Here is a 227721-nt window from a genome sequence, read left to right as displayed (position 1 = left end):
CTCCTCGCCCGACCACCCGGCGGCGCTGGCCACCCTGGACGTGGACGCCCTGCTGGCCCACGGCCCGCTGCCCGCCGGTACCGTCCCGATGCCGCTGCCGCTCCAACTCGCGCCGCTGGGCTCCGGGTTGCCCGGGCCCTGGCGGGACACCGTGCTGCCCTGGCAGCCCGGCGGGGTGCGCACCGTACGGACCCCGCCCGCCGGTTGGCGGCTGGACGGCAGCACCCCGCCCGGGGACGGCGGCCGCTGGTTCCCCGCACAGAGCCTCGAACTGGCGGGCCCGGCAGGCCCGTTGGAGGCCGTGGTGTACGGCGGGGACGCCTGGCTGAGCAGCCCGCACCTGGTGCTGGCGCTGCACGGCGGCCCGGCGGACGCCTGGCGGCTGGAGTTCGACCCGGCGCTGCAGCGGATGGCCGCCGAGGGCCTGGCCGTGGTCGCCCCCAACCAGCGCGGCTCGACGGGCTACGGGGTGCCGCACGCGATGGCCATCCGGGGCGCCTGGGGCGGGCCCGACCTCGACGACGTGCTGTACCTGCTGGACGGCATCGCGGGCCAGCGCGCGGCGCTCGGCCTGGAGCCGCCCGCACTGTTCGGGGTCAGCTACGGCGCGTTCCTGGCACTGCTGGCGGCCGCGCACGCGCCGGCCGGGCAGGTCGCCCGCTGCGCCGTCGTCGCACCGTTCCTGTCCGGCGCCCGCCTGCTGGCCGAAGCGGCGCCCCCCGTACGGGCGTTGACCACCCGGCTGGGCGCCGGCGAGCCGATCACCGACGCCCGCGGACCGCGCGACGTCCTGCAGCTGGCGCACCGGCTGACCGCGCCGCTGCTGATGGTGCACGGCAACCGGGACGAGGTCGTTCCGGTGAGCCAATCCCGCTCCCTGCGGCACGAGTTGCTGCGGATCGGGCGGGTCGAGGGCGCCGACTTCCGGTACGTCGAGGCGGCCGGCTCCGGGCACGAGGTGCTCGCCGAGGAGGGCGGCGCCGTGCTGCACGAACTGCTGGCCGCCTTCCTGCGGACCGGCCGGCCGGGCTGAGCCCGCCCGCACCCCAGACTCCCGGGCCCGTCGAGGCCCGGGCACACCCCCGGCGCGGTGGATGGAGGCCGCCCGGGGGGCAACACCCGATGCCCGCACGCAGATCGCTGCGGGCGGCACCTTCAAGGGGAGGAAACACTCATGGAGAACATGGTGGACTTCGAGACCGACCTCGCGGCGCTGCAGAACCTGCCGGAGACCGAGTCCGTCGAGCTGACCGGCCACGGCAACGGCTGCCAGTACACCTGTCTCATCCTGACCTGCCTGCTCTTCACCGTCAGCTGAGCCACCGGCTCGGCCGACCGCTGATCGGGCGGTAGCCACCGGGTGCCGTCCCTGCCTGTCCGGACAGGCGGGGGCGGCACCCGTCTTCCCTCCTTTTTCTCCGACTCTTCGACGGGAGCCCGCCGTTGCCCTGCCGCCCCACCGGCTGGACCCTCGCGCTCGGCATCGCCCTGCCGGTCGAGGCCGCCACCGCCCTCGCGCTGCCCGCCGTGCTCGCCGGGGCCGTCGACGCCGCCCTCAGCCGGCGGTCCGGGCCCGGCGCGCTCCTGCTGCTCGCCCTCCTCCTGGGCGCGGCGGCCGCCGCCCATGCCACCGCCGCCGCGGCCGGACCGGCCTGCTCCGCCGAGGCCACCGCCGCCCTGCGCGGACGCCTCGTCCGCCATCTGCTCGCTCTGGGGCCCGGCGGCCGGCTGCGCGGCGGACCCCTCCCGGCGACCTCGCCGCCCGGCTGCTGGGCTCGGCCGGCGACGCGGGCGGGCGGCTGCCCGCCGTCCTGGGCGCCGCCACCGCGCTGCTCACCTCGGTCGGCGCGATCGTCGGGCTCGGGGTGCTCTCGCCGTGGCTGGCGCTCGCCTTCTTCGCGGGCGTGGTGCCCGGTGTGGTGCTGATCCGGCTCTTCCTGCGGCAGGCCGGGCCGGTGTTCGCCTGCTACCAGGAGGTCCAGGCCGCACTCGCCGCCCGGCTGAGCGGCGCCCTCACCGGGCTGCGCAGCATCCACGCGGCGGATGCCGAACAGCGCGAGGCTGCAAGGGTGTTGGCGCCGCTGCCGGAGCTCTCGGCGGCCGGCCGCGCGCTCTGGGCGGCGCAGCGGCGCACCGCCTGGCAGGCGACCCTGCTGATCGCCCTGGTCGAGGTGGCGGTGCTCACCACCGCCGGCTTCCTGCTCGCGGGCGGCGCCCTCGCCCCCGGCGCGCTCGCGGCGGCGGCCGGCTGGGCGGCGCTGGGCGCGGGGCTGTTCGAGCAGCTCGAGGCGCTGGTCGGGGTGGCGCACGCGCGGACCGGGCAGGCCCGGGTGGACGAGCTGCTGGCGCTGGCGCCGGCGCCCTGCGGTACGCAGGCGCTGCCGGGGGCCGGCAGTGGGGAGGTCGAGCTGCGCGGCGTGGTGGTGCGCGACGGCGACCGGGTACTGCTCGGCCCGCTCGACCTCACCGTCCCCGGCGGCCGGACGCTCGCCCTGGTCGGGCGGTCCGGCTCCGGCAAGTCGCTGTTGGCCGCGCTGCCCGGGCGGCTGCGCGACGCCGACGAAGGGACCGTGCTGATCGACGGCGTCCCGGTGGGCGTGCTGGCGCCGTCCGAGCTGCGGCAGGCGGTCGGCTACGCCTTCGCCCGGCCCGAGCTGGTCGGCCGTACCGTCCGCGACGCCCTGGCGGGCGCGGGACCGGCCGAGGCGGCGGCCGCCCGCACCGACGGGCTGCTGCGCCGGCTGCCGCACGGCTGGGACACCCCGCTCGACGAACTCCGCCTCTCCGGCGGCGAGTTGCAGCGCCTCGGGCTCGCCCGGCTGCTGGCGCGGCGCACCCGGGTGGTCGTCCTGGACGACGCCACCTCGGGCCTGGACCTGGCCACCGAGTACCAGGTCAGCCAGGCCCTCGACCAGGCCACCCACGGCCGTACCCGCCTGGTGGTCGCCCACCGCGCCGCCGTCGCCGCGCGCGCCGACCTGGTCGCCTGGCTCGACGCCGGCCGGCTGCGTGCCCTGGCCCCGCATGCCGTGCTCCTCGCCGATCCCGACTACCGCGCCACCCTCGCGGACAGCGCCCTCCAGGCGGCGGCCCGCTGACGGCCCGCTGACAGACGGCCGACGGCCCGCACGGGAAGTCGGCCGGGCCGACTTCCTGCGCAGACTCCCGCGCCCGCCCCTCACAGAAAGCCCGCGGATCCGACCTCCCATGCACCCCACACCGCCCCTGCGCACCGACCACCCCGCCCGATCACTCCGCGCGGGACGTCGACCGGGCCGACGTCCCGCGCTCGGCTCCGCGCTCGGCTCCGCGCCCGGATGGCAGCTGCTGCAGCGACAGTTGACGGCCACCCGGGGCCCGCTGCTGCGGCTGCTCGCCTGGTCCGGGGTGGAGGCGCTGCCGCCGCTGGTGTCCGGGCTGTTCGTCTCGGCCGCCGTCGACCAGGGCTTCCTCCTCGGCCGACCCGGCGTCGGGGTGGCCTGGCTGGGCGGGTTCGGCGCGGCCATGACCGTCCGGGCGTACGCGACGCGCGCCGGGTTCCCGCACCTCGCCGGGGTGGTGGAGCCGCTGCGGGACGCCCTGGTCGAACGGGTGGTCCGCAGTGCGCTGCACCGCCCGTCGGCGGATCCGGCCGAGCTCGCCCGCCTCACCGAACAGGTCGAAGCCGTACGGCAGTTGACCGCGACGCTGCTGCGCACCCTGCGTGGGGTCGGGGTCACCCTGGTCGCCGCCCTGATCGGCCTGACGCTGCTCGCACCCGCCGTCCTGCCCCTGGTGCTGCTGCCGCTGTCGGCCGCCGGGCTGCTCTTCGCCCGGCTGCTGCGCCCGCTGGTGGCGCGGCGGCGGGCCGTCGTCCTGGCCGAGGAACGGCTCGCCGCCGAGGCCGGCCGGGCGCTGCACGGGCTGCGCGACGTCCAGGCCACCGGCACCGGGGACGAGGTGGCCCGGGCGCTGACCGCGGCTGCCCGGGAGAGCGCCGCCGCCTCCCGGGCACTCGGCCGGGCCTCCGCCCTGCGGGCCCTCGTCGTCGCCGTCGGCGGACGGCTGCCCGTGCTGGCCGTCCTCGCGGCGGCACCGTGGCTGCTCGCCCGGCACGCCCTGACCCCGGGCGAACTGCTCGGCGTCGCCACCTACCTCGTCCAACAACTCGACCCGGCCGTCCGGACCCTGGCCGGCACGGTCGGCGGCTGGCTGCTCGACCTCGCCGTCGTCCTCGACCGCCTGGCCACCACCACGGCCGCTCCCGCCGTCCTGGTTCCGGCCCGCGCCGGCAGCTCGGCCCCACCCGGGGACACGGCGGCCGAGGTGCGGCTGACGGGCGTCCGGTTCGGGCACGGCGGCGGGGCCGTACCCGTCCTGGCGGGCCTCGACGCGAGCCTCCGGCCCGGCGAGCACGTGGCGGTGGTGGGCCCGAGCGGGGCGGGGAAGTCGACGCTCGCCGCACTGCTGGCCGGGGTGCTGGAGCCGACGGCGGGGCGGGTGACGGTCGGCGGGGTACGGCCGGAGCCGGCCCGGCTGGTGGCGCTGGTGCCGCAGGAGGCGTACGTGTTCCCTGGCTCGGTACGGGACAACCTGCTCTGGCTCGCCCCGGACACCGACGACGCCCGGCTCGCCGCGGCGGTGGCGCTGCTGGGCGCGGAGGAGTTGGTGGCGCGGTTGGGCGGGCCGACCGCCGTCCTGGCGGCGGCCCTGGGCGATTCGGGTGAACTCTCGGCAGGTGAGCGCCAGTTGCTGGCGCTGGTACGGACGTACCTGTCCCCCGCCCCGGTCGTCGTGCTGGACGAGGCGACCTGCCACCTGGACCCGGCCGCCGAGGAGCGGGTCGAGCGGGCCTTCGCCGCCCGGCCGGGGACGCTGGTGGTCGTGGCACACCGCATCAGTTCCGCGCTGCGGGCGGACCGGGTGCTGCTGCTGGACGGCGGGCACGGGCTGCTGGCCCGGCACGGCGATCTGCAGGTGCTGTCCCCGCTCTACCGCGAGCTGGTCGGCCACTGGCTCGGTTCCGCGCCCCGGACCGGCGCCGGGCTCGCGTCGTGATCTCGATAGGATCTCGTCCGCCGCGGCCGTTATGGTGGCCGGGGCACGGGCCGCGATCACCGGCCAGGCCCGAAGACGGACCCTCGAAGCGCGTACCGAGCGCTCGATCGGGGACCCGGCCGTGTGCCTCCGGCGCCGGGCGGGCGCCGATGACCAGCACCCTCCGCACGGAAGACGATTTCTCATGTCCGACACCCTCACCGACATCACCGGACCCGCGGTCAACGGGACCGACGCCGACGAGAAGACGGCCGATGACAGCGCGCACGGCCGTCACCGCGGCCGGTCCGCCGCCGACGACAGCTCGAAGTCCGACGCGCACGGCCGCCACCGCGCGGCCGGGTCGCAGGGCTGACCCGCACCCGCGAACCCCCGGCACGCGAGGCCACCCGCGGCTCGCGACCGGCAGCAGCAGCACGCAGAGGGCCCGCCGAGGGGAGCAGCGCTCCCCGGCGGGCCCTCGCTCGTCGGCGCATTCGTCGGCGCATTCGTCGGCGCATTCGTCGGCGCACTCGTCAGCACACTCGGCAGCACACTCGACGGCGCATCAGGAGCAACCCGAGAGCCCTCGGCCCGCCGTCAGTCCATCGTCACCACGGTCCGCAGCGCCTCGCCGCTGCGCATCTGCGCGATCGCCTCGTTGACGTCCGCCAGCCCCACCCGGTGGGTGACCATGCCGTCGAGGTCGATCCGCCCGGCCCGCCAGAGGTCCACCACCAGGGCAATGGTGCGCCCCACCGTCGCCCCGCCGTAGAGCGAGGGCAGCAGGCGCTTCTCGTTGAAGAACAGCTCGCCCATGGTGAACTGCGCGAGGTCGTCCTGGGCGCCCGCGCCGATGACGACCACCGCGCCGCCGCGCCGGGCCGCATCGTAGCCGGCCCGGACGGTGGCCGCGCGGCCGACCGCCTCGAAGACGTAGTCGAAGCCGCCGCCGGGCACCTTCTTGGCGACGGCCTTCAGCTCCTCGGGGGCGATGGCCTCGGTGGCGCCGAAGGTGAGGGCGCGCTCGCGGCGCGAGGCGACCGGGTCGACGACGGTGATCCGGCCGGCGCCGCAGACCCGGGCGCCCTGGACGGTGGCCACGCCGACGCCGCCCGCGCCGATCACCGCGACGGAGGCCCCCGGCTCGACCCTGGCGGTGTTCACCGCGGCGCCCACCCCGGTGGTCACCCCGCAGCCGATCAGCGCGGCGGCCTCGTACGGCAGGTCGGCGGGCACCTTGATGACGGCGTCGGCGGAGACCACGACCTCCTCGGCGAAGGCGCCGGTGCCGTAGAAGCCGGAGGCGGTCAGACCGCCCTCCTCGATCCGGAAGCCCGGGGCACCGAGCCGGCGCAGGCTGGCGATGCACAGGTGCCCGCGGTCCCGCCGGCAGTGGTCGCAGAGGCCGCACGGGGCCATCCAGCAGAGCACCACGCGGTCGCCGACGGCGAGGCCGGTCACGTCCTCGCCGACCTCCAGCACGTCCCCGGCGCCCTCGTGCCCGGGCACGAACGGCGCCGGCTGCGGGAGGACGCCGCTCATCGCGGAGAGGTCGGAGTGGCACAGGCTGGCGGCCCGCATCCGGACCCGGACGGTGCCCTTCCCGAAGCCGACCGCGGTCACGTCCTCCCGGACGTCGAGGGTGTCCTGTCCGGTCTTGTGCAGGACGGCTGCGCGCATCTGGCTGCTCCCTGGGTGCATCGGGTGACGCGGTGGATGGATCCTCGGACGGCCGATTCTGGCATTCCCGGCACGGCCGGAGTAGAACGCGTTCCACAAGAACCGCGCGGCAGAACTGTGGACATTCCCCGGGCCCCGACCGGGCGGTCCCCGCCGATGCCCCCGCCGCTACCGTCGAGTAGGGTCCGAGCCACGTCCGTCCACGTCCCACCCCGAGGAGCACCGCATGTCCGACCTGCTGCAGAGCGCCCACCCGGCGCCCGAGGTGCTGGCGGCGTTCGAGGCGGCCACCGGGTTCATGCCGGTGGACGAGGGGCTGGCGCTGTACGCGGCGGCGGTCGCGGCGGCCCGCGACACCGGCCTGCCGGTGCTGGAGATCGGCACCTACTGCGGCCGCTCGGCGATCCTGCTGGCCGCGGCGGCCCGGGAGGCCGGCACGGTCGCGCTGACCGTGGACCACCACCGCGGCTCGGAGGAGCAGCAGCCCGGCTGGGAGTACCACGACCCGACCCTGGTCGACCCGGAGGTCGGCCTGATGGACACCCTGCCGCGCTTCCGCCGCGCGCTGCACGCCGCCGGGCTGGAGGAGCACGTGGTGGCGCTGGTCGGCCGCTCGCCGCGGATCGCCGCGCTGTGGGGGCGCCCGCTGGGGCTGGTGTTCATCGACGGCGGGCACACCGACGAGCACGCGACCGGCGACTACGAGGGCTGGGTCCCGCACCTGGCGCCGGAGGGCCTGCTGGTGGTGCACGACGTCTTCCCGGACCCGGCGGACGGCGGCCAGGCCCCGTACCGGGTGTACCTGCGGGCGCTGGCCGAGGGCTTCGAGGAGGTCTCGGTGACCGGCTCGCTGCGCGTCCTGCGCCGCCCCGCCCGCTGACACCCGGCGTCCGGACCTGACCTCGGACGAATCCGCCGAGCCACCCCACGGGCCCCGCACCGATGTCCCGACGTCGTGCCAGGGCGGGGGGTCGAACGGTACGGTGGCCGCGCAGCACCAGGCAGAGCATCGGCGGACGGTGGGGGCCAGCAGCGACATGACCGACCAGCAGAACACCGCTCCGGCGGTCTGGGATCCCACGGCGCGCGGCGGCGCCGGCGGCTGGGTGCGCGGCCCGCAGCACCCGGCCGGCGCCGGTCCCGCCCCGGAGGCGGCCGCGGCGCCGCAGCCACCCGTCACCCCGCAGGCCCCCGCCGATCCCCGCCCCGGCCCGGTCGCCCCGCCGCCCGGGCCCGGCGCCGTCGGCGACCAGGGCCCGCCGCTGGGCGCCCGCCCGTACCTGGCCACCGCGCCCGGCTACGACCCGCCGACCGCCCCGTTCCCCCGCGCCGCCGCCCCGCAGCCCCCGACCGGCCCTCCCGCGGCCTCGCCGTTCCCCGCCCACGCGACCGCGCAGCAGGCCCCCTCGTACCAACCCGCCCAGCCCCCGGCCCCCCGTACCGAGCCCCGGAGCAGCAGGACCACGGCTACCCCCTCCAGCCCCCCGCCGCCCCGCCGCAGCCCCCGTACGGCGCCCAGCCCGGCTACCCGACCGGCTACCCCGCCGACTACCCGTCCGCCTACCAGGACGACGAGGACGACGACCGCCCGGCCAACCGCCGGACGCCGCTGCTGATCGGCTTCGCCCTGCTGCTGGTGCTGGCGATCGGCGGCGGCCTGCTGTTCGCCGCCCGGGGCGACGGCGACAAGGGCGCCCAGGCCGCACCCGCCCCCACGACCGCGCCCGCCACCGGCGCCGGCAATCCGCCGCCCGCCACTGCCCCCACCGGTACGGACGCCGCCTCGGGTGCCCCGGCCTCGCCCACCGCGGCGCCGTCCCCGACCGCGACCGGCGCCGGGCCCAACGCGCAGGCCCAGGCGCAGGCGCTGGACGGCCTGCTCAGCGAGGGCGAGAGCGCCAAGGCCCCGATCGGCAACGCCGTCGCGAAGGTGAGCAGCTGCCCGTCGAAGGCGGACATCGAGGGCGCGGCGCAGGTGTTCGACAGCGGTGCCACCCAGCGGGCCGCACTGCTGACCAAGCTCGCCAAGCTGAGCGTGACGGACGTGCCGGGCGGCACGGACGCGGTGAACTCGCTGAAGTCGGCCTGGCAGTTGTCCGCCGACATCGACAAGGCGTACGCGAGCTGGGCGCGCGCCGTCGCCGCCCAGGGCTGCTCCGGCAAGGCCCCGACCACCCAGGACAAGAAGCACGCGGACGAGCTCAACCCGCAGGCCACGCAGGCGAAGACGGACTTCATGACCAAGTGGAACCCGATCGCGAACAGCTACGGCCTGACCCCGCGGACCCAGGACAGGATCTGACCAGCCCGTGACCGGAACCACCTCCCGACCGCCCCGCCGCTCCGCCCTGCTGCGCGTCACCACGGTGGTGGCCGCGGTCGTTCCGCTCTGCACGGCGGGCTGGCTCGGCTGGCGGGCCCTCGACGACTCCGGCCCGGCGGGCGCCACGGCCGCCACGGCCTCCGCCACCGCCACCGCCCCGGCGGGCACCGCCGACCCGGCCGCGACGCCGCTCACCCCGCCCGTCGCCCCGCCGCCCACTGGCGGCACCCCGACCGCCGACGCCCCGACCGCCACCCCCGCCCCGGCCGACCCGACCACCGCTTCCGGCCCCACCACCGCCCCCGCGGCCACCGGCCTCGCCGGCCGTACCGTCGTCCTCGACCCCGGCCACAACCCCGGCAACGTCGCACACCCCGCCGAGATCAACCGTCAGGTGGACATCGGCAACGCCCGCAAGGAGTGCGACACCACGGGGACGGAGACCAACGCCGGCTACACCGAGGCCGAGTTCACCCTGGACGTCTCCCGCCGGGCCCGCGCCATCCTGGCCGCCCGGGGCGCCCACGTGGTGCTGGTGCAGGACGGCGACCGCCCCTGGGGTCCGTGCATCGACGAACGCGCCAAGGCCGGCGCCGACGCGCACGCCGACGTCGCGGTCTCGGTGCACGGTGACGGCGGCCCGGGCAGCGGCAGCGGGTTCCACGTGATCATGCCCGCCAAGGTGGTGGCCGGGAAGGCGGACAACTCCGCGATCGTCGAACCCTCGCACCGGCTCGGCCTGCTGCTGCGCGACCACTTCCACACCGTGACCGGCGAGCCGTACGCGGACTACATCGCGAACCAGGGCCTGGACACCCGCTCCGACCTGGGCGGCCTCAACCTCTCCGGCGTCCCCAAGGTGTTCATCGAGTGCGGTAACATGCGCAACTCGACGGACGCGAAGCGGATGACGGACCCTCAGTGGCGCCAGCTGGCGGCCCAGGGGATCGCCGACGCGCTGACCGCGTTCCTGACGACCCAATAGAAGATCTCGGGGACCCAGTACGGAAGTTGGGCCGCACGACCCGGCGGAGGGCACTACGCCCGGCCCGCGTGGTTTGCAACGACTTCGCCCCGTTCCCGGTCCCGCCGTGCGCCGGCAGGACGGTTGGCCCTAGGCTTCTGGTCCGTTCGGGAGTTTCGGCCGGTCAGCCCGACCGCACGAACCACCGTCCACGACACGTCAACGAGGGGAACGTTAGTGAATCTGCGCGCTCTCACCAGGGGAGACGCCGCCGTCGCAGGCGCGGCCGTCCTGCTCTTCATCGCCTCCTTCCTGCCCTACTGGACCGTGAGCTGTGCCGGTAGGTACTGCGGGCCCGACGCCTCGCAGAACGCGTGGAGCACCCAGCTGTTCCCCATCCTGCCCTCGATCTACCTGCTGGGCATCGCTGCCGCGGTGCTGATCCTGGTGCAGCGCTTCCAGGGCCAGGCCGCGACCAACCGCCAGGTGCTCGGCCTGCGGCTGGACCAGTGGGGCATCGCCTTCGCGGTCGCCGCGCTGTGGACCTCGATCTGGGCGCTGGGCGGCGGCTACGACGGCGCCGGCATCAGCCACGGCTTCGGCGCCTGGCTCGGCCTGATCTCGCTGATCGTGCTCGCCGGTGCGGCCGCGGCCGGCCCGCTGGTGCCCGCGCTGAAGGCGCCGCTGGTCTCCGACCGCCCGGCCGTCCCGTACCAGGGCGGCTACCCGGGCGCCGGCCAGCCGGGCGCCCCCGGTCAGCCCGGCCAGTACGGCTACCCGGCCCAGGGTCACGACCCGGCGTTCGGCGCCCAGGGCGGCTACGGCTACCCGGCCGCCGGCCAGCCGCAGCCCGGTCAGCCGGCCCAGGCCGGTCAGCCGCAGGACGCCGGTGTCCCGGCCCCGCAGCCGGCCGCCCCGGTCGCACAGCAGCCCGCCCCGGCGGCGGACTTCCAGCCGTTCTGGTTCGCCGTCCCGGCCCCGCGCCAGCTGGCCCCGAAGGACAACCCGGCCGGCGCCCCGATCGGCGAGGTCGTGCCCGGCACCTGGTACCTGGCCGTCGAGCAGCGCGGCACCGCGCTGGTCGCGCAGCTGCCGGACGGCACCCAGGGCGTGCTGGCCGACACCCAGGGCATCCAGCGCGGCTGACGCACCGCAGGCAGGATGAAGGGGCGGGACCGGATTCTCTCCGGTCCCGCCCCTTCGCCGTGGGTTCCGCTTCGCCGCACGTGCCGGCTCGCCGTACCCGCGACCGCTGTCAGCAGCAGTCCTGGACCACCAGTCCGACCGGCAGCTGCTCCCCGCCGAAGACCGCGACCGTCGCCGGATCCCCGCCGAGCGCGGCCACGGCGAGCAGCAGCGCCCCGGCCGTCCAGGTGGTGCGCTCCTCCGGCCAGATCGCGTCGTCCTCGAAGACGTACCCGGTCCAGTACGAGCCGTCCTCGTGCCGCAGGTGCTTCTGGATCCAGCGCAGGATGTCCACCGCGCGGTCGGACTGGCCGATCGCCCAGAGCGCCAGGGCCAGTTCGGCGCTCTCGCCGCCGGTCACCCACGGGCGGTCGCTGACGCAGCGCACGCCGAGGCCGGGGACGACGAAGCGCTCCCAGTCCCGCTCGATCCGGGCCAGCGCCGCGTCGCCGCGCAGGCCGGTGCCGAGCACCGGGTAGTACCAGTCCATCGAGTAGCGGTCCTTGTCCAGGAACCGCTCCGGGTGGTGGGCGACGGCGTGCCCCAGCCGGCCGGCCGCGAGCTCCCAGTCGGGCTGCGGCTCCTCCAGGTAGTCGGCGATGGCCAGGCCGCAGCGCAGTGCGTGCAGGATGCTGGACGAGCCGGTGAGCAGCGCCTCCTCGGTGGCGGTGCCGTCCTCGTCGACCCGCCAGGCGATCGGACCGCCGGGCAGCCGCAGGGCGGTGATGAAGTCCAGGGCGCGCCGGACGACCGGCCAGATCCACTCCAGGAAGGCGTCGTCACCGGTGCTGAGGTGGTGGTGCCAGACACCGACCGCCACGTAGGCGCAGAAGTTGCTCTCCTTGGCCCGGTCGGTGACCACGCCGTCGGTGTACGCGGCGTACCAGGAGCCGTCCGGGTTCTGGTGGGCGGCGAGCCAGCGGTAGGCGGCCTCGGCGGCGGCGTGCTCGCCGGCCGTGTCGAGGGCCATCGCGGCCTCGGTGTGGTCCCACGGGTCCAGGTGGTGGCCGGCGAACCAGGGTATGGCGCCGTCGGGGCGCTGCTCGGCGAGGATGCTGCGCACGGTGTCGGCGGCCTGCTCGGCGTCGAGCACCCCGTCGAGCAGCAGCACCTCGGGGACGGCGGCGGTCATGCGCCCGCCCGCCGCGGCTTGGAGGCGTAGGCGACGAAGCTCTTGCCGATGACCGGGTTGAGCGCCTTCTCGGCGGCCTTGGTGAGGGTGCTGATCACCGGGGTGCCGACGATGTCCCAGACCAGCAGCTGGTGGTAGGCCTTGACCGGCAGCGCCTTGTCGTTGTTCACGCCGACCGCGCACTTGATCCACCAGTACGGCGAGTGGAGCGCGTGCGCGTGGTGGGTGCCGTACGGCTCCAGGCCGGCGTCCTTGAGCTTGCCGAGCAGTTCGTCGCCCCGGTAGATGCGGATGTGGCCGCCCTCGACCTCGTGGTACTCGTCGGACAGCGCCCAGCAGATCTTCTCCGGGAGCCAGCGCGGCACGGTGACGGCGAGCAGGCCGCCCGGCTTGAGGACGCGGAACATCTCGTTGAGCACGCCCTTGTCGTCGGGGATGTGCTCCATCACCTCGGAGATGATGATCTTGTCGAAGTACTCGTCCTCGAACGGCAGCGCCAGCGCGTTGCCCTCCATCGCGACCGCCGACGCGCCCTCGGGGGCCTCACCGGCCTGCTCCATCGCCGCGAACCACTTCGTGACCTCGGCGATCTCCTCGGCGTTCTGGTCGAGGGCGATCACATTGGCGCCGCGGCGGTAGCACTCGAACGCGTGCCGGCCCCCGCCGCAGCCCAGGTCGAGCACCCGGTCGCCAGGGGCGAGCGGGAACCGCGAGAAATCGACGGTCAGCACTGCAGGACTCCCATTCCTATTGCTACCAAGCGTTCTTGACGCTTCGTCACGCATCGTCGGCCTGTGCGCGCCGCCTCGGGCGGCGAATCCGCACCGACCGACCCGGGCCGCACCGGCCCACCCGGGGCCGGGCCCCGGTTCAGGCCACGTACCGCCAGCCGGGCCCCGAGCGGGCCCGGGCGCCGACGCCGGTGGCGATCGCCGCACGGTACGCCTCGGCGGTCAGCTCGGCGGCCCGCTCCCAGGTGAACCGGGCCAGCACCCGCTCCCGGCCGGCCGCGCCCAGCTCGGCGCGCAGCTGCGGGTCGTCCAGCAGCCGGCCGAGCGCGGCGGCCAGCATGTCCGCCTCCCCCGGCGGCACGGCCAGACAGGTCTCCCCGTCCGGCCCGGCCACCTCGGGGATCGCCCCGCCGGTGGTGGCGACCAGCGGGGTGCCGGTGGCCATCGCCTCGGCGGCGGGCAGCGAGAAGCCCTCGTACAGCGACGGGACGCAGGCCACCTCGGCCGAGCGGTAGAGGTCGACCAGCTCCCGGTCGGTCAGACCGCTGCGGAACTCGATGTGCTCCGCCAGCCCGAAGCGGCGCACCGCCTCGGCCACCGGCCCGTCCTCCTTCTGCGGCTTGCCGACCACCACCAGGTGGGCGTCCCGCTCGGTGCGGACCTTGGCGAGCGCCTCCACCAGGAAGACCAGGCCCTTCAGCGGGACGTCCGCGCTGGAGGTGGTGACGATCCGGCCGGGCACCCGGGCGATCTCCTCGGAGGGCGACCAGAGCCGGGTGTCGGCGCCGATCGGCACCACCGAGATCGCGCCGGGCGCCGCCCCCAGGTGCTCGGCGATCTCGCGCTGCGAGGTGCCGGAGACGGTGATCACGTGGTCCAGCCGCGCGGCGACCCGCCGCTGCATCCGGGTGAAGGCGTACCAGCGGCGCAGCGAGAGCCGCTTGAGCCGGGTGCCGGCGGCGTCCAGCTCCAGCTGCCGGTCCACGGTGATCGGGTGGTGGATCGTGGTGACCAGCGGGAATCCGTGCCGGGCCAGGCCCAGCAGGCCGTAGCCGAGGGTCTGGTTGTCGTGCACGACGTCGTAGCGGCCCTTGTGCGCGGCCAGGTACTGCCGGGCGCGCAGCGAGAAGGTCAGCGGCTCGGGGAAGCCACCGGTGCGCATGGTGGCGAACTCCAGCACGTCCACCGGGCCGCGGAACTCGCTGCGGGCGGGGGTGCGGAACGGGTCGTCGGCGCGGTAGAGGTCCAGGCTGGGCAGCTCGACCAGGCGCACCGAGCCGGGTCCTTCGACCTCGTCCAGCACCGGGAAGGGCTGCGCGCCGATCACGTCCACGTGGTGGCCGAGCCTGGCCAGTTCGCGGGAGAGGTGCCGTACGTAGACGCCCTGACCACCGCAGAAGGGGTCCCCCCGGTACGACAGCAGGGCAATCCGCAGCGGCTGCGCGGTCATCCTGGGCCCTCTTCTCTAGCTGCGATCTTCACTGCCGGTCGGTGCTGCCGGTCGCTAAAGTAGATCAGGTTTCAGTGGCCCTGGAACACGCCGTCGACCACGTGAACAATGAGAGACCTCGAAGATACCGGCCCGTAGCTTTACCTCGGCTGCCAGGGTTGGTGATTCCCGCCACGCCCGACCGGCCGACCGGTCCTGTCCGTTGCCTGCACCGATCCCACCGACCCTGCCGATCTCGTGGAGCACGCCGCCACTCTCGCCCGCCCGGGAGCACCCTTGCCGTCGACGACCGAACCCCTCACCCCGAGCCCCGTCCTGCCCCGGGCCGCCGAGCTGCCGCTGACCGCGCGCCAGGCCGAACGCCGGCGGCGGATCCTGCGGGCGGCCACCGCGCTGGCCTCGCGGGGCGGGTACGAGGCGGTGCAGATGCGGGAGGTCGCGGAGAGCGCGCAGGTCGCGCTCGGCACGCTCTACCGGTACTTCCCGTCCAAGGTGCACCTGCTCGTCGCGGTGATGCTGGAACAGCTGCAGGGCCTGCACGAGCACATCCGGCGGCACCCGCCGACCGACGCGGAGCCCGCGCTGCGGGTCGCCGACACCCTCACCCGGGCGTTCCACGGGCTGCAGCGCGAGCCGTTGCTGGCCGAGGCGATGGTCCGGGCGCTGTCCTTCGCGGACCGCTCGGTCGGGGCCGAGGTGGACGAGGTCAGCGCCGCCACCGGGCAGCTCATCCTGGACGCGATCGGCCAGTCCGGCCCGCCCAGCGAGAGCCAGCGCGCGGCGGTGCGGGTCATCGAGCACACCTGGCACTCGGCGCTCGTCGCCTGGCTCTCCGGACGCGCCTCGATCGCCGAGGTCCGGGCCGACCTGCACACCGCGGCCCGGCTGCTCACCCTGCCCTGACCGGGCCGACGCCCGGACCCTGACCGGACCGCTGACTGGAACCTGTTCCTGCCCGCGCGAGCGGACCGGGCCGCCCCGGCGGCTAGAGTCGACGGGCGGCCGGCCCGGTCCGCTCGCCCGGCACCGTCGAGGACCACGGAACGGCCCCGCCCGGGCCTCCTCCGCTCACCGAAAGGCACACCCGCACCATGCTGACCGCCGCCCGCCTGGGCGCCGCCGCCCTGTCCGCCGCGCTGCTCACCGGCATCGCCGCCGGACCGGCCCTCGCCGACGTGTCCCCGCCCGCCGTCCCGGACGGCCTGTACGGCAAGAGCGACCCGACGTACGACGGCGTGTGGCGCCAGGCCCTGACCCTCACCGCGCTCACCGCCGCCAAGGTCACCCCCGCCGACTCGGCGGTCGGCTGGCTCACCGGCCAGCAGTGCGAGGACGGCGGCTGGCCCTCCTACCGCGCGGCCGGCGCCGGCTGCGATCCCAAGTCCGAGGACAGCAACGCCACCGCCGTCGCCGTCCAGGCCCTGATCGCCCTCGGCGGGCACCAGCCGGCCGTCGACAAGGGCGTCTCCTGGCTCAAGGCCAACCAGAACGCCGACGGCAGCTGGGCCTACAACCCGGGCAACCCGGGCGACGCCAACTCCACCGGCCTCGCCGTCAGCGCCCTGTTCGCCGCCCGGACCGACCCGGCGAGCGTCGCCAAGGCCGGCAGCGGCGGCGCCGCCGGGAAGAACGCCTTCGACGGCCTCGCCCGCTTCCAGCTCGGCTGCGCCGCCCCCGCCGACCAGCGCGGCGCCTTCGCCTACCAGCCGGACGCCGCCACCGGCGCCCTCGCCCCCAACACCCTGGCCAGCGCCCAGGCCGCGCTCGCCGCGGCCGGCGGCCACCTGCCGGTCGCCGGCTCGGTGCGCGCCGACACCGAGCCCAAGCCGCTCGCCTGCGCCGACGGCTCCGCGCCCGCCACCGTCCCGCACGCCGAGGCCGGTGAGGCCGTCGGCGCCTACCTGAGCGCCCAGCTCACCGGCGGCGGCGACCACCTCACCCTCATCACCCCGGGCGCCGCCCCCAGCCCCGACTACACCGCCACCGCCTGGGCCGCCCTCGCCCTCAGCCAGAGCGGCCACCACGACCAGGCCGCCGGCGCCGTCGACTGGCTGGACCAGCAGGAAGCCGCCTGGACCAAGGACGGCAGCGACGCCGGCGCCACCGCCACCCTGCTCCTGGTCTCCGAGGCCGCCCACCGCGACACCGCCGAACTCACCGGCAAGCTCACCGCGCTCGGCCCCACCCCCAAGGCCACCACCACCTCGGACCACGCCACCCCGGCGAAGAAGAAGACCGACAGCATCAGCCAGTACTGGCTCATCGGCGTCGGCCTCCTCATCGGCATCGGCGGCGGCCTGCTCCTCAGCCTCCAGCGCAAGCGCAACCCGAAGCTCTGATGCGCCCGCACGCCGCCCGCACCTCAGGGGCCTCTCTCGCCGCGCTGCTCGCCACCCTGCTCGGCGCCCTGCTGGTCCTCGCCGCGGCCGCCTCGCCCGCGGAGGCCGCCGGGTACCGGTACTGGTCGTTCTGGCGCGGCGCGGACGGCGGCGGCTGGGCGTACCAGCAGCAGGGGCCCGCGGTCGCGGTGCCGCAGGACGGGGCCGTGGACGGCTGGCGGTTCGCGGTGAGCCCGGACGGCGGGCAGGACGCCGCGAAGCCGCGCACGGCCGGGAGCTTCGCGGACATCTGCGCGGGGACGCCCGCGCAGGAGGGGCAGAAGCGGGTGGCCGTGGTGCTGGACTTCGGCACCGCCGGGGACACGGGGGTTTCCTCCTCCGCCGAGGTCCCCGAGCCGCGGACCGCGTGCGCCGCCGTCACGCCCCGCGCCACCTCGGCCGAGGTGCTGGCCGCCGTCGCCCCGCCGCTGCGGTACGACACCAACGGCCTGCTCTGCGCCATCGCCGGGTACCCGAAGGCGGGCTGCGCCGACCAGGTCGGCGCGGCGGGCGCCGCCCGGCCGGACGCCCCGAAGGCCGGGAGCGGCGGCCCGGACATCGGCCCGATCGCCGGGGGCGCGCTGGTCGCCGTCCTCGCCGGGGGCGCCGTCTGGCAGGCGCGCCGCCGCCGTCACCCCTGACCCCGCCCGACTGAACCCCCTCCAGGAAAGACCCCGTGAGCAGCACCCCCCGCAGCACCCGACCACCCACCGGTCCCCGCCAACTGCACCCCGGGGCCTGGTGGTTGTGGGCGCTCGGGCTGGGCGCGGCGGCGACCCGCACCACCAACCCGGCGGTCCTGCTGCTGCTCGCCGCCGTCGCCGGATACGTGGTCGCAGCCCGGCGCGGCGACGCGCCCTGGTCCCGGTCGTACGGGGCGTTCCTGCGGCTGGGGCTGCTGGTGCTCGGCATCCGGCTGGTGTTCGCCGTCTTCCTCGGCTCGCCGATCCCCGGCACCCACGTGCTGTTCACGCTGCCCGAACTGCCGCTGCCCACCTGGGCGCAGGGCGTGCGGCTCGGCGGCCGGGTCACCGCCGAGGGCCTGCTCGCGGCGCTGTACGACGGGCTGCGGCTGGCGACCCTGCTGGTCTGCGTCGGCGCCGCCAACTCCCTGGCCAGTCCGGCCCGGCTGCTGCGCACCCTGCCCGGGGCGCTCTACGAGGCGGGCGTGGCGGTGGTGGTGGCGATGACCTTCGCGCCGAACCTGGTCGCCGACGTCCGCCGGCTGCGCGCCGCGCGGCGCCTGCGCGGCCGTACGGACCGGGGCGTCGCCGCCGTGCTGAGCGTCGGACTGCCGGTGCTGGAGGGCGCGTTGGAGCGCTCGGTCGCACTGGCCGCGGCGATGGACACCCGCGGCTTCGGCCGTACCGCCGACGTCCCGCGCCGGCTCGCCCGGGCGACGGCCGCGCTCACCCTGGCCGGGCTACTCGGGGTCTGCCTGGCCGCGTACGGACTGCTCACCGCGGGCGGCACCGGCTGGGCGCTGCCCGTCCTGCTGCTCGGCCTGGCCGCGGCCTCCGCCGGGCTGTTGCTCGGCAGCCGACGATCCGTCAGATCGCGCTACCGTCCCGACCCTTGGGTGCTTCCGGAGTGGCTGACCGCCGGGTCCGGGGCCGTGGTGGCCGCCCTCACCACCTACCTGGCTGCGCAGGACCCGGCCGCCTTCGCCCCCACCGTCGTCCCGCCGACCGTCCCCGCGCTGCCGCTGGCCGCCGTGCTGACCGTACTGCTCGGCCTGGTACCGGCGTTCGCCGCCCCGACCCCGCCCCGGAGGGCATCGTGATCACCTTCGAGCAGGTCTCCGTCCGGTACGAGGGCACCGCCGCACCCGCCCTGAGCGGGGTCGACCTCACCGTCCCCGAGGGTGAACTCTGCCTGCTGGTGGGCCCGTCGGGCTCCGGCAAGTCCACCCTGCTGGGGACGGTCAGCGGCCTGGTGCCGCACTTCACCGGCGGGGTGCTGCACGGCCGGGTCACCGTCGGCGGCCGGGACACCCGCGAGCACCGGCCGCGCGAACTCGCCGACCTGGTCGGCACCGTGGGGCAGGACCCGCTCGCGCACTTCGTCACCGACACGGTGGAGGACGAACTCGCCTACGGCATGGAGTCGTTGGGCCTGCCCGGCGACGTCATGCGCCGCCGGGTCGAGGAGACCCTGGACCTGCTCGGCCTCGCCGACCTGCGCGACCGCGCGCTGGGCTCGCTCTCCGGCGGGCAGCAACAGCGCGTCGCGATCGGCTCGGTGCTCACCGTGCACCCGCGCGTCCTGGTCCTGGACGAGCCGACCTCGGCCCTCGACCCGGGTGCGGCCGAGGAGGTGCTGGCCGTCCTCCAGCGGCTGGTGCACGACCTCGGCACCACCGTACTGATGGCCGAGCACCGGCTGGAGCGGGTCGTCCAGTACGCCGACCAGGTGCTGCTGCTGACCCCGGGCGCACCCCCGGTCCTCGGCGAGCCGGCCGAGGTGATGGCGCACTCCCCGGTGCACCCGCCCGTCGTCGGCCTCGGCCGGCTCGCGGGCTGGCGGCCGCTGCCGCTGTCGGTGCGCGACGCACGCCGCAAGGCGGCGCCGCTGCGCTCCGACCTGGACGGGCGCACGCCCGCCGCCGTACCCCCGCGACGGGGGGAACCCGTCACCGTCACCGACCGCCTCGCCGTCCGCCGCGGCCCCGTCCAGGCCCTGCGCGGAGTCGACCTCGCCCTCCACACCGGCGAGATCACCGCCCTGATGGGCCGCAACGGCGCGGGCAAGTCCACCCTGCTGGGCAGCCTGGTCGGCCTGCACGCCCCCGTCTCCGGCACCGTCCGGGTCGGCGGCCGCGCCCCGCACCGCACCCGCCCCGCCGAGCTGATCCGCCAGGTCGGCCTCGTCCCGCAGGACCCGCGCGACCTGCTGTACGGCGAATCGGTCGCCGCCGAGTGCGCGGCGGCGGACACCGACGCGGGCGCCGCCGCCGGCACCTGCCGCGCCCTGGTCGAACGCCTGCTGCCCGGCATCGCCGACACCGCCCACCCGCGCGACCTCTCCGAAGGCCAGCGCCTCACCCTCGCCCTCGCCGTCGTGCTCACCGCCCGGCCCCCGCTGCTGCTCCTGGACGAGCCGACCCGCGGCCTGGACTACGCCGCCAAGGCCCGGCTGGTGGAGGTCCTGCGCGGCCTCGCCGCCGAGGGGCACTCCGTCCTGCTGGCCACGCACGACGTCGAGCTGGCCGCCGAACTCGCCCACCGCACGGTGATCCTGGCCGAGGGCGAGATCGTCGCGGACGGGCCGACCGCCGAGGTCGTGGTCTCCTCCCCCGCCTTCGCCCCGCAGGTCGCCAAGGTCCTGGCGCCGGGGCCGTGGCTCACCGTGGGGCAGGTCGCGGAGGCGCTGGGCGCGGAGGTGCCGGGCGCGGAGGTGCCGGGCGCGGAGGCGCTGGGGTCGGAGGCGCTGGGCGCATGAGCCACCCGGTCCCGCTCGGCCGCCGCTCCGCCGCGGCCCTGGCCCTCGTCTCGCTCGTCGGCGTCGCCGCCTTCGGCTGGCCGCTGCTCGCCTCCACCGGGTCGGCGCTGGTCGGCCACTCCACGGACGCGCCCTGGCTGTTCGCCCTGCTGCTGCCGCTGCTGCTCGCCGTCGTCATCGCGCAGATCTCCGAAGGACGGGAGGCGGGCGGCGGCGCGCCGGGGCTCGACGCCAAGTCCGTCGCGCTGCTGGGCGTCCTGGCCGCGGCCGGTGCCGCCCTGCGCCCGCTGGGCGCCGGGACGGCCGGCCTGGAGCCGATGTTCTTCCTCATGGTCCTGTCCGGCCGCGTCCTCGGCCCCGGATTCGGCTTCGTCCTGGGCTCGTTGTCGATGTTCGCCTCGGCCCTGCTCACCGGCGGCGTCGGGCCGTGGCTGCCGTTCCAGATGCTCGCGATGGGCTGGGTCTGCCTCGGCGCGGGCCTGCTGCCGGGCTCCGCCACCCTGCGCGGCCGCCGCGAACTGCTGCTGCTGGCGGGGTACGGCGCCGTCTCGGCCGTGCTGTACGGGACGATCATGAACCTGCAGGGCTGGCCGTACATCGGCGGCCTGGCCGGCTCCGTCTCCTTCGTCCCTGGCGACCCGGTGGGCGCCAACCTGGTCCGCTTCGCCGCCTACTGCCTGACCACATCCCTGGGCTGGGACCTCCCCCGGGCCGCCCTCACCGTCGTGCTCTGCCTCACCCTCGGCACCCCCGTCCTGCGCGCCCTGCGCCGCGCCACCCGCCGCGCCGCCTTCCACTCCCCGGTGACCTTCCGCCCACCGGAGGGCTGAACCGCCACGCCTCCGGTTCGTCCTGCACCGGTTCGTCCCACACCGATTCGTCCAACACCGTTGCGCCGTACGCCGTTGCGCGCCCTGCTCGTCCGCCGGTCCTCCGCCCAGCGGTGTAGGACCGGCTGCGCCCCTGGCCCGATCCCTGACCGACCGACAGCGGCCTACCTTGATCCACATGGAGATTCCCGAGCACTACCGGCACACCGTCATCCCGCACATCATGGTCGACGGCGCCGCCGAGGCCATCGCCTTCTACACCACCGCCTTCGGCGCGACCGAGCACATGCGGCTCGCGGGCGAGGACGGGCGGATCATGCACGCCGAGATCAAGGTCCACGGCGCCACCCTGATGCTCGGTGACGCCGACGCGCCCTTCGCACCGCCCGGCACCGGCGGCCCGTCCGTCGCCCTGCACGTGTACGTCCCGGACGTGGACGGGCTGACGGACCGGGCCGCGGCCGCGGGCGCCGAACTGCTCTCGGCCCCGGCGGACATGTTCTACGGCGCCCGGCAGTCGATGCTGCGCGACCCGTTCGGGCACGTGTGGATCTTCCTCACGCCGCTCACCTGACCCGGTTCACGCCCCCGCTCCCCGACCCTCGCGCCGTTCGGAATGTCCGCACCCCAGTACGACCGCGCGCACGCCCCCGTACGCTGTCCCGCAGCACCGGGAGCCAGGGCGTTCGGGGGAACCAGTGGAACTACGTCAGTTGCGCGTCTTCGAGGCCGTCGTCGCCCACCGCTCCGTCACCGCCGCGGCGGCGGCACTCGGGCTCGCCCCGTCCTCCGTCACCGAGCAGATCCGCACCCTCGAACACGGCCTCGGCACCGAACTCTTCGACCGGGCCCCGCGCGGCCTCGCCCTCACCCCGGCCGGCGAACGGCTGCGGCCGTGGTCCCGGCGGCTGCTCGACCAGGCCGAACAGGCCCGGCGCGAGGTCGTCGCCGCCCGCGCCCAGCTGCGCCTGGGCGCCCTGGACACCATCGCCGCCACCCACCTGCCCACCGTCCTGGCCCGCCTCGCCGAACGGCGGCCCGACCTGGAGATATCCCTGCACACCGGCACCACCCGGGACGGCCTGCTCGACGGCGTCGCCGCCGGGGCTCTGGAGGCGGCACTCATCCTCGACGCCGCCGGCCCGCTCGGCGGGCTCGGCTTCTCCCTGCCACCCGCCCCGCTCGACCACCTCGACCTGCAGGACGTCCCGCTCGCCCTGGTCGCCGCCCCCACCCACCCGCTCGCCCGCGCCACCACCCTCACCCCCGAGGACCTCACCGGCCAGCGCCTCCTGGTGAACACCCCCGCCTGCTCCTTCCACCTCGCCGGCGAACGCCTCCTCGGCCACCACCTCGCCCGCGTCCCCACCGGCGGCATCCCCGTCACCCGCGCCTGCGCCGAACAGGGCCTCGGCCTCGCCCTCCTTCCCGACGCCGCCGTCCACGACCGACTCACCACCGGCACCCTCGTCCGCCTCCCCCTCACACCCCCGCCCCCACCCCTCCACCTCCGCCTCGTCTGGCGCGCCGACCGCACCCCCACCCCCGCCCTCCACCAGGCCCTCCACGCCGCCACCCCCTGACCGCGCTGCGCCCGCCTGCTCGTCCGCGAGCGTCGAGAAGAGGTCGACCAGCTCGTGCTGCGGCACCCGTCCCCACGTCGCCGGTGCACGGGCCGCCATCATCGCCCAGGGCCCGAGGAGCCGGCAGCCGGAACCCGACACCCCGTCGGCGAAGGAGCCCGGTGTGGCACCGGTCGACGCCTACGCAACGCCGGCCGCGGCAGAGCACGGTGTGGCCTGGCGCGAGCGGGTCAGCGCCCGCGTCCCCAGCCCGACGAGCGGGAGGCACCTCGCCTGTCCGAGGCCGCCGTCCTGCTGGCCATCCACCGCGTCACCTACGACCGACCTTCAGCCTCCCCCTGATCCTCGAAGAGATCCGGATCGGCGCTGACACCACCGGCCTGACTTTCGGCATCGACGTCACCAAGCCCAAGCGCGCCGCTGGACAGCCGAAGGCAGCCCGCCAGCTGTCCATATGATCTGAGTATCTTGACGGATACGTAGCGTGCGGGACTCAGTTAACGTTCCGCGGAACACAGATACGCGTATCGAACGCCTGGGTGGGGGGAGAAGACAGTGGGTGACAACGCCACCGGCAAGGTCGCTATACAACCAACCGATCTGCGGGCCTCCGCAGGTATCGCCAAGAGTCTGGGTGAGGAGCTTGGCCCTCCCGTTCAGAACGCGGTGAACACCAGCGAGACCGTCTCCGGCCAGCTCGCCGGCTGGTCGATCGCCGGCGGGCTCAGCCAGTTGGGCACCGGCTGGTCCAAGCCGCTCGGCGACCTGCGTCAGCGCCTCGCGGACACCGCGGCCAACCTGAACGCCAACGCCACGGCCCATGAGCACAAGGACCGCGCGATCGCCGGTGCGTGGGCCGTCGCACCGCAGGGGGGCAAGTGAGCCTCTACGAACTCCTGGTGAAGTTCGACCCGCACGGACTTCATGACGCGGCGAAGGCCTGGACGGCCCTGGGTCACACGGCGGAAAGCATCGGCCAGCGGCATCGTAGCCAGGTCAACGGACCGCTGGCCGGCAACTGGGAGGGGGACGATGCGAAGGCTGCGCTCTCGTACATGGCGAAGACGGAGCAGCAGCTGAACATCGTCAAGATGGAGGCGGACACTGCGGCCCTGGTGCTCAACACCGTCGCCGACCGGATCTACCAGGCGCAGACCAACCTCACCAATGCCGTGAAGCGCTCGGTGGATGCCGGCCTGAATGTGTCTGCCGACGGTGTCGTCAGCATCCCGCCCGTAGGCAAGGGAGAGGCCAACGACCCGGATGCGATAAAGGCTCGCCAGCAACTCGCCTCGGAGATGCAGGGTTTCCAGAGCCGGATCGACACCGCGCTGAAGGAGGCCCAGACGGCGAGCGATCAGGGCAACAAGGCCTTGGGCCAGCTCAGTTCGAATGCTCTCGACCCGACCAAGGTGAACGGCGCACTCACCGGGGCGAAGAACGCGGCCGCCGCGGCGATGCAGGACCTGGGCCTGGTCGACCCGTACATCCCGGACGGCAAGGACCCGGAGAAGTCCGCCGCGTGGTGGAAGGGCCTCACCCCGGAGCAACAGGAGGCCTACCTGGCCCTGCACCCCGATCAGATCGGCAAGCTCGACGGCCTTCCCACGACCGTGCGCGACGAGGCCAACCGCCTCGTGCTCGACGAGAAGCTGGACGCCTACCGAAGCGGGAAGCCCGGCGACTTCGGCATCGACGAGGACGAGTACAAGTCGCGGATCAACGCCTTGGAGGAGATCAAGAGGAAGCTGACGGCTTCCGACGGAAACCCCGAGAAGCACCAGATGTTCCTGCTCGGCATCGACCCCGAGGCGCACAACGGCCGGGCCATCGTCTCGACGGGCAACCCCGACAAGGCGCAGCACACGGCGGTCTTCGTACCGGGCACCGGGACCGTGTTCGCCGGGGTACCGGGGCAGATGGACCACATCCGCCGCCTCCAGAAGGCGGCCGAGGACAAAGCCGGCGACGAGAATGTCGCCGTCGTCTCGTGGCTTGGCTACGAGACACCCAACTGGCTGGACGGCTCCGTGGCCCAGTCCGACCGCGGGGACGCCGGGGCACCGCTGCTGCGCAACTTCACCAAGGGCCTGCGGGTGGCCGAGGGCGACAACGGCGTCTGCTCACACCTGACCCTGATGGGGCACAGCTACGGCAGCTACGTCGTCGGGGTGGCCGCACGCGACGCCGGCGGGGCGAATGCCAACGACATCCTCGCGCTCGGCAGCCCCGGCATGGGGGTGGAAGGCGCGTGGCAGCTCAACGTCGACCCGAAGCACGTCTGGGTCGGCACGGCCAAGGACGACTTCATCCAGACCTTCACCGGCACCGTTCTCGGCGATGGCCCCCAGTACAGGGACTTCGACGCCCAGCGCATCCAGATCGACACCAGCGGACACGGCGGCTACTGGGACTTCGGCCCTGGAGGCGCAAGTGAAAGCCTCCAAAATCAGGGGCGGATCATCGCCGGCCGCCCGCCGACGCTCGCCCCCCGCTACCCGCGCTGACCCTGTCACCAGTCCACCGAACAGTCGATCCGCACCATCCTCAGGAGCGTCATGACCGCGACCCCTACCCGGCTTTCCAGGCGCCTTGCCTGCACTGCGCTCCTGGTCGCGATGCTCGGCGCGTGCTCATCCACTCCGACCGACAGGAATGACACACCACCCGTGAAGTCCAAGGCTGACGCCCAGACCTGGGCGCAACAGATAACCGAGCACATGGCCCGGACCGCCGGGATCGAGATCGATCCCACGACCGTCGACGCACTCTTCACTCCGTGTACTGGCAGGAACGGGGAAACCGCGACTGATGACCGGTACATCCTGATGTACAGCGTGAAGAGTTCGGTGCCGCGCGCCCAGCATCCGGAAGCGGTCAGAAAGGTCCGAGACATGTTGGTGGGCGAGGGCCTGACGGTGGAGGGCTATCGCGAGTTCGTGGACGGCAAGCCCGATGCGCTCGTCGACGCCGTCCACCCCAACAGCCGGTACACCGCCACGGCGGAGACCTCGGGCAGCGGAGATCGCATGTACCTCGGCATCATCACTCCCTGCCTGTTGCCCCCGCCCGCGTCGGTCTCGCCGACGAGCACGTCATAGCCACCGAAAGGGACAGCCCCCGCGTCCGGGCAGGGCGTGGGGGCTGTCGCAACTCTCCTTCACTTACTCAAGCGGCGGCGCATCCGCGCCGCCGGGCGGCCCCACCCGCCCCCGGCCGGGCATGCGGCCTTGCGGCCGTTCCGGGCCGGGCGCCTGGGCCGCCCGCCGAGGCACACCCCTCACAACGGGCCCTCTCCTGACGTCAGGGGAGGGCCCGAAGCACGAGAAGAAGCAACAGCGAGGCAATCTAGGCGTTCTTGGGGCCGGCCGACTGGACGACCTCGAAGGACCAGAGGGTGGAGCCGGAGGCAGCCGGGCGCTTGGGCGCCTCGCCGTCGCCGCCGTTCTGGTGGGCCGACTTCATCGGGCCCTCCATCCAGGCCTTGAAGTCCTCCTCGCTGCGCCAACGGGTGTAGACCAGGTACTGGTCGGTGCCCTCGACCGGGCGGAGGAGTTCGAACCACTCGAAGCCGTCCGAGTTCTCCACCGCGCCGGCGCGGGAGGCGAAGCGCTGCTCCAGCACCTCGCGCTGCTCGGCCGGGACCGTCAGTACGTTGATCTTGACGACGGACATGCCGCTCCTTGTCGATTTCGCCGGGGTCCGCGTGCGGGCCGTCGGCTCGGTCATTGTCAGCAGTGTCCTACACCTCACGCCGGCGGGTTCAGCCGATCCACGGCGGGAGGAGGCGCTGGGCGTCGCGGGGGGCGAGGGTGCAGGCGTCCTCGGGGGTGCGGGCGTCGGGGTTGTAGGCGTGGGAGGGGGAGGTGGAGGCGACGACGGCGGTGAAGCCTTCGGTGGTGGCGATGCGTCGGGCGGCGTCGGCGGGGAGGACGAGGGTGTCGCCGGCGGAGAGGGTGAGGGTCTCGCCGGCGAGGGCGACGGTGGCGGAGCCGGTGAGGAGGGTCCAGATCTGTTCGGCGTCCATGGCGTGCAGCGGCCCCTGGGCGTGCGGCCGCATCTCGACCTGCCACATCGCCAGGGTGGTGGTGCCCTGGGTGGGCGAGCCGAGGGTGGTCATGACGGCGTTCGGGGTCTCGGTGCGGCGGGCTTCGGATCGGTGGATCACGGGCATGGCGAAGGAACCCCCTAAGATGGACAATGAAGTTGTCTATATGGTCAATGAGGTTGTCTATCGTGTCAAGCGAATCCACCGAACCCGCCCCGCCGGGCTTCGAGCTGCCGCTGCGCCTGCTGCTCGCCTTCCGGACGATCATCGACGAACTGCACGAGCGCATCGCCCGCGAAGGCCACCCCGACCTGCGCCCGATGCACGGCTTCGTCTTCCAGGCGATCGGGCCGCAGGGCACCACCGCCGTCGAACTCGGCCGCCGACTCGGCGTCTCCAAGCAGGCGGCCGGCAAAACCGTCGAGAGCCTGGAGCAGCTCGGCTACGTCGAGCGCGGCAGCGACCCGGCCGACGCGCGCCGCAAGGTGGTCCGGCTCACCGACCGGGGCGTGGACTGCCTGGTCCGCTCGGCGCGGATCTTCGACGAGCTGCGCGCCGAGTGGTCGGCGGCCCTCGGCGAGGAGCAGCTGCGTCAGGTGGAGGACGGGCTGCGCCGGCTCGCCCCCGGCGACCCGTTCCGCCTCGACACGCCCCGCTGGTTCGGCACGCCCTGAGGCCCGGGAGCGCGCAACTGCCGTGGCAGCGTCAGGACTCGGGGAGGCCTCGGACCGCGAGGTTCTGGTTCTTGTACGCCGGGACGCCGGTGATCTCGGCGCCGAACCAGTCCGGCGGGGTGAAGGCCTCCGCCGCCTCCTCCGAGCCGAACTCGACCTCGGCGGTGAGCAGTCCGGCCAACTCGCCCCGGTAAACGTCGACATCGACGGTGACGCCGGCCGACTCGACGGTGTACCGGTCCTTGACCAGCCGGGCGCCGGCCGTGGCCGGCCAGAGCTCGTCGAACTCCCGCTCCCCGAGCTCGCGTTCCACCTCGACGCGGACGGGTGCGGCTCCCGCCGTGGCGCGTTTGACGCCGAGGACGCAGCTGTCGCCGATCCGCCGCAGCCGCACCTCCGTCCCGTCGTCCTTGATCGCTATGTAGCCCTGCTCGATCCGTCGCCGCACCGCCGTCTCCGGCGGCGTGAAGGCGGTCAGCAGGAACTTGCGCTCGATTTCGAGTGGCATGCCGCACCTTTCCTTCCCGAGCTGCCCAGCGACCTGGTGATATCGCGACGATACGCCGATGCGCCTCACTGATACGCCACTTGGGGACGGTCAGAACGACCGCCCCTCGCTCCGGTACGGCGGCTCCGGTCCGACCGGGTCGGGCCGGTCCCTCCGGTCGGCGCACAGGGTGGAGCTGAGCCTGGTGAGCAGTTCGGCGAGATCGGCGTACTGCTTCTCGTCCCAGTCGCCCAGCAGGTCGGCGAGTTGGGTGCGCCGGGCGGCAACCAGCCGGAGCGCCGCCTCCTCCCCCGGTTCGGTGAGCCGCAGCGGCAGCCCGCCGGTGCGCGCGGCCAGTCCCCGGCTCTCCACCTCCCGGACGGCTTGCTCGATGACGGCGATCGGGACGATCCGTCGCTCGGCCAGCTCCGCCGGCTCGACCGAGCCGTGCTGGTGCATCTGCAGCAGCAGCCAGCTGGAGGCGGGCAGCAGGTCGAGGCCGGCGGTGGCGGTGATCCGCCGGAAGAGGTCGCGCCGGGCATCGCGGGTGCTCAGCACCGAGAGTGCGCGGGCGATCTCGTCCAGGGAGCTGCGCTCGACCGGGTTGAGTCCGATGGACTCGCTCAGGTCCGGCGCGGTCACGGTGGAGCGCAGTTTCTGCTCGCGCAGGAAGAGCGACAGGATGAAGGCGACCACGGCGACGGGCACCGCGTAGAGGAAGACGCGGGTGATCGACTCGGCGTAGGCGTGGTAGACGCCGGCCTGGACGGCGGCCGGCAGCCGGGAGATGACCCGCGGGTCGGAGGTGATGGCGTCGGGCTGGAACCCGGGCGGCAGCGGCACCCCCGCCAGGGCGTCGGCGAGCCGGTCCCGCAGCCCGCTCGCGAAGATCGTCCCGAAGATGGAGACGCCGAAGGCGGCCCCGATGGAGCGGAAGAAGGTGGCACCCGCGGTGGCCACGCCGAGGTCCTGGTAACCGACCGAGTTCTGCACGATCAGCACCAGCACCTGCATCACCAGGCCCAGCCCGAGGCCGAAGACCAGGAAGTAGCAGCTCGTCTCGGCGGTGCTGCTGTGCTCGTCCAGCCGGGACAGCAGCAGCAGTCCGACGGTCGTCACCGCCGTCCCGGCGATCGGGAAGACGCGGTAGTGGCCGGTGCGGGCGACGATCTGGCCGGAGCCGATCGAGGTGAGCAGCATGCCGAGCACCATCGGCAGCATGTGGATGCCGGACATGGTCGGCGAGACCTGCATGACCACCTGGAGGAAGGTCGGCAGGTAGGTGAGTGCGCCGAACATCGCGAAGCCGATCACGAAGGAGATCACCGCGACCAGGCTGAAGGTCCGTGAGCGGAACAGGCGCAGCGGCAGAACGGGCTCCGCGGCGGTGCGTTCGACCAGGACGAAGGCGAGCAGCAGCACCAGCCCGAGCACGCCGAGGCCGACGATCTGCCAGGAGCTCCAGGCCCAGGTGGTGCCGCCGAGCGAGGTCATCAGCACCAGGCAGGTGGCGACCGCGGCGATCAGGGCGGTGCCGAGGTAGTCGATCCGGTGCTCGCGCCGCACCTCCGTCCCGTGCAGCACTGCCGCGATCACCAGCAGGGCGACGACGCCGACCGGCAGGTTGACGTAGAAGACCCAGCGCCAGCTGAGGTGGTCGACGAACAGCCCGCCGAGCAGCGGCCCGAGCACGCTGGTGACGCCGAACACCGCGCCGAACAGGCCCTGGTAGCGGCCGCGGTCCCGGGGCGGGACGAGGTCGCCGACGATCGCCTGGGAGAGCACCATCAGCCCGCCGCCGCCCAGGCCCTGCAGTGCCCGGAAGGCGATCAACTCGCCCATGTTCTGGGCGATTCCGCACAGCACCGAGCCGATCAGGAAGATCACGATGGCGGCCTGGAAGAACCGCTTCCGGCCGTACATGTCGCCGAGCTTGCCCCAGAGCGGCGTCGCGGCCGTGGAGGCCAGCAGGTAGGCGGTGACCACCCAGGAGAGGTGGTCGAGGCCGCCGAGGTCGCTGACGATGGTGGGCAGCGCGGTGGAGACGATGGTCTGGTCGAGGGCCGCGAGCAGCATCGCCAGCAGCAGGGCGCCGATCGGCACCCACAGGTCGGGGACGGCTGCGGCCGGCGGACCGGGCTCGCCCGCCGGGCTCCGGTCGGACGCGGCGAGCGGATCCGTCATGGCGTCTCCAGAGGATCTCGGGGGCAAGGGGCGGGTCCGGAGGGTCGCGGGCCCCCGGGCTGGCGGGTCCGGGCGGATGATCACTCCCAGCTCACCATGCTGGCAGATTCGCCCCGATTTGTTCCGCCTGATTGAGCCGAACGTAGCCGAACGTCAGCGGCTGCGTCAGAGGCGACGTCAGCAGCAGCGCCAGAGGCAACGTCAGCAGCGGGGACGTCCGGGGCCTGCGGACCGTTCTCGGAGGGGCCAACCGGCATCAACCGCCACAACACCCCCGCCCGGGACCGGACGCCCCTGTCCCCCCTCCGGGCCGTCCTGCATAATCAGGCGCGATCGTGCGGCCCGGGCCCCGCCCCGAAGCGCGGGCGACCCCGCAAGACCGCCGCAGGATCACCCGCAAGACCGCCCGCGAGACCGACGCGAAATCGAGGAGGACCGGCCGATGCCGGACCAGCACTGCCCGACGTGCGGCACCGCACGCTCAACCGGGTGCGGCTGCGTCCCGGATCCGAGCCTCATCGAGACCGCCGTCCTCCCCCATGCCGAGGGCCCGCCGCTGGTCCGCCCGTACGTCCCGCAGACCGCCGACCAGGTGGCCGAGGAGCTGCCGGCGGACGGCCCGGTCGTGGACCCGTTCGCGACCACGGTGCTGCCCCCGGTCGCCCCGGGGCAGCCGGGCGCGCCCGCCGGGCCGGTCACCCCTCCGCTGGGGCCGGACGCGGACGCGTACGCGACCACCGTGCTGCCGCCCGTCCCGACGGGGCGCGCCCCGCTGGGGCCGGACGCCGACGCCTACGCCACCACCGTGCTGCCGCCGGTGCCGCCCACCGGGCACGGGCACGAGGGAGGGCACGGGCAAGGGGAACGGCAGGACGACGAGCTCGGTTTCTTCCCCTTCGCCAACGCCCCGGCCGCTCCCGGCTTCGGACCCGGGCTCGACGCCGGAGTCGAACCGGAGGCCGGCGGCCGGGCCGCGCGCCGGGCCGCCGAGCAGGCCGCGAGGAACCCGCTCGCCCAGCGCAAGGGCCTGCTCGCGGGGGTGGGCGCCGCGCTGGTGGCGCTCACCATCGGCGTCGCGTACGCGGTGACGCCCTCCGCCGGGCCGGACGCCAAGCAGGCGCTGCCGCTGCCGACCACCACCCTGGCGCCCGCGCCGGTGGATCCGACCGTGGCGCCCGCCGTGACCACGGCGGCCCCGACCTCCGAGGCACCGAGCCCGACCGCGACGCCCACCCGCAAGCCGACACCGACGAAGACGGCCACGCCGACGCCGACCCCCACCGCGACGCCGACGCCCACCCCGGTCCAGACGCCGACGCCGACCCCCACCCCGACCCCGACGCCCACCCCGACGCCGACGACCACCGCCCGCGTGCTGCAGCTCGGGATGAACGGTCCGGACGTCAAGGACCTGCAGCAGCGCCTGTACGTCGCCGAGTGCGGATTCGTCGACAAGTCGATCGTCACCGGCACCTTCGACTACTGGACCCGGTCGGTGCTCAGCAGCTACCAGAAGGAGAACCGGATCAAGGGCGAGGACGGCGTCTACGGCCCCAAAACCCAGGCCGTCCTCGCCGCCGACCCGGGCTGCTGACCGGCCCCGGACCGGGATCCCGGCCACCCGCACCCCCGGACCCGCTGACGGGCGGCGCCCCGCCCGTCAGCCGGTGATCGCCCCGAAGATGCTGACGCCCGCCAGCACCACCATGATCGCCGCCGCCACCCGGATGATCAGCTTCATCGGCACGTACTTGAGCAGCTTCTGGCCGCCCACGATGGCCACCCCGCCGACCGCGCAGAGCGCCAGCCAGGAGCCGATGCCGACGGCCAGCGGATCGGCGTACTTGGCGGCCAGGTTGGCGGTCATGATCTGGGTCAGGTCGCCGAACTCGGCGATCGCGACGACCACGAAGCTGGCCCCGGCCACCTTCCAGAAGCTGTTCGAGGACGGCTCCTTGGCGGCGTGCTCGTCCTCGTCCCCGCCGCCGTGGAACAGCAGCATCGCGGCGCCGGCCAGGAAGAGCAGGCCGGTGACGCCCTCCACCCAGCGGTGCGGGAGCAGCGAGAGCAGGTGCCCGGCGACCAGTGCGATGCCCACCTGGAGGGCGAAGGCGGCGGCGATGCCCGCGAAGACGTAGCTCGCCCGGTACTTGGTGCCCAGCACCAGACTGGCCAGCGCGGTCTTGTCCGGCAGTTCGGCCAGGAAGATGATGCCGAAGGTCAACGCGGCGACGGTCAAACTCATCAGAAGGGTTCCTCGGTCGGGCTGCCCGGCCTCCGCAGCTCCGTCAGGGGACGCTTCGGCCCGACAGCACTGGTCATGGTCACAGCACTGCGGCCGAAGGTCTCGCCGGCAACGCTCTTCGAGCGGTGCCCCGGGCGCCGGGCCCCTGGGGGCCAGTATGTCGACGGTCCGGTGGAGGGCTACTCCCCTTCAACGCCCCCAAGGGTACCCGACCCCGCCGACTGCCCCGGAGCCCACAGCCCTCGACCGAAGCCCCGGAGCCCGCAGCCCTCAGCCCTCGCCCACCGCCACCGCCGTCACCCGGCCCCGGCCGACCAGTTCCAGCACCACCACGATCGCCACCGATTCCACCGCCAGCAACCCGACCAGCACGAACAGCTGCACCGCCCCCGCCTGGACGGGCGAGGCCCCGCCGAGCAGCATCCCGACGAAGGCCCCGGGCAGGGTGACCAGGCCGACCGTCCGGGTCTGGTCCAGCGCCGGGACCAGCGAGGTCGCCGCGGCCGTACGGCAGATCTCCAGCCGCGCCTCGCGCTCCTCGAAGCCGAGCGCCAGCGCCGCCTCCACCTCGCCGCGCCGCTGCCGCAGCTCGTCCAGGGCGCGCCGGCCGGCCAGCGAGGTCGCGGTGAGCGCGCCGCCGATCAGGATGCCCGCGACCGGGATGACGGACAGCCCCTTCGGCGGCAGCAGTCCGACGCCCAGCAGCAGGGCCAGCACCGGCAGCACCCCGGCGCCGATCGGGGCGGCCGCCCAGACCCAGCCGGGCCCGGGGGTCATCCGCCGCCCGGCTGTGCGCACCGCGACGACGAACATCACCAGCACGAACAGCGCCGACCACCAGAGCGAGCCGACCACCCAGGTGATCACCGCGGCGACCCCGGCCAGCTGCACCACGGCCCGCAGCCCGGCCCGCAGCACCGCGTGCCCGTGGCCGAGCAGGCCCCGCCCGGCGACGGCGACGGCGGCCACCAGCAGGACGGCGGTGACCACCCCGAGCACCGGGGTGACCGGCAGCAGCTGACCGCCGGAGGCCGCCAGGGCGGGCCCTGGCGCCATCAGATCCAGCTGGTGAACCACATCCGGTCCTGCCAGGACGACATCGGGATCACCTCCGCCGTGTACAGCGGATAGAAGAAGGCGAAGCACCCGACGATCGCCAGCACGACGGCCCCGGCCCCGATCGCGCCGATCCGGCGGCGCCGGGGGCTGCAGCCGGGCGGGCCGACCATCGCGCCCAGCATCTGGGCGACGGCCAGGCACAGGAACGGCACCAGCACGACCATGTAGAAGGAGAAGATCGTCCGTTCCTGGTAGCGGAACCAGGGCAGGTAGATCCCGGCCACCGCGCAGAGCACCGCACCGGAGCGCCAGTCCCGCCGGAAGAACCAGCGCCACAGCAGGTAGGCCAGCGCGAAGCAGGCCGCCCACCACAGGAACGGGGTGCCCAGGCCGAGGATCTGCGCCGAGCAGCCGCCGGAGGAGGTGCAGCCGCGCGCCCCCTCGGGGACCTGCTCCCAGTACATGGAGACCGGGCGGCCGTCGACCAGCCAGGCGAAGGGGTTGGACTGGTAGGTGTGCGGGGTGCTCAGGCCGGTGTTGAAGTCGTACATCTGCGAGTGGTAGTGCCACAGGCTGCGCAGCGCCGCGGGCACCCAGCTCATCGACACCTGCGGCAGCGGGATGCCGAGGAAGCTGTCCGGGGAGAGCCCGGCGCGGCCGTCGGCCCAGTGCCGGTCGTACCCGCCGTCACCGACCCCGCCGCTGGCCAGCCAGCCTCCCCAGGCGCCGACGTACACCACCAGGGCGGAGCCGGCCATCGCGAAGAAGGCGGGGACGGCGTCCCGGCGCAGCATGGAGCGCCAGGGGTGGCGGGCGCCGGCCGCGCGGCGGCCGGACTGGTCCCACAGGACGGTGAGGACGCCGAAGGCGGCGAGGATCGGCGCGCCGTTCCACTTGACCGCGCAGGCGGCGCCGAGGAACACCCCGGCGGCGATCCGCCAGGGGCGCGCGCCGAGCCGTACGCGGTCGCCGTCCATCGCCTGCGCCAGCCGGGCGCGGGCGTGGTCGCGGTCGATCAGCAGGCTGCCGAAGGCGGCGAGCACGAAGAACATCTGGATGCCGTCGAGCAGGCCGATCCGGCTCATCACCAGCTGCAGGCCGTCCACCGACATCAGCAGCGCGGCGGTGCAGCCGACCAGCGTGGAGCCGAAGAGGCGGCGGCCGATCCGGGCCAGCATCAGCACGGTGACGGTGCCGAGCAGGGCGGTCATGAACCGCCAGCCGAAGGGATGCAGGCCGAACAGCTGCTCGCCGATCGCCATCACCCATTTGCCGAGTGGCGGGTGGGCGATGAACTCGGGGGCGGAGCCGAGCGGGATAGCCTGCGGGACGGCCAGGATGTCGGCGTTGGCGTGGTCGGGCCAGGAGCCCTCGTAGCCCTGCTGCAGCAGCGACCAGGCGTCCTTGGGGTAGTACGTCTCGTCGAAGACGAAGGCGTTGGGGTAGCCGAGGTGCCAGAACCGCAGCAGGCCGGCGAAGAGCGCGACGCCGATCGGCCCGAGCCAGCCGGAGCGGTCGGCCGCCCAGCGGACCAGGCCGCCGCGGGGGGCCGGTGCGGGGGCGGCGGGGGTCGGGGCCGCCGGGGGGTGCGTGAGCGCCGCTTGCGTCATAGCCTGCCGAATCGCCTGTCTGCTCGCTGCCCGGGCCGGCCGGTGCGGCCGGATCCGGGCGGTCAACAGCCACTGACACTATGTGGCGGTGCTCGCGAAGCCAAGCGCGACGGGCGCCGACCAGGTGACCTGGTCGGCGCCCGTTCCGAACGCTCGTACGCGCGCTTCGGCTGTGTGCCCTTCGGCTGCCCTCCGCCGCGGGGCGGTCTGCTACGCGGCGGTCTGCAGCTCGCGGACCGGGACGGCGTGGACCACGGCCGGTGCGGCGTTGTCCTGCTCCGGCGTGAGGTGCCGGCGCAGCCGCAGCGCCAGGGTGACGACCAGCAGCGTGGAGCCGGCCATCGCCGCCAGGTAGAGCGGCCAGGTGCCGGAGCCGACCAGCAGCACGCCGACGGCCGGGCCGACCGCGATCGCGATCTGCTTCACCAGGGCGTACCCGGCGTTGTAGGTGCCGAGCAGCCGGGCCGGGGCGAGGTCGGCCACCATCGGGCCCATGGTGGGGGCGAGCAGCGACTCGCCGACGCCGAACAGGGCGTAGATCGAGACGATGGCGACCGTGGCGGCCATGGTCTCGGTCCGGATCAGGCCGGCCAGCAGGGCCATCGCCCAGGCGCCGAGCCAGACCAGGCCGGCCGCGGCCATCGCGGTGGTGCGGCGGCGGCGCGCGGTGATCCGCACCATGAACATCTGCAGGACCACGATGGTGAGCGCGTTGGCGCCGATCGCGAAGCCCAGGGTGGAGGGGGCGGTGCCGACGGTGTCGGTGGCGAAGGCCGCGACGCCGGACTCGAACTGGCCGTAGCAGGTGAAGAAGATCAGCCCGGCGAGCAGGCAGAGCCGCAGCATCGCCTTGTCGGCGACCAGCGCGCGCAGGCCGGTCGGGCCGTCGCTCCTGCCGTGGACGGCGGTCAGCACGACCTTGGGCATCCGGGCGGTGCCGGTGACCAGGGCCAGGCCGAGGAAGGTCGCCGCCTCGATGGTGAACAGCCTGGTCAGGCTGGCCGGGTCGGAGACGTCCACGATCTGCCCGCCGACCAGCGCACCGATGCCCATGCCCAGGTTGACCAGGGTGAACTGCAGCGCGAAGGCGTGCGAGCGGGTCGCCGCCGTGGAGCAGCGGACGATCATCGTGGCGAGCGCCGGCTGGCAGGTGGTGACACCCGCACCGAACAGGAAGGAGGAGACCAGCAGGGCCGGGGTGCCGGTGGCGTGACCGAAGGCGAACGCGCCGGTGGCGGCGAGCGCCGCGCCGGCCAGCAGCACCGGGCGGGGGCCGTACCTGTCGATGCCGCGCCCGGTGAACGGGAGGACGGCGAGGGCCGCCAGCGCGAAGACGGTGAAGACCATCCCGGCCGCCAGCGAACCCAGCCCGCGCACCTGGTCCACGTACACGAACATGTACGGCATCGTGAACCCGCTGCCGAACGCGCTGAGCGCGTTGCCGATCTGGACGCGGCGCAGCGGGCCGCCCGCCCCGCGTCGCTGCTGCCTCTGCTGCTTCACCGTGCCGGTCACCGTGCACATCCCTTCCTGGTTTCGACTGGACAGTCTTGAGCCTCACACTCTTGAGACCCACACTCTTAAGTCCAGAAGATTTCAGAGCTAAAGTTTGACGAGATAAAGTCTTAGCACCGGAAGAGTGCGGAGTCAAAGGCTTAAGGCGTGCACCCTCGTGCGACACTGGTCCGCATGACTACGGACAAGCCCGTGCCGGCCACCCCCCTGGAGTTCGGCATCGCCGAGCAGGTGGCCCTCTACCAGCGGGAATTCCCCACCGTGGACCCCCAGGTGGAGACCATCGTGCAGACCCTCAACCGGGTCTCCCGACGGATGGGCGTGGCGTACGACCGGCAGCTGACTGTGCTCGGAATCACCTCCGCCGAGTGGGAGGTGCTCAAGGCCCTGGTGGTCGCCGGCAGCCCCTACCGGCTGGGGCCGGGCGAGCTGGCCAAGCGGCTCGGGCTCACCCCGGCGGCGATGACGCACCGGATCGACCGGATGGTGGCCGACGGCCTGGTCACCCGGGATCGGGACGAGTCCAACCGGGTGCGGGTGATCATCGAGCTGACCGAGACCGGCCGCGACAAGTGGCTCGAATCGATGCGGATGGCGGCCGTCTTCGAGGAGGGGCTGCTCCAGGACATCACCGGCGAGGAGCGCACCGCACTCTCCGGCCTGCTGGCCCGGATGCTGCGCCGGATCGAGGAGAGCCGCCCCGACACCCCCGCACGCACCACCGACCTGGGCTAGCGGCGCGGGGCTTTCGAGGCCTCGGAGCCGCGGGGCCTCGGAGCCTCGGGGCCCTCGGGCCGAACAGGCCCGGAAAACGGTCGAGTCCGGCCCGCCGGGGGACTCCCCCCGGCGGGCCGGACTCATGACATCAGGTGGTGCAAGGGGCCGTCGGGCCTCCGGTGCTGCGGGGTGTCAGCAGGGCCCGTTGTCGGCCCAGACGCCCCACTGGCCGCTCAGGGTCGGGTCCTCGCCCTTGGTCCACCACTTGTTGGTGTAGTAGTGGCCCTTCCAGGAGACCTTGGTGCCGCCGGCCGCGTAGGTGGTGTTCGGGTCCCAGCTCGGGGCGGCCGAGCAGGTGGCCGGCGTGGTCGGGGTGCCGGTCGGGGTGCCCGTGGGGGTTCCGGTCGGGGTGCCCGTCGGCGTACCGGTGGGGGTGCCGGTCGGGGTCTGGGTCGGGGTCGGCGTGCCGGTGGGCGGGGCCGGGCAGCCGGCGGCGGAGCCGTTGGTGGCGGTCACCATCGTGTCGAACAGGGCGGTCCTGGTCCCCAGGTCGTACAGCGAGAAGGCGAACGACCCGCCGAGGCCGTTGCAGTGCGCGTAGTCGAGCTTGGCCTGGATCGACTTGGCGTCCTCACCGCTCCAGAAGGTGTTGCCGTCGTAGAAGTAGGTGGCCTTGGCGGCGTCGTCCCAGAAGGTCTTGGACGGGTTGTCGACGAAGCCCGCGAGCTCCTTGTACATCTGGATGCCGGGGACGTTGCCGGACATCGCCGCGCCGGCCGCCGGGCTGGCGGCTGGCTGGAACAGGCCGTGCTGGCCGTTGTCCTTCACGCCGGTCCAGCCGCGGTAGTAGAACGGCACACCCATGTTGATCTTGTTGGCGGGGAAGCCGCCGGGGATGCCGTACTGCGCGTCGCCGACCGTCCACGCCTTGACGGCGTTGTCGATCGAGTACTTGCCGTTGCCCGGCTTGGCCGGGGTCGACGGGTCGTTCGGGCCGGAGTAGAGCGGGGCCTGGTGGTTGGTCGGGCCCTGCGCGTCCCAGCCGCCGTGCATGTCGTAGGTCATGACGTCGAGGAAGGTCAGGTACTGACCGATCTTGTCGGTCTCGACGTTCATGATCTTGTCCTGGCCGGCGCCGACCGCCGCCGACAGGGCGTAGGTCTTGTTGTCGGCCTTGCCCTGCGCGTCCAGCTGGGTGCGGAACTCCTTCAGCAGGGCCGTGAAGTTCTGCTTGTCGGCCGGGCTGGAGAGGTTGCCGGTGTGGCCACCGCCGCCCGGGTACTCCCAGTCGATGTCGATGCCGTCGAAGACGCCCGCCCCCGAGCCCGGGCCGCCGAAGCCGGCGTCGGACGGGAGGTTGCCCTTGATGAACATGTCGAGGCAGGACGAGACCAGGTGCTTGCGCGAGGCGTCCGTGGCGGCCGCCGCCGAGAAGTACTTGGAGTAGGTCCAACCACCCAGCGAGAGCAGGACCTTGAGGTTCGGGTTCTTCGCCTTCAGCTTCTTCAGCTGGTTGAAGTTGCCCGCGATCGGCTGGTTCCAGACGTCGCCGACGCCGTCGACCGAGATGTCCGCGCCGAAGCTCTTCTGGTAGTCGGCGAACGCGTCGCCCGCTCCGTCGCCGGCGTTGGGGTTGTTGTCGTTGGTGTCGGCGGCCTTGGTGGCCTCGAAGCAGCCGAGGTCGGTCGGGTGGATGTTGGCGAAGTCGTAGATCAGGTAGTCCAGCTTCCCGGCCACGCCGGTGTCCTGGATCGTCTTGGGGTAGTACGCGTTCGCGTAGACCGACCACTGGTCGAAGTAGGCGACCTTGATGCCGCCGCTGGTCGCGGGCGCGCCGGTGCTGTTGGTGGTCGCGGCGTTGGCCGCGGCGCCGCCGGACAGCGCGAGGCCCGCGCCGAGCAGCAGGGAGGCGGTGGTGCCGGCCGCGATGGCGGCCAGGCTCTTGGGGCGGCGTCGACAGCCGCCCTGCGGAGCCGGCGTCCCGGCCCTTTCAATGCGTGAGCGCAGCATGGGTGCATGACTCCTGGTTGTGGGGGATTCCGGTCGGCCCGCGGGGTGTGCGTCCGGGGTGGGGCCGGACGACCGGGACATGACAGGAAAGGGTGGGGAATCGAGCGGGATCAGGCCATGACGGACACCGGGATGTGCCGAACCGGCGCCCGCGGCACGAGGCCGTTGACGCCGGTTCAGGGGCTCCCTGCACCTGGGCAATAAAAATGGACTAGACCAACTCGCCCGTCAAGGGGTCCCGTTGGGCCTTGAGTCCCGCTTAAGGTTCGACCCCGCTCGACGCCCCCGCTCGACGCCCCGCTCGACGCCCGCGCCAAGGCGCCCGCCGAGCTGCGCCCCGGCTCCCCGGTGGCTGCGCCTCAGTAGCGGATGGCGTTGGCGACCTCGGCCTTGACCGTGCCGGAGAGTTCCCGGTTGCTCCGCGCGGTGGCCTGGGCGCTCTGCCCGGCGGCCACGTCCTGGACGGTCACCGCGGTCGCGTCGAGCACCTTGCCCGACTCGTCGGTGAAGTTCAGCTGGATCACGTACCGGTACGACTGCTGGCCGTGGTTGGTGACGGTCAACTGCACCAGCGCCTTGCCGTCCACGCCGGTGGTCACCGGCCCGGCGGTGACGTCGGCCTTCGCGTCCAGCCCACCCTTGATCCCGGCCACGGCCGAGGAGGCCGCCGACACCGCCGCCGAGGCCTGCGCCTCCACCGAGGCGATCGCCGAGGACGCCCCGCCGGCCACCGAGGCCAGCGCGGAGGCGGCCGAGGCGGCGGCGCTCGCGCCCTTCGCCGCCGCGGACGCCGCCTCGGAGGCCACACTGCTCGCACTCTTGCCCGAGGAACAGCCCGCCAGCACCGCCGCACCGAGCACCGCACCGGCCACCGATGCGACCAACACCCGTGCTACAGGCTGCCGTTGACCGCGCAGCGGCGGCGCGCCCAGGTCCTGCGCGGTGACTCTCGACGGGGTCCGGGGGGTGGCCCGGGTGAGCGGCTGGCGGTCCATGCGATCCCTCGTTCACGGTCGGCGTTTCCGGTCGGCGCCGGGCTGCCCGGCACGCCTCCCGCCCACCCTCCGCGGGCCCGGGGGCGGCCGCCAGCAGGGCTGCTGCCTCCGGGTGAGCGGGCCCCTCGGTGCTGCGCTCAGGACAGCCCCGAGCCCTCCTGCTCGTCCGCCTCCACGGCGGCCCGCTCCTCGCGCAGCCGCACCAGGTGCCGGCGCCGCGCCACCACGCCGTACGCCGCCGCCGCGCTCCCCACGAAGGACAGCAGGCCGACCCACGACCGGTCGAAGACATGGCCGGTCAGGTGGTCCAGCGAGTACCGCCCGGGCCCGGCCAGGCCGATCGCCAGCCCGGCCGCGCCGAGGAAGGCCGGGTACTCGTAGCCGCCGGACATCGCGAAGAAGCCGGCCGGGGCGTGCACCGCCACCGCGCCCGCCATCGTCCCGGCCACCACCGCCCCGGCCGCGGGCGTGGCCAGCCCGGCCACCAGCAGCGCGCCGCCGCCCGCCTCGCCGACACCGGCTGCGATCGCGCTCTGCCGGGCCGGGTGGAAGCCCATGTGGTCCATCGCCTGGGTGGTGGCATCCAGGCCGCCGCCCCCGAACCAGCCGAACAGCTTCTGGGTGCCGTGCGCGATCAGCACCCCGCCGACCGCGCTGCGCAGGGCCAACAGGCCCAGGTCCTTACGGTTCAGGCACATGTCGCATCCTCGTTTCCGCGGCGGAGTGGTCGCTGCCCGGTGGCAGTCCTGTCTCCATGGCACCCGAGGGCGCGCACCCGTTCGAGCCGGAGCCCGCCATCCGGGCGAATCCGCAGACAGCCGGGAATGCCCCGCCGAACGGGGTCCACGGGCGCGCCGGGGAGATCCACGCCACGCCCGGCCGCGGGGCGTGGCGGCCCGGCCGCCACCGGCGCCGCGGTCATGCTTGGCCCATGTTCGTCTTCAACCTGAGCAGCGCGTTCATCACCTTCTTCGCCGTGGTCGGCCCGCCGAAGACGCTGCTGGCCTTCGCCCGGCTGGCCCCCACCCGCAGCACCCGGGAGCTGCGGCGGCTGGCGGCGTGGAGCACGGCCATCTCGGCGGTGATCGGCCTGGTGCTCGGCTTCTCGGCGGACGAGGTCAGCACGCTCTTCCACATCAGCGACCAGTCGCTGCAGCTCGCGGGCGGGCTGATCTTCTTCGTGTACGCGGTCGCGCTGGTCTTCGGCGTGCACCTCGGCGGCGCGGACGAGGACGACGAGCACCTGCCGAACCCGTTGGTCGACGGCATCCGCGAGCTGCTGCTGCCGTACATCGCCAGCCCGCTCGCGGTGAGCGCCGTCCTGGTCGCCTCGCTCCTGCGGGACGACTGGGCCTGGAAGGCCACCGTCGCCGGGGCGTACGTCTCCGTGACGGTGATCAACTACTTCTGCGTGGCCCTGCTCGCGCCGATCATGCAGCGCACCCACCGCACCTCGCTGGAGGTGCTGTCCCGGCTGCTCGGGCTGCTGCTGGCGGCGGTCGGCGTGGAGCTGGTCCTGGCCGGCCTGGCCGGGCTCGGGGTGCACCTGCCCGCGGCGCACTGACCCGCCCGAAGCGCCCGGCCCGCCCGACCCACCTGGCCCGCCGACCCACCGGTACGTCAGGCGGCGGCCAGCTCGGCCAGCACCGCGCCGATCCGCTCGCGCACCAGCGGGTCGGCGACCAGCCCGTCCGGGCCGACCGCCCCGCGCTCCAGCGGGATCCGCACGCAGGCCGCGTCCACCACCGCCGCGCCGGTGTAGCCGAGGACGGTGCGCAGGGTCGCCTCGGCGCCGCCGCCGCGGCCCGGCCCGGCGGCGTTGATCCAGGCGGTGGGCTTGTCCGAGATCTCGACCCCGCCGACCGTCCAGTCCAGCAGGTTCTTGAACGAGCCAGGCAGCGTTCCGGCGTACTCGGGGGTGCAGACCAGCAGCGCGTCGGCCGCCTCGATCGCGGCCCGCAGGGCGACCACCGGCTCCGGCAGCGGGTCGGTGTCGTGGTCGGGGTTGAAGTGCGGCAGCCCGGCCAGCCCGGTGTAGTACGTGGTCCGCAGGCCCGGGGTGGCGGCGGCCACGACGGCCGCGGTGCGCAGCACCGTCTCGTTGGCGGAGCCGGCCCGCAGGCTCCCCGGCAGCAGCAGGATGTGGCACTCGTTCGACATGCCGAGGAACCTACTCCTTGACGTCAACGTCAAGGCCAACATCAAGGCCGACGTCAGGACCACCGGCCGCCACCGCCACCACCCAAACCCGCGGGTCAGCGCGGCGCGAGCGGCCGCCACGGCACCGGGCTGGAGAGGATCATCGAGCTGGCCGGCTGGCCGTAGCCGCCGAGCCGGTCGCACAGCGCCTCGAACTCGGCCATCGTCGCCACCGCGACCAGCAGCACGCAGCAGGCGCCGCCGGTGACCCGGTGCAGCTGGAGCACCTCCGGCCAGGTCGCCACCTCCGGATCGCGCAGTACGCAGCGCGGGCCGTAGCACTGGATCTGCACCAGCGCGGTGATCGGCAGCCCGGACCGGGTGGGGTCCACGTGGGCGTGGTAGCCGCTGATCACGCCCTCGGCCTCCAGCCGGCGGACCCGTTCGGCCACCGCGGGTGCGGACAGGCTCACCCGGCGGGAGAGTTCGTTGTACGAGAGCCGGGCGTCGGCCTGCAGCTCGGCCAGCAGGCGGCGGTCGACGGCGTCCATGGCGACTCCCCGGGTGGTCGGGATCAAGGGTTTTCCATTCGTAAAGCGAATCGGCCGAACGCCTCGCGAACGACAGCTCCACGGGCGGTTGCGGTGCCCGTCGACCATTCAAGCGGGGGGCTCCACCGCCGCACAATGGGCACCCCGGTGGAATCAGGCAGTCCGTCTGGTTCACCGGAGCGGGCGACGGGGCCCGGACGGATCAGGAGGCATCGGGATGGGGCACGACACGGTGGAGACACCCAACCTGTCGTTCGGTCGGGATGGGGTGCCGGGTCGGAGCACTCCGTACGCCCAGTACGTGCGCCTGGAGGAGCTGCACGACCTGCAGCACCCGCGCAGCAAGGAGCCCGCCGAGCTGTCGTTCATCATCACCACCCAGGTGATGGAACTGCTCTTCGACCTGCTACGGCACGAGTGGACGCTCGCCCGGCAGGCGCTGCGCGAGGACGACCTGCCCGCCGCCCTGGCCGCGCTGCGCCGGGGCACCCACGCCCAGGACGTCCTGGTCGACTCCTGGGACCTGCTGGCCACCATGACGCCGCAGGAGTTCAACTCCTTCCGCGCGCTGTTCGGCGAGGCCTCCGGCTTCCAGTCCGCGGCCTTCCTGCACCTGGAGTTCGTGCTCGGCAACAAGAACGCCGCGCTGCTGGGGATGTACGAGGGGATGCCGCGGACGCGCGAGGAGCTGGTCGACGCGCTGCGCTCCCCCGGCCTCTACGACGAGGTGCTGGCACTGCTGGCGCGGCGCGGCCTGGGCCCGCTCCCGGAACCGTCGGAGCAGCGCTACCGCCCGTCCGAGGAGGTTGCGGCGGCGTGGCGGCGGGTGTACACCGAGCCGGAGTTCGCCGCGCTGCAGCCGCTCGGCGAGGCCCTGCTGGACGTCGCCGAGCGGGTCACCCGCTGGCGCCAGCGGCACCTGTCCGCGGTCAAGCGGACCATGGGCGGCAAGCCCGGCTCGGGCGGCTCCAGCGGGCTGACCTGGCTGCGCAAGTCGGCCGAGCAGGACGTCTTCCCGGAGCTGTGGACGATCCGGGACGAGCTGTGAACGAGGGGAACGACGTGGCGGGCGCGGGAACGGACGCGGGAACGGACGAAGGGACGGTCACGGGGATGAGCGCAGGAACGGGCGCACGGATGGGCGCGACCACGCGCGAGGAGTGCGCGGCGCTGGACGCCGTCGATCCGCTGGCGGCGTTCCGCAAGGAGTTCGCCCTGCCGGACGGGGTGATCTACCTGGACGGCAACTCGCTGGGCGCGCTGCCGGTGCGCACGCCCGAGCGGGTGCGCCAGGTGGTCGAGGAGGAGTGGGGCCGGGAGCTGATCCGCAGCTGGAACGACGCCGGCTGGTTCGAGCAGCCCTACCGGCTGGGACGGCGGATCGCGCCGCTGATCGGGGCCGATCCGGCGGAGGTGGTCGTCTGCGACACCACCTCGGTGAACCTGTTCAAGGTGCTGTCGGCCGCGCTGCGGCTGCGCCCGGGCCGGCGCACGCTGCTCGGCGACGCCGAGGCCTTCCCGACCGACCTGTACATCGCCGAGGGCGTGGCCGGTCTGGTCGAGGGGGCGCGCAGCGTGCTGGTCCGGCCGGAGGAGCTGGACCGGCACCTGGACGGGGACGTCGCCGCGGTCGTCCTCTCGCACGTGGACTACCGCACCGGAGAGCTGCTGGACATGCCCGGGATCACCGCCCGGGTGCAGGCCGCGGGCGCGCTGATGATCTGGGACGTGTGCCACGCGGTGGGCGCGCTGCCGGTCGAACTCGGCGCCTCGAACGCGGACTTCGCGATCGGCTGCACCTACAAGTACCTCAACGGCGGCCCCGGTTCGCCGGCCTTCCTGTACGTCGCCGAGCGGCACCTGGCGGCCGGTCCGCTGCAGCCGCTGAGCGGCTGGTTCGGCCACGCCCGCCCGTTCGCCTTCGAGCCCGGGTACGACCCGAAGCCGGGCATCGGCCGCTTCCTGACCAGCTCGCCCTCACTGCTCGGCCAGGCGGCCCTCGACACCTCGCTGGACCTCTGGGAGCGGGTCGACCTCGCGGCGGTGCGGGCGAAGAGCCTGGCGCTGACCGATCTGTTCATCGCGCTGACCGAGGGCCTGGACGGCATCGAGGTGGTGACCCCGCGCGAGCACGCCCGACGCGGCAGCCAGGTCGCGCTGCGGCACACCGACGGCTACCCGGTGGTCCAGGCGCTGATCGAGCGCGGGGTGATCGGGGACTTCCGCGCGCCGGACCTGATGCGCTTCGGCTTCACGCCGCTCTACCTCTCCTACACCGAGGTCTGGGATGCCGCCCGGCAGCTGGCCGAGGTGCTGGAGAGCGGCGAGTGGCGGGCGGAACGCTTCTCCCGCCGGGGCGCGGTGACGTAGCGCACCCTACGTGACCGAGCTCATGGTCGAGTGAACGTTCGACCGCCATCACGCCGGGGAATCCCCCCACTCGACCGGCACTTGACTGCCAGTCAGACCAAGGGGAGGTTGCGCGTGAACATCGAACTCGGTCCGCTCAAGCCCGATCCCTCCATCCTGACCCTCGGCCTGGCCCAGCTCTTCCTGATGATGTGGGCCCTCGGCAGCGGCCTGCTCCCGCGCATCGAGCGGGTGCGGGCCGCACGGTGGGACGCGACCGAAGGCCGTACCGAACGCGCGGAGGCGGTCCGCGCCGAGGCCGAGGTCGTCCGGGACGCCGCACTGCGGGAGATCGGCGCGGCCCGGCACAAAGCGGCCCGGATCCGCGAGGAGTACGCCCAGCGGGGCGCGGCGGCGATCGCGGCGGCCCGCTCGGACGGCCTGCACGCCCGGGAAGCCCTGCTCGCCACCAGCCACGCGCGGATCGCCGCCGACCGCGCCGCAGCCGCCGACCGGCTCCGGCAGGACGTCGGCGAGCTGGCCGTCGCCCTGGCCGGCCGGGTGGTCGGCGAACCGGTGGACACCGTCGCCGCCCACCGCCGCACGGTGGACCGCTACCTCTCGGAGAACCGGCCTTCCTAGGCCTGGCCCCAGGACGTGCCCAGGCCGCCCGGTCGGGTCGACGCGGGCGGCCTGGGTCGTGGGTCAGCCGTGGCGGCCGCGGCGGCGGGCGGCCATCGCGGCCAGGCCACCGAGACCGAGCAGGCCGACGCCTGCCAGGCCGAAGACCACCGGGGCGTTGCCCGCACCCGTGGAGGGCAACTCACCGCTGCCACCCGGGTGGTGGCTGGCGGAGTTGTGCCCGGTCGGGTGCTCCGTCGGGTGGTGGCTGGTCGGATCCGCACTCGACGTCGACGGCTTCGGGCTGTGGCCGGTGCGGGTCGGGCTCGGCGAGGTCGGCGACGGCGACGTAGGGCTCGGAGACGTCGGCGACGGAGAGGTGGGGCTGGGCTTCGTCGGGCTCGGAGACGTCGGCGACGGCGAAGTCGGGGACGGAGACGTCGGGGAGGGAGAGGTGGGGCTGGGCGACGTCGGACTCGGCGACGTCGGACTCGGCGACGTCGGCGAGGGCGAGGAGGACGTCGGCGACGGACTCGGCGTCACCGTGCACTCCGGCAGGTCCCCGTCGAACGGGTAGCTGTGGATCTCGTAGCCGCCCGTCCCGGTGTGGATCAGATTGCCCGCCAGGTACACCCGCCCGTTCATGCCCGCTTGGGCGATGGTCGTGGTCCCGCCCGGGTTGCCGGCCAGGACCGAGCCCTGGAACTGCGCGCTGCCGAGGATCTGGGCCGAAGTCGCGGTCGGGAAGTTGTACATCAGCTTCGACCGCATGGCGGTGGTCTGGTCCCCGGCCAGACCGGTGCCCGTGTAGGTGTTGATGATCGGACTGTCACCGAGCATGTTCACCACGACGGTGGCGCCGGCCGGGATGTTGTTGAAGACCAGGCCGATCTGCCCGCCGGTGGGCGAAGTGAGGTTCCCGGTGACGTTGAAGACCTGCTTCATGCTGGTCCCGTCTCCGGTGAAGGTGGCCTGGCTGGAGGAGATGTCGACCGTTCCGGTCGCGGCGGCCCGCCCGACGCAGTCGGAGACCTCCTCGATCTGGGTCAGCACCGTCTGGTACGGCGCGGCCGCGTTCGGGTCCTGGATCGACTGGCCGGTGGGGTCGATGTTGACGGTGCCGGTGACGCTGCCCGCGTGGCGCAGGTTGCCGAAGGCCGGGCCGTGGGAGTCGCTGCCGCCGATCAGGATCCGGTTGCCGGTCTTGACGTCGACGCTGCCGCCGGTGGTCACGAAGTCGCTGCCGTTGGGCGGCACGACGCGGGAGCCGACACCGACGACGCCCATGTTGTAGACCCCGCCGCCGTTCTTGTCGACGGTCAGGTTCCCCAGCGTGACGATCTTTCCCTCGGCCTCGGCGGCGCGGCCGTTCACGGTGTAGTCGCCGCCGGTGAAGACGTTGATGGTGGAGTCCCGGCCGGTGAAGTCACCGTTGTTCGGCGGCGGCCAGGTGGCGGGGCAGTCGGGTCCGGTGCAGGCGCCCAACGGCGGCGCCAGCGGGGCGGCCGAGCCGACCGTCAGCACGGCGGCCAGCGGCAGCGCGGCGACGGCGGTCGCCACCGCGGCCCGGACGGCCCGGCGGCCGTGGGTGGCAGGTGTCCTCACGGCGGTCGTTCTGTGACCCGGCGAACCGGTTGCCTGACCCATCGACAATTCCTCCGCGCATGGAAAAGGGCAGGGCCGGACGGCCTGCCATGTTCTGTGATATTTGCTGACCATCCCACAGATCCAGGACATCCAACCTCGAATCGGACGATTCACTCCCTCCAGGACCTCGAATCCGATCCGGAGTTCCCACGAACGGCCACCCACGGTCCCCGGCGCGCTCCCCTGCCGGTCCCCACCGGTCCGGCCCCCGAGGGCACGGGGCTGGGGGCCGGCGGGATCGGGCTAGGTTGGAGGTATGACCACCGAGGCCCTGGACCGGAACGCGCCGCTCGTCGCCGTGGCGTCCGCCGACGCCGTACTACGGCACCCCGAGGCGGGCGAACACCTGCTGACCGCACTCGAACAGGAGCGCGCGGCACGCTTCCGGCACGAGTCCGGGCGGACCGACTTCACCGCCGGGCACCTGCTGGTCCGGCTCTGCGCCGCCCGACTGCTCGGCATCCCGGCCGAAGGCCTGGTGCTCGCCCAGCAGTGCCCGGACTGCGGGCTGGCCGACCACGGCAAGCCGTACCTGCCGGACCACCCGGGGGTGCACGTGAGCCTGTCGCACACCCGGGGCGTGGTCGCGGCGGGCGCCGGCTACCGGCCGATCGGCGTGGACGTCGAGCTCTCCGCCCGGGGCGGCTCGCTGGGCGCGGTCGCCCGCCGGGTGCTCGCCCCGGCCGAGCTGGCCGCGGTCGAGGCCGACCCGGAGCCGGACCGGGCGTTCCTGCGGCAGTGGGTGCGCAAGGAGTCGCTGATCAAGATCGGCCGGGCCACCCTGGACACCCTCGGCCGGATCGACCTCTCCGCCCTGCTGCTGACCGTCCCGCCCGGGCCCCCGCTGCGCAGCCGGTACGAGGACCTGCACCTGGTCGACTGGACCGACCCGGAGCACGGCGCCGCCGTCGCGGCCGTCAGCACCGCCCCGCCGCGGATCGTGGAGCTCTCGCCACCGGCCACGGGCTGACCCCTCGCCACCGGCCGCGGGCTGGCCCCGCGCGACCCTGGCACGGCCCGGGGCCTGCACCGGACCCGCACGCCGGGCCTGTGGATAAACGGTGTTACGGTGCCTGGTCGTGGGCCCGCCGACCGCGCTCGCCCACCGATCCCAACGCCACCGGACCAAAGGGTGCCCCGCCATGGCCAAGTTCCTGCTGAGCCTGCACGTCCTCGTGTCGGTCCTGTTCATAGGCCCGGTCGCGGTGGCCGTCAGCATGTTCCCGCGCCGGGCGAAGGCCGCGCTGGCCGGCGGGGCGGACCAGGCCTCCGACGCGGGCGTGCTGCGCGTTCTGCACCGGATCACCCAGGTCTACGCGCTGCTGGGAGTCGCCGTGCCGGTGCTGGGCATCGGCCTGGCCCAGGTCATGGACGTGATCGGCCAGTCCTGGCTGATCGTCTCGATGGTGCTGACCGCGATCGCCGCGCTCGCGCTGCTGCTCTTCGTCCTGCCCGGCCAGCAGGCCGCCGTGGACGCGCTCGACCTCGACCCGGCGGACGAGCGGCGCACCAAGGCCGTGGGCGGTCTGCGCCTGCTGCCGATGACGGCCGGGGTGTTCAACCTGCTGTGGGCCGTGGTCGTGGTGCTCATGGTCGTCCGACCGGGTTCCAGCACCGGCGTCTGAGGTCCGGCACCCGCGTCCGGTCCGAGCAGGGGGTGCCCCCTCCCGCCGAGCGAGCTCGTTCGAGTACCGTCCCGGTCCATGACGATCATGGCGGGCATGGGCGGCCCGACGGGAACCGGCGTCGGACCACTGCTGCGCGGCTGGCGGGAACGACGACAGCTCAGCCAACTCCAACTGGCCCTGCGGGCGGACTCCTCGGCCCGCCACCTCAGCTTCGTGGAGAACGGCCGCGCCCGCCCGAGCCGGGAGCTGGTGCTGCGGCTGGCCGAACAGCTGGACGTCCCGGTGCGCGAGCGCAACGCCCTGCTGCTCGCCGCCGGCTACGCCCCGCACTACCCCGAGACCCCGCTCGACGCCCCCTCGATGGACGCGCTGCGCGGCGGCATGGAGCGGCTGCTGGCCGCCCACGACCCGTACCCGACGGTCGTCGTCGACCGGAGCTTCCGCGTCCTGGCGGCCAACCGTTCGCTCGGGCTGCTCCTGGACGGCGTCGCCCCGCACCTGCTGCAGCCGCCGCTCAACGCGATCCGGGTCACCCTCCACCCGGACGGGCTGGCGCCGCGCATCGTCAACCTGCGGGAGTGGCGGCGGCACCTGCTGGAACGGATGGAGCAGAAGCTGGAGCTGGTCCGCTCCGAGCCGCTGCGGCGGCTGTACGAGGAGGTCCGCGACTACCCCGAGCCGTCCGACGGCCCTGCGGACTGCCCCGCGGACGGTTCTGCCGGGGGCCCGGGTGCGGAGGGCTTCCCGTTCGCGTTGCCGCTGCGGATCCGCCACGAGGGGCGGATCCTCTCCTTCCTCTCCACCATCGCGACCTTCAACACGCCGCTGGACGTGACCGTCTCCGAGCTGGCCATGGAGACCTTCCTCCCGGCCGACGCGGAGACGGTGCGCTTCCTGCAGTCCGCGGTGGAGCAGTGAGCTGCAGGACGGCGAACAGGGCCACCGCCGCGGCCCGCAGCAGGATCCAGACGTACCCGGCGGTCAGGGTGTTCGCGTGGGCGGACATGGCGGATCGCCTCCTGCTCGGGGGTGGGATCCCGGGCCGTGGCGGCCGCCCGGCCGCCCCGGGCGCCTCCACCCTGCCCGGCCGGACGGTGGGCGTCGATCACCCCGCAGGTGAGGGCCGGTCACCGCTCACGGCTTCCGGGGCGGCTGCCGGAGCAGGACGCCGGACCGTTTCACCGCGCGGGCGGTGATCGTGGTCTCGGCGCGGGCGGCCCCGAGCGGGCCCAGGGTGTCGGTGAGGAAGCGGTACAGCTCGTCGTGGTCCGTGCAGAAGAGGGTGGCCAGCAGGTTGGTCGGGCCGCTGGTGGCGAACACGCCGTGCACCTGGGGGTGGCGGGCCAGCGCCGTGCCGACCTCGGCGAGCCGGCCGGGCGGCACGTCCAGCCAGAGGTTGGCGTCCACGGCCATGCCGAGCAGCCGGGGGTCGACGGTGGCATGGGTGCGCAGCAGCCCGAGCCCGTCCAGCCGGTGCAGCCGGCGGCGCACGGTCGACTCGGGCGCGCCGACGGCCGCGGCCAGGACGGCGTGGGACTGCCGGGCGTCCTCGCCCAACCGGCCCAGCAGCGCGCGGTCGAGGGCGTCCAGCGGCGGGGGCGTGGCGGGGCGCGGGACGGCGGGCCGGGCGAGCGCGGCGGCCTCCTCCTCGGTCAGGTGGCCTGCCTGCCACTGCCCGGCGTCGGCGAAGGCGTGCAGCACGGCGTGGGTGATGGTCTCGGTGACGGCGCTCGTCGCGGGCAGCTGCCCGTACAGCAGCCGGTCGCGGGAGCCGGCGTCGGTCAGCATCACGGCGCCGACCTCGTGGCCGCCGAGCATCACGTCGACGAAGGGGATGTCGGGGCGGTCGGCCAGCGCCTGCGCGACGACGTCGACCCGGCCGCTCAGCACCCGGACCCGCAGCAGCAGCGCACCGACCGCGGCGTCCTCCACGTCGGGCATCCGCACCACCCGCAGCACGCCGGCCTGCCGCATCCGGGCCAGTCGGCGGGTGACGGTGCGGGCCGAGACGCCCAGCACCTCGGCGATCCGGCCGGGCTCGGCCCGTCCGTCCACCTGCAGGGCGCAGACCAGGCGGCGGTCGAGGGCGTCCAGCACATTGTCCGGATCGGTCGTGGTGAGGTCCATGGTGTCCGATCTCCGTCGTTCTCGACCACTTGAGCGTCCTGTTCGGCAGCCCTGACGCTACACCTTGTCCTGCGGGGCCGGAGCGGCCCGGCCGGGAGCGAGGAGGGGTCACCATGCCGATCGAGTCGTACGAGACGAACGAGCTGTGGACGCTGGCGGAGGGTGTGGAGGCCGCGGTGCGCGCGGTCGGCGCGGAGCTGGCGGCACGTCGGTCCACCGAGCCCACCACGGCGCGGACCCTCGCGGAGGCGGGGGCGCGCTTCGCGGAGCTGGACGGCCCGGCCGCCGCCGGCCTGCGGGAGCGGCTGACGGCGCTGCGCCCGCAGGCCGGCTGGGTGCCGGAGGAACTCGACGGTTCGATGCCCGCCGAGGGCGAGTGGTGGCTGTGCGACGCGACCGACGGCGCGGTGCAGTACCTGCTCGGCCAGCCGCACTGGGCGGTCACCGCCACGCTGGTGCGGGACGGCGCGGCGGTGCTGGCCGTGGTGCACGCCCCGGAGCTGGACGGCGGGCGCACCTACCGGGCCGTGCTGGGCGGCGGCGCCGACCTGGACGGGCTGGCCATCGCGCCGCTGGAGCGCGAACTGGCGATCACCGTCGCCACCACCAGCCAGCCGCCCGCGGTGGCCGCGGACCCGGTGGCGCTGCGCCGAGCGGGCGAGTCGCTGTCCGCGATGGCGGGCGCAGTCCTGGCGGTGCGCAACCTCGGCCCGACGGCGCTCCAGGTCGCGCAGGTCGGCTCCGGGCACCTGGCGCTGTTCTGGCAGTACGGCCTGGACGCAGGCAACCTGCTGCCCGGCGCGCTGATCGCGAGCGAGGCGGGCGCGGCGGTGACGGACGCCGCCGGGTCGGCCTGGACGGCCGGCTCCGACAGCTTCCTCGTCGCCGCGCCCGGACTGCACGCGGACGCGCTGGGGGTCCTTCGGGCGGTGCGCTGATCAGCCCGCTCCGTCGAGCCCGATGGACGGGTCGAACCCGAAGGACGGGTCGAGCCCGAACAGCGCGGCGCCGTTGTCGTGGCAGACCGCCCGCAGCCACTCCTCCCCCAGCCCCAACCCGGCCAGCGCCTCCAGCTGGTGGAGGTAGCGGTACGGGATGTTCGGGAAGTCGGTGCCGAGCAGGACGCGGTCCTGCAAGCCGCGCAGTCGCGGCAGTTCCCCGCGCGGGAACGGGTCCTCGGCCTCGACGAAGTCGGTGAACGCCATGGTGGTGTCCAGCCGGACGGACGGGTGGCGCTCGGCCAGGTCGAGGAAGTCGCGGTACTCGGACATGCCGAGGTGGGCGACCACCAGGACCAGCCCCGGGTGCCGGGCCAGCACCTCGCCGATCGGGCCGGGACCGGTGAACTTGCCCGCCACCGGCCCGGATCCGCAGTGGCTGACCACCGGGGTGCCGGTCTCGGCAAGCAGCCCCCAGACCTCGTCCAGGTGCGGGTCCGTCGGGTCGTAGCCGCCGACCTGCAGGTGCGCCTTGAACACCCGGGCGCCGTCCTCGATTGCCCGGGCGACGTATCCGGCTGCCCCGGGCTCGGGGAAGAAGGTCGCGGTGTGCAGGCAGTCCGGGGTGCGGGCGGCGAAGTCGACGGCCCAGGCGTTCAGCCAGGCGGCCATGCCCGGCTTGTGCGGGTAGAGCATGGCCGTGAACGCCCGGACGCCGAACTCCCGCAGCCGCCGCACCCGTTCGGCCTCGGCCTCGCGGTAGGTGATCGGCCAGGGCCGGTCGATCAGCGGGCCGGCCGCGTCGAAGTACGCCCAGACCTTGTCGAGGACGTTCTTCGGCATGAAGTGGGTGTGCACGTCGACCAGTCCGGGCAGGCCCAGGGCCTGCCAGAACGCTCGGACCTCCCGGACTTCCCGGGCCTCGCGGGCTTCGCGGACCTCGCGGGCTTCCCGGGTCTCCCCGACCTCGCTCACGCCGGCACCGGCCGGGCCCGGTCGATGATCGCCCCGGTGTCGACCCCGGCCGGCAGGGTGCCGAAGGCCGCGCCGTGGTCGCCGCCCAGCCGGCTCGCGCAGAACGCGTCCGCCACCGCCGGGCTGCCGTACCGGACCAGCAGCGAACCCTGGAAGGCCAGCGCCATCGACTCGACCAACCGACGGGTGCGGAACTCCAGGTCGGTCGGGTCGGTGAGGTCCTTGCGCAGCGCGGCGACCGCCGCGTCCAGCCGGCGGTCCGCGCCCGCGGCGGCGTCGAGTTCGCCGAGGAAGGCCTCGACGCTCTCCGGGCTCCTGGCCATGGCGCGCAGCGCGTCCAGGGCGGCGACGTTGCCGGAACCCTCCCAGATCGACACCAGCGGGGCCTCCCGGTAGAGCCGGGGCATCCCGGACTCCTCCACGTAGCCGTTGCCGCCCAGGCACTCCAGCGCCTCGGCGGAGTGTGCCGGACCGCGCTTGCACACCCAGTACTTGGCCACCGCCAGGCCCAGCCGCCGGACCAGCGCCTCGGTCCGGTCCCCGGCCAGGGCGAGGTCGGTGGAGTGGGCGAGCCGCATCGCGACGACGGTGGCCGCCTCGGACTCCACCACCAGGTCGGCGAGCACGTTGCGCATCAGCGGCTGGTCGACCAGCGCCTTGCCGAACGCCCGCCGGTGCAGGGCGTGGTGGACGGCCCGGGTGGCGCCGTAGCGCATGCCGGAGGCGGCGCCGGTGGTGCAGTCCAGCCGGGTCATGTTGACCATCTCGATGATGGTCGGCACCCCGCGGCCCTCCTCGCCGACCAGCCAACCGACCGCGCCGTCGTACTCCAGCTCGGCGGAGGCGTTGGACTTGTTGCCGAGCTTGTCCTTGAGCCGCATCAGCTGCAGGCGGTTGCGGCTGCCGTCCGGGAGGATCCGCGGCAGCACGAAGCAGCTGAGGCCGCCCGGGGCCTGGGCGAGCGTCAGGAACAGGTCGGACATCGGCGCCGAGGTGAACCACTTGTGGCCGGTGATCCGGTAGGTGCCGTCCGGCTGCGGGACCGCGGTGGTGGTGTTGGTGCGGACGTCCGAGCCGCCCTGCTTCTCGGTCATCGACATGCCGGCGATCAGCCCGCGCTTGGTGCGCGGCTCGCGCAGCCCGTAGTCGTACTCGCGCGCGGCCAGCAGCGGCTCCAACTCCGCGGCCAGCGCCGGGTTCGCGCGCAGCGCCGGGACGGCGGCGTAGGTCATCGAGATCGGGCAGGTGTGGCCGGCCTCGACCTGGCCCCAGACGAAGAACTTGGCGGCGCGGGCGGAGTGGGCGCCGGGCCGTTCGTCGCGCCAGGGTGCGGCGTGCAGGCCGTAGGAGACGGCGGTGCGCATCAGTTCGTGCCAGGCGGGGTGGAACTCGACCTCGTCGACGCGGTGGCCGAAGCGGTCGTGGGTGCGCAGCACGGGCGGGTTCTCGTTGGCCAGCCGGCCCCACTCGGCGGCCTGCTCGGAGCCGGCCAGCCGGCCCAGCTCGCGCAGCTCCGGCTCGGCCCAACCGGCGCCGGCCCGGTCCAGGGCGGCCAGCAAGGTGGGGTCGGCGGCGGTGTCGTGTCCGTACGGCAGTGGCACCTGGTTGGTGACCTCATGCGTCGCTGTCATCGCGTCCTCCCAGGGCACGCAGGGTGAAGGAGACCAGGGCGGGGACCACCGTGGTGTTGTCGCTGTGCAGGGTGTCGCTGTGGCTGGCGTCAGCGCCGCTGTGCCGGTCGCTGCTCTGCCGGTCGCTGCTGAGCTGGTCGCTGCTCTGCCGGTCGCCGCTGTGCTGGTCGCCGCTCTGCCGGGGGGCCGTGGCGAGCGGGCCGGCCAGGGCCTCGCCGACCGCGCCGACCAGCGCCGCAGCGGTCAACACCGGGTCCTGCTCCGGCAGTTCGCCGCCGGCCACGGCGGCGGCGATCTCGGCGGCTATCACGTCCCGGAACGCCCGCCGGAACACCAGGCGTTCGCCGTCCACCACCGCGTCGGCCGGCTCGACCAGCAGCGCGTACGCCAGCCGGCGTGCGCGCAGGGCGCGGGTGGCGAAGGTCTCGACCACGGCGGCGATCCGCTGCTGCGGGGTGTCCCGCTGGGCGAGGGCCGCGTTCACCGCGTCGATCTCGCGGGTGACCACTCGGCGGAACAACTGCACCGACAGCTCGGCCTTGTTGGCGAAGTGCTGGTAGAGGCTGCCGGTGGCGATCCCGGCGCGGTCCGCCACGGCCGCCATCGTGCAGCCCCCGTAACCGCGTTCGGCGAGCAGCAGGACGGCCGACTGCAGTACCGCCTCGCGCTGGGCATCCAGGCGGGCTTGTACGGCGGGCGTGCGTCGGTAGGCCATGGAAGCATTGAAGCACCGATTCAGCGCTTCGGGGAGGGGGCGGTCGCCCGTGGTCCGCGGTCGGGGGTGGACGCACGGAGGCCGCCCCGGGCAGCGGGGCGGCCTCCTGTCTGCGTGGCCCTGGTCGGCTCAGGTGCTACAGCGGGCGGCGCTCCTGCTCCAGCCGCTGGCCCTCGACGTCCAGCGGACCGAAGTCCGGGATCAGCTGCGGCGACTTGGCGAGCGAGCGGGCCTTGTCCTGGTCGCCCAGACCGGCCCACTCCAGCACCTTGGCGGTGGCCTCCGCGGCCTGCGCGGCCTGCAGCTTGCCGATGTTGGAGCCGTGGTTGCCGCCGGGCACGGTGTAGACGTAGCTGTCCTCACTACCCCGGCCGAGGCGGAACGGCTTGGCGCCCCACGGGTCGTTGCCGCCGTAGACGTAGATGATCCGCTCGCCCTCGCGCTTCACCCAGCGGTCGACGTCGGTCATCGCGTACGGGTTGAAGGCGGTCGGGATCTCCTTCGGCACGTAACTGCGGGCCGAGTAGAGCTCCTTGTAGTCGTAGTGCAGCAGGTCCTTCAGGTACGAGACGTCGAAGAACGGCGCACCCAGCTCGGTGGCGGCCTGGTAGTAGTACGCGGTGTACTTCGCCAGCGACTGGTCGCTGTTGCCGGTGATGCCCGACTGGGCGTCGAACCAGGCGTACAGCTCGTCGTCGGTCGCGGTGGCGGCCACCGGGACCTTTGCGCAGTCCGCCTCCAGGCTGTACTGCCAGAACGCCCAGACGACGTCCAGCACTCCGGCCTCGTACGCGCGGTCCGGGGTGCCGAGGGTGCCGAAGGTCGAGCCGGCCGCCTTGTTGTCGGCGACGTAGCGGGCCTCCAGGCGGTCACGGCGCACCAGCAGCTCGCGCTGGGCGGCGTTCAGCCGGCTCCGGCACTCGGGGGTGCCGACGGTGCTGAAGAACTGGGTGTAGGCCGCGTAGTCGTTGACGTCGGTGTTGTTCGGCGCGACGTAGGCGATCGTGCCGGCCACGTCGTCCGGGTAGAAGCGGCGGTAGTAGGTGGAGGACATGCCGCCCTTGCTGGCGCCGGTGGACAGCCACTCCTGGTCGTAGATCCGCTTGAGCGCGGTCACCAGCCGGTGCGAGTCGGCGGCGCCCTGCCGGATGCCGGCCTTGGACCAGTCCGCCGGCTCGGGGCGGGACGGGGTGAAGTAGCGGTACTCGATGGAGACCTGGTTGCCGTCCACGAGCCGGGTCGGCTCGGTGCGGGACGGGTTGGTGCCCAGCGTGTAGCCGTTGGTGTAGAAGACCGTCGGGCGGTCGTAGCCGCGGTGCAGCACGCTGAAGCGCTGCTGGAAGGTGCCCAGCCAGGGGCGGAAGTGGTCGATCGGCTGGGTGTAGGTGGCGATGAAGTAGCGGTGACCGGTGGTGGTCGGCTTCTCCTCGGTGATGGTGACCCCGGGGATCGCCGCCAGGCGGTCCTTGATGTCGGCGTTCGGGTCGTCGGCGGGGCTCCGGCCGTGGGCGGATCCGGCCCCCCGGGCGCCCTGGGCGTCGGCGGCCAGCGCCGGGGACGCCAGGCCGCCGAACGCGAGCAGCGGTATCAGCAGGGCGGAAACCAGCAGCCTTCTCACGGTGGTGGTCATCAACTCTCCATCTGGTCAACGGACATGCATGCCGCCTGTCAGGACGACTCTGCGGTGCCAACGGTGCGACGGCCGCCCGGGGGACGGCCGAATGGGCCACCCGCCGTCGGCGGATGGCCCATCGGGGCGGAAGTGCTGGTCACATGGGGGTTCTTCGTGCGGGTTCCTCGTGCGGGTTCCTCGTGCGGGTTCCTCATGGGGGTTTCCCCGTGAGGGTTCCCGTGCGGACCCGCCCTAGGGGCGGGGCAGGGTGCAGCCGGGGAGGGTGAGGTCGAAGCGATTGCCGGCGGCGAAACAGGCCGGGATCCCGTAGGTCTCCTGGGCGTAGCCGATGCCCTGGCGCACCGTCACGACGCCGTTCTGGTCCACCTCGCAGGGGTTGTCCAGGGTGCAGCGCTCGCCGCTCTCGTTGATCGTGTTGTTGACGGCGACCACCTGGCCGGAGGAGGCGTCGACCACCGGGGAGCCGGAGGTCCCGCCGATCACGTCACAGCCCGAGGTGTAGCGGACCGAGTCCTTGAAGGTCCAGTCGGCCTCTTTCAGCCGGTAGGCGAAGCCGTCGACCGAGCAGGAGTAGATCTTCTTCCAATAGCCGGAGACGACCTTGATCGAGGTGCCCTGGACGGGGTGACCGGCGGCGACGGTCAGCGGCGCGATCCCGTACCGCGACTGGATCGAGGAGTAGCTGGTGTTCAGCTGGTAGATCGACACGTCGGTGTCGGTCATCGCACCGTAGACCACCTTGGTCGCGCGCAGGGTGGCGAGCCGGCCACCGGTGGCGCTGAGCAGGGTGAAGGTCCGGCTGGAGGCCTGATTGAGGACCACCTCGCCGGGGCCGGGCATGCCGGACTCCAGGCAGTGGCCGTTGGAGAGCACGAGCGCCGGGTCGCTCGCGGCCGAGCCGGGCATCCGCACCAGCGAGCCGGAGCAGTTGCTGAGCGCGACCGTCCCGGCGAAGTTGACGGTGGCCGTGGGAGCCGCCTGGACCGGGGAGGCGCCGACGAGGGCGGTGGCACCGGCGACCAGGACGGTGGCGAGCGTGCCTATGAGCGGCTTCTTCATGAGAGACCTCTCGGTGTGGGGGTCCACCAAAGCTGTCGCGGACATGACCCACTGTCAAGAGTCAAAGCGAGACCAAGAAACCATCCCGACGGCAATGGCCGATTACCGGACCGGTTGCCGGGCCGCTTGCCGCCCGGGCGGGGCCGGGGCACCCGGCCGCCGCCCAGGACCGCCCACCGCGGCCCTCGCCGCCCCGCTCCCCGGTCGGTCAGCGCCCCTGCCAGTGGCGCCGCCCCAGGCTGATCAGGCGCAGCTGGAAGCGGGCGGTGTCGGCGATCCCGCGCGCCCGGGCCGGGTCGGCCTCCTGCGCCTCCAGGAAGGCGGAGGCCGTCGACACCATGTGATCCACGTACAGCTCCGCGAGCATCCGCAGGTCCCGCTCGCTCCACCCCTCCGACACCGGCTGCAGCGCCAGCGCGGCCCCCACTTCGGCGGCGAAGCGGCCGAGTTCGGCATCGATCGCCTCACGCACCTGCCGGACCCCGCCGTGCCGCTCCCGCGACAGGAACCGTACGTGCGGGCGGTGTTCGCGGACGTGCCGTTCGATCACGTCCACCGCGCGGTCGATCACCTCCTCGGCGCCGCCGGCCTCGGCGAGCACCGAGCGGATCATGACGTGCAGGCTGGCCAGCGACTCCTCGACCAGCGCGACGCCGAGGGCGGCGAGGTCCGGGAAGTGCCGATAGAAGGCAGCCGGGGAGAGCCCGGCCTCCCGGGTGACCTCGCGGACGCCCAGGCTGGCCAGGTTCTGATCGGCCAGCAGGTGCAACCCCGCGTCCAGCAAGGCCCGCCGACTCTGTTGCTTCTGGGCCTGTCTGGCCCCCACGGTGTGACTCACGCCATTCAGTAAACATTCGTTTGCCGAACTTGGCCAGCCGGGCGTACAGTGGGACCGAAGTCGGTGAACACTTGTCAACCGAAACCGGCTCAGCCTCCCCCTGCCAGCCCCTGCCCCGCAGCCACTGCCCCCCAGCCGCCACCTCAGCCTCAGCCGAAGGAGTCAGCCGTGATCCTCCTCTCCGCCCTGATCGCCATGGGCGTCCTGATCGGCACCGCCGCCCACACGTCCCTCCCGGTCTTCCTCACCGCCTCCGCCGCCATCACCGCCTGGCTGCTCGCGTTCGGCGCCCGCGAGGGCATCTCCCGCCTGCGCCACCGCTGACCCGGACGCTGCGCCGACCCGGACGCTGCGCCGACCCAAACGCTCCCCGGACCACACCCGCGTCCACTCCACGACACGAGAGGACCCGCACCGCCATGAGCACCGTCACCGCCCGCCAGAACACCACCCGCCAGAACACCACCCTTCAGACCCCCGCCCGACAGGCCCCCGACCGCCGGAGCGCCACCGAAGCGGACGGCCTGGCCATCGCCTCCTTCCTCCTCGGCCTCCCGGGCCTGCTGCTCTTCAACATCGTCCTGGGCCCGATCGCCATCACCCTGGCCACCCTGGCCCTGGTCCGCGGCACCAACCGCCGCGGCCGCGCCGTCCTCGGCCTGGTGCTCGGCGTCGCCTCGCTGGCGCTCCTCGCCGTCACCACCGCCACCTCCCACGGCGTGCTGATGGACTTCGGCTCCTGAGCCAGCCTCAACTCCCTTCCTGCCCGTCGAACAACTGATCCCGTCAACCCGCCCCGCTCCCCCGGCCTGCCACGTAGGGTGGGCCCCATCGGCCGGACGACCTCAGGGGGCAGGAGTGGCCACGGAGAACCGCAGCGACGCACAGCCGGCACGGCCCGCCCCGACGGGCGGCCGACTGCTCGCGGTGAGCGACCTGCACATCTCCTACCAGGAGAACCGCGACCTGGTGGAGAAGCTGCAGCCCAGCCACCCCGACGACTGGCTGCTCGTCGCCGGTGACGTCGCCGAACTCACCACCAGCATCGAGTGGGCCCTCGGCTCACTCGCCGAACGCTTCGCCCGCGTGGTCTGGGTGCCCGGCAACCACGAGCTGTGGACCCACCCGCAGGACCCGGTCCAGCTGCGCGGGGTGGCCCGCTACGAGCACCTGGTCGAGCTCTGTCGCGGCCTCGGCGTGCTGACCCCCGAGGACCCGTACCCGATCTGGGAGGGCGCGGACGGACCGGTCCGCATCGCCCCGCTCTTCCTCCTGTACGACTACTCCTTCCGTGCGCCGGGCACGACCACCAAGGAGGAGTCCCTGGAGGCCGCCTACGAGAGCGGCATCGTCTGCGCGGACGAGCGGATGCTCCACCCGGACCCGTTCCCGGACCGCGACTCCTGGTGCCGCGAGCGCGTCCGGCTGACCGAGGAGCGGCTGGCGGCCTGCGACCCGGACGTCCCGCTCGTCCTGGTCAACCACTACCCGCTGGTCCGCAACCCCACCGAGGTCCTCTGGTACCCGGAGTTCGCCCAGTGGTGCGGCACCGAGCTGACCGCCGACTGGCACCGCCGCTTCAACACCGCGGCGATGATCTACGGCCACCTCCACATCCCGCGCAGGACCACCTACGACGGTGTCCCCTTCGAGGAGGTCTCGCTGGGCTACCCGCGCGAGTGGCGCAAGCGTGGCCTGCCGGACCCGCTGCTGCGCGAGGTGTTCCCGCAGGCCACGGAGTGACCCTCCGGATCGCGTCAGTCACCTGCCACCGCCGCCTCCTCGGGCGTCGTCACGGGATGGTTCGCTGAGCACGGCCCGCCTGGCCCGGTACTCCTCGGCGTCGATGTCGCCCTCGGCGTAGCGGCGCCCGAGGACGGCCAGCGGGTGCTCGGCGGCCGCGCCGGCTCCGTACCCGAAGCCGCAGCCGCGCCGCCGCCAGACCGTCCGCCGCAGCGCCAGGATCACCAGGAAGACCACGGTGATCCAGATCAGGGGGACCAGCAGGATCCAGGGGCCGGGCCCGTGCCAATCGGCCAGCTGCGTGTACATGGTGGTTCAACTCCTCGGTGGTGGGCCTCCAGGACCTCGGGCGGTTCCCGAGATGTCCAGAGCGTCCCTCACCGGAGTCTCATCACGCGTCCTACCAGCAGCGGCAGTTGGGATACTCCCCGGAGAGTACGGACGCCCCGCGACACGCCGGGACGGGAGTACCCGGGCAGAACCGGGACGTCCCCGGGCAGAGGGCCAAGAGCCCCGGGCACGACCGGCTCAGCCCAGCCGGCCCGTCCACAGCAGGCTCAGCCCAGCCACCCCGGCCGCACCAGCCCCGACTCGTAGGCCAGCACCACCAGCTGCGCCCGGTCCCGCGCGCCGACCTTCACCATCGCCCGGCTGACGTGCGTCTTCGCCGTCAGCGGGCTGACCACCAGCCGCCGGGCGATCTCCTCGTTGGACAGCCCCATCCCGACCAGCGCCAGCACCTCGCGCTCCCGTTCGGTCAGCATCGAGACGTCCGGGAGCCGCCCCTCCGGCGCCGCCTCGGGCGCCTTCGAGCGGGCCGCGAACTCGCCGATCAGCCGCCTGGTCACCCCCGGCGAGAGCAGCGCGTCCCCCGCCACCGCGACCCGGATCGCCCGCAGCAGGTCGGCCGGTTCGGTGTCCTTGACCAGGAATCCCGCCGCCCCCGAGCGCAGCGCCTCGAAGACGTACTCGTCCAGCTCGAAGGTGGTCAGCACGACCACCCGTACGGAGGACAGCGCCGGATCCTCGGCGATCCTCCTGGTCGCCTCCAGGCCGTCCATCCGCGGCATCCGGATGTCCATCAGCACCACGTCCGGCACCAGCTCGCGGGCCAGCTGCAGCGCCGCCTCCCCGTCGTCCGCCTCGCCGACCACCGTGAGGTCGTCCTGGAGGTCCAGCAGGGCCCGGAAGCCTGCCCGGACCAGCAGTTGGTCATCCGCCAGAAGTACCCGAATCACTCACTCTCCGCCTTCGGTGTCGGCAGCTCCGCCCGGACCCGGAAGCCGCCGCCGGGCAGCGGCCCCGCCGTGATGGTGCCACCGAACGCGGCCGCGCGTTCGCGCATCCCGACCAGCCCGCTGCCCGACCCGCCGGCGTCGCCGAGCACGGCCGGCCCCGGGTCCTCGACCCGGACGACCAGCACGGCCGGGTCCGTCCAGTCCAGCACCACGACCGCCTGCCGGGCCGCCGAGTGCCGCACCACGTTGGTCAGCGCCTCCTGGACGATCCGGAAGGCGGTGAGGTCGACGGTGGCGGACAGCGGGCGCCGATCGCCGCGCTCGTGCACCTCGGCCTCCAGGCCCACCCGGTCGGCCTGCTCGGTGAGTTCGTCCAGCCGGTCCAGCCCCGGGGCCGGCCCGCGCGGTGCCGCCCCGGGCCCGCGCAGCGTCGCGAGCACCTGGCGGACCTCGCCGAGCGCCTCCTTGCTGGTCGATTTGATGGTGACCAGCGCGGTGCGGGCCTCCGCCGGCCGCCGGTCGAGCAGGGCGAGCGCGACCCCCGCCTGAATGTTGATCAGCGACAGGCTGTGCGCCAGGATGTCGTGCAACTCCCGGGCCATCTTGAGCCGTTCCTCGTTGGCCCGGCGCTCCTCCAGCTGCTGCCGGTAGGCCCGGTGGGCGGCGATCCGCTCCCGCCGGAACCGCACCAGCTCGGCCCCCGCGACCACCAGCAACAGCCAGGCCAGCAACCCGAGTTCCGGCAGCCAGGGGGAGCCGGACGGCGGGCGGGCGCGCTGCCAGTCCGCGGGCAGCACGAAGGTGGCCAGCACGTGCACCAGGTAGACCCCGGCCAGCCCCGCCCAGGCGGCCCGGCGGTGCCCGGCGCCGATCGCGGCGCAGCAGGCGATCAGCCAGCTCACGAAGGCCGGCCCGTACGGGTAGCCGGCGGCCAGGTACCCGGCGGTGACCAGCGAGGTGCCGGCCACCACCGCGACCGGCCGGCGGCGGCGCAGCACCAGCAGGGCCGGCCCGAGCAACAGCAGGAGGTAGCCGAAGGCGTCCAGCGGGGCCCGGCCGTGCTGGTTGTGCGCGGCGAAGGTCGACCCGACCACCTGCACCATCGCGACCGCCACCGCCTGCCCCACCGCGACCGCCACCGGCTGCCCCAGCGGCCGGCCCGCCCCGGGCACCCGCGCCCGCGGCGGGCGCCCCGGCTCGGGCGCCCCCTCCGCGGACGGCCCCGACGGGGAGGGGCCCGACGCGGACGGCCCCTCCCGGAACGGCTCCGGCGGCTGCGAGGTGGGCGGCATCATGCCCACAAGCTAGACCCGCGCCCCGTCCTCACGCGTCCTCCACCAGTGGCGTTCGGGCGTACTCCCCCGGGAGTACGCCCGCCCCCGACCCCGACCCCGACCCCGACCCCGACCCCGCCCCCGATCCCGCCCCCGCCGCAGTCAGCTCTCCCCGCCCTTCGCCGCCCCCGCCTCCGCCTTCTCCTCCGCCTCCTCGAAGGCCGCCGACGCCTCCGGCCGCGTCAGCCTCACCACCAGCTCGCCGCCGCTCACGTCCGCGACCAGCGTGTCCCCCTCCCGCACGGAGCCGTCCAGCAGCAGGTTGGAGATCCGGTTGTCCAGCTCCGACTGGATCGTCCGGCGCAGCGGCCTGGCCCCGAACTCCGGCTGGTAGCCGCGGTTGACCAGGAACTCCTTGGCCGCCTCGGTGACGTCCAGCCGGACGCCCTGGGCCCGCAGCCGCCGGCGGCTGCGGTCCAGCAGCAGGTCCACCACCGACACCAGGTCCTTCCGGGTGAGCGCGTGGAAGACGATCACCTCGTCGATCCGGTTGAGGAACTCCGGCCGGAACTGCTGCCGCAGGTCGCGCATCAGGTCGTCGCGGATCTCGTCCACGTTCCCGGAGTGGTCGAGGATCCGCTGCGAGCCGAGGTTGCTGGTCATGATCACCACGGTGTTGCGGAAGTCGACCGTACGTCCCTGGGAGTCGGTCAGCCGCCCGTCGTCCAGCACCTGGAGCAGCAGGTTGAAGACGTCCGGGTGCGCCTTCTCCACCTCGTCGAAGAGCAGCACGCTGTACGGCTTGCGGCGCACCGCCTCGGTCAGCTGCCCCGCCTCGTCGTAGCCGACGTACCCGGGCGGGGAACCGACCAGCCGGGAGACGGTGTGCTTCTCCTGGAACTCGCTCATGTCGAAGCGGATCATCCGGTCCGGGTCGCCGAACAGCAGCGCCGCCAGCGCCTTCGCCAGCTCGGTCTTGCCGACGCCGGTCGGCCCGAGGAAGAGGAAGGAGCCGGTCGGCCGCTCCGGGTCGCCCATCCCGGCCCGGCCGCGGCGCACCGCCTGGGCGACAGCGGTGACCGCCTCCTCCTGGCCGATCACCTTCTCGTGCAGGTGCTCCTCCAGCTTGAGCAGCCGCTCCTTCTCGGTCGCGTTCAGCTCCGCGACCGGGATGCCGGTCCGGGAGGACAGCACCTGCGCGATGTCCTCGGCCGTCACGTCGACGACTTCCTCGCGGGACTCGGCGATCGCCGCCAGCTCGTCCTCGGTCCGGCGCAGCTCGGTCTTCAGGTTGGCGGCCCGGACGAATTCCTCGTCCGTGACGGCCTCCTCCAGCTCCCGCTTCAGCTTGGTGATCCGGTCCTGCACCCCGGTCGACTCGGTGGACCCGCTCAGGCTGCGCAGCCGCACCCGCGCACCGGCCTGGTCCAGCAGGTCGATCGCCTTGTCGGGCAGGAAGCGGTCGCTGACGTACCGGTCGGAGAGCCGCGCCGCCGCGTCCAGGGCCTCGTCGGTGAACCGCACCTGGTGGTGCGCCTCGTACGCGTCGCGCAGCCCCTGCAGGATCTCGATGGTCTCCTCGACGCTCGGCTCGGGCACCAGCACCGGCTGGAAGCGGCGCTCCAGCGCGGCGTCCTTCTCCACGTGCTTGCGGTACTCGTCCAGCGTCGTCGCGCCGACCACGCTCAACTCGCCGCGCGCGAGCGCCGGTTTGAGGATGTTGCCGGCGTCCATCGAGCCCTCGCCGCCACCGCCCGCGCCGACCACGGTGTGCAGCTCGTCCAGGAACAGGATCACGCTCTTCTCGGCCGCCGTGACCTCGTCGATCACGTTCTTCAGCCGCTCCTCGAACTCGCCCCGGTACTTGGAGCCGGCCACCAGCGCGGTCAGGTCGAGGGCGACCACCCGCTTGTCCCTGAGGCTCTGCGGCACGTCCCCGGAGACGATCCGCTGGGCCAGGCCCTCCACGATCGCGGTCTTGCCGACGCCCGGCTCACCGATCAGCACCGGATTGTTCTTGGTCCGCCGGGAGAGGATCTCCACGGTCTGCTCGATCTCCTCGGCCCGCCCGACCACCGGGTCCAGCCGGCCGGCGCGCGCCTCCTCGGTCAGGTCGCGCCCGTACTCGTCCAGCGTCGGCGTCTCGCTCGGGTGCGCCCCCGCGCTGCTGCGTTCACCGCCGGTGCCGCGCCCCTCCAGCACCGACTTCAACGATTCCTGCGAGGGCGCCGCGTTGCGCAGCGCCGTACCCGCGCCCGAACGCTCCTGGTCCAGCAGGGCGCCCAGGATGTGCTCCGGCCCGATGTACGAGGCGCCGGCCTCCTGCGAGCGGGCGTGCGCGGCGAGCAGCGCGCGCTTGGCGGAGGGGGTGAGCGCCGGCCGTCCGTCGACGGCGTCCGGGGTGCCGGACGGCAGGGCGTGCTCCAGGTCGCCGGACAGCCGGTCCGGATCGATGCCCGCCCGCTCCAGCATTCGGCGCGAGGGCTCCACCCGGGTGGCCGCCCAGGCCAGGTGCGCGGTGTCCAGGTCGCTGGAGCCGTCCTCCGCCGCGCGCTGCGCGGCCAGCGCGAGCAGTTCCTGCGAGGACTCGCTGAGCAGCCGCCCGATCGGTACCCGCTGCACGGCGGGCGGGGAGGCCAGCGGGCTCATCCCGAAGAACCGACTGAGCAGGTCGGAGAACGGATCGTTCGAGCCGAACGGGGGCATGGTCACGGCGATTCACCTCTCCCAAGCGATTTGCAGCCACACAAACACAGGCCGCGCACCCCCGCCTGTCGAGCGGGGCGGCGCCGTCCCGGAGCGCACGCCCCTGCTCCGTCACCCCGTGAAGCGGTCCAGCAGCACACCACCGCTGTACGTCACCGCCATCGCCAGCAGCCCGCCCGCCACGTTGCGCCCCACCGCCCGGGCCGGTCCCGCCCCGCCCGTCCGGGCGCTCGCCCAGCCCGACAGGGTGAGCGCGGCCACCACCGCCACCACCGTCACCGCCAGCCGCCACGACTCCGGCGGCAGCAACACCGCCAGCAGCGGCACCAGCGCGCCCAGCGTGAACGCGGCCGCACTGGCCAGCGCCGCCTCCCACGGGTTGGTCAACGCCTCCGGGTCGATGCCGAGTTCGGTCTGCGCGTGCGCCGCGAGCGCGTCCCGCTCGGTCAACGCCACCGCCACGTCCCGGGCCAACTCCTCCGCCAGCCCACTCCCCCGGTAGTAGTCGGTCAACTCGTCCAGCTCCCCCTCCGGGTCCTCCGCCAGCTCCCGCCGCTCCTTCGCCAACGCGGCCCGCTCGGTGTCCCGTTGGGTACTCACCGACACGTACTCCCCGGCCGCCATCGACATCGCCCCCGCCAACAGCCCGGCCACCCCCGCCGCCAGCAGCGCCGACCGCGACCCGGTCGCCCCCGCCACCCCGGTCACGATCCCGGCCGTCGACACCACCCCGTCATTCGCCCCCAGCACCGCCGCCCGCAGCCAGTTCAGCCGCGACGACAACGCCGCCCGCGACCCCCCGACCTCCTCCACCATCCGCCACCGCGCTCTCAGCGACCCGACCACGCCCCCGATCCTCACCCGCCCCGCCCGGCCCCGCCACCGACAACGACCGAGGGCCGGTCCAGGAGGTGTGAACCTCCCGGACCGGCCCTCGAAATGGTGGGCGCGGACGGTTTCGAACCGCCGACATCTGCTTTGTAAGCTCGTTCGATCATTCGAACGGGCTCAGCGAAGCCACACGCGCCTCCCGCTGGCCGGGCGCAGGCGGCCTCCGCTGCCGCCCCAAGTCCGTCAGTGTTGCCGTCAGGATCTGCCGTCAGCGGCCTCCAGAAGAGACCAGGACTGCGGCCAGACATCCGACCGGCCGCGCCGCCGGATCACCACGAGGGCGGACGACCGCGGATCGCCGCAGACCGAGACCAGAAGTGAGACCGCCGCGTCTACAGGAAGGTCGCGACGGCGCTCGTAACCGTCGCCATAGCGCTGACCGCCTCCCAGAAGATCGCGCTCTTCCAGAAGGATTGGTCTGCAGTCCCATCGGCACCGGCATCCCTAGCAGTCGGGCCAGGCTGACAGCGCGGACCTTCACCGGAGTACGACCAGGTGATCTGGGCGTTCCCCGAGATGGAAACGTTGATCGCGGGTTCGCCGTTTCGCGCACCCGGGTTACGGTTGATGCTCAAGTAGGTCTCCTTCTAGATGGGGATTGCTTGCGGCTGAGGCAGTACTTGCTTGCCGGCGTTGTCCGCCTCGGCCGGTGGAGCTGTGGGGTGCGGCATTGCCGCACCCCACAGCCGCTAGAGGCCCTTGACTGCGTCTACTGGATGGCCCGTCCACGGTGGGCATAGGGAGCCACCAAGGTGTAGCGGTTGCAGTGGGTATAGCCCCTCGGGCTGGCTGGTGCTGACTTGAACGTTTTTCTGACCTCGACAAGGCCCTTGTCGACCAGCTCTTTGAAACCGCGCTCGGCGGTGTCCGCCGACCACCCGTACCACTCGGGCGTTCGCTCGGAAGGCAACTCGAAGCCTGGTCGTTCACAGCTGAGGACAAGGAGCATGGCAAGGGCTGGCAGGCCCAAGTCGTCGATTACTCGCTCGTCCCACAGCTCACGCGGAATCCTCAGGTATGGGTCCCGGTTTTCCTTCCCTGGCCTGGTGTACGCACCACCCTTCCCGTCCTCGCGAAGCAAGGTGACCCTGATGTCATGAGTCCCTAGCAGTCGCGTACAGGTGATCAACCTGCGCTGGTGCAGCCGGCCGAAGATCTTGGTGACCGCGGCCCGGGCACTGGCTGGCTCCGCAGTCTCAGTCGCACCGATCGCGCGGGCCCACACGGAGCTGTTGAGCGTGGTACTCCAGTTGTCCAGGTCCGAGCTTGTGATCGCGATGATGAACAGGTATGCCCTCAGTCCACGGACGTCCCTACCCCGAACGAACTGGGCAAGCACGCTGTGGCGGCTCTCGCTACGTGGCGGGAGCTGCACAAAGTCGCGGCGCACAGGAACATGGAGCCGCCGTTGAGCTTTGCGATTCAAGAGGAATCTCTGGGTTTCGGCAGCGTCAGCAGCGACCTCTGCCGCGGTGAGTCCCTCCCAAGATGGTTGCTCGTTCACGCGCCCCACCATGGCACCGCCGGCTCGCAGAGAACAAGCGCTGACACCACGGGAGTTGGTCGCCACAGCGGGTTCTTTGTGAATGCCCTGTAGATAGCTGAGCTGGTAGTTCCCATGAGATCTCATGGAGATCTCCGGAGGAGGAGAGAGCAGGCCAGACCAAGATCAGCGGCCTATGCTGGGCCTCCCGGCGAACCTAGACGAACGGCCCAGCAGCCACGCCTCACCATCCTGCCGATGGATCAAGAGGGACCGATAAGGTCCTCACCATGCGCCGGCTCGTTCTGATTGACCTTGACGACACCCTGATCAGCCGACACGGCGCTATGACCGCATGGGTGGCCCGCTTCAGCGCAGATCGGCAGCTCACGCCCGAGGCAGCACAGTTTGTTGAGAACGTCCTAAGAGATCGAGCGCAGCCAGAAACATTCGATGTGGTTCGCGATCACCTACGCCTGCCAGAGTCGTCCGCGGAACTCTGGAGTGCCTACGTTGCTGGCATTGCGGCGCGGGTAGCTTGCGCCGCCGGGACACTGTCTCGGCTGGATCTCTTGCGGGCCGCAGGGTGGTCCGTGGGAGTGCTGACCAACGGGGCATCGGACATCCAGCGAGCCAAGTTGTCGGCCGCAAAGATCCTCGATCACGTGGATGCGGTGTGTATCTCCGAGGAGACCAGGGCCCGCAAGCCGGATCCTGAGGCCTTCCGGACGGCTGCTGCCCGGTGCGGCTTCATGCTTCCGGCTGACGCTTGGATGGTCGGAGACAACCCGGAGACGGATATCGCTGGGGCTAGCGCCGCCGGCCTGCGAACGGTCTGGGTTTCAGCTGGCGGCACCTGGGCCACACCTGGACTCGCCCCTGATCACATCTCACCCACCGTCGTGGAAGCGTTGGACTTCCTGCTTGGACGACCGGAGAGCACGCGATGACCATCAAGCCGATCGTCGGCATCCTCCACCCCGGAAGCATGGGTGCGGCGGTCGCAGCTTGCGCCCGCCCGAACGCGGCGCGGGTTCTCTGGTGCCCGGCCGGCAGGAGTGTGGCCACCGTAGCCCGGGCTGAGCAGGCCGGGCTGGAGCCGGTTGACAACCTGGACACCCTGGTGAAGCAGGCGCACGTCATCCTCAGCCTCTGCCCTCCGGCGGCCGCCGAGCAACTGGCCCACACCGTCGCCGAGCGCAGGTACGCCGGTATCTACGTGGAGGCCAACGCCATCAACCCGGAGCGGATGACTCGCATCGCCGAGGTGCTGAGCAGGTCCGCGCGTGCCGTGGTCGACGGAGCGGTAATCGGCTCGCCGCCGATCAACGGGAAAAAGACTCAGATGTACCTTTCCGGTTCGTTCGACGCCATCCCGCTGGTGGAAGGGCTGTTCGCTGGCAGCGCGGTGGCAACTCCCGTGCTGGGAGAAGAGGTCGGTCGGGCATCGGCTCTGAAGCTGGCGTACAGCTCGTATCAGAAGGCATCTCGGGTGCTTGCAGCGGTTGCCTTCGGCGCGGCGCGTGCGCACGGTGTGGACGATGCCCTGCTCGACGTCGCTGGCAAGCGGCAGGGAAGCTACCTGGTAGAGACTGGGTACATCGCCAAGACCGCTGCCCGGGCATGGCGTTGGGGTCCCGAGATGGACGAGGCCGCCGACATGCTGTCAGCAGTCGGGTTGCCCGACGAGATGCTGCGGGCCGTGTCGCAGACCCTCGCTCGGTGGCAGGACAGCAAAGACCTCGCCGAGCTGACGCCCGACGAGGCCCTTGACCGTCTGTCCCGGCCGCAGTGAGCGCAGGCCGCTACCGGCTTCCGCCGGCACGGTCGCGCGACAAGAGGTCGTTGATCAGCCGCGCTGCCTCGGCCGGTCCGACGGCACCCGTGTCCACCGTGAGGTCCCATGCCTGCCCTGGGTGCGCGTCGACATCGACCTGCGTGGCGTCCCATGCGGACAGCCGATCCGCGGTGTCGGCATCGCCACGTCCGGCTGACCGGGACGCCGTCGCTTCACGCGAGCACCAGAGCAACACGACGGCCCAGTCGGCCGGGTAGCCCTTGATGAGCGCGTTGATGCCCTCGACCTGGCCCAGGTGGACAACCGGGATGCCCGTCATGAACGCCTCGTCCATCCCCGGACGGTCGATCACATACGTGTTGCCGTACCGGCGGTTCAGGTAGATGACATCGCCCGCGGCCTCCAGCTCGGCCAGTTGCTCAGCAGTGCCCATCCTGTAGCCAGCGGACTTCCCGGAGCCGACCTTGAGTCGGGAGAAGAGCCGGTAGTCCGGGCTGATGTCCCGGAGGGCTCGGGTGACGGTGTCCTTCCCGGCAGCCGGCGGGCCGTACAGGATAAAACCGTGCGACGTCACAGCCCACCTCCGCTCAGCACGTCACGGGCCTGATCGGCAGCGGCGATCGCCGCACCAAGGCGGTTGTCCACCACGAAGTGCGGGCCTTGAGGCCGGAGCTTGAGGTCAATTGTCGCCAGGTACTCCTCCCACGACTCCATCTTCCAGATGTCCCGGGCCGCGCCTCGGAACTCGATGTACTCCCTCATCGAGTCGGGGTCACACTCGACCCAGAGAGCGGCCACGGTGGCTCGCTTCGCCTTGCAGCGGTTGTAGAAGCGCTGCATCCAGTCGGCCTGTGAGAACTCCGCCAGGAATGGCGCGTCGAGGATCACGGACGTGCCACAGTCGACGTTGTCCCACGCGGCCTCCATGAGGCAGCGGTATTCGAGCGGCCGAACCTTCTCGCGGTAGAGCTCAGAACTTCGGTCGTTCACCTTTCCGCCGAGCGCCATCAAAAGCTGATCGACCAGCGGGCGCGTCAAGGAATCCTTGTCCAGCACTGGCCACCCAGTAAGACGGCCGATGAATTTGGCGAACTCACTTTTCCCAGAACCGGCATATCCGCCGACAAGGAGAACCATCGGGCCTGAATTCTCGCCGCCATTCCGACGCTTCCACTCGTTGATGACTCGACTGCGAAACGCGTCGACATCGACGTTGTCCGCGCCCTCGTGGATGCTGCCTAGAGCCTCGCGGATCGCCTGGTCCAGGTTGGGGACAGTTTCTGCTGCTGGACGCTGGTTGGGCACCGTGGTGACCTCTCCGGGGAGCGGTCGGCGAAAGCCCAGTTCCGCCTCGTTCATGCGATAGAGAAGGCAGTAAGCCCGGCGGTAGTCGGGGCGCGGGAACGAGGAACCCGCCTCATGCGCCCAGACCGTCTGAAAGTTGGCGGCAAGGTTGAACTTGTGCCGATCGCCGATTTCCCGCAGCTTCTCGCCGACTTCCTCAAGGGTCAGGTCGTGGGATTCCCTGACCTGCTTGAGAATTGCCGGATTCCATCCTGGGCGTTGCCGAGCCATATTCCCCTCCTAGGAAACTGCTCGTGCCGCGAGTGTAGCGGCTCGTTGAGTCACCCGAAAATCGCGATAGAAGTCGTGATAGTAGTCGTGTAAGGATCTGCTACCGAATACCGGTAAGGCTCCGTGATACAGATGCCGCTCCGATGGGTGTGAACTGATTCCTGTCCAGCCCAGGAGGCATCAGTGAAGCGTCACCCGCCCCGATATGCAGCCAGGGGACCGCAGCACAGCCGCGATCCCCTGATCCCCCCATCCGCCCGTCACCGGGCCTCTAGTTCCGCGACCCGGGCTTGCAGGTCGCGAAGTTCTCCGCGAACCTCCGCAAGCTCGCGCCGGAGCTGTCCGGCCTCGCTGCCGGCAACGGCAGCAGCCTTCGACTCCGCACCCTCGGTCAGGAAGGCTGCCTTGCCCTGGTGGCTCACGACGAGCCCGGTCTCCCGCAGGTGGCCGACGGCGGCACGCGCAACGGTTGGGCTCACGTCGTAGGAGGCCTGCAGCTTCGCCAGTGACGGGATCTTTCCGTCGGCGGCGAACTCGCCCTTCGCGATCCGTGCGCAAAGGTCATCGGCCACCTGCCGGTAGGCGGACTTCTCGCCGGTCCACTCGACCATCACCACTCCACATCCCTCTGCGTCTCTGCCTCATAGTGCCGCACCCTTCGGCCGGAACCAATGCTTCCGCATGTCGCCCGGCTGATGGACTTGCCAACTCTGCTTCTCTGCCTCACAGTGTTCTGTGTGGCAGAGAGAGCAAAGCTCACTCAGGCCTAGCTATTCCTGCACGTCAAACGGCCGTTACGGGACCGGGAACCGTCGCGCACTCACTGTCGCGACAGGCCCGGTGTCTGCGGAACCAGGGCTCTGTCCACACAGAGCACAGTCCCTTGAGAACTCAACAGTGTGCTGATCAAAAACGAGTGACTTTGGTCCCCGATCCGTGCCGCCCGTGGCGGGTCGGGGGTCATGGCTGCTCGTGATGTGACGAGTGGCTGGGCCCGAATGAGTCGGGCCGCCGCGCTCCCGGCCAAGGAACGCGCGGCGGCCCTCGGGCTCACTCACCCAACTACCAAGAGGTGAACCCGTGAAGTCGATTGTTGCAGGCCAACGGGCCGTTTCGGCCCTGGAGTACACGGAGCTGGCGCTCGGCATCGACAACGACCCGTTCGGGTCGCTGTTCGGTGGCGTGGCCGGCGAGAGCGTGGCCCAGTACGCCGCTCGTACCGACGTGGCCCGTGAGGTGCTGGCGGAGCTGTGGGAGTCGGACCCGGAGTCGGCGGAGGTCGCGGCCGAGCTGCTGCGGACCGCCCCCGTCCCGCTGCACCGCCCGCGCCCCGCCGGCCGCCGCAGCCACTCGGGGGTGGCGGCGTGACCGCCGAGGCGCGCGCGGAGGTCGAGCGGGCCGCCGCCGCTTCGGAAGCGGCCCGGATCGCCGCTGCGGCTGCTGCCGAGGCCGCACGCGCCGCACGCGAAACCGCACAGCCCCTCATCGCCGCCGGAGCGCCGGGAGGCACCCTGTGAGCCGCGCCGGGAAGTGGTGGCTGGTGGCGGGCCTGCTGGCCGTGGCCGCCATGGCGTTCCGAGTCTCGTGGAACGCGCTGCGAGACGTGGCGTCGGCGATCGGGGCCGACTCGACCGCCGCCACGGTCTACCCGCTCGTGGTCGACGGGCTGATGGCGCTGGCACTGGTCGTCGCACTGGCGCTGACCGACGCAGACCGCAAGTTCGCGCTGCGGGTCCTGGCCGGGTACACCGCCGCGTCGCTGGTGCTCAACTACGTGCACGGCCTGGTACCGACTCTGCACGGCGGCGGCCGGACCCGACTGGCCGAGTGGGCGCCCGCGCACTGGGCCCTGGTCCTGCTCGCGTCGTCGCTGCCGGTCGGCTCGATCTACTTCGGGTCGGACCTGGTGGCCAAGGTGCTGCACGCCCGACCCAAGGCCGATAAAACAGACCAAACCATGACGAATCAGTCGGGGTCTGACCAGGGCGAACCCGAGACGGACGAACCGGACTGGCCGCTGTACCAGTCGGCCGACCAGGCTCCCGTCCCGGCCCCGACCGCCCCGGCGGCCGAACCGACTGAGGACCCGACCGACAAGGCGCCCACGGTGCCGGTTCGGAGGCCGACCGCCGCGGCGGCGGCCCGGCCGCGTCGGACGACCGGCACTGTCCCGAAGTCGGCCCGGACCACCCGACCCAAGCGCACGGACGCCGAACTGCTCGACGAGGCCCGGTCGGCCACGGCCGACTGGCCGGACGCCGAGCTGACCGCCGACCGCATCCGCACCACGGTCCGCACCTCCGCCGAGCGCGCCCGCATCCTGCGCGACACCCTCACCGCCGAACGCGCTGCACAGGCCGCCGCCGAGGCGGAGCGGCCGGCGCTGCATGCCGTGCCCGACCCCGCCCCGGACGCCTACGACGGTTCGGCGGGCGAGACCACCGAGACCACCGACTCTCCTGAGGAGAAGGCGTCGTGACCACCCTCGACAGCACGACCACCAGCGGCGAGCAGATCGGCGCCGCCGGCGCGCTGGTGGCCATCCTCACCGCCCACGCCGACCTGCCCGCACCGCGGTTCGATCTGCGAGAGACCCACGTGCCCGACTCCGGCACGACGTGGGGCCTGCGGGCCACCCTCCACGACGACCTCAACGGGTTCGAGCAGTGGCGCGCCGCCCTCGACCTGGACCCCGCCGCCGTCGAGCTCAAGCACAACGACGGCAGCGTCCTGGCCTGGCTCATCGTCACCGGCACCGTGTTCGGCGCCCCGGTCGAGCTGGTCGGCTTCTACAACCTGCCCGAACCCGCCACCGCCTGGGCGTGACGTGGCCCGGCCCCGGTTCTGGGATCCGGAGGGCCGCCGGTCCGGGGGTATCCCCACCTACCCGTGGAAGATGGCCCCGGACGGCCTGCTCACCCGCCGACAGCTCCGCGCCCACGGCCTGCGCCCCAACGGACAGGACGTCGCCGCACAGCTCATGTGGCGCTCCCGCCGCTCGAAGTTGGGCGTGCGGGTCGCCTACCTCTACCGCCCCGACCTCGCCGCGCCCGTGCGCCCCCTGACCGAGGGCAGGCGCCGGGCCCTGGCCGCCGCGAACACCGCCCGTCGCACCTGTCCGCAGTGCGGGCGGGACGCCGGCTACGTCCTGCCCGCGCACTTGGGTGTCTGTCTGCCCTGCGCCGACGGCGTGCCCCTCGCGGCCTGAACCCCCGGCTTAGCCACCACCCTGTCCACTCCCACACGGAGGTACCTGGCATGCACATGCCCACCGTGGCAGCGGTACCCGCCGCCGATCTGCCGGCTGGAACGACGGCCCTGTTCCTGACCCTCGGATCCGCCTTGGTCGCGCTCTACACGGCCGGACCGGACTCCGGCGACTGGTGCCGGTGGCGGTGCCTGGGCTGCGGGGCCCGCTCCTGGCACGCCGAAATGCGCTCCATGGCGCGCGAGGACGCCAACGACCACGCCGCTACCTGCCGCTCCATCCCCTGGCCCCGGCCCGAACAGGCCTGACCACACCCCGGGGCGGCCGTGCTTGCTTGCCGGCGCGTCCGGCCGCCCCGGGATCCCTTTCCGCACCACAGCAGCAGTGAGGAAGGAAGCCCAGTGAACCACCACAGCCCCGGCGCCGGTGACGACGCCGAGAACGAGCTGTTCGCCCGCCTCGCGGCGGAGATGGCCGAGGACGGCGTGGTCGACCTCGCCAAGGCCCGCGCCGAACGCCGCCCCACCGCCACCGCTGTGGACGACGACAGCGACGGCGACGACGAGCCGTCCGTCTACGTCGACCAGCCCGCCCCCGTGCCGCTGCCGGTGCCGGAGGGCGCCCGCCGCCCGATCCTGCCGGCGTGGCTGCTGTCCAAGGCCGAACTGAAGACCCAACTCGCCTACACGGCCGGGCAGATGGGCCACACGGTCGCCTATCACGCGATCCGCACCCCGCTCTACGCAGGCCGCCTCGCGATGCGGGCCCCGCGTGGCGCGGCCCGAACGATGACGTTCCTGGGCCGGTGGGCCTCCGACGCCGAGGGCCAGCCGCTGCGGGCGGCGGCCGCGCGGCGTGAAGACGCGGAGCTGTACCTCAAGCTCACCCGCCAGCGCGACAACCGGGTGCGTCTGCGCTCGCTGATCTCGCTGCTGGGTTCGGTGTTCGGTCTCGCGGCGGTGGTGGTGTTGTGGGTGCTGACCAGCACCGATACCCTGCTCGCCCTCGCCTCCGCTGTCGTGCTGGCGCTGGGGGTGGCGGGGGCGCCGGCGGACGAGCCGCTGATCACCCGCGCGGTCGTGAAGGCGAAGGCGCCCAAGCTCACCTCGGACATGGTGGTGCGGGCGTTGGAGTCGCTGGGCATCGGCGGGATCACCTCCGCCAAGTCCAAGGGCTCCGGCATCACGTTCCCGGCGCCGATCATGCGCGACGGGCCGGGGTGGCGGGCAGAGGTCGAGCTCCCGCACGGCGTCGAGGTGGCGGACGTGATGGCCCGCCGGGGTCAGCTCGCCTCGGGGCTTCGCCGCCCGCTGGGCACCGTGTGGCCGGAGCAGGCACCCGGCGAGCACCCGGGCCGCATGGTGCTGTGGGTCGGGGACCAGGACATGGCCAAGGCCAAGCAGCCCGCCTGGCCGCTCGCGAGCAAGGGCACGGTGGACCTGTTCGACCCGGTCCCCTTCGCCACCGACCAGCGCGGCAACTGGGTCAACGTCACCCTGATGTTCGTCTCCGGCGTGATCGGCGCTGTCCCGCGCATGGGCAAGACCTTCCTGCTCAGGTTGTTGCTGCTGATCGCCGCCCTCGACCCGCGCGCGGAGCTGCACACCTACGACCTGAAGGGCACCGGCGACCTCGACCCGGTCGGCGAGAAGGTCAGTTACCGTCACCGGGCCGGGGACGACGAAGAGGACATCGAGTACGCCCTGGCCGACCTGCGAGAGCTACGCGAGGAGATGCGCCGGCGCACCAAGGTGATCCGCAACCTGCCCCGGGACGTGTGCCCGGAGTCGAAGGTCACCACCAAGCTCGCCGACAACAGGTCCCTGCGGCTGCACCCGATCGTCCTGGCCGCCGACGAGTGCCAGGTGTGGTTCGAGCACCCCAAGTACGGGCCGGAGATCGAGGAGATCTGCACCGACGTCAACAAGCGCGGCCCGGCGGTCGGCATCCTCTCCCTGCTGGCCACCCAGCGCCCCGACGCCAAGTCCCTGCCCACCGGCATCAGCTCCAACGCCGTCCTCAGGTTGTGCCTGAAGGTCATGGGGCAGCTGGAGAACGACATGGTGCTCGGCACCTCCGCCTACAAGCGCGGGATCCGGGCCACGACGTTCACCCGCGCGGACCGGGGCATCGCCTACTACATCGGCGGTGAGGGCGCCGACGCGCAGATCATCCGCTCCGTGTTCGTGGACGCCCCCGCCGCCGAGGCCATCGCCCAGCGCGGACGCGAGGCCCGCGAGCAGGCCGGTCTGCTGAGGGGCCACGCCGCCGGCCACGCCGACGCCGCTCCCGCGTCGGCGCCGGCCTACGACCTGCTCGCCGACATCCTCGCCGTCATGGGCCCCGACGAGCCCAAGCTCTGGTCGGAGACGATCGCCACCCGCCTCGCCGAGCTCCGCCCCGACGCCTACGGGCCGTGGGCAGCGCTGGAGGGCCGGGCGAAGGCCGACCAGATCGCCACCGCGCTTCGCCCCTACGGGATCACCACCGGCCAGGTCTGGGGCACCACCGACGCCGGCAAGGGCGCCAACCGGCGCGGCGTCGAACGCGACCACATCACCCGGGCCGTCACCGAGCGCGACAAGAAGCGCGACGCCGGATAGCCCCCGGGCAGCCCCGAAACGGTCGCTAGGTCTAGCAAGCACCCTCGCTAGACCTAGCGACCCCGCTAGCGACCAAAACATGCCCTGATCAGGGACCTAGCGCCTAGCGAACCGTCCGCTAGAGCCCCGGAAACCGCCCTGGAGGCCCCCATGACCCCCCTGATACTCGCCGCGCTCGCCGCCGCCGCACTGGCCGCGCTCTGTTACGCAGCGTTGTGCGCCGCGAGCCCGTTCGGTGACTGCCGCAAGTGCGGCGGACTCGGCTTCCAGCTCGCCCACGACCGGCGCGGCAACCCCAAGCGCGGCAAGCACTGCCGCCGCTGCCGGGGCGTCGGCAAGCGCATCCGCGTCGGACGCCACCTCTACAACGTCGCCCGTCGCACCTGGCGCGCCGGCACCAACTAGCCCCTGCAGACCACCCGCCCACCGCTCAGCCCGGGAGAACCCGCATGAACGTGACCCTCTCCGTCGCCGCCGTCACCGGCCTGATCACCATCACCCTCGTGTGGACCAAGCGCGTCGGTGCCGGCACCGCCCTCATCATCTGGCTGTCCGGCCTCACCGCCGCCTCCACCGGCCTCGCCGGACCCGTCAACAACCTCCTCGCCGCCGTCGTCTCCGCCATCGGCAACCACTGACCGGCGCCCCCGATGACCACCCCCGCCACGATCCGGCCTCTCGCCGCCGTCCACCTGCGCGAAGCCCTCACCGCCGCCGCCAACCACGAACCGGCCGCCGCCCTCGCCGCCCTCATGCACATCGACCCCCAGTCCTGGACCGCCATCGAGCAGCGCGCCCACCTGCTCGGCACCGACCTGCTCGACCTCCTCGCCCACGCCGCCCGCACCGGAGGAACCACGTGAGCACCACCACCGACGCCATCACTGCCGCCGTCCTCATCGGCCCCGGCGCCCTGCTCGGCGCCGCCGCCCTCATCACCCAGCGCGGCGCCAAGGCCGACTCCGCCGCCGTGCTGCAGGTCCTCGCCGAGTCCGCCGCCGAACGCGCCGCCCGCACGGCCGAGACCGACATGGCCCCGCCGGACGGCGGCGAGGGCGCCCCGGCCCCGGTCGCCGAAACCCCGGCCCGCCTCGCCACCGTTCTTGCGTTCCCCGAGGGGCGGGTTCGGCGTGCGGCCTGACCACCAGCAGTACCGGCCCTCGTGGCGGGGCGTGGACCTGTTCGCCGGTGTCGGCGGCCTCGACCTGCCCGCCCGCGCGCTCGGGGTCCACGTCACCGGGATCGAGTGGAGCCCGGACGCGTGCGCCACCCGCCGCGCCGCCGGACTGACCACGATCGAGGGAGACGTTCGCCGTTACGGCCCCGACGACTTCCCCGACGCGAACATGCTGCTCGGCGGGCCGCCCTGCCAGCCCTTCAGCGCGGCGGGCACCGGCGCCGGACGCCGGGCGCTGGCCGACATCGTCGCACTCGCCCACCGGCTGTCCGAGCGGCAGACGGTCGCCCGCCACGGCCACAACGGCGTGGACGACCTCATTCGCCTCGTCCTGGAACCGCTGCGGTGGGTGTTGGACGCGTCGGACGCTGGGCGGCCGTTCGAGGCGATCGTGCTGGAGCAGGTCCCGGCCGTCCTGCCCGTCTGGAACACCTACGCCGCGATCCTGCGCGCCGAGGGATACAGCGCGGTCGCCGGGGTCGTGCGGGCCGAGCAGTACGGCGTCCCGCAGACCCGCAAACGCGCCGTCCTCATCGCCCGCCACACCGGCACCGCCGCCCTGCCCACCCCCACCCACCGGCCGTACGCCAAGGGCGTCCCCCGCACTGCAGGCGACCCTGGACTGCTGCCCTGGGCGGCGATGGGTGATGTCCTGCCCGAGCGCGGCCCGTTCACCGTCGTCTCCAACTACGGCACCGGCGGCGACCCCAAAGCCCGAGGACGCCGCACCAACAGCGAACCGTCCGCCACCGTCACCGGCAAGGTCAGCCGCGTCCGCGTGCTCGCCGACGACGGCACCGAATCCCGCTTCACCTGGTCCGAAGCCGGCCGCTTGCAGTCCTTCCCCGCCGACCACCCGTGGACCGGCCGCGACATCGGCCAACAGATCGGCAACGCCGTCCCGCCCCGCCTCGCCCACCACCTCATCACCGCCGCCCTCGACGGCTCCTGACGAAAGGCCGTGCCCGTGTACGACTACGACTTGGACGGCCACGGCCACGACGAGTACGACCCCGAGGACGCCGAGGACTGGCAGCCGGGCGAGTGCGACTGCTGCACCGGCGGCGAGCCCATCGAAACCCCGCTCGGGTTCCTGTACTGCGCCTGCCGGATCGGCCAGGGAGCCGCGCCCGAGAACTGCGCCTGCGGCCCCGACGAGGGCTGACTCACACCCACCAATCCCGGGGCGGCCGATGGCCTGCAAGCAAACCGGCCGCCCCAGGTCCCTGACCGGCACCACCGAATCAGGAGACACCAGCATGGACCCCAACCGCCTCGCCCCGCAGCACCTTCACGCCATCGCCGCCGCCGCGCTCCCCCTGGCCGCATGGGGCGCGCACGCCACCGTCATGCGCCGCCGCCTCGACCGCGCCCGCCGCGACCCGCTCACTGGCCTGCTCACCCGCGACGGCTTCACCCGCGAGGCCGAGCGCTTGATCCGCCACCAGGACGCGGCCGTGCTCTTCATCGACCTCGACCACTTCAAGCAGGCCAACGACACCCACGGCCACGCCGCCGGCGACGCCATCCTCAAGGACACCGCCGCCCACCTCACCCACTGCACCGGCGGCTACGGCCACGTGGCCCGCTTCGGCGGCGACGAGTTCGCCATCATCCGCCCCCTCCCGCGCAACAGGGCCGACGGCAAGCTCTACATCCTCAACGCCTACCTCAACGAGCCCGTCGCCTACGCGGGCCTGTCCCTGCCCCGCAGCGCCTCCATCGGCATGGCCCTCGTCGCCGACCTGCCCGACCGCAGCCTCGAAACCGCCCTCGCCGCCGCCGACACGGCGATGTACCAGGCCAAGCGCGCCGGTGGCGGATGGCAGCAGTACACCCCCGGCACCGACCTGGCCACCGCAGATCGCCGTTGGCGCCGCACCCGCACCGCCGCCTGACAGCAGGGGCAAACGCCTTGCCCGGAGCGGCCGGCACTCCCGGCAAGGACACGTCCGACCGCTCCGGTCCCCTGCTCGAACCGAGAAGAGGAGACCACCCAGCATGACCCAACTGACCAGGGTTCGGGGAGAGCACCTTCCCGCCGCGCTCTCCTTGGCGGCCGACGGCGTGCCCGTGCTGCCGTTGCGGGCCGGGAAGGTGCCGTTCGGCAACTGCTGCGACTGCGTCGACAACGCGTGCGGCGGCCGGCCGAACATGAAGCACCCCGGGCCGTGCCACTGCCCGAAGCCGTGCCATGGCTGGGCCGCCGCCACCACCGACCCCGACGTCATCAACTCGCCCGAGTGGGCGCGGGCGTGGCGGCAGGCGGCGGCGGTGGCCTACCACCCCGGCGGCGCCGGCCTGACCGTCGTGGACCTGGACAACGCGGACGCCATCGCGTGGGCGCGCGCCATCCTGCCCGCCACCCGGACCGTCGCCACCACCAGGGGTGAGCACTGGCTCTACCAGGGCACCATGGCCTCCGCCAACGCGGTGCGGCCCGGCGCCGACATCAAGTCGTCCATGGCCTACGCCCGGTGGCTCGGCCCCGGCACCGGCACGATCACCGCCCTGCCGGACGTCGTCCGCGCCCTGGTGGTGAAGGCGCCCACCCCGGTCCGGCCAGCGGCCGTCACGATGCCCGCCCCGGCCAGGGGCGGGAGGTGCCCCCACCGCACCCCGGCGTACCTGGCCCGTGGCATCGCCATGGCCGAGCAGCGCATCACGGAGGCGTCCAGTGCGGTGCATGCCACCGTGTTCACGACGTTCCTCGCGGTGCTCTCGACTCACGGTCGGTGCGGCTGTCTGACCGAGGCGCACACCGCGCGGCTGTTCGCCGCCGCGCAGGCCAAGGGCGAATCGCCCCGGCACTGCGCCGACGCGTGGGCCAACGCCCTGACCCGGCTGGGGATGTAGCCGTGGCCGAGGACGAGAAGGACCCAGCCCGCGAGGTCATCGCCCAGTACGCCCTGGCGCACTTCCGGTACTTCCGCACCGCCGACGGCGCCGTGTACTCGCAGCGCATCGGCCACCCGGTGGCCCGGCCGATGCGCTCCCAGGGCACGACCGGCAGCCACCGCCAGGAACTCATCGTCGGCCTCTACCGGGACGGGGTCGGCGTCTTCAACGGAACCGCCATCAAGGAGGCATTGGACTTGATCGAAGCGCTCGCCATGTCCGAGGACGTGCAGCCCGTCCACATCCGCGTCGCCCCCGGGTTCGACGGCGCGACCTGGCTCGACCTGGGGCGCGCCGACGGGAAGTCCGTGCGCATCCACCCCACCGGCTGGGACATCCTGACCCCCGATCCGCGTGAGGTCTGTTGGCGCCGCACCCAGCTCACCGGGGAGCTCCCGCTCCCGGCCAAGGACACCGACGGCAAGGGCATCGACCTCCTGCTGAGGCTGACGAACTTCGCCACCGCCCAGACCGAGTGCCTGGCTCTCGCCTGGCTGGTCGGCTGCCTCTCGCCGGGCGTGCCCGTGCCCGCCCCGTTCCTCACCGGCCCGCAGGGCGCCGGCAAGTCCACCGGCGGCCGGATGCTCGTGCGGATCATCGAGGGCATGAGCGGGGACCTGCGCCGGGCCCCGAAGGACGAGGAGAACCTGATCGCGGCGGTCGCGGCCGGATGGGTCACCGCCCTGGACAACCTGAGCCACATGACCCCGGACCTGTCCGACGCCATGTGCTGCATCGTCACCGGAGCCGAGTCCGTCAAGCGCGCCCTGTTCACCGACGGGGACGTGCACCGCGCCAGCTACCGCCGCCCCCTGCTCCTGACCGGCATCGACGTGGGCGTCATCCGGCCCGACCTCGCCGAACGCCTCCTGCCCCTGCGACTGGAGCGCCCCCGCGTCCGCCGCACCGAGGCGGAACTGTGGGCCGAGTACGCCGAGGTCCTGCCCGTCGTCCTCGGATCCCTGCTCGACCTCACGGTCAAGGTCCGCGCGGCCGAAGCGGAGACCCCGACCGACCTGCGCATGGCCGACTTCGCCCACCTGTGCGCGCAGCTCGACGCGGCGACCCACCTCGGGGCGTTGGCCGCCTACCGGGCCAGCCTGGACGACCTGAACGACGACGTCATCGAGGGCGACCTGCTCGCGCAGACCGTCCTCAAGCACGCCGAGACCATCGAACCCGGCGGCGCGCAGCGCATGACCTCCACCGAGTGGCTGAGCCACCTCAGCCGTCTCTACAGCGGCGACGACCTGCGCTCCCTGCCCAAGGGCTGGCCGACCACAGGCAAGGTCCTCTCCGACCGCCTCAAGCGCCTTCAGCCGACGCTTGCGGCCCGGGGCGTCCTCATCGACACGGGCCGCACCTTCGAGGGCCGCTACCTCGAAATGGCCTGCCCGGCCGTCCCGCCCTCGCACGAACAGCCCCGGCTGATCTGACCCGCACCGCCAGACAAGCAAGAAGAGCACCGGCGCCCCGGGTGCTCCTCTTGCTGTTCGGCGAAGCCGCCAAAGGTCGCGCCGCGAAGCGGCTCCTTCTTCACGCTCTGAGGCGCATCGCACCACAAGCAAACAGCCCCTCTTTTGTCCTAAGAGGGAAGACGCTGCGTCATGTACGTCATGCGGGACGGAAAACGGCCCCTGGCCTGCGCCGACACCCATGACGCAGACGGCGGACGCTGCGTCATCCTGCGTCATCTGCGTCATGCCATGACGCAGCCCATGACGCATCCGTGACGCAGCCCTCGAACACTGCGTCATGCGAAGCCCCAGGTCAGAGGCTCGCATGACGCTGATGACGCAATGACGCAGAAATCCCCACCTAGGACAAACGCGCGCCGCGACAAGCCCCACCACCGCCCAGGGAGCACGCATGGCCACCGCCATCCCCGAAGCCCTGACCGTGCCCGAGGTCATGGCCGCACTCCGGATGAGCCGCAGCAAGGTCTACGACCTCATCCGCGCCAAGACGCTCATCAGCTTCACCGAGGGCCGCTGCCGACGGATCGCCGTCGACAGCCTCGCCGACTACATCCGCACCAAGACCGAGGAGAGCCGTTCCTGATGGCCCGAAAGAACCCGAACGGCGCCGGCAGCATCTGGCAGCGCAAGGACGGCCGGTACGAGGGGCGCGTGTACGTGCCGCAGCCGGACGGCACCCGCAAGCGCAAGACCGTCTACGGCGACACCTGGGAGGAGTGCGACGCCAAGCGCCAGGACTTGGTGAAGCGCGCCCGGGATGGTGTGCCCACCCCGACCCGCTCGCAGAAGCTCTCCGAGTGGCTCCCCTACTGGCTGGAGGAGTTCATCCGGCCGCAGCGCAAGAAGACGACGTACGCCAAGTACGAGACGCACGTCAGGCGCTACTTGATCCCGAACATCGGGACCAAGCGCCTGGAGTCGCTGAGCGTCCCCGACGTGCGCCGCCTCGTCAACACCGTGGCGCGGCAGGCATCCGCCGCCACGGCCAAGGAGTCGCACCGCGTGCTCCGTACGGCCCTCACGGCTGCGTGCCGCGAGGAACTGATCAGCCGGAACGTGGCCACCCTGGTCCCGGCCCCGCGTGTGGAGGTGCGCGAGATGAAGACGTGGACGCTGGACGAGACGATCACCTTCCTGGAGGCGGCCCGCCCGGACCCGCTGTACACCGCGTTCGTGCTGGCCATCACGCTGGGCCTGCGGCGCGGCGAGATCTTGGGCCTACGCTGGAGCGACATCGACCTGGACGGACGCAAGCTCACCGTTCGGACCCAGCTCCAGCGCGTGCAGAAGGAGCTGTACGCCGACAGCACGAAGAACCGTCGGACGCGGGCGATTCCGCTGCCGGCGATGTGCATCGCTCCGCTGCGGTGGCGACGGTTCCAGCAGACGAAGCAGCGGGAGGAGGCTGGCCGGGACTGGGAGGACACCGGGTACGTGTTCACCACGCGGACTGGTCGGCCGATCGAGCCCCGGAACCTCAGTCGGTCCTTCGAGCGGATCGGTGCTGATGCCGGTCTGCCGCGCATCCGCCTCCACGACACGCGGCACGGCTGCGCGACCATCCTGTTCGCCGCCGGCGTCGCCCCGCGGGTGGTGATGGAGATCCTCGGCCACAGCCAGATCGCCGTGACCATGAACGTCTACACGCACGTCTCGGAGGAGACCCGGCGCGAAGCCCTCGGGCACATGGACCGCCTCCTCAAGAGGCGCCGGAAGACCGACTGACACCAGCAGTTGCCGTCAATCAGTGCAGTCAAAAGGCCCGCAGCGTGATCGCTGCGGGCCTTTTGTGCTGGTGGGCGCGGACGGTTTCGAACCGCCGACATCTGCTTTGTAAGAGCAGCGCTCTACCGCTGAGCTACGCGCCCCCGGCCGTGGCCTGGCGGGCACACGACGAGTGCCTAGGGTACCTGGTCCCGGAGGGTGGTGCGGGCCGGGCGGGCGGAAGGGGGTGGGGAGGGGGTGACGGGCGGGTGGGGTGATCGGGGAGAATGGGGCCGGATCAGCGGGTCGGAGCAGGGAGCGCGCAGTGACGGTGGCCGGCGGGAGCGGGCGGGGGCGGCGTCGGGCGGGGAGTGCGCTGGCGGACGCCCTGGTGTTGCCGGTGGTGCTGGCGGGTGCGCTGGGGGCGGTCGGGCTGGCGTCGGCCGGGACGGGCGGCTGGTGGGGCCGGCGCGGGGGCGGCGAGGGCGTACGGGCGGGGGCCAGGGAGGCCCGGGCCGCGGCGCAGGAGGCGTTCTACGAGCTGGAGGAGACGCAGCGCGAGGTGCAGCTCGCGGTGGAGACCGTCCGCGCGGCCGAGGACGGGCCGACGGCGCAGCGCGCGCTGGCCGATCTTGCGGCCATCTCCGGCCGGGTCGAGCAGGTCACGGTGAACTACCTGGGCGCGCTCGACGCCCACAACCTGGACAGCGAGGCCCTGGATTCCGGCGCGGCCGCACAGGCCCGGCGCCAACTGGAGGACGTGAAGGGCCAGCTCGGCTCGGCCAAGGCGGAGCTGAACGACTTCCTGCGCCGCCTGCAGCCGACCCTCGAACACGCCGAGCAGCAGCTGATGCGGGTCACCCCGGCGGTCGAGCAGGCCAAGCGCGCGCTGCTCGCGGCCTCCAACGCGCTGGACGAGGCGCGCGGCGCCGGCCTGCGGGCGGACGACCTGGCGGCCCGGCTGGCCGAGTTGGCACCGGAGCTGGGCCGGCTGAACGAGGGCCCGGCCCGGCACGGGGTGGCGGGCACCCTGCAGCGCGCGGAGGACGTGAAGCGGCGGGCCGAGGCGGTCGCCGCCGACGCCGGGCAGCTGCCGGAGCGGGCGCGGGAGATCGACCGGCGGGTGGCGAGCCTGCGGACCCGGATCCAGGCCCTGGAGACCAAGGCCGCGACGGTCGACCCCGCCCTGAGCGAGCTGCGCCGCCGGTTCAGCACCGCCTGCTGGCAGGACCTGCAGCGGGTGCCGGACCAGGTCGCGGAGAGCGGGCGCGCCGCCAAGCGCAAGCTCGCCGAGGCCGCCCGCGCCCGGGACGAGCAGCGTTGGGCGGACGCCACCGCCGCGATCGGTACGGTCCGCGCGCTGCTGGAGACCGCGGACGGCTCCGTGGTCGCGGTGAACGACCGGCTGCGGCAGCTGAACGAGGTGCAGCACGATCCCAACCGGGAGATCGAGCGCGCCCGCTTCGCCATCCGGGACGCGCAGCGGCTGGCGATGGCCGGGCGCAACGCCCCGGACCCGCGGCACGCCGCCCCGCTGGACGAGGCGGTGGCCCGGCTGGACCGCGCGGTGGCCACCCTGGAGGCGGCCGGCCGGCACCCCGACTACTGGCACTTCCTCACCGAACTGGCGGCGGTGCGGGACACGGCGGCGCAGGTGATCGGGCTGATCCGCGGCGACCTGGGACACCGGTAGGACGGGTGGTACCGGCGGTACGGCCGGCGACGGTCTCCTCTGGAGCGGACGGCCGTCTCCTCGGTACCCTGCCGTCATGCCACGCTACGACTTCCGCTGCCGCTCCTGCGGCGCCACCTTCGAGCTCCGCCGCCCGATGGCGCAGGCCGGCGACCCCGCCGTCTGCCCGCAGGGCCACGAGGACACCGTGAAGCTGCTGTCCACCGTCGCCGTCACCGGCGCGGCCGGCGCCCAGCAGGCCCCGGCCGGCGGTGGCGGGGGCGGCTGCTGCGGCGGCGGGTGCTGCGGCTGACCCCCGCCTGACAGGCCGCCGGTCAGCCACAGGTCAACAGACCAACGGATCGACGGATCGACGGATCGACGGATCAGCCGACCGGCACCGCCGTCGCGCCGGCCAGGAAGCGCCGGACGATCTCCTCCCCCGCCGTCACCCCCACCTCCGCGAGGGCGGTGACGCCGGGGGCGGTCCAACCGCTGTCGGCGAGTTCGCCGTGCCCCGGCCGCCAGGCCGCGTCGGCCGCGAGCAGCAGGTCCGCGTCGAGCAGCGAGTCCCCGGCGGCGAGCACGGTGGTCGCCCCGGCCCGCCGTACGACCTCGGTGAGTGCGGCGCTCTTGGTGAGCGGCGCCGGGACGGCGTACACCTTGCGGCCCTGCAGCGAGACCGCCCAGCCGCGCTCCGCGCACCAGCCGGTCAGCTCCTCCAGCCAGCCGGCCGGCAGCTCGGCGCGCTCGACCACCAGGTAGGCGAACAGCTCGTCGGCGACGCGCCGCTTGTGCGTCCACTGCGGGTCGGCGCAGAGCGCGAGCCGCCGGACGACCTCCTCCAGCGGGGCCGAGCCGTCGGCGATCCGCGCGGTGATCTCGGCCCGCCAGTCCCGGTCCGGCACGCCGTCCACCAGCAGCTGCCCGCCGTTGGCGCAGATCGCGTACGCGGGAACCCAACCCGCCGTCGGACCGGGCAACTTGACCCGGTGGTACTGCTCCGGCGTGCGGGTGGTGGCGGGGACGAAGCAGGCCTGCCGGGAGAGGTCGGCGAGCAGTCCGGCGGCCCGTTCGGTCATGTAGGACAGCGGCCGCCCCTGGTACACCTCGACGCAGAGCAGCCGCGGCGCGAGCCGGTCGGGGACGTCCAGGGCGAGGGCCCGGTCGGAGTAGATCAGCGTCCGGTCGAGGTCGCTCGCCACCAGAACACCCATCAGGAATCCCTCCCCGTCACCGAACCCTCAGCCGAACCCGAAGCCGCACCCTCAGCCGCACCCGAGCCCGAAGCCGCACCCGCACCCGCACCCGCACCCGCACCCGCACCCGCACCCGCACCCGACAGCGAACCCGCCGCCACCGACCGCCCGTCGCCCCCGGTCGCCCCGCGGCTGTAGCGCGGGTGGATCAGGCCCACGCAGGTGTACGGCAGACCGTCCACCTCCTCGACCTCGACGCCGCGCTGGGCGGCGAGCAGCCGGACGTGGTGCAGGTCCGCGCCGGCGCCACGGCGGGCGAGGATCCGCCAGGGGACGCGGCGCAGCAGCACCCGGGTGGTCTCGCCGACGCCGGGCTTGACGAGGTTGACGTTGTCGATGCCGTACTCGGCGCTGATCCGTTCGACGGCGGCCCAGCCGGCCCAGTCGGGCGTCCGGTCCGGGTCGGCGGAGAGCCGGTCGGCGCCCTCGACCGCCGCGGCGCGCACCTCCGCGAAGCAGGCGGCCACCGCGTCCAGGAAGGCCGCCGAGACGTCGCTCCCGGCCAGTTCGGCGTAGTGCTTGGCGCCGTGGAACTCGTCCGGCCCGATCAGCCCGGCCCGCAGTACGGTGCGCGAAACCAGGCCGGACACCGTGGAGTTGAGGCAGGCGGACGGGATCAGGAAGTCGTCCCGGGTGCCGTAGGTACGCACGCAGCGGCCGGGGTCGGCGAGCACCGCGAGGTCCGGGTCGAAGCCGGTGCCGGCGAGGGCGTCGGCGAGTTCGCGGGTGATCGCGCCCTTTCCGGTCCAGCCGTCCACGAACACCACGTCCTGCGCACGGTGCTGGGCGGCCAGGTAGCGCAGCGCGACCGGGTCGATGCCGCGGCCGCGCACGATCGAGACCGCGTAGTGCGGCACGGAGAGGCCGTGGGCGAAGGCCAGCCAGCGGCGGATCAGGATGCCGACGGGCGTGCCGGCCCGGGCCAGCGAGGCGAGCACCAGGCCGGGGCCGCGCTCGCGCAGCAGTGTCTCGGCGACGGTGCCGACGGCGAGCGCGATCCGGCGGGCGGAGCCGCGCAGCGCCTGGTGGAACAGCTCCTGGTACTCGGGGCTGGGCTGGTACTCGACCGGCAGCGACTCGGCGTAGTGCGCGCCGCCGTTCTGGACGGCCTCCTCGCGTTCCTCGGTGGGCGCTTCGAGCGCGACGCCGGAGAGGTCCTTGAGCAGCCAGGCCACCTCCTCGGCCCGGTACGAGGAGAACCCCGGCCCGTACAACGGCGCAGGCAGCCCAGGCGCGGGCGGCCCGGGCACCGACGCGAACGGACCCGGCACCGCCCCGGGCACCGACGCGAACGGACCCGGCACCGCCCCGGGCACCGGCACCGCCCCGGGCACCGACGGAGGCGCCGGCACCGGCCGGTGCGAGGGCAGCACCGCCAGCACCACCCGGTCGGTGACCTGCCGCAGTTGCCCGAGCAGTGCCCGCTCGCCCCGGTGCAGCGCGGGGGTGTCGGCGACGTCGTCCACCACCAGCACGACGGCGTCGAAGCGCCGCGCCGGGTCGCTGCCGGGGGCGACGTTGTACGCGTAGCGCTCGCGCGGGGCGTCGTCCTGCGGGTCGTCGTGGGCGGGGAAGGCGAGCCGGGTGCGGATGGCGTAGCCGGGGTCGTCCACCGCCAGGACGGGCGAGCGGGTGGTGGTGGAGTAGCGGACGCGGTCGCCGCCGAGGTGCTCGTCGAGGGCCGCGGCCAGGCGCAGCGGCGCGTACATCAGCTCCTCGAAGCCGAGGACGAGCACCCGCCGGGCCGCCGCTGGCAGGGCTTCGGCGAGCTGCCCGGCCAGCCGGGGCAGGGCGGCGTCGAGCCGGGTGCGGTCGTGGGCGGTGAAGCCGTGCCGGCCGCCGTCCGGGAGCCCGGCGGGCCAGTCCAGCCCGACCCGGACCAGCGGCGCGGGGTCGGCCGAGCCGCGGCCGGCGGCCGCCGTGGGGGCGTCGGCCGCTGCCGTCCGGGCGATCAGCCGCCCGGCCCGCTCGATGATGTCCTCGGGCAGCTCGACCCCGCCGCTGGCGGTGGCCACCAGGTCGAGCCGGACGCCGAGTTCGGCGGCGGCGTCGGCGAGCCGGTTCCGGTCGTCCGCGGAGCGCAGGTCGACCAGGGCGACCACGACGTAGTGGTCCCGCGGGTGCCGGGCGTGCAGTTCACGGATGGTGTTGAGCACCGTCGTCCCGGTCGAGAACTCGTCGTCGACGAGCACCAGCGGCCCGTCCCCGGCGAGGAGTTCGGGGTCGGCGGGGAGCAGCAGGTGGGAGGTGGCGTGCGAGTGCTCCTCCTCGAAGCCGCCGAGCGGGGTCATCCCGGGGACGGGTCGGCGGGTGGAGTGCAGGTAGGGGGCGTCGAGGGCGTCGGCGACGCTGTGGCCGAGGCCGGTGGCGGTCTCCGCGTAGCCGAGCACGACGGTCCGCGCAGCGGCCTGCTCGCCGAGCAGTTCGCGGACCGTACGGCCGAGTTCGAGTCCGGCGCCGTGGACCACCGAGGGCCGCTGCGGCACGTGCTTGCCGAGCACGGTGGAGACCAGCAGGTGGGCGCGCTTGCCGTTCTCCCGGAGGGCGAGGCCGACGAGTTCGGTGAGGCGGTCGGATCCGGTGAGCACGATCCCGGCCCGGTCGGCGACCCAACGGCCGGTCCACGTCTGCGGTGTTGCTGTCACTGCTGGTCCTGCCTTCGGTGGTGCGATGGCCTTCGGCGGTACGGCGGCCTTCGGTGGTGCGATGGCCTTCGGTGGTGCGTTGGTGCGTTCGTCATGTCCGTCTCACGAGATCAGCCGCACAGGCAGGCCGACAGCAGCTCCGCGAAGCTCACGTCCTCCCGGGCGACGCCGAAGACCTGCGCCCGCAGCAGTATCCGTTCCGCCCAGGCCCGGTGCGGCCGGGCCTCGTTCATCTTGTTGGTGTACGCCGAGCGCAGTACTCCGCCGCCGTCCTGCTCCTGCCGGAGGATGTCGCGGGCGTCGCAGTACTCCTCGTGCGTGACCACGGAAAGGGCGTGCACCGCGGGCACGTGGCTGGGGTGGATGCAGGTCTTGCCGAGCAGGCCGTTGGCCCGGTCGAGTTCGACCTCCCGGATCAGCCCGTCCAGGTCGTGCTCGATGATCCGCCGGCGGACCTCCTCGCCGGAGGTGCGGGTCGTCCCGGGGGCGGTGAACGAGCCCTCGGTGAACGGGGTGCGGCGCAGCTGCGGCTTGAACATCCGCTCCTGCACCGGGAAGTACTCCCAGACCGGCCCGGTGACGGTGTACCCGGTGCCGTCGGCCCGGCCGAGCACGTTCACCACGTCCCCGATCACCCCGGCGACCAGCGCGACGTCGTACGCGGTGAGGTCGGGCGAGCGCCGGAGTCCGTACGCGGAGCAGAGGTCGGTGACGCCGAGCCGGACGGCCAGCACCCGTTCCCGGTGTTCGGCGAGCAGGTCGGCGATGGCGAAGAGCCGGTCGCGCCGGGTCTCCAGGTGGGCGAGTTCGGGTGACTCCAGGACGGGCATGGCGAACAGCCGCCGCCCGGTCGCGGCCTCGGCTGCGGCGAGCGCGGCCAGGTACCCGCCACCGTTCTCCGGGGTGAACTTGGGCAGCACGAACCCGCTGAGCAGTTCGACGGCCGGACCGAGCCGCTCGGCCAGGTCGGGGATCTGAGCGGCAGCTCGGACTCTGATGAAGAGCAGTGGGTGACTCTGTGTGCAGTCGGTGAAATCCTTGACCAGGTCGTTCAGCTGCTCGACCAGGTTGCGCTCCCCGGCGTCGACCTCGTGGTCGGCGATCGCGTCCTCCAGGCAGAGCACCATCGACACCACGCCCCGAGCAGCCTGTTTGCGGATGTCGGCGGCCAGCGCGGGCCTGGTGGCGGGACTGTAGAGGGTGCCGCCGAGCGCGGTGGCGAGCACCTCGGGCTCGCTCTGCGCGGTGAACGCACGCGGCTGCTCCAGGAAGAGCCGGCCGCGTACGTCCTCGGCGAGGTGGCCGAAATGGCGCATGGTGCTCTCCTCCAGGAAGTGGGCCGGCCCCCGGCCCGTTGCCGGCGACGACACCCTGGTCAACCGGCCGACCGGGCTCCATGGTTCCCCGGACCGCCAGCGGCGGATCCGTCCCTCCGCCGAACCCCGGGGCCTCTCGACCGCCCATCGTAAGGACGGGATCAAGCCGTTCCCGGTTCCCCGGCACTGAACTCCCGGAACATCCCGGTCCACTTGGACGATCATGGACTCGGGGGCGACAAACCCCGAAAAGCGCAAGTCTTGGCAAAGTCCGACCCGGCGCGGGCCGCTCCGGTCACGTTGTCCGAAGGGGTGGCGAACAGGCAGGATGGTCGGCTATGACGCACGTGATGGCCAAGGGCGCCAACATCGCACTGCCGGCGGCGGCGGTCCGCGCCGTGCTGCGCTGGAGCGCCGCGCCCGGTGCGCCGGACGTGGACGCGTCCGCGCTGCTGCTCGGCGCCAACGGCAAGGTCCGTTCGGACGCCGACTTCGTCTTCTACAACCAACCCCGCCACCCCTCCGGGCTGGTCCGCCACCTGCCCAAGCAGCAGGCCTCCGGCGGCGCCGAGATCATCGACACCGTCGAGGTCGAGCTGGGCAAGCTGCCCGCCGAGGTGGACCGCGTGGTGCTGGCCGGCTCCTCCGAGGGCGGGTCCTTCCGCACGGTGCCGGGCCTGCGGCTGCTGCTGTTCGACGCCGCGGCCGGTGAATCCGCGCCCGCACTCGCCGAGTTCGCGATCAGCGACGCCGAGAACGTCACCGCCATGGTCGCGGGCGAGCTGTACCGCCGGGCCGGGTCCTGGAAGTTCCGGGCGGTCGGCCAGGGCTACACCTCCGGGTTGATCGGCCTGGCCACCGACTTCGGCATCACCGTCGACGACGCGGCCGAGGGCACCGACGCGGCCCAGGCCCAGTCTCGGGGACAGGCCCAGGGACAGGCCCAGACCCCGGCGCCCGCCTCCAGCGCCGCCCCCACCGGTGCGGTCGACCCGCGCAGCACCCCGATGCCGGCCCCTCGCCCGACCACCCCCGAGCCCGGCACCTTCACCCTGGCCCCGGCCGTCCCGCAACCCCAGGCCCCGGCCGCCCCCGCCCCGGTCGCCGCCACCACGGGCGCGCCGACGGGCGCCCCGAGCAACGCCGCACCGGCCGCCCCGGCGACACCCCCGCCGCCCACCGCGCCCCCGACCGTCCCCCCGGCCCCGCCCACCCCGCCGCCGGGCCACCAGCCGGCGCACCAGCCCGGCCACCCGCCGGGCACCGGCTACGGCTACCCCCAGCAGCCCGGCACGGGGTACGGCTACCCGCAGCAGCAGCCCGGGACCGGTTACGGCTACCCGCAGCCCACCCAGCCGTATCCACAGCAGCAACCCGGCACCGGCTACGGCTACCCCCAGCCGAACCACGCCGTCCCGGCGCAGCCGCACCCGGGCGGCTACGGCTACCCGCAGCCCGGCACCGGCCAGCAGCCGCCCGTCCCGCCGCAGCCGCCGACGGCCCAGCCCCCGGCGCCGCCCACCGGCGAGCAGTTCGCCCTGCCCCCGCAGGGCCCCCAGTTCCAGCCCCGCTGACCCGGCCCCAACAAGGACGGCTCCGCCCGAAGCGGCTCCACCGTAAACGGCCCCACCGAAACGTCTCCACCCGAAACGGCCCCGGCCGGCCCCGCCGCCCGGGGCCGGCCACTCGCTGCCCCGCCCGGCTACCCCTTGTACCCCCGCTGCCACTGCATCCCGAACCCGTACAGCCGGTCGATGTCCGACTGGAACCCGTTGACGTACCGCACCTCGCGCCGCACCGTCAGCTGGTTGTCCCCCGCGTTCTCGATCAGCACCACCGCGCAGGAGCGCGCCGCCCGGGCCCGTTCCTCCAGCTTGATCTCGATCCGCGGCCCGGTCTGCGGCACGATCGTCACCACCGCCTGCGACTGCTCGAAGGCCGGCGTGCCGTCGTAGATGTAGACGAAGATCAGCAGCCGCTTGAACTTGTCCTTCTTCTCCAGGTTGACGTACATGGTCTCGCCCGAGGGCGCCCCGTACTGGTCGTCGCCGCTGAGCTTGACGTACGGCGGGTTCTGGAGGTCGCCGAACAGGCCGCCGAGCGGCTGCACGACGCCGGTGGAGCCGTCGGAGAGCTCGTACATGCAGGCCAGGTCGAGGTCGACGTTCAGCGGTTCGCTGTTCTGCGCCGAGTCCGGCTCCCGTGGGCTGAGGATCCGCGGGCTGAAGAACCGCTTGACCGTATCGCGGGTGCTCGGCCGGGAGGCGCCCGGGCGCATCGACCAGTGCAGGTTGACGTAGAGGTAGCCGGTGGTGGCGGCCGCCCCGGTGATCGCGTGCTGCGGGGCCGACTTGGTGAGTATGACCTTGTGCTGACCGCCCGGGTTGTCGAAGGTGTAGCTCCTCTCCCCGCGCAGGTACTCCCAGATCGAGACCATCCCGTCCTCTCCCCTCCCCCTGCTCCCGCCAGGCGATCTGACGGCCCGCCGACCAATGATCGGGCATCCGCCCGGCCGCCGGATACCCCGTCCTGCCCCTCCTCTACCCCGCCCGGCCGCCCGCCGGTCATCCGCGCCACGAATCAGCAGCGAGCCGACAGCGAACCAGCGCCGAACCGTCAGCGAACCACCGGCGACCGACGAACAACCGCCGGGCGACCGACGACCGACCGGCGACCGACCGCCGACCGACCGGCGAGTCGATTGGCGGGAGCAAGCCGACCTCCCGTAACATGCCGCCCCTTCGGACGCGATATCGTCTAGCCGCACAGGTGTCCCGTCCGCCCCCGCCCGGGCGCGGCAGGCACGTCGTGCGGCGACGAACGAACCGTCAGGCGGAGCCCGTACGGCGGGACCTGATCGCCTGTGTCGCACTGTGAACCTGTCCCCTGCGGAAACCCGAGGCCCGACCCGCAATGAACCTGACCTCCATACAGCTGGTCTGGACCGTCGTCGGCGGCGCAGCCCTGCTGTTCGTTGCCGTCCTGATGGCGACGCTGCGATTCAAGAGCTCGAAGAAGGTGGAGTCCGGCGACTCCTGGGAGCGCAGCGAGGAGCGCCGCCGCCGCAAGGAGATGATCTACGGCATCTCCTCGTACACGCTGCTGTTCTGCTGCGCCGGTGTCGCCGCCGCGCTGTCCTTCCACGGCCTGGTCGGCTTCGGCAAGGAGAACCTGGGCCTGTCCGGCGGCTGGGAGTACCTCGTCCCGTTCGGTCTGGACGGCGCCGCGATGTTCTGCTCGGTGCTCGCCGTGCGCGAGGCCAGCCACGGTGACGCGGCGCTCGGCTCGCGCCTGCTGGTCTGGGTGTTCGCGGTCGCCTCGGCCTGGTTCAACTGGGTGCACGCCCCGCGCGGCGTCTCGCACGACGGCGCCCCGCAGTTCTTCTCCGGCATGTCGATCTCGGCGGCGATCCTGTTCGACCGCGCGCTGAAGCAGACCCGCAAGGCCGCGCTGCGCGAGCAGGGCCTGGTGCCGCGCCCGCTGCCGCAGATCCGCATCGTCCGCTGGCTGCGCGCCCCGCGCGAGACCTACGCGGCCTGGTCGCTGATGCTGCTGGAGAACGTCCGCAGTCTGGACGAGGCGGTCGAGGAGGTGCGCGAGGAGCGCCAGGCGAAGCTGGACGCCAAGGCCCGCGCCCGTACGGCCGACCGCCGCGAGCGTGCCGAGCTGAAGGCCATCTCCCGCCAGGGCGGCGGCATGCTGTCCCGGGGCCGCGGCGGCCGCCAGGTGCCCGCCCTCACGGCTGCCGGAGACGGCCCGAGCGCTACGGAGCCTGCTCTAGCCGCGGGGTCCGACGCCTCCCCCTCGACCCCCTCGCTGGAGCCCGCCGCCCTGGATGCCGGCCGCCGCCCCCGCGCCGCCGTCTCCCCCTCCTACTCCTCCTCGCTCTCCGGCTCCGGCTCCGGCTCTTCCTACTCCTCCTCCCTCTCCGGCTCGTCGCACCGCAGCTCGACCGTCGACCTGACGGCCGACGACGACACCCTGTCGATGCCGAAGCTGGACTCGCTGGAGCGCAAGCTGCGCGCGATCGAGCAGCAGCTCGGCTGACCGAGGCGCCCAGCACCGCACCACCACGCCACCGCACCACCACTGCACCACCGCCCGAACCACGAAACGGCCGCCCCCGGGAAACCCCGGAGGCGGCCGTTTCACGTGCCCGAGAGCCGGGCTGTGCCCAGCCGGCTACTTGCCGCTGCTCACCAACTCCGCCTGCTCCTCCGCGCCCTCGCGCCGGTTGCGCAGGATCGACGAGCCGAGCGCCAGCCCGATGAAGGCGACGCCGATCAGCCCGGTGACGATCTCCGGGATGTGGTACTCGATCCCGACCAGCAGGATCACCGCCAGCGCACCGATCGCGTAGTGTGCGCCGTGCTCCAGGTAGACGTAGTCGTCCAGGGTGCCCTTGCGGACCAGGAAGACGGTCAGCGAGCGGATGTACATGGCGCCGATGCCGAGGCCCAGGGTGATCTGGAAGATATCGCTGGAGATGGCGAACGCGCCGACCACGCCGTCGAAGGAGAACGACGCGTCCAGGACCTCCAGGTAGAGGAACAGGAAGAACGCGGCCTTGCCGGCGACCTGGACGACCGACTTGCCGGACTTCTCCGCCTCCTCCTCGCGCTCGGCCTCCTCCTCCAGGCCCGACTCGAAGATCGAGGAGAGGCCGCTGACGGCGAGGTAGGTGATCAGGCCGAGGACACCGGCGAGCAGAACGGTTTCGGCGTGCTCGGCGGCGAAGAAGTGGGAGGCCAGCACCAGCGCGACCAGGGCCACGACGGTGGACAGAGCGTCCAGCTTGCCGACCTTCTCCAGCGGGCGTTCCAGCCAGCCCAGCCAGTTGTGCTCCTTCTCCTCGAACACGAAGTCCAGGAAGATCATGAGCAGGAAGATGCCGCCGAAGGCCGCGATGGCCGGGTTGGCCGCCTCCAGGTACTGGCCGTAGGTGAGGCCGTTGTGGGTCTTGTCGGTGTGCAGGGCGAGGTCGATGACCGTCGCCGGGCTGAGCTTCGCGGTGAGGCCGACGACCAGCAGCGGGAAGACCAGGCGCATGCCGAAGACGGCGATGAGCACGCCGACGGTCAGGAAGATCTTCTGCCAGTACGGGTTCATCCGCTTCAACACCGTGGCGTTGACCACCGCGTTGTCGAACGACAGGGAGATCTCCAGGATGGAGAGGATCAGCACGATGCCGAAGCCTTGGGCTCCCCAGAGCAGTCCGGCCGCGGCCAGTCCGATGGCTGTGATCGCGAACGACCAGCCGAATGTGCGGAGGAACACGGGAGTTGGCTACCTTTCGGGTTCAGGCCGTGCCGGGGGAGGCCTCGTCCCCGAGACGCCCCTGACCGGGCCCGGCCCGGTCAGGTCACCCCCGCACTGCCCTCTGTTCTCATGATCGGGTCGGGTGCGATTGGTCCGATGGTCCGATTTCCGCCCTTACTGTACGTTCACGCCGAAGTCGAGCGCGATGCCGCGCAGGCCGGAGGCGTACCCCTGGCCCACCGCACGGAACTTCCACTCGCCCGCGTAGCGGTACAGCTCGCCGAAGATCATCGCGGTCTCGCCGGACGCGTCCTCGGACAGGTCGTAACGGGCGATCTCCTGGCCGTCGACCGAGTTGACGACCCGGATGTAGGCGTTGCGCACCTGCCCGAAGTTCTGCAGCCGCGCCTCGGCCTCGTAGATCGAGACCGCGAAGACCACCTTGTCGGCCTGCACCGGGACGAGGTCCAGGTTGACCAGGACGACCTCGTCGTCACCCGTGTCGTCGCCGCCGGTGAGGTTGTCGCCCTGGTGCTCCACCGAACCCTCGGGGCTCTTGAGGTTGTTGTAGAAGACGAAGTACTCGTCGCCGAGCACTCGCCCGCCACCGCAGAGCAGGGCGCTCGCGTCGAGGTCGAACGGGGCGCCCGTGGTCGAACGGGCGGACCAGCCGAGACCGATCTGGACCTGCGTCAGGTTCGGCGCGGCCTTGGTGAGCGAGACGTTGCCGCCCTTGGCGAGCGTGACCACCATGACGTTCTTCCTCCCTTGCTTCTCCCGGGGCGCCTTACAGGTTTAGTCCCCCGCGACCCCGGCCGGCCCGTTCTGGCCGGCTGAACTTCCTGAACTCACATCCTCGCAGCGCGGCGGAACGGCGCGGCAGCGGGTCGGACGAAACCGGGGCGGCCCCGGACCGTGGAGGTCCGGGGCCGCCCCGGGAGGACGGCGCGAAGCCCGCGCCACCGAGTGCCGACGAGCGCCGCAGGACGCCGGCGAGAGCCGACGACGGCTCAGACGTTGACGCCGAAGTCCTGCGCGATGCCGCGCAGTCCGGAGGCGTAGCCCTGGCCGATGGCGCGGAACTTCCACTCGACGCCGTTGCGGTACAGCTCGCCGAAGACCATCGCGGTCTCGGTGGAGGCGTCCTCGGAGAGGTCGTAGCGGGCCAGCTCGGTGTTGTCCGCCTGGTTCACCACGCGGATGAACGCGTTGCGCACCTGGCCGAAGTTCTGGCCGCGGTTCTCGGCGTCGTAGATCGACACCGGGAAGACGATCTTCTCCACGTCGACCGGGACGCCCGCCAGGTTGACCTTGATCGCCTCGTCGTCGCCCTCGCCCTCACCGGTGCGGTTGTCGCCGGTGTGCTCGACGGAGCCGTCCGGGCTCTTCAGGTTGTTGAAGAACACGAAGTTGCCGTCCGAGGCGACCTTGCCCTGGGCGTTGCAGAGCAGTGCGCTGGCGTCCAGGTCGAAGTCGGTCCCGGTGGTGGTCCGGACGTCCCAGCCCAGGCCGACGACCACGGCCGTGAGCCCAGGGGCCTCCTTGGTGAGCGAGACGTTGCCGCCCTTGCTGAGGCTGACTCCCACGTGTCCTCCAAGAATCGGGAGGCACGTCCTTGGTGGTGCCCCCGGTGGTGCGGGTTCGGGGGCCGGGAGCGCACCGGCTCCCGCACCCCACCCTGCCAACGGCCCGAGCGTAGTACGCGGTTCCCGTCCGCAGCGCGGTTGCCGCCGGACACGGCCGTCGGGCACCCGGCCGGCCGGGTGCCGGGCCCACACCAGGCCCACACCAGGCCCACGCCGGGCGCCTACCGGACCCCGCCGGGCCCACCCCGCCGCGCGCCGATCCCGCGCCGGTCGCCCGCCGTGGGGCTCAGAGCCCGGCGAGGACCTTCAGGTACTCCTGCTCGTCCCGGGCGTCCGGGAGGCCGTTGACGACGCTCCAGCGCACCGTGCCGGCCTTGTCGATCACGAAGGTGCCGCGCAGCGGGCAGCCCCGCTCCTCGTCGAGGACGCCGTACGCGCGGGTGACCTCACCGTGCGGCCAGAAGTCGGCCAGCAGCGGGAACTCCAGGCCCTCCCGGTCGGCGAGGACGCGCTGGGAGAACTGCGAGTCGCAGGAGAGGCCGAGCACCTGGACGTCGTCGTTCTGCAGCCCCGCCAGCTCGCGCTGGATCGTGCCCAGCTCGCCGGTGCAGACGCCGGTGAAGGCGAAGGGGTAGAAGACCAGCACCACGTTCTTCGAACCCCGGAAATCGGCGAGCCGGACCGTCTCCCCGTGCTGGTTGCCGAGGGCGAAGTCCGGGGCCTGGGTGCCGACCTCGATGGCCATGAACGGGACCTTTCTGACACGGCGGCGCCGCGCGGCGGACGCGGCCAGGCCAACATCCTGCCATTCGTCGAGGCCCGTTCCGCCGAACGGATGAGGCGGGCGGGTCCGGCGCCCGCCGCGTTTCGCCCTGGGCGAACGCGCGAACGCCAAGAACACGCGAACGCCAAAGCGCGCGAACGCAAAACGCGCGAGCGCAAAAACGCGAACGCGAAGACCTCGAAAGACGCCCGCACCGCAAAAGCGCCGGGCCCCGCCGGAGGACGACTCCGACGGGGCCCGGCGTGCGGCTCGGTAACCCGCTCAGCGCTGCTTGGGCTGCTTGGCCGTGGACTTGGTCGCCAGGCGGGTGGCCGCCCAGTCCTTGGCGATCGCGATCGAGCTGGTCTGCGACAGACCGGCGGTGCGAGCCGCGTCCGCGATCTCGGAGGCCTCGATGTGGCCGGCCCGACCGGTCTTGGGCGTCAGCAGCCAGATCAGACCGCCCTCGGCCAGGTATTCCAGGGCGTCGACGAGGGAGTCCGTGAGGTCCCCGTCCTCGTCGCGCTGCCACAGCAGGACGGCGTCCGCGACGTCGTCGTAGTCCTCGTCGACGAGCTCCGTCCCGGTGATCTCCTCGATGCCCTCACGGAGATCCTGGTCAGTGTCTTCGTCGTACCCCAGCTCCTGGATGATCTGGCCCTCTTCGAAGCCGAGACGGGTCGCCGGGTTGGACTTGTCCGCGGGGTCCGCGGTCGCGCTCACGGGAATAACCTCCAGTATTCGGCTCGGCATCCATGCCGAGGCTGTGGCCGTAGTCCACACGGGCGCGGCGGTTCGCGCAAGTACCCGACCCCCGATCCCCTCCAAAGGTTGACGTGCCACACCGGGACACGCCGCTCGACGTGTCAGGAATCACACCGATTTGCCCTTCTCTGCATGGGACAAGGATGCTTCGGGTGGTCCCGGCCCACAGGCCGTACGCGTGCCCGAGATGCGAACGGCATTCGGGTCCGCGCGTGCGCGGGCGTAGAGTCTCCTGTTGGCCCTCACCCCGGCCGCCCGCCATCGGGCGGACGGGACACCAGGTCGGACCACCTCTTTTCGTAACACCCGGGGGTGCGCGGAACGGGCGATGACGCCCGCGCCGCACGCCGCCAGACCGGACCGCCCACCAGGCGGAACGGTTACCGATCGGTAGAGATGACGGATCTCCGAGCGCGGTAGCACGATGGAGGCGGCGCGACACACCTCAGTTTCGACCGACAGTGAAGGAACAGCGTGGCTTCCGGATCCGATCGCAACCCGATCATCATTGGCGGCCTTCCGAGTCAGGTCCCGGACTTCGATCCCGAGGAGACCGCGGAATGGCTGGAGTCGCTCGATGCGGCCATCGACGAGCGGGGGCGTGAGCGTGCCCGTTACCTGATGCTGCGGCTGATCGAGCGCGCCCGCGAGAAGCGTGTCGCCGTGCCCGAGATGCGCAGCACGGACTACGTCAACACCATCGCCACCAAGGACGAGCCGTTCTTCCCCGGCAACGAGGAGATCGAGCGGAAGATCCTCAACGCGACGCGATGGAACGCGGCCGTCATGGTCTCCCGGGCGCAGCGCCCGGGCATCGGCGTCGGTGGCCACATCGCCACCTTCGCCTCCTCCGCGTCGCTCTACGACGTCGGCTTCAACTACTTCTTCCGCGGCAAGGACGCCGAGGGCGAGTCCGGCGACCAGATCTTCTTCCAGGGCCACGCCTCCCCCGGCATCTACGCCCGCGCCTTCCTCCTGGACCGACTCACCGAGCAGCAGCTCGACGCGTTCCGCCAGGAGAAGTCGAAGGCCCCGTACGGCCTGTCCAGCTACCCGCACCCGCGGCTGATGCCGGACTTCTGGGAGTTCCCGACCGTCTCGATGGGCCTCGGCCCGCTCGGCGCGATCTACCAGGCCCGGATGAACCGGTACCTGGAGCACCGCGGCATCAAGGACACCTCCGACTCGCAGGTGTACGCCTTCCTCGGCGACGGCGAGATGGACGAGCCCGAGTCCCTCGGCCAGCTCTCCCTGGCCGCCCGCGAGGGCCTGGACAACCTGACCTTCGTGGTCAACTGCAACCTGCAGCGCCTGGACGGCCCGGTCCGCGGCAACGGCAAGATCATCCAGGAGCTGGAGTCCCAGTTCCGGGGCGCCGGCTGGAACGTGATCAAGCTGGTCTGGGACCGCAGCTGGGACCCGCTGCTCGCGCAGGACCGCGACGGCGTCCTGGTCAACAAGCTGAACACCACGGTGGACGGCCAGTTCCAGACCTACGCCACCGAGACCGGCGCCTACATCCGCGAGCACTTCTTCGGCGGCGACCTGCGCCTGCGCGCCATGGTCGAGAACATGACCGACCAGCAGATCCAGCACCTGGGTCGCGGCGGCCACGACCACAAGAAGATCTACGCGGCGTTCAAGGCGGCCCGCGAGCACAAGGGCCAGCCGACGGTCATCCTGGCCCAGACGGTCAAGGGCTGGACGCTGGGCCCCAACTTCGAGGGCCGCAACGCCACCCACCAGATGAAGAAGCTGACGGTCGAGGACCTGAAGCGCTTCCGCGACCGGCTGCACCTGCCGATCACCGACAAGCAGCTCGACGAGGGCTACCCGCCCTACTACCACCCGGGCCGCAACTCGGAAGAGATCCAGTACATGCACGACCGCCGCAGCGAGCTGGGCGGCTACGTGCCCACCCGCAAGGTGCGCCCGCGCAAGCTGGAGCTGCCCGGCGACGACGCGTACAAGGCGGTCAAGAAGGGCTCCGGCAACCAGACCATCGCCACCACCATGGCGTTCGTCCGGGTGCTCAAGGACCTCATGCGGGACAAGGGCATCGGCAACCGCTTCGTGCCGATCGCGCCCGACGAGTACCGCACCTTCGGCATGGACTCGCTCTTCCCGTCGGCGAAGATCTACAACCCGCTCGGCCAGACCTACGAGTCGGTCGACCGGGACCTGCTCCTCGCCTACAAGGAGTCGCCGACCGGCCAGATGCTGCACGACGGCATCTCCGAGGCCGGCTGCACCGCCTCGCTGATCGCCGCCGGCTCCTCCTACGCCACCCACGGCGAGCCGCTGATCCCGGTGTACGTCTTCTACTCGATGTTCGGGTTCCAGCGCACCGGCGACCAGTTCTGGCAGATGGCCGACCAGCTGGCCCGCGGCTTCGTGATCGGCGCCACCGCCGGCCGCACCACGCTCACCGGTGAGGGCCTGCAGCACGCCGACGGCCACTCGCAGCTGCTCGCCTCGACCAACCCCGGCGTCGTCGCGTACGACCCGGCGTACGGCTTCGAGATCGCGCACATCGTCCAGGACGGTCTGCGGCGGATGTACGGCTCCAGCGCCGAGCACCCGCACGGCGAGGACGTGTTCTACTACATGACCGTCTACAACGAGCCGATCAAGATGCCGGCCGAGCCCGAGAACGTGGACGTCGAGGGCATCCTCAAGGGTCTGTACAAGTACGCGCCGGGCGCCGCCGGCCAGATCCCGGCCCAGATCCTCGCCTCCGGCGTGGCCGTGCCGTGGGCCCTGGAGGCCCAGCGCATCCTCGCCGAGGAGTGGAACGTCAAGGCCGACGTCTGGTCCGCGACCTCCTGGAACGAGCTGCGCCGCGACGCGGTGGAGGCCGAGGAGTTCAACCTGCTGCACCCCGAGGAGCAGCAGCGCGTGCCGTACGTCACCCAGAAGCTCCAGGGTGCCGAGGGCCCGGTCGTCGCGGTGTCCGACTGGATGCGCGCGGTGCCGGACCAGATCTCCCGCTGGGTGCCGGGCCAGTACCAGTCGCTGGGCGCCGACGGCTTCGGCTTCGCCGACACCCGTGGCGCGGCCCGTCGCTTCTTCCACATCGACGCGCAGTCGGTCGTCCTGGCGGTGCTCACCGAGCTCGCCAAGCAGGGCAAGATCGACCGCTCGGCGCTGAAGGACGCGATCGACCGCTACCAGCTACTGGACGTGGCCGCGGCCGACCCGGGCGCCGCCGGCGGCGACGCCTGATCACCGGCTGAACGCCGAAGGGCCGGACTCCCGTACGGGGTCCGGCCTTCGGCGTTCCTCGGGCGCCACACCGGTGCCGGGGCCTGGTGCCGCGGGACGGGTCCGGCTGCACGACGGCCCCGGACTCCCCCACGGAGTCCGGGGCCGTGCCGTACCGGCGGGGGCGTCAGATGTGCACGGCCGGGCCCGCGTCGGTGGTGCCGCGGCGGGTGAGCAGGGCGAGCAGGGCGGCGGCGAAGGCCACCACGGAGGCCACCACGAAGGCGAGCGACATGCCGCTGACGAAGGACTCGTGGACGGCGCCGGCCATCGCGTCCACCGCCTGCTGCGGGGTACCGGGCGGGGCCGGCGGGGCGATGCCGAGCTGGGCGGCCTGCTTGAGACCCTCGGCCTGCGGGCCCTCGACCGGCGGCAGGCCGGCCTTGGCCCAGTTGCCGGGCAGCACGTCGCCGACCTTGGCGGCCATCAGCGCGCCCAGCACGGCGGTGCCCAGGCTGCCGCCGACCTGCATCGCCGCCTGCTGCAGGCCACCGGCCACGCCGGACAGCTCCAGCGGCGCGTTGCCGACGATGACCTCGGTGGCGCCGACGATGACCGGGCTGATGCCCAGGCCCATCAGGACGAACCAGAGCGACATCACGCCGGTGCCGGAGCCGGTGTCCAGGGTGGACATGCCGAACATCGCGGCGGTGGTGATCAGCATGCCGGCCGTGATCGGGATCCGCGGGCCGAGCTTGCCGATCGCGATGCCGGCGATCGGCGAACCGACGATCATCATGCCGGTCATCGGCAGCAGGTGGACGCCGGCCTCGACCGGCTTCATCCCGTGCACGTTCTGCAGGTCGAAGGTCACGAAGAAGATCGCGCCGAAGAAGGCGAAGGCCATCAGCACCATCAGCAGCACGCCCGCCGACAGCGGGACGGAGCGGAACAGGCCGAGCGGGACCAGCGGCTCGCGCGCCTTGCCCTGCCAGAGCGCGAACAGCACCATCAGCAGCACCGCGCCGCCCAGGTACAGCAGCGTCCGGGTGTCGCCCCAGCCCCACTCGGGGGCCTTGATGATGCCGAAGACCAGCGCGAACATCCCGACCGAGAGCAGCACGATGCCGGGCACGTCGAAGGACCTGGCGGCGTTCTCGGCCCGGACGTCCTTGAGGATCCACAGGCCGAGCGCCAGCGCGATCAGGCCGACCGGGACGTTGATGAAGAACACCGACTCCCAGCTGACGTGCTCGACCAGCAGGCCGCCGACGATCGGGCCGGCCGCGGTGGAGGCGCCGATCACGCCGCCCCAGATGCCGATCGCCATGTTGAGCTTCTCGGCCGGGAAGGCCCCGCGCAGCAGGCCGAGCGCGGCGGGCTGGAGCAGCGCGCCGAAGAGGCCCTGCAGCACCCGGAAGGCGATCACGGTCTGGATGTTGCCGGCGAAGCCGATCGCGGCCGAGGTCGCGGCGAAGCCGACCGCGCCGACCAGGAAGGTGGTCTTGTGGCCGAACCGGTCGCCGATCTTGCCGGCCGTGATCAGGAAGACCGCCAGGGCGAGCAGGTAGCCGCTGGTGACCCACTGGATCTCGGAGGGCGCGGCCTTGAGCTTCTCCTGGATCACCGGGTTGGCGATGGCGACGATCGTGCCGTCCAGCGCGACCATCATCACGCCGACGGCGACGGTCAGCAGGGTCAGCCAGGGGTGCCCCTTGAGGCCGCCCCCGGACGGTGGCTTCGGCGGTGGCGGGGCGTCCGCCTCGGAGTTCTTGACGACGGACTGGCTCATCTGGGCCCTCCGGGGGCGTGGCTCGTTCGGAACGTGGTCGTGGCGCCCCGGCCCACCCGTCCCCACAGGTGCCCCGGCCCGACGGGCGCCACTCGCCGCAGATTATGTCAGCTGCTGACATTAGGCAAACAGTGACTTCTGGCCATTACTGACATTTGGCAGAACGCTAAGGTTGTGCTCCCACCCGCCCGACCCGCGCTCCGGAAGGCCCCCGCCATGGCCGCTCGCACCCCCCACGCCGCCACCGCCCCGGAGGACGCCGGACGGACACCCGGGCTGCGTGAGCGCAAGAAGCAGCAGACCCGGGACGCCCTGGTCCAGGCTGCCCACGAGCTCTTCCTCGGCCAGGGCTTCGCCCGGACCACCGTCGACGAGATCGCCTCCGCCGTCGACGTCTCCCAGCGCACCTTCTTCCGCTACTTCGCCAACAAGGACGAGGTCGCGCTCGCCGTCATGGCCGAGGCCGAGGACTACTTCATCGAGTGCCTGCGCCACCGCCCCGCCGAGGAGACCCCGCTCCAGGCCCTGCGCGCCTCGATCGTCAAGGCCTGGCGCGACCTCGGGAAGGCCCAGGCCACCGGCCCCGGCTCGATCACCAGCGCCCTCGAACTCATGCGGCTGATCGAGGACGCACCCACCCTCCTCGCCGCCCACCTGCGCCGGGTCACCGAACAGGAACGGATCGTCGTCCGGGTGCTCGCCGAACGCGAGGGACTGGACCCGCGCGAGGACCTGCGGCCCACCGTGCTCGCCGCCGTCTTCGGCAGCGTGCTGCGCGCCGCCCACCTGTCCTGGACGGCCGACCGCGAACCCGACGGCCCGGAGGGCATGATCGCGCTGATCGAGCGCCACTTCGACCAGCTCGGCCCCGCCCTGGCCGGCCACTGGCGCACCCCCGCGATCTGACCTCCCGTATGCCCGCTGCTCCCGCGGCAGTCCCGGCGTACCACCCCAGTACTACCCGGGATCCAGCCCTCGGTCCGACGCCGGCCACCGCGCCCACCCCTACCCTGGCGGGATGATCCAGCCGTCCCCCGGGCAGTCCCGCGGCCCGTCCCCGCGCACCCGGCTCGCCTCGTTGCTCGCGTCGTTGCTGCACCCGTCCACCGACCACACGCCGCTGCTGGCACAGGCCCGCCGGCCGTGGGTGCGCTACCTGCCGTACGCCGCCGCGCTCGCCGCGATCTCCTCGCTCCTGCCCAGCTCGATCAACGTGCTGTCACACGACTACGGCCTCAACGCCGGACTCGCCGCGGCGCTCTCGGTGGCCCAGACCGTCCCCCTGCTGCTGGCGCCCACCCGGCCGCTGGCCGCCTGGTGGATGGTCGGATCGGCGAACCTGCTGACCTCCGCACTGACGCTCACCACCGGCCAGAACACCTCCCCGGTCTGGCCCTGGCCCGCCACCGCCCTGATCGGTTACCTGCTGCTGATGCTGCCGCTCGCCCTCCGCGAGGAACGCCGGACCCTGGTCGCGGTCTGGCTGGCCACCGCCGGGTCGAGCCTCGCCTTCTCGGTGATCGGCGCGGTACGGGACTGGGGAGGCGACAACAGCCTGCTCGCGATCGCCCTGACCGGCGCCGTCCTGGTCCTCGGCGGCGCCCTGCGGGAACGCGCCGAGGCCCGCCGACTGCTCACCGAGCAGGAGCAGATCAGCGAGGTCGAACGCGAACGGCGCACCCTGCTGGAGGAACGCGCCCGGATCGCACGGGAGTTGCACGACGTGGTGGCCCACCACATGTCGGTGATCGCGGTGCAGGCGGCCAGCGCGCCGTACCGGATCCCCGACGTACCGGCCGAAGCCGCCGAGGAGTTCACCACGATCGCCGGCACCGCCCGCGAGTCGCTCGCCGAGATGCGCCGGCTGCTCGGCGTGCTGCGCAGCGAGGAGTCCGGCGGGGAGAAGGCCCCGCAGCCCGGGGTCGGCCAACTCGACCAGCTGGTCGAGACGGTGGGACGGGCCGGGGTGCCGGCCGAACTGAGCGTCGACGAGGGGCTGGTGGAGACGGTGCCGCAGGCCGTCGGCCTCTCCGCCTACCGGATCGTCCAGGAGGCGCTGGCCAACGTGGTGCGGCACGCCCCCGGCGCGCGGACCTGGGTCTCGCTCTCCTCCGGCTCCGGCTCCGGCTCCGACTCCGACTCCGGCTCCGGCTCTGCCTCCGACGGACCGGCCCTGCTGGTGACGGTGGTCAACGCGCCCCCGCCGGAGCGCACCGAGTCGCTGGAGGCCTCCGCCGAGGGCACCGGGCACGGCCTGGTGGGCATGCGCGAACGCGTCCGGCTGGTCGATGGCAGGCTGGACACCGGCCCGCTGCCGGACGGCGGCTTCAAGGTGGCCGCCGTCCTGCCCTTCGACCCCCTCGACACTCCCCGGGAGACCACCGCATGACCATTCGCGTGATCATCGTCGACGACCAGGCCATGGTGCGCGCCGGCTTCGCGGCCCTGCTCGGCGTCCAGAGCGACATCGACGTGGTCGGGGACGCGGCGGACGGCGCGCAGGCCCTGGAGGTCGTCGGCCGCACCCACCCGGACGTCGTGCTGATGGACGTCCGGATGCCCGTCATGGACGGTCTGGAGGCCGCCCGGCGGCTACTCGACCCGGCTGTGCCCGGCGCGCACCGCCCCAAGGTGCTGATGCTCACCACCTTCGACGTGGACGACTACGTGTACGAGGCGCTGCGCGCCGGGGCCAGCGGCTTCCTGCTCAAGGACGCCCCGCCCGCCGACCTGATCGCCGCCGTCCGGGTGGTCGCGGCCGGCGAGGCGCTGCTCGCCCCCTCGGTGACCCGACGGCTGATCGAGGACTTCGCCCGCACCCGCCCGGCCAAGCGCCGCGACCCCAAGGTGCGGCTCAACGGCCTGACCCCGCGCGAGACCGAGGTGCTGGAGCTGATCGCCCGCGGCCTGTCCAACCAGGAGATAGCCGCCCACCTGGTGCTCGCCGAACAGACCGTCAAGACCCACATCGGCCGCATCCTCGCCAAGCTCGACCTGCGCGACCGCGCCCAGGCGGTGGTGCTCGCCTACGAGTCGGGCCTGGTGACGCCAGGCCAGTAGGGGGGTTGTCCCCACCCCGGTGGCACCAGGTCAGTGCGGGGGAAATCCTCCTGATACCCCGGTAGCACCCGGCAGTTGGCCCCGCGGAGTGACGTCCGCGGGGCCGTCGCGTCCCTACCTTCCTCTCCGTCGCCAGTCGAACGGACGAGGGAGAGCAGGGACATGCGCAGATTTCGGGCCGGACGGACGATCGCCGCCGCCGCGGTGGCACTGGCCGCGGTGCTCGGCGCGGGCGGCTGGGCCGCCGACACCCAGACCCCCCTCACCGGACCGCCGCCCGGCACCGCCGCCTGGACGGCCGACACCTCGCTCGGCCTGCGACTGCCCGACCCGGCCACCGCCGCCCCGGCCCAAGTCGCCTCGTTCTTCGCCGAGTTGCCCCAGGACCAGCAGGACGCGCTGGCCGCCCGGCACCCGCTGGTGGTCGGCAACCTGGACGGCGCCCCGGTCGCCCTCCGCTACCGGGCCAACGCCCTGGCCCTCGCCGCCGAACGCACCCGCGAACTCGCCCGCGCCACCGACCCCTCCCTCACCCCGCAGGACCACGAGGCCGCCCGCACCCGCGCCGAGCGCTACCGCACCCTGCTGGACGGCGACCGGCAGATCCTCGCCTTCGACCCGCGCGGCCGCGGCCAGGTCGCCGAGGTGTACGGCGACCTGGCCACCGCCCGCCGCACCGCCGTGATCGTCCCCGGCTCGGACATCGACCTGCTCCGCTTCGACCGCACCGCCGACCCGTACGGCACTCCCGCCGGCATGGCCCGCGCCCTCCGCGCCGAGGAGCAGCAGCAGGCCGCCGACACGCAGACCGCCGTGATCGCCTGGGCCGGCTACACCACCCCGGTCGGCCTCGGCGTGGACGCCGCCACCGAGGACCTCGCCCGGGCCGGCGCCACCCGGCTGACCCGGCTGCTGGACGGACTCGCCGTCAGCACCCGCCCCGAGGCCCCGCCCACGGTGTTCTGCCACAGCTACGGCTCGGTGGTCTGCGGCCTGGCCCACCCCAGCCCGGCCCGGGCCTCCGGCCTCGTGGTGCTGGGCTCGCCCGGCATGGGCGTCGACTCGGCCGCCGACCTCGACCACGGCGTCCCGCTCTGGGCCACCGCCCGCAACGGCTCCGACTGGATCGGCGACGTGCCCAACGTCCGGCTGCTCGGCCTCGGCCACGGCGCCGACCCGACCGCCCCCGGCTTCGGCGCCCGCCCGCTGCCCGCCACCGGATCCCACGGCCACACCGGCTACTTCGCCCCCGGCACCGCCTCCCTCGCCGCCTACGCCGCCGTCGCCCTCGGCCGCAGCTGACCCCGCACCTCCCGGAAGGAGCACCGACATGGCCCACCCGCTCGCCACCCTGCGCCGCGCCGCCGAGAAGGTCGACGCGCAGACGCCCGCCACCCGCGACCGCGCCCTGGACGGACTGCGCGCCCTCGCCCTGCTCGCCGTCCCGGTCGGGCACTGGATGCTCGGCGGCTTCACCCTCTCCCCCGACGGCGCCCTGCACAACGCCAGCCCGCTCTCCTCGCTCGGCTTCTTCGCCCCGATCAGCTGGGGCCTCCAGATGCTCGGGGTGTTCTTCCTGGTCGGCGGCCACTCCTCGGTCCGCTCACTGGAACGGGCCCGGAACCGCGGTGAGACCTACGGCAGTTGGCTACGCAGCCGTTCGGTGCGACTGCTGCGCCCGGTGCTCGGGGTGACGGCGGTCTGGGCGCTGCTGGTCCCGCTGCTGCCCGCGCTCGGTGTGCCCGCGGACACCGTGCGCACCGGCGCGACGCTGGTGGTGCAGCCGCTCTGGTACATCGCCGTCTACCTGGGACTGACCGCGCTCACCCCGCTCTGCGTGGCCGCCGGGCGCCGGCTGGGCGGCTGGTCGGCGGGCCTGCTGGTGGTCTCGGTCGCCGCCGTCGACCTGCTGCGGTACGGGCCGTGGGCGCAGGCCGTGCCGTCCTGGGTGGCGCTGCTGAACATCCTGCCGGGGTGGCTGTTCGGCTACCAGCTGGGCGTGCTCTGGGCGCAGGGCCGGCTCGGCCGCCCGGCGGCCCGGGTGCTGCTGCTCGGCGGCGGTGCGCTGTTCGCGGTGCTGCTGCTGGTGTTCCACTACCCGGCCAGCATGGTCGGCGTGCCCGGGGCCGAGCGCACCAACTCGCACCCGCCGTCCCTGCTGGTGCTCGCCCTGGCGGCGTTCCAGTGCGGCGCCGCGATGCTGCTGCGGGAGCGGCTGGGCCGGCTGCTGACGGGCCGTCCGCTGCTGTGGCTGCCGGTGGTCGTGGTCAACCTGTCGGCGATGACGATCTTCTGCTGGCACCAGAGCGCGATGCTCGCGGTGGCGGTGCCGGGCGCGGCCGGGCTGGGCGCCGTCCCGGGGCTGACCACCGCACCGGACTCGCTCGGCTGGGTGGCCGCCCGGCTGGCGCTGCTTCCGCTGTTCGGGGTCGCCCTGGCGGCGATCGGGTGGTTCACCCGGCGGTTCGACGGGCCGTGGACGTCCTTCTCCCGGGCCGGGAAGGCGGTGGCCGGCACTGCGGCGGCGCTGTTCGCGGCGTACGCGCTCGGCGTGGTGTGAGCCTGCCGAAGCACCGGTGGAGCACCGGACGAAGGGGGCGTGGACCAGTCGGTCCACGCCCCCTTCGGGCAGTCTGCACACCCCTCACCCGAGGGTTGCAGCAGGGAAGTGCACCCGCATGCGAACCACCACGCACTGTGATGTCCTGTGACCGTCGGCGACCTTCGCAGGAGCGTGCCCGCCCCCCTCGGCCCGTCCGTCCGCATTCGACGACACCCCCAGCCACCCCCGCTCCTGAGGAGTCCCATGCCCATGCCCCCATCCCGCCCACAGTCGCCGCGGCCCCGGGCCCGCCGCCGGCTCGCGGGCACCGCCGTGGTCCTCGCGGTGACCGCCGGCACCCTGCTGAGCGCCGTCGCCCCGGCCGTCGCCCACGGCGGACCGGCCGCCCCGGGAGCCGACGACCTCGCCCCGCACGTCGACTCCCCCCGGGTGATGGCCGAACTGCGGCAGGACGAGGTCGCGGCACTCGGCCAGGAGCACGCCGAGGAGCACGCCCGGATGCGCGCCGCCATCCGCGGCATCGGCGACTACCCGCAGACCACCCGCACCAACCGGTACAACGCGCTGACGGCCTCCCAGGCCGACCACAACAAGGCCTTCGACCCGGCGGTGTTCGGCGCGTTCAGGCAGTACTTCGACTCCCCCGACTTCGGCGACCACGTCGCACTCCTCCCGACCGGCAAGGTGCTGCTCTTCTCCTTCGAACGGATCGAGACCAACCCGGAGAAGGAGCCCGCCCCCACCCAGACCACCGGCAAGGAGAACGCCGGCCGGGCGTTCCTCTGGGACCCGAGGAAGAACTACGGACCGGACGCGTTCAAGCAGGTCAACCCGCCGGTCGTCGACATGCCGGACGGCCTCGGCGAGAAGCGCCCGGCGCCGTTCTTCTGCTCCGGCCACTCCTTCCTGCCCAACGGCATGCTCGGCGTCTTCGGCGGCAACCTCGGCGGCAACGGCGGCACCGGCGCCAAGCTCTCGCTGATCTTCGACCCGTGGACGGAGACCTGGACCCGCAACCCCGACATGTCGGTCGGCCGCTGGTACCCCTCCGTGGTGACCGGCGCCGACGGCCGCCAGCTGATCATGTCCGGCCAGTCCGAACTCGGCTACGGCACCCCCACCCCGGTGGTCGAGCGCTTCCCCGCCAAGCCCTTCGCCGTCCCGGTGAGGAAGACCGACCTGCCCACCGACACCCCGGTGGACCGGTTCAAGGTGGACGCCCCGTTCACCACCGACTACCCGCACCTGTTCTCGCTCAACGACGGCAACGTCTACGGGTTCGGCCGCCAGCCCGCCGAGCAGTGGAAGTTCGACCCGGTCGTCGAGTCCCGCAGCGACCTGGCGGCCCGCCCCGACGGCCGCAAGCGCAACTACGGCTCCGCGGTGCTGCTCCCCAACGGCACCAACGGCCCGGACTCCGCGCTGATCCTCGGCGGCGACCGCGACAACCCGAGCACCCTGCGCTTCTCCAACGGCACCTGGACGGCCGAGAAGTCCCGCGCCTTCGGCCGCACCCAGGACGACACCATCCTGCTGCCCACCGGCCGGCTGATGACCGTCAACGGCGCCTACGACATCCGCGACTACGGCAACGGCCCGTACAACCCCAACGCGGACCTCAAGTACCGCCAGATCGAGCTGCGCGACGACCAGGGCAACTGGCAGCTCGGCCCGGTCCAGCGCCTCCCGCGCGGCTACCACTCCAACGCGGTCGTGCTGCCGGACGGACGCGTCCTGGTCACCGGCGACGAGCTCCAGCAGCTGGCCAACAACACGGACGTCAACCGCACGGTCAGCGGCATCCCCGGCACCGCGGGGCCGGTCACCATGAACGGCACCATCGAGATCTACGAGCCCGCCTACCTGCACCAGGGCAGCCGGCCCGACCTGGACGACGCGCCGACCGTGCCGATCGGCTACGACAAGAAGTTCACGGTCTCCAGCTCGACCTCGGACCAGGTGGTCAAGGCCGTCCTGCTCGCGCCGACCACCTCCACCCACTCGGTCAACACCAGCCAGCGGTACCTCGACCTGCGGATCACCAGCCAGGCCGGCAACCGGATCCAGTTGCAGGCCCCGCCGGACGCCAAGGCCGCGCCGCCCGGCTGGTACATGATCTTCCTCCTCGACGGCAAGGGCGTGCCGAGCGAGGCGAAGTGGATCCAGCTCACCCCGTCCGTCTGACCCCGCCCCCACCGAAAGGAACTCCCCACCCATGGCAACGGACCTGAGTCTGCGCGAGAGCGAAGAGATCCAGGGCGACATCCTCGCCGGCTTCAAGAAGGACAACGTCAGCATCCTCTTCCTCAAGTTCGAGGATGCGGCCAGGGCGCGCGACTGGCTCCGCAAGCTGACCCCGCAGATCTCCACCACCCGCGAAGTCGCCACGTTCAACGAGGCGTTCAGCGAAGCCAGGGCCGCGTCCGGCGGCGACGACCCCAAGTCGCTGACCGCCACCTGGCTCGGCATCAGCTTCACCTACGAGGGCCTGCTGATGCTCTCCGGCTCCGACCCGCTCCCGACGCTCCCGCAGGGCGACACCGGCCTGAAGGCGTTCAAGGAGGGCGCGGCCCGACGGGCCGGCGGGCTCGGCGACACCGGCGACAACTCCCCGGAGAACTGGCTCTTCGGCAACGGCAGGACGCAGTCCGTCCACGCCGTCCTGAAGATCTCCGCGGACACCGAGAAGGACCTGCAGGCGGCCGTCGAGGCCCAGCGGATCGCCGCCGCCGAATGCCGCGTCGTGATCGTCTACCAGCAGAACGCGAAGACCCTCCTGGGCAGCCGCCGCGGCAAGGAGCACTTCGGGTTCAAGGACGGCATCAGCGAGCCCGGCGTCAAGGGGTTCGACCGGCCCAGCCCGAGCGACCCGGAGCAGGTGGACGGCCACCCCGGCACCCGGATCATCCCGGCCGGCGAGTTCATCTGCGGCCTGGAGAACGACCAGTTCAGTTTCCCCAAGGACCAGTACCCGGCCTGGACGCACAACGGCTCCTTCCAGGTCGTCCGCCGGCTCGCCCAGGACGTCCCCGGCTGGTGGTCGCAGGTCGCGGTCAAGCTGGGGGAGCTCCGGACGGCCAAGGCCGTCCCGGACCACGCCACCACCGAGTGGCTGGCCGCTCGCATGGTCGGCCGCTGGCGCTCCGGCGCCCCGGTCTGCCACTTCCCGGACCGGGACGTCCCGAACAACCCGACCGCCGCCAAGGACAACGCCTTCGACTTCGCGGACGACCCGGAGGGCCTGGTCACCCCCCTCTGGTCGCACCTGCGCAAGACCGAGCCGCGCGCCGGCCTGCAGGAGAGCCCGGACAAGCCCCCGTTCCCGGCCAAGGACCTCAACGGCCGGCGGATCATCCGGCGCGGCACCCCGTACGGAGAACCCTTCGACCCGGCCTCCGAGGGCCCGGGCGGCCCCGACGACCCGCGCGGGCTGCTGTTCGTCTGTTACCAGGCGGACCTCAAGCGGCAGTTCGAGTTCATCCAGGCCAGCTGGATGGACCGGGCGAACTTCCCGCCCAACCGCAACTCGCAGGACACCACCCCGCCCGGGCACGCGAACCCCAGGCCCGTCCCCGGCCGGGACCCGGTCACCCAGAACTGCACCGACCCGGACACGGGCGAGGTCACCCCCGTCGACTACGAGAGCCGGGACACCGGCGGCCTGATCCGGCACACCCCGCTGAACTTCGCGCAGTTCGTCCAGACCACCGGCTCGGTGTACGCCTTCATGCCCTCCCTGAGCATCCTGCGCGGCCTCTGCGAGGGCCGGCTCGCCCCGGTCGGCGGGCAGACCGGCCAGAGCGGCACCCAGACCGGCGGCCAGACCGGGCAGATCGGCGGCCAGCCCCGGCCCCAGCCGGTGAAGGCCTACCCCTGCGACGAGTTCGTCTCCGTCCCGGACCAGTACCGCCGCGCCGGACAGAGCCAGTACTGGGCGTTCCACGGCGACCGCTGCCGACTGATCTCGATCGCCGACGGCACCGCCCACACCGACCGCAAGGTCGAGGACGACACCTGGCTGACCAGCTGGACCTGTCTGCGCGACGTCGGCCGGGTCGACTGCGTGCTGCCCGTACCCGACCAGCAGGACCCGGCCGGCAAGAGCGTGTACTGGGTGTTCCACAGCACCGCCGGCCGCCAGCAGTACCGGCTGGTCTCGATCACCTGCGGCGGCGGCCGGTACACCACGGCCCTCGAACGCTCCGACCGCGACCTCACCTACTGGGGCTCGCTCAGTGGCGTCGGCCAGGTGGACTGCTGGCTGCCCGTCCCGGACCAGCAGCGGGTCGGCGGCAAGAGCTGGTACTGGTGCTTCCACACCACCGGCGGCCGCCAGCAGTACCGGCTGATCTCGATCGCCGACGGCACCGCCCACACCGACGTGCGCGAGCGCACCGACCGCGAACTCTCCCAGTGGGGTTCGCTGAACGGCCTGAACCGGGTGGACTGCTTCCTGCCGGTCCCGGACTGCCAGCGGGTCGGCGGGAGCAGCGAGTACTGGGTGTTCAGCGGCCAGAACTACCGCCGGATCTCGATCGCCGACGGCAGCGGCCACCCGGACCGGCTGGTCTCCGGCGACCGCTCCTGCGACGCCTGGGCCTCGCTGTCCTGACGCAACACCGACACCCGGTCCGGCCGGACGCCGAAACCGCCCGACCGGGACGCCGGAGGAACACGCGCCCCCGGTGCGCCACGCGCACACCGGGGGCGCGTCGTCAGTGCCTTGCCCTAACCTGCCGCCATGGTGACGTTCGAGGAATTCCGCGCGATGGCCCTGGCCCTGCCCGAGGCCGCCCAGGAGCCGACCTGGGACATCGAGACGCTGCGGGTCCGCAGCCGGATCTTCGCGATGGGCGCCCCCGACGGGGACCGGGTCACCGTCAAGGCCTCTCCCGAGGACCAGGCCGAACTTCTCGCCGCCGAGCCCGAGGTGTTCTCCTCCGCCCCCTACGTCGGGCGGCACGGCTGGGTGAGCGTCCGGCTGAGCCTGGTCGACCCGGACGAGCTGCGCGACCTGGTCACCGAGGCCTGGCGGCGGACGGCACCGAAGCGGCTGGTCCGGGAGTTCGACGCCTGAGCGGCCCTCCGTTCGGGCCCTCGCCCGCGCCGCCGTCCGAACCACTGGGAGACGCCGGAAGGACACTCCCGGTTCATGTGATCCATCCCACAGTTTAGGCGTGCCCGGCGTGCCTCCCGGCCCCCTAGGCTTGCGCAGGGAAGTCAGCAGTCCTATCGCACCCTCCGGGCACCGCCCGTGAAACGGTGACAGGCCCCAAGGGAGTTGGTGCGGTGCGCAACCGTCGGCGCTGGAAGCGGGTACTGATCGGGGCGTTCGCGGGCTGTGCCGTGCTGGCCGACGCCGGCGCCTCGGCCGCAGCGGCCGCGGTCTCCTCCGAGCAACTGGCGATCTCCACGCCCCCGGCCGGCAGCGCCGCCTGGATCCAGGACCACTCCTTCGGCCGAACGCTGCCCGACCCGGCCACCACCACCCCGGCCGCCGCCGCCGAGTTCTTCGCCTCGCTCGCGCCCACCGAGCTCGACCGGCTGATCCAGGCGTACCCGCTGGTCGTCGGCAACTACGACGGCGCCCCGCTGGACCTGCGCTACCGCGCCAACCGGATCGCCCTGGCCGCCGAACGCGACAAGGCCCGCACCCGCGCCGCCGACCGGACGCTCGACTCCGACACCCGCGCGCTGGCCGTCTCCCGCGCCAACGACGTCGACCACCTGCTCGCCCCCGGTCGGCAGATCCTCGCCTTCGACCCGCGCGGCCGCGGCCTGGTCACCGAGGTGTGGGGCGACCTCGCCGACGCCGAACGGATCTCCGTCGTCGTCCCCGGCTCGGACGCCGACCTCGGCCACTTCGACCAGGCCGTCGACCCGCTGCGCTCCCCGGCCGGCATGGCCCGCGCCCTCCACGCCGAGGAGCAGCGCCAGTCCCCGGGCACCCGTACCGCCGTGGTGTCCTGGACCGGTTACGTCACCCCCTCCGGCCTCGGCCCGGACGCGGCCACCTCCCGGCTCGCCGACGTCGCCGCCCCCCGGCTGCAGCGGCTGCTCGCCGGGCTCAAGGAGACCACCCGCCCGGACGCGCCCCCGTCGCTGCTCTGCCACTCGTACGGCTCGGTGGTCTGCGGCACCGCCGCCCCCGAGATCCCGCGCGCGGCCGCCTCGCCGTCCGACACCTCCGGCATCACCGACATGATGGTCTTCGGCAGCCCCGGCATGGGCGTGCAGAGCACCGCCGAGCTGGGCACCGGCGTCCACGTCTGGGCCACCCGCAACCCCAGCGACTGGATCGGCAACGTGCCGTTCCTGGAGGTCGGCGGGCTCGGCCACGGCGCCGACCCGACCGCGAGCGGCTTCGGCTCCGAGCAGATCTCCTCGGCCCGCGCCGTCGGCCACACCGGCTACTTCACCGAGGGCACCGACAGCCTGCACAACTTCGCGGCGATCTCGCTCGGCCACTACCAGGACGTGATCCGGCCCAACTCCTAGGGCCGCCCAACTCCCGGGGCCGCCCAACTCCCGGGGCCGGACAGGCCCTACGGCCCCTGGTCCTGGTACAGCCGCAGCGCCTCCGCCGCCGCCCGGGCCAGCTCGCGCCGGGCGGCCGGCGGGGCCAGCACCTCCACGTCCGCGCCCAGCGCCAGCAGCGAGCGGACGGCGGCCGGCGCCGGGAAGGCCATCGCCACCTCCACCCAGTCCTCGGCCGGCCCGAGGACCGCCTCCGGCGGCGGCGCGGTGACCCGGCCGCCGTGGATCCGCAGGAACATGTCCAGCCGCCCGCGCCGGACCCGCACCCGGACCGGCACCTCCACCGGCAGCCGCTCCACCTGCTCGCGCAGCACCGCCCAGGCGTCGCCGAGCCCCACCCCGGCCCGGCGGCGCACCGCCTCCTCGGCGGTCTCCGCGGCCAGCACCCGGTCCGCCCGGAACAGCCGCGGCTCCCCGTGCAGATCGGCCACCAGGTACCAGACGCCCGCCTTGTTCACCAGCCCGTACGGGTCGACGGTGTACTCCACCGGCCCGGGCGCCCCGCCGTGCCGGTAGCGCAGCCGCAGCCGCCGGTCGGCGAAGACCGCGTACTGAAGCTCGCCCAGGTCCGGACCGGGCGCGCCACCCGGCGCGGCGCCCTGCATCCACCGGGCCGGGTCCACCAGGATCCGCTCGCTGGTCCGCTCGGCGGCCGGGCGGTGCGGGGCGGGCAGCGCCGCCATCACCTTGCGCAGCGCCGAGCCGAGCGCGCCGTCCAGCCCGAGGTCGCTGTGCGCGCCGCGGGCGGAGAGCACGAACAGCGCCTTGGCCTCGTCCGCGGTCAGCCCGGTGACGTCGGTGCGGTAGCCGGGCAGCAGGCCGATGCCGCCGTGCCGCCCGCGCTCGGTGAACACCGGCACCCCGGCGGCGGAGAGCGAGTCCACGTCCCGGTAGATGGTGCGGACGGACACCTCCAGCCGCTCGGCGAGTTCGGTGGCGGACACCCGGCCGCGGGTCTGGAGCAGCAGGAGGATCGAGAGCAGGCGGTCGGCCTTCATGGTCCAAGAATCCCAGCAATCCTGACGGCCGTTGTCAGGTTTTACTGGGAGATTGCGTTCCGAGCCCGAAGAACCGCCCGACACCAGGGAGTTGACCGCAGATGACCGCCGTCCAGGACGCCCGGCCGCAGTACCTGCTCGCCCTCGACCAGCTGGAGAAGCTGGTCGCCACGATCACCCCGGCCGACCTCGAACGGCCCACCCCCTGTACCGAGTTCACGCTGCGGCAGCTGCTGAACCACGTGGTCGGCGGCATCCACCGCTGCGCGTACCTGGGTGAGGGCGGCCGGTCCCAGGACATCGTGCCCGCCATCGAGGACCCGGGGGACGACGGCTGGCCGGCCGCGCTGGGCCGCGCCCGCGCCCGGGCGACCGCCGCCTGGGCGCAGGACGCCAAGCTCGGCCGCCCGACCGTCGCGCCCTGGGGCGAGGTGCCCGGCGCCATGGTGGTCGGCGGCTACGTGATGGAGGCGGTGACCCACAGCTGGGACATCGCGCAGGCCCTGGACAGCGGCTTCGCGCGGGACGACGCCCTGGCGCACACCGCACTGGCCATCGCCGAGGTCGTCCTGCCGCCCGAGAGCCGGGTCGAGGGCGTCCCCTTCGCCGAGGTGCAGCCGGTCGCCGAGGACGCCGACGTCCACGCCCGACTGGCCGCCTGGCTGGGCCGCACGAGCTGAGAGGCCAGGGGCAAGAGGCAAGGGGCAGGGCCCGGGAAGTCGCCGACTCCCCCGGGCCCGCCCGCCCCGCCGGCCGCTACTCCCGCCCGACCGAGGTGAAGGCCATGTCCGCGTAGCGGCCACCCCGCACCTGGCCCGAGACCGGCTCCAGCAGCGCCAGCTCCTCCGCCGTGAGCCGCAGGGTCGCCGCCGCGGTGTTCTCGGCGAGCCGGCTGCGCTTGCGGGTGCCCGGGATCGGCACGACGGTCAGCCCGTGCACCTCGGCCTGCTGGTGCACCCAGGCCAGCGCGACCTGGGCGAGCGACACCCCGCGCGCTGCCGCGATCTCCCGCAGCGGGGCGAGCAGTTCCGCGTTGGCCACCGCGTTGTCGCCGGTGAAGCGCGGCTGGGTCCGACGCACGTCGTCCGCCCCGAGGCGGTCGGCGTCCTGGAAGGAGCCGGTCAGGAAGCCCCGCCCGAGCGGCGAGTACGGCACGAAGGTGACGCCCAGCTCGGCCGCGGCCGGCACCGCCGAGCGCTCGACGTCGCGGGCGAACACCGACCACTCGGACTGCAGCGCGGCGATCGGGTGGATGGCGTGCGCCTCGCGCAGCTCGGCCCCGGTCACCTCGGACAGCCCGAGGTGGCGCACCTTGCCGGCCGCGACCAGCTCGGCCATGGCGCCGACCGAGTCGGCCAGCGGCACGGCCGGGTCGCGGCGGTGCATGTAGTAGAGGTCGATCTCGTCCACGCCGAGCCGGCGCAGCGAGGCGTCGACGGCGGCCCGGATGTACGCCGGGTCGTTGCTGATGCCCCGGTAGCCCGGGTCCTCCTCCTTGCGGACGAGCGCGAACTTGGTGGCGAGCACCACCTTGTCCCGGTTGGCCCGGACGAAGGGGCCGATGAACTCCTCGTTGCGGCCCAAGCCGTAGGCGTCAGCGGTGTCGAACAGGGTGACACCGGCCTCCAGGGCGGCGTCCAGGGTGGCGACGGCCTCGTCGGAGTCGGTCGGGCCGTAGAACTCGCTCATGCCCATGCAGCCGAGGCCCTGGACGCCCACCAGCGGGCCGCCGGTACCGAGTTCGACGGCGGGAAGGACTGGGTGAGTCATGCGCTCTGCTCCTCTTGGTGGTACTGGCGGTCGGCCGGGGCGCCGCCGCTCTCGGCGACCTTCCCGGCATAGAGATCGATCTTGTAGTCGAGGACGGCGAGGGTGGCCTGGAGGTCGACGATCCGCTGCAGGACCTCCTCGCGCTGGGCCACCAGCAGCCGGCGCCGCCCCTCGTAGGTCGTTTCGCCCTGGCGGGCCATGTCCACGTACTTGAGCATGTCGGCCACGGACATGCCGGTCAGCCGCAGCCGCCCCAGGAAGGCCAGTCGGTGCAGGTCGGCGTCGCAGTAGCGGCGCTGGCCGCCGGCCGCGCGGTCGACGGGGTCCAGCAGGCCGATCCGCTCGTACCAGCGCAGGGTGTGCGCGGTGAGCCCGCTCGCCACCGCGACCTCGCTGATGGTGTGCCGCGGGGTCCGGTCCGGATCACCGCCCGGCGCGCCGCCGTACACCTCGGAACAGCTGCGCAGGTCCGCCTCGATGCGTGCGGGTACGGCCATGGATCGTCTCCCCTGTCTCGTGCGACGGGAAAAACGCTACCGAGTTGGAGTGCACTCCAAGCAAGCCCGACCGGCCCGGCAGCCGGGTGCCCCCGCCACCACGTTCCCCGCTCCCGACTACAGTCGGGCCTCATGGAGAGCTTGCGTGTGATCGAGAACTGGCCGGTGCCGCACGCCGCGGCGGCCGTGGTCCGGGGGGCGGACGGCGCGCTGCTGGGGGCGCACGGGCCGCAGCAGCACCTGTTCCCGCTGGCCTCGGTGACCAAGCTGCTCACCTCGTACGCGGCGCTGGTCGCGGTCGAGGAGGGCGTCTTCGAGCTGGACGACCCGGCCGGCCCGCCCGGTGCGACCGTCCGCCACCTGCTGGCGCACACCTCCGGCCTGGGCTTCGACGAGGACCGGGTGTTCGCCGAGCCCGGCAACCGCCGGCTCTACTCCAACGCGGGCTTCGACGCGCTGGCGCGGGCGCTGTCCGAGGCCGCCGGGATCGAGTTCTCCCGCTACGTCGCCGAGGCGGTGTTCGAGCCGCTGGGCATGGCCGACACCCTGATCAACACCGCGCACAAGTCCCCGGCCGGCGCCGGCGGCCTGTCCACGGTCGCCGACCTCGCCCGGTTCGCCGCCGAGCTCCAGGCGCCCAAGCTGCTGGCCCCGTCCACCGTCCGGCAGGCCACCCGCGAGGTCGCCTTCCCCGGCACCGGCGGCGTGCTGCCCGGCTACGGCCACCAGCGCCCGAACGACTGGGGCCTCGGCTTCGAGATCCGCGACGGCAAGAGCCCGCACTGGACCGGCGCCGGCAACTCCCCCGCCACCTTCGGCCACTTCGGCCAGTCCGGCACCTTCCTCTGGGTCGACCCGGAGGTGGGCGCGGCCTGCATCGCGCTCACCGACCGGGACTTCGGCCCTTGGTCCGTCGAGGCCTGGCCCGCCTTCTCCGACGCGGTGCTCGCCGAACTGAAGCGTTAGCCGGACACCCGCTAGCCGTACGAGACCGGCGAGTGCATCTCCCAGAGCAGGAGCTGCGCGCCGGTCTCGCCCGCCGACGGGTCGGCGAAGGCCTCGCCGGTGATCCGCACGCTGTCGCCCGGGGCCATCGAGCGGCCGCCGCCCTTGGGCCCCGGGACGGTCCGGTAGCCCAGCGAGCCGGCCGTCAGGTGCGCGTACCGCCAGGGCGCCGCGGGCAGTTCGGGCAGCGGCTGCCACGGCCCGGCGGTCACCAGCCAGAGCGCGGCGTCGCGGCGGCGCAGCCGCAGGGCGTCGGTCCCGGCGTCGCGCGCCAGCCCGGAGGCGAGCAGCGTCAACGCGCCGTCCGCCGGTTCCACCCTGCGCAGCCCGTACACCGGGTCCGCGTCGAACTCGTCCGGCTGGAGCCACATCTGGACGAAGCGGACCGGGCCGGTGGCGCCGCCGACGTTGCGCTCGGTGTGGGTGACGCCGGAGCCGGAGCCGAGGTGCTGGACCATCCCCTGCCGGACCACCCCGCTGTGGCCGTGCGAGTCCCGGTGGGCCAGCGCGCCCTCCAGCACCCAGGTGAGGATCTCGGTGTCCCGGTGCTTGTGCTCCTCGAACCCCGCGCCGGGGGCGAGGAGTTCCTCGTTGCACGCGAGCAGCGCGCCGAAGTGGGTGTTCTTCGGGTCGTAGTGGCCGGAGAAGGAGAAGGCGTGTCGGGTCTCGATGCCCTCGGCCGGGGTGGAGCGGTAGCGCTCGGCGGCGCGGCGCAGGTCGGCACGGGGGCGGTCAGCGGCGTCGGTCACGCACCCACCGTAGTCGGCGGTGTGACCCTTGCCACCGACCGCTCCGCCCGGGGTGTGCACGAGCAGTCACTCGGGTGAGGCAGTCTTGTCCTTGTGCCAGCCGCTTCCGCGAACTCCCAGAGCGAACCCAGTCCCGTACCCGAACCGACCGGGAAGGGCCCGGTTCCCCGGTCGGGCCGTGACCGTCCCGGCCGCGCGGCGCCCCGCCTGACGGCGCAGGAGCGCAGAACCGCCGCCGAGCGCGCCGAGCGCCGGGCGGCGACGCTCAAGCGGCTGGAGAAGTCCTCGGGCAAGCTGGCCACCGCCGCGATCTCGCGGATGGACGACCAGCTCGGCTGGTACCGGCGGATGCCGCCGGAGCACCGGTCCTGGATCGGCCTGGTCGCCCAGGCCGGTATCGCCGCCTTCACCGAGTGGTACCGCCACCCGGAGTCCGCGAAGGCGATCTCCACCGACGTCTTCGGCACCGCCCCGCGCGAGCTGACCAGGGCGATCACCCTGCGTCAGACCGTGGAGCTGATCCGCACCACGATCGAGGTGATGGAGGAGGCCATCGAGGAGGTGGCCGCCCCCGGCGACGAGGCGGACATGCGCGAGTCGGTGCTGGTCTACGCCCGGGAGATCGCCTTCGCCACCGCCCAGGTGTACGCCCAGGCGGCCGAGGCGCGCGGCGCCTGGGACGCCCGGCTGGAGGCGTTGGTGGTCAACTCCCTGCTGTCCGGCGACGCCGACGAGGGCGTGCTCTCGCGCGCCGCGGCGCTCGGCTGGGGCCAGCCCAGCCAGATCCGGGTGGTGATGGGCAGCGCGCCGGACGGCGACAGCGAGCTGGTGGTGGAGGCGATCCGCCGGGCCGCCCGGTACGCCAAGCTGCACGTGCTGACCGGGGTGCTGGGCAAGCGCCTGGTGGTGGTGGTCGGCGGCGAGAAGGAGCCGGTGCAGGCGGCCAGGGCGCTGATCGGCCAGTTCGCGCCGGGCCCGGTGGTGGTCGGCCCGACCGTGCCCGACCTGCTCTCCGCGACCCGCTCGGCGCACGCCGCCGCGGCCGGCCTGCGGGCCTGCGCGGCCTGGCCGGACGCCCCGCGCCCGGTGCTGGCCGACGACCTGCTGCCCGAGCGCGCACTCGCCGGGGACCAGGCCGCCCGCCGTCAGCTGGTGGAGGAGATCTACACACCGCTGGACGAGGCGGGCTCGGCGCTCCTGGAGACGCTGAGTGTCTACCTGGAGCAGGCCTCCTCGCTGGAGGGGGCGGCGCGGATGCTCTTCGTCCACCCCAACACGGTGCGCTACCGGCTCCGACGTGTGACCGACGTCACGGGGTACGCCCCCTCCGATGTACGTTCGGCGTTCACGCTGCGGATCGCACTGGCCCTCGGCCGGCTGACGGACGCCGGAGAGCCCGGCTGAGCCGGAGTGTAGGGACCATACAATCCCGGATGGTTTTCTTCGTTACCGTCGCCTACCCGCCCCTGGGCGCCTGGCGAGAGAGGGTTGAACCGTGCTCGTAATCGTCGCCCCTGGACAGGGTGCCCAGTCCCCCGGTTTCCTCAGCCCCTGGCTTGAGCTGGACGGTGTCGCCGACCGCCTTCGCGCCTGGTCGGAGGTCGCCGGGCTCGACCTGGTGCACGCCGGCACCGAGGCGTCCGCCGAGGAGATCAAGGACACCGCCGTCGCCCAGCCGCTGCTGGTCGCGGCCGGCCTGGTGACCGCCCGTGCGCTCTTCCCGGACGAGGACCTGGCCCGCAAGCAGGTCGGTGCCGTGGCCGGTCACAGCGTCGGCGAGATCACCGCCGCCGCCGGTGCCGGGGTGCTCAGCGCCCACGACGCGCTGACCTTCGTCCGTGAGCGCGGCCGGGCGATGGCCGCGGCCGCCGCCGTCACCGAGACCGGCATGATCGCCGTGCTCGGCGGCGACCCGGAGACCGTCGCCGCGAAGCTGGCCGAACACGGCCTGACCGCGGCCAACAACAACGGCGGCGGCCAGATCGTCGCCGCCGGCACGCTGGCCCAGCTGGAGGCGCTGAAGGCGGACCCGCCGGCCGGCGCCAAGCTGATCGCCCTGAAGGTGGCCGGCGCGTTCCACACGGAGCACATGGCCCCGGGTGTCGAGCGGCTGGCCGAGCTGGCCCCGACCCTGACCGCGGCCGACCCGCAGGTCCGGTACGTCTCCAACAAGGACGGCGGGGTCGTGGACTCCGGCGCCGAGGTGCTGGCGCGCCTGGTGTCGCAGGTCTCCAACCCGGTCCGCTGGGACCTGTGCATGGAGACCCTCGGCCGACTGGGCGCGACGGCCGTGATCGAGCTGTCCCCCGCGGGCACCCTCACCGCACTGCTCAAGCGCAACCTCAAGGGTGTGGCCACGCTCGCCCTCAAGACCCCCGCCGACCTGGACAAGGCCCGCGAGCTCGTCGCCGAGCACGGCGGTCAGGAGCAGGAGACCACCGCATGACCAAGCCCCAGATCCGTCCCGCCACGGGCGCGCAGTACTCGCGCATCCACGGCGTCGGCGGCTACCGCCCGGTCCGGGTGATCCCCAACTCCGAGGTCCTGGAGTGGATCGACTCGTCGGACGAGTGGATCCGCACCCGCAGCGGGATCGCCGCGCGCCGCTGGGCCGGCCCGGAGGAGTCCGTCGCCGAGATGTCGGTGCAGGCCGCCGGCAAGGCCATCGCGCAGGCCGGGATCGCCCCCGAGCAGATCGGCGGCGTGATCGTCGCGACGGTCTCGCACCTCAAGCAGACCCCGGCGATCGCCACCGAGATCGCCGAGCGGCTCGGCTGCGGCAACGCCCCGGCCTTCGACATCTCGGCCGCCTGCGCCGGCTTCGGCTACGGCCTGGGCCTGGCCGACGGCATGATCCGCGGCGGCAACGCCGAGTACGTGCTGGTGATCGGTGTCGAGCGGCTCAGCGACCTGACCGACAAGTCGGACCGCTCGACCGCCTTCATCTTCGGCGACGGCGCCGGCGCCGCGATCGTCGGCCCGTCCGACACTCCCGGCATCGGCAAGCTGATCTGGGGTTCGGACGGCTCGCAGGCCGACGTCATCACCCAGACAGCGGCCTGGGACACCGCCTTCGCCAAGTCCGACGCCGTCAACGGCCCGGGCGAGGAGACGAAGTGGCCGTACCTGCGGATGGACGGCCAGCCGGTCTTCCGCTGGGCGGTCTGGGAGATGGCCAAGGTCGCCCAGCAGGCGCTGGACGCCGCCGGGGTGACCGCCGACCAGCTCGGCGCGTTCATCCCGCACCAGGCCAACATGCGGATCACCGACGCCATGATCAAGGCGCTGAAGCTGCCGGAGTCGGTGCCGGTCGCCCGCGACATCGCGGAGACCGGCAACACCTCCGCGGCCTCCATCCCGCTGGCGATGGAACGCATGTTGGAGACCGGCGAGGCCCACAGCGGCGACCTGGCGCTGATCATCGGGTTCGGGGCGGGTCTCGTGTACGCCGCGGCAGTCGTTACGCTCCCCTAGGCGCGTTTCGCCCACTGATCCACAAGCCTGTGTCCGGCCGCCGGCCGGACACGTTCAACACTGAAGAGGAGCAGCCAGTATGGCTACCAAGGACGAGGTTCTGGAAGGTCTCGCCGAGATCGTCAACGAGATCGCCGGTATCCCGACCGAGGATGTCGCGGTCGACAAGTCCTTCACCGATGACCTGGACGTCGACTCGCTGTCCATGGTCGAGGTCGTCGTGGCCGCCGAGGAGCGCTTCGACGTCAAGATCCCGGACGACGAGGTCAAGAACCTGAAGACGGTCGGCGACGCGGTGGACTACATCCTCGCCAACGCCTGAGCGATCGACTCGTTCGATTCGGCCAGTCCGTCCGGCGTCCCGCACGCCTCCGACGGCTGACCTGTCGGCCCGACTCCTGCGAGCCGGGCCGACCAGCCGGCCGGGACGCCCCACCGGGGCGCCCGGCCGGGCCCTTCCTCGGCTCCCGCCGACCCCCCGCACACGTGAGAGAAGAAGAAACCAGTGACCGCTGAAAATCGCACCGTGGTCGTCACGGGTATCGGCGCCTTCACGCCGCTGGGCGCCGACGCCGCCGGCACCTGGGAGAACCTGGTCGCCGGTAAGTCCGGTGTGGCGGCCCTGACCGAGGAGTGGGCCGAGGAACTGCCGGTTCGGATCGCGGCGCGCACCGCCGTCGAGCCCGGCGAGATCCTGCCCCGCCCGCTGGCCCGCAAGCTGGACCGCTCGGCGCAGTTCGCCGTGATCGCCGCCCGCGAGGCCTGGGCCGACGCCGGCTACGAGACCCCCGCCACCGACGAGTCCTCCAAGCTCGCCCCCGAGCGCCTGGGCACCGTCATCGCCTCCGGCATCGGCGGCGTGACCACCCTCCTCGACCAGTACGACGTGCTGAAGGAGAAGGGCGCCCGCAAGGTCTCCCCGCACACCGTCCCGATGCTGATGCCCAACTCCCCGGCGGCCAACGTCGGCCTGGAGGTCGGCGCCCGCGCGGGTGTGCACACCCCCGTCTCCGCCTGTGCCTCCGGCGCCGAGGCGATCGGCTACGCGATCGAGATGATCCGCACCGGCCGCGCCGACGTCGTGGTGGCCGGCGGCACCGAGGCGGCGATCCACCCGCTGCCGATCGCCGCGTTCGCCAGCATGATGGCGATGTCCAAGAACAACGACGACCCCGAGCACGCCTCGCGCCCGTACGACAAGGCCCGTGACGGCTTCGTCCTGGGCGAGGGCGCCGGCGTGGTGGTCCTGGAGTCGATCGAGCACGCGGAGGCCCGCGGCGCCCGGATCTACTGCGAGGCCGTGGGCCAGGGCCTGTCCTCGGACGCCCACCACATCGCCCAGCCCGAGCCCACCGGCGCCGGCGTGGCCCGCGCGCTGGCCGACCTGTTCGAGCGCAACGAGCTGGACAAGGCCGAGATCGTGCACGTCAACGCGCACGCCACCTCGACCCCGCAGGGTGACACCGCCGAGCTGAAGGCGCTCCGCAAGGAGCTCGGCGACGACCTCGACCACATTGCCATCTCGGCCACCAAGTCGATGACCGGCCACCTGCTGGGCGGCGCCGGCGGCATCGAGACCGTCGCCACCGTGCTGGCCCTGCACCACCGTCTCGCCCCGCCGACCATCAACGTCGACGACCTGGACGACGACGTGGACGCGGACATCGTGCGCGGCGAGGCCCGCAAGCTGCCCGAGGGCCGGATCGCGGCGCTGAACAACTCGTTCGGCTTCGGCGGCCACAACGTGGTGCTGGCCTTCCGCACCCGCTGACGCACACACGACGGAGGGGCCGACGCTCGCGCAGAGCGTCGGCCCCTCCGTCGTTCCCGCTTCTCTCAGACCACCTGGTGCAGCCAGCGCACCGGGGCGCCCTCGCCCGCGTACCGGAACGGCTCCAGCTCGTCGTCCCAGGGCTTGCCGAGCAGCCGGGCGATCTCGGCCTCCAGGTCGGCGCCCTCGCTACGGGCGCGCAGCAGGACGGCGCGCAACCGGTCCTCGGGGATCAGGATGTCGCCGTGGATGCCCGTGACGGCGTGGAAGATGCCGAGGGTGGGCGTGCTGCTGTAGCGCTCCCCCTCCGCCGTGGCGCAGGGTTCGCTGGTCACCTCGTACCGCATCAGCTGCCAGCCGCGCAGCGCGGAGGCGAGCTTCGAGGCCGTGCCGGGCTCCCCCTGCCAGGAGAGCTCCGCACGCCAATGTCCGGGTGCGGCCGGCTGGCGGATCCAGTCCAGGCTCACCCGCACACCGAGCACCCCCGCGACGGCCCACTCGACGTGCGGGCACAGCGCGCGGGGCGCGGAGTGGATGTAGAGAACTCCACGTGTCGTCACCGGGACCTCCAGGCTGTGGACGAGGGTCGCCTTCCCCAGCTGCCTCGTGCCTGCAGTTGATCCACAGTTACCCACGTTAGCCGACATTAAGTCACTAAATTGAGCAAAACGGACAGGCTTTCGCTCAATGCTAGTCGAATCCTCAACGAGGTCTACCCCTCGGCCGGATCTCTCCCCCGAACGGCCCCATCGCCGGGCGGGACCACCGTACCGCGCCGTCCGGCGGGATGGCTGACGCACTTTCGGATCCGGCCGGAATGCGGTAGTGCGGCGCGGCCCCCTGCGCCCGACTGCGAACCTTCCCGACAGGAACGCCCCGCCGCCCGGACGGGGCGGCGGGGCGGGCAGGTCAGCTCGCCGACGAGGCGTCAGCCCTCCAGGCGGACGACCATCTTGCCGGTGTTGACGCCGCGCAGCAGGTCGAGGAAGGCCTCGGCGGCGTTCTCGAAGCCGTCCACCACGGTCTCCTCGTGGCGCAGTTCGCCGGACTTCAGCCAGCCGGCCACCTCGGCGACGAACTGCGGCTGAAGCGCGGCGTGGTCGGCGACCAGCATGCCCTCCAGGCGCAGCCGCTTGCCGATGGCGAGCGCGAGGTTGCGCGGGGCGGCGGGCGCGCTGGTCTCGTTGTACTGGGCGATCGCGCCGCAGAGCACCGCGCGGCCGTGCACGCCGAGGGCGCCGATCGCGGCCTCCAGGTGGTCGCCGCCGACGTTGTCGAAGTAGAGGTCGATGCCGTCCGGGGCGGCCTCGGCGAGCTGCTCGCGGACCGGGGCGTCCTTGTAGTTGAAGGCCGCGTCGAAGCCGTACTCGTCAACGAGCTTGGCGACCTTGTCCGCCGAGCCGGCCGAACCGACCACCAGGGAGGCACCCTTGAGCCGGGCGATCTGGCCGACCATCGATCCGACCGCGCCGGCCGCGCCGGAGACGAAGACCTTGTCGCCCTCCTTGAGGCCGCCGACGGCGAGCAGGCCGGCGTAGGCGGTCAGGCCGGTCATCCCGAGCACGCCGAGGTAGGCGGACAGCGGGGCGGCGGCCGGGTCGACCTTGACCGCGCGCTTGGCGTCCAGGGTCGCGTACTCGCGCCAGCCGAGCCCGTGCAGCACGGCGTCGCCGGGGGCGAAGCCCTCGGCCTCCGAGGCCACCACGTAGCCGACCGCGCCGCCGTCCATGGGCTTGCCGAGCTGGAACGGCGGGACGTACGAGGGGACGTCGTTCATCCGGCCGCGCATGTACGGGTCCACCGAGAGGTAGGCGTTGCGGACCAGGATCTCGCCCGGGCCCGGGGTCCGGACCGGGGCCTCGACCAGGGCGAAGTCGGTCGGCACCGGCCAGCCCTGCGGACGGGCGGCGAGGTGCCATTCACGGGCGGTGGCGGGGACGGCCTGCTCTGCCATGGCGCTGCTCCTTGCGGTTCAGGTGCATGAAAGGTTGAGAAACTTAAGTAACGATGGACATGAAAGGTTCACCTTGTCAACTTTTCAGGTAGACTCTGGACCATGGACACCCAGCCGGCCCCGGACGCCACGCCGCAGTCCGACGAGATCACCCGCGAGGTCGTCGACCTGATGGCCAACCTGGTCGCGCTCTTCCACCGCGAGTACGAGGAGGCCGCCGCCGCCCGCTCGCTCACCGGAGCCCAGGCCAAGGTCCTCGCCCTGTTGCGGCGCGGACCGATGCCGATGCGCCAGATCGCCCAGACGCTCAGCTGCGAACCGTCCAACATCACCGGCATCGTCGACCGGCTGGAGTCCCGCGGCTTCGTCACCCGCGAGGCCGACCGGCAGGACCGCCGGGTCAAGCTGGTCGCCGCCACCGACACCGGCGCGGCCGCCTCCGAGGAGCTGCGCGAGTCGCTGAACTTCGCCCGCGAGCCGCTGGCCGCGCTCGGCCAGGACGAGCGGACGGTCCTGCGCGACCTGCTCCAGCGGATGCTCATGGGTGCCTCCGGCCCCGGGGCGTGACCAGCATCACAGGCCTCCGAAGCGATCCGTTCGCCCATCGGGGGTAACCGAACGGCCTTCCGGAACGTCTAACGTTCGAACATCGAACGCGAGACACCTGAAACGGGGGGCACGGAGGATGAGCACCAGCACGCGCCGGCGCCGCTACCTGCGGACCGCGATCGGCCTGGCCGCCGTGCTGGTGCTGTCGGTGGTGGGAGCCGGCGCCTGGTTCTACCACCGGCTGGACAACAACATCACCACCTTCGATGCGGGCGGCGTCGCCACCGAGCGCCCGCCCGCGCCGGTCCCGGCCACCCCCGGTGCCCAGGTGCCGGTCAACGTGCTGCTGCTCGGCTCCGACACCCGCGACGACGGCAACGACTCGCTGGGCGGCGGCGGCGAGGGGGTCGGCCACTCGGACACCGCGATCGTGGTGCACGTCTACGCCGACCACAAGCACGCCGTCGGCGTCTCCGTCCCCCGCGACACCCTGGTCACCATCCCGTCCTGCAAGCTGCAGAACGGGACCTGGACGACCCCGAAGAACGACCAGATGTTCAACTCCGCCTTCACCGTGGGCGAGTACCCCAAGGGCAACCCGGCCTGCACCCAGAACACCGTGGAGAAGCTCACCGGGCTGCGGATCGACCACACCGTGGTGGTCGACTTCAAGGGCGCGGCCGCGATGGCCGACGCGGTGGGCGGCGTGGAGGCCTGCGTGCCCAACGACGTCAACCAGTACGGCATCCACCTCAAGAAGGGCCTGCAGAAGCTCTCCGGGCAGTCCGCGGTGGACTACCTCCGAGCGCGCCACGGCATCGGCGACAACTCCGACATAGGCCGGATGAAGCGCCAGCAGGCCTTCCTCTCCTCGATGATCAAGAAGGTCCAGAGCCAGGGCTTCTCGCTGCCCACCCTGCTGCCGCTGGCCGACGCCGCCACCAAGTCGCTCACCGTGGACGAGGGGCTCGGCACCGCGATGAAGCTGGTGGACTTCGCCCGCTCGGTCCAGGACATCAAGCTCTCCGACATCACCTTCGTCACCGCGCCCTGGCGCTTCGCAGGCGACCGCGTGCGGCTGGTCCAGCCGGACGCCGACGCCCTCTGGAAGCTGCTGCGCGAGGACCGCACCCTGGACGGGCAGAGCACCGCCGGGACGGGCCAGGTCACCTCCTCCCCCACCGCCGACCCGGGCGCCCCCACCGGCGCCGGCACCCCGCTGGCGCCCGAGCAGGCCGCAGCCCCGATCACCGTGGTGAACGGGGTCGGCACCGCCGGCCTGGCGGGCTCCGGCGCGGAGACGCTCAAGGCGCGCGGCTTCACCAACGTCGCCCTCGGCGCCAACGAGCCGGGGCACCCGACCTCCCGGATCGGCTACGACCCCGCGCTGAAGGCCGCCGCCGACCAGGTGGTGGCCCTCTTCCCCGGCGCCCAGGCGGTGGAGGAGCCCGGCTCGGGCACGATCACCGTCACCCTCGGCGCCGACTACCGCGCGGCGGGCACCCGGATCGACTCGGTCTCCGCCGCCAGCCCCGCACCCGGCGCCACCCCCGACGCAGCGGCCACCCCCGGCACCCCGCCCGGCACCCCGTCGCCCGGTGTCCCGACCGGCATAGCGGAGAACACCCGCAACGCCGACACCGATCCCTGCGCCAACCTGACCTTCGGCTGAGCCGCCAGGGCCTGCCCTAGGGCCTGTCCGGCGGATCTTGTCGGATCAGCGCGCGGCTCCCCCAGCCTTCGGCCGGGAGGTACCCCCACTTCGCGCCCGTCTGGGCGTGCGCCCGAATCGCCCTCGTACTGGGTGTACTTGGACGATTCGGGCGTGCGTCCAGGCGGGATGATCCGGCGTCGTGCGCCCGGCAAGATCCGCCGGACAGGCCCTAAGGGGTGGCCGGGTCGGGATCCGGCACCCCGGTGACCACGGCGGTGAGGCGGGTGCCGCGCGGGAAGGCGCCCGCCGTCGCCAGGTCGGCCAGCGCGGCGAGCAGCTTGGCGACGTAACGGCGCTCCAGCGGGACGCCGTGGCGGTGCTCGAACCGCTCGGCGAAGCCGGCCAGCCCGGCCGGGACCTTCCCGTAGCCGCCGCCGTGGTGCCCGTGGTCGATCCGCCAGTTGCCGAACTCGCGCCCGTAGGCAGCCCGTTGGAGCCGGGCCACCTCCGCCTCCAGGTACCCCTCGCCTCCGCGCAGCACGGCCACCCCGAGCGCCCGCGCGCCCGGCGGCAGGCCCGCCGCGATGCCGGCCAGGGTGCCGCCGGTGCCGACCGGGCAGCAGACCACGTCGCGCTCGCCCAGGTCGGGTAGTTCCGCCGGGATCGCGGCCGCGCCGACCGCGGCCAGGGCGTTGGAGCCGCCCTCCGGGAGCACCAGGCAGGGCCCCCAGCGGCGCTGCACGTCCCCGTCCGTACCGTGGTCGCCGCCGGCCCGGCCGGTGGCCTCCCGGTAGGCGGCCCGGGTCAGGAACTCCAGCCGCATCCCGGCCGCCTCGGCGGCCCGCAGCGACCAGTTGCGCGGCCGGTCGGCCAGTTCCTCGCCGCGGACCAGCCCGACGCTCTCCAGCCCCAGCGCCCCGGCGGCGGCCGCGACGGCCCGCAGGTGGGTCGAGTACGCCCCGCCGAAGGTCAGCAGCCGGGTGTGGCCCTGTTCGACGGCGGCGGCCAGGTTGGGCGCCAGCTTGCGCCACTTGTTGCCGGGGACGGTCGGGTGCAGCAGGTCGTCCCGCTTCAGCCGCAGCTGCACCCCGGCCCGGGCGAACACCTCGTCGGTGCAGTCCGTCAGCGGGGTGGGCAGCAGGGCGGGTTCGAGCATCCGGCCAGCTTACGGGTCGTGCACGGCCGCAAACGGCCGCGAGCCCGGCCACCGGGGAGGCGGCCGGGCTCGCAGGGAGGGGGCGGCTCAGCCCCCGGCCGAGCCGTCGGAGCGCTTGGCGTTGACGGCCCGGCGCAGCGCCCGCGGGACGGGGCCGGCGGCCGGGGCCAGCTTGTCGATCCGGGCGCGGAACTCGCGCCGTCGGCGCCAGGTCAGGACCGTCCCCAGCTGGGCCGCGTCGACCAGGGCGACCAGGGCGGCATCCGCCGGGTCGATCCGGCTGAACGGGCCGGTCAGCGCCGAACCGACCGAGGCCACCAGCGACTTGCGCAGCCCGGGCTCCCGCAGGGTGACCCGGTCGCACGGGAACAGTCCGAGCACCCGGCGCTGCTCGATCCGGATCCGGCCGGCCGCCGCCAGGCCGTCCCGGACCACGCGGGCGGCGCGGGCCGTCGGGCCGCGCCTGCGGCCGATCCAGCTCTGCCAGCTGTGCCGCCGCTCCTGCCGGATCTGTTCCAGCAGCGCGGCGGTGAGCGGGTCGAGGCCGTCGGTCGGGCCACCGTCGACGGCGGCCGGGTGGCGGCCGTCCTCGCGGATCAGTCCGCGCCGCAGGAGTTCGGCGAGCGCCGCCGCGCGGACCACCAGGTCGAGCCGGTCGGTGGCGGTGACTCGCTCGCGGTGCGGGTCGTAGGCGAGCAGGTACAGCTTCTCGGGGAGGGTGGCGGGCTGGTCCATGTCGGTCTCCGAAGGGGTCCTCGTGTGCCCGGGCCGCCGGTCAGCTCTCTGCGGAGCCGCCGTCCTCCGGGCTCTCCTTGGGCGGGCGTCCGCGCCGGGGAAGCCGGGTCGCGCCGCTGGGCATCCGGCCCGCGTCGCCGAGGGCGCGGCGGAGCAGGAACTCGATCTGCGCGTTGGTGCTGCGCAGTTCGTCCGCGGCCCACCTGGCGAGTGCGTCGTGAACTGAAGGGTCCAGTCGCAACAGGATCTTCTTCCGTTCCGTCGCCACTGCCGCGCCTTACTGGTAGAGGGAGCCCGTGTTGACGACGGGCTGGGTGCCGCGGTCGCCGCAGAGCACCACCAGGAGGTTGCTGACCATGGCGGCCTTGCGCTCCTCGTCCAGCTCCACCACGTCGCGCTCGGCGAGGCGGTCCAGCGCCTCCTCGACCATACCGACGGCGCCCTCGACGATCAGCCTGCGCGCCGCGACCACGGCCCCGGCCTGCTGGCGCTGGAGCATCACCTGGGCGACCTCCGGCGCGTAGGCGAGCCTGGTGATCCGGGACTCGACGACCCGCACGCCGGCCGAGGCGACCCGTTCGGCGATCTCGGCGGAGAGCTTGCGGGCGATCTCGTCCGCGCCGTCGCGCAGCGACAACTGGCCCTCGTGGTGGGCGTCGTACGGGTAGCTGCTGGCGATGTGCCGGACGGCCGTCTCGGTCTGGATGGCGACGAAGTCGGTGTAGTCGTCGACCTCGAAGACCGCCATCGCGGTGTCCTCGACCTGCCAGACCACCACGGCGGCCATCTCGATCGGGTTGCCGTCGGCGTCGTTGACCTTGGTGGTCTCGGTCTCGTGGTTGCGGATCCGGGTGGAGATCCGGCGGCGGCTGGTGAACGGGTTCAGCCAGGTCAGGCCCTCGGCCCGGATGGTGCCGCGGTAGCGCCCGAGCAGCTGGACGACCCGGGCCTCACCGGGCGACACCACCGTCAGCCCGCAGAGCAGCAGCAGCGAGGTCAGCAGCAGCACCGGCCCGAGGATCACCAGGGTGGTGCCCACCCCCTTGTTCCCGCCCGCCAGTTGGACCGCGCCGGAGATGACCGACCCGACCCCCGCGGCCAGGCCGAACAGCGAACCGAACAGCACGGGCAGCCCGGCAGCGCCGGTGATGATCCGTTCGGTGATCCCGGGGACCGGGAGGTCCAGGGCAGAGCCGTCCGTGACGGCGTGATGCGGTGTGGCCATGGGGCCGACTCCTTCGGCGAGTGTTCGCTTCCGACAGCAAAGTGATATCACTTTTTTCGCGCACTGCACCAGGGGTGGGTGGACGGTCGGGGAAAGACGGACACCAGGGAACACGGGGACACCGGGGAGGCCGGCCACAAGCGGGTGAATCCCGGCGTGCCGCACGGGGGGAGGAGAGGGCCGCGCCCTAGACTCTGCGTCGTCGCAGGCGGCGGAGCTCCGGTTCGGAGGCCTGCCCGCGGACGGTCGGCGACAGTCGTCGCCATCGAGGAAGTGGGGCGGGTGGGACTCGAACCCACGACCAAGGGATTATGAGTCCCCTGCTCTAACCGGCTGAGCTACCGCCCCGGTTCGCCGCGCGCGCCGGTCCTCGGCCACGGCAGCAGCAGACGGCCCCAGCGAGGCCGTCCCGGGCAGCATAGCCGGTCGATCACCCGTGGTGCGCGCCGGGGGCGCACCTGGGTGCGGGAGGGCGCACGCCTCTCCGGCCGGCGCAGCCCGGCTGGCGGCCGACCCCCCGCCCGGGGGAGCCTGGGCGGATGACGATACGTAGGGCGGCGGCGACGTTGGCGGCCGGGCTGGCGGTGCTGCTGCCGGCCGTGACGGGCTGCACCACCTCGGCGGGGCCCGGCGGGGGCGTGCCGACGGTCACCTCGGCGCCGGCCACGGCCTCCTCGGGCAGCAGCCACGGCTGGAACAGGCAGCGGTTCAAGGGCGCCGCCGGCCGGGCCACCGGGGTCACCCGCACCGCCAAACCCACCGTCCTCAACGGCCTGGTCGGCGCGGTCTTCACCCGCAACGCCGACGGCGACCACTTCTGCACCGCCAGCGTGGTCGACAGCGCCGGGCTCAACCTCATCGTGACCGCCGCCCACTGCGTCTGGGACCCGAAACTCGGCCGGCGCAGCGACCTGGTCTTCGTCCCCGGCTACCGGGACGGCGACACCCCCAGCGGCGTCTGGCCGCTGCTGGCCGTCACCGTGGACGACGCCTGGAAGGACCACGCCGACCCGGACGTGGACGTCGCCTTCGCCGTCGTCCAGGCCCAGAACGGGCAACAGGTCCAACAGGTGCTCGGCGCCAACCGACTGGGCGTCAACCAGGGCTACCGGCTTCCGGTGCGGGTCACCGGCTACCCGGGCAGCAGCGACGTCCCGATCACCTGCGTCAACACCACCTCCCAGCAGAGCCCCACCCAGCTGCGGATCGACTGCCCCGACTACACCGGCGGCACCAGCGGCAGCCCCTGGGTCACCGACTTCGACCCGGCGACCAGGACCGGCACCGTGGTCGGCGTGATCGGCGGCTACCAGGAGGGCGGCAACAGCCCGGACACCTCGTACAGCAGCTACTTCGGCGACCGCGTCCAGGCCCTCTACGACCGCGCCACCGGCTGACCGGGAAGGGCCTGGACACCCGGTGGTGGCGCCGCCGGGCGGCGCCTGGTAGATCTTCCTCACGAACGGCGGAACGCACCGGACCGGTACCCGCCCCGAGGAACGAGACGGAGCCCCGATGGCCCCCCGCCCGGCACGGCCCGCGCGCAGGCTGCGAACGGCCGCGCTGGCCGTCCTGCTGCTCGCCGCCGGCACCGCGTGCGGCGGGCAGCAGGACGGGGCGCCCACCGCCGAGGTCGCCGGGCAGAGCCCCGCCCGGGACCGGGTCGGCACCCTCTCCCTCCACACCGCGCAGGGCCCCCGGGCCTGCACCGCGAGCGTGGTGCAGAGCCCCCGGCGCAACCTGCTGGTCACCGCGGCGCACTGCGTGCAGACCCGCCGGATCGGCCTGCTGGACGGCCTGGTGTTCACCCCGGGCTACCGCAACGGGGCCACCCCGTACGGGACCTGGCCGGTGCAGGCGGTCACGATCGACCCGCGCTGGGCGGCCGGCGACGACCCCGAGTACGACGTGGCGTTCGTCACGGTCGGCCCGGTCGACGGCCGGCAGGTCGAGGACGCGGTCGGCGGCAACCCGATCGGCACCGGCCAGGGCTTCGGCCTGCCGGTCTCGGTGACCGGCTACCCGAACGAGAGCGACGAGCCGATCACCTGCGCCGTCCGCACCAGGTCGCAGAGCCCCACCCAGGAGCGCTTCGACTGCGGCGGCTACACCGACGGCACCAGCGGCAGCCCGTGGGTGACCGAGAAGGGCGCGGTGGTCGGCGTGATCGGCGGCTACCAGGAGGGCGGCAGCACCCCCGGCACCTCGTACAGCGTCACCTTCGACCAGCGGGTCGCCGACCTCTACCGCAAGGCCACCACCTGACCCGCGGCCTCGGCCCCGGGGGCCCGGCCCCTCGACGTGACGTACGCGACACCGTGCGGGGACAAACCGTGCCGGAACAACACGAAGGCCCCCCGGTCTACCGAGGGGCCTTCGCTCTGAGCAGTCACCGGGCAGGCCCGGCGCAGCTCCCGCAATTGGACTCGAACCAATAACCTGCCGATTAACAGTCGGCTGCTCTGCCAATTGAGCTATGCGGGATCGCGGCACTCGACTTCCGCACCACGGACGGGAAGACGGCCCACGAAGGGCCTCGTCCCGAGCTCCCCCAATTGGACTCGAACCAATAACCTGCCGATTAACAGTCGGCTGCTCTGCCAATTGAGCTATGGGGGATCGGCTTCCGCCCCGGCCCCCGGTTTCCCGGGCTCCGCGGCGCTCGCTGCGGGACATACATTAGCGCACTCGGGGGGGTGGTCCGCCAATCGCTTTCCGCAGTCGCCCCGGCCCTGCCGCCCGGCGTGCCCGGCGCGCGCCCGCCACCGCACCCGGGGATGCTGGGAGCGCGGATGGTTCGCCGTCCCGACGGACGGGTAGGGCAATGCGGCAGAAGGCCGCCAGGAGAGGGTGGATCCGATCATGTGGAAGCTGTCGTTGGCCGCAGGCTTCGCGGCCGGCTACGTCCTGGGCTCGCGGGCCGGGCGCCGGCGCTACGAACAGATCGCCAAGGTCACCCGGCAGATCGCCCAGAGCCCCGCGGTGCAGAGCGCGACCGACCGGGCGCGGCAGCAGGCCGGCGCGGTGGCCGGGAAGGCCGCGGGCGCGGTCGCGGACCGGGTCGGCGACCGGCTGCCGTCCGCCGTCACCGACCGGGTGCCGTACCTCAACCGCACCCGGCCCGAGGACGACGGCTGGGGTACCGTCCGCCCGTGACCGGGCGGTGACGCGACGGTGAACCGGAACCCGACCGAGGGTCGCGAACCGGCAACGGCTCGCCCGGCCCGGACGCGTCCCGGGCCGGGCTGAGGCATGATCTCGACATGGCCATCGTCGCGGGGATAGACAGCTCGACCAGCCGTACCCGGATCGTCGCTTGCGACGCGGACACGGGCGCCGTCCTGCGCTCCGGCAAGGCCCCGCACCCCGTCCCCGAGGACCAGGATCTGCGCCCCGGCGAGGCCGACCCGCAGGTCTGGCTGCACTCGCTCGGCGACGCCGCGGCCGGCGGCCTGCTGGAGGGCGTCCGGGCGATCGGCGTCAGCGCCCAGCAGCACGGCATGATCGGCCTGGACGCGGGCGGGGTGCTCGTCCGCCCGGCGATCCTGTGGAACGACCCGCGCTCCAGCGGCGCCGCCGCCAAGCTGCTGGACGCCCTCGGCGGCCCGGCCGCCTGGACCGCGGCGATCGGCGCGGTGCCCGCCGCCACGTACACCATCGCCAAGCTGCGCTGGCTGGCCGAGTTCGAGCCGGCCAACGCCCGCCGGGTCGCCGAGGTGCTGCTGCCGCACGACTGGCTGGTCTGGCAGCTGCTCGGCCACCCCAAGCGCCGCACCACCGACCGCGGCGACGCCTCCGGCACCGGCTACTGGTCCCCGATCACCGGCGAGTACCGCCAGGACCTGGTCGAGCTGGCGCTCGGCCACGAACTCCGGCTGCCCGACGTCCTTCCCCCGGCCGAACCCGCCGGGCACACCCCCGAGGGCCTGCTGATCTCGGCCGGCACCGGCGACAACATGGCCGCCGCGCTGGGCCTGGGCCTCGGACCGGGCGACGCGGTGGTCTCGCTCGGCAGCGCCGGGACGATCTTCGCGGTGCACGAGCAGGCCGTGGTGGACGCCTCCGGCCTGGTCTCCTCCTTCGCCGACGCCAGCGGCCGCCACCTGCCGATGGTCGCCACCCTCAACGCCGCCCAGGTGCTGCGCTCCACCGCCGCGATGCTCGGCCAGGACCTGGACGGCCTCAGCGACCTCGCCCTGCACTCCTCCCCCGGCGCGTACGGGCTGGTCCTGCTGCCGTACCTGGACGGCGAGCGCACCCCCGCGCTGCCGCACGCGGCCGGCACCCTGACCGGCCTCCGGGCCGAGGCGATGACCCCTCAGCACCTGGCCCGGGCCGCCGTCGAGGGCATGCTGTGCAACATCGCGGACGCGCTGGACGTGCTGCGCGCCCAAGGCGTGGAGGTGAAGCGGGTGTTCCTGCTCGGCACGGCCGGGCGGCTGCCCGCCGTCCGGCACATCGCCCCGATGCTGTTCGGCGTCCCGGTCGTGGTGCCGCCGCCGGGCGCGCACGCCGCCCGCGGGGCCGCCCGGCAGGCCGCCTGGGCGCTGGCCGGCACCCCGGAGCCGCCCGAGTGGGAGCTGCCGGACGCCGAGACCGTCGAGCCCGACGGCGAGCAGGACCTGGCGATCGGCTCGGCGGTGCGCATGCAGTACCGGGCCGCCCGGGACCAGATCCACCCGGAGGCCGCGGGTTAGGGCCTGCCTGCGGCGGGCTGTGAAGATGCGTCACCCGGCGCCCGATGGCAGCGTGGGACGGGACGCGGCCGGACGGGACACCACCGGGCGTGACACGGCCACCGACGCGAAGGGCGGCAGGACGCCATGGCGCTGCACAAGGGGGCGGGCGACGACCGCCGGCTGAGCATCGGACCGTTCGCGGCCACCGCCGATCCGCTGGGCGCGATGAGGCTGGCCCCGCCGCTGCACCGGCTCGCCGAGGGCCCGGTGGCAGCCGAGACCGCCTACCAGCTGATCCACGACGAGCTGATGCTGGACGGCAACGCCAAGCTCAACCTCGCCACCTTCGTCACCACGTCGATGGAGACGCAGGCCACCCGGCTGATGACCGAGTGCCTCGACAAGAACATGATCGACAAGGACGAGTACCCGCAGACCGCCGAACTGGAGCGGCGCTGCGTGGCGATCCTCGCCGACCTCTGGCACGCCCCCGACCCGGACAGCGCGGTCGGCTGCTCCACCACCGGCTCCAGTGAGGCCTGCATGCTCGCCGGCATGGCGCTCAAGCGCCGCTGGACGCACCGCAACGCCGAACGCTACGCGGCCGGGGCCCGGCCCAACCTGGTGATGGGCGTCAACGTGCAGGTGTGCTGGGAGAAGTTCTGCAACTTCTGGGAGATCGAGGCGCGCACCGCGCCGATGGAGGGCGAGCGCTTCCACCTCGACGCCGAACGGGCGGTCGCCCTGTGCGACGAGAACACCATCGGCGTGGTCGGCATCCTCGGCTCCACCTTCGACGGTTCGTACGAGCCGATCGCGGAGATCTGCGCGGCCCTGGACGCGTTCCAGGAGCGCACCGGGATCGACGTCCCGGTGCACGTCGACGGCGCCTCCGGCGGCATGGTGGCACCCTTCCTCGACCCCGGGCTGGTCTGGGACTTCCGGCTCCCCCGGGTCGCCTCGATCAACACCTCCGGCCACAAGTACGGCCTGGTCTACCCGGGCGTCGGCTGGGCGCTGTGGCGCGACCGGACGGCACTGCCGGAAGAGCTGGTCTTCAAGGTCAACTACCTCGGCGGCGAGATGCCGACCTTCGCGCTCAACTTCTCCCGGCCCGGCGCGGAGGTCATCGCCCAGTACTACGTCCTGCTGCGGCTCGGCCGGGACGGCTTCCGGGCCGTCCAGGGCGCCTGCCGCGAGGTCGCCGGCTACCTGGCCGGGGAGATCGGGAAGCTGGACTGCTTCCGGCTGCTGACCCGCGGCGACGAGGTGCCGGTGTTCGCCTTCACCACCGACGGGGACGTCCCCTTCGACGTGTTCGACGTCTCCCGGCGGCTGCGCGAACGCGGCTGGCAGGTGCCCGCGTACACCTTCCCGGCCAACCGGCAGGACCTGTCGGTGCTCCGGGTGGTCTGCCGCAACGGCTTCTCCCGGGACCTCGCCGACCTGTTGCTGGCCGACCTCCACCGGCTGCTGCCGGAGCTGCGGCGCCAGCCCGTCCCGCTCAAGGAGCTCGGGGTGCCGGCCCGGTCGGGCTTCCACCACTGAGGGCCGTACGACCGTACGAGGCGCTTCGGTCCCGGTGGGAGGGCACGGTCACGCGCCCTCCCACCGGGCGTCCCGGACGGTCGGGGCAGCCTCCCCCCGCGAGGCTGCCCCGACCGGTGGGGGAATCCGGGATCCGCTGTCGGACCCGGCGACGGCTGACCGGCCGGTTGTCCGAACGAAGCGGCCGGGCGACGGAACGCACCGGCCAGGGAACTCTGCCCGACGAACCGGTGACCGGTCGATGGTTCGCCGGGGTTGTGAGACACTTCCGTCCGTCTCAACGCCATGACCTGGGGTTTGGGACGCCAAGCCGCTGAGGTTGGAGAAGGGGGAGACGCCGAACGGCCCGGGCCGGACCCCCACCCGCCCGCCCCGTCCCCCCCCCCGTCCCCCTTCGTGACTTTGGAGCGCCGCATTGGGTTCCGCCTGGAAGCAGCTGCCCGAGGAGCTGTCCGAGCCCGCCCGACGCCTGGCGGAGGAGCTCCGGGCCCTCAAGGACGCCGCCGGCCTCTCGCTGTCCGAGCTGGCCACGCGCACGCACTACAGCCGGGCCTCCTGGGAGCGCTGGCTGAACGGCAAGCGGGTGGTCACCGAGCAGGCGCTGGAGGCGCTGATCGGGGCGGTGGACTGCGACGCCCCTGAGCTGCGCCGGCTGTGGCGGCAGGCGGTGGAGCCGACCGAGCGGGAGGCTCCGGCTGCGGTGGCTGAGGCCGCCGACACACCCGCGGAGCCCACGGCGGAAGAGGCCCCGGTCGAGGAGCCGGCCGTCGAGGAGCCCGCCGTCGAGGAGCCGGTGACCGTGGCCGTCGAGGAGCCCGCCGGACCCGCCCGCGCGACCTGGTGGCGCCGCCCGGCGGCGCTGGTCGCGCTTGCGGCGGTACTGGCGCTGCTGCTGGTGCTGGTCGGGCTGCGGATCTCGCGGCACGACGAGCAGGCCTCGGCGGCCGACGAACCCTCGCCGAGCCCCGCCGTCACCACCGCGGCCAAGCCCGCCCCGGGCGCCCCGGCCTGCGAGGCCGTCGGCTGCGCGCACAAGGACCCCAAGACCACCGGCTGCGGCAAGGACGCCCGGACGCTGCAGACCCAGGTGGTCGGCAAGGTGGTCGTCTACCTCCGGTACAGCCAGACCTGCCGGGCCGCCTGGGCGGCGATCACCGAGGGCCAGCCGAAGGACTACGCGACGATCACCGACGGCAACGGTGACAGCGAGACGGCGCTGATCCACTACGGCTACGACAACTACTCGCCGATGCTGAGCGCGGCGGACCCGGCCGTCACCTTCCAGGTCTGCGGCTACCAGCCGGCCGGGCACGACTGCACGGCGGTCGTCTCCGACCTGGCCTCGGTGGTGGCCTCCACCCCGATCCCGATCGGCCCCGCCTCGCCGCCCCCGGGCACGGGCGCCGGAGCGGCGGCGGCCACCCCGGATCCGACGGAGACCCCGGCGGCCGCACCGACGGAGACGCCGACGGCCGCCGCGACCGACTCGCCCGGGCCGTCCTAGGGCTCCGGCGGTCCTAGGGCCTGTCCGGCGGATCTTGCCGGGCGCACGACGCCGGATCATCCCGCCTGGACGCACGCCCGAATCGTCCAAGTACACCCAGTACGAGGGCGATTCGGGCGCACGCCCAGACGGGCGCGAAGTGGGGGTACCTCCCGGCCGAAGGCTGGGGGAGCCGCGCGCTGATCCGACAAGATCCGCCGGACAGGCCCTAGTCGAGGTAGCCGCGCAGCTGCTCGGCGAAGGCGTGGTCGCGGAGTTTGACCAGCGTCTTCGACTCGATCTGCCGGATCCGCTCCCGCGTCACGCCGAACACCGCGCCGATTTCCTCCAGCGTGCGCGGGCGGCCGTCGTCCAGCCCGTAGCGGAGCTGGACGACCTGGCGCTCGCGCTCGCCCAGGGTGGCCAGCACCGCGTCGAGGTGCCGGCGCAGCAGCAGGAAGGTCACGGACTCGGCGGGCGAGGCGGCGTCGGCGTCCTCGATCAGGTCGCCGAACGCGACGTCGTCCTCCTCGCCGACCGGGGTGTGCAGCGAGATCGGCTCCTGGGCGAGCCGGAGCAGCTCCCGCACCCGCTCCGCGGTCAGCTGCAGGGCGGCGGCGATCTCGGCCGCCGTCGGTTCCGCGCCCCGCTCCTGCAGCAGGCCCCGCTGGACCCGGACCACCCGGTTGATCAGCTCGACCACGTGCACCGGCACCCGGATCGTCCGGGCCTGATCGGCCAGCGCCCGGCTCATCGCCTGCCGGATCCACCAGGTCGCGTACGTGGAGAACTTGTAGCCGCGGGTGTAGTCGAACTTCTCGACCGCCCGGATCAGCCCGAGGTTGCCCTCCTGGATGAGGTCCAGCAGGGTCAGCCCGCGGCCGATGTAGCGCTTGGCGACGGAGACGACGAGGCGCAGGTTGGCCTCGATCAGCCGGCGCTTGGCGATCCGGCCGCGCACCACCAGGGTGTCCAGTTCCCCGGCCAGTGGGTCGGACGGCGGCGGCTGACCGTTCAGCCGTTCCTCGGCGAACAGGCCGGCCTCGACCCGGCGGGCCAGTTCGACCTCCTCGGCGGCGGTGAGCAGCCGGATCCGGCCGATCTCGCGCAGGTACTGGCGCAGCAGGTCGGCGGCCGGTCCGCCGTTCTCGACCGGCCCGCGGCGCTCGTCCCCGGCGTCGACGTCGATGTCACCGTCGACCTCGGGGCCGGCGTCGGAGTCGGCTTCGGTCTCGGCATCGACGGCGGGGTCGCTCTCCTGGTCCCCGTCCGGTGCGGCGGGGTTCGCTCTCGTCCTGGTGGCGGTCGCTCTGGTGGTCGCTGCGGCGAGGCCTTGCTCCACGGGCATCCCCTCAAGGGCGGGCGCGACTCTGGCGGGCCCGCGCTGTTCGGAGGTGGGACGCCCTCCAGTGTGCGGTACGCCACACTCCGTGGCCGAGACTCGTGCGCCGACTTTCTGCGCCGCCGTTCTCAGAGCGCCGCGGCGCCCCGGCTGCGCAGCTGCTGCCCGTACTGCTGGAGCTGCCACAACTCGGTCTGCACCGCGTGCAGCTGCTCGGCGTCGGCCCGGGGGCCGAGCCGCTGGAGGTAGCCGCGGACTTCGGTGACCCGCCGGTCGACGGCCAGCAGGCGCAGCTTGACCAGGAACTCCCCCGCGTAGACGGCGTCCGCCTTGCGGCGCGAGCGCACCGGCTCGACGGTCAGCTCGGTGACCAGCGAGCGCACCCGGTCGTCCGGGGAGGCCTCGCGCACCGCGCTGGTGAAGTCCGGCAGCGTCGCTCCGTACGCGGCGCCGCCGGCCTTGGCGATGGCCTGGCGGACAGCGGCGTACGGCGGGGTCGGGAACTCGTCCTCGCCGTAGTGGTCGAAGGCCGGGCTGACCAGGTCCGGGTGCTGCAGCGCCAGTTTGAGCAGCTCGCGCTCGACGAACTGGGCCGGGTCGCGCGGGTTGAGCCGGAAGGCGGGCTGCGCCGGGCGGGCCGGCTGGACCGGCTCGGGGCGGCGCTGGGCGGCGGCGCCGCGCGGGTTCTGCTGGCGTTCGCGGTCCCAGCGGGCCAGCTGGGAGATCCGGCGGACGACGAACTGCTCGTCCAGGATGCCGAGCATGCCGGCCAGGCGGACGGCGTACTCGTGCTGGATCGAGCGGTCCTTGATCTTGGCGACGATCGGGGCCGCCTCCTCCAGGGCCGCCGAACGCCCCTCCGGGGTGTCCACCCGGTGCCGGGCCACCACCGAGGTCAGCGCGAACTCGAACAGCGGGACGGGGTTGTCGATCAGCTGCTTGACCGCCTCGTCGCCCTGGGCCAGGCGAAGGTCGCACGGGTCCATGCCGCCCGGGCTGACCGCGATGGAGGTCTTGGCGGCGAACTTCTGGTCGTCCTCGAAGGCCCGCAGCGCGGCCTTCTGCCCGGCCGCGTCGCCGTCGAAGGTGAAGACCGTCTCGCCCCGGTACTGGGAGGTGTCCATCAGCAACCGGCGGATGATCTTGATGTGGTCCTCGGCGAAGGCGGTGCCGCAGGTGGCCACCGCCGAGGTGACCCCGGCCAGGTGGCAGGCCATCACGTCGGTGTAGCCCTCGACCACCACCGCACGGCCCGACTTGGCGATCTCCTTCTTCGCCAGGTCGATGCCGTACAGCACGTGGGACTTCTTGTAGATCGGCGTCTCGGGGGTGTTCAGGTACTTCGGCCCGTTGTCGTCCTCGCGCAGGCGGCGGGCGCCGAAGCCGACCACCTCGCCCGCGATGTCCCGGATCGGCCAGACCAGCCGGCCCCTGAAGCGGTCGATCAGGCCGCCGCGCTGGCCCTGCGAGGCCAGGCCGCCGAGCAGGATCTCCTTGTCGGTGAAGCCCTTGCCGCGCAGGAAGCGGACCAGGTGCTCCCAGCCTGCCGGGGCGTAGCCGACGCCGAAGGCCTTCGCGGCCTCCTCGTCGAAGCCGCGCTCGGCCAGGAAGCGGCGGCCGATCTCCGCCTCCGCCGAGGCCAGCTGCTCCTGGTAGTAGGCGGCGGCGACCTTGTGCGCCTCGACCAGGCGGGTGCGCTCGCCCTGCTGGTGGCGGGGGCTGTAGCCGCCCTCCTCGTAGCGCAGGGTGATGCCCGCCTGGGCGGCCATCCGCTCGACGGCCTCGGCGAAGGTGAAGTGCTCGATCTTCATCAGGAAGGCGATGGTGTCGCCGTTCTCCTGGCAGCCGAAGCAGTGGAAGACGCCCTTGGCGGGGTTGACGTAGAAGGAGGCGGACTTCTCGTCGTGGAAGGGACAGACGCCCTTGTACTCGCCGCCGCCACCGTTGGTCAGCTGTACGTAGTCGCCGACCACCGCATCGATCGGCAGTGCGCTGCGCACCGCCTGTACGTCTTCGTCCCTGATCCGCCCGGCCACCCCGGAAGTCTACTGGGGCGGCCGGGGTTTCCGGCCGGGTGCGTCCGGGCCGCTCACGCCCGGGCGGCGCATGCCCGGGCCGGGCCGCTCACGCCCAGGCCGCGCCGACGAGCTTGGCGTGCAGGGCCAGGGCCGAGGCGTCGGTCAGCGTGGCGATCTGGTCGATGACCGTGCGCAGGGCCGCGCGGTCGTCCTCGGCCTCGTGGTACATCGCGGCGAACACCGGGTCCAGCCCCTCGGGGGCGCGCTGGGTGAGCACGTACGCCAGCTCCGCGATCACGATCCGCTGCCGGGCCCGCAGCTGGGCCTGCTCGTCCCGCTGCATCACGAAGCGGACGGCGACCGCCTTGAGCACCGCGCACTCCAGCCGGACGTCCCGCGGCACCACCAGCTCGGCGGTGTAGCGGGTCAGCCGGCCGGGCCCGTAGCGGGCGCGGGTGGCCTGCTCGGCGGCCAGGCAGAAGCGGCCGATCAGCTGGCTGGTGAGGTCCTTGAGCCCGGCCCGGGCCCGGGCGGTGCCGTCGTAGGAGCGGGGCCACCACTCCTGGGCGAGCAGCCGGTCCAGGGCGGCGGACAGCTCCTCCGGATCGGCGTCGGGGGCGTAGCGCTCGGCGACCTTGAAGAGCTCGGCGCGCTCGCTCGGGGCGCGCAGCGCGGCCGGGTCGATGTGGCCCGCCTGGAGGCCGTCCTCCACGTCGTGAGTGGAGTAGGCCACGTCGTCGGACCAGTCCATCACGGTGGCCTCGAAGCACTTGCGCCCGGCCGGGGAGCCGGCCCGCAGCCAGCGGAAGACCGGCAGGTCGTCGGCGTAGACGCCGTACTTGGGCGACTGCGGGTCGGTCGGGTGGGCGCCCTTGGTCCACGGGTACTTGGTGGCGGCGTCGAGCGCGGCGCGGCTCAGGTTGAGGCCGACGCTGCGGCCGGGCCAGGGGGCGAGCCGGGTCGACGGCTCCTCCTGCGGGGCGAAGCGCTTGGGTTCGAGCCTGGTCAGGATGCGCAGCGACTGGGCGTTGCCCTCGAAGCCGCCGCACGCCTCGGCGGCCTGGTCCAGGGCCTCCTCGCCGGTGTGGCCGAAGGGCGGGTGGCCGATGTCGTGGGCCAGGCAGCCGGCCTCCACCAGATCCGGGTCGCAGCCCAGCGCCGCGCCCAACTCCCGGCCCACCTGGGCGCATTCGAGGGAGTGGGTGAGCCGGGTGCGCGGGAAGTCGCTGCGCATCGGGGCGACCACCTGGGTGGTGCCGGCCAGCCGGCGCAGCGCCGCCGAGTGCAGCACCCGGGCGCGGTCGCGCTGGAAAGCCGTACGGCCGGGGCGCTTGTCGGGTTCGGGGACCCAGCGGGCCTCGGCGGTGTGGTCGTACGGGATCGGGGCGGCGAGGCGGTGCGTGGTGTCGTCCATATGGGTTTCACGGTACGCCGCGCCTCCGACACGCGGGGGGTGCCGCGCGCGAAGGCGCACGGGCCGGGACGTGAACGCTGCGCGGCGCGCGGGCTCCCCGAAGCGAGCTCAGCCCTTGAGCGCCTTGAGGACGAGGCCGGCCACCGCCTCGTGCCCCTTGGCGTTGGGGTGGATCGGGGCCAGGCCGCCGACCGGGAACGGCGGTTCGACCCAGCGCTCGCCCTCCCCCGCGCACATGTCGTGCCCGACCGAGGGACCCGCCGCGTCCACGAACACCGCGCCGGCGGCCTGCGCCCGCTGCCTGAGCATGGCGTTGAGCTGCTGCTGCTTCTCCGCGAGGAACGCGACGTCCCCGACGGCCACCGTCCTTCCGAGCAGCGGCAGGCAGCCCGACGGGTCGGCCGGGAACACCGTCGGGTACCCGACCACGTACACCCGGGCCTGCGGGGAGCGCCGCTTGACGTCCTGGAGCACCTGGCCGAGCCGGACGCCGGCGGCGTCCACCCGGTGCTGGACCTCGTCGGTGCCGTCGCCGGAGGCGTAGTGGTCGCGGCAGGGCGAGGCGGCACGGGTCTGCTGGACGACGCCCTTGACCGCGTCCACCAGGCTGTCCTTGGCGCACTCGATCACGACGTCCGTGAAACCGGCGTCGTTGCCGCCGATCCCGAGGGTGACCAGCGTGGTCTGCGGGGTCAGCGCGTCCAGCTGCGCCGGGTTGGTGCCGTTGCCGGTGTTCTGCGCCGCGGTGAGGTCCCCGGTCCGGGCGCCGGTGCAGCTGACGTCCCGGAACCGGTCGGCGGACAGCCCGAGCCCCTTGGCCACCAGCGCCGGGTAGTCGACCCCGGAGCGGGCGCAGCCACGCGGCTCGCCGGTCTGCGGGGGGATCTGCATGCCTGCCGTGTACGAGTCGCCGAGCGCGACGTAGGGGCCGGTCGGTGGCGGGGTCGGGGTCGGCGACGGGGTCGCGCCGGCCGGCGCGCGGCCGGGCAGCGCGCCCGCGAAGCCCTTCCCCTGGCTGCCGTCCGAGCCGCTGCCGGCGGTGCATCCGGCCAGCAGCAGCGCGGCCAGCCCGGCCGTCAAGGCGACGATCGGGCGTACGGTCCTCGGCATGGCATCCCCCCGGGGGTACGACGAGTCATGGTCGGCTCCTCACGGCAGCCCGTCCCCCGGGCGCCTCCGGCTCCAACGAGCGGACGGCGCCGATGGCTCCCGCCTCCGCGAAATCCTTCCACGGGGAATTCGCGTCCCCGGCGGAGGCCGCCGGGGGGCGCCGGTTCCCGCCTACTCCGCGCCGCGCTCGTGCTCGGCGAGGAACTCCTCGAAGCGTCGGCCAAGTTCGTCCGCCGAGGGCAAGTCCACCGGCTCGGCCAACAGGCTCTCCCGGCCCTCGGCACCCGCCACCGCGTCGTACTGGCCCTCCATGCCGCGGATCGCCGAGCGCAGCTCGCCGTCCCCGTGCGTCAGCTGCTCCTCGATGTCCGCGTAGACCTCGCCGACCCGCTCGCGCAGCCGGGTGCCGGGCAGCACCAGCCCGGTGGCGGACTGCACCGACTCCAGGATCAGCACCGCCGCGGCCGGGTAGGCCGAGCGGGCCACGTAGTGCGGGACGTGCACGGCGAAGCCCAGCACGTCGTGCCCGGCCTCGGCCAGCCGGTACTCCAGCAACGCCTGGGCGCTGCCCGGCACCTGAGCCTGCTCGAACCACTGCGGGAAGCCCGGCGCGAGGTCGAGCCGGTTGCCGTGCGGCGTCAGGCCGACCGGGCGGGTGTGCGGCACGCCCATCGGGATGCCGTGGAAGTCGATCGAGAGCCGGACCTCGAAGCGCTCCACCAACTCGCGGACGGCGCGCGCGAAGCGCTCCCACTCGACGTCCGGCTCGGGGCCGGTGAGCAGCAGGAACGGCGCGCCGGCGGCGTCGTGCACGAGCTGGAGCAGGATCTCCGGCGGGTCGTAGGACGTCCAGCGGTCGCGGTCGAAGATCATCGACGGGCGGCGCGCCCGGTAGTCGACCAGCCGATCGTGGTCGAAACGGGCCACCACCTGCGGCGATCCCGTCTCCAGCAGGTGGGCCACCACCTGGCCGCCGGCGTCCCCGGCATCCATGAAGCCCTCGAAGTGCTGGAGCAGCACCAGGCCGGCACCGGTGTCGCGCAACTGCGCGTTGGCCGTGGCCACCGCGGCCACGCCCTGCTGATCCAGCTCGTACAGCGCCTGGAAGTCACGCACCGCGCACCCAACCCCGTTCTCTGCTCGTCTCGGCCGACCGTCTTGTCGTCCTGTGCAGCGTGCCGGGCGCCGCCGGAATTCCCGCCGCACCCGACGGCTCCTCCGGCGGCTGCCCCGACGGTTCCTCCGGCGACTCGTCCGCGACTCGCCGCGACTCGTCCGGTGGCCGTCTCCGCCCCCTCCGGACCATGATCGCACCCGACGGAAGAAGCCCTGGTCACAGGCCCGCGAGGACCCGCTCCCGGGCCCGGCCGGTCGGCCCGCGCGGCCATTCGCGTGCCGCGAAGTGACGCACCGCCTTCTGGCGGGTATCGTCCTCTCGCTGCCTCGCATCGTCGCGTCGTCGTCACGTCGTCCGTAACGCCGTCGACCACGTCCCGGTCCGGTGCTCGGCCAGCCCCCACGACGCACCTTGCCTTCACCTGGCCGCCTGCTTCCCTTCGCGCTCTCGTCTCCTCCTCGGCCATTTCGCGGACGCACACTGTCCCCTCGCTCTTCCCGCCGGACCGGTCCGAGGACCCGTGTCCGTTCCGGCACCCCGCGCCGCCCGTTCCGGGCCGCCGCCCCCGCCCCGCCCGACCGGACCTCCGGCGTGCGCGGCCACCCGGCGGACGGACCCGGGCCGGGGCGAAACCAGTCCACCGCACCCCGTGCCGTACCCCGGCGCGGGGGGCATCCTCCGACCGATGAAGGACCGAAGGTTCCGTGCCCGTACCTGTCATCCTCACCGGCCGCACCGTGCGGCTGGAGCCCCTCGCCGCGCACCACGCCGAGGCCATCGCCGAGGCCGGCGCCGAGGACCGTACGACCTACGCCTTCACCCCCGTCCCGCACGGCCTGGAAGCGGCCCGCGACTACATCGCGCGTGCACTCGCCGACCAGGCCGCGGGACGGTCGCTGCCGTTCGCGACGGTGAACGTCGCCGACGGCCGGGTCGTGGGCTCCACCCGCTTCCTGGAACTCGACTACTGGCAGGGCCCGATGGTGTGGCCGCCGGCTCCCGGCGTCCCCTTCGGCGACCCGGCCACGGCCGTCCCGGACGCCGCCGAGATCGGCAACACCTGGCTCTCGCCGCGCGCCCAGGGCACCGGCATCAACACCGAGGCCAAGCTGCTGATGCTGCGCCACGCCTTCGAGACCTGGGGCGTGCAGCGGATCTCGCTGCGCGCGGACGCCCGCAACCAGCGCTCGCGCGCCGCGATCGAGCGGCTCGGCGCGACCTCCGAGGGCGTGCGCCGGGCCCACTCGCGCGGGCTGGACGGAGTGGTGCGCTCCACCGCGTTCTACTCGATCCTCGACGCCGAGTGGCCCGCCGTCCGGGACATCATCGAGCTGCGGATCGCCGCCGCCACCTCGCCGAGCGCCCCGGATCCGGAGATCAACCAGGAGTGCCTTAGACACGGCGGCAGCGGCGCCGGGCAGCTGATGATCACGGCGTGAGCGGGGACTACGGCCGCCCGTAGTCCCCGGCCACCAGGCGGAGGAGGGCCGCGGAGACCTCGGGCTCGCCCGTGTAGCGCCCGGGGTGCGCCTCGACAAGCGCGGACACGGGCCGCCAGCCGCCGCCCTTCACCGGGGCCACCCGTACGCGCCAGATCTCGTGGCCGGTCCAGCTGCGGTGCAGGTGCAGGACGCCCTCGGCGGTGTAGAACTCCCACCGCCCGTCCAGGTCCCCGGGAATCCGCCCGGACCTGACTCGCTGCCACTGCTCGTCGGTCCAGAGCAGGTCCGGCACCGAGCACGGGCGGGGCAGCAGCAGCGGCTTCAGCCGGGAGTCGCCTTCCGGGGCGGGCCGGACACCGCCCGGCTCGGGGAAGGTCCAAGCCGGCAGCGGTTCGCGGGCGGTGAGCCAGTCGGCCGGGATGTCCCGGGTGCCGGTGTGGGCGGCGACCACTCCCCCGGTGATCGCGGCGACGGTGTCCGTGTCGCCGCCGGGCGCGATCGCCTCCCACACCGCGGTCCGGAAGTCGGCGAGGTTCCGGGCGGCGCACCACAGGGCGTACGGGACGGTGTCGACGGCGGAGGTCCGGCTGCCGTTGCCGAGCACCTGGGCGGCGACCAGTGGATCCGGCTCGGCGAGCAGGGCGATCGCCTCGGTCAGGCCGTCGTGGACGGCCCCGCGCGGGGTGAGCGCGGCCACCGCCGCCAGGAAGGCCTGCGGCGTCACGGCCTCGGTCCGCGCCCGGACCGCGTACGCGGCCGCCACCGCGACGGCGATCGCGCCGTCCACCGCCTGCGAGTGGGTGTGGGTGATCACGGCGGTGTCGGCGGCGGGCCGGACCACGGCGGCCGGGTCCTCGGCGTACGCGGCGCCGAGCGGGGCGACCCGCATCGCGGCGCCGTTGCCGTACGAGCCCTGGCCGTCGAAGAGTTCGGCGGCCAGCCCCCTGGCGTCGCCGCCCTCGCGGACCAGCCGCAGCATCCGGTTGGCGGCCGGACCGTAGCCGCGGTCGAAGTCGTGGCGGCGGGCGAAGGCGTGGGTGAGGTCGAAGGTGTCGATCGCGCCGCGCTCGGTGTGGGCGGCGTACACCGAGCAGGCCATCTCGGTGTCGTCGGTCCACGGCCAGGGGCCGGGCGGGGCGGTGCGGTCGGCGAGGTGGGCGCGGGCGGTGCCGGGGACGAAGAACTGGGCGCCGAGGGCGTCGCCGACGGAGAGGCCGTTCAGCGCGTCGAGCGCGGGGCCGGTGGGTGGGGTTGTCATATGGGCACCAGCTCAGCGGCTCGGCGCGCGCTTCGTCAACCTGTTTGCCAGGGCGCCACCGACGGGGGATGTTTCGCATACCTCCGATCCGGGCGGGCAGCACCCTGGCATGAGCCGCACGAACCCCCTCGACCCGGTCGCCCTGCTGGGGGCCGACCAGCAGCACATCGCCACCCGGGCACAGCTGCGCCGGCTCGGGGTGCCCTCCGGCACCATCGCCCACCGGCTGCGGCCGGGCGGGCCCTGGCAGCAGGTGCTGCCCCGGGTGATCTGCCTGCAGAGCGGGAGGTTGACGCATCATCAGAAGCTGCGGGCCGCCCTGGCGTACGCGAGCCCGAAGGGGCGCGAACCTCAGGCCGGGGAGGTGCTGCTGACCGGCTTCGCGGTGCTGACCGCCGCCGGACTGCCGACCGCCGGGCACCCGGCCGACCTCGGCGCGGTGGACGTCCTGATCCCAACTCAACGCCGGGTCTGTGAAAGGGATTTCGTCCGGATCCACCGGTCGCCGGGGGCGATGCCGGGCGGGTTCGAGCGGGACGACGGGCTGTGGAGCACCACCGTCGCACGGGCGTTGGCCGACCTCGCGCCGCGGGAGACCGGGCAGCACCGGTTCCGGGCGCTGTGCGCGGAGGCCGTCCAGCGGCGGCACTGCGAACTCGGCGAACTGCTGGACCAGTTGCTGGCCAGGCCCGGCGCGCTCGGGCTTCCGCACGTGGCCCGGGTGGTGGAGGACCTGACCGCCGGGGTGCGTTCGGTGGTCGAGGGCGAGGCCCGCGAACTGCTGGCGCACGCGGGCCTGCCCGAACCGCTGTGGAACCCGGTGCTCTTCCTGGACGGCCGCTTCCTCGCCGTCCCGGACGCCTACTGGCCGCACGCCTGCGTGGCCCTGGAGATCGACTCCCGCGCCTGGCACCTGCGCCCGGCCGACCACGAACGCGGCCTGGTCCGCGCCAACCGCCTCACCACCGCCGGCCTCCCGGTGGTCCGCACCACCCCGGTCCAGCTCCGCCGCGACCCCTCACCGGTCCTGCACGAACTGACCGCCCTGATCACCACCGGCCCGCACGGACCGCACCCCCGGATCACCTGGCGCCGAGCGAGGTGAGGCGCGGTGAGGCGAGGCGAGGCGAAGCGACGTGAGAGCGGGTGGCGGGAGGCCTCAGCAGCGGGGGTCGATCTCCTGGAAGGTGGCGTAGTGGTCCGGGGACCAGTACTGCTCGCCGGAGTTGCCGGTGACGACTCGGCGGGTGCCGCGGTCGTTGGAGCCGGGGGTGACGACGGTGAACTCGTGGTAGTAGCCGTCGGCCTTCCTGGGGAGGCGGCTCTCGCGGTTCTCGAAGACGATGCCGTCGCGGTTGTAGGGGTAGGGGCCGCCCTTGGCGATCAGGCCGAGGGTGTCCTGGGCCTGGCTGGGGAGCTTGGTGCGGCAGACGTCGGCCAGGGCCGGGTCGGCGGGCACCCAGGTGCCGGCCGCGGCGGGGGCGGTGCCGGCGGGCGGGGACGGCTTGGGGGCCGAGGGCTTGGGCGCGGCGGCGGTGGTGGCGCTCGCGGCGGCCTTGGGGTGGCTGCTGCCGCCCTTGCCGGCGAGCAGGTAGCCGACTCCGGCGAGGACCGCCAGGATCAGGACGGCCACGACGACGAGTGGGCTCTTGCTTCTGGTCATGCGGACCAGCTTGGCAGGCACGGCCGTACGGGCGGCCGAGTCACACACGTGGCCGAGGCCACAAGGACGTACGGCCGGGCGGGGACGGACGCCGTTGTCCGTCCCCGCCCGGCCGTGTTACGTACGCCGGTTCTCCTGCGCCGAGCTCCGGTGTACGCCCTCCCGACGGGAGGGGGAGCGGTCAGTCGTGCCCGCGCCTGAGGAGGGGATGCCTACCCCCTCTCAGCGCGAGTCGCTGCCCGCCGACTCGATGGCGGCGCGGCCGGCCTCCAGGCGCGCCACCGGGATCCGGAAGGGGGAGCAGGAGACGTAGTCCAGCCCCACCTCGTGGAAGAAGTGGACCGACTCCGGGTCGCCGCCGTGCTCGCCGCAGACGCCGAGCTTGAGGTCGGGGCGGGTGGCCCGGCCGGCCTCGACGGCGTGCTTGACCAGGGAGCCGACGCCGTCGCGGTCGATGGTCTCGAACGGGGAGACCCCGAAGATGCCCTTCTCCAGGTAGGCGGTGAAGAACGAGGCTTCCACGTCGTCCCGGGAGAAGCCCCAGACCGTCTGGGTCAGGTCGTTGGTGCCGAAGGAGAAGAACTCGGCGGCCTCGGCGATCTGGCCGGCGGTCACCGCGGCGCGCGGCAGCTCGATCATGGTGCCGAGCTTGATGTCCAGCGTCACGCCGGTGGACTGGGCGACCTCGGCGAGCACGCGCTCGCACTCGTCGCGGACCAGCTCCAGCTCCTGGACGGTGCCGACCAGCGGGATCATCACCTCGGGGCGCGGGTCCCCGCCGGCCAGCTTGCGCTCGGCGGCGGCCTCGGCGATGGCCCGGACCTGCATGCCGAACAGACCGGGGATGACCAGGCCGAGGCGCACACCGCGCAGACCGAGCATCGGGTTCTGCTCGTGCAGCTTGTGCACGGCCTGGAGCAGGCGCAGGTCGTTCTCGTTCGGGTCCTTGCGGGCCTCGGCGAGGGCGACGCGCACCGACAGCTCGGTGATGTCGGGCAGGAACTCGTGCAGCGGCGGGTCGAGCAGGCGGACGGTGACCGGCAGGCCGTCCATCGCCTGGAAGAGCTCCAGGAAGTCGCCCTTCTGCAGCGGCAGCAGGGTGGAGAGGGCGAGCTCGCGGTCCTTGTCGTTGTCCGCCAGGATCAGGTGCTCGACCTCCTTGCGGCGCTCCTCGCCGAGGAACATGTGCTCGGTGCGGCACAGGCCGATGCCCTGGGCGCCGTAGCGGCGGGCGCGCGAGCCGTCCTCGGCGTTGTCGGCGTTGGCGCGCACGGCGAGCCGGCGGCGGCCGTCGGCGTGCGACATCAGCCGGTGCACGGCCTGGACCAGTCCGCCCTGGACGTCGGCGCCGGCGTGCAGGGTGCCCTCGAAGTACTCCACCACGGCGGAGGGGAGCACGGGTACCTCGCCGAGGTAGACCTTGCCGGTCGCGCCGTCGATCGAGACGACGTCGCCCTCCTCCAGCACCACGCCGTCGGCGGTGGTCATCCGGCGGCGCTTGGTGTCGACCTCCAGCTCCTCGGCACCGCAGACACAGGTCTTGCCCATGCCGCGGGCGACGACGGCGGCGTGCGAGGTCTTGCCGCCGCGCGAGGTGAGGATGCCCTCGGCGGCGATCATGCCGTCCAGGTCGTCCGGGTTGGTCTCACGGCGGACCAGGATGACCTTCTCGCCGGAGCGCGACCACTTCACCGCGGTGTACGAGTCGAAGACGATCTTGCCGATCGCGGCGCCGGGCGAGGCGGCGAGGCCCCGGGCGATCTGCTTCGACTCGGCGTCGGGGGCGAAGCGCGGGAACATCAGCTGGGAGAGCTGGCCGCCGGTGACCCGCATCAGGGCCTCGTCCAGGTCGATCAGGCCCTGGTCGACCAGCTGGACGGCGATCCGGAAGGCGGCCGCGGCGGTGCGCTTGCCGACGCGGGTCTGCAGCATCCAGAGCTTGCCGCGCTCGATGGTGAACTCGATGTCGCAGAGGTCGCGGTAGTGGTTTTCGAGCTTCTGCATGATCGCCATCAGCTCGTCGTACGACTTCTTGTCGAGCTTCTCCAGCTCGGACAGCTGCAGCGTGTTGCGGATGCCGGCGACGACGTCCTCGCCCTGGGCGTTGGACAGGTAGTCGCCGTAGACGCCCTGGGCACCGGTGGAGGGGTCGCGGGTGAAGGCGACGCCGGTGCCGGAGTCCTCGCCGAGGTTGCCGAAGACCATGGTGCAGACGTTGACCGCGGTGCCGAGGTCGTTCGGGATGCGCTCCTGGCGGCGGTACAGCCGGGCGCGGTCGCCGTTCCAGGAGTGGAAGACGGCGTGGATGGCGAGGTCCATCTGCTCGCGCGGGTCCTGCGGGAAGGCCCGGCCGGTCTCGCGCTCGACGATGCCCTTGAACACCTCGACGAGTTCCTGGAGGTCGGAAGCGTCCAGGTCCAGGTCGTTGACGGTGCCCTTGGCGTGCTTGGCCTCGTCCAGGGCCTCCTCGAACAGCTCGCCGTCGACGCCCAGCACGGTCTTGCCGAACATCTGGACCAGGCGGCGGTAGGAGTCCCAGGCGAAGCGCTCGTTGCCGGACTGGGCGGCGAGGCCGAGCACCGAGGCGTCGGAGAGGCCGATGTTGAGGACGGTGTCCATCATGCCGGGCATGGAGAACTTCGCGCCGGAGCGCACCGAGACCAGGAGGGGGTTGTCGGCCTGGCCGAGCTTCTTGCCCATCTCCTTCTCAAGGGCCACCAGGTGGGCGCTGATCTCCTCGTGCAGGGAGGTGGGCTCGCTGCCGGTCTCCAGGAAGACCTTGCAGGCCTCGGTGGTGATGGTGAAGCCCGGAGGGACGGGGAGGCCCAGGTTGGTCATCTCGGCCAGGTTCGCGCCCTTGCCGCCAAGAAGATCCTTGAGGTCCTTGTTTCCTTCGGTGAAGGAGTAAACAAACTTCTGCTGGGACGGCACGGGTCGGTCTCCTCGTACGCGGTTGCCCTGACGCCGGAGAACATACCCATTTCGAAGGCACTTCTCTGCCCTGAATAGGCCACACGAGGCCGGTACCGAGGGGTAACCCGCTAGATCGAAAGCGCATAAAGGCGTTCACCTCTGTTGGTGAAATCGTCCGCCTGACGCGAGCCAGTGTTCAACTCTTGAAGACAACGAAACCCGAAGATCACACGATCCGGACGCTGGGTAGCGACCTCGGGTCGGTCGCGTTGCCCCGGCTTGATTTCCTGCACCCGGATCGGCCGATCCCCGGCCGGGCGGCTTCGGGAAGCGATTCACGGTCGACCTGTCCATTTCGTCCACTGACCTACCGTCAGTCGCCGCCGCATGTGGCAAGCGTCACCAGCGCATCTCGCGGGTCGAACGTAGACCGCCTCCGCCGATCGTCGCACAGCGTCCAGAAACGTGCCCGTTCCGTGACCTCCGAATGCCGAAAAGGAGCCCTCCTGTCCAGAATGGACAAGAGGGCTGGGACCTAGTGGCAATCGGGCCAGAAGGGCCCACTTTTACAATCCGTACAGATCATCCGCCGGAGGTGTCCGATTCGGCATCCTCGCCCGGCCGGGCGCAGTCGTACGGATCGTCCAACCACCCCTCCGGCAGGACCACCCGGCCGTTGCCGCTGGTGCGCCCGCGCGGGCCGTCCGCACCGGCCGGCCAGCCCTGGGACTGCTCGACCTCGGAGAGGGTTTCGGCCAGTTCCGCGAGCGAGGAGGAGTTGGCCAGCCGCACCCGCAGCTCGGAACCGACCGAGAAGCCCTTGGTGTACCAGGCGACGTGCTTGCGGAAGTCGATCACGCCGCGCGTCTCGTCCCCGATCCACTCGCCGAGCAGCTGCGCGTGGCGCACCATCGCCCGCGCCACGTAGCCGAAGTCGGGGCGGGCGTAGTCGACGTCGCCCTCGAAGATCGCGACCAGGTCCCTGAACAGCCACGGCCGGCCCAGGCAGCCGCGGCCCACCACGACACCGTCGCAGCCGGTCTCGCGCATCATCCGCAGCGCGTCGTCGGCCGACCAGATGTCCCCGTTGCCCAGCACCGGGACGTGCGCCGGGACCGACTCGCGCAGCCGGGCGATCGCCGACCAGTCGGCCGTCCCGCCGTAGTGCTGGGCGGCGGTGCGCCCGTGCAGGGCGATCGCGGCCACGCCCTCCTCGGCGCCGATCCGGCCGGCGTCCAGGTAGGTGAGGTGGTCGTCGTCGATGCCCTTGCGCATCTTCATGGTCACCGGCAGGTCGCCCGCGTTGGCGACGGCCTCGCGCAGGATCTCGCGCAGCAGGTTGCGCTTGTACGGCAGCGCCGAGCCGCCGCCCTTGCGGGTGACCTTGGGGACGGGGCAGCCGAAGTTGAGGTCGATGTGGTCGGCCAGGCCCTCGTCCGCGATCATCCGGGCGGCCTTGCCGACGGTCACCGGGTCCACCCCGTACAGCTGGATCGAGCGCGGCTTCTCGCTCGGGTCGAACGTGATCAGCTGCATGGTCTTGGCGTTGCGCTCGACCAGCGCCCGGGTGGTGATCATCTCCGAGACGTACAGGCCCTTGCCGCCGCTCTGCTCGCGGCAGAGGGTGCGGAAGGGGGCGTTGGTGATGCCGGCCATCGGCGCCAGCACGACGGGCGGCCACACCTTGATCGGGCCGATGTCGAGCGGCGAGAACTCGGTGTCGGGCGCGGTGGGTGCGGGCGTGGCTGTCATGCGCGGCTGACCTCGGGGCGTCGGGTGGGGGACGGGACTCTCCATTGTCCCCCACCCGGGTGAGCGGCCCGAGCTGCCGGCTGCGTCCCTGCCCGAGCTGCCGGCGACCGGCGACCGGCGACTCCTATGACGGGTTGATGCTGACCGATCCCGAGGTGACCGTGGCGTGGATGCGGTTCGGGCTGGCCGAGTCCGTCAGCTGCGGGTCGATCCCGCCACTGCCGGAGCCGGTCTCCCCGGTGAAGGCGTAGCGGCTGCCCCGCGGCAGGGTCATGTTCACCGAACCGGAGGTGGCCCTGGTCTCCACCTGCTGCGGGGGCTTGGTGAAGTTCAGCTCCATCGAGCCCGAGGTGGTCTCCGCCGTCACCCGCCGGGAGCTCAGGTTGGTGCCCTGGATCATCCCGGAGGTGGTGTGCGCCGTCACGTCCCCGGAGGTGTCGACCAGCATCAGCTGACCGGAGGTGAGCCGGACGTCCACGTTCCCGCTCATGCCCTCCACCTGCACCGAGCCGGAGGACACCGCCCCCGACACCTGGGTGGCGGCGGGCACCTCCACCTCGATCTCGGCACCGCAGCCGAGGTCCAGGGCCGGCAGGATCAGCCGGCAGTGCAGGCCGACGGTGAGCTGGTCGCCGACCGGGGTGAGCGACACCTCCGGCTCCCGCCCCATCCAGTCCAGCCGCTGGTGGACCACCACGTGGTCCTCCCGGCCGGCCCGCACCCTGACCGAGGCGCTGCCGGTCTCCAGCCTCAGCCGGTGGATCGGGCCGTCGAACTGCCGGGTACTGCTCTTCTGCTGCTGCGCCACGATCGACCAGGTCTGCCCCGCACCGGCGACCATGACCAGGGCGATCGCGAGCGTCCCGGTGACCCGCCAGGCCTTCGCCGTACCCGCCGTCGCCCGGTCCTCGCCCGCCGTCGCCCGATCCGCGCCCGCCGTTGCCCCGTCCTCGCCCACCATCACCCGGTCCGCGCCCACCGTCACCCGACCTCCAGGAACCGCAGCACCGCCATCACCCGGCGGTGGCTGTCCTCGGCGGGCGGCAGGTCGAGCTTGGTGAAGATCGAGTTGATGTGCTTGGCCACCGCGCTGTCGCTGACCACCAGCGAGCCGGCGATCGCGGCGTTGGAACGGCCCTCCGCCATCAGGGAGAGCACGTCCCGCTCGCGCGGGGTCAGCTTCTCCAGCGGATCCCGGTGGCGGCGCACCAGCAGCTGGGCGACCACCTCCGGGTCCAGCGCGGTGCCGCCCTCGGCGACCCGCTGCAGCGCCTCCACGAAGTCGTCCACATTGGCCACCCGCTGCTTGAGCAGGTAGCCGACCCCGCTGGTGTTGGTCGACAGCAGGTCGGCGGCGTAGCGCTCCTCCACGTACTGGGAGAGCAGCAGGACCGCGACCTCCGGCCACTGCCGGCGGATCAACAGCGCGGCCCGCACGCCCTCGTCGGTGAAGCCCGGGGGCATCCGGACGTCCGCGACCACCACGTCGGGGTGGTGCTCCTCCACGGCGGCCAGCAGTTCCTCGGCGTCCCCGACGGCCGCCGCGACCTCGAAGCCCACCGCCTCCAGGACCTTGACCAGCCCGATCCTCAGCAGGACCGAGTCCTCGGCGATCACAGCGCGCACGGCAACTCCACGGTGATGGTGGTGGGGCCCCCGAGGGGGCTGAGAACGGACAGCGTTCCGTCGACCGAGGCGGTGCGCTTGCGCAGACCGGTGAGCCCGGTGCCGCGCGACGGGTCCGCGCCGCCCACGCCGTCGTCGCTGATGACCAGGCGCAGCCGGCCGCCGGCCGTCCGCACCGAGAGGTCGACCCGGTCGGCCCGGGCGTGCTTGGCCACGTTGGTGAGCGCCTCGGAGACGGTGAAGTAGGCGACCGCCTCGACGGTCGGGGCGATCGGCTCGGTGAGGTCGACGTCCAGGCGCACCGGCAGCGGGGCGCGGGCGGCGATGCCGGACAGCGCCGCGTCCAGGCCGCGGTCCTCCAGGACCGCCGGGTGCAGGCCGCGGACCAGGTCGCGCAGCTCGTCGATGGCCGCCTGGGCCTCCTCGTGCGCGGCCACGATCACCTGCATGGCCTCGGGCGGCAGCACGTCCTTGAGGGTGCGCCGGGCCAGGCCCAGGTTCATCGCCAGGGAGGTGAGGCGCTGCTGGGCGCCGTCGTGCAGGTCGCGCTCGATCCGGCGGCGCTCGGCGTCCACCGCGTCGACCAGCCCGGCCCGGCTCTCGGTGATCTCCTCGACCCGGCGCTCCAGGGCCTCCGCGCGGCCCGGGCCGAGCAGCAGCTGCGCCGCCCACACCTCCAGCCGGGCCACCAGCGCCGCCGCCCAGGGCGCCGCGAGCAGCAGCAGCACGCCGCCGGCCGTGAGCCCGACGTCGAGCCCGTCCAGGTCCGTACGCAGCGTGGTGCCGGGGGGCATCAGCCAGATCCAGCCGTACAGGGTGATCAGCACCGCGGCTGCGCCCCAGACGTACACAACCACCAGCGCACCCGCCGCCAGCAGCGGGCCGACCACCAGGTGGTGGAGGACCTGGCGCCAGGTCAGCCCCAGCAGCCAGGCCCGGCGCCAGGTGAACGGCCGCGGCGGCGGCACCTCCACCCCGTGCAGGGCCAGCAGCCGGCCGCGCTGGAGGGCGGTCAGCGGGCGGGTGCAGAGCAGGACGGCGGCGAGCACCGGGAAGAGCAGCTGAGACTCGGTGACGGCCAGCCAGACCGGCAGGGCCGGCGGTATTCCGGCGGCTATGAAGCGGGTGTCCCGCCAGGCCTCGGGCGACCACGGTGGGCGCCGGAGGCTCCTGACGAGCGCTCGGCGCAACGTGGTGGAGGGCATGCCGGACAGCGTAGGGCCCGGTGATCATCGGCCGCCATGAAGGGGGGTGCCCGGTGGGGGTGTAGCTAGGTACACCCCCGATTCGGTGTGGGACACCACCGACAGGAGACGGTGCAGGACGGAAAGCTTGACGGCATGACGAGCACTGCATCGCACTCCGCCACTCCGCCGCACGGGCGGCGCCTCCCCGGGAACCACGGGGGTGCTCCCGGGGGCGCGCTCCACCCGGCGTCGGGGCCGGCGGGGGAGCTGCCGGCTGTCGTTCCGTCGGAGGGGACGTTCCGGGTGGGGACGCTGCCCGTCGGGATCGGGCCCTGGTCGGTCCGCGTCGCCGAGTCCGGCCGCGGCCGGGCCGCGCTGGAGCTGTACCAGCACGGCGAGTTGGCCGACGTCCTGGTCGACGCCCGGCTCACCCCGCAGCTGCTGCGCGGGGCCCGGCGCAGCGCGGGCGACGGGCGCCGGCACGTGCTCGCCTGGGGGCGGTTGGCGGCCGACGGCGCGGCGCCCTCGGTGGTGTTCACCGGGCGGTGGTCGCTCCGGTCGTCGCGGTCCGGCCTGGCGGCGCAGGTGGTCACGGTGGCCGGGCGGTTCTGGCTCGCCTGGGCCGAGGGGCCGTTCCGTGGGGTGCTCGTCGAGCACCCCGCGGGCGGGCCGGCCGAGCGGCTGCCGCTGGAGCGGGTGCGGGTGCGGGTTCAGGAGCGTCGGGTCGGGGGTGCGGCATGAGCACCGCCGTCCTCTCCACCCGGTCCGCCCCTTCGTCCGCCGCTTCGCTCGCCACCTCGTTCGCCGCGTCCTTTGCCGCCTCGTTCGTCCTGCCCGAGCGGTTCGCCCGAATACCGGCCATGGCGGCGGTCGCGCTGCTGCCCTGGCTGGGCGTCCTCGCCGTCTGCCACGAGACGCCGTGGGTGGTGCTCGACCTGGTGGAGTTCTCCGCCCTGCTCTCGCTGGACGCGCTGCTGCGCCGGCGCAGCCCCGCCGCGCTGTGGGCGGGGGCGGCGGTGGCTCTGCTGCTCACCGGCGACGCGCTGGCCGACATCGCCTTCGCCGGCCCGGGCCACGCGGTGCTCGCGGCGCTGGTCATGGCGTGCTGCATCGAGCTGCCGCTCGCCGTGGTCTGCCTGCTGCTCGGCCGGGCCGCGGCCGTACGGGCCTGAGAGCGTAAGGATCTGAGGGCGTACGGGCTCAGCTGTCGGTCGGAAGCTTGTCCATCAGCGCGCGGGTCTGCTCGTCCAGCGGGGTGTAGGTGACCATCCGGGTGCCGAGCCGGGGGCTGAGCCAGAAGTTGGTGTACTCGCAGCTCAGCAGACCGACACCGGGCACCTGGAAGCGCTTGATGCCGTTGCCCGGCCGCATCACGTCGTGCCGCTGCCAGAGCTCCGCGAAGTCCGGCGAGGCCTTGAGCGCCCGGGCCAGCAGCGCCTTCCAGGCCGGCTCCGAGCTGTGCTCGGCCATCGCCGCACGGAACCGGGCCACCATGCCGAGGCGTTCGGTGCGGTAGTCGATCAGCACCTCGCGGAAGTACGAGGGCGTGAACGCCATCCACATCAGGTTGCGGTCCTCCGGCGCCAGGGCGGCGAGGTCGCCGACGATCCCGGTGTACGGCGCGTTGTACGCCAGCACGTCGTAGCGGGAGTTGACCACCACGGCGGGGTACGGGGCCAGCTGCTCCAGCAGCAGCCGCACGCTCGGGGTCACCGAGGGGCACTCCAGCACCGGCGCCGGGTCGTCCGCGCCGGCCAGGGTGAACAGGTGCGCGCGCTCGCTCGGGTCCAGCAGCAGCGCCCGGGCCACCGAGTCCAGCACCTGGGCGGACACCTGGATGTCCCGCCCCTGCTCCAGCCACGTGTACCAGGTCACCCCGACCGCGGCGAGCTGCGCGACCTCCTCCCGGCGCAGCCCCGGCGTCCGGCGGCGTCCGGTCATCGGCAGGCCGACCTGCTCGGGCGCGATGCGCTCGCGGCGGCTGCGCAGGAAGGCGGCCAGCTCGTGCCGGCGGGCCTCGCCGGGGGTGGCGCGGGGCTGTCCGGCGGAGCCGGTGCGGGCTTGCGCGGCGGGCGCCGGGGCCGTACGGGCTTGCGCGTCGACGGCCCTACGGGCTTGCGCGGCGGGAGTCATCAGGCTCATGCTCCCCAGCATGCGACAGTCGTCAGCCTGTTGCCAGGTACTTCTCATACCTGGATAACCTCACTCTGGTACCCGGGTACGGCGCGGCGGATCGTAGGACCCGTGACCCGACAGCTCGCCCTCGCCCCAGCCCCTGCCCCCGCTCCCAGTCGCACCGCCACCGCCCCCCGCGCGGCCTCCCCCGCCACCGCCCCCCGCGCGGCCTCCCCCGGCACCGCCTCCCCCGGCAGTCCCTCCCTCGGCACCGCCGGGCTGGTCACCGTCCTGCTCGGGGCCTTCCTGCCGATGCTCGACTTCTTCATCGTCAACGTCGCCCTGCCGACCATCGACGAGGACCTGGCCGCCGGGCCCGCCGTCCTCGAACTGGTCGCCGCCGGCTACGGCATCGCCTTCGCCGTCCTGCTCGTCCTCGGCGGGCGCCTCGGCGACGTCTTCGGCCGCCGCCGGCTGTTCGTGGCCGGCGCCGCCGCCTTCGCCCTCACCTCGCTGGCCTGCGGGCTCGCCCCCGACGCGTGGTCCCTGGTCGCCGCCCGGGCCGCCCAGGGCGCCTCGGCCGCACTGCTGATCCCCCAGGTGCTCGGCACCATCACCGCCACCACCGAGGGTGCCCGGCGCGGCCGCGCGCTCAGCATCTACGGCGCGGTCGGTGGCATCTCGGTCGTGGTCGGGCAGGTGCTCGGCGGGATGCTGGTCGCCGCCGACCTGTTCGGCACCGGCTGGCGCTCGGTCTTCCTGGTCAACGTGCCGTTCGCGCTGCTCGCCGTGGTCACGGCGCTCCGCCACGTCCCGGAGAGCCGCGCCACCCGGGCCGCCCGGGTGGACGTGCCCGGCACCGTCCTGCTCACTGCCACCCTGCTCGCCCTGCTCATCCCGCTGATGGAGGGCCGCGCCGCCGGCTGGCCGCTCTGGTCCTGGGTGCTGCTCGGGCTGTTCCCCGTCCTGGCCGCCGCCTTCGCCGTCGTCGAGCGCCGCGCCGAGCGGCGCGGAGACACCCCACTGGTGCCGCCGACCCTGCTGCGCATCCCCGAGATGCGGCGCGGCCTGGGCATCGCCCTCCCCTACTTCGCGGGCTTCGGCGGCTTCATGTTCGTCATCGCCGTCGCCCTGCAGCAGGGCCTGCACCTCGGCCCGGTCGCAGCCGGCTGGGCACTCGTCCCGATGGCCGTCGGCTACTTCGCCGCCTCGCTCTCCGGCCCCCGGCTGATCGGCCGCTTCGGCAGCCGGGTGCTCAGCGCCGGAGCCGTTATCCAGGCCCTCGGCCTCGCCACCCTGGCCCTGACCGCGCTCGCCGACTGGTCGCACTTCTCCCCGCTGCGGATGGCCCCGGGAGTCGCCCTCGCGGGCATCGGACAGGGCCTGATCGGCACCCCGCTGTTCCGGGTCGTCCTCTCCAAGGTGCCCGCCGCCCGGGCCGGCGTCGGCAGCGGCGTCCTCGCCACCAGCCAGCAGTCCAGCCTCGCCCTCGGCGTCGCCACCCTCGGCACCCTCTACCTGTCGCTCTCGCCCAGCCTCGGCATGGCCCGCGCGTTCGCCCTCTGCCTGGGCATCCAGCTGCTCGGGTCGTTCACCATCCTGTACCTGACCACCCGCCTGCCCCGGTCCATTGGCTGACCGGCCACCGGCCACCGGCGCCGGGCGCCTCGGGGCCTCGGCGTCGCGGGTTCCCGGCACCGCGGGTGACGGCCCTGGCACGACCGGCGCAGCAGCCCCGCGGCCACCGGCAACTCCGGTCGGCCGCGGGGCCGTTCGACGTCGCGTTCCGATCCGCGGTGGAGGCCTTCTTTCCGGGGGAATGATGACCCCATGACCTTCCTCCTGGGGTTCCTGCTCGCGCTCGTCGCCGCCATCGTCGGCATCACCGCCTTCCTGCTGCGCCGGGAGCGGGCCCGGAGGCTCCACTCGGACGACCTGTCGGGGGTGCTGATCGAGCAGCAGCGGACCGCCGAAGCCGCGTCGATGCGGACGGCCTACACGAGCCGGCACGTCCACGGCGGCCACGGTCTGATGACCGACGAGGTGCACCGTTACGGCTCCTGACCGCTCAGCGGCAGAGGGCGGTGTCCACGACGGCCTCCAGGCGTCGGGTGACGTCGTAGTCGGTCGGGACGGTGGTCACCGCGATGTTGACGGCACGGCCGTCGTCGGTGGCGCCGCCGCGGGTCTCGTACCCGGGGATGTCGCCGCCGTGGCCCCAGTAGACCCCGCCGCAGGAGAGCGGCCTGCTGAGGATCCCCAGCCCGGCGCCCGCACCGGTGTCCCCGATCGGCACGGTGGTGCGCATCTGCGCGAGTTGGGCCTCGGGGAGGAGGCGCCCGGGGACGAGCAGTGCGGTGAAGAAGCGGTTGAGGTCGGAGTCGGTGGAGATCATCTGCCCGGCCGCCCAGGCCGCCGAGGGGTCCATCTCGGTGAAGTCGCCCAGCGGCCCCTCGGCGGAGTCCTTGCGGTAGCCCTCGGGGTGGGGTTCGCGGATGGTCCGGTCGCCGACGGCGGGGAAGTAGGTGTGCCGCAGCCCGAGCTTGCGGACGATGCGCCGGTCGATCTCCTCGGCGAGCGGGCGGCCGGTGACCTTCTGGACGATCAGCCCGGCCAGCACGTAATTGGTGCTGCTGTAGCTGAACTCGGCGCCGGGGGCGAGTTCGGGCTTGTGCTGGAAGGCGAGGTCCAGGAGTTCGCGGGGCTCGAAGTACCGGTGGCGGAGCGAGGCCTCGTCGAGGAGCCCTTCGTACTCGGGCAACCCGCTGGTGTGCTGCAGGAGTTGGCGTACGGTGACGAGCCGCCCGTCGATGCCCTCGCCGTGGACCATACCCGGCAGATAGGTCTCGACCGTGGCGTCGAGGTCGACCTTCCCCTCCGCGACCAGCTGCAGGACGACGACGGCGGTGAAGGTCTTGGTGTTGCTGCCGATCCGCACCTGTCCGTCGACCGGCACCTTCGCTCCGGTGGCCAGGTTCCCCACCCCCGCGGTGTAGTGCCGGGCCCGGCCGTCCCGGCCCTGTACGGTCGCCAGCGCGGCGGGCACACCGTCCGACCGCACCAGCGCGTCGAGCCCCTGCTGGACGGGGCCCGGCCGGGTGGCGGCCGAGGCCGCGGGGACGGCCAGGACACCGAGGGAGACGGCGACGGCGGTCGAGAGCGCGAGCGCCATGTGGCGGATCCTGCGGGTCTTCCTGCGCATGGGTCAACTCCTCCGGGGTCGTGGGGAGAAGGGCCTCCCTGGTCACGTCCGCCAGTCTGGTCGCACGGTTCGCGGACGACCTCCCCCGATCGAGGGAGCATCCTCGCCCTCGGGCGGGGAGCCCCTGCCACCTCAGGGCCGGGCGGGCCCGCGCAGCGGCAGGGTCCGGCTGTAGACGACGCTGGTGGTGGTGCTGCCGAAGCCGGCCAGCTCGTCCATGAGGGCTTCCAGGTGCTCCATGGACGTCGCCGCGACTTTCAGGGTGTAGCAGTCGTCGCCGGTGGTGCGCAGGCACTCCAGGATCTCCCGGCGTTCGGCGAGCATCCGGCGCAGCGGCTCGTGGCGGTTGCCCGGGTACTTGAGCCGGACGACGGCGAGCACGGGGTAGCCGACCTTGGCCAGGTCCACCGTGGCGTGGTAGCCGGTGATGACGCCCAGCGACTCCAGGTTCCGCACCCGTTCGGTGGTGGCGGAGGGACTGAGGTTGACCCGCCGTCCCAGCTCGCTGAGGGAGATGCGGGCCTCCTGCTGCAGCTGTTCGATGATCGCCCAGTCGGTTTCGTCGAGATTCACGGCCATCACGCGAATCTACCGGGAGAACCACGGGAAACCAGCCCTCACGGCAGGAAGATCCCGTTCCGTTCGCCATGATCACGGGGATAGCCTCGAAGTATGCAATTTGGCGTCAACGTACCGAACTTCGGGCCCGGGACCGATCCCGGCGTGCTGCGGGAGTGGGCCCGGACGGTGGAGGGGATCGGCTTCGACCTCCTCATGCTCTCGGACCACGTGGTCGTGACTCCGGACGTGGCCCAGCGCTACCCGGAGCCGTTCCACGAGCCGTTCACCACGCTGTCCTGGCTGGCCGGGATCACCACCGGCCTGCGGCTGGGCACGACCGTCCTCGTCCTGCCGTACCGGAACCCGCTGCTGGTGGCCCGGATGGCCGGCACCCTCGACCGGCTCAGCGGCGGCCGGTTCGTCCTCGGCGTGGGGGTCGGCTGGGCCCGCCAGGAATTCGACGCGCTCGGCGTGCCGTTCGGCACGCGCGGCCGGCTGACCGACGAGTACCTGGGCGCGCTGCGGGAGGCCTGGCGCACGGGCGGCGAAGGCGAGCCGAGCGGAGGCGGCGAGCCCAGCGGACTCGGGCCGGTGCCGGTCTGGGTCGGCGGCCACAGCGAGGCGGCACTGCGGCGGACGGTCCGCTTCGGCGACGCCTGGCACCCCCTGCGGCTCCCGCTCGACCGGATGCGGTCGGTGCTGGCCGAGCACCCGGTGCCCGGGTTCGCGCCCCGCATCGCCCTGCGGCTGACCGACGCACCGGTCGACGGCCCGGAGCGCCCGGCGGGCGTGGGCAGCATCGAGCAAGTCCTGGACGATCTCCACCAGTTGCGCGCCCTCGGCGCCGAGACCGTCGTGTTCGACCCCTACCACGGGGATCCCGAGGAGACCCGCCGGCCGCAGACGGCCTGGCAGGACCTCGCCACCGTGGCCACCCACTGGAAGGCAGCAACCTCGTGATCACCGAAGCCGACGAGATCCTCCTGCGCCGCGCCGTCGCCATCGCGGCCCGCGCCGTCGCCCAGGGCGACGCCCCGTACGGCTCCCTGCTGGCCGGCCCGGACGGCGAGATCCTTGCCGAGGCCCGCAACACGGTGCGCCGCGACAAGGACATCACCGCCCATCCGGAGCTGAAGCTGGCCCGCTGGGCGGCCCGCGAGCTCGACCCGGACACGGCCGCGCGCACCACGATGTACACCAGCTGCCAGCCGTGCGGGATGTGCACCGGCGGTCTCGTCCGCTCGGGCATCGGCCGGGTCGTGTACGCGCTGTCGACGGAGCAACTCGTCGCCCTCAACCCGGAGTCGGGGGCCTGGCCGACCGTGACGCAGGAGGGCCCGGTCCTGTACGACGAGGCCCGCCTCGCCATCGAGACCTACTACCACGGGAGTTGAGGTGGCACCGGCCAAGTGGTGCTCCTACCGGCCGAGTTGAGCGCCGTTCGGATCCGCGAGGCCGCGCAGCAGCTGCTCGACGCGGCCGGCGGCCAGGGCGGGGGCGAGGGGCCGGTGGTCGACCCCCGGGAGCCCAGCCCCGCCAGGAGCTCAGTCCTGCGCCGGCTCGGCCGTCAGCCGACCCGACGCGCGGGCCAGCAGCCCGATCAGCAGCTCCCGCTCCTCGGGGCTGAACCCGTCGGCGATCCGCCGCTCGATCGCGACGGCCGCCGCATCGGCCCGGGCCAGCAGCAGGCGCCCGTCCTCGGTGAGCAGCACCTCGACCACCTTGCGGTGAAAGGGGTGCGGGCGGCGGGTGACCAGCCCCTTCGCCTCCAGGTTGGCGAGCACGGTGGCGATGGTCTGCGGAGTGACCAGGCAGGCGCGGGCGAGCGCGGCGGCGGAGAGCCCCGGCTGGTCTTCGAGCATGTACAGCGCGGCGTACTGCGGCACCGTCAGCCCGAGCGGCCGGAGCGCGGCGTGCTTGGCCGCCATCAGCTCCTGCTCCACCCGCTTGATGTGCAGCCCGAGGCGTTCCGTGACCGGCATCTCCATGGACCGATCGTACGGCACGGGATCGAACCCTGATCAATAACAGGGTTCTGCTACATGACAGAGCTCTGCTATGTTTCAGGCCGTCACTCGGCCCACTCGGCCCACTCGGCACCCCACGCATGGAGGCACCCCCTTGACCTCTCCCGCCCCTTCCCTCCCTTCCGCCCCCTTGACCGACGCTCCGGCCCGCCCCGAACCGCTCGATCACATCGCCGCCGGCTCCGGCCCCGGCCTGGTCCTGATCCACGGCACCGGCGCCGACGCGAACTCCAACTGGGGACCGCTCATCGACGCGCTCCGCGACCGCTACACCGTCGTCGCCCCCTACCTGCCCGGCGCCGGCGCCACCCCCGTCGACCCCGCACCGATCGACCTCGATTCCCTCGCCGACCGCATCGTCGCCACCGCCCGGACCGCCGGACTGGAACGCTTCCACCTGGTCGGCCACTCCCTGGGCGCCGCCCTCGCCACCGCCGTGGCCGCCCGGCACCCCGAGGTTGTGACCTCGCTCGCCCTGCACGCCGGATGGGTCCGGACGACCCCGCGCGAAGCCGTCATGTTCGACCTGTGGACACGCCTGCTCCGCACCGACCCGGCCCTGCTGGCCCGCCACCTGGTCCTCACCGCGATGGGCCCCGACCTCCTCGACACCCTCGACGAGGGCGGGTTCGCCGACCTGACCGCAGGCTTCACCGCCATGCTGGACGAGCGCATCCTCGGCCAGATCGACCTCGACACCCGCATCGACCTGCGCGAGGCGGTCGGCCGGATCACCGCCCCCACCCTCGTCCTGGCCTGCGCCGACGACCGGATCATCCCGCCCCACCACCAGCGCCAACTGGCCGCCGCCATCCGCCAGGCCGCGTACCTGGAGGTCCCCGGCGGCCACGGCCTGCCCTTCGAGGACCCGGCCCGCTTCTTCTCGCTCATCACCGCGTACGTGGACGAGCGCCAGGCACAAGCCCGGACCTGAACCACACCGGCAGCTCCGTCACACTCCCCCGCCGGGATCCGTCGGTGAAGCAGCACCGACCACCGACGGAAGGACCACCCGATGCTGACCAACCTCATGTACGTGACGATGCCGGTCACCGACCAGGACCGCGCGCTGCGCTTCTACACGGAGCAGCTCGGCCTGGAGAAGCGCATCGACTACCCCGGGCCCGACGGACGCTTCCTCACCGTGGCCGTCCCCGGCAGCCCGGTGGAGATCATCCTCTGGTCGCAGACCCCGGCCCCCGCACAGCCCGCCGAGTCGAAGCCCGGCACGGCGATCGGCCCGGTCTTCCTCGAATCGGACGACCTGCGGGCGGACTTCGAGGTGCTCCGCGAGCGCGGAGTGACCTTCGACCGGCCCGAGCCGGAGGACTACGGCTTCGGCATCCGCATCGAGGCCCTGGACCCGGACGGCAACCGGATCTCGCTGCGCCAGCGCGCGGACTGGCAGAACGACGAGACCGCCTGACCGGCCGCAGCCCCACCCGCGCGGCCGGGTGCTGTCCGGTGCCGATACGCCACGGCACCGGACAGCACCCGACCGAAGCGCCCCCACCCGAAAAGCACTTGGTCCGAGCTCGCCGTCCGCCCGACAATCGCCGGATGACCGACGACCAGAGCAATGTCCAGCGGCGCCGCGCGGCCCGCCTGTCCTGCCGGCGCTTCCTCTCCGGCGACCGCTTCCTCAGCATCCGCGAGCGCATCGCCCAACTCGCCGCCCTGGACGGTCTGGACACCTTCCCCGACTTCTACGGAACGGACGGCCCGGTCCGGCAGCTGGAGGAACGGACCGCCGCGCTGCTCGGCAAGGAGGACGCCGTCTTCTTCCCCACCGGCACCATGGCGCAGCAGGTCGCCCTCCGCCACCACGCGGAGCTCACCGGCAACCCGGCCGTCGCCCTCCACCCGCTCTGCCACCTCGAACGCCACGAACGCCACGCCTACACCCAGCTCACCGGCCTGCGCGGCCTCTGGCCCACCACCGAGCAGCGCCATCCCACCGCCGACGAACTCCGGGCGCTCGGCGAACCGTTCGGCACCCTCACCGTCGAACTCCCGCTGCGCGACCCCGGCTTCCTCCTCCCCACCTGGGACGAGCTGACCGAACTCGTCGCCGCCGCCCGCGAAACCGGCGCCCGGGTGCACTTCGACGGCGCCCGCCTCTGGAACACCACCGTCCACTTCGACAGGCAGCTCGACGAGATCGCCGCCCTCGCCGACAGCGTCTACGTGTCCTTCTACAAGGACCTGGGCGGCACCAGCGGAGCCGCCCTCGCCGGCGACGCCGCCCTCACCGCCTACGCCCGCACCTGGCGCCACCGCTACGGCGGCCAGCTCTTCCAGCAGTGGCCGGCCGCCCTCGCCGCCCTCCACGGCCTGGACACCGTCCTCCCCCGCATCCCGTCCTACACCCGCCACGCCGCGACCCTCGCCCCCGCCCTGGCCGCACTCCCCGGCGCCCGCCTGGTCCCGGAGGCCCCGGTGACCCACGAGTTCCAACTCTGGCTCCCCCACCCGGCGAAGGCCCTGGACGCCGCCCACCTCGCACTCGCCGAACAGGAGGGCACCTGGTTCGTCGGCCCCTGGCAGGACGCCGCCCCCGGCCTCGCCATGGCCGAGGTCACCCTCGGCGCCCCGGCCCAGTCCTGGACGCCCGCCGAGGTCACCGAAGTGGGCCTGCACTTCCTGGAGTTGGCCGCCAAGGCCTGACCGTCGTGACGACCGTCGTGACGACCGCCGGGACGGCATCGCTCCTGCGGAGCCGGCAAACGGTTCGCGACCACACCCCCCTTTGTGTCAGACTGACGATATGAGCGAGATGCACGTGGGGAGCCCTGCCGCCGTCCGCAGCCGCGAGGAGCTGGCCGCGCTGATGGCCGACGGGGTGCACCCGAAGTGGGTGATGTTCTGGGGGCACACCGCGCGCAAGGGCGGCGGCACCCGGCAGGAGTGCCTGAGCCAGTGGTGGCCGGGCGAGTTCACCGTCGACGGGGTGACGTACGGGTCCGCCGAGCACTGGATGATGGCCGGCAAGGCCCGGATGTTCGGGGACACGGCCGTCGAGGAGCAGGTGCTGGCGGCCCGGACGCCGGCCGAGGCGAAGAAGCTGGGGCGGCTGGTCAAGGACTTCGACGACGAGACCTGGACGGCCGGACGGTTCGAGCTGGTCGTGGCGGGCAACGTCGCGAAGTTCGGGCAGGACGAGTCGCTGCGCGCGTACCTGCTGGGCACCGGCAGCCGGGTGCTGGTCGAGGCCAGCCCGGTGGACCGGATCTGGGGCATCGGGCTGGCGGCCGACGACATCCGGGCACAGCGGCCCGCCGAGTGGCGCGGGCTGAACCTGCTGGGCTTCGCGCTGATGGAGGCCCGGGCGCGGCTGGCCGCGTGAGCACGGTCGCCCTCCTGCCGGACGGGACGGCGGCGGCCTCGGCCGTCGCCGTCCTCGCCCCCGGGCCGTACGACGCGGCGCCCCCCTCCGGCGCGCGACCGGCGCACTCCGCGCCACGACCGCCCTCTGCGCGCTCCTTGACACCACTCGGGCACGACTGGTCGTGCGCTCTTAACTCCCCAGCCACATACCGACGCCAGGATGTCCTGCAGTCAGGGTCTGGATGGACAGGTTGGGGCGATCATGCGCATGCGGTCGACGGCACAATCCGCAGGCCAGCAGCTGGAGGGCGAGCAACAGGCCGCCGAACTCCGCACAGAGCTGGACGAGTTACTCCGTGCGAGCCGCTACGCGACTCAACGTGAACGGCGGCTGAACGAGGCGATCAGAGCGACCCCGGGCCGCCAGCGGCCGGACGGGGACCTGCTGCGGCAGCTCGCCCAGGCCCGCATCCTCCGCGAGGGACTGGGCGCCCGCTGCCTCCAACTCAGCGACCAGCTGGAGGCGTTGGAGACCCGCCTCAGACACCGGCACCAGCAGCAGGACCCGCAGGAACCGACCCGGCTCGGCCCGGAACCGATACCCGAGCCCGCCCCCGAGCCCGCACCCGCACCCGCGCCGCAGCAGTCCCCGCCGCCCCCCGCCCGCCCCGACATCGGCGCCCTCACCGAGCGGATCATCGCCCTCCACCGCAGCGGCGCCCTCCCCGAGGCCGCCGAGCTGCTGGACCAGGCCGCCGCCCGCCTCACCCCCGCCGACGCGGCCCTGCTGGTCGGCATGCTGGCCCGGTACGGGCCGACCGGCGCCTCCCTCCACCTCGCCCGCGCCGCCGCGCGGTCCACCCCCGAGCACGCCGTCGCCGTCCTGGCAGAGCTGCGCGAACTGGGCCTGGCCGAGCAGGCGGCCGAACTGTTCCACGCCTTCTGGGCCTACCCGGCGGCGGCCGTCCCCGGCCTCCTCTCGGCCCTGGAGCGGGCCGGGCAGAACGCCGACGGCGCGACACTGCTCTGGGAGTGGGGTTCGGCGCCGACGCCCGAGCTGACTTCCCTGGCCGCCTGCCTCCAGCAGCACGGCCGGCCCGCCGACGTCCGAACCCTGCTGCGCCAGGCCGCCGGCCGCCCCACGGCCGACCTCGCCGACCTCGCCGCCACCCTGCCGCCCGCGCTCGCCACCGCCCTGCTGCAGGAGCTGGTGGTGCTCCGCCCGCCCGTCGAACTCGTGCGCCTGGCAGCCACCTTGGACTCCGCCGGCAGCCGGGAGCTGTACGGGCAGCTGCTCGGCGGCCTGCTCGCCGACGAGGCCCGCCACCGCACCACCCTCGCCGCCCTGCGCGCGGCCGGCCTGCCGACGGCGCCGCCCGCCGCACCCCGCTCCCGCTGGGGACGGCGCTGAAGCGGGCCCCCGCACCACAGCAGGGAGCCCCCGTCCGCCCCGGACAGGGCGGACGGGGGCTCCCCGACGAGAACCGGTCTCAGCGGAGGACCGGACTCAGCAGCCGATCACTCAGCAGCCGATCAGGCGCGCCGCGAGGTACGCCTTGACCTGGTCCAGCGACACCCGCTCCTGCGACATGGTGTCGCGGTCGCGGACGGTCACCGCGTTGTCCTCAAGGGTGTCGAAGTCGACCGTGACGCAGAACGGCGTGCCGATCTCGTCCTGGCGGCGGTAGCGCTTGCCGATGGCGCCGGCGTCGTCGAACTCGACGTTCCACGCGGTGCGCAGGTCGGCGGCGAGGCCGCGGGCCTTCGGGGAGAGGTCGGCGTTGCGCGACAGCGGCAGGACGGCGACCTTGACCGGGGCCAGGCGCGGGTCGAGCCGCATGCCGACGCGCTTCTCCATGACGCCCTTGGCGTTGGGCGCCTCGTCCTCGAAGTAGGCGTCGATCAGGAAGGCCAGCATGGCGCGGTTGAGGCCGGCCGCCGGCTCGATGACGTACGGGAAGTAGCGCTCGCCGGACTCCTGGTCGAAGTACTTCAGGTCCTGGCCGGAGGCCTCGCTGTGCACCCGCAGGTCGTAGTCGGTGCGGTTGGCGACGCCCTCCAGCTCGGAGAACTCGCTGCCACCGAAGTTGAAGCGGTACTCGATGTCCACCGTGCGCTTGGCGTAGTGGGAGAGCTTCTCCTTCGGGTGCTCGAAGAAGCGCATGTTCTCGGTGCGCAGGCCGAGGCCGACGTACCAGTCCCAGCGCTGCTGGAGCCAGTACTCGTGCCACTGCTCGTCCTCGCCGGGCTTGACGAAGAACTCCATCTCCATCTGCTCGAACTCGCGGGTCCGGAAGATGAAGTTGCCGGGGGTGATCTCGTTGCGGAAGCTCTTGCCGGTCTGGGCGATGCCGAACGGCGGCTTCTTGCGCGAAGTGGTCTGGACGGCCTTGAAGTTGGTGAAGATGCCCTGGGCGGTCTCGGGGCGCAGGAAGGCCAGGCCGCTGGCCTCCTCGGTGACGCCGAGGTGGGTCTTCAGCATGCCCGAGAAGTCCTTGGGCTCGGTGAACTGGCCCTTGGTGCCACAGTCGGGGCAGTTGACGTCCTTGAGGCCGTTCGGCGGCGGGAAGCCGTGCTTGGCCTCGTACTTCTCCTCCAGGTGGTCGGCCCGGTGGCGCTTGTGGCAGGAGAGGCACTCGGTCAGCGGGTCGTTGAAGGTGGCGACGTGGCCGGAGGCCTCCCAGACCTCGCGGGCGAGGATGACCGACGAGTCGAGTCCGACGACGTCCTCACGCGCCTGCACCATCGCGCGCCACCACTGGCGCTTGATGTTCTCCTTGAGCTCGACACCCAGCGGCCCGTAGTCCCAGGCGGCACGCGTGCCGCCGTAGATCTCGCTGCAGGGGTAGACGAAGCCACGGCGCTTGCTCAGGCTGACGATCGTGTCGATCTTGTCGGCGGCCACAGTGCTCTCTTCAGTACGTACGGCACGGTCAGGGCACGGCTGGTTGCGCGTACCCGAATACCTCAGGTTACCGGCCATACGGGTACGTGATTCAAATCGGTATCGTCCGGCCGCCCCCACCCACCGTCACCCGGCGTTCACCCATTCGAGTGAGTTGACAATCATTTCCATGTGAGATGAGAATGATTGTCATGATGATCGGACTGCCTCGCCGGACCCGCACCTCCATAGCCCTCGCCGCCACTGCCCTCACCGCCTCCCTCGCCCTCACCGCCTGCGGAGGCAGCAGCAGCGCCGACAGCGGGAACGGCCGGCTGAAGGTCGTCGCCTCCTTCTACCCGATGGAGTTCCTGGCCCAGCAGATCGGCAAGGAGCACGTCGCGGTCACCGACCTCACCGCCGCCGGCGTCGAGCCGCACGACCTGGAGCTCACCGCCAAGCAGGTCGGCACCGTCCAGAAGGCCGACGCGATCCTCTACCTCAAGGGCCTGCAGCCCACCGTCGACCAGGCCGTCGCGCAGTCCGCCGGCAAGCACAAGATCGACGCCACCGCCGCCAGCCCGCTGGTCGACCACCACCTCGACGAGGGCACCGAGGAGGGCGACGGCCACACCGCCGACGGCCACCCGCACGAGGGCCCGGCCGGCGACCCGCACATCTGGCTCGACCCGACCCGCTACGCGGCGATCGCCAAGAGCGTCGGCGACGAGTTCGCCAAGGCCGACCCGGCCCACGCCGAGGACTACCGCAAGAACACCGACGAGCTCGTCACCAAGCTCACCGCGCTCGACCAGGAGTTCCGGACCGGGCTGCAGGACACCAGGACCAAGACCTTCGTCACCAGCCACGCCGCCTTCGGCTACCTCGCCGACCACTACGGCCTCACCCAGGTCGCCATCAACGGCGTCGACCCGGAGTCCGAGCCCACCCCGGCCCGCCTCGCCGCCGTGCAGAAGGCCGCCAAGGACAACGGCGTCACCACGGTCTTCTTCGAGACCCTGGTCAGCCCCAAGCTCGCCGACACCGTCGCCAAGGACCTCGGCCTCAAGACGGCGGTCCTGGACCCGCTGGAGGGCGTCAAGGACCCGTCCAAGGACGACTACCTCACCGTCATGAAGCAGAACCTGGCCAACCTCAAGGCCGCCCTCGGCGACCCGGCCGCGGCCGGCACCCCCGCCGGAACGGGCACCGCCCCCGCCGGAGCCACCACCCCGGCCGGAACCGCCACCCCTGCCGCGACCAGCTGACGGGACGGAACACCATGACCCACCCGATACCTCCGGCCGTCCGCCTCCGTGACGCCGTCGCCTCCCGCGGCGGCCGGCCGGTGCTGCGCGGCGTCGACCTCACCGTCCGACCCGGCGAGGTCGTCGCCCTGCTGGGCGCCAACGGCTCCGGCAAGTCGACCACCGTCAAGGCCGTGATCGGCTCCGTGCCGCTGGAGCAGGGCGGCCTGGAACTGTTCGGCGTCCCGTACGGCTCCTTCCGCGCCTGGCACCGGATCGGGTACGTCCCGCAGCGCACCACCGCCGCCTCCGGCGTCCCGGCCACCGTGCGCGAGGTGGTCTCCACCGGGCGGCTGCCGCAGCACCGGCTGCTGCCGTTCCGCCGCAAGGACCGCGAGGCGGTGGACCGCGCGCTGGCCGCCGTCGGCATGCTGGACCGGGCCGGGGACGGCGTCGCCGACCTGTCCGGCGGCCAGCAGCAGCGGGTGCTGATCGCCCGCGCCCTGGTCGGCACCCCCGACCTGCTGATCATGGACGAGCCGATGGCCGGGGTGGACGCCGCCAGCCAGCAGGTGCTCGCCGACACCCTGCGCGCCGAGGTCGGCCGCGGCGCCGCCGTCCTCCTCGTACTGCACGAACTCGGGCCGCTGGAACCGCTGATCGACCGCGCCGTGGTGCTGCGGGACGGCTGCGTCGCCCACGACGGCCCGCCCGTGCCCAACACCGGCCTGCACGCGCTGCCCGGCCACGACCACGTCCACCCGCACGCCGACCTGACCCCGCCGAGGCTGCTCGCATGACCGAGATGCTGTCCTACGACTTCATGCAGCGCGCCCTGCTCGCCGCCGTCCTGGTCGGGATCACCGCCCCGGCCGTCGGCATCTACCTGGTGCAGCGCCGGCAGGCCCTGATGGGCGACGGCATGGGCCACGTCGCGATGACCGGCGTCGGCCTCGGCTTCATCTTCCAGACCAGCCCCGTCTGGATGGCCGTGCTGGTCTGCGTGCTCGGCGCCGTCACCATGGAGCTGGTCCGCTCGCGCGGGAACCAGCGCGGCGACATCGCCCTGGCGATGCTCTTCTACGGCGGCATGGCCTGCGGCAAGCTGCTCGTCTCGCTCTCCGCCGCGGCCGGCGCCGGCTCGCTGGAGAGCTACCTGTGGGGCTCCATCCTCACCGTCTCCCCCGGCGACCTGGCCGCCATCGCGGTGCTCGGCGCGGTGGTCATCGCGGTCACCGTCGGACTGCGCCGCCAGCTGTTCGCGATCTGCCAGGACGAGGACTTCGCCCGGGTCACCGGCCTGCCGGTACGCACCCTCAACCTGCTGCTCGCGGTGATGGCCGCGGTCACCGTCACCGTCGCCATGCGGGTGGTCGGGCTGCTGCTGGTCAGCGCCCTGATGGTGGTCCCGGTCGTCGCCGCCCAGCAGCTCACCCGCTCCTTCGCCGCCACCCAGGCCGCCTCGATCGCGCTCGGCGTGGTCGTCTCGCTGGCCGGGGTCACCGGCTCGTACCACCTCGACGTGCCCTCCGGCCCGGCCATCGTGCTGCTCGCCATCGCGGTGTTCGCGGTGTTCAGCCTGATCGCCGCACCGCTCGCCCGGCGCCGGCACCGCGCCGACGGCGAACCGGGGCCCGGAGTCTGCGACGTCGAGATCCCGGTCCCGTCGCCGGAGCCGGCCTCCTCCGACGCGACCACCCTTGAGCGGCGGGGCGGGCTGGCACAATGATGTGCGAGACGTCCACGACCTCAGGAGGACCCACGGTGACCACCGCAGGCCCGTCGCCGCGCGCACGATCGACCCGGCAGCGTGCCGCCGTCTCGGCTGCCCTGGACGAGATCGCGGACTTCCGCAGTGCGCAGGAGCTCCACGACCTGCTCAAGCACCGCGGGGACTCCGTCGGTCTGACCACGGTCTACCGCACCCTGCAGTCGCTCGCGGACGCCGGTGAGGTGGACGTGCTGCGCACCGCGGACGGCGAGGCGGTCTACCGCCGGTGCAGCAGCGGGCACCACCACCACCTGGTCTGCCGGCACTGCGGCGCCACCGTCGAGGTGGAGGGCCCGGCGGTGGAGCGCTGGGCCAACTCGGTCGCCGCCGAACACGGTTTCAGCGACATCGCGCACACGCTGGAGATCTTCGGCACCTGCGCGGAGTGCGCCAAGAAGGGCTGAGGCCCGTACGACGATGAAGGACCCGCCGGGATCACCCGGCGGGTCCTTCATCGTCGTCCCGCATGCGTCGTCGTCCCGCATGCGTCGTCGTCCCGCATGCGTCCCGACGTCGTCCCGAATGCCGACCGGCCTCAGCGCTGGGACGGCACCGACGCGGGGACCTCGTTCGGGATCGCCCCGCCGAAGCGCCGGTCGCGCATCGCGTACTGCTCGCAGGCCCGCCACAGGTCCCGGCGGTCGAAGTCCGGCCAGAGCACGTCCTGGAACACGAACTCGGCGTAAGCCGACTGCCAGAGCAGGAAGTTGGAGGTGCGCTGCTCACCGCTGGGACGCAGGAAGAGGTCCACGTCCGGCATGTCCGGGTGGTACATGTACCGGGACAGGGTCTTCTCGTTGACCTTCTTCGGGTCCAGCTTCCCGGCCGCGACGTCCCGCGCGATCGCCTGCGCCGCGTCCGCCAGCTCGGCCCGGCCACCGTAGTTGACGCACATGTAGAGCGTGACGGCGTCGTTGCCCTTGGTCTGCTCCTCGGCGACCTGCAGCTCCTGGACGACGCTCTTCCACAGCTTGGGCATCCGGCCGGCCCAGCGGATCCGCACGCCCATCGCGTCCATCTCGTCGCGGCGGCGGGCGATGACGTCCCGGTTGAAGTTCATCAGGAACTTCACCTCGTCGGGCGAGCGCTTCCAGTTCTCGGTGGAGAACGCGTACAGCGAGATGTTCTTGACCCCGAGCTCGATGGCGCCCCTGAGGACGTCCAGCACCACGGACTCGCCGACCTTGTGGCCCTCGGTGCGGGGCAGCCCGCGCTCCTTGGCCCAGCGGCCGTTGCCGTCCATCACGATGGCGACGTGTTCGGGCACCAGCTCACCGGGGATCTTCGGGGGCTGTGCGCCACTGGGGTGCGGGGTCGGGGGGACGTACGACCTCTGCTTGCCGCCGCCGAAGAGCCGTCGCGCTGCCATGTGCTCACTTCTCCACGTATCTCATCGAGCGGATGCCCCGCTCCAGGTGCCACTGCAGATAGGCCGCGACCAGGCCGCTGCCCTCCCGCCAGTACCGCGGCTCGCAGGTGTCGGCCGTCTGCCAGTCCCCTGACAGCAGCGCCCCGAGCAGTACCAGTGTCTCAGGGGAGGGTACGGCACATCCGGGCACTCGGCAGTCTGCGCAGAGCACCCCGCCTGCGGGGAGCGAGAAGAAACGGTTCGGCCCCTCCAGGCCGCACTTGGCGCAGTCGGTGAAGCTCGCGCCGTACCCGTTCACCGCGAGCGAGCGCAGCAGGAAGGCGTCCAGCACCAGGTGCGACTCGTGCAGCCCGGCCGCCAGCGTGCGCAGCCCGCCCACCAGCAACAGGTACTGCTGGACGGCGGGCTCGCCCTCGTTCTCCGCGAAGCGCTCGGCCGTCTCCAGCATCGCGGTGCCGGCGGTGTAGCGGCCGTAGTCGGTGACGATCGAACCGCCGTACGGCGCGATGGTCTCCACCTGGGTGCACAGCGGCAACCCGCGGCCGACCAGCTCACTCCCGCGGCTGAAGAACTGCACGTCCACGTGCGAGAACGGCTCCAGGCGGGCACCGAACTTGGACTTGGTCTTCCGCACCCCGCGCGCCACCGCCCGCACCTTGCCGTGCTGGCGGGTCAGCAGGGTGATGATCCGATCGGCCTCGCCGAGCTTCTGCGCCCGCAACACGACGCCGTCGTCCCGGAAAAGACTCATGCCGACCATTCTCCCCCAGCCGCGGACAGCCGCGGACAGCCGTGTTGCCCGCACCGGGGCCGTGGGGGAGGACCACAGCGGTGCGGGTCACGGCGGGCCCGGAGGGGGGTCGGGCCCGTTTTGTGGGGGCGGGGAATGGCCTCTACGGAGTGGGTGCGACGAACAGTGTGGTCCGGAGGAGCCCGGAGCCCGGCCTACTTGTACGGAGCCCGGGTCGCCGCCTCCAGCAGCGCCTGGACCCGCGCCTGCGGCAGGTCCAGGCAGCGCCCGACCGCGGCCAGCGCCTCGCGCTCCTGCGGCAGGTAGCGCCCGTCGGCCAGTGCGATCGCCGCGCCCTGCAGCAGCAGCCGTTCGCGGCCCTGGTGGGCCAGGTTGGGGGTGAGCGGTTCGAGCACCGCGTGCAGTTCGACGGCGAGGCCCCCGGCCTCCCCCAGCCGTTGGCCGGGAGGTGCCCCCAGGTCGTGGGCGTCGTGGAGTTCGCCGCCGAGCCCGGAGAGCGCGGCGAGCGCGGCCAGCACCTGGGCCTCGCCGCAGTCCTCGAACCCGGCCTCGCGCACGGCCGCGCAGGCCGCCTCGCGGGCCGCCCGGTGGGCGGTTCCGCCGGCCGCGAGCAGGGCCAGCGCGATGGTGTACTGGGCGTCCCGCAGCATCGCGCCGAGACGCACGCAGGTCGGCTGGTCCAGGCTCTCGACGCCGTACCGGCCGTGGCAGCTGGTGCACTGCACGCTGCCGATCACCGGTCCGAGCGGGAGCACCGGGGTCCCGAGCAACCGCAGCCACCGCCGGCCGTGCTGCCGGCGGTAGTTGCGGTCCCCGCCGCAGCCCGGGCAGAAGAAGTCACCGAGAACGTCAGTCCGCCACCGCGGGCGAACACCCCACAACCTGGTCACGGCGCCACTCCCCAGACATGGCAGGCGGCCTGCTCGACGATGGGCAGGTCACGCGACCGGACACCGAGCCGTCCCACCGACCCGGCTTGCCGGTGGATCGATGTTGCCATGGTTACCGGCACGTGTCAGTACCTCGAACGGCTTCCGATCCCAAAAAATGTGGCGCAGGACACAGCGCCCCGGCCGGGGTGCCGGGGCACGGCGAAGGGCCGCCCCGGAGGACGGCCCCGCCGCATGCCACTCGTACGAACTACCCGCGCTGCGACCGGTTGACGGCGCTGATCATCGCCTTCAGCGAGGCCAGCACGGTGTTGCCGTCGATGCCCACGCCCCACAGCACCTTGCCGTCCACCGCGCACTCGACGTACGCGGCGGCCTGGGCGTCGCCGCCCTCGCTCAGCGCGTGCTCGGCGTAGTCCAGGACGCGCACGTCCACGCCGATCCGGGCCAGCGCGTCCGCGAAGGCCGAGACCGGGCCGTTGCCGGTACCGGTCAGGGTCACCGGCTCGCCGCCCACCACGGCCTCGGCGGTCAGTGCGTCCCGGCCGTCCTCGGTGGTCAGGGTGCGCGAGCCGGTCAGCGAGATCCGGCCCCACGGGTTGGCGGTGGTCGGCAGGTACTCGTCCTCGAAGACCGCCCAGATGTCGGCCGGGGTGACCTCGCCGCCCTCGGCGTCGGTCTTGGCCTGGATGATGCGGGAGAACTCGATCTGCATCCGGCGCGGCAGGTCCAGCTTGTGGTCGTTCTTCAGCACGTACGCCACGCCGCCCTTGCCGGACTGGCTGTTGACCCGGATGACCGCCTCGTAGGTGCGGCCGACGTCCTTCGGGTCGATCGGCAGGTACGGCACGCCCCAGGTGTGCTCGTCCACCGGGACGCCCGCCGCCTTGGCGTCCGCCTCCAGGGCGTCGAAGCCCTTCTTGATGGCGTCCTGGTGGGAGCCGGAGAAGGAGGTGTACACCAGGTCGCCGGCGTACGGGTGGCGCGGGTGCACCTCCATCTGGTTGCAGTACTCGGCGGTGCGGCGCACCTCGTCGATGTCGGAGAAGTCGATCTGCGGGTCGATGCCCTGCGAGAACAGGTTCATCCCCAGCGTCACCAGGTCGACGTTTCCGGTTCGCTCGCCCTGCCCGAACAGACACCCCTCGATACGGTCGGCACCCGCCATGTAGGCCAGTTCGGCGGAGGCGACGGCGGTGCCGCGGTCGTTGTGCGGGTGCACCGACAGGCAGACGAACTCGCGGCGCGACAGGTGGCGCGACATCCACTCGAACTGGTCGGCCTGGACGTTCGGGGTGGCCCGCTCGATGGTGGCCGGCAGGTTCAGGATGATCTCGCGGCCCTCGCCCGGCTGCCAGACGTCCATGACCGCCTCGCAGACCTCCAGCGCGAAGTCCAGCTCGGTGTCGACGAAGATCTCCGGCGAGTACTGGTAGCCGAAGACGGTGTCGTCGCCCAGCAGCTTCTCGGCGTACTCCATCACCAGCCGGGTGCCGTCGGTGGCGATCGCCTTGGTGGCGGCCATGTCGTTGCGGAACACCACCCGGCGGAACAGCGGCGCGGTCGCGTTGTACAGGTGGACGGTCGCGCGCGGGGCGCCGACCAGCGACTCGACGGTCTTCTCGATCAGCTCCTCGCGGGCCTGCGTCAGGACCGAGATGGTGACGTCCTCGGGGATCGCCCCCTCCTCGATCAGCGACCGTACGAAGGCGTGGTCGGTGGCGCCGGAGGAGGGGAAGCCGACCTCGATCTCCTTGTAGCCCATCGAGACCAGCAGGTCGAACATCTTGCGCTTGCGGGCCGGGGACATCGGGTCGATCAGCGCCTGGTTGCCGTCGCGCAGGTCGGTGGAGAGCCAGCGCGGCGCCTTGCTGATCACCTTGCTCGGCCAGGTGCGGTCCGGCAGGTCCACGGTGCCGAACGGCAGGTAGCGCCCGTGCCGCATGCCGGAGGGCTGCTGGCGCACGGAGGCGGCGGTGATCGGGGTGGGCCGGTCGACGAAGGCGCGGGCGGCGGGGACGGACGCGGCGGAGGTCTGCTCGGTCATGGAGGTGACTCTCGGCTTCCTGTGGATGCGTGGTGCGGGCTGGTCGGGAGGGATGGACACCGACTGGCCGGCCTCTGCTGCCGCTCACGGACCGCGATCGGACCGCCGGTTGCGCGCACAGCTCGTTCCCCGCGGCGAGGGAGCCGGCCCCAGTGGACTACAGGCCCTCGACGCGGCAGCTAAGAAGAAGCAGCCCGTTGCGCATGATGCCCCAGCGTAACCCAGCACCGCGCGCCCCCGAAGTGATCCGGGCTTCCGTTCCACTCCTTGAGACGTCGACCGGTCATGTCAAAGGTCGTGACATCCGGTTATCGAAGCCTCACCCTGGGCCGCATGACTGCAGCAGTACCGATCTGCGCGATCGTCCCGCCGTACGTCCTGGACCGCCTCGCCGAGGCCGGTCACGAAGCCGCCGCCCACACCCTCACGCTCGACGCCGCGCACCGCGCGGCCCGCCTCTCCCCACCCCCGGCCACCGGCGGCGCCCCGGGCCTCAACCGGGTGATCTCCGACGCGGGCCACGGCCAGCGGCTGCCCGGGCGCACCGTGCGCACCGAGGGCCAGGCCGCGGTCTCCGACGCCTCCGTCAACCACGCCTACGACGGCCTCGGCGCCACCTTCGCGCTCTACGCCGACGTCTTCGGCCGGCACTCGATCGACGACCGGGGCCTGCGGCTGGACGCCAGCGTCCACTACGGCCGCAACTACGACAACGCCTTCTGGAACGGCCACCAGATGGTCTTCGGCGACGGCGACGGCCGGATCTTCGGCGACTTCACCGCCTGCATCGACGTCATCGGCCACGAACTCACCCACGGCGTCACGCAGTTCACCGCCGGCCTGGACTACCAGGACCAGCCCGGCGCACTCAACGAGTCGGTCTCCGACGTCTTCGGCTCGCTGGTCAAGCAGTACGCGCTGCACCAGAGCGCCGCCGACGCCGACTGGCTGATCGGCGCCGGGCTGCTCGCCCCCGGCATCCAGGGCGTGGCGCTGCGCTCGATGAAGGCCCCCGGCACCGCCTACGACGACCCGCAGCTCGGCAAGGACCCGCAGCCCGCGCACATGCGGGACTACGTGAACACCTCCGAGGACAACGGCGGGGTGCACATCAACTCCGGCATCCCCAACCACGCGTTCTACCTGCTGGCCACCGCCCTCGGCGGCTCGTCCTGGGAGCGCGCCGGACGGATCTGGTACGACGCGCTGACCGGGCACGCGGTGCCCGCGGACGCCGACTTCGCCGCCTTCGCCCGGGCCACCGTGGCCGCCGCCAAGGCCCGTTACCCCGACCAGGGCGCGGTCGCGGACACCGTCACGGCCTCCTGGGCGCAGGTCGGGGTCAGCCCTGGGTGACCGCGGGGCCGGCCCCGAAGGTCACGGTCCGGGAAAAGAGCGGCGAACCCCTTCCCTGCGTATCACCATGGACACCATGCGTATCCAGGTGACCCGGACCGGCGGCTTCGCGGGAATCGTCCGCCACGCGGAGCTCGACACCGCCGACCGCACGGACGCCCCGCACGTCCACGCACTCGCCCGCGAGGCCGTCGCGGGCGGGCTGCGCGCCCCCTCCTACGGCGTGCCGGACGGCTTCCACTACGAGATCACCGTCGACGGCCGGACGGTCCACTGCGCCGATCCGAAGCTCACCGACTCGCAGCGGGAGCTGGTCTCCCTGGTGCTGCGCGAGGGCGCGTAGCACCGGGGAGACCAGTCGCCCGGGGGTCGCCTCAGAGCCAGCCGTCCCTCAGAGCCAGCCGTCGAGGGCCGCCAGGAAGCCCTCGTGGTCGTCCCGGTGGACGTTGTGCCCGGCGCCGGCGACGGTGCGCACCTCGAAGCCGCGGGCGCGCAGCGTCTCGGTGTCCACGTCGCGCACCACGGTGCTGCCGTCCGCCCGCACCACCAGGGAGGGCACCACGGGAGCGGCCGGCAGGTCCGAACCCTGGGCCGCCAGGGCCATCGCGGTGTCGGTGTCCCAGTGGGCCAGGGCGTCGAGCTTGGCGTCGACGTCCTCGGCCGACCAGTGCGGGTTGTGCGCGACCAGCCCCTCCCGGGTGGCCTCCCGCTCCGCGACCCAGGTGGTCGGGTCCAGCCCCCACTGCCGGAACCGCCAGGCCGGGTCCACGTAGACCGCGCGGGCCGGCTTCAACCGCTCGACGGCGTCCGCCAGGACGATCCCGCCGAGCGAGTGGCCGATCGCCAGCTCCGGCCCGGTCGGCAGGGTCTCCAGCAGGTCCTCGGTGTACGCCTCCAGCGGGTAGCGCTCCAGCGGGCCCGCCCCGGTGCCGCGCGGGCTCAGCCCGTGCCCGCGCAGGTCGACGGCGACCACCCGGTAGCCGCGCCCGGCCAGCTCCGGCCCGACCCGCCGCCAGGTGCGGTGGTCGAAGGTGATGCCGTGCACCAGCACGGCCGTCCGCTCCCCGCTGCCCCACTCCCGGGTGTGCAACTTCATTGCGCCTGCCCCCTCCTGACGTCGCGTGAGGCCGGGCCGACGGCTCGGGCCCGGCCGGACGCGCAACGTCCGGCCGGGCCCTGGTATTCCCGCTGGGGGTGAACTCCCTTGTCCGGCTTGTCAGAAGCCCAGCTTGCGCAGCTGCTTCGGGTCGCGCTGCCAGTCCTTGGCGACCTTGACGTGCAGGTCCAGGTAGACCGGCGTGCCGAGCAGCGCCTCGATGTGCTTGCGGGCGGTGGTGCCGACGTGCTTGAGCCGCGCGCCCTTGGCGCCGATCACGATGGCCTTCTGGCTCTGCCGCTCGATGTAGACGTTGGCGTGGATGTCCAGCAGTGGGCGGTCCGCCGGGCGGCCCTCGCGCGGCAGCATCTCCTCGACCACGACGGCCAGCGAGTGCGGCAGTTCGTCCCGCACGCCCTCCAGGGCGGCCTCGCGGATCAGTTCGGCGACCATGATCTGCTCGGGCTCGTCGGTGAGGTCGCCCTCCGGGTAGAGCTGGTCGCCCTCCGGCAGCAGCTTGGTGAGCAGGTCGGCGACCAGCTCCACCTGCTTGTCGCCGACGGCGGAGACCGGGATGATCTCGTCCCACTCGAAGCCCAGTTCGACGCCGAGCTGCTGGATGGCGATCAGCTGCTCGGCCAGGCGCTTGGAGTCGACCAGGTCGGTCTTGGTGACGATGGCGACCTTCGGGGTCTTCTTGATCCCGGCGATCTCCTTGGCGATGAACTTGTCGCCGGGGCCGATCTTCTGGTCGGCGGGCAGGCAGAAGCCGATCACGTCGACCTCGGCCCAGGTGGTGCGGACGAGGTCGTTGAGGCGCTCGCCGAGCAGCGTGCGCGGCTTGTGCAGACCGGGGGTGTCGACCAGCACGAGCTGGGCGTCCGGGCGGTGCACGATGCCGCGCACGGTGTGCCGGGTGGTCTGCGGGCGGTCGGAGGTGATCGCGACCTTCGTCCCCACCAGGGCGTTGGTCAGGGTCGACTTGCCCGCATTCGGCCGGCCGACGAAGCACGCGAACCCGGAGCGGTACGAGGAGGAAGGGGCATTCATGGGCTCCATTCTCCCTGATCACCTGAGCCCCGCCGTCCGGGGGCGCCCCCGGGGTGCCCGCAGGGGAGCTCGCGGCGGTCTTCGGGGGCGCTCGGCGCTACCTACGGCCCTTGCCGCCGCCGGGGATCAGCGCGATCACCACCAGCACCAGCAGGAAGCCCAGCGAGCCGTAGAGCCAGAACGGCGACCCGGTCTCCTGCCACTTGCCCAGCCCCATCACGAACAGCAGCAGCCCGGCGAAGAACGCCACCGCCCCCATGCCCCAGTCCCCTCACCGTATCCACTCCCCCGGTGAGATTATCCGCAGAACCCAGGGGAGCCACCACGCCGGGCCACCCCGTTGCCGCCCCGGGCCGAGAACGGCCTCAGCGCGCCTCGGCGGCCACCCGCAGCGCCCCGTCCGGACCGGCCAGCAGCACCGGCGTCCCCGCCCCGCCCAGGTCCCGTACGGCCGCCAGGTCCGCCTCGGCCGGCTGCTCCGCCTCGCTCACCACGGCCGCCGCCTCCAGCGACTTCGCGCCACTGGCCACCGCCATCGCCACCGCCGTCTGCAGCGCGCTCAGCCGCAGCGACTCCAGCGCGACCGTCCCGGCCACGTAGGTGCGGCCGGTCTCGTCACGCACCGCGGCCCCCTCGGCCACGCCGTTGCGGGCGCGGGCCGAGCGGGCCAGGGTGATGATCTTCTTGTCTTCGGGGTCGAGCTCGACGATGTCACTCATGCCGCCGAGCATAGGCACCCCGGCCCCCTCAGTGGCCGACCGGGTGGGTCCGGCCCGGGTTCGGGTTCATGACCTTCACGAAGGTCTTGGGCCCGGAGGGCAGCGGCTCCTCGCGCTCGACCCGCCGCCGCCAGAAGGGGTTGTCGTGCGGCAGGTGGCTGCTCACCCGGCCGTACATCCCGAAGGTGGTCAGGATGACCCCGAAGATGAACGCGAACAGCACGTTCGACATCCGGAAGTTCAGGATGTTGGCGTCCGGCCGCCCGAGCACCGTCAGGCCGTAGAAGCCGGACAGGACGAACAGCACGCCCACCGCCATGTTCAGGTAGGACGCGAAGTTCCCTCCGATCACCGCCCCGACGACCAGGATCGCGCCCGCCACGATGGACAGGATGGCCAGCGCACCGTTGGTCGACAGCCCCGCGACCCGGTCACCTTCCGTGTCCAGGAACCCCGGGTGGTCGGCGAGCCCCAGGCACCCGAACACGATCAGGAAGATCCCTCCGAGCCCCGCCCCGATCCGCCACACCGTGACGAGCCGGTTGTCGACGGGTAGTTCGTCTTGCAGCTTCATGGCGACCTCCAGAGCCCAGCCACGGCCTAGCTGTAGGGGTGGCTCCCCTGCATGTGCGGCGTCTCGTGCATGTAGAGCGACCCGCACTGCTGGCAGCAGCGCAGCCCGGTCCCCCACTCCTGCTCGGGCCGCGTCTCGGCGGCGTCGGTGATGGTCCGGCCGCAGAGCGCCGTCGACGGGTCCTCGTCCCGCACCACGTGCCAGGACTTGACTCCGCCGGCCGCCCCCTGCGGGCCGTACTCCGCGCGAAGTTTGTGCGTCATGCCCTCCATGGTCGCTCGGCCACCGCGCACCCGCTACTCGCCCGCGGGCTCCTCGGGGGCGTCGCCGCCGCGGACCGGGGAGGCGACCATGGAGCCGATCCGGTTGCGGCGGCCGGCCGAGGACTCGGCGGTCAGCAGGATGCCGGTCAGACTGCCGTCCAGGGGCTCCGGCAGCGGGATCTCGCAGGCGGAACCGGGGATCGGCACCCGGCCGAGGTGCTTGGCCAGCAGGCCGCCGACGGTCTCGACGTCCTCGTCCTCCAGCTCGATGCCGAACAGCTCGCCCAGGTCCTCCACCAGCAGCCGGGCCGTGATGCGGTACGAGCCGTCGCCGAGGTCCTCGATCGGCGCGATCTCCCGGTCGTACTCGTCGGTGATCTCGCCGACGATCTCCTCCAGGACGTCCTCGATGGTCACCAGGCCGGCCGTGCCGCCGTACTCGTCGATCACGATCGCCACGTGCGAGCGGCGCTGCTGCATCTCGCGCAGCAGGTCGCCGGCCGGCTTGGAGTCCGGGACGAACACCGCCGGGCGCATCACCGCGCCGACCTCCTCGGCCTCCGCCTCCCGGTTGATGTGGGTGCGGCGCACCAGGTCCTTGAGGTAGACGATGCCGACCACGTCGTCCTCGTTGTCCCCGACCACCGGGATCCGCGAGAAGCCCGAGCGCAGCGCCAGGGTGAGCGCCTGCCGGACGGTCTTGTGCCGCTCGATCATCACCAGGTCGGTGCGCGGCACCATCACCTCGCGCACGATGGTGTCGCCCAGTTCGAAGACCGAGTGCACCATCCGGCGCTCCTCGTCCTCGATCAGGTCGTCCTTCTCCGCGAGGTCCACCAGCGCCCGCAGCTCCGCCTCGGAGGCGAACGGCCCCTCCCGGTAGCCCTTGCCCGGGGTCAGCGCATTGCCGAGCAGGATCAGCAGCCGCGGGATCGGACCGAGCACCGCGGCCAGCGGCAGCAGCACGAAGGAGGCCGCGGTCGCGGTGGTGAGCGGGTGCTGGCGCCCGATCGTGCGCGGCGAGACCCCCACCGCGACGAAGGACACCAGCACCATCACGCCGAACGCCAGCAGGACGGCCTGCCAGGTCGGCGTCACGTTGCGCACGCACACCACGGTGACCAGGACCGCCGCCGCCATCTCGCTGGCCACCCGGATCAGGGTCGCCAGGTTGAGGTAGCGGATCGGGTCGGAGGCGAGGGTCAGCAGCCGCGCCGACCCGCGCCGACCGACCCGCACGGCCTCCTCCGCCCGGAAACGGGAGACCCGGGAGATGCCCGCCTCGGCGCACGCGGCCAGCCAGCCGAGCACCACGAGCAGCACGGCACCCAGGATGAAGCTCGTACTCTCACCACTCACAGGGGTTCGGGCTCCGCGTCAGTGGGTGGTGGGGGCCGGGGAGATGCCGCCGAGGCCGCGGCCCGCCCGCCAGTCGTCCAGGATGCGCTTCTGGAGGGCGAACATCTCCTCCTCCTCCTCGGGCTCCTCGTGGTCGTAGCCGAGGACGTGCAGCACGCCGTGCACGGTGAGCAGCTGCAGCTCCTCGTCCATCGAGTGCTTCGAGGGGGCCGCCTTGCCCTGCTGCTCGGCGACCTCGGGGCAGAGCACGATGTCGCCGAGCAGGCCCTGCGGCAGCTCCTCGCCCTCCTTGCCGGGACGCAGCTCGTCCATCGGGAACGACATCACGTCGGTCGGACCGGGCAGGTCCATCCACTGGATGTGCAGCTCCTCCATCGCCGCACCGTCCACCAGGATCACGGACAGTTCGGACTGCGGGTGGATCCGCATCTTGTCCAGTGCGAAGCGGGCGACGTCGAGGATGGCTTCCTCGTCGGCGTCCCAACCGGACTCGTTGGCGATGTCGATCGACATGACGGGCTGTGTGCTCAGCTTTCGGTGCGATGGGACTGTCGGGGTGCGCGGGGTGCGCGGGGCGCGGCCGCCTTGCCCGGGCGCCGCTGGGCGGGCTTGCGGGCGGTCGGGGAGGCCTCCTCGGCCTCCTGGCGGGCGTCCCAGCGCTCGTACGCGTCCACGATCCGGCCGACCAGCTTGTGGCGGACCACGTCGGTGCTGGTGAGGACGGAGAAGTGGATGTCGGGCACGTCGGCCAGGATCTCCTGGACGACCTTGAGGCCGCTGCGGGTGCCGCCCGGGAGGTCGATCTGGCTGGTGTCGCCGGTGACCACCACCCGGGAGTTGAACCCGAGGCGGGTGAGGAACATCTTCATCTGCTCGGGCGAGGTGTTCTGGGCCTCGTCCAGGATGATGAAGGCGTCGTTGAGGGTGCGGCCGCGCATGTACGCGAGCGGGGCGACCTCGATGGTGCCGGCCGCCATCAGCCGCGGGATGGAGTCCGGGTCCATCATGTCGTGCAGCGCGTCGTAGAGCGGGCGCAGGTACGGGTCGATCTTCTCGTAGAGCGTGCCGGGCAGGAAGCCCAGCCGCTCCCCCGCCTCGACCGCCGGGCGGGTCAGGATGATCCGGTTGACCTCCTTGGCCTGCAGGGCCTGGACGGCCTTGGCCATCGCCAGGTAGGTCTTGCCGGTACCGGCCGGGCCGAGGCCGAAGACGATCGTGTGCTTGTCGATCGCCTCGACGTAGCGCTGCTGGTTGAGGGTCTTGGGGCGGATCGTCCGGCCCCGGTTGGACAGGATGTTCGCGGTGAACACCTGCGACGGCGCCGGGCTGTCCGGGTCCTGCGCCTGGCTTCGGAGCATGGCGATGGAGCGCTCCACGGAGTCCTCCGTCAGGGGCTGGCCGGTGCGCAGCACCAGCATCATCTCGCTGAACAGCTTCTGGACGAGGGCGACCTCGGCACGCGTGCCGGTGGCGGTCACCTCGTTGCCGCGGACGTGGATGTCGGCGGCGGGGAACCCCTGCTCGATCACGCGCAGCAGCGAGTCCGCGGTGCCGAGCAGGGTGACCATCGGGTGCTTCTCGGGGATGACGATCCGGGCGCTGACGCGGCCGTCGTCGGCCGGTTCGGGGCGCGACTGACCATTGGTACGGGTCTGCGATGTGTCACTCATAGGTCGGCGCTGGGGCCTGCCTCATCCCATCCGTGGTGTCGTGTGCCGCTCGGTCTCCGGGGCACCAGGGTACGCCGCGCGCGTGATCGCCGCGGCGGGCGGCGGGGCCGCACCCGTCGATGCTGCGGCAGTTCGGTGGCCGGCGCGAGCCCTTTTTCGTCCGCGCGCGCCCCGGCCCCACGCCGCCTGCCGTGACGGGCCGGTGCCACGGCGCCCGCCCGTCACGGCAGGCGCCGGGCCGGAACCGGCACCCGGGCCAGGTCGGCGGCGAGCACCAGCTCCCCGTCGAAGTGCTTGCGGGCGTCGGCCAGGTGCTGGCCCAGGTCCGGGTAGCGCTGGGAGAAGTGGGTCAGCACCAGGGTGCGCACCCCGGCCTCGGCGGCGACCTTGGCGGCCTGCCCGGCGGTGAGGTGGCCGTGCTCCTCGGCGAGCCGGGCGTCGGCGTCGGCGAAGGTGGCCTCGACCACCAGCAGGTCCGTGCCCTCGGCCAGCGCGTGCACGCCCTCGCAGAGCCGGGTGTCCATCACGAAGGCGAACTTCTGGCCCGGCCGCGGCTCGCTCACCTCGTCCAGGGTGACCTTCCGGCCGTCCACCTCGATCGCGCCCTCGTGCTGCAGCCGGCCCACCGCCGGGCCGGACACGCCCAGCGCGGCGAGCCGTCCGGGCACCAGCCGGCGGCCGTCCGGCTCGGACAGCCGGTAGCCGAAGGACTCCACGGGGTGGTCCAGGCGCACCGCGTCCAGCGCGAAGCGGGCGCCGGGCGCGGGCAGCGGGCCGGGCTCGTCGATCGGCCGGGGCCGCAGCACGGCCGTCTCGTGGTAGGCGGTGGCGTGCCGCAGCCGCTCGAAGTAGACCTCGCCGGAGGCCGGGAAGTAGACGTCCACCGGGTGCGGGACGCGGTCCAGGTTGATCCGCTGGATCACCCCGGCGAGGCCCAGGCAGTGGTCGCCGTGGAAGTGGGTCACCGCGATCCGGGTGATCTGGGTGGCCGTGACCCCGGCGTGCAGCATCTGGCGCTGGGTGCCCTCGCCGGGGTCGAACAGCAGGCCCTCGCCGTCCCAGCGCAGCAGGTAGCCGTTGTGGTTGCGGTGCCGGGTGGGCACCTGGCTGGCGGTGCCGAGGACGACGAGTTCGCGCTGGGACACCTGGGATCAGACCATGCTCTCGGTCATGTGGGTGCCGCCGAGCACGTGGACGTGCGCGTGGAAGATCGTCTGCCCGGCGCCCGCACCGGTGTTGAAGATCAGCCGGTAGTCCGCCAGGCCCTCGTCCTCGGCCACCCGGCCCGCCTCGGCGAGCAGCTCGCCGGCGATCTCCGGCTCGGCGGCGGCCAGCGCGGCCGCGTTCGGGTAGTGCACGTGCGGGATGACCAGGACGTGCACGGGGGCCTTGGGGGCGATGTCGCGGAAGGCGAGGATGCGCTCGGTCTTGCGCACCACCGTCGCCGGGATCTCGCCCGCCACGATCTTGCAGAACAGGCAGTCGGGCTGCGGCTCGCCGGCCATGACGTCTCCTCGGTTCGGTTCGTGGTCGTTGGTTGCTGGCGCCGTACGGGCGCAGCCTAGCCGAGCCCGGCCACGGCCTGCTGGTACTCCCGCAGGTGCTTCCAGCGCACCGCGCGCATGCCGACGACGTCGCCGTCGTCCAGGTCGAAGTCCTCGGAGAGAAACGCCACCGCGAGGAAGACGAAGCCGAGCAGCCAGCGCCTGGTGAGCCGCCAGGTGTTCGGGCGCATCACCCGCTTGGTGCGCACCACCCGCATCGCCAGGATCCCCTTGCCGACGCTGAATCCGACCAGCCGGGCGAGCACGACCTGGTTGAGGAAGGACGCGAGCAGGCCCACGACGAGCAGCGCCACGAAGTACGGCACGGCCGGGCCGCCGGTCTGGACGGCGTGGCCGGCCACGTGCTTGACCTTCGGCCGGCTCGCGGCGTTGGCGGCGACGAAGCCGAGGCCGACCGCGAAGGCGAAGTCGAGCACGATCGCCAGGAACCGCCGCCCGCCGCCCGCCTCCTTCGGGCAGGGCGGCAGCGCCGCGGCGGGCCGCGGCTGCTGCGGGTAGGGGTTCGGGTACGGCTGCGGCTGGCCGTACGGCTGCTGCGGGTACGGCTGCGGCGGCGGCGCGTAACCCTGCGGCGGCTGCTGGTACTGCGGCGGGTGGGGCTGCGGTTGCTGCTGGTAGGGCGGGTACGGCTGCGGCTGTGCGTAAGGGTTCTGGCCGTACTGCGGCGGCGGGTAGCCCTGCGCCATCTGATTCCCCCGAGAGCTGTGGATCAAGAAACAGCCCCGCATCCTACCCACGCCGCAGCGCAGGAAGTCGGCCCGTCCGACTTCCTGCGCTGCGACTCGCCCGCTCGCCTCCGGGGCGCTCTGACCTTGTCCCGGCTACTCCCAGGGCATCGGCGGCGCCGTGCGGGCCGGGGTGGTGGCGAGGGCGGCCAGGGCGAGCCGGACGCCCTCGGCGAGCTGCGGGTCCTCGCCGGCCGCCCACTGGTGCGGGGCGATCGGCACCTCGACGTCCGGGTCGACGCCGTGGTTCTCCACGCCCCAGCCGTAGTTCTCCAGCCAGAACGCGTACTTGGGCTGGGTGACCAGGGTGCCGTCGACCAGCCGGTAGCGGCTGTCGATGCCGATCACCCCGCCCCAGGTGCGGGTGCCGACCACCGGGCCGATCCCCAGCGCCTGGATGGCGGCGTTGACGATGTCGCCGTCCGAGCCGGAGTCCTGGTCGGCGAGCGCGACGATCGGCCCGCGCGGGGCGTCACCCGGGTACGGGACGGGGCTGTCGGTGTCCCGGCTGACGTTCCAGCCGACGATCCGGCGGGCGAGCTTCTCGACGACCAGCTGCGAGGTGTGGCCGCCGCGGTTCTCCCGGATGTCGACGATCACGCCCTCCTTGGCCATCTCCGAGCGCAGGTCGCGGTGGATCTGGGCCCAGCCGGTGGTCTGCATGTCGGGGACGTGCAGGTAGCCGAGCCGCCCGCCGGAGAGCTCGCGCACCGCGGCCCGGCGCCCGGCCACCCAGTCGTGGTAGCGCAGCGCCTCGTCGTCGGCGAGCGGGACGACCACCGGGTGGCGCTGGTCGGTGCCGTCCTTGCCGGCCACGGTCAGCTCGACCGGCTGCCCGGCGGTGCCGGCCAGCAGCGGGGCCGGGCCGGTGACCGGGTCCACCGGGCGGCCGTTGACCGCCAGGATCGCGTCGCCGGGGCGGATCGCCGCCCCGGGCGCGGCCAGCGGCGAGCGGGCCCGCGGGTCGGAGGACTCGCCGGGCAGGATCCGGGCGATCCGCCACTGCCCGCCGTCCTTCACCAGGTCCGCGCCGAGCAGGCCCTGGCGCCGGGCGGGCTCGGTGTGCGAGCCGTACGGGACAACGTAGGCGTGCGAGGTGCCGAGTTCGCCGTGCACCTCCCAGAGCAGGTCGATCAGGTCGTCGTGCGAGCCGACCCGCTCCACCAGCGGCCGGTAGCGCTCCAGGACGCCGGCCCAGTCGACGCCGGAGAGGTCGGGGCGCCAGAAGTTGTCGCGCATCAGCCGGCCGTTCTCGGCGTACATCTGCCGCCACTCGGCGGCCGGGTCGACGGTGACCCGCAGCCGGGCGAGGTCGACGGCGGTCTCGTCGTCCTCGCCGCCCGCCTTGTGGTCGGCCGGGACGATCCGCAGCTCGCCCTCGTCCAGCACGGCGACCCGGCTGCCGTCCCCGCTGACCGCGAAGCCGTCGATGTCGTGCACCAGTTGCTCGACCCGGCGCTTCTTCAGGTCGAAGCGCTCCAGCACCGGGCGGGGCCGCTCGTCCTCCAACGAGGCGGCCTCGTCGCCGAGTTCGCCCAGCAGCGGGGCCCTGGTCCACAGCACGCCGTCCTTGGCGGCCCGCAGGGTGCCGAACAGGCCGCCCTCGACCGGGAACGGGATGATCCGGTCGGCGATGCCGTCCAGGTCCACCCTGGTCACCGGTGCGGCCTCGCCGCCCTCCTCGCCGTCCGCCTTCTTGGCCCGCGGCTCGTCCTCCTCCCCGCCGAGCGCGCGCCCGGCCCGCTGCGGCCCGAACGGGGACGGCGTGTCGGCGGCCAGCGTGATCAGGTACGGGCGGCAGCCGTTGGGGAAGGACAGGTCGAAGACGTGCGAGTCGTAGACCGGGTCGAAGTTGCGCACCGACAGGAACGCCAGGTAGCGGCCGTCCGCGGTGAAGGCCGGCGAGGTGTCGATGAAGCGCTGCTGGGTGGCCTCGCTCACCGTCCGGGTGGCCAGGTTGGCCAGCACGATCTGGCGCAGCGAGTACGGGCCCAGCCCCGGCACCGGGCGCGACCAGGCCAGCCAGGCCGAGTCCGGGCTGAACACCAGCCCGCTGACCTGGCCGTCGGTGCTGCGGTCCAGCTCGTGCACGGTGCCGTCGGCGAGCGTCACCAGCAGCACCCGGCCGTCGTGCACGCCGAGCGCGGCCTGCTTGCCGTCCGGGGAGACGGTCAGCACGTTGACCCGGCCGAGCTGCCCGGCGGCCAGCCGGCGGCGCTCGGCGCCGTGCACGGCGGGGGCGTACTCCAGCGCGTCCTCGCCCTCGGCGTCGGAGACCCAGAGCACGCCCTGGGCGCCGTCCTCGCCCGGCACCACCCGGGCCAGGCGCCCGCGCACGCCCGGCGTCTCGTCCAGCACCCGGGCCGGGCCCTCGCGGTGGGTCAGCCAGTGCACGCTGCCGCGCACCACGACGGCGCTGGCCCGGCCGGTGCGGTCGGGGGCGACGGACTCCAGCCAGTGCGCGGCGGGCACCGGGCGGGGGCGGCGGCCGCTGCGCGGGCCGGCCAGCCGGACGTCCAGGCGGCGCGCCTCGGTGCCCTCGGCCAGGCTCTCCAGCAGCCACAGGTCGCCGGCCCGGTGGAACACCACCCGGGTGCCGTCGGTGGTGGCGTCGCGGGCGTAGAAGCCGTCCGGGTCGGCGGTGTGGCGGCGCAGGTCGGAGCCGTCGGGGAGGCTGGACCACAGCTCGCCGACGCCCTCGTGGTCGGACAGGAACGCGATCCGGCCGCCCTGCCCGCCGTCGGGACCGGCAGCCCACAGCGGCGAGGACAGCTGGCCGTCCAGGTCCTCGTGGATCCGGGTGAACTCGTCCCGGCCGATCCACAGCTTGCCCGCCCGGCCGCCCCGGTAGCGCTTCCACCAGGCCGGCTCGCGGATCGCGGCACTGGCCAGCAGCACGCGGTCGCCGCCCGGCTCCGCGGCGATCCCGCCGATCGGCCCGTACGGCAGCCGCACCGGCTCGCCGCCGTCCAGCGGCACGGCCTGCGCCCAGGTGCGGCGCAGGGTGGCCTGGCCGGCGGCGGTGGTGGCGATCGGGCGGCCGTCGGCCGTCCAGCCCTGCACCCTGGTCTGGCCGCTGCCCCAGTGGGTGAGCCGGCGCGAGGGCCCGCCGTCCACCGGCACCACGTGCACCTCGGGCGCGCCGTCCCGGGTGGAGGTGAAGGCGATGTGCCGCCCGTCCGGGGAGAACCTGGGGTCGCGGACCGGCAGGTGATCGGCCGTCAGCCGCCAGGCCCGGCCGCCCTCCAGCGGGGCGAGCCAGATGTCGTTCTCGGCGACGAAGGTGACCAGGTCGCCGTGCAGATGGGGATGGCGCAGGTAGGCGCCCGCAGAGGTGCTGAGGGTGTCCGTCACGCGGCCAGCGTAGGCACGTGCGCGCACGAGCCGCCCGGCTTTTCGGCAGAGTCGCCACCCCCGGGCGTGCCCGCTGGACGGTGCCGCGGGCCCGTAGTACGGGCCGGGAACCTACGACCAGCGGCCGGTGCGCCCCAGCAGCAGCGCGCCGGCGGCCACCCCGGCGGTGGAGGTGCGCAGCACCGAGGGGCCCAGCCGGTACGGCTTCGCGCCCGCCTCGGCGAAGGCGGCCAGCTCCTCCGGGGAGACCCCGCCCTCGGGGCCGACCACCAGCACGAGGTCGCCGGCCGGCGGCAGCGCGGCCGACGCCAGCGGCTCGGCGCCCTCCTCGTGCAGCACGGCGGCGAACGCGGCCCCCGCCAGCACGGGCGCCAGCTGCCGGGTGGTCATCGGGTCGCGGACCTCGGGGAAGCGCAGCCGGCGGGACTGCTTGCCCGCCTCCCGGGCGGTGGCCCGCCACTTGGCGAGCGCCTTGGCGCCGCGCTCGCCCTTCCACTGGGTGATGCACCGCGAGGCCGCCCACGGGATCACCACGTCCACGCCGACCTCGGTCATGGTCTCCACGGCCAGCTCGCCGCGGTCGCCCTTGGGCAGCGCCTGGACGACGACGATCCGCGGCGCCGGCTCCGGCTCCCGGCGCACGGCGGTGACGCTCACCTCGATCGCGTCCTTGCCGAACACCTCGGCGACCGTCCCGTCCACGCCGAGCCCCAGCCCGTCGGCCAGGGTCACCGCCTCGCCGGGCTCCAGCCGCTTCACCGCGGCCGCGTGCCGCCCCTCCGGGCCGTCCAGGCGCACCACGGCCCCGGGCGCGGCGGCGGCGATCCGCTCGGTCTCGACGACGAAGACGGGCGCGGTCATGCGGGAACCTCCGGAAAGGGGGCGGAACGGGAACGCGAAAGGGGTGCCGAGGAAGCCTCGGCACCCCTCCCGGGACGGCTACCGGCCGTTGAAGGCGTCCTTCAGCCGGGAGAACAGGCCCTGCTGGCCCGGCGCGAACTGGCCGGACGGCCGCTCCTCGCCGCGCAGCACCGCCAGGCGGCGCAGCAGCTCCTCCTGCTCGGGGTCGAGCTTGGTGGGCGTCTTCACCTCGACGTGCACTATCAGGTCGCCCCGGCCGCCTCCGCGCAGGTGGGTGATGCCCCGGCCGTGCAGCGGGATCGACTGGCCGGACTGGGTGCCGGGCCGGATGTCGACCTCCTCCAGGCCGTCCAGGGTCTGCAGCGGCACCTGGGTGCCGAGCGAGGCCGCCGTCATCGGGATGGTGACGGTGCAGTGCAGGTCGTCCCCGCGCCGCTGGAAGATGCTGTGGGTGGTCTCGGCGATCTCGACGTACAGGTCGCCGGCCGGGCCGCCGCCGGGGCCGACCTCGCCCTCGCCGGCCAGCTGGATCCGGGTGCCGTTGTCGACACCGGCCGGGATCTTGACGGTCAGGGTGCGGCGGGCGCGGACCCGGCCGTCGCCGGCGCACTCCGGGCACGGGGTCGGCACGACGGTGCCGAAGCCCTGGCACTGCGGGCAGGGGCGGGAGGTCATGACCTGGCCCAGGAAGGACCGGGTGACCTGGGAGACCTCGCCCTTGCCGCGGCACATGTCGCAGGTCTGCGCGGAGGTGCCGGGGGCCGCGCCCTCGCCGCTGCAGGTGGTGCAGGTGACGGCGGTGTCGACCTGGAGTTCCTTGGTGGTGCCGAAGGCGGCCTCCTCCAGGGTGATCTCCAGCCGGATCATGGCGTCCTGCCCGCGGCGGGTGCGCGAGCGCGGGCCGCGCTGGCCGGCCGCGGCGCCGAAGAAGGCGTCCATGATGTCGGAGAAGCCGAAGCCCGCCGCGCCGGCGCCGAACCCGCCCGCGCCACCGCCGCCGCTCGGCGACAGCGGGTCCCCGCCGAGGTCGTAGACCTGGCGCTTCTGCGGGTCGGAGAGCACCTCGTAGGCGGCGTTGATCTCCTTGAACCGCTCCTGCGTCTTCGGGTCCGGGTTGACGTCCGGGTGCAGTTCGCGTGCCAGGCGCCGGAACGCCTTCTTGATCTCGTCCTGCCCCGCATCCCGTCGGACGCCGAGTACCGCGTAGTAGTCCGTGGCCACCAAATGCTCCGCTTGTTCCGCCTGTAGTAGTGCTGCGACTGGTCGCCGGCCGTTAATTTTTAACGGCGGCCCTTGCTACGACTCGGCCAGGATCTGGCCCACGTACCGTGCCACCGCCCGCACCGCCCCCATTGTGCCCGGGTAGTCCATCCGGGTCGGACCGATCACACCCAGTTTGGCCACGCTCTCGTCGCCCGAACCGTAACCGACCGACACCACCGAGGTGGAATTCAACCCCTCGTAGGCGATCTCCCGGCCGATCCTGACCGTCATCGCGGCGTCCGTGGTCTCACCCAGGAGGCGGAGCAGGACGACCTGCTCCTCCAGAGCCTCCAGCACCGGCTGGATGGTGAGCGGGAAGTCGTGGCCGAAGCGGGTCAGGTTGGCCGTCCCGGCCAGCATGATCCGCTCCTCGTTCTGTTCCGCGAGCGTTTCGAACAGCGTCGCCAGGACCGTGCTGACGGTCGGCCGGTCGGCCTGCTCGAACATCGCCGGAAGTTCCTCCAGCAGCCCGGGGACCTCCGGGAGGCGCCGGCCGGCGGCTCTGGTGTTGATCCTGGCCCGCAGGTCCGCCAGGACCGTCTCGCCGACCGGGCCCGGGCAATCGACCATCCGCTGCTCGACCCGGCCGGTGTTGGTGATCAGCACCAGCATCACCTTCGCCGGGGCCAGCGCCACCAGCTCGATGTGCCGGACGGTGGAGCGCGACAGCGACGGGTACTGCACCACCGCGACCTGGCGGGTCAGCTGGGCGAGCAGCCGCACGGTGCGCGCGACCACGTCGTCCAGGTCGACCGCGCCGTCCAGGAAGTGCCGGATCGCCCGGCGCTCGGGGGCGCTCATCGGCTTGACCTCGGCGAGCTTGTCGACGAAGAGGCGGTACCCCTTGTCGGTCGGGATCCGCCCGGCGCTGGTGTGCGGCTGGTGGATGTAGCCCTCCTCCTCCAGCGCCGCCATGTCGTTGCGGACGGTCGCCGGCGAGACCCCGAGGTTGTGCCGCTCCACCAGGGCCTTGGAGCCGACCGGCTCCTCGGTGCCCACGTAGTCCTGCACGATCGCGCGAAGCACCGCGAGCTTGCGGTCGTCCAGCTGGCGGACCTCTCCGGCCATGGGGCACGCACCTCCGTCTTCGCACGTTGTCCGTCTGTGTGTCCCTGCAGTACTGCCACGGGCCGCCCCCGGGAGGCCCCGGTCTTGGCACTCTGAACACACGAGTGCCAGAACCGTACCTGCCAGTGTAAGGCCCGGGTCCTACGGCAGGAACGGCCCGCCCGGGGTGATCCTGCCCGCAGTTCCGGGTACGGCCCGCACGGCGGCGACCGTTCACGGTTCCCGGCGCGGGGGTGGTGCCCCGGGGCCGTCCGGGTGGCAGCATCGGAAGCGACGGCGAATGGAGGAGCAAGCGATGTCGAGCTCGGGCCAACCCACCCGCTTCGCGCCCGACCGCGGCCTGACCAGCCGCATGGTCGTGACGATGTTCGTGATCGGGCTGCTGTACGTCGGTTTCACCGGCCTGCTGATCGCGCTGCTGCGCGGCGCGTGGCCGCTGATCGTCCTGATCTCCGGCGGGCTGTTCGTGGCCCAGTTCTGGTTCAGCGACAAGATCACCGAACGGGCGATGGGCGCCCACCAGGTGTCCCCGGAGGAGTTTCCCCAGCTGCACGGCACGATCGACCGGCTCTGCGCGCTGGCCGACATGCCCAAACCCCGCGTGGCGGTCGCCGACAACGACATGCCGAACGCCTTCGCCACCGGCCGCAACCCGCAGAACGCGGTGGTCTGCGTCACCACCGGCCTGCTGCGCCGGCTGGAGCCGGAGGAACTGGAGGGCGTCCTCGCCCACGAGCTGTCCCACGTCGCCCACCGGGACGTCGCGGTGATGACGATCGCCGGCTTCCTCGGCGTCCTCGCCGGCGCGATGACCCGGATCGCCGTGTACGGCGGGTTCATGGGTGGCGGCCGCAACAACAACGACCAGAACGCGGCCATCGTGGCCCTGATCATCCCGCTGGTCTCGATGGTCGTCTACGCGATCAGCTTCCTGCTCACCCGGCTCCTCTCCCGCTACCGCGAACTGGCCGCCGACCGCGCCGCCGCCCAGCTCACCGGACGGCCCAGCGCGCTCGCCTCGGCCCTCACCAAGGTGACCGGGCAGATCGCGGCCATCCCCAGCAAGGACCTGCGCCAGGCCCAGCCGTACAACGCCTTCTACTTCGCCCCCGCGCTGAACGCCCGGGAGACCGCCTCCCAGCTGTTCTCCACCCACCCGACGCTGGAGAAGCGCCTGGAGCAGCTGGCGAAGATCTCCGAACAGCTCGGCCGCTGACCCCTGTCGAGGAAAGGACCGCCGTGGGAATCCTGGACGCCCTGTTCGGCCGCACCAAGCCCGTCAAGCCCGACCTGGACCAGCTGTTCGGCGTGCCGTCCGCCGCGCTCACCCTGGAGGCCGGCGCCGGGTTCCTGCCCACCGGGCTCGGCTCGGTCTGCTTCGCGGCCGTCGAGGGCGCGGCCTTCGTCCAGGTCGAACAGCAGGTACGGGCGCTGCTGGACGCCGACACCGAGCGCGGCGGCGTCCCGGTGGAGGCCTCCAAGGACGGCTACGGCTACTCCTGGCTGCTCGCCCGGCACACCCCCGAGGAGCTTCCGGAGCTGGTCAACGACCTGCACGCGGTCAACAGCGAGCTGGAGGCGAACGGCTTCGGACCGCAGCTGCTCTGCTCCCTGGTGGTCTTCCGCAACGCCGAGGGGCAGTCGCTGGCCCTGGTCTACCTCTACAAGCGCGGCACCTTCTACCCCTTCGCCCCGATGCCCGGCGGCGGGGAGAAGCGCAACAGCCCGCTGGAGCTTCAGGTCAACGCGATGCTGGGGAACGACCTGCGGCTGGAGAAGGACCTGAGCCGCTGGTTCCCGGTCTGGGGCGCGCCGGGCCTGTGACGGTCCGTCCGTATAGTCGCCCTCATGCGCAGCCACCGGTACGGACCCGACCTCACCCCGCCGTGGAAGACGGGGGCACCTCCCGGCCGCCGGGCTGGGGGACAGACCCCCGCCCCGGAGGTGCCCGCCGAACGGGACCTGGTGGTCGAGGAGGCCGCGACCGGCTTCTGCGGGGCGGTGGTGCGCTGCGAGAAGACCGCCGAGGGGTTCACCGTCACCCTGGAGGACCGCTTCGGCAAGCACCGGGTCTTCCCCCTGGTCCCGCGCGGCTTCCTGCTGGAGGGCCGCGTGGTGACCCTGGTCCGCCCGGCCGGCCCCGCCCCCGCCCGTACGCCCGGGCGCACCGCCTCCGGCTCGATCGCCGTCCCCGGCACCCGCGCCCGGGTCGCCCGCGAGTCCCGCATCTACGTCGAGGGCCGGCACGACGCCGAACTGGTCGAGCGGGTCTGGGGCGACGACCTGCGCATCGAGGGCGTCGTCGTCGAGTACCTGCGCGGCATCGACGACCTCCCGGCGATCGTCGCCGACTTCGCCCCCGGCCCCGGCCGCCGCCTCGGCGTCCTGGTCGACCACCTGCTCCCGGGCACCAAGGAGCACCGCATCGCCGCCCAGGTCACCGGCGCGTCGGTCCTGGTCGTCGGCCACCCCTACATCGACATCTGGCAGGCCGTGAAGCCCTCCTCCGTCGGCATCCCCGCTTGGCCCGCCGTCCCCCGCGGCGAGGACTGGAAGGAGGGCACCTGCCGCCGCCTCGGCTGGCCGGTGGACACCCCGGCGGCCTGGAAGCACATCCTCTCGAAGGTGGACAGCTACAAGGACCTGGAGCCCGAACTGCTGGGCCGGGTCGAGGAACTGATCGACTTCGTGACGCTGCCGGGTCAGGCGTAGGCCTGGAATTCCGAGGTGTCGAGAAGGGCACCCAGCGGGTCGTTGACGAACGTCAGTCCACCAGGTCCCGCACGACGGCGTCCGCGAGCAGCCGGCCCTGGAGCGTCAGGGCGGCGCGGCCCTGCTCGTACGGCTCCGCGGCGAGGAGGCCGTCGGCCAGGGCGCGGGCGGCGGCCCGGCGGCCGGTGGCGGTGAGGAGGTCCAGGGAGACGCCCTCGACCAGGCGCAGTTCCAGCAGGATGCGCTCGACGCGGCGGTCCTCCTCCGCCAGGACCTCGCGGCCCAGGGCCGGGGTGCGGCCCTCGGTGAGGGCCTGGGCGTAGGCGGCGGGGTGCTTGGCGTTCCACCAGCGGACGCCGCCGACGTGGCTGTGGGCGCCCGGGCCGGCGCCCCACCAGTCGGCGCCGGTCCAGTAGAGCTCGTTGTGGCGGCAGCGGCCCTCGGGGGTGGTGGCCCAGTTGGAGACCTCGTACCAGTGGTAGCCGGCGGCGGCGAGCGCCTGCTCGGCGATGAGGTAGCGGTCGGCGTGCACGTCGTCGTCGATCATCGGCAGTTCGCCGCGCTTGACCCGGGCGGCGAGCCGGGTGCCCTCCTCCACGATCAGGGAGTACGCGGAGACGTGGTCGGGCCCGGCACCGATCGCGGCGTCCAGGGAGGCCCGCCAGTCGTCGTCGGACTCGCCGGGGGTGCCGTAGATCAGGTCGAGGTTGACGTGTTCGAAGCCGGCCGCGCGGGCCTCGGCGACGCAGGCCTCGGGGCGGCCCGGGGTGTGGTGGCGGTCGAGCAGCTGCAGCACGTGCGGCCGGGCGCTCTGCATGCCGAAGGAGATCCGGTTGTAGCCGCCCTCGCGCAGCTCGGCCAGGTAGGCCGGGCCGACGGACTCCGGGTTGGCCTCGGTGGTGACCTCGGCGCCGTCGGCGAGCCCGAACTCCTCGCGGATCGCGGCGAGCATCTTCACCAGGTCCCGGGCGGGCAGCAGGGTGGGGGTGCCGCCGCCCAGGAACACGGTCCGCACCGGCAGGTCGACGTCCCCGAGCACCTTCCGGGCGAGCCGGATCTCGGCGACCACGTTGTCCGCGTACGTCTCCTGGGAGGCGACGGCCCCGGAGGAGCGCAGCTCGGTCGCGGTGTAGGTGTTGAAGTCGCAGTAGCCGCAGCGGCTGGCGCAGTACGGCACGTGCAGGTAGAAGCCGAACGGCCGCCGGCCGAGCCCGTCGAGGGCGTGCGCGGGCAGGGAACCGTCGGACGGCACGGGTTCGCCGTCGGGGAGTGCGGAGGGCATGACCCCATTGTCCCGTACGGCCCGGGCGTTCCCCGCGGGCCGTACGGGACGGGAGGGCTCAGGCCTCGTTGGCGCCCGCGTACATCGCGCTGACGGCGTCGGCGTAGGTCCGCTCGACCACCGGGCGCTTGATCTTCAGGCTCGGGGTGAGCTCGCCGTGCTCGACGTCGAGGTCGCGCGGCAGCAGGTGGAACTTCTTGATCGTCTGCCAGCGCTGCAGCCCCGCGTTGAGCCGCTTCACGAAGCCCTCGATCAGCTCGTGGACGGCCGGCTCCGCGGCCAGCTCGGCGTACGACTTGCCGGCCAGGCCGTGCGCGGCGGCCCACGGCATGAGGACCGCCTCGTCCAGGCCGATCAGCGCGGTGCAGTAGTTGCGGCCGTTGCCGATCACCAGGATGTTGCTGACGAACGGGCAGACCGCCTTGAACCGGCCCTCGACCTCACTGGGCGCCACGTACTTGCCGCCGGAGGTCTTGAACAGGTCCTTCTTGCGGTCGGTGATCCGCAGGAAGCCGTCCGGGCTGAGCTCGCCGATGTCCTCGGTGTGGAACCAGCCGTCCGACTCCAGCACCTCGGCGGTCTTCTCCGGCAGGTTGTGGTAGCCGCGCATGATGCCCGGGCCGCGCAGCAGGATCTCGCCGTCCTCGGCGATCCGCACCTCGGTGCCGGGCAGCGGGCGGCCCACCGTGCCGATCCGCACGTCCTCCTCGCGGTTGACGCAGGAGCCGGCGCTGGTCTCGCTCAGGCCGTAGCCCTCCAGGATCGGCACCCCGGCGCCGAGGAAGAAGTAGCCGATCTCCGGGGCCAGCGCCGCGCTGCCGGAGACGGCCCCGCGCAGCCGGCCGCCGAAGGCCGCCCGGATCTTCGCGTACACCAGTCTGTCGGCCAGCGCGTGCTGCACCCGCAGGCCCAGCGGGGCGGTGCCGGTGCCGGTGGCGATCCGGCTCTCCTGGACGGCCCGGGCGTGCTCCCGGGCCACCTTGGCCGCCCACAGGAAGATCTTGTACTTGGCGCCGCCCTCGGCCCGGGCCTTGCCCGCGATGCCGTTGTAGACCTTCTCGAAGATGCGCGGCGCCGAGGCCATGATGGTCGGCCGGATCACCGGCAGGTTGTGGATGATCCGGTCCACCCGGCCGTCCACCGCCATCACGTGGCCGGTGGCGATCTGCCCGGAGATCAGCGTCTTGCCGAACACGTGCGACAGCGGCAGCCACATGAACTGCACGTCGTCGGAGCGCAGCAGCCCACTGGATTCCTGCGCCCGGCCCTCGTACGCCCAGCAGTCGTGCACCAGGCGCACGCCCTTGGGACGGCCGGTGGTGCCGGAGGTGTAGATCAGGGTGGCCAGCTGCTCCTTGCCGAGCCCGTCGACGGCCTTCTCCACCGCGTCCGGGTGCTGCTCCAGGTACTCGGCGCCGCGCCGCTCCAGCTCGGCGAGGGTGAGCACGTCCAGGCCGCCCGTCTCCGGCTCGCCCTCCGGGGCACCCTCGGGCGCGTCGAACAGCACGACCGTGCGCAGCTCGGGCAGCTGACCGATCTGCTCGACGGCCTTGGCCAGCTGGGCGGCGTTCTCCGCGAACAGCGCACGGGAGCCCGAGTCGGAGAGGATGAACGCGGTCTCGTCCGCGTTGGTGCTCGGGTAGACGGTCGTGATCGCCGCGCCCGCGCACATGGCGCCGAGGTCGGCGAGGATCCACTCGATCCGGGTGGAGGAGGCCAGGGCGACCCGGTCCTCCGGGCGGATGCCGAGCGCCATCAGGCCGGCGGCCACCGCCTTGACCCGCGTCGCGGTCTGCGCCCAGGTCAGCGAGCGCCACTGCTCGGCGCCGGGTGCGCCGTCCGCGGCCTGGTCGTCGACCGGTGCGGGGTGGCGGTAGGCCTCGGCGTTCGGGGTCGCGGCGACCCGCTCCAGGAACAGGTGGGCGACGGAGGCGGGGCGCCCGGCGACGAGGTCGGGCCTGCCGGAGTCGATCAGGGACTGCGCGGAACTCAACGAGACCTCCGGGGGCGGGTGGCCGTCTGAGGGATTGTTCGCGGCGTCCGTGGGGGCGGTCGCCGGGCCCCGGTTCACGCGGACGGTACCGGTCGGTAACAAGGGGGCAACCAGCAGCCTAGGGGGAAACCGGTCATTCCGTAAGAGGGCGACGCCTCCTGGCACACCCCCGTGCCTCCGGTGACCGGTGCCGGCGAAGCTGCCGGGCCGTTCGGCAAAAGCCCGGCAAACCTCAGGTTCCCACACGCCGAATGGCTCGTACGACGCTACAGAACAACGAGAATCGGGGTGCGAACCCGACCGGCGACGACAAGAGTGTGCTAGTGCTGATCAGACTGCTCCGGGCGTACCTGCGCCCCTACTCCCGACCGATCACCCTGCTGGTGGTCCTCCAGCTGGTGTCCACCCTCGCCGCGCTGTACCTGCCCACGCTCAACGCCGACATCATCGACGACGGCGTGATCAAGGGCGACACCGGCTACATCCTGCGCGTCGGCGGGGTGATGATCGGCGTGACCATCGTCCAGGCGCTCTGCTCGATCGGCGCCGTCTACATCGGCGCCCGCGTCGCCATGGCCTTCGGCCGGGACGTCCGCGCCGCCGTCTTCGACCAGGTGCAGAGCTTCTCCGCCCGCGAGGTCGGCCAGTTCGGCGCGCCCTCCCTGATCACCCGCACCACCAACGACGTCCAACAGGTCCAGATGCTCGCCCTGATGAGCTTCACGCTCATGGTCGCCGCACCCATCATGTGCGTCGGCGGCATCATCATGGCCCTCAACCAGGACGTCCCGCTCTCCGGCCTGCTGCTCGCCGTCATCCCGGCCCTCGCCGTCGTCGTCGTCCTGCTGGTCCGCGCGCTGCGCCCCAAGTTCCGCAGCATGCAGGAGAAGATCGACACGGTGAACCGGGTCCTGCGCGAACAGATCACCGGCATCCGGGTCATCCGCGCCTTCGTCAAGGACGGCCAGGAACAGGCCCGCTTCGCCGACGCCAACGAGGACCTCACCGACGTCGCCCGCCGCGTCGGCCGGCTGATGTCCGTCATGTTCCCGGCCGTCATGCTCGTCGTGAACGTCTCCAGCGTCGCCGTGCTCTGGTTCGGCGCCCACCGCATCGCCGACCACGACATGGAGATCGGCGCGCTCACCGCCTTCCTCTCCTACCTGATGCAGATCCTGATGAGCGTCATGATGGCCACCTTCATGTTCATGATGGTGCCCCGCGCCGAGGTCTGCGCCGAACGCGTCCAGGACGTCCTCGGCACCGAGTCCAGCGTCGTCCCGCCCACCGCTCCCGTCACCGCCGTGACCCGCCGCGGAAACCTCGAACTGCGCGACGTCGACTTCCGCTACCCCGGCGCCGAAGCCTCCGTCCTGCGCGGCATCGACCTCACCGCCCGCCCCGGCGAGACCACCGCCATCATCGGCTCCACCGGCAGCGGCAAGTCCACCCTGCTCGGCCTCGTCCCCCGCCTCTTCGACGCCACCTCCGGCCAGGTCCTGCTGGACGGCGTCGACGTGCGCGAACTCGGCGCCGACACCATCGCCGACCACGTCGGCATCGTCCCGCAGAAGCCCTACCTCTTCTCCGGCACCGTCGCCAGCAACCTCCGCTACGGCCGGCCCGACGCCACCGACGAGGAACTCTGGCACGCCCTGGAGATCGCCCAGGCCAAGGAGTTCGTCGAGAAGCTCGCCGAAGGCCTGGACGCCCCCATCGCCCAGGGCGGCAGCAACGTCTCCGGCGGCCAGCGCCAGCGCCTCGCCATCGCCCGGGCCCTCGTCCGCAAGCCCTCCGTCTACCTCTTCGACGACTCCTTCTCCGCCCTCGACTACGCCACCGACGCCAAACTGCGCAAGGCCCTCGCCCGCGAGACCGCCGACGCCACCGTCCTGATCGTCGCCCAGCGCGTCTCCACCATCCGCGACGCCGACCGGATCATCGTCCTCGACGAGGGCGCCATCGTCGGCACCGGCACCCACCACGAACTGATGACCGACAACCCGACGTACCGGGAGATCGTGCTCTCCCAGCTCACCGAGCAGGAGGCGGCGTGACCACGCCAGGAAAGCCCGCAGCGGCGGACAGAGCGCAGGCCGACCTGAAGAAGGCCGACGCCGACCTGCCCAGCGACTCCCAGGCCGCCGCCGCCCGCCGCGGCCCCGCCGGCCCCGGCCGCTTCATGGGCGGCCAGGGCACCGAGAAGTCCATGGACTTCAAGGGCTCCGGCAAACGCGTCCTCGGCCTGCTGCGCCCCGAACGCACCCTGCTCGCCGGCGTCCTGGTCCTCGGCGTGCTCGGCATCGGCTGCGCCGTCATCGGCCCCAAGGTCCTCGGCGACGCCACCGACCTGATCTTCGCCGGCGTCATCGGCGCCCGCTTCCAGCCCGGCACCACCAAGGCCCAGGTCATCGACGGGCTGCGCGCCCACGGCGAGGGCGGCGTCGCCGACCTGCTCTCCGCCGTCGACTTCACCCCCGGCCAGGGCATGGACTTCGGCGCCATCGGGTCCGTCCTGCTCTGGGTCCTCGGCATCTACGTCGCCTCCGCCGTCTTCGGCATCCTCCAGGGCCGGCTCGCCACCACGGCCATCCAGCGCGCCGGTTACCGGCTGCGCCAGGACGTCGAAGCCAAACTCGCCCGCCTGCCGCTCAGCTACTTCGACAAGCAGCCGCGCGGCGAAGTGCTCAGCCGGGTCACCAACGACATCGACAACATCGGCCAGTCCATGCAGCAGACCATGGGACAGGTCGTCAACTCGCTGCTCACCGTGGTCGGTGTGCTCGCGATGATGTTCTGGATCTCGCCGCTGCTCGCGGTGATCGCCCTGGTCTCGGTCCCGGTCTCGGTGGTCGTCGCCACCAAGGTCGGCAAGCGGGCGCAGCCACAGTTCGTCCAGCAGTGGAAGTCCACCGGCCAACTCAACGCCCACGTCGAGGAGATGTACACCGGCCACACCCTGGTCACGGTGTTCGGCCGCCGGCGCGAATCCGCCGAGACCTTCCGCGAGCACAACGAGGCGCTGTTCCAGGCCAGTTACCGGGCCCAGTTCATCTCCGGCATCATCCAGCCCGCGATGATGCTGATCGGCAACCTGCAGTACGTGCTGGTCGCGGTCGTCGGCGGCCTGCGGGTGGCCAGCGGCGCCCTGTCCATCGGCGACGTCCAGGCGTTCATCCAGTACTCGCGGCAGTTCAGCCAGCCGCTCACCCAGGTCGCCAGCATGGCCAACCTGGTGCAGTCCGGGGTCGCCTCCGCCGAGCGCGTCTTCGAACTCCTCGACGCCCCCGAGCAGAGCCCCGAACCGGCCATGCCCGAGAAGCCCGACACCGTCCACGGCCGGGTCGCCTTCCAGGACGTCTCCTTCCGCTACGACCCCGACAAGCCGCTCATCGAGGACCTCTCGCTCAAGGTCGAACCCGGCCAGACCGTCGCCATCGTCGGCCCCACCGGCGCCGGCAAGACCACCCTCGTCAACCTGCTGATGCGGTTCTACGAGGTCAGCTCCGGACGGATCACCCTCGACGGCGTCGACATCGCCGCCATGTCCCGCGAGGACCTGCGCTCCGGCATCGGCATGGTCCTCCAGGACACCTGGCTGTTCGGCGGCAGCATCGCCGACAACATCGCCTACGGCTCCCAGGGCGCCACCCGCGAACAGGTCGTCGAGGCCGCCAAGGCCGCCCACGTCGACCGCTTCGTCCGCACCCTGCCGGACGGCTACGACACCGTCATCGACGACGACGGCGCCGGCGTCAGCGCCGGCGAGAAGCAGCTGATCACCATCGCCCGGGCCTTCCTCGCCCAGCCGTCCATCCTGGTCCTGGACGAGGCCACCAGCTCCGTCGACACCCGCACCGAGGTACTGATCCAGCGGGCCATGGCCCGGCTGCGCACCGGCCGCACCAGCTTCGTGATCGCCCACCGGCTCTCCACCATCCGGGACGCCGACGTCATCCTGGTGATGGAGAACGGGTCGATCGTGGAACAGGGCTCGCACGACGAGCTGATCACCGCCGGCGGCGCCTACGCCCGGCTCTACCAGGCGCAGTTCGCGGAGGCCGTGGCCGAGGTGGACTGACGCGGCGCCAGGTACACGGGCCGGGGCGGGACCTTCCGCCCCGGCCTTCGCGTTCCCGCGGCCTCCCGTCGCCGCGCCCCGGCTTGTCGCCATGCGTGCCGACGGGCGCTACCTTGGGTGCGTGATCGACGAGCAGCCCCCGACCGCCCCGGACGCCTTCGAGGCCAACCGCCGCTACCTGGGCTCCGTCGCCTACCGGCTGCTCGGCTCCTTCACCGACGCCGAGGACGTCCTGCAGGACGCCTGGCTGCGCTGGCAGGCCACCGACCGCACCGCCGTCGCCGACCCGCGCGCCTACCTGACCACCGTCGTCACCCGGCTCTGCTACGACCAGCTCGGCTCCGCCCGCGCCCGCCGGGAGGCCTACTACGGCGAGTGGCTGCCCGAGCCCGCCGTCTCCTACGCCGACGGCCCCGACACCCCCGCCGAACTCGCCGAACGCAGCGAGTCCGTCTCGCTCGCCCTGCTCGCCGTCCTGGAACAGCTCTCCCCCGCCGAACGGGCCGCCTTCGTGCTGCACGACGTCTTCGCGGTCGGCTTCGAGGACATCGCCGCCTCCCTGGACCGCACCCCCGACGCCACCCGCCAGCTCGCCTCCCGGGCCCGCCGCCGCATCAAGGACGGCAGCCGGCACACCGGCAGCGCCGACCCGGCCGAACACCGCCGGGCCGTCGAGGCCTTCGCCTCCGCCACCGCCCGCGGCGACATCCTCGGCCTGATGGAGGTCCTCGACCCCGACGTGGTCTGGCACGCCGACGGCGGCGGCATCGTCCGCGCCGCCGCCCGACCGGTCCACGGCGCCGACAAGGTGGCCCGCCTGGTGGCCGGCCTGGTCGCCAAGTGGTTCACCCCCGACGTGGCCATCGGCCCCGCCGTGGTCAACGGCGAACCGGGACTGGTCTGGTACGAGCGGACCACCGGCGCCGTCGGCGGAGTGCTCGCCTTCGCCGTGGTCGACGGACGGATCACCGACGCGTACGTCGTGGTCAACCCCGAGAAGCTCGGCCGGATCAGCCCGGTCACCGCCCCCTGACCCTGACCCTGACCCTGGCCCCGACGCCGACGCCGACCCCGATCCCGACCCCGACCCCGACCCCGACCCCGACCCCGACCCCACGATGCCGTGACGCGGGTCACGGTCACATCCCGACCGGCTGCGTCGTCCCCTTCCCGAACAGCGCCCCACGAGGGCGCACGGAACAGGAGGCGGACGAGATGAGCAGCAGCACCAGCAGCACCGGGAAGCGGATCGTCGTCCTGGGCGCCGGCTACGCCGGACTCACCGCGGCCAAGGGCGCCGGACGCCACCACCGCGTCACCCTGGTCGCCCCCGAGGAACGGCTCCTGCACCGCATCCGCCAGCACGAGGCGGCAGCCGGCCGCGGCCGCGACTGGCCCGCCATCGCCGACCTGGCCCGCGGCCGTACGATCGAACACCGCCGGGCCCGCGCCGTCGAACTCGACCTCGCCGGGCGGAAGGTCGCCCTGGACGACGGCACCAGCCTCGGCTACGACACCCTCGTCTACGCCCTCGGCAGCCGCACCGCCTGGCACGACGTCCCCGGCGCCGCCGAACACGCCCACCCCGTGGAACGCGCCACCGAGGTGCGGCGCCTGATCCGCGAGGCCGAGCACCCCGGCACCCTGGCCGTCGTCGGCGGCGGCGCCACCGGCATCGAACTGGCCACCGAACTCGCCGAGGCCCACCCCGACTGGCGGGTGCGGATCGTCGCGGCCGGCCGGGTCGGCGGCACCTACTCGCCCAAGGGCCGCGCCCACATCCGGCGCGTCCTCGACCGGCTCGGCGTCGCCGTCCACGAGAACGCCACCGTCACCGAGGTCACCCCCGACGGGCTGCGCACCACCGCCGGCCCGATCGAGGCCGGCCTCACCGTGTGGGCCGCCTCGCTGGAGCCGCACCCGCTCGCCGCCCAGGCCGGGCTGGCCGTGGACGAGCGCGGCCGGGCCCTGGTCGACGACCACCTGCGCTCGCGCTCGCACCCGGACGTCCACGTGGTGGGCGACGCCGCCGCGGTCACCGTCCCCGGCGTCGGCACCCTGCGGATGGGCTGCGCCACCGCCCTGCCGCAGGGCCAGTACGTCGGCAGGCTGCTCGACGGCCGCACCGCGAAGCCGTTCTCGTTCCGCTACGTCGTGCAGTGCCTGAGCCTGGGCCGCCGGGACGGGCTGCTCCAGCTGGTCCACCCGGACGACTCGATGAAGCCCACCGTCCTCACCGGCACCGCCGGGCGGCTGGCGAAGGCCGGGATCGTCTCGGTCGTCCTCGGCGCACTGAAGTAGCCGGGGAGCGCGGCCGTCGCCGGGGAGATACGACCGTCGCCGGGGAGCTCGGCCGTCGCCGGAGAGATACGGCCGTCGCCGGGAGACGCGGAAGGGCCCGGGCGGGTGCCCGGGCCCTTCCGTTGCGCCGACTGCTGCCGCTACCGGTGTACGGCTACTTCTTGTCCTTCGGCGCCTCGGCGTCGGTGGACAGCGCGGCGATGAAGGCCTCCTGCGGGACCTCCACGCGGCCGACCATCTTCATCCGCTTCTTGCCTTCCTTCTGCTTCTCCAGCAGCTTGCGCTTGCGCGAGATGTCACCGCCGTAGCACTTGGCGAGGACGTCCTTGCGGATCGCGCGGACCGTCTCACGGGCGATCACCCGGGAGCCGATGGCCGCCTGGATCGGCACCTCGAACTGCTGGCGGGGGATCAGCTTCTGCAGCTTGCCCGCCATCATCACGCCGTAGTTGTAGGCCTTGTCCTTGTGCACGATCGCGGAGAACGCGTCCACCGCGTCGCCGTGCAGCAGGATGTCGACCTTGACCAGGTCGGCGGTCTGCTCGCCGATGGGCTCGTAGTCGAGGGAGGCGTAGCCGCGGGTCTTGGACTTCAGCTGGTCGAAGAAGTCGAAGACGATCTCCGCGAGCGGCAGGGTGTAGCGGAGCTCGACCCGGTCCTCGGAGAGGTAGTCCATGCCCTGCAGGGAGCCCCGGCGGGACTGGCACAGCTCCATGATCGCGCCGACGAACTCGTTGGGCGCGAGGATCGTGCCGCGCACGACCGGCTCGTAGACCTCGGCGATCTTGCCGGCCGGGAACTCGCTCGGGTTGGTGACGGTGTGCTCGGTGCCGTCCTCCATGATCACCCGGTAGACCACGTTCGGGGCGGTGGAGATCAGGTCGAGGTTGAACTCGCGCTCCAGGCGCTCCCGGATGATCTCCAGGTGCAGCAGGCCGAGGAAGCCGCAGCGGTAGCCGAAGCCGAGCGCGACCGAGGTCTCCGGCTCGTACACCAGGGCGGCGTCGTTCAGGCGCAGCTTGTCCAGGGCGTCGCGCAGCAGCGGGTAGTCCGAGCCGTCCAGCGGGTACAGGCCGGAGAACACCATCGGGCGCGGGTCCTTGTAGCCGCCGAGCGGCTCGGTGGCACCCTTGTGCATCGAGGTGATCGTGTCACCGACCTTGGACTGCCGGACGTCCTTCACACCGGTGATGATGTAGCCCACCTCGCCGACACCGAGGCCGTCGGCGACCTTCGGCTCGGGCGAGATGACGCCGATCTCCAGCAGCTCGTGGGTCGCGCCGGTGGACATCATCGCGATGCGCTCGCGCTTGGTGAGCTGGCCGTCCACGACACGGACGTAGGTGACCACGCCGCGGTAGGAGTCGTACACCGAGTCGAAGATCATCGCGCGAGCCGGGGCGTCCTTGACGCCGACCGGGGCCGGGATGGTGTTGACGATGTGGTCCAGCAGGTCCTCGACGCCGAGACCGGTCTTGGCGCTGACCTGGAGCACGTCGGCGGGGTCGCAGCCGATGATGTGCGCGATCTCCGCCGCGTACTTCTCCGGCTGGGCGGCCGGCAGGTCGATCTTGTTCAGCACCGGGATGATCGTGAGGTCGTTCTCCAGCGCCAGGTACAGGTTGGCGAGGGTCTGCGCCTCGATGCCCTGGGCCGCGTCGACCACCAGGATGGTGCCCTCGCACGCGGCGAGGGAGCGGGACACCTCGTACGTGAAGTCCACGTGTCCGGGGGTGTCGATCATGTTGAGGATGTGCGTGGACCCGGCGTTCGGCCCGGTCTTCGGCGCCCACGGGAGGCGGACCGCCTGCGACTTGATGGTGATGCCGCGCTCACGCTCGATGTCCATGCGGTCGAGGTACTGGGCACGCATCTGCCGGGGGTCGACGACGCCGGTGATCTGCAGCATCCGGTCTGCGAGCGTCGACTTGCCGTGGTCGATGTGGGCGATGATGCAGAAGTTGCGGATCAGCGCCGGGTCGGTACGGCTGGGCTCTGGCACATTGCTGGGGGTCGCGGGCACCTTGGTCCGATTCTCCGTTGGTCCGGGGCCGGGGGTGTCCGGGTCATCGCTGACCGGTTTCCCGGGGACCGGACAGTCTCGTCCGATCGAAATAGTTCCTCCCATCTTCCCATGAGCGCGGGCCGGGCTGCCGTTCGGGCACCGTCCGGTCCGTCCGCCGGCCTTCCGCTCGCCGCTGCCCGGCGGCAGGATGGCCTCCCGTGATCCTCGAAAACGCCCTGCTCGACGTCCTCCCCGGCCGGGAGGACGAGTTCCTCGCCGCCTTCACCGAGGCCCGACCGCTGATCGCCGTCCAGCGCGGCTTCCGCTCCCTGGCGCTGCGGCGCTGCCTCGACGAGGGCCGCAGCTCGCGCTTCCTGCTGCAGGTGGAATGGGAGACGCTCGCCGACCACACGGAGGGGTTCCGCACCTCCCCCGAGTACCAGCGCTGGCGTGAGCTCCTGCACCACTACTACCGGCCGTTCCCCGAGGTCGAGCACTACGGCGAGCCGCTGCTCGGGGCGTAGCGGCCGGCAGCCGGTTTGGGACGGGCGGCGGGCCCCTGGTAGCGTGGGCTGCTGCACCTGGCCTCGGCATGCCCTCTCAGCTGGACCGACGGCCGCCGGTGCGATCCCGTTCGAAATCTTTAGACAGACTGAGGCTCCTTCGTGGCGAACATCAAGTCCCAGATCAAGCGCAACAAGACCAACGAGAAGGCGCGCCTGCGCAACAAGGCCGTCAAGTCCTCGCTGAAGACCGCCCTGCGCAAGGCCCGTGAGGCCGCTGCCGCCGGCGAGACCGAGAAGGCCGTCGAGCTGGCCCGCGCCGCCTCCAAGGCGCTGGACAAGGCCGTGAGCAAGGGCGTCATCCACGCCAACCAGGCCGCCAACAAGAAGTCGGCCATCACCAAGCGCGTCAACACCGCCGTCCAGGCCTGACGCCCCCGGGGGTTGCGACCCCCGACACCGCCTCGGGACGATCCGGCCCTCTACCCGGACCCCGAGACGTATGAGACTCGCACCGCACGCGGCCTGCGTTCGCCACGCGGGTGCGGTGCAATCAAGCAGTACGGCAGGCGCCGCAGTCGGCCTCTTCCCCAGAGGCCACTGCGGCGCCTGTCGCGTTCCACGGTCCGGCCGCTATGGTCGGTCGGTCAGGTTCGATCGGGGTGCGGGGAGCACCCCGGCGCCGGACACAGGGGGGAATTCCATGACGACGCCGCCACCGCCGCCGCCATCGCCGACACCGGGCCCGAACGGGCCGGGGTCGAACGGGCCGGTGTCGAACGGGCCGGGGTACGGGTTCCCGCAGCAGCCGCCCGCGGGCGGGCCGGGGGCACAGCCCGTACCGGGCGCTTCGGGCTTCGGGCCGCCGCCCGGGCTGCCCGCGTCGCCCGGAATACCCACCTCACCCGGGCTGCCGGGCCTTTCCGGGACTCCGCCGCGCTCCGGGGGGAACCTGCGGCGCAACGCCGTCTGGGCCTTCGTCGGCGCCGTACTCGCCTCCGCCGGCTGGACCGCCGCCGTGATGGCCGTCCCCGGCATGGTCAGTACCGACTCGTCACCGCGCAGCCTCGGCAGCTACCACCTCTCGGACGACTTCTGCGCCACCGCTAAGCCCACCAAGCTGCTGCAGACCTACGCCGTCTCCGACACCTCCGCGCCGACCCACCACACCGACCGGCACCCGGCGCTGGACAGCATGAACTGCTCCATGAGCCTCAAGCGCATCGGCGGCAACAGCGACAGCGAGTACGTCTCGGTCTACCTGCGCGCCGACCTGCACAAGGCCGTCAACCCGGCGCCCGAGCTGGAGGCCAACAAGGAGCTCTACCGGGCCCGCGGCTACCAGGTCACCGACATCTCCGGAGTCGGCGAGGAGGCGTACTTCCTGTACAAGGACGACGGCTCCGACAAGTACCACAGCCTCTACGCCGAGCTGGACATCCGCGACGGCGGGATGACCTACTACATCAACTACACCGCGAGCTACACGGAGGGGAAGGGCAAGCCGCCGTCCAAGGACGAGCTGCGCAGCGCCCTGCAGTCCGACGGCCAGGACGCCATCCGGGCGATGCGGAAGTAGGCCGGGTGCCCGAGCAGCTGGCGGCCCTGCACGGGTAGCCGCGTGCTCGGGCCGTTGCGGACTCGGGTGGCTGCGTGCTCGGGCGCTCAGTACGAGGGGCGGGATCCGGCGCGGGCGGCCCGGGCGACGGCGACCACCGCGCGCTCCAGGGCGAAGGCCGGGTCGTCCGATCCGCCCTTGACGGCGGCGTCGGCCTGGGCGATCGCGGTCAGCGCGGTGGCCACCGCGTCCCCCGTCCAGCCGCGCATCTGCTGACGGACCCGGTCGACCTTCCACGGCGGCATGCCCAGCTCGCGGGCCAGGTCCGCCGGGCGCATGTTCCGCCCGGTGGTCGCCAGCCGGCCGATGCTGCGCACGCCGGACGCCAGCGCGTAGGTGATGCCGGTCGGCGGCTGGCCGACGGCCAGCGCCCAGCGCAGCCGCTCCAAGGCCTCCGCGGCTCGGCCGGTGACCGCCAGATCGGCCACCTCGAAGCCGGTCGCCTCGGCCCGGCCGCTGTAGTAGCGGGCCACCACCGTCTCGTCGATCGTGCCCTCGACGTCCGAGGTCAGCTGGTGGCAGGCGGCCGCCAGCTCGCGCAGGTCGCTGCCGAGCGCGTCCAGCAGCGCCTGGCAGGCCTCCGGGGTCGCCGAGCGGCCGAGCGCCCGGAACTCCCCCTTGACGAAGGCCAGCCGCTCGCTCGCCTTGGCCAGCTTCGCGCAGGCCACCTCGCGGCCGCCCGCCTTGCGCCCGGCGTCCAGCAAGCCCTTGCCCTTGGCCCCGCCCGCGTGCACCAGCACCATGATCACTTCTTCGGCGGGCGCCTCGATGTACGCCTTGACCTCCTTCACCGAGTCGGCGGAGAGGTCCTGGGCGGCCCGGACCACGATCACCTTGCGCTCGGCGAAAAGCGAGGGCGTGGTCAGCTCGGCCAGGCTGCCGGGCTGCAGCCCGCCGGGCGGGAGGTCCCGTACGTCGGTGTCCGGATCCGCCGCCTTCGCCGCCGCCACCACCTGGGCGACCGCGCGGTCCAGCAGCAGCTCCTCCTGGCCGACCGCGAGGGTCAGCGGGGCGAGCAGGTCGTCGGGTGCATTCTTCCTGGCCATCGCCTACCAGCATCCCACGGGCCGCGGACACTCCCGCCCACCTGCCCGCCTGCCCGCCTGCCCGCCCACGGAGGAGGGCCTGGACAATGATCCGGTGACCGAGAACCACGCCACCGACCTCCCGGACGTCGACGACCCGCACGCCCGGCAGCTGCTCGTCCTGCCCGACCGCGACACCGCCGAGGAAGCCGCCGAGGAGCTCGGCGCCGCCCACCCCGATCTCGGCGAGCTCGAAATCGTCCGCGACGCCCTCGCCGGTGAGGACGACGCCGAGGACGCCCAGTGGCTCATCGTCGTCGAACCCCCGGAAACCGGCTGGACCCCCGCGCACCTGCACGCCCTCGACACCCTCGCCGCCGACCACGAAGGCTGGCGCGAGAACGCCTGACGGCCACGCGGGCCCACCCGCCCCGAACCACCCAGGCATCAAACCGGGGGCACTCTGCGCGGCGACGTTTCTGGGCGGTGTGCTCCGGGCCCGCCCGGAGCACACCGCAACCAAGCTCCCGGTTCCCGCCCCGCCCCGCCCTGCGCTGCCCCACCCATGCCGGTTCTCCCCGTCGAACCGCTGCCCCCTGGCACCCACCCGTCGCCCCGGGAGCCCGCGACCTGCCACCGTAACCCGTGCCCGGCGGTGGTCTGCCACCGCCCGACCATGCTCCACGAACGCCCCACCCATGCCCGACCATGCTCATCTGCTGGCCTGCCCGGGCGCGGCCCGGGCAGGCCAGCACTCCCCGAACCCGGCGGCGCGCTCCGGGCTCGCCCCGGGAGCGCGCCGCAAAAACGTTTCTCCCGGGCCCGCTCCCGCTCCTCCCTTCCACCTCCCACCACCCCTACCCCTTACCCTTCCCCACTCGGTAGTCGGGAGGAGGAGAGCAGGCATCACGCGGGCGGGCCCCGCGGTGATGCGGGAGCCTCGCCGGGGCGGGCGGGAGCCGCCGAGCGGCTGGTGTCCCGGGCACGCGGCCTGTGGGCCGCGTGCCCGGGCTGCGGGTGGACGGACACGCCGAGGGTCGCCGGGGAATCCCCCGTCACCGCGATGTCGCCCACCCGGTCGGTCCGCAGGACGGCCGCGCCGAGGCCGCGCAGGCGGTCCACCGTCTTCGGGGACGGGTGCCCGTACGGGTTCCCCTCGCCGCACGAGATCAGCGCCAGCCGGGGCCGCAGAGCACCCGTCAGGTCCCAGTCCTGGTGTGCCGAGCCGTGATGAGCCACCTTCAGTACGTCGACCCGCCCCAGACGGCCCGACAAGGCCGACTGCGCCGACGGTTCCAGATCTCCCAGCAGTGCCATCCTCAGTCCTCCCGTCAGTGAGACCAGCAGTGCAACGCTCGCGTTGTTCGCGCCGGGCGCCTCGACGGACGCCCCCGGCGCAGGCCACACCACCTCCCACGCCAACTCCGCTCCGACCGAACGCCGTTCACCGCGACCGGCCCGCAGTAGGGGGACCGCCGCCTCGGCGGCCCAGCGCGCCACCCGGGCCGCCTCGCCCGGCGGGTCGTCCAGCGTCGTACCCTCGACCGCGCCGACCCGGCGGCCCCGCAACACCCCCGGCAGGCCCTCGACGTGGTCGGCGTGGAAGTGCGTCAGCACCAGGAGGGGCACCGCCGTGATGCCCAGGTCGCGCAGGCACCGGTCGGCAGCGTTCGGATCCGGCCCGGTGTCGATCACCACCGCGCTGTCCGGCTCCCCCGTCGCGAGGGCCAACATGTCCCCCTGACCGACGTCGCACATCGCCAGGCGCCACCCCGGCGGCGGCCATCCGGTGGCGATCCGGGCGAGTTGCGGCGGGCGCAGCAGGACGGCCAGCAGCGCCGTCAGCAATGCTCCCGTCAGCAACGCTCTCACCCAGCGCCGCCGGGCGGGCGCCGGTCGGCCGGGCTCCACGGGCCGGGGCAGCAGCAACGGCGCCGCCCAGCAGGCCGACAGGACGACCACTGCAACCGTCACCGTCCCGAACCAGCCTCCCGGCCAAGCCAGTTGGCCGCCGGGCAGCTCGGCACCGCGCCGCGCGACCAGGGCGAGCCAGCCGGCCGGCACCCCGGCCGGTTCCGCGAGCAGACAGGCCGCGGCCGGGAACAGCGGTTGCAGGACGAGCACCCCGAAGCCGAGCAGCGTCGCCGGCGCCACCGCCAGCTCGGCCAGCAGGTTGCAGGGGATGCCAACCAGGCTGATGTGCCCGGAGAGCACCACCGTGACCGGCGCGCACAGTGCCTGCGCGGCCGCCGTCGCCGCGAGGGCGCCGGCCAGGTGGTGCGGCCAGCGCCGCGCCCGCAGGGCCTCGGCCCAGTGCGGCCCGAGGATGAGCAGCCCGGCCGTGGCGAGCACCGAGAGCAGGAAGCCGAACGAGTGCGCCAGGAACGGGTCCAGCAGGACCAGTACCAGGACCGCCCCGGCGAGCGCGGGCACGGCCTGGCGGGGGCGGCCGGTGGCCAGGGCCAGCATGCCGATCAGGCCCGTCCCGGCTGCCCGGAGCACGCTGGGCTCGGGCCGGCAGACGGTGACGAAGGCCAGCGTGAGGCCGGTGCCGAGCAGGGCGCCGGTGCGCAGCCGCAGCCCCAGTACCGCGGCCAGCCCGCGCCGTTCCGGGGTGCCGGCCTGCCCGGGCGCGCCCAGCAGCGCACCGAGGACGATCGCCAGGTTGGCCCCGCTGACCGCGACCAGGTGGACGAGGTCGGTGGCCCGGAAAGCGTCTTCGAGGTCGTCCGGCAGACGTGAGGTGTCGCCGACGACCAGTCCCGGGAGCAGCCCGCGCGCGTCCGGCGGGAGCCCGTCGGTGGCTGTGCGCAGCCCTTCGCGCAGACGGCCGGCGATCCGCTGCGGCAGGCTGGGCGGTGCCAGCTGCCGGGGCGGGCCGTGGACGAGCAGCAGCGCCGCGGACTCGGTGTCGTGCCCCTCCCCCGCCGGCTGTACCTCGGCCTCCACCGCCAGCCGTTCGGACGGGAGCAGCCGCTGCCAGGGTTCGCTCTCCGCGCCTCGGACCATGACGGTCACGGGTGTGTGCGTGCGGGTGGTCCGCCCTTCCGGGAGCAGGACGACCCGGTCGGCCACCGCGTCCACCGTGAGGAGCGTCTGCCCACCGGTGACGCCGCCCCGGGCGGTGTGGACCTTCGGGTCCCCCACGACGGTGAGCTCGGCCTCCACCGCCGGGGCGGGCGCCGTCGGTGACCGCGGCTCGGTGCGCTCGGCCGCGTGGGCGAGTTCCGCCAGCGGGCCCCGGTGCAGGTCGGCGGTGTGCAGTGGGGTCGCGATCGCGGCTGCCGCTGCGGTGAGCAGGACGGCGGCCAGCGTCACGGCAGCGCCACGCCGGCGCAGGGCTCCGCGTCGGCTGAGCAGCCGGACGGCCGCGAGTACGGCGGCGGCCGCCGCCGCGAGGACGGGGACCTCGTACCCGGGTTCCAGGGGCAGGAGCGCCGCCGTGACCACCCAGGCCGAGACGGCGGGCAGCAGTAGCCGGAAGTCGGCGCCCGGGGAACGGGTGGGCGGATCGGGCGTGGTGATGACGGAAACGACGGGAACGACCGAAACGGCGGAAGCTGCGGGCACAGCGGGCGTGGCGGACAACGGCGGCACCTCCCTTCGGAGGGGCGAGAACGGCGGAGGAGGCGTCAGAGGGTGAGCAACGGTCGGAGTTCCGCGTACGTGCGGGTGCCGATGCCGCTGACCTGGCGGAGCTGGTCGAGGGAGCGGAAGGAGCCGTGCGAGCTGCGGTAGGCGAGGATGCGCTGGGCGAGGGTCGGGCCGACGCCGGGGAGGGTGTCGAGCTGTTCGAGGGTGGCGCGGTTGAGGCTGACGGGTGGCCGGGGTGTGGCGGGGCCTGCCGGTCCGCTGCCGGTTCCGAGGGCCGGAGCCGCAGCCGACACCGGGGCCTGTTCGCCGACCAGGAGCTGCTCACCGTCCGTCAGGACGCGGGCGAGGTTGAGGCTCCTGGTGTCCGTCTCCGGCAGCGGACCACCGGCCGCCAGCAGGGCGTCGGCCACCCGCGAACCACCGGGCAGCGTGTGCAGCCCGGGGACGTGCACCCGTCCGCCGATGTCGACCACGACGACCGTCCCACTGCCGGCGACAGCGGCGGCAGCGGCCTCGGGCGGGCTGGTCCCTGACGCGGCTTCGACGGGCGAAGCGCTCGCCCCCGGCGGTGCCGGGCCGGCCGTCAGCGCGGGCACGGCCACCGTCTCCGGTCTGGCCAGCCAGAAGTGCTGCACGGCGTAGCCGACCGCGAACAGCAGCAGGATGGCCAGCCCGGCCACCGCACGCCGGTCGAGCGCCACCGCCGAGGCGAAGGAAGCGAGCGAGCCGAACCGTGGGCGGGCCCTGGCACCCGGCGGATCCTCGACGGCACCGTGGCCGTCCGGATCGTTGGTGCCCGGCGGCTGCGGCACCGGCGCCGCACCCGGCGGCGGACCGGTCGTCCCCGGCCCTGCCATCGTCGGAGTCGCACCCGGAGCCGCACCCGAAGCAGCGGAGGTCGCCACGCCGCCCACCGACTCGTCACCCGTCGGCAGCAGCGCCGCCATCCGCAGCCGCACCGTCTCGTTGATCGCTTGGCGCTTCGCCGCGCCCAGGCCCATGGTCGTCATGCCGAGGACGGTAGGAGTCCTCCGGCGAACGCGCGGAGATTACCGGAACCCTGTGGATAACCCGGGGGTTGTGGACAAAAAACGTCACTCACGCGAGCGAGCAAGGGCTTCTCAAGTTGACGGACGATCCCCTCGGCCCCCAAGTCCCCCGGCCCCCGGCACCCCGGCCCCGGCCCCGGCCCCGGCCCCCGAACCACCCACCCGCCCAACCACCCACCCACCCGCCGGCTCAGCGCGGCGCGACCACCACCGCCAGCAGCCCCGGCCCGACGTGCGCACCGATCACCGCGCCCACCTCACCGACGTACAGCTCCCGCAGCCCCGGCACCCGCGCCCGCAGCCGTTCCGCGAGCGGCTCGGCCCGGTCCTCGGCCGCCAGGTGGTGCACGGTGATGTCGACCTCCCGCTCCCCCGAGCGCTCGACCGCGATCTCCTCCAGCCGGGCGATCGCCCGCGACGCCGTCCGCACCTTCTCCAGCGGCTCGATCCGCCCCCCGTCCAGGTGCAGCAGCGGCTTGACCGCCAGCGCCGATCCGAGCAGCGCCCGCGCGGCCCCGATCCGCCCGCCACGGCGCAGGTGCTCCAGGGTGTCGACGTAGAAGAACCCGCTGGTCCCGGCCGCCCGCCGGCCGGCCGCCTCGGCCGCCTCGGCCAGGCCCTGTCCGGCGGCGATCGCCCCGGCGGCCGCGAGCACCCCGTAGCCGAGTGCCATCCCGACCAGCCGGCTGTCCACCACGCGCACCGGTACGGGGGCCTCGACGGCCGCCAGCCGGGCGGCCTCGACGGTGCCGGACAGCTCGCCCGAGATGTGCACCGAGACGATCCCCGTCGCACCGGCCTCGGCGGCCGCCCGGTAGGTGGCGGCGAAGGTCTCCGGGTTCGGCCGGGAGGTGGTCACCCGCTGCTTGCCGCGCAGTGCCTCGGCGACGTCCTTCGGGGAGATCTCGACGCCCTCGCTCAGGACCGAGTCACCGACCGCGACGCTCAGCGGGACCACCGTGATCCCGTACCGGTCGAGGGCCTCCTGCGGCAGATAGGCCGTGGAATCGGTGACAAGTGCGAGGTCGGAGGGCATGAGGCGGAGGTTACTCCCCGTTCGTCCGGGAGGACAGCGCCCGACGGCGGGCCGCCCCGGAGGCCGGCCCGCCGCTGTCTCGGGGCTGTCGGGGAGCCCTGACGGCTCAGCCCGCCGAGGGCCCGGCCGACGGCTTCCGCAGCCGCTGCGCCAGCTTGGCCAGCGGGTCGGCGAGCCCCAGCAGCTCCTCCGCGCTCGGACGGCCCTTCCCGTCCGTCAGCCCGGCCCGCGCCGCACCACCCGCGGAGCCCGAACCGGCGCTCGCACCGGCCCCCGAACCCGAACCCGCGCCCGTACCCGCGCCCGTACCGGAACCAGCAGCACCGGAACCACCAGCACCGTCCCAGTGCCGCAGCGCCCCCGCCTCGCTCTCGCACTCCTGGCTGAGCCGGCTCAGCTCGTCGTCCGCGAACCGGTGCATCCGGTCCTGCGCCGCCCAGCGCATGGTCTCCGCCGAGTGCGTGATCCGCTCCGCCCGCTCGCGCAGTTCCGGCAGCTTGGCGGCGATCCGTGCCGTGTCCGGCTCGCGTTCGAGCATCCGCAGTTCGCCGTCGAGCTCCGCCGCGTGGGCGTCGAGGCGGGTCAACAGGGCAAGGGATTCGCCGAGTTGGCCGTCCTGGTCGAGGCCGCCCTCCAGCACCTGGCGAGTGCCGTCGAGCGAGGTCCGCAGGCTCAGCCGGACGGTGGCGATCTGCGCGGGCGGGCCGACCTTGGTGTACGTCTTCGCCTTGAGGGTGGCGGTCTCCACGGCGCGCCGGGCATTGGCCTCGTGCTTCTCGATCTTCGCGCCCACGGCCTTGGCCGCCTTGACCGTGCCGACCACCGCCAGGACGACCACCGCGAGTCCGAAGAGCAGGACCAGGCCGATCATCACGCCGAACACGTCCATCGCGCGCCACCTTCCGCAACCGTTTCGGCCCCCACCGGGCCCAACGCGGGCCGCATCGCCGAGGATTCCACGGTATCCGCCGAACCCGCCCGAGGACGGCCCGCGCGGGCCCGACGGTCGGAGATCAGGGACAGATCCGGGATCTCCCGGAGGGCCCCGCCGCCCGAAATCCCCCCGAAAAGCACCGGGCGGGCGCCCCGAAGGACGCCCGCCCGATCACCGAGCCCGAACCGAGACCCGGATCAACCCGGACCCGGATCCCAGCCCCAGCCCGAACCACTCCGAGCCCGAACCCCGATCACCCCGTGACGATGTTCACCAGCTTCGGTGCCCGCGCGATCACCTTGCGCACCTGCGCGCCGCCGATCGCCGCGACGACCGCCGGGTCCGCCAGCGCCAGCGCCTCCAGCTCGGCGTCCGAGATGCCCGGCGCGACCTCCAGCCGGGCCTTCACCTTGCCCTTGATCTGCACCACGCAGGTCACCGACTCGTCGACCACGTACGCCGGGTCGGCGACCGGGTAGTCGGTGTGCGCCAGCGACTCGCCGTGGCCCAGCCGGCGCCACAGCTCCTCGGCGATGTGCGGGGCCAGCGGCGCGACCATCAGCACCAGCTGCTCGGCCACCACCCGCGGCGTCGAACCGCGCTTGACCAGGTAGTTGTTCAGCTCGATCGCCTTGGCGACGGCCGTGTTGAAGCGCAGCCCGGCCATGTCGCCGCGGATGCCGTCGATGGCCTTGTGCAGGGCGCGCAGCGTCGCCTCGTCGGGCGCCTCCTCGGTAACGACCAGTTCGCCGGTGGTCTCCGAGACGACGTTGCGCCACAGCCGCTGCAGGAAGCGGTACGAGCCGACGACGGCGCGGGTGTCCCAGGGGCGGGAGACGTCCAGCGGGCCCATCGACATCTCGTACAGCCGCAGCGTGTCGGCGCCGTACTCGTCGGCGATGTCGTCCGGGGCGACGGCGTTCTTCAGGGACTTGCCCATCTTCCCGGCTTCGCGCTTGACCGGCTCGCCCTGCCAGGAGTACTGGCCGTCGCGCTCCTCGACCTCGGCGGCGGGCACCGGGAAGCCGCGCTCGTCGCGGTAGACGTCGGCGGTGATCATGCCCTGGTTGAACAGCTTGTGGAACGGCTCGACGGAGGAGACGTGGCCCAGGTCGTGCAGCACCTTGTGCCAGAAGCGGGCGTACAGCAGGTGCAGCACGGCGTGCTCGGCACCGCCGACGTACAGGTCGGCGCCGCCGGCGGGCTTGGTGTCCGTCGGGCCCAGCCAGTACTTCTCGTTGGCCGGGTCGACGACGGCCGAGGAGTTCGACGGGTCGACGTAGCGCAGCTCGTACCAGCAGGAACCGGCCCAGTTGGGCATGGTGTTGGTCTCGCGGCGGTAGGTCTTGACGCCGTCGCCCAGGTCCAGCTCGACGTTGACCCAGTCCTCGTTGCGCGACAGCGGGGTCTCGGGCGAGGAGGCGGAGTCGTACGCGTCGTAGGTGCGCGGCGAGTAGTCGTCGACCTCGGGGACCTCGACGGGCAGCATCGACTCGGGCAGCGCGTGCATGACGCCGTCCTCGTCGTAGACGATCGGGAAGGGCTCGCCCCAGTACCGCTGGCGGCTGAACAGCCAGTCGCGCAGGCGGTAGTTGACGGTGCCCTCGCCGATGCCGCGCTCGGCCAGCCAGGCGGTCACGTGGGCCTTGGCGTCGACGACGCTCAGCCCGTCCAGGGACAGCGTCAGGTCGCCTTCGGAGCGTGCGGAGTTGACGATGACGGAGTCGTAGGTGTCGAACGCGTCGTCCCACTCCGCCGGGTCCGGGCCCCGTCCGTCGGTCGGCTCGACGACGCACCGCATCGGCAGGCCGAAGGCGCGGGCGAAGGCGAAGTCGCGGTGGTCGTGGGCGGGGACGGCCATGATGGCGCCGGTGCCGTAGCCCATCAGCACGTAGTCGGCGATGAACACCGGGACGGCGGCGCCGCTGACCGGGTTGACGGCGTAGGCGCCGGTGAAGACGCCGGTCTTGACCTTGGCGTCGACCTGCCGCTCGACGTCCGACTTGGCGGCGGCCGCGGCCCGGTAGGCGGCGACGGCCTCGGCGGGGGTGCCGGCCCCGCCGGTCCACTCGGCGGGCACGCCCTCCGGCCAGGTGGCGGGGACGATCGAGTCGACCAGGGCGTGCTCGGGCGCCAGCACCATGTAGGTGGCGCCGAACAGGGTGTCGGGGCGGGTGGTGAAGACGGTGATCTTCTCGCCGGAGCCGACGGCGAAGTCGACGCGGGCGCCCTCGGAGCGGCCGATCCAGTTGCGCTGCTGCAGCTTGATGGCCTCGGGCCAGTCCAGCAGGTCCAGGTCCTCGATCAGGCGGTCGGAGTACGCGGTGATGCGCATCATCCACTGGCGCAGGTTGGACTTGAACACCGGGAAGTTGCCGCGCTCGGAGCGGCCGTCCGCGGTGACCTCCTCGTTGGCCAGGACGGTGCCCAGGCCGGGGCACCAGTTGACCGGCACCTCCTTGGCGTACGCCAGGCGGTACTCGCCCAGGACGTCCTCGCGCTCGGCGGCGGACAGCGACGCCCAGTCGCGCCCGCCGGGCAGCTCACGCGATCCGGAGGCGAACTGGGCGACCAGTTCGGCGATCGGGCGGGCCTTGCGGGCGGTCTCGTCGTACCAGGAGTCGAAGATCTGCAGGAAGATCCACTGGGTCCAGCGGTAGTACTCCGGGTCGATCGTGGAGATCGAGCGGCGCGGGTCGTGGCCCAGGCCCAGCCGGCGCAGCTGCTGGCGCATGTTGGCGATGTTGGCCTCGGTGGAGACCCGCGGGTGGGTGCCGGTCTGCACGGCGTACTGCTCGGCGGGCAGGCCGAAGGCGTCGTAGCCCAGCGTGTGCAGCACGTTGTGGCCGGTCATCCGCTGGTAGCGGGCGTAGACGTCGGTGGCGATGTAGCCCAGGGGGTGGCCGACGTGCAGGCCCGCACCCGAGGGGTACGGGAACATGTCCATGATGAAGCTGTGCGGCTTCGCGGCGACGTCGCCGGCCGACGGGTCGGCCAGCGCACCGGTGGGGTTGGGGGCGTGGAAGGTGCCCTCCTTCTCCCAGAGGTCCTGCCAGCGGGACTCGATCTCGGCCGCC

216 protein-coding genes and 4 tRNA genes (2 of these 220 only partly in view) are annotated in these 227721 nt (G+C 73.0%); 115 read left to right on the top strand and 105 right to left on the bottom strand.

Annotated elements, in window-relative coordinates:
* The 6 genes from BX285_RS13140 to BX285_RS37285 all read left to right on the top strand — a co-directional run.
* Window positions 1-1033, top strand: the 3' portion of a protein-coding gene (locus tag BX285_RS13140; protein WP_097238134.1) for an alpha/beta fold hydrolase. Its footprint begins 983 nt before the window's first position; the window shows 1033 of its 2016 coding nt (coding positions 984-2016); its start codon lies beyond the left edge, outside the window; it ends in the stop codon at window positions 1031-1033.
* A 141-nt stretch (window positions 1034-1174) separates the two neighbouring features.
* A complete protein-coding gene (locus BX285_RS37295; RefSeq protein WP_179852891.1) occupies window positions 1175-1318 on the top strand; it encodes a VenA family class IV lanthipeptide in 144 nt (47 codons plus the stop codon).
* Between the two features lie 125 nt (window positions 1319-1443).
* Window positions 1444-1926, top strand: a complete 483-nt coding sequence (locus BX285_RS37290; protein ID WP_183107066.1) for a hypothetical protein — start codon at window positions 1444-1446, stop codon at window positions 1924-1926.
* Window positions 1866-3098 (top strand): ABC transporter ATP-binding protein, encoded by a 1233-nt coding sequence (locus BX285_RS13135; RefSeq protein ID WP_183107065.1) that lies wholly within the window; start codon window positions 1866-1868, stop codon window positions 3096-3098. The genes BX285_RS37290 and BX285_RS13135 overlap by 61 nt, the downstream gene beginning before the upstream one ends.
* 109 nt (window positions 3099-3207) lie before the next feature.
* Entirely contained in the window at window positions 3208-5037 is a 1830-nt protein-coding gene (locus BX285_RS13130) for an ABC transporter ATP-binding protein (RefSeq protein ID WP_121175229.1), read from the top strand.
* A gap of 184 nt (window positions 5038-5221) precedes the next feature.
* Complete coding sequence (locus tag BX285_RS37285; RefSeq protein ID WP_179852626.1) at window positions 5222-5392, top strand: hypothetical protein; 171 nt, start codon at window positions 5222-5224, stop codon at window positions 5390-5392.
* 224 nt (window positions 5393-5616) lie between these two features.
* Here BX285_RS37285 and BX285_RS13125 read toward each other — a convergent pair whose 3' ends face one another.
* Window positions 5617-6699: an alcohol dehydrogenase catalytic domain-containing protein gene (locus BX285_RS13125; RefSeq protein WP_121175228.1), complete on the bottom strand. Its 1083-nt coding sequence runs from the start codon at window positions 6697-6699 to the stop codon at window positions 5617-5619.
* A 226-nt stretch (window positions 6700-6925) separates the two neighbouring features.
* Between BX285_RS13125 and BX285_RS13120 the strand changes: the two genes are divergently transcribed.
* The 5 genes from BX285_RS13120 to BX285_RS13105 all read left to right on the top strand — a co-directional run bounded on the left by BX285_RS13120 (window position 6926) and on the right by BX285_RS13105 (window position 11132).
* Window positions 6926-7579, top strand: coding sequence for a class I SAM-dependent methyltransferase (locus BX285_RS13120; RefSeq protein WP_097238131.1), 654 nt, complete (start codon window positions 6926-6928; stop codon window positions 7577-7579).
* A 157-nt stretch (window positions 7580-7736) separates the two neighbouring features.
* Window positions 7737-8315 (top strand): hypothetical protein, encoded by a 579-nt coding sequence (locus tag BX285_RS36825; protein ID WP_147465155.1) that lies wholly within the window; start codon window positions 7737-7739, stop codon window positions 8313-8315.
* Between the two features lie 20 nt (window positions 8316-8335).
* On the top strand, window positions 8336-9001 hold the full coding sequence (locus BX285_RS13115; RefSeq protein WP_121175227.1) for a hypothetical protein: 666 nt from the start codon (window positions 8336-8338) through the stop codon (window positions 8999-9001).
* 7 nt (window positions 9002-9008) lie between these two features.
* Entirely contained in the window at window positions 9009-10007 is a 999-nt protein-coding gene (locus BX285_RS13110; RefSeq protein WP_179852890.1) for an N-acetylmuramoyl-L-alanine amidase, read from the top strand.
* Between the two features lie 216 nt (window positions 10008-10223).
* Window positions 10224-11132, top strand: coding sequence for a hypothetical protein (locus tag BX285_RS13105; RefSeq protein WP_097238129.1), 909 nt, complete (start codon window positions 10224-10226; stop codon window positions 11130-11132).
* Between the two features lie 109 nt (window positions 11133-11241).
* Here BX285_RS13105 and BX285_RS13100 read toward each other — a convergent pair whose 3' ends face one another.
* The 3 genes from BX285_RS13100 to BX285_RS13090 form a co-directional block, all read right to left on the bottom strand.
* Window positions 11242-12303, bottom strand: coding sequence for a prenyltransferase (locus BX285_RS13100; RefSeq protein ID WP_097238128.1), 1062 nt, complete (start codon window positions 12301-12303; stop codon window positions 11242-11244).
* Window positions 12300-13034: a class I SAM-dependent methyltransferase gene (locus BX285_RS13095; protein WP_097238127.1), complete on the bottom strand. Its 735-nt coding sequence runs from the start codon at window positions 13032-13034 to the stop codon at window positions 12300-12302. Before BX285_RS13095 ends, BX285_RS13100 begins: the two co-directional genes overlap by 4 nt.
* A 139-nt stretch (window positions 13035-13173) precedes the next feature.
* On the bottom strand, window positions 13174-14484 hold the full coding sequence (locus BX285_RS13090) for a glycosyltransferase family 4 protein (protein ID WP_121175226.1): 1311 nt from the start codon (window positions 14482-14484) through the stop codon (window positions 13174-13176).
* Between the two features lie 276 nt (window positions 14485-14760).
* On the opposite strand from BX285_RS13090, the gene BX285_RS13085 reads away from it, so the two are divergent.
* The 11 genes from BX285_RS13085 to BX285_RS13035 all read left to right on the top strand — a co-directional run bounded on the left by BX285_RS13085 (window position 14761) and on the right by BX285_RS13035 (window position 25817).
* On the top strand, window positions 14761-15387 hold the full coding sequence (locus BX285_RS13085; protein WP_257032810.1) for a TetR family transcriptional regulator: 627 nt from the start codon (window positions 14761-14763) through the stop codon (window positions 15385-15387).
* A gap of 188 nt (window positions 15388-15575) precedes the next feature.
* Window positions 15576-16823, top strand: a complete 1248-nt coding sequence (locus BX285_RS13080; protein WP_121175225.1) for a prenyltransferase/squalene oxidase repeat-containing protein — start codon at window positions 15576-15578, stop codon at window positions 16821-16823.
* Window positions 16823-17503, top strand: coding sequence for an SCO2322 family protein (locus BX285_RS13075; protein WP_121175224.1), 681 nt, complete (start codon window positions 16823-16825; stop codon window positions 17501-17503). Before BX285_RS13080 ends, BX285_RS13075 begins: the two co-directional genes overlap by 1 nt.
* A gap of 35 nt (window positions 17504-17538) precedes the next feature.
* Window positions 17539-18645, top strand: a complete 1107-nt coding sequence (locus tag BX285_RS13070) for a CbiQ family ECF transporter T component (RefSeq protein WP_121175223.1) — start codon at window positions 17539-17541, stop codon at window positions 18643-18645.
* The gene (locus BX285_RS13065) at window positions 18642-20303 is read left to right on the top strand and encodes an ABC transporter ATP-binding protein (RefSeq protein WP_121175222.1); all 1662 of its coding nucleotides are present in this window, start codon (window positions 18642-18644) and stop codon (window positions 20301-20303) included. Before BX285_RS13070 ends, BX285_RS13065 begins: the two co-directional genes overlap by 4 nt.
* Complete coding sequence (locus BX285_RS13060) at window positions 20201-21133, top strand: ECF transporter S component (protein WP_398900195.1); 933 nt, start codon at window positions 20201-20203, stop codon at window positions 21131-21133. Before BX285_RS13065 ends, BX285_RS13060 begins: the two co-directional genes overlap by 103 nt.
* Window positions 21134-21311: 178 nt before the next feature.
* Entirely contained in the window at window positions 21312-21707 is a 396-nt protein-coding gene (locus BX285_RS13055; RefSeq protein WP_121175220.1) for a glyoxalase/bleomycin resistance/extradiol dioxygenase family protein, read from the top strand.
* 139 nt (window positions 21708-21846) lie between these two features.
* Complete coding sequence (locus BX285_RS13050; RefSeq protein WP_259470513.1) at window positions 21847-22716, top strand: LysR family transcriptional regulator; 870 nt, start codon at window positions 21847-21849, stop codon at window positions 22714-22716.
* Between the two features lie 555 nt (window positions 22717-23271).
* Entirely contained in the window at window positions 23272-23598 is a 327-nt protein-coding gene (locus tag BX285_RS13045; protein WP_147465154.1) for a hypothetical protein, read from the top strand.
* The gene (locus tag BX285_RS13040; RefSeq protein ID WP_121175217.1) at window positions 23595-25223 is read left to right on the top strand and encodes an alpha/beta hydrolase; all 1629 of its coding nucleotides are present in this window, start codon (window positions 23595-23597) and stop codon (window positions 25221-25223) included. The genes BX285_RS13045 and BX285_RS13040 overlap by 4 nt, the downstream gene beginning before the upstream one ends.
* A 51-nt stretch (window positions 25224-25274) precedes the next feature.
* On the top strand, window positions 25275-25817 hold the full coding sequence (locus BX285_RS13035; protein ID WP_143685810.1) for a hypothetical protein: 543 nt from the start codon (window positions 25275-25277) through the stop codon (window positions 25815-25817).
* Window positions 25818-26064: 247 nt separating this feature from the next.
* Here BX285_RS13035 and BX285_RS13030 read toward each other — a convergent pair whose 3' ends face one another.
* Both BX285_RS13030 and BX285_RS13025 read right to left on the bottom strand, forming a co-directional pair.
* Window positions 26065-26391, bottom strand: a complete 327-nt coding sequence (locus BX285_RS13030) for an antibiotic biosynthesis monooxygenase (protein WP_097238114.1) — start codon at window positions 26389-26391, stop codon at window positions 26065-26067.
* An 88-nt stretch (window positions 26392-26479) separates the two neighbouring features.
* Window positions 26480-26890, bottom strand: a complete 411-nt coding sequence (locus BX285_RS13025; RefSeq protein ID WP_121175216.1) for a cupin domain-containing protein — start codon at window positions 26888-26890, stop codon at window positions 26480-26482.
* A gap of 62 nt (window positions 26891-26952) precedes the next feature.
* On the opposite strand from BX285_RS13025, the gene BX285_RS13020 reads away from it, so the two are divergent.
* Window positions 26953-27438 (top strand): MarR family winged helix-turn-helix transcriptional regulator, encoded by a 486-nt coding sequence (locus tag BX285_RS13020; protein WP_259470512.1) that lies wholly within the window; start codon window positions 26953-26955, stop codon window positions 27436-27438.
* Between the two features lie 31 nt (window positions 27439-27469).
* Here the strand turns inward: BX285_RS13020 and BX285_RS13015 are convergent, their stop codons facing one another.
* Window positions 27470-27946, bottom strand: coding sequence for a CYTH domain-containing protein (locus tag BX285_RS13015; RefSeq protein ID WP_097238111.1), 477 nt, complete (start codon window positions 27944-27946; stop codon window positions 27470-27472).
* A gap of 90 nt (window positions 27947-28036) precedes the next feature.
* Window positions 28037-30109, bottom strand: a complete 2073-nt coding sequence (locus tag BX285_RS13010) for an MFS transporter (RefSeq protein ID WP_121175214.1) — start codon at window positions 30107-30109, stop codon at window positions 28037-28039.
* A 442-nt stretch (window positions 30110-30551) separates the two neighbouring features.
* Between BX285_RS13010 and BX285_RS38335 the strand changes: the two genes are divergently transcribed.
* Entirely contained in the window at window positions 30552-31703 is a 1152-nt protein-coding gene (locus BX285_RS38335) for a peptidoglycan-binding protein (RefSeq protein WP_121175213.1), read from the top strand.
* A 66-nt stretch (window positions 31704-31769) separates the two neighbouring features.
* Here the strand turns inward: BX285_RS38335 and BX285_RS13000 are convergent, their stop codons facing one another.
* The 4 genes from BX285_RS13000 to BX285_RS12985 form a co-directional block, all read right to left on the bottom strand.
* Entirely contained in the window at window positions 31770-32357 is a 588-nt protein-coding gene (locus BX285_RS13000) for a TMEM165/GDT1 family protein (protein ID WP_097238108.1), read from the bottom strand.
* Between the two features lie 267 nt (window positions 32358-32624).
* Window positions 32625-33410 (bottom strand): ABC transporter permease, encoded by a 786-nt coding sequence (locus BX285_RS12995; RefSeq protein WP_121175212.1) that lies wholly within the window; start codon window positions 33408-33410, stop codon window positions 32625-32627.
* Complete coding sequence (locus BX285_RS12990; protein WP_121175211.1) at window positions 33410-35023, bottom strand: dolichyl-phosphate-mannose--protein mannosyltransferase; 1614 nt, start codon at window positions 35021-35023, stop codon at window positions 33410-33412. The genes BX285_RS12995 and BX285_RS12990 overlap by 1 nt, the downstream gene beginning before the upstream one ends.
* 210 nt (window positions 35024-35233) lie before the next feature.
* Window positions 35234-36538 carry an MFS transporter gene (locus BX285_RS12985; protein ID WP_257032807.1) on the bottom strand — a complete coding sequence of 435 codons (1305 nt, stop codon included), beginning with the start codon at window positions 36536-36538 and terminating at the stop codon, window positions 35234-35236.
* 174 nt (window positions 36539-36712) lie between these two features.
* Between BX285_RS12985 and BX285_RS12980 the strand changes: the two genes are divergently transcribed.
* Window positions 36713-37273, top strand: coding sequence for a MarR family winged helix-turn-helix transcriptional regulator (locus BX285_RS12980; protein ID WP_097238104.1), 561 nt, complete (start codon window positions 36713-36715; stop codon window positions 37271-37273).
* 174 nt (window positions 37274-37447) lie between these two features.
* Here the strand turns inward: BX285_RS12980 and BX285_RS12975 are convergent, their stop codons facing one another.
* From BX285_RS12975 to BX285_RS12960, 3 genes are all read right to left on the bottom strand, one after another.
* Entirely contained in the window at window positions 37448-39265 is a 1818-nt protein-coding gene (locus BX285_RS12975) for a glycosyl hydrolase family 18 protein (protein ID WP_121175210.1), read from the bottom strand.
* Between the two features lie 359 nt (window positions 39266-39624).
* A complete protein-coding gene (locus BX285_RS36820) occupies window positions 39625-40260 on the bottom strand; it encodes an FxLYD domain-containing protein (RefSeq protein ID WP_147465153.1) in 636 nt (211 codons plus the stop codon).
* A gap of 137 nt (window positions 40261-40397) precedes the next feature.
* Window positions 40398-40958 (bottom strand): DoxX family protein, encoded by a 561-nt coding sequence (locus BX285_RS12960; RefSeq protein WP_097238102.1) that lies wholly within the window; start codon window positions 40956-40958, stop codon window positions 40398-40400.
* A 233-nt stretch (window positions 40959-41191) separates the two neighbouring features.
* Here BX285_RS12960 and BX285_RS12955 point away from each other — a divergent pair, with 233 nt between their 5' ends.
* Window positions 41192-41824 (top strand): MarC family protein, encoded by a 633-nt coding sequence (locus BX285_RS12955; protein WP_097238101.1) that lies wholly within the window; start codon window positions 41192-41194, stop codon window positions 41822-41824.
* Between the two features lie 56 nt (window positions 41825-41880).
* Here BX285_RS12955 and BX285_RS12950 read toward each other — a convergent pair whose 3' ends face one another.
* Complete coding sequence (locus BX285_RS12950; protein ID WP_097238100.1) at window positions 41881-42420, bottom strand: NADPH-dependent FMN reductase; 540 nt, start codon at window positions 42418-42420, stop codon at window positions 41881-41883.
* Window positions 42421-42515: 95 nt separating this feature from the next.
* Complete coding sequence (locus tag BX285_RS12945; RefSeq protein ID WP_097238099.1) at window positions 42516-42950, bottom strand: Lrp/AsnC family transcriptional regulator; 435 nt, start codon at window positions 42948-42950, stop codon at window positions 42516-42518.
* Window positions 42951-43167: 217 nt separating this feature from the next.
* Between BX285_RS12945 and BX285_RS12940 the strand changes: the two genes are divergently transcribed.
* From BX285_RS12940 to BX285_RS12930, 3 genes are all read left to right on the top strand, one after another.
* The gene (locus BX285_RS12940) at window positions 43168-43998 is read left to right on the top strand and encodes a tryptophan 2,3-dioxygenase (RefSeq protein ID WP_121175207.1); all 831 of its coding nucleotides are present in this window, start codon (window positions 43168-43170) and stop codon (window positions 43996-43998) included.
* A 65-nt stretch (window positions 43999-44063) separates the two neighbouring features.
* Entirely contained in the window at window positions 44064-45320 is a 1257-nt protein-coding gene (gene kynU, locus BX285_RS12935) for a kynureninase (RefSeq protein ID WP_259470511.1), read from the top strand.
* Window positions 45321-45434: 114 nt separating this feature from the next.
* A complete protein-coding gene (locus tag BX285_RS12930; RefSeq protein WP_259470510.1) occupies window positions 45435-45941 on the top strand; it encodes a hypothetical protein in 507 nt (168 codons plus the stop codon).
* Between the two features lie 63 nt (window positions 45942-46004).
* On the opposite strand, the gene BX285_RS12925 is transcribed toward BX285_RS12930, so the two are convergent.
* A complete protein-coding gene (locus BX285_RS12925) occupies window positions 46005-47525 on the bottom strand; it encodes a choice-of-anchor A family protein (RefSeq protein WP_183107064.1) in 1521 nt (506 codons plus the stop codon).
* A gap of 298 nt (window positions 47526-47823) precedes the next feature.
* On the opposite strand from BX285_RS12925, the gene BX285_RS12920 reads away from it, so the two are divergent.
* The 3 genes from BX285_RS12920 (at window position 47824) to BX285_RS12910 (ending at window position 50113) form a co-directional block, all read left to right on the top strand.
* Entirely contained in the window at window positions 47824-48537 is a 714-nt protein-coding gene (locus BX285_RS12920; protein ID WP_121175204.1) for a 4'-phosphopantetheinyl transferase superfamily protein, read from the top strand.
* A 172-nt stretch (window positions 48538-48709) separates the two neighbouring features.
* Window positions 48710-49192, top strand: coding sequence for a hypothetical protein (locus BX285_RS12915; RefSeq protein ID WP_121175203.1), 483 nt, complete (start codon window positions 48710-48712; stop codon window positions 49190-49192).
* Window positions 49193-49270: 78 nt separating this feature from the next.
* Window positions 49271-50113 carry a helix-turn-helix domain-containing protein gene (locus tag BX285_RS12910; RefSeq protein ID WP_121175202.1) on the top strand — a complete coding sequence of 281 codons (843 nt, stop codon included), beginning with the start codon at window positions 49271-49273 and terminating at the stop codon, window positions 50111-50113.
* 216 nt (window positions 50114-50329) lie between these two features.
* On the opposite strand, the gene BX285_RS12905 is transcribed toward BX285_RS12910, so the two are convergent.
* On the bottom strand, window positions 50330-51322 hold the full coding sequence (locus BX285_RS12905; protein ID WP_097238092.1) for an Lrp/AsnC family transcriptional regulator: 993 nt from the start codon (window positions 51320-51322) through the stop codon (window positions 50330-50332).
* Window positions 51323-51435: 113 nt separating this feature from the next.
* Between BX285_RS12905 and BX285_RS12900 the strand changes: the two genes are divergently transcribed.
* Complete coding sequence (locus BX285_RS12900) at window positions 51436-52260, top strand: inositol monophosphatase family protein (protein WP_121175201.1); 825 nt, start codon at window positions 51436-51438, stop codon at window positions 52258-52260.
* On the opposite strand, the gene BX285_RS12895 is transcribed toward BX285_RS12900, so the two are convergent.
* The 6 genes from BX285_RS12895 to BX285_RS12870 all read right to left on the bottom strand — a co-directional run bounded on the left by BX285_RS12895 (window position 52261) and on the right by BX285_RS12870 (window position 59111).
* A complete protein-coding gene (locus BX285_RS12895) occupies window positions 52261-53235 on the bottom strand; it encodes an amidohydrolase family protein (RefSeq protein ID WP_121175200.1) in 975 nt (324 codons plus the stop codon).
* On the bottom strand, window positions 53232-54866 hold the full coding sequence (locus BX285_RS12890; RefSeq protein WP_121175199.1) for an acyl-CoA dehydrogenase family protein: 1635 nt from the start codon (window positions 54864-54866) through the stop codon (window positions 53232-53234). The genes BX285_RS12895 and BX285_RS12890 overlap by 4 nt, the downstream gene beginning before the upstream one ends.
* The gene (locus tag BX285_RS12885) at window positions 54850-55581 is read right to left on the bottom strand and encodes a TetR/AcrR family transcriptional regulator (RefSeq protein WP_121175198.1); all 732 of its coding nucleotides are present in this window, start codon (window positions 55579-55581) and stop codon (window positions 54850-54852) included. The genes BX285_RS12890 and BX285_RS12885 overlap by 17 nt, the downstream gene beginning before the upstream one ends.
* 136 nt (window positions 55582-55717) lie before the next feature.
* Window positions 55718-57211 carry a S28 family serine protease gene (locus BX285_RS12880; RefSeq protein ID WP_121175197.1) on the bottom strand — a complete coding sequence of 498 codons (1494 nt, stop codon included), beginning with the start codon at window positions 57209-57211 and terminating at the stop codon, window positions 55718-55720.
* Window positions 57212-57445: 234 nt separating this feature from the next.
* A complete protein-coding gene (locus BX285_RS12875; RefSeq protein WP_121175196.1) occupies window positions 57446-58273 on the bottom strand; it encodes a serine protease in 828 nt (275 codons plus the stop codon).
* 208 nt (window positions 58274-58481) lie between these two features.
* Window positions 58482-59111, bottom strand: a complete 630-nt coding sequence (locus BX285_RS12870; RefSeq protein WP_121175195.1) for a TetR family transcriptional regulator — start codon at window positions 59109-59111, stop codon at window positions 58482-58484.
* Between the two features lie 168 nt (window positions 59112-59279).
* On the opposite strand from BX285_RS12870, the gene BX285_RS37280 reads away from it, so the two are divergent.
* The 3 genes from BX285_RS37280 to BX285_RS12860 all read left to right on the top strand — a co-directional run bounded on the left by BX285_RS37280 (window position 59280) and on the right by BX285_RS12860 (window position 60854).
* The gene (locus BX285_RS37280) at window positions 59280-59435 is read left to right on the top strand and encodes a hypothetical protein (RefSeq protein WP_179852625.1); all 156 of its coding nucleotides are present in this window, start codon (window positions 59280-59282) and stop codon (window positions 59433-59435) included.
* Window positions 59436-59530: 95 nt separating this feature from the next.
* Window positions 59531-59854 carry a hypothetical protein gene (locus BX285_RS12865; protein WP_121175194.1) on the top strand — a complete coding sequence of 108 codons (324 nt, stop codon included), beginning with the start codon at window positions 59531-59533 and terminating at the stop codon, window positions 59852-59854.
* Window positions 59855-59969: 115 nt separating this feature from the next.
* Complete coding sequence (locus BX285_RS12860) at window positions 59970-60854, top strand: metallophosphoesterase (RefSeq protein ID WP_121175193.1); 885 nt, start codon at window positions 59970-59972, stop codon at window positions 60852-60854.
* An 18-nt stretch (window positions 60855-60872) separates the two neighbouring features.
* Here BX285_RS12860 and BX285_RS12855 read toward each other — a convergent pair whose 3' ends face one another.
* The 7 genes from BX285_RS12855 to BX285_RS12825 form a co-directional block, all read right to left on the bottom strand.
* A complete protein-coding gene (locus tag BX285_RS12855) occupies window positions 60873-61163 on the bottom strand; it encodes an SHOCT domain-containing protein (RefSeq protein WP_121175192.1) in 291 nt (96 codons plus the stop codon).
* A 248-nt stretch (window positions 61164-61411) separates the two neighbouring features.
* Window positions 61412-62092, bottom strand: coding sequence for a response regulator transcription factor (locus BX285_RS12850; RefSeq protein WP_121175191.1), 681 nt, complete (start codon window positions 62090-62092; stop codon window positions 61412-61414).
* Window positions 62089-63387 carry a sensor histidine kinase gene (locus BX285_RS12845; protein ID WP_097238080.1) on the bottom strand — a complete coding sequence of 433 codons (1299 nt, stop codon included), beginning with the start codon at window positions 63385-63387 and terminating at the stop codon, window positions 62089-62091. The genes BX285_RS12850 and BX285_RS12845 overlap by 4 nt, the downstream gene beginning before the upstream one ends.
* Before the next feature lie 141 nt (window positions 63388-63528).
* Window positions 63529-66072: an ATP-dependent Clp protease ATP-binding subunit gene (locus BX285_RS12835; protein ID WP_398900943.1), complete on the bottom strand. Its 2544-nt coding sequence runs from the start codon at window positions 66070-66072 to the stop codon at window positions 63529-63531.
* A gap of 111 nt (window positions 66073-66183) precedes the next feature.
* The gene (locus tag BX285_RS12830; protein ID WP_097240275.1) at window positions 66184-66888 is read right to left on the bottom strand and encodes a VIT family protein; all 705 of its coding nucleotides are present in this window, start codon (window positions 66886-66888) and stop codon (window positions 66184-66186) included.
* 407 nt (window positions 66889-67295) lie between these two features.
* The gene (locus BX285_RS36815) at window positions 67296-67538 is read right to left on the bottom strand and encodes a hypothetical protein (RefSeq protein WP_147465152.1); all 243 of its coding nucleotides are present in this window, start codon (window positions 67536-67538) and stop codon (window positions 67296-67298) included.
* Window positions 67539-67672: 134 nt separating this feature from the next.
* Window positions 67673-68467, bottom strand: coding sequence for a hypothetical protein (locus tag BX285_RS12825; protein WP_147465151.1), 795 nt, complete (start codon window positions 68465-68467; stop codon window positions 67673-67675).
* Between the two features lie 269 nt (window positions 68468-68736).
* On the opposite strand from BX285_RS12825, the gene BX285_RS12820 reads away from it, so the two are divergent.
* Both BX285_RS12820 and BX285_RS12815 read left to right on the top strand, forming a co-directional pair.
* Entirely contained in the window at window positions 68737-69396 is a 660-nt protein-coding gene (locus BX285_RS12820) for an HAD family hydrolase (RefSeq protein ID WP_121175188.1), read from the top strand.
* Window positions 69393-70241, top strand: a complete 849-nt coding sequence (locus BX285_RS12815; protein ID WP_121175187.1) for an NAD(P)-dependent oxidoreductase — start codon at window positions 69393-69395, stop codon at window positions 70239-70241. The genes BX285_RS12820 and BX285_RS12815 overlap by 4 nt, the downstream gene beginning before the upstream one ends.
* Window positions 70242-70251: 10 nt before the next feature.
* Here BX285_RS12815 and BX285_RS12810 read toward each other — a convergent pair whose 3' ends face one another.
* From BX285_RS12810 to BX285_RS12800, 3 genes are all read right to left on the bottom strand, one after another.
* Entirely contained in the window at window positions 70252-70818 is a 567-nt protein-coding gene (locus BX285_RS12810; RefSeq protein WP_121175186.1) for a phosphotransferase-like protein, read from the bottom strand.
* Window positions 70815-71819: an AAA family ATPase gene (locus BX285_RS12805; protein ID WP_121175185.1), complete on the bottom strand. Its 1005-nt coding sequence runs from the start codon at window positions 71817-71819 to the stop codon at window positions 70815-70817. Before BX285_RS12805 ends, BX285_RS12810 begins: the two co-directional genes overlap by 4 nt.
* 260 nt (window positions 71820-72079) lie before the next feature.
* Complete coding sequence (locus tag BX285_RS12800) at window positions 72080-72430, bottom strand: winged helix-turn-helix domain-containing protein (protein WP_121175184.1); 351 nt, start codon at window positions 72428-72430, stop codon at window positions 72080-72082.
* A gap of 469 nt (window positions 72431-72899) precedes the next feature.
* Here BX285_RS12800 and BX285_RS12795 point away from each other — a divergent pair, with 469 nt between their 5' ends.
* From BX285_RS12795 to BX285_RS12715, 18 genes are all read left to right on the top strand, one after another.
* Window positions 72900-73187: a hypothetical protein gene (locus BX285_RS12795; RefSeq protein ID WP_121175183.1), complete on the top strand. Its 288-nt coding sequence runs from the start codon at window positions 72900-72902 to the stop codon at window positions 73185-73187.
* The gene (locus tag BX285_RS37275) at window positions 73184-73336 is read left to right on the top strand and encodes a hypothetical protein (RefSeq protein WP_183107063.1); all 153 of its coding nucleotides are present in this window, start codon (window positions 73184-73186) and stop codon (window positions 73334-73336) included. Before BX285_RS12795 ends, BX285_RS37275 begins: the two co-directional genes overlap by 4 nt.
* The gene (locus BX285_RS12790) at window positions 73333-74298 is read left to right on the top strand and encodes a DUF2637 domain-containing protein (protein ID WP_121175182.1); all 966 of its coding nucleotides are present in this window, start codon (window positions 73333-73335) and stop codon (window positions 74296-74298) included. Before BX285_RS37275 ends, BX285_RS12790 begins: the two co-directional genes overlap by 4 nt.
* Window positions 74295-74645 (top strand): hypothetical protein, encoded by a 351-nt coding sequence (locus BX285_RS12785; protein ID WP_121175181.1) that lies wholly within the window; start codon window positions 74295-74297, stop codon window positions 74643-74645. The genes BX285_RS12790 and BX285_RS12785 overlap by 4 nt, the downstream gene beginning before the upstream one ends.
* Before the next feature lies 1 nt (window position 74646).
* Window positions 74647-75027, top strand: coding sequence for an RRQRL motif-containing zinc-binding protein (locus BX285_RS12780; protein WP_121175180.1), 381 nt, complete (start codon window positions 74647-74649; stop codon window positions 75025-75027).
* A gap of 50 nt (window positions 75028-75077) precedes the next feature.
* A complete protein-coding gene (locus BX285_RS12775; RefSeq protein WP_121175179.1) occupies window positions 75078-75335 on the top strand; it encodes a hypothetical protein in 258 nt (85 codons plus the stop codon).
* A 162-nt stretch (window positions 75336-75497) separates the two neighbouring features.
* A complete protein-coding gene (locus BX285_RS12770) occupies window positions 75498-77630 on the top strand; it encodes a cell division protein FtsK (RefSeq protein ID WP_121177468.1) in 2133 nt (710 codons plus the stop codon).
* Window positions 77631-77780: 150 nt separating this feature from the next.
* Window positions 77781-78035 (top strand): hypothetical protein, encoded by a 255-nt coding sequence (locus BX285_RS12765; RefSeq protein ID WP_121175178.1) that lies wholly within the window; start codon window positions 77781-77783, stop codon window positions 78033-78035.
* Between the two features lie 44 nt (window positions 78036-78079).
* Window positions 78080-78268 carry a hypothetical protein gene (locus BX285_RS12760; RefSeq protein ID WP_121175177.1) on the top strand — a complete coding sequence of 63 codons (189 nt, stop codon included), beginning with the start codon at window positions 78080-78082 and terminating at the stop codon, window positions 78266-78268.
* A 12-nt stretch (window positions 78269-78280) separates the two neighbouring features.
* Entirely contained in the window at window positions 78281-78493 is a 213-nt protein-coding gene (locus BX285_RS12755; RefSeq protein ID WP_121175176.1) for a hypothetical protein, read from the top strand.
* Complete coding sequence (locus tag BX285_RS12750; protein ID WP_121175175.1) at window positions 78490-78771, top strand: hypothetical protein; 282 nt, start codon at window positions 78490-78492, stop codon at window positions 78769-78771. The genes BX285_RS12755 and BX285_RS12750 overlap by 4 nt, the downstream gene beginning before the upstream one ends.
* On the top strand, window positions 78761-79759 hold the full coding sequence (locus BX285_RS12745; RefSeq protein WP_121175174.1) for a DNA cytosine methyltransferase: 999 nt from the start codon (window positions 78761-78763) through the stop codon (window positions 79757-79759). Before BX285_RS12750 ends, BX285_RS12745 begins: the two co-directional genes overlap by 11 nt.
* A gap of 9 nt (window positions 79760-79768) precedes the next feature.
* A complete protein-coding gene (locus tag BX285_RS12740) occupies window positions 79769-79972 on the top strand; it encodes a hypothetical protein (RefSeq protein ID WP_121175173.1) in 204 nt (67 codons plus the stop codon).
* A 94-nt stretch (window positions 79973-80066) separates the two neighbouring features.
* Entirely contained in the window at window positions 80067-80705 is a 639-nt protein-coding gene (locus tag BX285_RS12735; RefSeq protein WP_121175172.1) for a GGDEF domain-containing protein, read from the top strand.
* Window positions 80706-80808: 103 nt separating this feature from the next.
* Window positions 80809-81663, top strand: a complete 855-nt coding sequence (locus BX285_RS12730; protein WP_121175171.1) for a bifunctional DNA primase/polymerase — start codon at window positions 80809-80811, stop codon at window positions 81661-81663.
* A 2-nt stretch (window positions 81664-81665) separates the two neighbouring features.
* On the top strand, window positions 81666-83141 hold the full coding sequence (locus BX285_RS12725) for an ATP-binding protein (RefSeq protein WP_121175170.1): 1476 nt from the start codon (window positions 81666-81668) through the stop codon (window positions 83139-83141).
* Window positions 83142-83574: 433 nt separating this feature from the next.
* Window positions 83575-83766: a helix-turn-helix domain-containing protein gene (locus BX285_RS12720; protein ID WP_121175169.1), complete on the top strand. Its 192-nt coding sequence runs from the start codon at window positions 83575-83577 to the stop codon at window positions 83764-83766.
* Window positions 83766-84908, top strand: a complete 1143-nt coding sequence (locus BX285_RS12715; RefSeq protein ID WP_121175168.1) for a site-specific integrase — start codon at window positions 83766-83768, stop codon at window positions 84906-84908. The genes BX285_RS12720 and BX285_RS12715 overlap by 1 nt, the downstream gene beginning before the upstream one ends.
* Window positions 84909-84976: 68 nt before the next feature.
* On the opposite strand, the gene BX285_RS12710 is transcribed toward BX285_RS12715, so the two are convergent.
* Window positions 84977-85051, bottom strand: a tRNA-Val gene (locus BX285_RS12710).
* A 161-nt stretch (window positions 85052-85212) separates the two neighbouring features.
* On the opposite strand from BX285_RS12710, the gene BX285_RS12705 reads away from it, so the two are divergent.
* Together BX285_RS12705 and BX285_RS12700 are read left to right on the top strand one after the other, a co-directional pair.
* Window positions 85213-86580, top strand: coding sequence for a hypothetical protein (locus BX285_RS12705; protein WP_183107062.1), 1368 nt, complete (start codon window positions 85213-85215; stop codon window positions 86578-86580).
* Between the two features lie 76 nt (window positions 86581-86656).
* The gene (locus BX285_RS12700) at window positions 86657-86872 is read left to right on the top strand and encodes a zinc ribbon domain-containing protein (protein ID WP_030058700.1); all 216 of its coding nucleotides are present in this window, start codon (window positions 86657-86659) and stop codon (window positions 86870-86872) included.
* A gap of 73 nt (window positions 86873-86945) precedes the next feature.
* Here BX285_RS12700 and BX285_RS12695 read toward each other — a convergent pair whose 3' ends face one another.
* The 3 genes from BX285_RS12695 to BX285_RS12685 form a co-directional block, all read right to left on the bottom strand.
* A complete protein-coding gene (locus BX285_RS12695; protein WP_121175167.1) occupies window positions 86946-87776 on the bottom strand; it encodes an HAD family hydrolase in 831 nt (276 codons plus the stop codon).
* Entirely contained in the window at window positions 87776-90463 is a 2688-nt protein-coding gene (locus BX285_RS12690) for a phosphoribosyltransferase (protein WP_183107061.1), read from the bottom strand. The genes BX285_RS12695 and BX285_RS12690 overlap by 1 nt, the downstream gene beginning before the upstream one ends.
* Window positions 90464-90573: 110 nt before the next feature.
* Window positions 90574-91779 carry an HpcH/HpaI aldolase/citrate lyase family protein gene (locus BX285_RS12685; RefSeq protein WP_097238076.1) on the bottom strand — a complete coding sequence of 402 codons (1206 nt, stop codon included), beginning with the start codon at window positions 91777-91779 and terminating at the stop codon, window positions 90574-90576.
* Window positions 91780-92117: 338 nt separating this feature from the next.
* Between BX285_RS12685 and BX285_RS39205 the strand changes: the two genes are divergently transcribed.
* Window positions 92118-93353 carry a TerD family protein gene (locus BX285_RS39205; protein WP_121175165.1) on the top strand — a complete coding sequence of 412 codons (1236 nt, stop codon included), beginning with the start codon at window positions 92118-92120 and terminating at the stop codon, window positions 93351-93353.
* Window positions 93354-93481: 128 nt separating this feature from the next.
* On the opposite strand, the gene BX285_RS12670 is transcribed toward BX285_RS39205, so the two are convergent.
* Window positions 93482-94216 (bottom strand): Tellurium resistance, encoded by a 735-nt coding sequence (locus BX285_RS12670; RefSeq protein WP_097238073.1) that lies wholly within the window; start codon window positions 94214-94216, stop codon window positions 93482-93484.
* A gap of 476 nt (window positions 94217-94692) precedes the next feature.
* Between BX285_RS12670 and BX285_RS12665 the strand changes: the two genes are divergently transcribed.
* Window positions 94693-95826, top strand: coding sequence for a DUF2637 domain-containing protein (locus BX285_RS12665; protein ID WP_121175164.1), 1134 nt, complete (start codon window positions 94693-94695; stop codon window positions 95824-95826).
* Window positions 95827-95961: 135 nt separating this feature from the next.
* Here BX285_RS12665 and BX285_RS12660 read toward each other — a convergent pair whose 3' ends face one another.
* The 5 genes from BX285_RS12660 to BX285_RS12640 all read right to left on the bottom strand — a co-directional run bounded on the left by BX285_RS12660 (window position 95962) and on the right by BX285_RS12640 (window position 100110).
* Window positions 95962-97056 (bottom strand): DUF475 domain-containing protein, encoded by a 1095-nt coding sequence (locus BX285_RS12660; protein WP_097238071.1) that lies wholly within the window; start codon window positions 97054-97056, stop codon window positions 95962-95964.
* Between the two features lie 156 nt (window positions 97057-97212).
* A complete protein-coding gene (locus BX285_RS12655) occupies window positions 97213-97791 on the bottom strand; it encodes a TerD family protein (RefSeq protein ID WP_097238070.1) in 579 nt (192 codons plus the stop codon).
* Between the two features lie 257 nt (window positions 97792-98048).
* A complete protein-coding gene (locus BX285_RS12650; protein ID WP_097238069.1) occupies window positions 98049-98624 on the bottom strand; it encodes a TerD family protein in 576 nt (191 codons plus the stop codon).
* Between the two features lie 286 nt (window positions 98625-98910).
* Complete coding sequence (locus BX285_RS12645) at window positions 98911-99369, bottom strand: peroxiredoxin (protein ID WP_097238068.1); 459 nt, start codon at window positions 99367-99369, stop codon at window positions 98911-98913.
* Window positions 99370-99669: 300 nt separating this feature from the next.
* Complete coding sequence (locus tag BX285_RS12640; protein ID WP_097238067.1) at window positions 99670-100110, bottom strand: DUF3052 domain-containing protein; 441 nt, start codon at window positions 100108-100110, stop codon at window positions 99670-99672.
* Between the two features lie 516 nt (window positions 100111-100626).
* Between BX285_RS12640 and aceE the strand changes: the two genes are divergently transcribed.
* Window positions 100627-103377, top strand: coding sequence for a pyruvate dehydrogenase (acetyl-transferring), homodimeric type (gene aceE / locus BX285_RS12635; protein WP_097238066.1), 2751 nt, complete (start codon window positions 100627-100629; stop codon window positions 103375-103377).
* 166 nt (window positions 103378-103543) lie between these two features.
* Here the strand turns inward: aceE and BX285_RS12630 are convergent, their stop codons facing one another.
* Complete coding sequence (locus BX285_RS12630) at window positions 103544-105148, bottom strand: MFS transporter (protein WP_121175163.1); 1605 nt, start codon at window positions 105146-105148, stop codon at window positions 103544-103546.
* A 216-nt stretch (window positions 105149-105364) separates the two neighbouring features.
* Between BX285_RS12630 and BX285_RS12625 the strand changes: the two genes are divergently transcribed.
* From BX285_RS12625 to BX285_RS12585, 9 genes are all read left to right on the top strand, one after another.
* Window positions 105365-106054 (top strand): TetR family transcriptional regulator, encoded by a 690-nt coding sequence (locus BX285_RS12625; RefSeq protein ID WP_121175162.1) that lies wholly within the window; start codon window positions 105365-105367, stop codon window positions 106052-106054.
* Window positions 106055-106166: 112 nt separating this feature from the next.
* A complete protein-coding gene (locus tag BX285_RS12620) occupies window positions 106167-107537 on the top strand; it encodes a sensor histidine kinase (protein WP_121175161.1) in 1371 nt (456 codons plus the stop codon).
* Window positions 107534-108208: a response regulator transcription factor gene (locus BX285_RS12615; protein WP_097238062.1), complete on the top strand. Its 675-nt coding sequence runs from the start codon at window positions 107534-107536 to the stop codon at window positions 108206-108208. Before BX285_RS12620 ends, BX285_RS12615 begins: the two co-directional genes overlap by 4 nt.
* Window positions 108209-108370: 162 nt before the next feature.
* Window positions 108371-109510 carry an alpha/beta hydrolase gene (locus tag BX285_RS12610; RefSeq protein WP_121175160.1) on the top strand — a complete coding sequence of 380 codons (1140 nt, stop codon included), beginning with the start codon at window positions 108371-108373 and terminating at the stop codon, window positions 109508-109510.
* A gap of 28 nt (window positions 109511-109538) precedes the next feature.
* Window positions 109539-110768 carry an acyltransferase gene (locus tag BX285_RS12605; RefSeq protein WP_121175159.1) on the top strand — a complete coding sequence of 410 codons (1230 nt, stop codon included), beginning with the start codon at window positions 109539-109541 and terminating at the stop codon, window positions 110766-110768.
* Between the two features lie 246 nt (window positions 110769-111014).
* Window positions 111015-112955, top strand: coding sequence for a glyoxal oxidase (locus tag BX285_RS12600; protein ID WP_259470508.1), 1941 nt, complete (start codon window positions 111015-111017; stop codon window positions 112953-112955).
* Window positions 112956-112986: 31 nt separating this feature from the next.
* Window positions 112987-115383 carry a Dyp-type peroxidase gene (locus BX285_RS12595; protein ID WP_121175157.1) on the top strand — a complete coding sequence of 799 codons (2397 nt, stop codon included), beginning with the start codon at window positions 112987-112989 and terminating at the stop codon, window positions 115381-115383.
* Between the two features lie 129 nt (window positions 115384-115512).
* Window positions 115513-115848 (top strand): MmcQ/YjbR family DNA-binding protein, encoded by a 336-nt coding sequence (locus tag BX285_RS12590; protein WP_097238057.1) that lies wholly within the window; start codon window positions 115513-115515, stop codon window positions 115846-115848.
* Window positions 115849-116060: 212 nt separating this feature from the next.
* Window positions 116061-117269 (top strand): alpha/beta hydrolase, encoded by a 1209-nt coding sequence (locus tag BX285_RS12585; protein WP_121175156.1) that lies wholly within the window; start codon window positions 116061-116063, stop codon window positions 117267-117269.
* A gap of 47 nt (window positions 117270-117316) precedes the next feature.
* On the opposite strand, the gene BX285_RS12580 is transcribed toward BX285_RS12585, so the two are convergent.
* On the bottom strand, window positions 117317-118306 hold the full coding sequence (locus BX285_RS12580; RefSeq protein WP_121175155.1) for a YafY family protein: 990 nt from the start codon (window positions 118304-118306) through the stop codon (window positions 117317-117319).
* 101 nt (window positions 118307-118407) lie between these two features.
* On the opposite strand from BX285_RS12580, the gene BX285_RS12575 reads away from it, so the two are divergent.
* Window positions 118408-118986 (top strand): TIGR03086 family metal-binding protein, encoded by a 579-nt coding sequence (locus BX285_RS12575; protein WP_121175154.1) that lies wholly within the window; start codon window positions 118408-118410, stop codon window positions 118984-118986.
* Between the two features lie 76 nt (window positions 118987-119062).
* Here the strand turns inward: BX285_RS12575 and BX285_RS12570 are convergent, their stop codons facing one another.
* Together BX285_RS12570 and BX285_RS12565 are read right to left on the bottom strand one after the other, a co-directional pair.
* A complete protein-coding gene (locus tag BX285_RS12570) occupies window positions 119063-120076 on the bottom strand; it encodes an aldo/keto reductase (RefSeq protein ID WP_097238053.1) in 1014 nt (337 codons plus the stop codon).
* Complete coding sequence (locus BX285_RS12565; RefSeq protein ID WP_097238052.1) at window positions 120073-120573, bottom strand: MerR family transcriptional regulator; 501 nt, start codon at window positions 120571-120573, stop codon at window positions 120073-120075. The genes BX285_RS12570 and BX285_RS12565 overlap by 4 nt, the downstream gene beginning before the upstream one ends.
* A 132-nt stretch (window positions 120574-120705) precedes the next feature.
* On the opposite strand from BX285_RS12565, the gene BX285_RS12560 reads away from it, so the two are divergent.
* A complete protein-coding gene (locus BX285_RS12560) occupies window positions 120706-121539 on the top strand; it encodes a serine hydrolase (protein ID WP_097238051.1) in 834 nt (277 codons plus the stop codon).
* A gap of 11 nt (window positions 121540-121550) precedes the next feature.
* Here BX285_RS12560 and BX285_RS12555 read toward each other — a convergent pair whose 3' ends face one another.
* Complete coding sequence (locus tag BX285_RS12555; RefSeq protein WP_097240272.1) at window positions 121551-122327, bottom strand: pirin family protein; 777 nt, start codon at window positions 122325-122327, stop codon at window positions 121551-121553.
* 207 nt (window positions 122328-122534) lie between these two features.
* Between BX285_RS12555 and BX285_RS12550 the strand changes: the two genes are divergently transcribed.
* The 5 genes from BX285_RS12550 to fabF all read left to right on the top strand — a co-directional run bounded on the left by BX285_RS12550 (window position 122535) and on the right by fabF (window position 127572).
* A complete protein-coding gene (locus BX285_RS12550; RefSeq protein ID WP_097240271.1) occupies window positions 122535-123731 on the top strand; it encodes a CdaR family transcriptional regulator in 1197 nt (398 codons plus the stop codon).
* A gap of 91 nt (window positions 123732-123822) precedes the next feature.
* Window positions 123823-124773, top strand: coding sequence for an ACP S-malonyltransferase (locus BX285_RS12545; protein ID WP_097238050.1), 951 nt, complete (start codon window positions 123823-123825; stop codon window positions 124771-124773).
* Window positions 124770-125801 (top strand): beta-ketoacyl-ACP synthase III, encoded by a 1032-nt coding sequence (locus BX285_RS12540; RefSeq protein ID WP_097238049.1) that lies wholly within the window; start codon window positions 124770-124772, stop codon window positions 125799-125801. Before BX285_RS12545 ends, BX285_RS12540 begins: the two co-directional genes overlap by 4 nt.
* Window positions 125802-125880: 79 nt before the next feature.
* On the top strand, window positions 125881-126123 hold the full coding sequence (locus BX285_RS12535; protein ID WP_097238048.1) for an acyl carrier protein: 243 nt from the start codon (window positions 125881-125883) through the stop codon (window positions 126121-126123).
* A 183-nt stretch (window positions 126124-126306) separates the two neighbouring features.
* Window positions 126307-127572 carry a beta-ketoacyl-ACP synthase II gene (fabF, locus tag BX285_RS12530; protein WP_097238047.1) on the top strand — a complete coding sequence of 422 codons (1266 nt, stop codon included), beginning with the start codon at window positions 126307-126309 and terminating at the stop codon, window positions 127570-127572.
* A 65-nt stretch (window positions 127573-127637) separates the two neighbouring features.
* Here the strand turns inward: fabF and BX285_RS12525 are convergent, their stop codons facing one another.
* The gene (locus BX285_RS12525) at window positions 127638-128132 is read right to left on the bottom strand and encodes a DUF3145 domain-containing protein (protein ID WP_097238046.1); all 495 of its coding nucleotides are present in this window, start codon (window positions 128130-128132) and stop codon (window positions 127638-127640) included.
* A gap of 368 nt (window positions 128133-128500) precedes the next feature.
* Window positions 128501-129526, bottom strand: a complete 1026-nt coding sequence (locus tag BX285_RS12520) for an NADP-dependent oxidoreductase (protein ID WP_121175153.1) — start codon at window positions 129524-129526, stop codon at window positions 128501-128503.
* A 102-nt stretch (window positions 129527-129628) separates the two neighbouring features.
* On the opposite strand from BX285_RS12520, the gene BX285_RS12515 reads away from it, so the two are divergent.
* Window positions 129629-130093, top strand: a complete 465-nt coding sequence (locus BX285_RS12515) for a MarR family winged helix-turn-helix transcriptional regulator (RefSeq protein WP_121175152.1) — start codon at window positions 129629-129631, stop codon at window positions 130091-130093.
* A 118-nt stretch (window positions 130094-130211) separates the two neighbouring features.
* Entirely contained in the window at window positions 130212-131747 is a 1536-nt protein-coding gene (locus BX285_RS12510; RefSeq protein ID WP_121175151.1) for an LCP family protein, read from the top strand.
* Window positions 131748-131958: 211 nt separating this feature from the next.
* Here BX285_RS12510 and BX285_RS12505 read toward each other — a convergent pair whose 3' ends face one another.
* From BX285_RS12505 to BX285_RS12485, 5 genes are all read right to left on the bottom strand, one after another.
* Window positions 131959-132885, bottom strand: a complete 927-nt coding sequence (locus BX285_RS12505) for a pyridoxal-phosphate dependent enzyme (RefSeq protein ID WP_121175150.1) — start codon at window positions 132883-132885, stop codon at window positions 131959-131961.
* Window positions 132886-132972: 87 nt separating this feature from the next.
* Window positions 132973-133620, bottom strand: a complete 648-nt coding sequence (locus BX285_RS12500; protein WP_097238041.1) for a GPP34 family phosphoprotein — start codon at window positions 133618-133620, stop codon at window positions 132973-132975.
* Between the two features lie 40 nt (window positions 133621-133660).
* Window positions 133661-133888 carry a hypothetical protein gene (locus BX285_RS12495; protein WP_097238040.1) on the bottom strand — a complete coding sequence of 76 codons (228 nt, stop codon included), beginning with the start codon at window positions 133886-133888 and terminating at the stop codon, window positions 133661-133663.
* A gap of 9 nt (window positions 133889-133897) precedes the next feature.
* Window positions 133898-134845 (bottom strand): SPFH domain-containing protein, encoded by a 948-nt coding sequence (locus BX285_RS12490; RefSeq protein ID WP_121175149.1) that lies wholly within the window; start codon window positions 134843-134845, stop codon window positions 133898-133900.
* A gap of 274 nt (window positions 134846-135119) precedes the next feature.
* Window positions 135120-135193: transfer RNA gene (locus BX285_RS12485), tRNA-Ile, on the bottom strand.
* A gap of 191 nt (window positions 135194-135384) precedes the next feature.
* Here BX285_RS12485 and BX285_RS12480 point away from each other — a divergent pair.
* Together BX285_RS12480 and BX285_RS12475 are read left to right on the top strand one after the other, a co-directional pair.
* Complete coding sequence (locus tag BX285_RS12480) at window positions 135385-136242, top strand: serine protease (RefSeq protein WP_121175148.1); 858 nt, start codon at window positions 135385-135387, stop codon at window positions 136240-136242.
* Window positions 136243-136360: 118 nt separating this feature from the next.
* A complete protein-coding gene (locus tag BX285_RS12475) occupies window positions 136361-137110 on the top strand; it encodes a serine protease (RefSeq protein ID WP_121175147.1) in 750 nt (249 codons plus the stop codon).
* Between the two features lie 146 nt (window positions 137111-137256).
* Here the strand turns inward: BX285_RS12475 and BX285_RS12470 are convergent.
* Window positions 137257-137329: transfer RNA gene (locus BX285_RS12470), tRNA-Asn, on the bottom strand.
* Between the two features lie 62 nt (window positions 137330-137391).
* Window positions 137392-137464 (bottom strand) — tRNA-Asn (locus tag BX285_RS12465).
* Window positions 137465-137707: 243 nt separating this feature from the next.
* On the opposite strand from BX285_RS12465, the gene BX285_RS12460 reads away from it, so the two are divergent.
* The 4 genes from BX285_RS12460 to BX285_RS12445 all read left to right on the top strand — a co-directional run bounded on the left by BX285_RS12460 (window position 137708) and on the right by BX285_RS12445 (window position 142576).
* Window positions 137708-138001, top strand: a complete 294-nt coding sequence (locus BX285_RS12460) for a hypothetical protein (protein ID WP_373560568.1) — start codon at window positions 137708-137710, stop codon at window positions 137999-138001.
* A gap of 107 nt (window positions 138002-138108) precedes the next feature.
* The gene (locus tag BX285_RS12455; protein ID WP_097238036.1) at window positions 138109-139542 is read left to right on the top strand and encodes an FGGY family carbohydrate kinase; all 1434 of its coding nucleotides are present in this window, start codon (window positions 138109-138111) and stop codon (window positions 139540-139542) included.
* Window positions 139543-139668: 126 nt separating this feature from the next.
* Window positions 139669-141072: a glutamate decarboxylase gene (locus BX285_RS12450; protein ID WP_121175146.1), complete on the top strand. Its 1404-nt coding sequence runs from the start codon at window positions 139669-139671 to the stop codon at window positions 141070-141072.
* A 415-nt stretch (window positions 141073-141487) separates the two neighbouring features.
* Window positions 141488-142576: an XRE family transcriptional regulator gene (locus BX285_RS12445; protein ID WP_121175145.1), complete on the top strand. Its 1089-nt coding sequence runs from the start codon at window positions 141488-141490 to the stop codon at window positions 142574-142576.
* A 208-nt stretch (window positions 142577-142784) separates the two neighbouring features.
* On the opposite strand, the gene BX285_RS12440 is transcribed toward BX285_RS12445, so the two are convergent.
* The 5 genes from BX285_RS12440 to BX285_RS12420 all read right to left on the bottom strand — a co-directional run bounded on the left by BX285_RS12440 (window position 142785) and on the right by BX285_RS12420 (window position 149555).
* A complete protein-coding gene (locus BX285_RS12440; protein WP_259470507.1) occupies window positions 142785-143903 on the bottom strand; it encodes an RNA polymerase sigma factor in 1119 nt (372 codons plus the stop codon).
* Window positions 143904-144025: 122 nt separating this feature from the next.
* Window positions 144026-145933: a DNA primase gene (dnaG, locus tag BX285_RS12435; RefSeq protein ID WP_097238032.1), complete on the bottom strand. Its 1908-nt coding sequence runs from the start codon at window positions 145931-145933 to the stop codon at window positions 144026-144028.
* Between the two features lie 88 nt (window positions 145934-146021).
* The gene (locus BX285_RS12430; RefSeq protein WP_121175144.1) at window positions 146022-147329 is read right to left on the bottom strand and encodes a deoxyguanosinetriphosphate triphosphohydrolase; all 1308 of its coding nucleotides are present in this window, start codon (window positions 147327-147329) and stop codon (window positions 146022-146024) included.
* Window positions 147330-147437: 108 nt separating this feature from the next.
* Complete coding sequence (locus tag BX285_RS12425) at window positions 147438-148439, bottom strand: SGNH/GDSL hydrolase family protein (protein ID WP_121175143.1); 1002 nt, start codon at window positions 148437-148439, stop codon at window positions 147438-147440.
* Window positions 148440-148610: 171 nt separating this feature from the next.
* The gene (locus tag BX285_RS12420; protein ID WP_121175142.1) at window positions 148611-149555 is read right to left on the bottom strand and encodes a PAC2 family protein; all 945 of its coding nucleotides are present in this window, start codon (window positions 149553-149555) and stop codon (window positions 148611-148613) included.
* 705 nt (window positions 149556-150260) lie between these two features.
* Between BX285_RS12420 and BX285_RS12415 the strand changes: the two genes are divergently transcribed.
* Window positions 150261-150995, top strand: coding sequence for a GNAT family N-acetyltransferase (locus tag BX285_RS12415; RefSeq protein WP_097238028.1), 735 nt, complete (start codon window positions 150261-150263; stop codon window positions 150993-150995).
* 7 nt (window positions 150996-151002) lie between these two features.
* On the opposite strand, the gene BX285_RS12410 is transcribed toward BX285_RS12415, so the two are convergent.
* Window positions 151003-152256, bottom strand: coding sequence for an ADP-ribosylglycohydrolase family protein (locus tag BX285_RS12410; RefSeq protein WP_121175141.1), 1254 nt, complete (start codon window positions 152254-152256; stop codon window positions 151003-151005).
* Between the two features lie 109 nt (window positions 152257-152365).
* Between BX285_RS12410 and BX285_RS12405 the strand changes: the two genes are divergently transcribed.
* The gene (locus BX285_RS12405) at window positions 152366-153361 is read left to right on the top strand and encodes a hypothetical protein (RefSeq protein ID WP_097238026.1); all 996 of its coding nucleotides are present in this window, start codon (window positions 152366-152368) and stop codon (window positions 153359-153361) included.
* 54 nt (window positions 153362-153415) lie between these two features.
* Here BX285_RS12405 and BX285_RS12400 read toward each other — a convergent pair whose 3' ends face one another.
* The 6 genes from BX285_RS12400 to BX285_RS12375 all read right to left on the bottom strand — a co-directional run bounded on the left by BX285_RS12400 (window position 153416) and on the right by BX285_RS12375 (window position 161415).
* On the bottom strand, window positions 153416-153919 hold the full coding sequence (locus BX285_RS12400) for a ribonuclease (RefSeq protein WP_097240269.1): 504 nt from the start codon (window positions 153917-153919) through the stop codon (window positions 153416-153418).
* Between the two features lie 222 nt (window positions 153920-154141).
* Window positions 154142-156850 carry a pyruvate, phosphate dikinase gene (ppdK, locus tag BX285_RS12395; protein WP_097238025.1) on the bottom strand — a complete coding sequence of 903 codons (2709 nt, stop codon included), beginning with the start codon at window positions 156848-156850 and terminating at the stop codon, window positions 154142-154144.
* 564 nt (window positions 156851-157414) lie between these two features.
* Entirely contained in the window at window positions 157415-158584 is a 1170-nt protein-coding gene (gene dusB / locus BX285_RS12390) for a tRNA dihydrouridine synthase DusB (RefSeq protein WP_097238024.1), read from the bottom strand.
* A gap of 124 nt (window positions 158585-158708) precedes the next feature.
* Window positions 158709-159569 carry a DUF4097 family beta strand repeat-containing protein gene (locus BX285_RS12385; RefSeq protein ID WP_147465149.1) on the bottom strand — a complete coding sequence of 287 codons (861 nt, stop codon included), beginning with the start codon at window positions 159567-159569 and terminating at the stop codon, window positions 158709-158711.
* Entirely contained in the window at window positions 159566-160210 is a 645-nt protein-coding gene (locus BX285_RS12380; RefSeq protein ID WP_097238022.1) for a response regulator transcription factor, read from the bottom strand. The genes BX285_RS12385 and BX285_RS12380 overlap by 4 nt, the downstream gene beginning before the upstream one ends.
* Window positions 160198-161415 carry a sensor histidine kinase gene (locus BX285_RS12375; RefSeq protein WP_121175139.1) on the bottom strand — a complete coding sequence of 406 codons (1218 nt, stop codon included), beginning with the start codon at window positions 161413-161415 and terminating at the stop codon, window positions 160198-160200. Before BX285_RS12375 ends, BX285_RS12380 begins: the two co-directional genes overlap by 13 nt.
* 285 nt (window positions 161416-161700) lie before the next feature.
* Between BX285_RS12375 and BX285_RS12370 the strand changes: the two genes are divergently transcribed.
* Both BX285_RS12370 and BX285_RS12365 read left to right on the top strand, forming a co-directional pair.
* Complete coding sequence (locus tag BX285_RS12370) at window positions 161701-162138, top strand: hypothetical protein (protein WP_121175138.1); 438 nt, start codon at window positions 161701-161703, stop codon at window positions 162136-162138.
* Entirely contained in the window at window positions 162135-162569 is a 435-nt protein-coding gene (locus BX285_RS12365) for a hypothetical protein (RefSeq protein WP_121175137.1), read from the top strand. The genes BX285_RS12370 and BX285_RS12365 overlap by 4 nt, the downstream gene beginning before the upstream one ends.
* 28 nt (window positions 162570-162597) lie before the next feature.
* Here the strand turns inward: BX285_RS12365 and BX285_RS12360 are convergent, their stop codons facing one another.
* On the bottom strand, window positions 162598-163539 hold the full coding sequence (locus BX285_RS12360) for a helix-turn-helix transcriptional regulator (RefSeq protein WP_183107059.1): 942 nt from the start codon (window positions 163537-163539) through the stop codon (window positions 162598-162600).
* A 102-nt stretch (window positions 163540-163641) separates the two neighbouring features.
* Between BX285_RS12360 and BX285_RS12355 the strand changes: the two genes are divergently transcribed.
* Together BX285_RS12355 and BX285_RS12350 are read left to right on the top strand one after the other, a co-directional pair.
* On the top strand, window positions 163642-165150 hold the full coding sequence (locus BX285_RS12355) for an MFS transporter (protein WP_121175136.1): 1509 nt from the start codon (window positions 163642-163644) through the stop codon (window positions 165148-165150).
* A gap of 192 nt (window positions 165151-165342) precedes the next feature.
* Window positions 165343-165576: a hypothetical protein gene (locus tag BX285_RS12350; RefSeq protein WP_097238017.1), complete on the top strand. Its 234-nt coding sequence runs from the start codon at window positions 165343-165345 to the stop codon at window positions 165574-165576.
* A 4-nt stretch (window positions 165577-165580) separates the two neighbouring features.
* On the opposite strand, the gene BX285_RS12345 is transcribed toward BX285_RS12350, so the two are convergent.
* Both BX285_RS12345 and BX285_RS12340 read right to left on the bottom strand, forming a co-directional pair.
* Window positions 165581-166714, bottom strand: a complete 1134-nt coding sequence (locus BX285_RS12345; RefSeq protein ID WP_398900149.1) for a serine hydrolase — start codon at window positions 166712-166714, stop codon at window positions 165581-165583.
* A 132-nt stretch (window positions 166715-166846) separates the two neighbouring features.
* Window positions 166847-167293 (bottom strand): Lrp/AsnC family transcriptional regulator, encoded by a 447-nt coding sequence (locus BX285_RS12340; RefSeq protein ID WP_121175134.1) that lies wholly within the window; start codon window positions 167291-167293, stop codon window positions 166847-166849.
* Window positions 167294-167386: 93 nt separating this feature from the next.
* Between BX285_RS12340 and BX285_RS12335 the strand changes: the two genes are divergently transcribed.
* Window positions 167387-168235 carry a TIGR03619 family F420-dependent LLM class oxidoreductase gene (locus BX285_RS12335; protein ID WP_121175133.1) on the top strand — a complete coding sequence of 283 codons (849 nt, stop codon included), beginning with the start codon at window positions 167387-167389 and terminating at the stop codon, window positions 168233-168235.
* A complete protein-coding gene (locus BX285_RS12330) occupies window positions 168232-168669 on the top strand; it encodes a nucleoside deaminase (RefSeq protein WP_121175132.1) in 438 nt (145 codons plus the stop codon). The genes BX285_RS12335 and BX285_RS12330 overlap by 4 nt, the downstream gene beginning before the upstream one ends.
* 150 nt (window positions 168670-168819) lie before the next feature.
* On the opposite strand, the gene BX285_RS12325 is transcribed toward BX285_RS12330, so the two are convergent.
* Window positions 168820-169263 (bottom strand): MarR family winged helix-turn-helix transcriptional regulator, encoded by a 444-nt coding sequence (locus BX285_RS12325; RefSeq protein ID WP_257032804.1) that lies wholly within the window; start codon window positions 169261-169263, stop codon window positions 168820-168822.
* Window positions 169264-169432: 169 nt separating this feature from the next.
* Here BX285_RS12325 and BX285_RS12320 point away from each other — a divergent pair, with 169 nt between their 5' ends.
* The 5 genes from BX285_RS12320 (at window position 169433) to BX285_RS12300 (ending at window position 174040) form a co-directional block, all read left to right on the top strand.
* Window positions 169433-170236, top strand: a complete 804-nt coding sequence (locus BX285_RS12320) for an alpha/beta fold hydrolase (protein WP_259470506.1) — start codon at window positions 169433-169435, stop codon at window positions 170234-170236.
* 81 nt (window positions 170237-170317) lie between these two features.
* A complete protein-coding gene (locus BX285_RS12315) occupies window positions 170318-170728 on the top strand; it encodes a VOC family protein (protein ID WP_097238011.1) in 411 nt (136 codons plus the stop codon).
* Window positions 170729-170862: 134 nt separating this feature from the next.
* Entirely contained in the window at window positions 170863-171969 is a 1107-nt protein-coding gene (locus tag BX285_RS12310) for a low specificity L-threonine aldolase (RefSeq protein ID WP_097238010.1), read from the top strand.
* A gap of 100 nt (window positions 171970-172069) precedes the next feature.
* Window positions 172070-172648, top strand: a complete 579-nt coding sequence (locus BX285_RS12305; RefSeq protein WP_097238009.1) for an NADAR family protein — start codon at window positions 172070-172072, stop codon at window positions 172646-172648.
* Window positions 172649-172891: 243 nt separating this feature from the next.
* Complete coding sequence (locus BX285_RS12300; RefSeq protein WP_121175130.1) at window positions 172892-174040, top strand: hypothetical protein; 1149 nt, start codon at window positions 172892-172894, stop codon at window positions 174038-174040.
* Window positions 174041-174151: 111 nt separating this feature from the next.
* Here BX285_RS12300 and BX285_RS12295 read toward each other — a convergent pair whose 3' ends face one another.
* The gene (locus BX285_RS12295) at window positions 174152-175534 is read right to left on the bottom strand and encodes a glycine--tRNA ligase (protein ID WP_030061233.1); all 1383 of its coding nucleotides are present in this window, start codon (window positions 175532-175534) and stop codon (window positions 174152-174154) included.
* A gap of 191 nt (window positions 175535-175725) precedes the next feature.
* Between BX285_RS12295 and BX285_RS12290 the strand changes: the two genes are divergently transcribed.
* Genes BX285_RS12290 through BX285_RS12275 form a run of 4 tightly spaced genes read left to right on the top strand, consistent with a single transcriptional unit; the run spans window position 175726 to window position 178935 of the window.
* Window positions 175726-176781: a metal ABC transporter substrate-binding protein gene (locus BX285_RS12290; RefSeq protein WP_121175129.1), complete on the top strand. Its 1056-nt coding sequence runs from the start codon at window positions 175726-175728 to the stop codon at window positions 176779-176781.
* Window positions 176782-176795: 14 nt separating this feature from the next.
* Window positions 176796-177560, top strand: coding sequence for a metal ABC transporter ATP-binding protein (locus tag BX285_RS12285; protein WP_121175128.1), 765 nt, complete (start codon window positions 176796-176798; stop codon window positions 177558-177560).
* Window positions 177557-178489: a metal ABC transporter permease gene (locus BX285_RS12280; protein ID WP_179852887.1), complete on the top strand. Its 933-nt coding sequence runs from the start codon at window positions 177557-177559 to the stop codon at window positions 178487-178489. Before BX285_RS12285 ends, BX285_RS12280 begins: the two co-directional genes overlap by 4 nt.
* A gap of 35 nt (window positions 178490-178524) precedes the next feature.
* The gene (locus tag BX285_RS12275; protein ID WP_097238004.1) at window positions 178525-178935 is read left to right on the top strand and encodes a Fur family transcriptional regulator; all 411 of its coding nucleotides are present in this window, start codon (window positions 178525-178527) and stop codon (window positions 178933-178935) included.
* Between the two features lie 131 nt (window positions 178936-179066).
* Here BX285_RS12275 and BX285_RS12270 read toward each other — a convergent pair whose 3' ends face one another.
* The 4 genes from BX285_RS12270 to leuA all read right to left on the bottom strand — a co-directional run bounded on the left by BX285_RS12270 (window position 179067) and on the right by leuA (window position 183588).
* Window positions 179067-179900 (bottom strand): isoprenyl transferase, encoded by an 834-nt coding sequence (locus BX285_RS12270; RefSeq protein ID WP_097238003.1) that lies wholly within the window; start codon window positions 179898-179900, stop codon window positions 179067-179069.
* Between the two features lie 4 nt (window positions 179901-179904).
* Window positions 179905-180651: a DNA repair protein RecO gene (gene recO, locus BX285_RS12265; RefSeq protein ID WP_030061246.1), complete on the bottom strand. Its 747-nt coding sequence runs from the start codon at window positions 180649-180651 to the stop codon at window positions 179905-179907.
* A gap of 194 nt (window positions 180652-180845) precedes the next feature.
* Window positions 180846-181541 (bottom strand): TerB family tellurite resistance protein, encoded by a 696-nt coding sequence (locus BX285_RS12260; protein WP_121175127.1) that lies wholly within the window; start codon window positions 181539-181541, stop codon window positions 180846-180848.
* A 250-nt stretch (window positions 181542-181791) separates the two neighbouring features.
* Complete coding sequence (gene leuA, locus BX285_RS12255) at window positions 181792-183588, bottom strand: 2-isopropylmalate synthase (RefSeq protein WP_097238001.1); 1797 nt, start codon at window positions 183586-183588, stop codon at window positions 181792-181794.
* A gap of 333 nt (window positions 183589-183921) precedes the next feature.
* Here leuA and BX285_RS12250 point away from each other — a divergent pair, with 333 nt between their 5' ends.
* Together BX285_RS12250 and BX285_RS12245 are read left to right on the top strand one after the other, a co-directional pair.
* Window positions 183922-184944, top strand: a complete 1023-nt coding sequence (locus BX285_RS12250) for a M4 family metallopeptidase (RefSeq protein ID WP_097238000.1) — start codon at window positions 183922-183924, stop codon at window positions 184942-184944.
* 76 nt (window positions 184945-185020) lie between these two features.
* Window positions 185021-185287: a protealysin inhibitor emfourin gene (locus tag BX285_RS12245; RefSeq protein ID WP_030233628.1), complete on the top strand. Its 267-nt coding sequence runs from the start codon at window positions 185021-185023 to the stop codon at window positions 185285-185287.
* 48 nt (window positions 185288-185335) lie between these two features.
* On the opposite strand, the gene BX285_RS12240 is transcribed toward BX285_RS12245, so the two are convergent.
* The 16 genes from BX285_RS12240 to hrcA form a co-directional block, all read right to left on the bottom strand.
* A complete protein-coding gene (locus BX285_RS12240) occupies window positions 185336-186040 on the bottom strand; it encodes an alpha/beta fold hydrolase (protein WP_121175126.1) in 705 nt (234 codons plus the stop codon).
* A gap of 120 nt (window positions 186041-186160) precedes the next feature.
* The gene (gene era, locus BX285_RS12235) at window positions 186161-187090 is read right to left on the bottom strand and encodes a GTPase Era (RefSeq protein ID WP_097237998.1); all 930 of its coding nucleotides are present in this window, start codon (window positions 187088-187090) and stop codon (window positions 186161-186163) included.
* A 97-nt stretch (window positions 187091-187187) separates the two neighbouring features.
* A complete protein-coding gene (locus BX285_RS37270) occupies window positions 187188-187349 on the bottom strand; it encodes a hypothetical protein (protein WP_183107058.1) in 162 nt (53 codons plus the stop codon).
* A 106-nt stretch (window positions 187350-187455) separates the two neighbouring features.
* Window positions 187456-187809 carry a cytidine deaminase gene (locus BX285_RS12230; protein WP_097240265.1) on the bottom strand — a complete coding sequence of 118 codons (354 nt, stop codon included), beginning with the start codon at window positions 187807-187809 and terminating at the stop codon, window positions 187456-187458.
* Window positions 187810-187837: 28 nt separating this feature from the next.
* A complete protein-coding gene (locus BX285_RS12225; RefSeq protein WP_097237997.1) occupies window positions 187838-188383 on the bottom strand; it encodes a DUF4383 domain-containing protein in 546 nt (181 codons plus the stop codon).
* 26 nt (window positions 188384-188409) lie between these two features.
* Entirely contained in the window at window positions 188410-188646 is a 237-nt protein-coding gene (locus BX285_RS12220; protein WP_143685806.1) for a hypothetical protein, read from the bottom strand.
* A gap of 33 nt (window positions 188647-188679) precedes the next feature.
* Window positions 188680-190005 carry a hemolysin family protein gene (locus tag BX285_RS12215; protein WP_097237995.1) on the bottom strand — a complete coding sequence of 442 codons (1326 nt, stop codon included), beginning with the start codon at window positions 190003-190005 and terminating at the stop codon, window positions 188680-188682.
* Window positions 190006-190023: 18 nt separating this feature from the next.
* Window positions 190024-190518 carry an rRNA maturation RNase YbeY gene (ybeY, locus tag BX285_RS12210; protein ID WP_030061268.1) on the bottom strand — a complete coding sequence of 165 codons (495 nt, stop codon included), beginning with the start codon at window positions 190516-190518 and terminating at the stop codon, window positions 190024-190026.
* 14 nt (window positions 190519-190532) lie between these two features.
* Window positions 190533-191675: a PhoH family protein gene (locus tag BX285_RS12205; RefSeq protein WP_097237994.1), complete on the bottom strand. Its 1143-nt coding sequence runs from the start codon at window positions 191673-191675 to the stop codon at window positions 190533-190535.
* Between the two features lie 221 nt (window positions 191676-191896).
* Entirely contained in the window at window positions 191897-192820 is a 924-nt protein-coding gene (locus BX285_RS12200) for a ribonuclease Z (protein ID WP_097237993.1), read from the bottom strand.
* Between the two features lie 6 nt (window positions 192821-192826).
* Window positions 192827-193180 (bottom strand): histidine triad nucleotide-binding protein, encoded by a 354-nt coding sequence (locus tag BX285_RS12195; protein WP_097237992.1) that lies wholly within the window; start codon window positions 193178-193180, stop codon window positions 192827-192829.
* A 56-nt stretch (window positions 193181-193236) separates the two neighbouring features.
* Window positions 193237-193926 (bottom strand): RDD family protein, encoded by a 690-nt coding sequence (locus tag BX285_RS12190; RefSeq protein WP_097237991.1) that lies wholly within the window; start codon window positions 193924-193926, stop codon window positions 193237-193239.
* A 135-nt stretch (window positions 193927-194061) separates the two neighbouring features.
* Window positions 194062-197319, bottom strand: coding sequence for a S41 family peptidase (locus BX285_RS12185; protein ID WP_121175125.1), 3258 nt, complete (start codon window positions 197317-197319; stop codon window positions 194062-194064).
* A 111-nt stretch (window positions 197320-197430) separates the two neighbouring features.
* A complete protein-coding gene (locus tag BX285_RS12180; RefSeq protein WP_097237989.1) occupies window positions 197431-198180 on the bottom strand; it encodes a 16S rRNA (uracil(1498)-N(3))-methyltransferase in 750 nt (249 codons plus the stop codon).
* A 78-nt stretch (window positions 198181-198258) separates the two neighbouring features.
* Window positions 198259-199401: a molecular chaperone DnaJ gene (dnaJ, locus tag BX285_RS12175; RefSeq protein WP_097237988.1), complete on the bottom strand. Its 1143-nt coding sequence runs from the start codon at window positions 199399-199401 to the stop codon at window positions 198259-198261.
* Between the two features lie 75 nt (window positions 199402-199476).
* The gene (hrcA, locus tag BX285_RS12170; protein ID WP_030061902.1) at window positions 199477-200511 is read right to left on the bottom strand and encodes a heat-inducible transcriptional repressor HrcA; all 1035 of its coding nucleotides are present in this window, start codon (window positions 200509-200511) and stop codon (window positions 199477-199479) included.
* A 295-nt stretch (window positions 200512-200806) separates the two neighbouring features.
* On the opposite strand from hrcA, the gene htpX reads away from it, so the two are divergent.
* Genes htpX through BX285_RS12155 form a run of 3 tightly spaced genes read left to right on the top strand, consistent with a single transcriptional unit; the run spans window position 200807 to window position 203223 of the window.
* On the top strand, window positions 200807-201727 hold the full coding sequence (htpX, locus tag BX285_RS12165; RefSeq protein ID WP_121175124.1) for a zinc metalloprotease HtpX: 921 nt from the start codon (window positions 200807-200809) through the stop codon (window positions 201725-201727).
* Window positions 201728-201750: 23 nt separating this feature from the next.
* Window positions 201751-202335, top strand: coding sequence for a PspA-associated protein PspAB (locus BX285_RS12160; protein WP_121175123.1), 585 nt, complete (start codon window positions 201751-201753; stop codon window positions 202333-202335).
* A gap of 24 nt (window positions 202336-202359) precedes the next feature.
* A complete protein-coding gene (locus BX285_RS12155; RefSeq protein WP_097237985.1) occupies window positions 202360-203223 on the top strand; it encodes a DUF3097 domain-containing protein in 864 nt (287 codons plus the stop codon).
* 52 nt (window positions 203224-203275) lie between these two features.
* Here BX285_RS12155 and hemW read toward each other — a convergent pair whose 3' ends face one another.
* Together hemW and BX285_RS12145 are read right to left on the bottom strand one after the other, a co-directional pair.
* Window positions 203276-204505 carry a radical SAM family heme chaperone HemW gene (gene hemW, locus BX285_RS12150; RefSeq protein ID WP_097237984.1) on the bottom strand — a complete coding sequence of 410 codons (1230 nt, stop codon included), beginning with the start codon at window positions 204503-204505 and terminating at the stop codon, window positions 203276-203278.
* 58 nt (window positions 204506-204563) lie between these two features.
* Window positions 204564-206498, bottom strand: a complete 1935-nt coding sequence (locus BX285_RS12145) for a long-chain fatty acid--CoA ligase (protein ID WP_121175122.1) — start codon at window positions 206496-206498, stop codon at window positions 204564-204566.
* Between the two features lie 323 nt (window positions 206499-206821).
* Between BX285_RS12145 and BX285_RS12140 the strand changes: the two genes are divergently transcribed.
* The 4 genes from BX285_RS12140 (at window position 206822) to BX285_RS12125 (ending at window position 212880) form a co-directional block, all read left to right on the top strand.
* The gene (locus tag BX285_RS12140) at window positions 206822-208555 is read left to right on the top strand and encodes an ABC transporter ATP-binding protein (RefSeq protein WP_097237982.1); all 1734 of its coding nucleotides are present in this window, start codon (window positions 206822-206824) and stop codon (window positions 208553-208555) included.
* A 125-nt stretch (window positions 208556-208680) separates the two neighbouring features.
* Window positions 208681-210579: an ABC transporter ATP-binding protein gene (locus BX285_RS12135; protein WP_121177463.1), complete on the top strand. Its 1899-nt coding sequence runs from the start codon at window positions 208681-208683 to the stop codon at window positions 210577-210579.
* Window positions 210580-210700: 121 nt separating this feature from the next.
* Window positions 210701-211612, top strand: a complete 912-nt coding sequence (gene sigJ, locus BX285_RS12130) for an RNA polymerase sigma factor SigJ (protein ID WP_259470505.1) — start codon at window positions 210701-210703, stop codon at window positions 211610-211612.
* A 182-nt stretch (window positions 211613-211794) separates the two neighbouring features.
* Window positions 211795-212880 (top strand): NAD(P)/FAD-dependent oxidoreductase, encoded by a 1086-nt coding sequence (locus BX285_RS12125; protein ID WP_121175120.1) that lies wholly within the window; start codon window positions 211795-211797, stop codon window positions 212878-212880.
* Between the two features lie 154 nt (window positions 212881-213034).
* On the opposite strand, the gene lepA is transcribed toward BX285_RS12125, so the two are convergent.
* Complete coding sequence (gene lepA / locus BX285_RS12120) at window positions 213035-214903, bottom strand: translation elongation factor 4 (RefSeq protein WP_097237979.1); 1869 nt, start codon at window positions 214901-214903, stop codon at window positions 213035-213037.
* 200 nt (window positions 214904-215103) lie between these two features.
* Between lepA and BX285_RS12115 the strand changes: the two genes are divergently transcribed.
* The 3 genes from BX285_RS12115 (at window position 215104) to BX285_RS12105 (ending at window position 216967) form a co-directional block, all read left to right on the top strand.
* A complete protein-coding gene (locus BX285_RS12115; RefSeq protein WP_121175119.1) occupies window positions 215104-215409 on the top strand; it encodes an antibiotic biosynthesis monooxygenase in 306 nt (101 codons plus the stop codon).
* 141 nt (window positions 215410-215550) lie between these two features.
* Window positions 215551-215820 carry a 30S ribosomal protein S20 gene (gene rpsT / locus BX285_RS12110; RefSeq protein WP_097237977.1) on the top strand — a complete coding sequence of 90 codons (270 nt, stop codon included), beginning with the start codon at window positions 215551-215553 and terminating at the stop codon, window positions 215818-215820.
* Window positions 215821-216160: 340 nt separating this feature from the next.
* Window positions 216161-216967 (top strand): hypothetical protein, encoded by an 807-nt coding sequence (locus BX285_RS12105; protein WP_147465148.1) that lies wholly within the window; start codon window positions 216161-216163, stop codon window positions 216965-216967.
* A gap of 86 nt (window positions 216968-217053) precedes the next feature.
* Here BX285_RS12105 and holA read toward each other — a convergent pair whose 3' ends face one another.
* A complete protein-coding gene (holA, locus tag BX285_RS12100; protein WP_121175117.1) occupies window positions 217054-218052 on the bottom strand; it encodes a DNA polymerase III subunit delta in 999 nt (332 codons plus the stop codon).
* Window positions 218053-218146: 94 nt separating this feature from the next.
* Here holA and BX285_RS12095 point away from each other — a divergent pair, with 94 nt between their 5' ends.
* Window positions 218147-218440 (top strand): hypothetical protein, encoded by a 294-nt coding sequence (locus tag BX285_RS12095; protein WP_121175116.1) that lies wholly within the window; start codon window positions 218147-218149, stop codon window positions 218438-218440.
* Window positions 218441-218937: 497 nt separating this feature from the next.
* Here the strand turns inward: BX285_RS12095 and BX285_RS12090 are convergent, their stop codons facing one another.
* The 5 genes from BX285_RS12090 to leuS all read right to left on the bottom strand — a co-directional run.
* A complete protein-coding gene (locus tag BX285_RS12090) occupies window positions 218938-221628 on the bottom strand; it encodes a ComEC/Rec2 family competence protein (RefSeq protein WP_398900132.1) in 2691 nt (896 codons plus the stop codon).
* 35 nt (window positions 221629-221663) lie between these two features.
* Entirely contained in the window at window positions 221664-222635 is a 972-nt protein-coding gene (locus BX285_RS12085; protein WP_121175115.1) for a helix-hairpin-helix domain-containing protein, read from the bottom strand.
* 229 nt (window positions 222636-222864) lie between these two features.
* Window positions 222865-223710 (bottom strand): DegV family protein, encoded by an 846-nt coding sequence (locus BX285_RS12080; protein ID WP_121175114.1) that lies wholly within the window; start codon window positions 223708-223710, stop codon window positions 222865-222867.
* A gap of 106 nt (window positions 223711-223816) precedes the next feature.
* Window positions 223817-224599, bottom strand: a complete 783-nt coding sequence (locus tag BX285_RS12075) for a hypothetical protein (RefSeq protein ID WP_121175113.1) — start codon at window positions 224597-224599, stop codon at window positions 223817-223819.
* 298 nt (window positions 224600-224897) lie between these two features.
* Window positions 224898-227721, bottom strand: the 3' portion of a protein-coding gene (leuS, locus tag BX285_RS12070; protein ID WP_097237952.1) for a leucine--tRNA ligase. The gene runs 71 nt beyond the window's last position; the window shows 2824 of its 2895 coding nt (coding positions 72-2895); its start codon lies off the right edge, out of view — the gene reads right to left on this strand; it ends in the stop codon at window positions 224898-224900.

Origin of the sequence: Streptomyces sp. 1114.5, from assembly GCF_003635085.1 — a bacterium.
Classification (GTDB): domain Bacteria; phylum Actinomycetota; class Actinomycetes; order Streptomycetales; family Streptomycetaceae; genus Kitasatospora.
Note: the sequence above shows the minus strand (reverse complement) of the source record. Positions and strands in the feature narration are given on the sequence as shown.

Coding starts and splice junctions, on each gene's coding strand:
- BX285_RS37295 (WP_179852891.1), top strand. CDS start 1,175: ATGGAGAACATGGTGGACTTCGAGACCGACCTCGCGGCGCTGCAGAAC.
- BX285_RS13130 (WP_121175229.1), top strand. CDS start 3,208: ATGCACCCCACACCGCCCCTGCGCACCGACCACCCCGCCCGATCACTC.
- BX285_RS37285 (WP_179852626.1), top strand. CDS start 5,222: ATGTCCGACACCCTCACCGACATCACCGGACCCGCGGTCAACGGGACC.
- BX285_RS13125 (WP_121175228.1), bottom strand. CDS start 6,699: ATGCGCGCAGCCGTCCTGCACAAGACCGGACAGGACACCCTCGACGTC.
- BX285_RS13120 (WP_097238131.1), top strand. CDS start 6,926: ATGTCCGACCTGCTGCAGAGCGCCCACCCGGCGCCCGAGGTGCTGGCG.
- BX285_RS36825 (WP_147465155.1), top strand. CDS start 7,737: ATGACCGACCAGCAGAACACCGCTCCGGCGGTCTGGGATCCCACGGCG.
- BX285_RS13100 (WP_097238128.1), bottom strand. CDS start 12,303: ATGACCGCCGCCGTCCCCGAGGTGCTGCTGCTCGACGGGGTGCTCGAC.
- BX285_RS13090 (WP_121175226.1), bottom strand. CDS start 14,484: ATGACCGCGCAGCCGCTGCGGATTGCCCTGCTGTCGTACCGGGGGGAC.
- BX285_RS13080 (WP_121175225.1), top strand. CDS start 15,576: ATGCTGACCGCCGCCCGCCTGGGCGCCGCCGCCCTGTCCGCCGCGCTG.
- BX285_RS13075 (WP_121175224.1), top strand. CDS start 16,823: ATGCGCCCGCACGCCGCCCGCACCTCAGGGGCCTCTCTCGCCGCGCTG.
- BX285_RS13055 (WP_121175220.1), top strand. CDS start 21,312: ATGGAGATTCCCGAGCACTACCGGCACACCGTCATCCCGCACATCATG.
- BX285_RS13035 (WP_143685810.1), top strand. CDS start 25,275: ATGACCGCGACCCCTACCCGGCTTTCCAGGCGCCTTGCCTGCACTGCG.
- BX285_RS13030 (WP_097238114.1), bottom strand. CDS start 26,391: ATGTCCGTCGTCAAGATCAACGTACTGACGGTCCCGGCCGAGCAGCGC.
- BX285_RS13025 (WP_121175216.1), bottom strand. CDS start 26,890: ATGCCCGTGATCCACCGATCCGAAGCCCGCCGCACCGAGACCCCGAAC.
- BX285_RS13015 (WP_097238111.1), bottom strand. CDS start 27,946: ATGCCACTCGAAATCGAGCGCAAGTTCCTGCTGACCGCCTTCACGCCG.
- BX285_RS13010 (WP_121175214.1), bottom strand. CDS start 30,109: ATGACGGATCCGCTCGCCGCGTCCGACCGGAGCCCGGCGGGCGAGCCC.
- BX285_RS38335 (WP_121175213.1), top strand. CDS start 30,552: ATGCCGGACCAGCACTGCCCGACGTGCGGCACCGCACGCTCAACCGGG.
- BX285_RS12995 (WP_121175212.1), bottom strand. CDS start 33,410: ATGGCGCCAGGGCCCGCCCTGGCGGCCTCCGGCGGTCAGCTGCTGCCG.
- BX285_RS12990 (WP_121175211.1), bottom strand. CDS start 35,023: ATGACGCAAGCGGCGCTCACGCACCCCCCGGCGGCCCCGACCCCCGCC.
- BX285_RS12980 (WP_097238104.1), top strand. CDS start 36,713: ATGACTACGGACAAGCCCGTGCCGGCCACCCCCCTGGAGTTCGGCATC.
- BX285_RS12975 (WP_121175210.1), bottom strand. CDS start 39,265: ATGCTGCGCTCACGCATTGAAAGGGCCGGGACGCCGGCTCCGCAGGGC.
- BX285_RS36820 (WP_147465153.1), bottom strand. CDS start 40,260: ATGGACCGCCAGCCGCTCACCCGGGCCACCCCCCGGACCCCGTCGAGA.
- BX285_RS12960 (WP_097238102.1), bottom strand. CDS start 40,958: ATGTGCCTGAACCGTAAGGACCTGGGCCTGTTGGCCCTGCGCAGCGCG.
- BX285_RS12955 (WP_097238101.1), top strand. CDS start 41,192: ATGTTCGTCTTCAACCTGAGCAGCGCGTTCATCACCTTCTTCGCCGTG.
- BX285_RS12950 (WP_097238100.1), bottom strand. CDS start 42,420: ATGTCGAACGAGTGCCACATCCTGCTGCTGCCGGGGAGCCTGCGGGCC.
- BX285_RS12945 (WP_097238099.1), bottom strand. CDS start 42,950: ATGGACGCCGTCGACCGCCGCCTGCTGGCCGAGCTGCAGGCCGACGCC.
- BX285_RS12940 (WP_121175207.1), top strand. CDS start 43,168: ATGGGGCACGACACGGTGGAGACACCCAACCTGTCGTTCGGTCGGGAT.
- kynU (WP_259470511.1), top strand. CDS start 44,064: ATGAGCGCAGGAACGGGCGCACGGATGGGCGCGACCACGCGCGAGGAG.
- BX285_RS12920 (WP_121175204.1), top strand. CDS start 47,824: ATGACCACCGAGGCCCTGGACCGGAACGCGCCGCTCGTCGCCGTGGCG.
- BX285_RS12915 (WP_121175203.1), top strand. CDS start 48,710: ATGGCCAAGTTCCTGCTGAGCCTGCACGTCCTCGTGTCGGTCCTGTTC.
- BX285_RS12910 (WP_121175202.1), top strand. CDS start 49,271: ATGACGATCATGGCGGGCATGGGCGGCCCGACGGGAACCGGCGTCGGA.
- BX285_RS12905 (WP_097238092.1), bottom strand. CDS start 51,322: ATGGACCTCACCACGACCGATCCGGACAATGTGCTGGACGCCCTCGAC.
- BX285_RS12900 (WP_121175201.1), top strand. CDS start 51,436: ATGCCGATCGAGTCGTACGAGACGAACGAGCTGTGGACGCTGGCGGAG.
- BX285_RS12890 (WP_121175199.1), bottom strand. CDS start 54,866: ATGACAGCGACGCATGAGGTCACCAACCAGGTGCCACTGCCGTACGGA.
- BX285_RS12885 (WP_121175198.1), bottom strand. CDS start 55,581: ATGGCCTACCGACGCACGCCCGCCGTACAAGCCCGCCTGGATGCCCAG.
- BX285_RS12880 (WP_121175197.1), bottom strand. CDS start 57,211: ATGACCACCACCGTGAGAAGGCTGCTGGTTTCCGCCCTGCTGATACCG.
- BX285_RS12875 (WP_121175196.1), bottom strand. CDS start 58,273: ATGAAGAAGCCGCTCATAGGCACGCTCGCCACCGTCCTGGTCGCCGGT.
- BX285_RS12865 (WP_121175194.1), top strand. CDS start 59,531: ATGAGCACCGTCACCGCCCGCCAGAACACCACCCGCCAGAACACCACC.
- BX285_RS12855 (WP_121175192.1), bottom strand. CDS start 61,163: ATGTACACGCAGCTGGCCGATTGGCACGGGCCCGGCCCCTGGATCCTG.
- BX285_RS12845 (WP_097238080.1), bottom strand. CDS start 63,387: ATGATGCCGCCCACCTCGCAGCCGCCGGAGCCGTTCCGGGAGGGGCCG.
- BX285_RS12835 (WP_398900943.1), bottom strand. CDS start 66,072: ATGCCCCCGTTCGGCTCGAACGATCCGTTCTCCGACCTGCTCAGTCGG.
- BX285_RS12830 (WP_097240275.1), bottom strand. CDS start 66,888: ATGGTGGAGGAGGTCGGGGGGTCGCGGGCGGCGTTGTCGTCGCGGCTG.
- BX285_RS12820 (WP_121175188.1), top strand. CDS start 68,737: ATGCGCCGGCTCGTTCTGATTGACCTTGACGACACCCTGATCAGCCGA.
- BX285_RS12815 (WP_121175187.1), top strand. CDS start 69,393: ATGACCATCAAGCCGATCGTCGGCATCCTCCACCCCGGAAGCATGGGT.
- BX285_RS12805 (WP_121175185.1), bottom strand. CDS start 71,819: ATGGCTCGGCAACGCCCAGGATGGAATCCGGCAATTCTCAAGCAGGTC.
- BX285_RS12800 (WP_121175184.1), bottom strand. CDS start 72,430: ATGGTCGAGTGGACCGGCGAGAAGTCCGCCTACCGGCAGGTGGCCGAT.
- BX285_RS12775 (WP_121175179.1), top strand. CDS start 75,078: ATGCACATGCCCACCGTGGCAGCGGTACCCGCCGCCGATCTGCCGGCT.
- BX285_RS12770 (WP_121177468.1), top strand. CDS start 75,498: ATGGCCGAGGACGGCGTGGTCGACCTCGCCAAGGCCCGCGCCGAACGC.
- BX285_RS12765 (WP_121175178.1), top strand. CDS start 77,781: ATGACCCCCCTGATACTCGCCGCGCTCGCCGCCGCCGCACTGGCCGCG.
- BX285_RS12760 (WP_121175177.1), top strand. CDS start 78,080: ATGAACGTGACCCTCTCCGTCGCCGCCGTCACCGGCCTGATCACCATC.
- BX285_RS12755 (WP_121175176.1), top strand. CDS start 78,281: ATGACCACCCCCGCCACGATCCGGCCTCTCGCCGCCGTCCACCTGCGC.
- BX285_RS12735 (WP_121175172.1), top strand. CDS start 80,067: ATGGACCCCAACCGCCTCGCCCCGCAGCACCTTCACGCCATCGCCGCC.
- BX285_RS12730 (WP_121175171.1), top strand. CDS start 80,809: ATGACCCAACTGACCAGGGTTCGGGGAGAGCACCTTCCCGCCGCGCTC.
- BX285_RS12720 (WP_121175169.1), top strand. CDS start 83,575: ATGGCCACCGCCATCCCCGAAGCCCTGACCGTGCCCGAGGTCATGGCC.
- BX285_RS12715 (WP_121175168.1), top strand. CDS start 83,766: ATGGCCCGAAAGAACCCGAACGGCGCCGGCAGCATCTGGCAGCGCAAG.
- BX285_RS12700 (WP_030058700.1), top strand. CDS start 86,657: ATGCCACGCTACGACTTCCGCTGCCGCTCCTGCGGCGCCACCTTCGAG.
- BX285_RS12695 (WP_121175167.1), bottom strand. CDS start 87,776: ATGGGTGTTCTGGTGGCGAGCGACCTCGACCGGACGCTGATCTACTCC.
- BX285_RS12685 (WP_097238076.1), bottom strand. CDS start 91,779: ATGCGCCATTTCGGCCACCTCGCCGAGGACGTACGCGGCCGGCTCTTC.
- BX285_RS39205 (WP_121175165.1), top strand. CDS start 92,118: ATGACGCACGTGATGGCCAAGGGCGCCAACATCGCACTGCCGGCGGCG.
- BX285_RS12670 (WP_097238073.1), bottom strand. CDS start 94,216: ATGGTCTCGATCTGGGAGTACCTGCGCGGGGAGAGGAGCTACACCTTC.
- BX285_RS12665 (WP_121175164.1), top strand. CDS start 94,693: ATGAACCTGACCTCCATACAGCTGGTCTGGACCGTCGTCGGCGGCGCA.
- BX285_RS12655 (WP_097238070.1), bottom strand. CDS start 97,791: ATGGTGGTCACGCTCGCCAAGGGCGGCAACGTCTCGCTCACCAAGGCC.
- BX285_RS12645 (WP_097238068.1), bottom strand. CDS start 99,369: ATGGCCATCGAGGTCGGCACCCAGGCCCCGGACTTCGCCCTCGGCAAC.
- BX285_RS12630 (WP_121175163.1), bottom strand. CDS start 105,148: ATGAGCCAGTCCGTCGTCAAGAACTCCGAGGCGGACGCCCCGCCACCG.
- BX285_RS12625 (WP_121175162.1), top strand. CDS start 105,365: ATGGCCGCTCGCACCCCCCACGCCGCCACCGCCCCGGAGGACGCCGGA.
- BX285_RS12620 (WP_121175161.1), top strand. CDS start 106,167: ATGATCCAGCCGTCCCCCGGGCAGTCCCGCGGCCCGTCCCCGCGCACC.
- BX285_RS12615 (WP_097238062.1), top strand. CDS start 107,534: ATGACCATTCGCGTGATCATCGTCGACGACCAGGCCATGGTGCGCGCC.
- BX285_RS12610 (WP_121175160.1), top strand. CDS start 108,371: ATGCGCAGATTTCGGGCCGGACGGACGATCGCCGCCGCCGCGGTGGCA.
- BX285_RS12605 (WP_121175159.1), top strand. CDS start 109,539: ATGGCCCACCCGCTCGCCACCCTGCGCCGCGCCGCCGAGAAGGTCGAC.
- BX285_RS12600 (WP_259470508.1), top strand. CDS start 111,015: ATGCCCATGCCCCCATCCCGCCCACAGTCGCCGCGGCCCCGGGCCCGC.
- BX285_RS12595 (WP_121175157.1), top strand. CDS start 112,987: ATGGCAACGGACCTGAGTCTGCGCGAGAGCGAAGAGATCCAGGGCGAC.
- BX285_RS12590 (WP_097238057.1), top strand. CDS start 115,513: ATGGTGACGTTCGAGGAATTCCGCGCGATGGCCCTGGCCCTGCCCGAG.
- BX285_RS12580 (WP_121175155.1), bottom strand. CDS start 118,306: ATGAAGGCCGACCGCCTGCTCTCGATCCTCCTGCTGCTCCAGACCCGC.
- BX285_RS12575 (WP_121175154.1), top strand. CDS start 118,408: ATGACCGCCGTCCAGGACGCCCGGCCGCAGTACCTGCTCGCCCTCGAC.
- BX285_RS12570 (WP_097238053.1), bottom strand. CDS start 120,076: ATGACTCACCCAGTCCTTCCCGCCGTCGAACTCGGTACCGGCGGCCCG.
- BX285_RS12565 (WP_097238052.1), bottom strand. CDS start 120,573: ATGGCCGTACCCGCACGCATCGAGGCGGACCTGCGCAGCTGTTCCGAG.
- BX285_RS12560 (WP_097238051.1), top strand. CDS start 120,706: ATGGAGAGCTTGCGTGTGATCGAGAACTGGCCGGTGCCGCACGCCGCG.
- BX285_RS12540 (WP_097238049.1), top strand. CDS start 124,770: ATGACCAAGCCCCAGATCCGTCCCGCCACGGGCGCGCAGTACTCGCGC.
- BX285_RS12535 (WP_097238048.1), top strand. CDS start 125,881: ATGGCTACCAAGGACGAGGTTCTGGAAGGTCTCGCCGAGATCGTCAAC.
- BX285_RS12520 (WP_121175153.1), bottom strand. CDS start 129,526: ATGGCAGAGCAGGCCGTCCCCGCCACCGCCCGTGAATGGCACCTCGCC.
- BX285_RS12515 (WP_121175152.1), top strand. CDS start 129,629: ATGGACACCCAGCCGGCCCCGGACGCCACGCCGCAGTCCGACGAGATC.
- BX285_RS12510 (WP_121175151.1), top strand. CDS start 130,212: ATGAGCACCAGCACGCGCCGGCGCCGCTACCTGCGGACCGCGATCGGC.
- BX285_RS12505 (WP_121175150.1), bottom strand. CDS start 132,885: ATGCTCGAACCCGCCCTGCTGCCCACCCCGCTGACGGACTGCACCGAC.
- BX285_RS12500 (WP_097238041.1), bottom strand. CDS start 133,620: ATGGACCAGCCCGCCACCCTCCCCGAGAAGCTGTACCTGCTCGCCTAC.
- BX285_RS12490 (WP_121175149.1), bottom strand. CDS start 134,845: ATGGCCACACCGCATCACGCCGTCACGGACGGCTCTGCCCTGGACCTC.
- BX285_RS12480 (WP_121175148.1), top strand. CDS start 135,385: ATGACGATACGTAGGGCGGCGGCGACGTTGGCGGCCGGGCTGGCGGTG.
- BX285_RS12475 (WP_121175147.1), top strand. CDS start 136,361: ATGGCCCCCCGCCCGGCACGGCCCGCGCGCAGGCTGCGAACGGCCGCG.
- BX285_RS12460 (WP_373560568.1), top strand. CDS start 137,708: ATGTGGAAGCTGTCGTTGGCCGCAGGCTTCGCGGCCGGCTACGTCCTG.
- BX285_RS12455 (WP_097238036.1), top strand. CDS start 138,109: ATGGCCATCGTCGCGGGGATAGACAGCTCGACCAGCCGTACCCGGATC.
- BX285_RS12450 (WP_121175146.1), top strand. CDS start 139,669: ATGGCGCTGCACAAGGGGGCGGGCGACGACCGCCGGCTGAGCATCGGA.
- BX285_RS12440 (WP_259470507.1), bottom strand. CDS start 143,903: ATGCCCGTGGAGCAAGGCCTCGCCGCAGCGACCACCAGAGCGACCGCC.
- BX285_RS12430 (WP_121175144.1), bottom strand. CDS start 147,329: ATGGACGACACCACGCACCGCCTCGCCGCCCCGATCCCGTACGACCAC.
- BX285_RS12425 (WP_121175143.1), bottom strand. CDS start 148,439: ATGCCGAGGACCGTACGCCCGATCGTCGCCTTGACGGCCGGGCTGGCC.
- BX285_RS12410 (WP_121175141.1), bottom strand. CDS start 152,256: ATGACAACCCCACCCACCGGCCCCGCGCTCGACGCGCTGAACGGCCTC.
- BX285_RS12405 (WP_097238026.1), top strand. CDS start 152,366: ATGAGCCGCACGAACCCCCTCGACCCGGTCGCCCTGCTGGGGGCCGAC.
- BX285_RS12400 (WP_097240269.1), bottom strand. CDS start 153,919: ATGACCAGAAGCAAGAGCCCACTCGTCGTCGTGGCCGTCCTGATCCTG.
- dusB (WP_097238024.1), bottom strand. CDS start 158,584: ATGACAGCCACGCCCGCACCCACCGCGCCCGACACCGAGTTCTCGCCG.
- BX285_RS12375 (WP_121175139.1), bottom strand. CDS start 161,415: ATGCCCTCCACCACGTTGCGCCGAGCGCTCGTCAGGAGCCTCCGGCGC.
- BX285_RS12365 (WP_121175137.1), top strand. CDS start 162,135: ATGAGCACCGCCGTCCTCTCCACCCGGTCCGCCCCTTCGTCCGCCGCT.
- BX285_RS12360 (WP_183107059.1), bottom strand. CDS start 163,539: ATGAGCCTGATGACTCCCGCCGCGCAAGCCCGTAGGGCCGTCGACGCG.
- BX285_RS12350 (WP_097238017.1), top strand. CDS start 165,343: ATGACCTTCCTCCTGGGGTTCCTGCTCGCGCTCGTCGCCGCCATCGTC.
- BX285_RS12345 (WP_398900149.1), bottom strand. CDS start 166,714: ATGCGCAGGAAGACCCGCAGGATCCGCCACATGGCGCTCGCGCTCTCG.
- BX285_RS12340 (WP_121175134.1), bottom strand. CDS start 167,293: ATGGCCGTGAATCTCGACGAAACCGACTGGGCGATCATCGAACAGCTG.
- BX285_RS12335 (WP_121175133.1), top strand. CDS start 167,387: ATGCAATTTGGCGTCAACGTACCGAACTTCGGGCCCGGGACCGATCCC.
- BX285_RS12325 (WP_257032804.1), bottom strand. CDS start 169,263: ATGGAGATGCCGGTCACGGAACGCCTCGGGCTGCACATCAAGCGGGTG.
- BX285_RS12315 (WP_097238011.1), top strand. CDS start 170,318: ATGCTGACCAACCTCATGTACGTGACGATGCCGGTCACCGACCAGGAC.
- BX285_RS12310 (WP_097238010.1), top strand. CDS start 170,863: ATGACCGACGACCAGAGCAATGTCCAGCGGCGCCGCGCGGCCCGCCTG.
- BX285_RS12305 (WP_097238009.1), top strand. CDS start 172,070: ATGAGCGAGATGCACGTGGGGAGCCCTGCCGCCGTCCGCAGCCGCGAG.
- BX285_RS12300 (WP_121175130.1), top strand. CDS start 172,892: ATGCGCATGCGGTCGACGGCACAATCCGCAGGCCAGCAGCTGGAGGGC.
- BX285_RS12290 (WP_121175129.1), top strand. CDS start 175,726: ATGATGATCGGACTGCCTCGCCGGACCCGCACCTCCATAGCCCTCGCC.
- BX285_RS12285 (WP_121175128.1), top strand. CDS start 176,796: ATGACCCACCCGATACCTCCGGCCGTCCGCCTCCGTGACGCCGTCGCC.
- BX285_RS12280 (WP_179852887.1), top strand. CDS start 177,557: ATGACCGAGATGCTGTCCTACGACTTCATGCAGCGCGCCCTGCTCGCC.
- BX285_RS12270 (WP_097238003.1), bottom strand. CDS start 179,900: ATGGCAGCGCGACGGCTCTTCGGCGGCGGCAAGCAGAGGTCGTACGTC.
- recO (WP_030061246.1), bottom strand. CDS start 180,651: ATGAGTCTTTTCCGGGACGACGGCGTCGTGTTGCGGGCGCAGAAGCTC.
- leuA (WP_097238001.1), bottom strand. CDS start 183,588: ATGACCGAGCAGACCTCCGCCGCGTCCGTCCCCGCCGCCCGCGCCTTC.
- BX285_RS12250 (WP_097238000.1), top strand. CDS start 183,922: ATGACTGCAGCAGTACCGATCTGCGCGATCGTCCCGCCGTACGTCCTG.
- BX285_RS12245 (WP_030233628.1), top strand. CDS start 185,021: ATGCGTATCCAGGTGACCCGGACCGGCGGCTTCGCGGGAATCGTCCGC.
- BX285_RS12240 (WP_121175126.1), bottom strand. CDS start 186,040: ATGAAGTTGCACACCCGGGAGTGGGGCAGCGGGGAGCGGACGGCCGTG.
- era (WP_097237998.1), bottom strand. CDS start 187,090: ATGAATGCCCCTTCCTCCTCGTACCGCTCCGGGTTCGCGTGCTTCGTC.
- BX285_RS37270 (WP_183107058.1), bottom strand. CDS start 187,349: ATGGGGGCGGTGGCGTTCTTCGCCGGGCTGCTGCTGTTCGTGATGGGG.
- BX285_RS12230 (WP_097240265.1), bottom strand. CDS start 187,809: ATGAGTGACATCGTCGAGCTCGACCCCGAAGACAAGAAGATCATCACC.
- BX285_RS12225 (WP_097237997.1), bottom strand. CDS start 188,383: ATGAAGCTGCAAGACGAACTACCCGTCGACAACCGGCTCGTCACGGTG.
- BX285_RS12220 (WP_143685806.1), bottom strand. CDS start 188,646: ATGACGCACAAACTTCGCGCGGAGTACGGCCCGCAGGGGGCGGCCGGC.
- ybeY (WP_030061268.1), bottom strand. CDS start 190,518: ATGTCGATCGACATCGCCAACGAGTCCGGTTGGGACGCCGACGAGGAA.
- BX285_RS12205 (WP_097237994.1), bottom strand. CDS start 191,675: ATGAGTGACACATCGCAGACCCGTACCAATGGTCAGTCGCGCCCCGAA.
- BX285_RS12195 (WP_097237992.1), bottom strand. CDS start 193,180: ATGGCCGGCGAGCCGCAGCCCGACTGCCTGTTCTGCAAGATCGTGGCG.
- BX285_RS12190 (WP_097237991.1), bottom strand. CDS start 193,926: ATGGCGCAGGGCTACCCGCCGCCGCAGTACGGCCAGAACCCTTACGCA.
- BX285_RS12180 (WP_097237989.1), bottom strand. CDS start 198,180: ATGACCGCGCCCGTCTTCGTCGTCGAGACCGAGCGGATCGCCGCCGCC.
- hrcA (WP_030061902.1), bottom strand. CDS start 200,511: ATGGCCGGAGAGGTCCGCCAGCTGGACGACCGCAAGCTCGCGGTGCTT.
- htpX (WP_121175124.1), top strand. CDS start 200,807: ATGTCGAGCTCGGGCCAACCCACCCGCTTCGCGCCCGACCGCGGCCTG.
- BX285_RS12155 (WP_097237985.1), top strand. CDS start 202,360: ATGCGCAGCCACCGGTACGGACCCGACCTCACCCCGCCGTGGAAGACG.
- hemW (WP_097237984.1), bottom strand. CDS start 204,505: ATGCCCTCCGCACTCCCCGACGGCGAACCCGTGCCGTCCGACGGTTCC.
- BX285_RS12135 (WP_121177463.1), top strand. CDS start 208,681: ATGGGCGGCCAGGGCACCGAGAAGTCCATGGACTTCAAGGGCTCCGGC.
- BX285_RS12125 (WP_121175120.1), top strand. CDS start 211,795: ATGAGCAGCAGCACCAGCAGCACCGGGAAGCGGATCGTCGTCCTGGGC.
- holA (WP_121175117.1), bottom strand. CDS start 218,052: ATGGCCAGGAAGAATGCACCCGACGACCTGCTCGCCCCGCTGACCCTC.
- BX285_RS12085 (WP_121175115.1), bottom strand. CDS start 222,635: ATGACGACCATGGGCCTGGGCGCGGCGAAGCGCCAAGCGATCAACGAG.
- BX285_RS12080 (WP_121175114.1), bottom strand. CDS start 223,710: ATGCCCTCCGACCTCGCACTTGTCACCGATTCCACGGCCTATCTGCCG.
- BX285_RS12075 (WP_121175113.1), bottom strand. CDS start 224,599: ATGGACGTGTTCGGCGTGATGATCGGCCTGGTCCTGCTCTTCGGACTC.